At 62.3% G+C, this 183499-nt stretch carries 146 protein-coding genes and 5 pseudogenes; 56 read left to right on the forward strand and 95 right to left on the reverse strand.

Annotated features, from left to right (window positions below):
- The 9 genes from TU80_RS14675 to pvdP all read right to left on the reverse strand — a co-directional run.
- A partial coding sequence (locus TU80_RS14675; RefSeq protein WP_248843151.1) for a contractile injection system protein, VgrG/Pvc8 family occupies nucleotides 1–509 on the reverse strand: 509 nt, incomplete at its 3' end.
- A 2-nt stretch (nucleotides 510–511) separates the two neighbouring features.
- The gene (gene tssH / locus TU80_RS14680; RefSeq protein WP_057004769.1) at nucleotides 512–3166 is read right to left on the reverse strand and encodes a type VI secretion system ATPase TssH; all 2655 of its coding nucleotides are present in this window, start codon (nucleotides 3164–3166) and stop codon (nucleotides 512–514) included.
- 155 nt (nucleotides 3167–3321) lie between these two features.
- Nucleotides 3322–3813 (reverse strand): Hcp family type VI secretion system effector, encoded by a 492-nt coding sequence (locus tag TU80_RS14685; protein WP_046383733.1) that lies wholly within the window; start codon nucleotides 3811–3813, stop codon nucleotides 3322–3324.
- A gap of 24 nt (nucleotides 3814–3837) precedes the next feature.
- Complete coding sequence (locus TU80_RS14690) at nucleotides 3838–5556, reverse strand: OmpA family protein (protein WP_090234837.1); 1719 nt, start codon at nucleotides 5554–5556, stop codon at nucleotides 3838–3840.
- A gap of 6 nt (nucleotides 5557–5562) precedes the next feature.
- On the reverse strand, nucleotides 5563–6246 hold the full coding sequence (tssL, locus tag TU80_RS14695) for a type VI secretion system protein TssL, short form (RefSeq protein WP_057004771.1): 684 nt from the start codon (nucleotides 6244–6246) through the stop codon (nucleotides 5563–5565).
- Complete coding sequence (gene tssK / locus TU80_RS14700; protein WP_057004772.1) at nucleotides 6243–7598, reverse strand: type VI secretion system baseplate subunit TssK; 1356 nt, start codon at nucleotides 7596–7598, stop codon at nucleotides 6243–6245. The genes tssL and tssK overlap by 4 nt, the downstream gene beginning before the upstream one ends.
- A 23-nt stretch (nucleotides 7599–7621) precedes the next feature.
- Entirely contained in the window at nucleotides 7622–9160 is a 1539-nt protein-coding gene (gene tssC / locus TU80_RS14705; RefSeq protein WP_046487050.1) for a type VI secretion system contractile sheath large subunit, read from the reverse strand.
- 33 nt (nucleotides 9161–9193) lie between these two features.
- Nucleotides 9194–9697, reverse strand: a complete 504-nt coding sequence (gene tssB / locus TU80_RS14710) for a type VI secretion system contractile sheath small subunit (RefSeq protein ID WP_046383738.1) — start codon at nucleotides 9695–9697, stop codon at nucleotides 9194–9196.
- Between the two features lie 474 nt (nucleotides 9698–10171).
- The gene (gene pvdP, locus TU80_RS14715) at nucleotides 10172–11800 is read right to left on the reverse strand and encodes a pyoverdine maturation tyrosinase PvdP (RefSeq protein WP_057004773.1); all 1629 of its coding nucleotides are present in this window, start codon (nucleotides 11798–11800) and stop codon (nucleotides 10172–10174) included.
- A gap of 142 nt (nucleotides 11801–11942) precedes the next feature.
- Between pvdP and pvdM the strand changes: the two genes are divergently transcribed.
- Both pvdM and pvdO read left to right on the forward strand, forming a co-directional pair.
- Nucleotides 11943–13307: a pyoverdine-tailoring dipeptidase-like protein PvdM gene (gene pvdM, locus TU80_RS14720; protein WP_057004774.1), complete on the forward strand. Its 1365-nt coding sequence runs from the start codon at nucleotides 11943–11945 to the stop codon at nucleotides 13305–13307.
- Nucleotides 13308–13383: 76 nt separating this feature from the next.
- Entirely contained in the window at nucleotides 13384–14250 is an 867-nt protein-coding gene (gene pvdO / locus TU80_RS14725; RefSeq protein WP_057004775.1) for a dihydropyoverdine dehydrogenase, read from the forward strand.
- A 298-nt stretch (nucleotides 14251–14548) separates the two neighbouring features.
- Here pvdO and TU80_RS14730 read toward each other — a convergent pair whose 3' ends face one another.
- Nucleotides 14549–15376, reverse strand: a complete 828-nt coding sequence (locus TU80_RS14730; RefSeq protein WP_057004776.1) for a formyl transferase — start codon at nucleotides 15374–15376, stop codon at nucleotides 14549–14551.
- Nucleotides 15377–15575: 199 nt separating this feature from the next.
- Here TU80_RS14730 and TU80_RS14735 point away from each other — a divergent pair, with 199 nt between their 5' ends.
- Both TU80_RS14735 and TU80_RS14740 read left to right on the forward strand, forming a co-directional pair.
- Nucleotides 15576–17228, forward strand: coding sequence for a cyclic peptide export ABC transporter (locus tag TU80_RS14735; RefSeq protein ID WP_057004777.1), 1653 nt, complete (start codon nucleotides 15576–15578; stop codon nucleotides 17226–17228).
- Nucleotides 17229–17382: 154 nt separating this feature from the next.
- Nucleotides 17383–19770, forward strand: a complete 2388-nt coding sequence (locus TU80_RS14740; protein WP_057004778.1) for a TonB-dependent siderophore receptor — start codon at nucleotides 17383–17385, stop codon at nucleotides 19768–19770.
- 165 nt (nucleotides 19771–19935) lie between these two features.
- Here the strand turns inward: TU80_RS14740 and TU80_RS14745 are convergent, their stop codons facing one another.
- Together TU80_RS14745 and TU80_RS14750 are read right to left on the reverse strand one after the other, a co-directional pair.
- On the reverse strand, nucleotides 19936–30423 hold the full coding sequence (locus tag TU80_RS14745; protein WP_057004779.1) for a non-ribosomal peptide synthetase: 10488 nt from the start codon (nucleotides 30421–30423) through the stop codon (nucleotides 19936–19938).
- 3 nt (nucleotides 30424–30426) lie between these two features.
- Complete coding sequence (locus TU80_RS14750; RefSeq protein ID WP_057004780.1) at nucleotides 30427–44460, reverse strand: non-ribosomal peptide synthase/polyketide synthase; 14034 nt, start codon at nucleotides 44458–44460, stop codon at nucleotides 30427–30429.
- Nucleotides 44461–44669: 209 nt separating this feature from the next.
- On the opposite strand from TU80_RS14750, the gene TU80_RS14755 reads away from it, so the two are divergent.
- Nucleotides 44670–44921 carry a type II toxin-antitoxin system HicA family toxin gene (locus TU80_RS14755; protein WP_027607491.1) on the forward strand — a complete coding sequence of 84 codons (252 nt, stop codon included), beginning with the start codon at nucleotides 44670–44672 and terminating at the stop codon, nucleotides 44919–44921.
- The gene (locus tag TU80_RS14760) at nucleotides 44918–45283 is read left to right on the forward strand and encodes a type II toxin-antitoxin system HicB family antitoxin (protein ID WP_046488352.1); all 366 of its coding nucleotides are present in this window, start codon (nucleotides 44918–44920) and stop codon (nucleotides 45281–45283) included. The genes TU80_RS14755 and TU80_RS14760 overlap by 4 nt, the downstream gene beginning before the upstream one ends.
- Here TU80_RS14760 and TU80_RS14765 read toward each other — a convergent pair whose 3' ends face one another.
- The 6 genes from TU80_RS14765 to fmdA all read right to left on the reverse strand — a co-directional run bounded on the left by TU80_RS14765 (nucleotide 45284) and on the right by fmdA (nucleotide 51185).
- Nucleotides 45284–46456: an MFS transporter gene (locus TU80_RS14765; RefSeq protein WP_057004781.1), complete on the reverse strand. Its 1173-nt coding sequence runs from the start codon at nucleotides 46454–46456 to the stop codon at nucleotides 45284–45286.
- Between the two features lie 40 nt (nucleotides 46457–46496).
- A complete protein-coding gene (locus TU80_RS14770) occupies nucleotides 46497–47852 on the reverse strand; it encodes an MATE family efflux transporter (protein ID WP_057004782.1) in 1356 nt (451 codons plus the stop codon).
- 25 nt (nucleotides 47853–47877) lie between these two features.
- Complete coding sequence (locus tag TU80_RS14775; protein ID WP_057004783.1) at nucleotides 47878–48450, reverse strand: DUF2239 family protein; 573 nt, start codon at nucleotides 48448–48450, stop codon at nucleotides 47878–47880.
- A gap of 96 nt (nucleotides 48451–48546) precedes the next feature.
- Entirely contained in the window at nucleotides 48547–49590 is a 1044-nt protein-coding gene (locus tag TU80_RS14780) for an aliphatic amidase (protein WP_057004784.1), read from the reverse strand.
- A gap of 15 nt (nucleotides 49591–49605) precedes the next feature.
- Complete coding sequence (locus TU80_RS14785) at nucleotides 49606–49953, reverse strand: FmdB family zinc ribbon protein (protein WP_046383751.1); 348 nt, start codon at nucleotides 49951–49953, stop codon at nucleotides 49606–49608.
- A 2-nt stretch (nucleotides 49954–49955) separates the two neighbouring features.
- Complete coding sequence (gene fmdA / locus TU80_RS14790) at nucleotides 49956–51185, reverse strand: formamidase (protein ID WP_057004785.1); 1230 nt, start codon at nucleotides 51183–51185, stop codon at nucleotides 49956–49958.
- 400 nt (nucleotides 51186–51585) lie between these two features.
- Between fmdA and TU80_RS32685 the strand changes: the two genes are divergently transcribed.
- Nucleotides 51586–51813, forward strand: coding sequence for a hypothetical protein (locus TU80_RS32685; RefSeq protein WP_108526445.1), 228 nt, complete (start codon nucleotides 51586–51588; stop codon nucleotides 51811–51813).
- Between the two features lie 680 nt (nucleotides 51814–52493).
- On the opposite strand, the gene urtE is transcribed toward TU80_RS32685, so the two are convergent.
- The 5 genes from urtE to urtA all read right to left on the reverse strand — a co-directional run bounded on the left by urtE (nucleotide 52494) and on the right by urtA (nucleotide 57415).
- A complete protein-coding gene (urtE, locus tag TU80_RS14795) occupies nucleotides 52494–53183 on the reverse strand; it encodes an urea ABC transporter ATP-binding subunit UrtE (RefSeq protein WP_046383753.1) in 690 nt (229 codons plus the stop codon).
- Nucleotides 53184–53193: 10 nt separating this feature from the next.
- Nucleotides 53194–53952, reverse strand: a complete 759-nt coding sequence (gene urtD, locus TU80_RS14800) for an urea ABC transporter ATP-binding protein UrtD (protein ID WP_046383754.1) — start codon at nucleotides 53950–53952, stop codon at nucleotides 53194–53196.
- On the reverse strand, nucleotides 53949–55109 hold the full coding sequence (gene urtC, locus TU80_RS14805) for an urea ABC transporter permease subunit UrtC (RefSeq protein WP_057004786.1): 1161 nt from the start codon (nucleotides 55107–55109) through the stop codon (nucleotides 53949–53951). The genes urtD and urtC overlap by 4 nt, the downstream gene beginning before the upstream one ends.
- A gap of 10 nt (nucleotides 55110–55119) precedes the next feature.
- A complete protein-coding gene (gene urtB / locus TU80_RS14810; protein ID WP_010564283.1) occupies nucleotides 55120–56037 on the reverse strand; it encodes an urea ABC transporter permease subunit UrtB in 918 nt (305 codons plus the stop codon).
- 169 nt (nucleotides 56038–56206) lie between these two features.
- Entirely contained in the window at nucleotides 56207–57415 is a 1209-nt protein-coding gene (gene urtA / locus TU80_RS14815) for an urea ABC transporter substrate-binding protein (RefSeq protein WP_024074866.1), read from the reverse strand.
- 312 nt (nucleotides 57416–57727) lie between these two features.
- On the opposite strand from urtA, the gene TU80_RS14820 reads away from it, so the two are divergent.
- Nucleotides 57728–61105 carry an ATP-binding protein gene (locus TU80_RS14820; protein WP_057004787.1) on the forward strand — a complete coding sequence of 1126 codons (3378 nt, stop codon included), beginning with the start codon at nucleotides 57728–57730 and terminating at the stop codon, nucleotides 61103–61105.
- Complete coding sequence (locus tag TU80_RS14825; RefSeq protein ID WP_046383757.1) at nucleotides 61086–61784, forward strand: response regulator; 699 nt, start codon at nucleotides 61086–61088, stop codon at nucleotides 61782–61784. The genes TU80_RS14820 and TU80_RS14825 overlap by 20 nt, the downstream gene beginning before the upstream one ends.
- Here TU80_RS14825 and TU80_RS14830 read toward each other — a convergent pair.
- A complete protein-coding gene (locus TU80_RS14830) occupies nucleotides 61781–62893 on the reverse strand; it encodes an HD domain-containing phosphohydrolase (protein ID WP_046383758.1) in 1113 nt (370 codons plus the stop codon). The genes TU80_RS14825 and TU80_RS14830 overlap by 4 nt on opposite strands.
- A complete protein-coding gene (locus tag TU80_RS14835; RefSeq protein WP_318533472.1) occupies nucleotides 62883–65744 on the reverse strand; it encodes a PAS domain-containing sensor histidine kinase in 2862 nt (953 codons plus the stop codon). The genes TU80_RS14830 and TU80_RS14835 overlap by 11 nt, the downstream gene beginning before the upstream one ends.
- Nucleotides 65745–66140: 396 nt before the next feature.
- Here TU80_RS14835 and TU80_RS14840 point away from each other — a divergent pair, with 396 nt between their 5' ends.
- Nucleotides 66141–67019 (forward strand): GGDEF domain-containing protein, encoded by an 879-nt coding sequence (locus TU80_RS14840; protein WP_057004789.1) that lies wholly within the window; start codon nucleotides 66141–66143, stop codon nucleotides 67017–67019.
- Between the two features lie 406 nt (nucleotides 67020–67425).
- Here TU80_RS14840 and TU80_RS14845 read toward each other — a convergent pair whose 3' ends face one another.
- Entirely contained in the window at nucleotides 67426–68256 is an 831-nt protein-coding gene (locus TU80_RS14845) for an IclR family transcriptional regulator (protein WP_046383761.1), read from the reverse strand.
- 242 nt (nucleotides 68257–68498) lie between these two features.
- Between TU80_RS14845 and TU80_RS14850 the strand changes: the two genes are divergently transcribed.
- From TU80_RS14850 to TU80_RS14880, 7 genes are read left to right on the forward strand one after another with little or no spacing between them, the layout of a single operon-like run.
- Nucleotides 68499–69527 (forward strand): ABC transporter ATP-binding protein, encoded by a 1029-nt coding sequence (locus tag TU80_RS14850; RefSeq protein ID WP_057004790.1) that lies wholly within the window; start codon nucleotides 68499–68501, stop codon nucleotides 69525–69527.
- Nucleotides 69524–70369: an ABC transporter permease gene (locus TU80_RS14855; protein WP_046383763.1), complete on the forward strand. Its 846-nt coding sequence runs from the start codon at nucleotides 69524–69526 to the stop codon at nucleotides 70367–70369. Before TU80_RS14850 ends, TU80_RS14855 begins: the two co-directional genes overlap by 4 nt.
- A gap of 4 nt (nucleotides 70370–70373) precedes the next feature.
- Nucleotides 70374–71168 (forward strand): ABC transporter permease, encoded by a 795-nt coding sequence (locus TU80_RS14860; RefSeq protein ID WP_057004791.1) that lies wholly within the window; start codon nucleotides 70374–70376, stop codon nucleotides 71166–71168.
- Nucleotides 71168–71458 (forward strand): (2Fe-2S)-binding protein, encoded by a 291-nt coding sequence (locus TU80_RS14865; RefSeq protein ID WP_046383765.1) that lies wholly within the window; start codon nucleotides 71168–71170, stop codon nucleotides 71456–71458. The genes TU80_RS14860 and TU80_RS14865 overlap by 1 nt, the downstream gene beginning before the upstream one ends.
- Nucleotides 71455–72798 carry an FAD/NAD(P)-dependent oxidoreductase gene (locus TU80_RS14870; RefSeq protein ID WP_057004792.1) on the forward strand — a complete coding sequence of 448 codons (1344 nt, stop codon included), beginning with the start codon at nucleotides 71455–71457 and terminating at the stop codon, nucleotides 72796–72798. The genes TU80_RS14865 and TU80_RS14870 overlap by 4 nt, the downstream gene beginning before the upstream one ends.
- Nucleotides 72795–73892 carry an NAD(P)/FAD-dependent oxidoreductase gene (locus TU80_RS14875; RefSeq protein ID WP_057004793.1) on the forward strand — a complete coding sequence of 366 codons (1098 nt, stop codon included), beginning with the start codon at nucleotides 72795–72797 and terminating at the stop codon, nucleotides 73890–73892. The genes TU80_RS14870 and TU80_RS14875 overlap by 4 nt, the downstream gene beginning before the upstream one ends.
- Nucleotides 73893–73906: 14 nt before the next feature.
- Nucleotides 73907–74938, forward strand: a complete 1032-nt coding sequence (locus tag TU80_RS14880; protein WP_057004794.1) for an ABC transporter substrate-binding protein — start codon at nucleotides 73907–73909, stop codon at nucleotides 74936–74938.
- A 23-nt stretch (nucleotides 74939–74961) separates the two neighbouring features.
- Here the strand turns inward: TU80_RS14880 and nadE are convergent, their stop codons facing one another.
- Genes nadE through TU80_RS14895 form a run of 3 tightly spaced genes read right to left on the reverse strand, consistent with a single transcriptional unit; the run spans nucleotide 74962 to nucleotide 77655 of the window.
- Nucleotides 74962–75777, reverse strand: coding sequence for an NAD(+) synthase (nadE, locus tag TU80_RS14885; RefSeq protein WP_057004795.1), 816 nt, complete (start codon nucleotides 75775–75777; stop codon nucleotides 74962–74964).
- A 1-nt stretch (nucleotide 75778) separates the two neighbouring features.
- Nucleotides 75779–76996, reverse strand: coding sequence for a nicotinate phosphoribosyltransferase (gene pncB, locus TU80_RS14890; protein WP_057004796.1), 1218 nt, complete (start codon nucleotides 76994–76996; stop codon nucleotides 75779–75781).
- 11 nt (nucleotides 76997–77007) lie between these two features.
- The gene (locus TU80_RS14895; RefSeq protein ID WP_046488398.1) at nucleotides 77008–77655 is read right to left on the reverse strand and encodes a nicotinamidase; all 648 of its coding nucleotides are present in this window, start codon (nucleotides 77653–77655) and stop codon (nucleotides 77008–77010) included.
- Between the two features lie 145 nt (nucleotides 77656–77800).
- Here TU80_RS14895 and TU80_RS14900 point away from each other — a divergent pair, with 145 nt between their 5' ends.
- Nucleotides 77801–78493, forward strand: a complete 693-nt coding sequence (locus TU80_RS14900; protein WP_057004797.1) for an NUDIX hydrolase — start codon at nucleotides 77801–77803, stop codon at nucleotides 78491–78493.
- Nucleotides 78494–78588: 95 nt separating this feature from the next.
- Here the strand turns inward: TU80_RS14900 and hemN are convergent, their stop codons facing one another.
- From hemN to TU80_RS14930, 6 genes are all read right to left on the reverse strand, one after another.
- Complete coding sequence (hemN, locus tag TU80_RS14905) at nucleotides 78589–79974, reverse strand: oxygen-independent coproporphyrinogen III oxidase (protein ID WP_057004798.1); 1386 nt, start codon at nucleotides 79972–79974, stop codon at nucleotides 78589–78591.
- Nucleotides 79971–81281, reverse strand: coding sequence for an oxygen-independent coproporphyrinogen III oxidase (locus TU80_RS14910; RefSeq protein ID WP_046488404.1), 1311 nt, complete (start codon nucleotides 81279–81281; stop codon nucleotides 79971–79973). The genes hemN and TU80_RS14910 overlap by 4 nt, the downstream gene beginning before the upstream one ends.
- A 90-nt stretch (nucleotides 81282–81371) precedes the next feature.
- Complete coding sequence (locus TU80_RS14915; RefSeq protein WP_046383785.1) at nucleotides 81372–81815, reverse strand: CopD family copper resistance protein; 444 nt, start codon at nucleotides 81813–81815, stop codon at nucleotides 81372–81374.
- A 95-nt stretch (nucleotides 81816–81910) separates the two neighbouring features.
- Entirely contained in the window at nucleotides 81911–83227 is a 1317-nt protein-coding gene (locus TU80_RS14920) for an OprD family porin (protein ID WP_057004799.1), read from the reverse strand.
- 223 nt (nucleotides 83228–83450) lie between these two features.
- Nucleotides 83451–83996 (reverse strand): putative natural product biosynthesis protein, encoded by a 546-nt coding sequence (locus TU80_RS14925; RefSeq protein ID WP_057004800.1) that lies wholly within the window; start codon nucleotides 83994–83996, stop codon nucleotides 83451–83453.
- A 62-nt stretch (nucleotides 83997–84058) separates the two neighbouring features.
- Complete coding sequence (locus TU80_RS14930) at nucleotides 84059–84442, reverse strand: DUF2946 domain-containing protein (RefSeq protein WP_057004801.1); 384 nt, start codon at nucleotides 84440–84442, stop codon at nucleotides 84059–84061.
- 181 nt (nucleotides 84443–84623) lie between these two features.
- Between TU80_RS14930 and TU80_RS14935 the strand changes: the two genes are divergently transcribed.
- Nucleotides 84624–85229: an SCO family protein gene (locus TU80_RS14935; RefSeq protein WP_046383789.1), complete on the forward strand. Its 606-nt coding sequence runs from the start codon at nucleotides 84624–84626 to the stop codon at nucleotides 85227–85229.
- The gene (locus tag TU80_RS14940; RefSeq protein WP_046383790.1) at nucleotides 85229–85696 is read left to right on the forward strand and encodes a copper chaperone PCu(A)C; all 468 of its coding nucleotides are present in this window, start codon (nucleotides 85229–85231) and stop codon (nucleotides 85694–85696) included. Before TU80_RS14935 ends, TU80_RS14940 begins: the two co-directional genes overlap by 1 nt.
- A 15-nt stretch (nucleotides 85697–85711) precedes the next feature.
- Here the strand turns inward: TU80_RS14940 and TU80_RS14945 are convergent, their stop codons facing one another.
- Together TU80_RS14945 and TU80_RS33430 are read right to left on the reverse strand one after the other, a co-directional pair.
- The gene (locus tag TU80_RS14945; RefSeq protein ID WP_046383791.1) at nucleotides 85712–86041 is read right to left on the reverse strand and encodes a DHCW motif cupin fold protein; all 330 of its coding nucleotides are present in this window, start codon (nucleotides 86039–86041) and stop codon (nucleotides 85712–85714) included.
- 18 nt (nucleotides 86042–86059) lie between these two features.
- Nucleotides 86060–86299: pseudogene (locus TU80_RS33430) on the reverse strand (GNAT family N-acetyltransferase); the annotation flags it as partial.
- A gap of 88 nt (nucleotides 86300–86387) precedes the next feature.
- Between TU80_RS33430 and TU80_RS14950 the strand changes: the two are divergent.
- From TU80_RS14950 to TU80_RS14970, 5 genes are all read left to right on the forward strand, one after another.
- Nucleotides 86388–87719, forward strand: coding sequence for a flavin-containing monooxygenase (locus TU80_RS14950; protein ID WP_411828463.1), 1332 nt, complete (start codon nucleotides 86388–86390; stop codon nucleotides 87717–87719).
- Nucleotides 87720–87741: 22 nt separating this feature from the next.
- Entirely contained in the window at nucleotides 87742–88152 is a 411-nt protein-coding gene (locus tag TU80_RS14955; RefSeq protein ID WP_046383793.1) for a RidA family protein, read from the forward strand.
- Between the two features lie 10 nt (nucleotides 88153–88162).
- A complete protein-coding gene (locus tag TU80_RS14960; protein WP_057004803.1) occupies nucleotides 88163–88840 on the forward strand; it encodes a DUF1028 domain-containing protein in 678 nt (225 codons plus the stop codon).
- Nucleotides 88837–89979: an acetylornithine deacetylase gene (argE, locus tag TU80_RS14965; RefSeq protein WP_057004804.1), complete on the forward strand. Its 1143-nt coding sequence runs from the start codon at nucleotides 88837–88839 to the stop codon at nucleotides 89977–89979. The genes TU80_RS14960 and argE overlap by 4 nt, the downstream gene beginning before the upstream one ends.
- 133 nt (nucleotides 89980–90112) lie before the next feature.
- Nucleotides 90113–90505, forward strand: a complete 393-nt coding sequence (locus TU80_RS14970) for a hypothetical protein (protein WP_126589010.1) — start codon at nucleotides 90113–90115, stop codon at nucleotides 90503–90505.
- Nucleotides 90506–90588: 83 nt separating this feature from the next.
- Here the strand turns inward: TU80_RS14970 and TU80_RS14975 are convergent, their stop codons facing one another.
- Nucleotides 90589–91500: a LysR substrate-binding domain-containing protein gene (locus TU80_RS14975; protein WP_046383797.1), complete on the reverse strand. Its 912-nt coding sequence runs from the start codon at nucleotides 91498–91500 to the stop codon at nucleotides 90589–90591.
- Nucleotides 91501–91716: 216 nt separating this feature from the next.
- On the opposite strand from TU80_RS14975, the gene TU80_RS14980 reads away from it, so the two are divergent.
- From TU80_RS14980 to TU80_RS15020, 9 genes are all read left to right on the forward strand, one after another.
- Complete coding sequence (locus TU80_RS14980; RefSeq protein WP_046383798.1) at nucleotides 91717–93132, forward strand: purine-cytosine permease family protein; 1416 nt, start codon at nucleotides 91717–91719, stop codon at nucleotides 93130–93132.
- Between the two features lie 288 nt (nucleotides 93133–93420).
- Nucleotides 93421–93714: a hypothetical protein gene (locus tag TU80_RS14985; RefSeq protein ID WP_046383799.1), complete on the forward strand. Its 294-nt coding sequence runs from the start codon at nucleotides 93421–93423 to the stop codon at nucleotides 93712–93714.
- Between the two features lie 303 nt (nucleotides 93715–94017).
- Nucleotides 94018–94509, forward strand: a complete 492-nt coding sequence (locus TU80_RS14990) for a GNAT family N-acetyltransferase (protein WP_046383800.1) — start codon at nucleotides 94018–94020, stop codon at nucleotides 94507–94509.
- Nucleotides 94510–94579: 70 nt separating this feature from the next.
- Nucleotides 94580–94819, forward strand: a complete 240-nt coding sequence (locus TU80_RS14995) for a hypothetical protein (RefSeq protein ID WP_046383801.1) — start codon at nucleotides 94580–94582, stop codon at nucleotides 94817–94819.
- 74 nt (nucleotides 94820–94893) lie between these two features.
- Nucleotides 94894–95319 (forward strand): GNAT family N-acetyltransferase, encoded by a 426-nt coding sequence (locus TU80_RS15000; RefSeq protein ID WP_046383802.1) that lies wholly within the window; start codon nucleotides 94894–94896, stop codon nucleotides 95317–95319.
- A 209-nt stretch (nucleotides 95320–95528) separates the two neighbouring features.
- Entirely contained in the window at nucleotides 95529–96050 is a 522-nt protein-coding gene (locus TU80_RS15005; protein ID WP_046383803.1) for a sigma-70 family RNA polymerase sigma factor, read from the forward strand.
- Nucleotides 96047–96997 (forward strand): FecR domain-containing protein, encoded by a 951-nt coding sequence (locus TU80_RS15010; protein WP_046383804.1) that lies wholly within the window; start codon nucleotides 96047–96049, stop codon nucleotides 96995–96997. The genes TU80_RS15005 and TU80_RS15010 overlap by 4 nt, the downstream gene beginning before the upstream one ends.
- A gap of 97 nt (nucleotides 96998–97094) precedes the next feature.
- Nucleotides 97095–99557, forward strand: a complete 2463-nt coding sequence (locus tag TU80_RS15015; protein WP_057004805.1) for a TonB-dependent siderophore receptor — start codon at nucleotides 97095–97097, stop codon at nucleotides 99555–99557.
- Between the two features lie 65 nt (nucleotides 99558–99622).
- Nucleotides 99623–100516 carry an AraC family transcriptional regulator gene (locus TU80_RS15020; RefSeq protein WP_046488436.1) on the forward strand — a complete coding sequence of 298 codons (894 nt, stop codon included), beginning with the start codon at nucleotides 99623–99625 and terminating at the stop codon, nucleotides 100514–100516.
- Here the strand turns inward: TU80_RS15020 and TU80_RS15025 are convergent.
- Together TU80_RS15025 and TU80_RS15030 are read right to left on the reverse strand one after the other, a co-directional pair.
- Complete coding sequence (locus TU80_RS15025; protein ID WP_046383807.1) at nucleotides 100458–101045, reverse strand: LysE family translocator; 588 nt, start codon at nucleotides 101043–101045, stop codon at nucleotides 100458–100460. The genes TU80_RS15020 and TU80_RS15025 overlap by 59 nt on opposite strands.
- A 78-nt stretch (nucleotides 101046–101123) precedes the next feature.
- On the reverse strand, nucleotides 101124–101825 hold the full coding sequence (locus tag TU80_RS15030; protein WP_046383808.1) for a FadR/GntR family transcriptional regulator: 702 nt from the start codon (nucleotides 101823–101825) through the stop codon (nucleotides 101124–101126).
- A gap of 317 nt (nucleotides 101826–102142) precedes the next feature.
- Between TU80_RS15030 and TU80_RS15040 the strand changes: the two genes are divergently transcribed.
- A complete protein-coding gene (locus TU80_RS15040) occupies nucleotides 102143–103492 on the forward strand; it encodes an MFS transporter (protein WP_046383809.1) in 1350 nt (449 codons plus the stop codon).
- A gap of 12 nt (nucleotides 103493–103504) precedes the next feature.
- The gene (gene gudD / locus TU80_RS15045) at nucleotides 103505–104854 is read left to right on the forward strand and encodes a glucarate dehydratase (RefSeq protein WP_057004807.1); all 1350 of its coding nucleotides are present in this window, start codon (nucleotides 103505–103507) and stop codon (nucleotides 104852–104854) included.
- A gap of 28 nt (nucleotides 104855–104882) precedes the next feature.
- Here the strand turns inward: gudD and TU80_RS15050 are convergent, their stop codons facing one another.
- Nucleotides 104883–105767, reverse strand: coding sequence for an NAD(P)/FAD-dependent oxidoreductase (locus TU80_RS15050; protein ID WP_057004808.1), 885 nt, complete (start codon nucleotides 105765–105767; stop codon nucleotides 104883–104885).
- 143 nt (nucleotides 105768–105910) lie between these two features.
- On the opposite strand from TU80_RS15050, the gene TU80_RS15055 reads away from it, so the two are divergent.
- A complete protein-coding gene (locus tag TU80_RS15055) occupies nucleotides 105911–106348 on the forward strand; it encodes an Rrf2 family transcriptional regulator (RefSeq protein ID WP_046383812.1) in 438 nt (145 codons plus the stop codon).
- Between the two features lie 5 nt (nucleotides 106349–106353).
- On the opposite strand, the gene TU80_RS15060 is transcribed toward TU80_RS15055, so the two are convergent.
- A complete protein-coding gene (locus TU80_RS15060; RefSeq protein WP_057004809.1) occupies nucleotides 106354–107799 on the reverse strand; it encodes a mechanosensitive ion channel family protein in 1446 nt (481 codons plus the stop codon).
- A gap of 224 nt (nucleotides 107800–108023) precedes the next feature.
- Here TU80_RS15060 and TU80_RS15065 point away from each other — a divergent pair, with 224 nt between their 5' ends.
- Nucleotides 108024–109250, forward strand: a complete 1227-nt coding sequence (locus tag TU80_RS15065) for an MFS transporter (protein ID WP_057004810.1) — start codon at nucleotides 108024–108026, stop codon at nucleotides 109248–109250.
- A gap of 200 nt (nucleotides 109251–109450) precedes the next feature.
- Here TU80_RS15065 and TU80_RS15070 read toward each other — a convergent pair whose 3' ends face one another.
- The 3 genes from TU80_RS15070 to TU80_RS15080 form a co-directional block, all read right to left on the reverse strand.
- On the reverse strand, nucleotides 109451–110317 hold the full coding sequence (locus TU80_RS15070) for a pirin family protein (RefSeq protein WP_057004811.1): 867 nt from the start codon (nucleotides 110315–110317) through the stop codon (nucleotides 109451–109453).
- 137 nt (nucleotides 110318–110454) lie between these two features.
- Nucleotides 110455–111513: a diguanylate cyclase gene (locus TU80_RS15075; protein ID WP_057004812.1), complete on the reverse strand. Its 1059-nt coding sequence runs from the start codon at nucleotides 111511–111513 to the stop codon at nucleotides 110455–110457.
- Between the two features lie 82 nt (nucleotides 111514–111595).
- Nucleotides 111596–112228 carry a LysE family translocator gene (locus tag TU80_RS15080; protein WP_057004813.1) on the reverse strand — a complete coding sequence of 211 codons (633 nt, stop codon included), beginning with the start codon at nucleotides 112226–112228 and terminating at the stop codon, nucleotides 111596–111598.
- A 142-nt stretch (nucleotides 112229–112370) separates the two neighbouring features.
- Between TU80_RS15080 and TU80_RS15085 the strand changes: the two genes are divergently transcribed.
- Nucleotides 112371–113798: an aminotransferase-like domain-containing protein gene (locus TU80_RS15085; protein WP_046383818.1), complete on the forward strand. Its 1428-nt coding sequence runs from the start codon at nucleotides 112371–112373 to the stop codon at nucleotides 113796–113798.
- A gap of 4 nt (nucleotides 113799–113802) precedes the next feature.
- Here TU80_RS15085 and TU80_RS15090 read toward each other — a convergent pair whose 3' ends face one another.
- From TU80_RS15090 to TU80_RS15105, 4 genes are read right to left on the reverse strand one after another with little or no spacing between them, the layout of a single operon-like run.
- Complete coding sequence (locus tag TU80_RS15090; RefSeq protein WP_057004814.1) at nucleotides 113803–114468, reverse strand: methionine ABC transporter permease; 666 nt, start codon at nucleotides 114466–114468, stop codon at nucleotides 113803–113805.
- Entirely contained in the window at nucleotides 114465–115211 is a 747-nt protein-coding gene (locus TU80_RS15095; RefSeq protein WP_079443584.1) for a methionine ABC transporter ATP-binding protein, read from the reverse strand. Before TU80_RS15095 ends, TU80_RS15090 begins: the two co-directional genes overlap by 4 nt.
- The gene (locus TU80_RS15100) at nucleotides 115208–116002 is read right to left on the reverse strand and encodes a MetQ/NlpA family ABC transporter substrate-binding protein (protein ID WP_057004850.1); all 795 of its coding nucleotides are present in this window, start codon (nucleotides 116000–116002) and stop codon (nucleotides 115208–115210) included. The genes TU80_RS15095 and TU80_RS15100 overlap by 4 nt, the downstream gene beginning before the upstream one ends.
- Before the next feature lie 13 nt (nucleotides 116003–116015).
- Nucleotides 116016–117047 (reverse strand): isopenicillin N synthase family dioxygenase, encoded by a 1032-nt coding sequence (locus TU80_RS15105; protein ID WP_046383820.1) that lies wholly within the window; start codon nucleotides 117045–117047, stop codon nucleotides 116016–116018.
- A 506-nt stretch (nucleotides 117048–117553) separates the two neighbouring features.
- Here TU80_RS15105 and TU80_RS15110 point away from each other — a divergent pair.
- From TU80_RS15110 to TU80_RS15125, 4 genes are all read left to right on the forward strand, one after another.
- Nucleotides 117554–118270 (forward strand): winged helix-turn-helix domain-containing protein, encoded by a 717-nt coding sequence (locus tag TU80_RS15110; protein WP_057004815.1) that lies wholly within the window; start codon nucleotides 117554–117556, stop codon nucleotides 118268–118270.
- A gap of 4 nt (nucleotides 118271–118274) precedes the next feature.
- Nucleotides 118275–119030 (forward strand): YuxH family protein, encoded by a 756-nt coding sequence (locus TU80_RS15115; protein WP_057004816.1) that lies wholly within the window; start codon nucleotides 118275–118277, stop codon nucleotides 119028–119030.
- A gap of 30 nt (nucleotides 119031–119060) precedes the next feature.
- A complete protein-coding gene (locus tag TU80_RS15120; protein ID WP_057004817.1) occupies nucleotides 119061–119732 on the forward strand; it encodes a winged helix-turn-helix domain-containing protein in 672 nt (223 codons plus the stop codon).
- A 256-nt stretch (nucleotides 119733–119988) separates the two neighbouring features.
- Complete coding sequence (locus TU80_RS15125) at nucleotides 119989–121380, forward strand: undecaprenyl-phosphate glucose phosphotransferase (RefSeq protein WP_057004818.1); 1392 nt, start codon at nucleotides 119989–119991, stop codon at nucleotides 121378–121380.
- Between the two features lie 38 nt (nucleotides 121381–121418).
- On the opposite strand, the gene TU80_RS15130 is transcribed toward TU80_RS15125, so the two are convergent.
- From TU80_RS15130 to TU80_RS15225, 20 genes are all read right to left on the reverse strand, one after another.
- Nucleotides 121419–123494, reverse strand: coding sequence for a YjbH domain-containing protein (locus tag TU80_RS15130; RefSeq protein ID WP_057004819.1), 2076 nt, complete (start codon nucleotides 123492–123494; stop codon nucleotides 121419–121421).
- Nucleotides 123491–124258, reverse strand: a complete 768-nt coding sequence (locus TU80_RS15135; protein WP_057004820.1) for a capsule biosynthesis GfcC family protein — start codon at nucleotides 124256–124258, stop codon at nucleotides 123491–123493. Before TU80_RS15135 ends, TU80_RS15130 begins: the two co-directional genes overlap by 4 nt.
- The gene (locus tag TU80_RS15140; RefSeq protein WP_046383827.1) at nucleotides 124255–124914 is read right to left on the reverse strand and encodes a YjbF family lipoprotein; all 660 of its coding nucleotides are present in this window, start codon (nucleotides 124912–124914) and stop codon (nucleotides 124255–124257) included. The genes TU80_RS15135 and TU80_RS15140 overlap by 4 nt, the downstream gene beginning before the upstream one ends.
- Nucleotides 124915–124927: 13 nt before the next feature.
- On the reverse strand, nucleotides 124928–126040 hold the full coding sequence (locus TU80_RS15145; RefSeq protein ID WP_079443579.1) for a polysaccharide biosynthesis/export family protein: 1113 nt from the start codon (nucleotides 126038–126040) through the stop codon (nucleotides 124928–124930).
- A gap of 88 nt (nucleotides 126041–126128) precedes the next feature.
- Nucleotides 126129–126368 (reverse strand): hypothetical protein, encoded by a 240-nt coding sequence (locus TU80_RS15150; protein ID WP_046383829.1) that lies wholly within the window; start codon nucleotides 126366–126368, stop codon nucleotides 126129–126131.
- A gap of 240 nt (nucleotides 126369–126608) precedes the next feature.
- Nucleotides 126609–128018: a mannose-1-phosphate guanylyltransferase/mannose-6-phosphate isomerase gene (locus TU80_RS15155; RefSeq protein ID WP_046383830.1), complete on the reverse strand. Its 1410-nt coding sequence runs from the start codon at nucleotides 128016–128018 to the stop codon at nucleotides 126609–126611.
- Between the two features lie 22 nt (nucleotides 128019–128040).
- Nucleotides 128041–128499, reverse strand: coding sequence for a GDP-mannose mannosyl hydrolase (locus TU80_RS15160; RefSeq protein ID WP_046383831.1), 459 nt, complete (start codon nucleotides 128497–128499; stop codon nucleotides 128041–128043).
- A gap of 5 nt (nucleotides 128500–128504) precedes the next feature.
- Nucleotides 128505–129713: a glycosyltransferase WbuB gene (locus tag TU80_RS15165; RefSeq protein ID WP_057004821.1), complete on the reverse strand. Its 1209-nt coding sequence runs from the start codon at nucleotides 129711–129713 to the stop codon at nucleotides 128505–128507.
- Nucleotides 129713–130690 carry a GDP-L-fucose synthase gene (gene fcl, locus TU80_RS15170; protein ID WP_046383833.1) on the reverse strand — a complete coding sequence of 326 codons (978 nt, stop codon included), beginning with the start codon at nucleotides 130688–130690 and terminating at the stop codon, nucleotides 129713–129715. The genes TU80_RS15165 and fcl overlap by 1 nt, the downstream gene beginning before the upstream one ends.
- Nucleotides 130691–130692: 2 nt before the next feature.
- Nucleotides 130693–131814: a GDP-mannose 4,6-dehydratase gene (gene gmd / locus TU80_RS15175; RefSeq protein ID WP_046383834.1), complete on the reverse strand. Its 1122-nt coding sequence runs from the start codon at nucleotides 131812–131814 to the stop codon at nucleotides 130693–130695.
- Between the two features lie 69 nt (nucleotides 131815–131883).
- On the reverse strand, nucleotides 131884–132819 hold the full coding sequence (locus TU80_RS15180; protein ID WP_046488486.1) for a glycosyltransferase family 2 protein: 936 nt from the start codon (nucleotides 132817–132819) through the stop codon (nucleotides 131884–131886).
- Between the two features lie 42 nt (nucleotides 132820–132861).
- A complete protein-coding gene (locus TU80_RS15185; RefSeq protein WP_046383836.1) occupies nucleotides 132862–133449 on the reverse strand; it encodes an LbetaH domain-containing protein in 588 nt (195 codons plus the stop codon).
- Nucleotides 133446–134591, reverse strand: a complete 1146-nt coding sequence (locus tag TU80_RS15190; protein ID WP_046385314.1) for a glycosyltransferase — start codon at nucleotides 134589–134591, stop codon at nucleotides 133446–133448. Before TU80_RS15190 ends, TU80_RS15185 begins: the two co-directional genes overlap by 4 nt.
- 28 nt (nucleotides 134592–134619) lie before the next feature.
- Nucleotides 134620–135942: an O-antigen ligase family protein gene (locus TU80_RS15195; protein WP_057004822.1), complete on the reverse strand. Its 1323-nt coding sequence runs from the start codon at nucleotides 135940–135942 to the stop codon at nucleotides 134620–134622.
- Nucleotides 135920–137152, reverse strand: a complete 1233-nt coding sequence (locus TU80_RS15200; protein WP_057004823.1) for a glycosyltransferase family 4 protein — start codon at nucleotides 137150–137152, stop codon at nucleotides 135920–135922. Before TU80_RS15200 ends, TU80_RS15195 begins: the two co-directional genes overlap by 23 nt.
- A gap of 1 nt (nucleotide 137153) precedes the next feature.
- Complete coding sequence (locus TU80_RS33720; protein ID WP_269783961.1) at nucleotides 137154–137747, reverse strand: acyltransferase; 594 nt, start codon at nucleotides 137745–137747, stop codon at nucleotides 137154–137156.
- Entirely contained in the window at nucleotides 137737–139038 is a 1302-nt protein-coding gene (locus TU80_RS15210; RefSeq protein WP_057004824.1) for a lipopolysaccharide biosynthesis protein, read from the reverse strand. Before TU80_RS15210 ends, TU80_RS33720 begins: the two co-directional genes overlap by 11 nt.
- An 8-nt stretch (nucleotides 139039–139046) precedes the next feature.
- A complete protein-coding gene (locus TU80_RS15215; protein ID WP_046383840.1) occupies nucleotides 139047–140384 on the reverse strand; it encodes a UDP-glucose dehydrogenase family protein in 1338 nt (445 codons plus the stop codon).
- Between the two features lie 73 nt (nucleotides 140385–140457).
- The gene (locus TU80_RS15220; RefSeq protein ID WP_057004825.1) at nucleotides 140458–142680 is read right to left on the reverse strand and encodes a polysaccharide biosynthesis tyrosine autokinase; all 2223 of its coding nucleotides are present in this window, start codon (nucleotides 142678–142680) and stop codon (nucleotides 140458–140460) included.
- A 220-nt stretch (nucleotides 142681–142900) separates the two neighbouring features.
- Entirely contained in the window at nucleotides 142901–143341 is a 441-nt protein-coding gene (locus TU80_RS15225) for a low molecular weight protein-tyrosine-phosphatase (RefSeq protein WP_169850583.1), read from the reverse strand.
- Between the two features lie 243 nt (nucleotides 143342–143584).
- Here TU80_RS15225 and TU80_RS15230 point away from each other — a divergent pair, with 243 nt between their 5' ends.
- Nucleotides 143585–143938: a phosphomannomutase gene (locus TU80_RS15230; RefSeq protein WP_232591609.1), complete on the forward strand. Its 354-nt coding sequence runs from the start codon at nucleotides 143585–143587 to the stop codon at nucleotides 143936–143938.
- On the opposite strand, the gene TU80_RS15235 is transcribed toward TU80_RS15230, so the two are convergent.
- Entirely contained in the window at nucleotides 143925–144545 is a 621-nt protein-coding gene (locus tag TU80_RS15235) for a hypothetical protein (protein ID WP_046383843.1), read from the reverse strand. The two genes, TU80_RS15230 and TU80_RS15235, sit on opposite strands and share 14 nt — an antisense overlap.
- Before the next feature lie 122 nt (nucleotides 144546–144667).
- Nucleotides 144668–145573, reverse strand: coding sequence for a LysR family transcriptional regulator (locus TU80_RS15240; RefSeq protein ID WP_046383844.1), 906 nt, complete (start codon nucleotides 145571–145573; stop codon nucleotides 144668–144670).
- A gap of 213 nt (nucleotides 145574–145786) precedes the next feature.
- Between TU80_RS15240 and TU80_RS15245 the strand changes: the two genes are divergently transcribed.
- Together TU80_RS15245 and TU80_RS15250 are read left to right on the forward strand one after the other, a co-directional pair.
- A complete protein-coding gene (locus TU80_RS15245) occupies nucleotides 145787–146398 on the forward strand; it encodes a cysteine dioxygenase family protein (RefSeq protein WP_046383845.1) in 612 nt (203 codons plus the stop codon).
- On the forward strand, nucleotides 146395–147978 hold the full coding sequence (locus tag TU80_RS15250; RefSeq protein WP_057004826.1) for a rhodanese-related sulfurtransferase: 1584 nt from the start codon (nucleotides 146395–146397) through the stop codon (nucleotides 147976–147978). The genes TU80_RS15245 and TU80_RS15250 overlap by 4 nt, the downstream gene beginning before the upstream one ends.
- Nucleotides 147979–148006: 28 nt before the next feature.
- On the opposite strand, the pseudogene TU80_RS31610 reads toward TU80_RS15250, so the two are convergent.
- From TU80_RS31610 to TU80_RS15290, 8 genes and pseudogenes are all read right to left on the reverse strand, one after another.
- Nucleotides 148007–148483 (reverse strand): annotated as a pseudogene (locus TU80_RS31610) (RHS repeat-associated core domain-containing protein); the annotation flags it as partial.
- 83 nt (nucleotides 148484–148566) lie between these two features.
- Nucleotides 148567–149040 (reverse strand): SMI1/KNR4 family protein, encoded by a 474-nt coding sequence (locus TU80_RS15265; RefSeq protein ID WP_057004829.1) that lies wholly within the window; start codon nucleotides 149038–149040, stop codon nucleotides 148567–148569.
- A 12-nt stretch (nucleotides 149041–149052) separates the two neighbouring features.
- Nucleotides 149053–150027 (reverse strand): annotated as a pseudogene (locus TU80_RS15270) (RHS repeat-associated core domain-containing protein); the annotation flags it as partial.
- Between the two features lie 182 nt (nucleotides 150028–150209).
- A complete protein-coding gene (gene comJ / locus TU80_RS15275) occupies nucleotides 150210–150689 on the reverse strand; it encodes a competence protein ComJ (protein ID WP_057004831.1) in 480 nt (159 codons plus the stop codon).
- Nucleotides 150689–150922 carry a NucA/NucB deoxyribonuclease domain-containing protein gene (locus TU80_RS33960; protein WP_420902703.1) on the reverse strand — a complete coding sequence of 78 codons (234 nt, stop codon included), beginning with the start codon at nucleotides 150920–150922 and terminating at the stop codon, nucleotides 150689–150691. Before TU80_RS33960 ends, comJ begins: the two co-directional genes overlap by 1 nt.
- A gap of 117 nt (nucleotides 150923–151039) precedes the next feature.
- Nucleotides 151040–151450 (reverse strand): annotated as a pseudogene (locus TU80_RS33965) (RHS repeat-associated core domain-containing protein); the annotation flags it as partial.
- A gap of 47 nt (nucleotides 151451–151497) precedes the next feature.
- A complete protein-coding gene (locus TU80_RS15285) occupies nucleotides 151498–151905 on the reverse strand; it encodes an Imm44 family immunity protein (RefSeq protein ID WP_057004833.1) in 408 nt (135 codons plus the stop codon).
- A gap of 15 nt (nucleotides 151906–151920) precedes the next feature.
- On the reverse strand, nucleotides 151921–156219 hold the full coding sequence (locus TU80_RS15290) for an RHS repeat-associated core domain-containing protein (RefSeq protein ID WP_057004834.1): 4299 nt from the start codon (nucleotides 156217–156219) through the stop codon (nucleotides 151921–151923).
- Between the two features lie 286 nt (nucleotides 156220–156505).
- Between TU80_RS15290 and TU80_RS15295 the strand changes: the two genes are divergently transcribed.
- The 4 genes and pseudogenes from TU80_RS15295 to TU80_RS15310 all read left to right on the forward strand — a co-directional run.
- On the forward strand, nucleotides 156506–157480 hold the full coding sequence (locus TU80_RS15295) for an ABC transporter substrate-binding protein (protein ID WP_046488508.1): 975 nt from the start codon (nucleotides 156506–156508) through the stop codon (nucleotides 157478–157480).
- Nucleotides 157481–157492: 12 nt separating this feature from the next.
- On the forward strand, nucleotides 157493–158842 hold the full coding sequence (locus TU80_RS15300) for an LLM class flavin-dependent oxidoreductase (RefSeq protein ID WP_057004835.1): 1350 nt from the start codon (nucleotides 157493–157495) through the stop codon (nucleotides 158840–158842).
- A gap of 61 nt (nucleotides 158843–158903) precedes the next feature.
- Nucleotides 158904–160082 (forward strand): acyl-CoA dehydrogenase family protein, encoded by a 1179-nt coding sequence (locus tag TU80_RS15305; RefSeq protein WP_057004836.1) that lies wholly within the window; start codon nucleotides 158904–158906, stop codon nucleotides 160080–160082.
- A 59-nt stretch (nucleotides 160083–160141) separates the two neighbouring features.
- Nucleotides 160142–160314, forward strand: a pseudogene (locus TU80_RS15310) (dihydrofolate reductase); the annotation flags it as partial.
- Here the strand turns inward: TU80_RS15310 and TU80_RS15315 are convergent.
- The 5 genes from TU80_RS15315 to TU80_RS15335 form a co-directional block, all read right to left on the reverse strand.
- Nucleotides 160301–161188 carry a LysR family transcriptional regulator gene (locus TU80_RS15315; protein ID WP_046488517.1) on the reverse strand — a complete coding sequence of 296 codons (888 nt, stop codon included), beginning with the start codon at nucleotides 161186–161188 and terminating at the stop codon, nucleotides 160301–160303. The pseudogene TU80_RS15310 and the gene TU80_RS15315 sit on opposite strands and share 14 nt — an antisense overlap.
- Before the next feature lie 198 nt (nucleotides 161189–161386).
- Nucleotides 161387–162004: an isochorismate family cysteine hydrolase YcaC gene (gene ycaC / locus TU80_RS15320; RefSeq protein WP_057004838.1), complete on the reverse strand. Its 618-nt coding sequence runs from the start codon at nucleotides 162002–162004 to the stop codon at nucleotides 161387–161389.
- Nucleotides 162005–162031: 27 nt separating this feature from the next.
- Nucleotides 162032–163870, reverse strand: coding sequence for an amidohydrolase (locus TU80_RS15325; RefSeq protein ID WP_057004839.1), 1839 nt, complete (start codon nucleotides 163868–163870; stop codon nucleotides 162032–162034).
- Complete coding sequence (locus tag TU80_RS15330) at nucleotides 163867–164457, reverse strand: antibiotic biosynthesis monooxygenase (protein WP_057004840.1); 591 nt, start codon at nucleotides 164455–164457, stop codon at nucleotides 163867–163869. Before TU80_RS15330 ends, TU80_RS15325 begins: the two co-directional genes overlap by 4 nt.
- Before the next feature lie 107 nt (nucleotides 164458–164564).
- Nucleotides 164565–165476 (reverse strand): LysR substrate-binding domain-containing protein, encoded by a 912-nt coding sequence (locus TU80_RS15335; protein WP_046383863.1) that lies wholly within the window; start codon nucleotides 165474–165476, stop codon nucleotides 164565–164567.
- A 206-nt stretch (nucleotides 165477–165682) separates the two neighbouring features.
- On the opposite strand from TU80_RS15335, the gene TU80_RS15340 reads away from it, so the two are divergent.
- Together TU80_RS15340 and TU80_RS15345 are read left to right on the forward strand one after the other, a co-directional pair.
- On the forward strand, nucleotides 165683–166078 hold the full coding sequence (locus tag TU80_RS15340; RefSeq protein WP_046383864.1) for a helix-turn-helix domain-containing protein: 396 nt from the start codon (nucleotides 165683–165685) through the stop codon (nucleotides 166076–166078).
- Nucleotides 166079–166136: 58 nt separating this feature from the next.
- On the forward strand, nucleotides 166137–168896 hold the full coding sequence (locus TU80_RS15345; RefSeq protein ID WP_057004841.1) for an ATP-binding protein: 2760 nt from the start codon (nucleotides 166137–166139) through the stop codon (nucleotides 168894–168896).
- On the opposite strand, the gene TU80_RS15350 is transcribed toward TU80_RS15345, so the two are convergent.
- On the reverse strand, nucleotides 168843–170294 hold the full coding sequence (locus tag TU80_RS15350) for an ATP-binding protein (protein ID WP_057004842.1): 1452 nt from the start codon (nucleotides 170292–170294) through the stop codon (nucleotides 168843–168845). The two genes, TU80_RS15345 and TU80_RS15350, sit on opposite strands and share 54 nt — an antisense overlap.
- A 150-nt stretch (nucleotides 170295–170444) precedes the next feature.
- Nucleotides 170445–171395: a GlxA family transcriptional regulator gene (locus TU80_RS15355; protein ID WP_046383867.1), complete on the reverse strand. Its 951-nt coding sequence runs from the start codon at nucleotides 171393–171395 to the stop codon at nucleotides 170445–170447.
- Between the two features lie 180 nt (nucleotides 171396–171575).
- On the opposite strand from TU80_RS15355, the gene TU80_RS15360 reads away from it, so the two are divergent.
- Nucleotides 171576–172298 (forward strand): pirin family protein, encoded by a 723-nt coding sequence (locus TU80_RS15360; RefSeq protein ID WP_046383868.1) that lies wholly within the window; start codon nucleotides 171576–171578, stop codon nucleotides 172296–172298.
- Nucleotides 172299–172442: 144 nt separating this feature from the next.
- On the forward strand, nucleotides 172443–172868 hold the full coding sequence (locus TU80_RS31615; RefSeq protein ID WP_079443559.1) for a hypothetical protein: 426 nt from the start codon (nucleotides 172443–172445) through the stop codon (nucleotides 172866–172868).
- A 60-nt stretch (nucleotides 172869–172928) separates the two neighbouring features.
- Here the strand turns inward: TU80_RS31615 and TU80_RS15370 are convergent, their stop codons facing one another.
- On the reverse strand, nucleotides 172929–173888 hold the full coding sequence (locus tag TU80_RS15370; protein WP_057004844.1) for a GlxA family transcriptional regulator: 960 nt from the start codon (nucleotides 173886–173888) through the stop codon (nucleotides 172929–172931).
- A 107-nt stretch (nucleotides 173889–173995) separates the two neighbouring features.
- Between TU80_RS15370 and TU80_RS15375 the strand changes: the two genes are divergently transcribed.
- Nucleotides 173996–174538, forward strand: coding sequence for an acyl-CoA thioesterase (locus TU80_RS15375; protein ID WP_082643848.1), 543 nt, complete (start codon nucleotides 173996–173998; stop codon nucleotides 174536–174538).
- Nucleotides 174539–174971: 433 nt separating this feature from the next.
- Here the strand turns inward: TU80_RS15375 and TU80_RS15385 are convergent, their stop codons facing one another.
- The 7 genes from TU80_RS15385 to TU80_RS15415 form a co-directional block, all read right to left on the reverse strand.
- Complete coding sequence (locus tag TU80_RS15385) at nucleotides 174972–175760, reverse strand: ABC transporter ATP-binding protein (RefSeq protein ID WP_057004847.1); 789 nt, start codon at nucleotides 175758–175760, stop codon at nucleotides 174972–174974.
- Entirely contained in the window at nucleotides 175754–176743 is a 990-nt protein-coding gene (locus tag TU80_RS15390) for an ABC transporter permease (RefSeq protein ID WP_082643849.1), read from the reverse strand. The genes TU80_RS15385 and TU80_RS15390 overlap by 7 nt, the downstream gene beginning before the upstream one ends.
- The gene (locus TU80_RS15395; RefSeq protein ID WP_057004848.1) at nucleotides 176730–177797 is read right to left on the reverse strand and encodes an ABC transporter substrate-binding protein; all 1068 of its coding nucleotides are present in this window, start codon (nucleotides 177795–177797) and stop codon (nucleotides 176730–176732) included. The genes TU80_RS15390 and TU80_RS15395 overlap by 14 nt, the downstream gene beginning before the upstream one ends.
- A gap of 376 nt (nucleotides 177798–178173) precedes the next feature.
- Entirely contained in the window at nucleotides 178174–178878 is a 705-nt protein-coding gene (gene aqpZ, locus TU80_RS15400; RefSeq protein ID WP_046383876.1) for an aquaporin Z, read from the reverse strand.
- 121 nt (nucleotides 178879–178999) lie between these two features.
- On the reverse strand, nucleotides 179000–180184 hold the full coding sequence (locus tag TU80_RS15405) for a sugar transporter (RefSeq protein WP_057004849.1): 1185 nt from the start codon (nucleotides 180182–180184) through the stop codon (nucleotides 179000–179002).
- Between the two features lie 124 nt (nucleotides 180185–180308).
- On the reverse strand, nucleotides 180309–180671 hold the full coding sequence (locus tag TU80_RS15410) for a hypothetical protein (RefSeq protein WP_046383878.1): 363 nt from the start codon (nucleotides 180669–180671) through the stop codon (nucleotides 180309–180311).
- Nucleotides 180672–180766: 95 nt separating this feature from the next.
- Nucleotides 180767–181765, reverse strand: coding sequence for a bile acid:sodium symporter family protein (locus tag TU80_RS15415; RefSeq protein ID WP_046383879.1), 999 nt, complete (start codon nucleotides 181763–181765; stop codon nucleotides 180767–180769).
- Between the two features lie 85 nt (nucleotides 181766–181850).
- On the opposite strand from TU80_RS15415, the gene TU80_RS15420 reads away from it, so the two are divergent.
- Entirely contained in the window at nucleotides 181851–182639 is a 789-nt protein-coding gene (locus TU80_RS15420) for an AraC family transcriptional regulator (protein WP_046383880.1), read from the forward strand.
- A gap of 15 nt (nucleotides 182640–182654) precedes the next feature.
- Here the strand turns inward: TU80_RS15420 and araH are convergent.
- Nucleotides 182655–183499, reverse strand: an 845-nt coding sequence (araH, locus tag TU80_RS15425) for an L-arabinose ABC transporter permease AraH (RefSeq protein ID WP_057004854.1), incomplete at its 5' end; no start/stop codon positions are given.

The raw sequence follows: 183499 nt of genomic DNA on the forward strand, positions 1-183499 counted from the left end.
TATTGCATGACCTGCTCGCGCCTGGGGTAGTCGCGTTTCAGGCTGAACAGAAAGTCCTGGCCTTCAAAGTCGTGGCGGCTGCGCAGGATGCTTTCGACGATCTGCGGCACGGATTGATGCTGGTAGATGCGAAATTGTCTGCCTTGGCCGAGCAGGGCCAGGCGCGACTGCAGAGTGATTTCATAACGGGCCTGGTCGTTCGAGCCGGATTGACGCTTGAAGCCGGTGACCACACCGTGCAAGGTGCGCAGCGGTTTGACCGCGGGCGCGCTGAAGCCTGAGGGCGGTGGTTTTTGCGGGGCGGCGTGCAGGCTGAAACGGGCGTCCTGGCCAAGCAGGGTTTCGGCGGCGAGGTCACGTTCGGTGCTGGTGAATTCCACGCGATAGGTGAAGGGCTGGCTCAGGTGTTCGTGGCCTTCAAAGGCCAACACGTCGAGACGGGCTTCGATGTTGTGCACACTCAGGGTGTGCCGGCTGTGGTCGAAGAAAGCCTGCAATCCGCTCAGCACGTTCACACCTCCAGGGCGACGGCCTGCGCCGTGTCTTGAACATCGCTGAAATGCAGACTGATCCCTTCATCCTCGCTATAGCCCAAGCTCACGCCGTGGGTGCGCAGTTGCGCCGCTCGACGCGCCAACAGGTGTTGACTGAGGACCGGCAGGAGCTGCTCGTTAAGCAAGCTGTCGATGTTGCGTGCGCCCGAATCCGGTAGCAGGCAGGCAGCAACCAAGGCGTCGTTCAGGGTGTCGTCAATCCGGCAATCCAGGCCGTAATGACGCTGCAGGCGCTTGGCGACCTGGGCCAGCTTGATCGCAACAATGCATTTGAGTGCGTCGGCTCGCAGCGGGCGATAGATCAGGGTTTGAAAGCGCGCCAGCAACGCTGGCTGAAAGTGTTCGCGCAGGATCGGACGCAGTCGTTCATGCAGCACGCTGTCCGGTATCTCCGGGTGTTCCTGCACGCTGGTGTGCAGTAGATCGCTGCCGAGGTTGGAGGTCATCAGAATGACCGTGTTACGGAAGTCGATCTCGCGCCCTTCGCCATCGCGCATAAACCCACGATCGAAGACTTGGTAGAACAGGTTAAGCACATCGCGATGCGCCTTTTCCACCTCGTCGAGCAACACAACGCTGTAGGGCCGCTGGCGCACGGCTTCGGTCAATACACCGCCCCGGCCGTAGCCGACGTAGCCGGGTGGCGAGCCTTTGAGTTGACTGACTGTGTGGGCTTCCTGGTACTCGGAAAAGTTGAGGGTGATCAGTGATTTTTCGCCGCCGAACAGGCTGTCGGCCAAGGCCAGCGCCGTTTCGGTCTTGCCTACGCCGCTGGTGCCGACCAGCAGGAACACGCCCAACGGCGCCTTCTCATCGGTGAGCCCGGTTTTGGCCGCACGCAGGCGCTGAGCCAAGGCACTCAAGGCCGGAGCCTGGCCGATCACGCGCGCTTGCAATTGCTGTTCGAGCAGCAGCAGATTGGCCTGCTCGTCCTTGAGTAAGCTGCCCAGCGGCACGCCGGTCCAGTCGGCGATGACTTGCGCCACGCTACGTGCGTCGACGTCCAAAGACAGCAGTGGCTGGCTGCCTTGAATGTCACTCAACTGCCGTTGCAACTGTGCACAGGTATCCCGCTGCGGTGGCTGCGCCTGGCGCGCAGCAATCAGTTGTTGGGCCAGATCGAGTTCTTGGCGGTATTGCTGTTCCAGATCGGCGTGCTGACGTTGCAGATCGGCGTGTTGCGCGGCAATCGTCGCCAGACGCTCATCCACGCTGTGGCCGCCAAGCCGCTGATCCTGCTCCAGCGCTTGGCCCTCCAGTTCCAGGGCCACTTGCAGGGCACTCAGACGGCGCAACGCCTGCGGTTCGCATTCCAGGCTCATGCACACACGGGCGCTGGCAGTGTCCAGCAGGTCGACGGCTTTGTCCGGCAACTGGCGCCCCGTCAGGTAGCGCCTCGACAGGCTGACCGCCGCCTGCACTGCCGCATCCTGGATGTGCACACCGTGATGGCTGGCGTAGCGCGCCTTGAGCCCGCGTAACATCAGGCAAGCGTTCGCGTCGTCCGGTTCCTCGACCTTGACCATTTGAAAGCGTCTTTCCAAAGCGGCATCACGCTCGAAATACTGCTTGTATTCACTCCAGGTGGTCGCGGCGATGGTGCGCAACTCGCCACGGGCCAGAGCGGGCTTGAGCAGGTTGGCCGCATCGGCGCCGCCGGCCTGGTTGCCGGCCCCGACCAGGGTATGGGCCTCATCGATAAACAACAGCACCGGTTGTTCGCACTGCTGTACGGCGTCGATCACGTTTTTCAGGCGTTGTTCGAACTCGCCCTTGACGCCAGCGCCGGCTTGCAACAATCCCAGGTCAAGGGTACGCACACTGACTGTTTTGAGACTGTCCGGCACCTTGCCTTGGGCAATGCTCAACGCCAGGCCTTCGACCAGCGCCGTTTTGCCGACACCAGGCTCGCCCACCAGGATCGGATTGTTTTTGCGCCGACGGCTGAGGATGTCAATGACCTGACGGATTTCATCATCGCGGCCGAACACCGGGTCGATCTTCCCTTGCGCGGCCTTGGCGGTCAGGTCCTGGGTGAACCTGTCCAGCAGCGCCGCTAACGCATCGTCTTTCGACACGCTGGGCGGGAGTATGGCGAGTTCACTTGAAGGCACCGCGATCACTGACGTCTGCACCGCGCGGCGCTCTTCGGAGGTTTGGTCCAGCAGCACCTGCAGCCGCTGCAACTGCGCCTCACTGAGACTGAGCAAAGGCCATACGGCTTCGCACGCCAGCAGGTTGGGCGTCTCCATCAACGCGCTCAGCAGATGTACGGAACGCAGGCTGTCGTTGTGCTCGTCCAATGAGGCACGCAACCAGGCATTTTTGATCAGTTGCTGCAATGGCGCCGACAGCTGCGGCTTGCTCTGCACGCTACGCGGCAGACGATCGATGTGCTCCAGCAAGCCATACCACAACGTCTCCATATTCCACTCATAGCGACGTGCGATCACGGTCAGGTCGCCTTCACCTTGCCCCAGCAACTTGAGTAGCCAGTGTTCGACGGTGATCTGCGCGTGGGCACGGCTTTGGCACAGCGTGGCCGCTGCACTCAACGCCTGGGCGCAGTAAGGGTTGAGACGACGAAGCAAGCGCGTGGAATTCTGGGCCATACGGCTACATCCTTGTTCGGTGATGGTGGTACGCGATCGTTAACGCCAGTCGCGGGCCGGAAACTCGATGTGTTTGGCTGAACGCCCGCGAACGGACGCTCAACCCAGCACACCGGGAGCCAGCAGGCAAAGACCCACCTGCTGCTCCGGGCGTATCAAGCGCTTTGGCGTTCATTCCACGAATCGGAGTGGATGATGTTGCCGTCCTTGTAGGTCCAGGTGACCTTCTCGTAACGCAACTCCACCTGCTCGAGGTGGTTGTGCTTCTCTTTGCTGGGGTCTTTGACGTCGTGCATTTTCGGCGCGACTTTCACGACCTTGACCTCTTCGAGTTTGGTGATGAAGTACTCGACCTCCTGCCCCGCATCATCGATGCGGTACCACTTGAACTCGGCACTCTTGAGGGTTTGCCCGGTGGTGACCGCCTTGTAGAGATAGGGGCTGGAGGCATCGATTTCCTTGGAAAACAGAAACGGGGTATGAACCCGCGTACCGGTCAATTTCCCGGTGTTGTTGTCGGTGGGGATGTACAGACTGTGATCCTGGGCAACCACCTCGATGCTGCCCTCGCGTTGTTGCACGTTCACCGAACCCTTGATAGTTGCGCCGCCGTCGTCTTGCAGCCAGAGGTAAACGGGAATTGCCATGTGAAGCTCCTTTTTCTCGTAGATTTAAATGTCGCGGAATGCGACCGGGGGTTGCCTGTCCGGGCTTGCAACGGGAAGCGCGCAGGCCCGCGCCTCAGGTACCAGACGGATATCAACGCGGCGGTTGGCTGCACGCCCCGCCTCGGTGTCGTTACCGGCAATCGGCTGGCTGGCGCCGAAACCCTGCACGGCAAAGCAGCTGTCGGGAATGCCGCCCATGCGTTGCATCCAGTCATGCACGGCAGCGGCGCGGGCGCGGGACAGTCGAAGGTTGTTCTCGGGGTCGCCAGTGGCATCGGTATGCCCCGAGATCACGATCAGCCAGCCGGGCTGGGCCTTGATATCGACCAGCGCATTGATCAGGATCTTGGCTGAATCCGCCTTAAGCTGGGCACTGCCGCTGGCGAACAGCGACAGGCTGTCCAACCGCACCGGGCTGGCAGCCCGCGCAGGCGATGCGGCCGGTGGCGGCTCAACGTGAGCAGCCAGTACCGCCAGCAGCGCAGCGCGCAGGCGTTCGCCGCGATACAGGCCCAGGCCGAATGCCGGGGGCGCACCGTGCCGGTAGTACGCGTCCAGACGCTGGGCGTCCTGGCGCAGCACGCCCACGGCACTTTCACGCCAAAGAAACTCGCGCTGATTACGCTGGGTCGGTTGCGGGATCGCCGAATAACGTCGCAGGTCATCACTGACTTGGCGCAGCAACAGGGCGTTCTGCCACGCCGAACTGGCAAGTGCGACAACACCGGCGACAGCGAACAACCACAGCGCAACAACGCTCGCGCGTTGCACCGGGGAACGCAGCGGGCCGAGCGGCAGCAGGTTGAGCAAAGGGTCCGGGAACGGCAACACAGCATCGGCCACAACCGCCCTGTGATCCGCCAGCGCCACTTTGCTGCGTAACCATTGCTGCCACAGGTTCCCCTTCACGGCATGCGCCAATGCCGGCACCCACGTAACTGCGCAGATCGCCGCCAGGCCAGAGGCGCTACGCATGACAAGGTGCGGCAGTACCGCTTCGTGAAGCCAGGCCACAGCGCTGTTCAGTTGAATGCTGGCGTGCATCCGAGCGGCCTGCCTGGGCGAGTCAGCGGGTTGCTGTTGCCAGTCATCCAGGCTGACGCAAGCACCCGCATCACACACACGGACCTCGGCCTGCCCGCTGCCCCAACAGAACCAGGGTGCCTCGTCCTGCAGGGTTTGCAGGTAGCTCACCAGCAACAGCGGCAGCGCAACCCCGCGTTTGCGGGCCAAGGCCAGTTGATGACTGAAGGCGCGCATCTGACCGGCGAGTACCGCCCCATCACTGTGCGCGCCGGGGCTGACGCTGAACATCACGCCCAGTTGCCCGGCCCAGCCCGGCCGCAAGGCCAGAAGGTGATCGGTGATAGCCGGCAGTTGCTCCAGGCTCGGTACGCGCACGTAGCACCCTCGCTCGGTCACCCGCAGGGCCAACTGCCCGACGGCAACCCCGCCGAACAGCCCATCCAGGCCATCACCGCAGACCAGCACCACCGGCTGACGAAACCCCGCAGCGGGCAGCACCATGCCCTCGGCCAACCTCACCGACCCACGCTGCCGCTCGGCGCGCAGGCGCAGCGATACCCAGGCCCACGTCACACAGCACACCGCGATCAGCACGCCGAGCACACGCGCCCACATCGCCAGCGGAATGATGAGCAGCAACGCGAGGACGAGGACACCGGCCCACAGGTAAAGGATGCGATGCAGATTGAAGGTCATCCGCACTTACCCCTGATCAGGCAAGAGCGAGGCAATTGCATCGCTCAGCAGATGATCCAATCCCCACCACGTCGCAACCAGCAACAGGGCCACTGTCAGCAGATGAATCAAGGGCGAGCGCAGCCAGCCAAAACCCGCGCTGAGTTCGCCACCGACCACCTGCGTCGGCATGTGTTGGCTGACCTTGAACGGCGCCACCTGTGCGTTGAGAGCAGCCAATAGTTGCTCGCGTCCGGGGTCGCTCAAATCACGATAGCGCCCGCGAAAACCCAACATCAATACGCGCTGAAATACCGTCAACACATGCCGGTCCGGCGCGGGTTCGCTCAACACGTCACGCATGGCCTCGTACAGAAACTCACCGGCCTGATGACGATTGAAGAACTTGGCCTGCAACGGTTCGCTGGCCCAGGCGGCGCGGGCATCTGCGTCGGCGCAGGTCAGCACCGTTTCGTCGAGTAGCGCGCATTGAGCATGACTGATGTGGTCGATGTTGCGCTGACTCAGGCCCGCCCGTTCAAGGTGCTGCCGAGCTTGCTCAACCTGTTCGATACAAAGCTGGCCCAACTCCCGGCCAGGTTGCACCGAGGCGCCCTGGCGCAACTCGACCACCAATAGGTAGGTGTCCTGTAACAGCGCGTCGATATCCACCGCTGCTGCGGCTTGCTCGTTGGAAGGCGTCGGTTTCATGAGCGCAGCACCGCAAACAGTTCCAGCTTGACGTCGACCAAGCTGCTGGGAACGTAGAAAGCACAGACCCCTTCGTCCAACACCGCCTGCCCCTTGGAATGCCCGAGATCCAGTGCGAAGTACTGATTTTCCAGGCGCAATGGAATCGCCGCCGGCACATGGCTGAGGGACTGCAACGGCACCCCGTCGAGCGCCGCGTTGATCAGATAATCGACCTCATCCGGCGTACCGATCTTGCACAGGCGCGGGAACTGGTCCTGCACCTGCGCCGCCGGTAGCCGACTGCGCACCGACAGATAGAAATCGGCCCCCTCACGCTCGCGCAAACGCGGGTCATTCAGCGTGACTTGCCAACGATTGGCCCCCTGCACCTCCAGGCTCAAAGCAATGACCCGCGACGGCAGACTGGCCTCCAACAACAGCGACAGGGTGTGCATCAGCGGCGGGAATACCGCCTCCAACGAGGTGTGCCGATAAGCGGGGATTTTGTCTACGTCGTGTTCCAGCGAAAACGTGAGCAGGCCACCGGCGAGCTTGATCAGTTGCTGGTAGACCTGCTCGGGGTGGCGCGCGGGAAACTCCCGAAGATCGGCCAATACCGGCTGGTAGGTATTCAACGCATTGAGCAGCCAGAACAGCGACACGTCGGCGACGGCAAAGTCGGCCATGCGCTGATTGCTTTCCCGCCGCATGCCCATGAGCCGTTGCCGCTTGGCGGACAATTGCGTCAACAGGTTGTCCAGCTGGTTCAGCAACCCCGGGTGCGCGGCGAAGCTCAGCAACGGCGGCACATAGCCCGGGTCGAGGCTCCAGGCGCCCTGCCCGTCGCGCACCAGGCGCGCGAGCGGACACGTCATGTAGTCCGCATTATCGTCGCGCTGCAGACGCAGGCTCAGAGCATGCTCCAGCACGCCTATCGACTGCACCTCATCGGCATACATATCCTGTACGTCGCGCCAAGACTGGCGATAGCGTGTGGGCCGATCGGCCCTGCCACCGTCGAACAGGCAGTTGTCTCCATTCGCCTGTTCCAGGGGCAAGGCCAAGTGCAATAACGCGTCCTGATCTTCGTCGGCCAGCAACTGCGCCAGCTCCAAGGCCGGAGGCAGGCGGTCGACCTGCTCGGTGTCGATCCAGGTGCCATCGGGCATGCGGACCCGCAACTGAGTCGCCTTGAGCTTACCCAGCCGTAATGCATCCAGGTCGAACCCTACCGCCTGGACACCCCAGGGGTGCGCCAGGGCCAGGTGCGCGAGTTGTTCGTTGGTCCAAGCCTCCCAGCGCGCCTGTTGCTGGAATTGTTGCGGCGACAGCAACGCCCCGGCGGCCCACAGAGGGCGATCGATATTCATGGCATCGTTTCCCTACGACTGAATCAGGCTTTGGCCTTGGGCATCTGCGAAACCAGTGACAAGTTCACGTCCATACCCTCGACCTGGAAGTGCGGCACGGCATACAACTTGACGCGGAAGAAACCGGGGTTGTCCTCGATGTCTTCCACCGTGACCTTCGCCTCCCGCAGCGGGTGTGAGGCCTGCAAGTCATCGCCCGGATCAGTCATCTCGGTGACCAGCCCGCCGATCCACTTGTTCAACTCCAGCTCCAGCAAACGCCGGTCCTTGGTGGTGCCAATGTTTTCGCGCTGGATCAGCTTCAGATAGTGAGCAATGCGTGACAGCAGAAAAATGTAAGGCAGGCGTGCGTTGATTCGACTGTTCGCGGTGGCGTCGGCTGTGTCGTACAGCGCCGGCTTTTGCGCGGAGTTGGCCGAGAAGAAACACGCATAGTCGCGGTTCTTGTAGTACGAGAGCGGAATGAAACCGAGGTTGGCGAACTCGAACTCACGGGTTTCCGGAATCATCACTTCGGAAGGAATCTTGACCTGATTGCCGGTGCCCAAGTCATACAAATGGATAGGCAGTTCAGTGACCGCACCACCCGACTGCGGCCCACGTATCTGCACGCACCAACCGTTGCTGATGAAGCTTTTGACCATGTTCGCGGCAAAGGCAAACGATGCGTTGGTCCACAGGTACTTGTGGTGATCCGGCCCTTTGACATTCTCGACGTAATTGAAGCTGCGCACAGGAACGGTGTCGGGCCCGTAGGGCAAGCGCCCCAGGACGCGCGGCATGGTCAGGCCGATGTAACGCGCGTCGTCACTGTCACGGAATGACTTCCACTTGATGTATTCGGCACGATCAAAATAGTTGCCGATGTCCTTGATCGCGGCCACCTCCTCCATGGTTTCCTTGCCGAAGAACGCTGGGCCTACAGCCCCCACAAACGGCATGTGGGCGGCGGCGGCGACTTTGGAAATATTGCGCAGCAGCGCGATGTCCTGAGGCCTGCGATCGAATTCGTAGTTTGAAATAGCCGCCGCAATCGGCTCGCCCCCCGGGGTGTCGTACTCCTGCGTGTAGGTATGCAGGTACAAGCCGCTCTGGGCAATTTCAGGCGCGTCCTCGAAGTCTTGCACCAGGTGGTCCTTGCTGACATCCAATAGTTCTATGCGAACGTTCTGACGGAAATCCGTCTGATCAATCAGCGATTTCACACCGCGCCAGGTTGACTCGACGCGCTGGAAGTCCGGATGGTGCATGACCGCATCGAGTTGACGGCCAATCTGCCGGTCCAACGAAGCAATATGCTCATCCAACAGGACTTTATCCAAACGCTCGATTTTTTGCGGCGATTGCTTAAGCAACTTTAAAAACACACTGACCGCTGCCGTCACCCGCTCATCGGCGGACACCTCGGACAGCGCATCCGAGTTCTGGAAGATATCAATACCGGCCAATTCAGCAACAGGACTTAAATTGATCTTGTTAAACAGCGCAGCATAAACACCCGCAGACTCTTCAGACAACACTGTGGCGCCGCGCGCTTGCACGTTGGAATGCTCTAAGGACATGATTTAACTTCCCTTTTAAATTACCGCTATGAATTAACGTTCTTCTTCAGGCGCCAAGGCAGCCAACTCAGCGCGCAGTTCGTCACTGAGCGCGTCATCCTTGAGGATGCGCTCCAACTCATGGCGGAAGGTCACGTTGTCCAGCAGATTCGATTTGAGATCACGCAACAGGTTGCGCATCGCCAATAACGCACGCAGTTGTGGAATCTGCCGTGCGACCTGCTCAGGCTCGAAGTCCTTCATGCACCGGAAACTCAGTTCGACAGCGGTGTCGGACGCATCGTCGTCCAAGGTGTTGTCGACAGCCAGCTTCAGACCCGGCGAGAACTCGCCCAGGACGCTGTCAAAGTTGTTCTTATTGATATCAACCTTGCCGCGCTCGGAGAGCGGACGCTGTTCTTTACCGTTACTGTAGTCACCCAGCACCATCAGTTTCAAAGGTAACTCAACCTTTTTCTGCGCACCACCGGTATGCAGGTCGAGCTTGATATTAACCCTGGCCTTGGGCACTTCATTTTGAAAGCTGCTTAGCGTCATCGTTTCATTCCGTGAGTTATCCAACAGCATTGATCTGCGGTCAGATGGAAATTAAAACCGGAATCCAATCAACTTAAATTCCCTTTCCGGAAACCAAAGCGCTACATGGCACATGGCGTCCGCTTGCTCACTAGAATGAAGTATCACTGCCGGAACTTACCAGCCCCCGGATCACGGACGGGAACTTTCCATTGCGCATCAGGGATATTTCCCACAAAGCACAAAGATTATCTTTCTTGCAAAGATTATTGAAGATTTAAACCACAGACAGGGATCCAGCTGTCGGATATTTCTTAACTGCGCCGGCGCCCAATAAAAGATCAGTAGAAATATACAAACCCATATAAATTTCTTTCAATATCCTCCATTGTTTATAGTACTAAAACCTATAAAAAACACCCACGTGCCGACCAGAAGATAAACCATCTCCGTCTCAGCTTTACATCATAAACATTGAACTCCAGCAAAAAACGCCTACACCTCGCGCGCCTTGACCTTCAAATGCCGCGCATACCATGGCCGCTTCGGCACCCGTTTGAACAAACCCTGCAGCGCTTCGTCTTGCGCAGCAAACGTAATTCGCAGGGCGAGCTTCATGATCTCTGGGTCCATCTCCATCGAACGCCCCCTCTGCAAGCCTGGCGTGGTGCTGCAGCCATGGGTATCCGGGCCCAGCCACGGGTCGCCGACTTCAACCCACCGCCCCGGCGCGAACCAAGCCACGCCGTTGACCTCCAGGCGGCTGACCTGGTCGGGATGGAAGCGCTCATGGGCGCGGAACCAGTCTTCGATGCGGTCGTCGATCCAGCCATGGAAGTGCCAGAACACCGGGTTGACGTGGGAGGAAAACGGATCGCCAAGAAAGTCGTTTTCGGGTGCATACCAACGCGCGGCAAAGTCTGCCGGGTCGCGGGCGAAGGGCACGGGGGCGCCGTTGGAGGGGTCGCGGGGCACCGAGGCCCAGCGCATGTGCAGCCAGTCATGCAGGCCCAGTTCCATTTCGGAGCCGAGCTGGCCCAGGGTCAATTTGGCCAGGTATCGCGGGTCGCGGTATTGGGATTCCCAGACCTGGAAGTTGCTGTGGTAGGTCTCGGCGGCTTTGATATCGCTGACCCATTGGGTGTAGTCGCCGTCGTCCGGCGCCAGCCAAGTGGGTGGCAGGGCAAAGCCGTCATGGTTGTCGAAGTAGCGCAGGAAGCCCAGGCGATCACGTTCCAGGGCCGGTTGCGGTTCGGGGAAGGCGGACCACGACGGCAAGTCTTGCATCGAACGTGCGGTGCCGAGCATATGCCGATGCATGAAGAAGAAGTCGATGCCCGAGCCGTTGCGATCCTTGAGCTTGCCCCGCGCGTCGCGCTCCTTGCCCCGTGGGCCGGGCTGCCAGCCGATGCCACGCAAGGCGTCGCGTTTTTCCTCGGAGAGCTTGTGCCATTGGTCGCGCGTGGCGTGCCACAGTTGGTGGAACAGGCGGTGCTCGGGGGAAATCAGCCAGGCCAGCAGCGAAGGGTTGAGACCGATGCGTTGGCGGGCTTCGGGAAACGGCTGTTTGTGGGCAACAAAGCGATTCTCCGGCGCGGTCAGCGCCAGGGGCCGGTCGAGGTCGAGGATCTGCCCGCTGAGGGTGCCGCTGCCGGCGTTGCCGAAGACGCCCCAGACTTCATCGACGGTCATGCTGAATTCATAGGCCGGCGCGCCGTCGGCGGCATCACGGTCGATCAGCCGCCAATAGAGCTCGGTGCCCTCGCCCATGAGCAAGTCACCCAACACGCGATAACGGGGTTCGACATCGCCGCGCAGGTGCTCGGCCGTGTCGAGATAACCACGCAGGCCTCGCCCACGCGGCGCGACATCGAGCAGCAACGCCAGGCCCTGCGCGGGCAAACCCTTGAGGCCGGCATCGCGGCCTTCAAGGCGCAGGTTCCACACCCCGCGCAATGTGTTCGCCAGGTGCTGGCCGGCGGTATCGGCAAGATCCACCGTGGCTTCGCCGGGGGTGATGGGGAATTCTTCACGCGTCCACTCGCGATGGGCATATAAGGCCGCCGGCAAGGCGGCACCAGTCAGCGCCAGGCCTGCGATGAACCCACGTCGAGAGATCGTCATTGTCTACCTTAGGAAACAGCGTTATCAGAGCTAGAACGTTTACTCGCGCGGGAAATTTACCGCGCCGTCGCCGAGGCCTAAATTTCCGCGCTCATCGCTCGTTCTTCCCAGATAGCAAAGGCCTCAACTGACTGAGACGGCAATGACAAAACCACGTTCGAAAAAGGCGCTGTTTATCGGCCTGCCACTGGCATTGGTCATCGGCGCCGGGGCCGGTTTCCTGGCCTGGGATCACTGGTTCCGAGGCAATGCCGGCTACCCGCTGGCGGTGATCAAGCAGGCCAATGACCTGCAGGAGCGCCTGTTGTCGTTCGACAGCCATATCACCGTGCCGCTGGATTTCGGCACCGCCGGCAATGAGGCCGACCACGACGGCGGCGGCCAGTTCGACCTGGCCAAGGCGCGTCGCGGGCGATTGTCCGGGGCGGCGCTGACGGTTTTCGGCTGGCCGGAAATCTGGAACGGCGCCAATGCTCCCCACAGGCCCAGCGACGGCTTTGTCGAGGAAGCCCGCCACGAGCAGGAAGTGCGCTACAAAATCATCTCCGGCATGGTGCGCGACTTCCCCAACGAAGTGGGCATCGCCTACACCCCGGATGACTTCCGGCGCCTGCATGGCGAAGGCAAATTCGCGATCTTTATCAGCATGCTCAACGCCTACCCGCTGGGCAGCGACCTGAACCAGCTGGACCTGTGGACAGCACGCGGCATGCGTATGTTCGGCTTCAGCTATATCGGCAATAACGCCTGGTCCGACTCGTCGCGGCCACTGCCATTTTTCAATGACTCCACCGACGCTCTCGACGGCCTCTCGGACATCGGCCAGCAAGCGGTACACCGCCTCAATGACCTGGGGGTGATCATCGATGTGTCGCAAATGTCGACCAAGGCCCTGGAACAGGTTGCGCAGTTGAGCCGCACGCCACTGGTGGCCTCCCACTCGGCGCCACGCGCGGCGGTGGATATCCCGCGCAACCTCAGCGACAAGGAACTGCAACTGATCAAGCGCAGCGGCGGCGTGGTACAGATCGTGGCCTTCTCCGCCTACCTGCGCCCGCTGAGCCAGCCGACCCAGGACAAGCTCAACAGCCTGCGCGCCCGCTTCGACCTGCCACCCCTGCCCAACCTGGCCGTGGCCCTGATGCCGGGCGACGCAATCATCGCCGCCTGGCCCGAGCACACGTTCGGCGAGTACGCCAGCGCGCTGTACGCCATCCTCGATGACGAACCCAAGGCCACCCTCAAGGACCTGGGCGATGCCATCGACTACACCGTGCGCAAGATCGGCATCGACCATGTCGGCCTGGCGTCGGACTTCAACGACGGCGGCGGTATCGACGGCTGGAACAACGTCGGCGAAATCCGCAACGTCACCGCCGAGCTGATCCAGCGCGGCTACTCCGAAGCCGATATCGCCAAGCTGTGGGGCGGCAACTTTCTGCGGGTGTGGGACCAGGTACAAAAAGCCGCCAAGCCCTTGGCCAACCGCTCATCACCCTCGACGTAAGCCCGTGAGCACAACATGACCGTGCTGAGCCAGCGGTGGCGACGCACGCCCTTTGCCCTTTGAACGAGAGGCCCACATGACGCCATCCGCCCCCCTGACCGCTTTGGCCCTCACCGCCCTGTGCGCAGCGCTGCTGCCCAACCTGGCCGAGGCCGCCACGCCGCAACCCGGCAAAGTATTCAAGGACTGCAAGGACTGCCCGGAAATGGTGGTGCTGCCCGCCGGCACTTTCACCATGGGCACGCCCGACGATGAGGTCGGCCGCGAGCCGGACGAAGGCCCGACGCATGCCGTGACCTTCGCCAAGCCGTTCGCCATGAGCCGCTTCCAGATCACCGCTGGCGAGTGGGACAGCTATATCCGCCAGACCGGGGTCAAGATCGCCGACGGCGACACCCGCCCCGGCCGCGAATGCATCGCCAGCAAGCCGCGCTACCCCCAGAGCCCGCGTCAGCCGGCAGTGTGCATGGACATGGACGACATCAAACACTACGTGGCCTGGCTGTCGAAAAAGACCGGGCAGCCGTACCACATGGTCAGCGAAGCCCAGCGCGAATACGCCGCGCGCGCCGGCTCCAGCGAGCCCTTCCCGTTTCCGTTCGACGAGGGCAAGGGTTACAGCATTGCCGAACATGCCAACACTTACGGTCCGGCGGATGGCTACAGTTTTTCCTCGCCGGCCGGCAGCTACCCGCCGAACGCATTCGGCATGTACGACATGCACGGCAACGTCTACGAGCGCGTGGCCGACTGCGAACACCCCAACTACATCGGCGCACCGACCGACGGCAGCGCCTGGGTGGAACCGAACTGCGAGAGCTACCAGATCCGTGGCAATGACTGGGGCGAAGCGCCAGTGTTCTCGCGCTCGGGCAATCGCAACAACATCTACCCGCAGACACGCGGGGACTGGATCGGCTTTCGGGTAGTGCGCGACCTGTAACAACAAATCCCCTCACTGCACCCACTGCACCCGCAGCACCCACCGCACCTACTGCACCTACTGCACCTACTGCACCTACTGCACCCGCTGCACCCGCTGCACCCACTGCACCTACTGCACCCGCTGCACCCGCAGCACCCACCGCACCTACTGCACCCACTGCACCCGCTGCACCCACTGCACCCACTGTAGGAGCGAGCTTGCTCGCGAAGCCCCCGAGTACGCCGCGTTTATCCAGGATAAACGCGTTATCGTTGGCGATTTTCGCGGGCAAGCCCGCTCCTAGAGGGGGCGTGCGTCAGCCCTGCCGAGCCAACCGTTCCAAACCTTCATGCAACGCCGGAAACAGGCTGTTATTGAAGTTGTTCCAGCGCAATTCGAGGATAGTGTCGTCCGGGGAAATCTCGGTCTTGAGCACGTCGTGGAACACTTCTCCAGAGTCGATGCCGTTGTCCACGTAGTGGAACGAGGCACCGGTCAGGTACAGCGGCTCGCACGGCTGCGTCTCCTTGGTCGTCCAATCCTCCACCGCCTGGCCACGGGCACCGTACAAGGCGTTCCAGGTGGCGTAGGCGCCCCGGCGCTCGTAGGGCGATTCGATACGGGTAATGCCCGGGTGAATGTTCATGATCCGCCGCGCAAATGGCGCACCCGGGCGCACCAGCTCATCGAGGATCACCAGCAGGCCGTCCAGCACCACGATATCGGCCTTCAGCTCCACCAGCGTGTCGCGCAGGCGGCGTTCGAAGTCCTGCTTGCCGGCGATGTGTTGCGCGCTGCCACGCGGCAGGCGGCGGTAGGTGGACGGCACGCTCAGCAGCAAATCGTTGACCAGACGCCCCTGCACCCGCAGGTCCGCCGGGTACAGCCACTGGCGGCCCGGCGCATAGGCAAAGCCATAGTCGGCGACCAATTGCCGGTCACGCGGGTTTTGCTCGTCGTCGTCATACACCACGCCCACCAGGTTATAGGCCTCGCCCAGCGACGTATCGTTGAGCGAGCCCACCAGAAACTCCAGCACCGACTTCATGTAGCGCTCGTGGTCCTTATAGGCCACTGGCTGCCCGGCCTTGTCGGCGGCGGCATTTCTCAGGGACCACACATACACCAGGTTCTTTTTCGTCATTGGTTCGCTCTCACTGGATAGATCCGGCACGCGACCCTACGCGTGCGCCTACCCAACAAGAACGAACCAGGCAGCGGGCAATTTATCCGCCACCGCCACCGCCGGGCACGCCGCGCTAAATACTCGCGCCGACGCTTCGTTTGTCATGGGTAAGGGTCTGTGTGCCCAGCCCCCTCCATTCACTTTCCGGGAAGTACCTATGACCGACCCCAAGCGCGGCCCCTTCAGCGGTTTGCTCGCATTGCTCAGGCCCTTTCGCGCCATCGTGAGCGTCTCCGTCGCCCTGGGCATGGCCGGTGGCCTGGCCATCACGCTGCTGCTGGCGACTATCAATAATGCGCTGCACTCCTCCGCGGGGATGACCCAGGGGGTGATTCTGACGTTTGCTGCGCTGTGTGTGCTGGCGCTGGTCAGTTCGATCATTTCCGATATCGGCACCAATTACGTCGGCCAACGGATTATTGCCGCCCTGCGCAAGGACCTCGGCGAAAAGGTGCTGTCGGCGCCGATCGGGCAGATCGAGGGTTATCGCTCCCACCGGCTGATCCCGGTACTGACCCACGACGTCGACACCATCAGCGATTTCTCCTTCGCGTTCACACCGCTGGCCATTGCGGCCACAGTGACCCTGGGTTGCCTGGGCTACCTGGCCTACCTGTCGGTACCGATGTTCCTGATGATGGTGGTCGCCATCGTGATCGGCAGTGCCGTGCAGTTCATCGCCGGCGGCAAAGGCATCCAGGGCTTCGACCTGGCGCGCAGCCACGAGGATGAGCTGCAGCGTTACTACAACGCCATTGCCTCCGGCGCCAAGGAACTGCGCATGCACCGGCCCCGGCGCTTTCGCATGAACACCCAGCGCATTCAGGAAACCGCCGACCGCATCGCCGACATCCAGGTGCGTTCCGTGAACATCTACATCCTTGCCAAGACCTTTGGCTCGATGTTGTTCTTCGTGGTGATCGGCCTGGCCCTGGCGATGCAGGCCTATAACCCCAACCCCGACCCTAGCGTGATCACCGGTTTCGTCCTGGTGCTGCTGTACATGAAAGGCCCGCTGGAACACCTGCTCGGCTACCTGCCGGTGGTGGGCAAGGCGAAGATTGCATTTGGTCGTATCAGTGAGCTGTCACAGCGCTTCTCCTCGCCGGAACCGCACCTGCTGATGGATGACAGCGAAGCCCCGCAACCGGTGGTCAACAGCCTGGAATTACGCGGTGTGCGCTACAGCCCGCCGGCAGTGGCAGGCAGCGAACCGTTCCACCTGGGGCCGATCGACCTGAACATCGCCCAGGGCGATATCGTGTTCATCGTCGGCGAAAACGGCAGCGGCAAGACCACCCTGATCAAGCTGCTGCTGGGGCTATACCCGCCGCAGGCCGGGGAAATCCTGCTCAACGGCAACGCTGTGAGCGACCCCGAGCGCGACGACTATCGCCAGCTGTTCACCACGGTGTTCGCCGATTACTACCTGTTCGACGACCTGGTCCAGGGCAGCGCCGCCCAGTCACTCGACAGCGCGACAAAATACCTGGAACGCCTGGAGATCGCCCACAAGGTCAGCGTCAAGGACGGCGTGTTCAGCACCACCGATCTGTCCACCGGCCAACGCAAGCGCCTGGCGCTGGTCAACGCCTGGCTGGAAGAACGCCCGGTGCTGGTGTTCGACGAGTGGGCCGCCGACCAGGACCCGGCCTTCCGCCGGATCTTCTATACCGAGCTGCTGCCGGACCTCAAGCGCCTGGGCAAGACCATCATCGTGATCAGTCACGACGACCGCTATTTCGATATCGCCGACCAATTGGTGCGCCTGCGCGCCGGCCAGGTCGTGCACGAACTGACGCCGGCGTGAATTTTCTTTTCCGGTTTCCCGGGATAGGAACGTCTCACTAGTGGTAATGATAACCAGACTCAATAAACACCTATAATTGCCCACTTAAAACATAGAAGAGAAAACACCCATGCCAGCACGACTCGGTCTCAGCCCACTGAGCAAAGCGCTATCCATGCGTCGGGCCCTGAACGTCAACCTCCTGCCGAACGCCCTGGCCCTGGCCATATCACTGCCGGTGGCCGGCTATGTGCAGGCACAAGAGATCGAGTTGGACATTCCCGCGCAGCCGCTGGGGAGCGCGCTGCAGGCCTTCGGTCATCAGGCCAACATGCAGGTGCTCTACAGCCCGACCGACGTGCAAGGCAAGAACAGCACCGCCGTCAAAGGCAAACTGGACCCGCAACAGGCGATCAATACCCTGCTGTCAGGAACGTCGACCACCCACAGCCTCAATGGCAATTCGCTGACCGTCACCGCCGCCGGTACCTCCGCCGGGCTGGAACTGAGCCCGACCCAGGTGACCGCCAACCAACTGGGCAACGTGACCGAAAACACCGGTTCCTATACCCCAGGCTACATCGCCACCTCGACCCGCCTGGTGCTGACGCCCAAGGAGACGCCGCAGTCGGTGACCGTCATCACCCGCCAGCACATGGACGACTTCGGCCTGAACAACGTTGACGACGTGATGCGCCACACGCCGGGCATCACCGTCTCGGCCTTCGATACCGAGCGCAGCAACTACTACGCCCGTGGTTTCTCCATCAACAACTTCCAGTACGACGGCATTCCGTCCACTGCGCGCAACGTGGCCTATTCGGCGGGTAACACCCTGAGCGACATGGCGATCTATGACCGGGTCGAAGTACTCAAGGGCGCCACCGGCCTGCTCACTGGCGCAGGCTCCCTGGGTGCGACCATCAACCTTGTGCGCAAAAAGCCCACCGCAGAGTTCCAGGGCCACGCCAGCGTGGGTGCCGGCTCCTGGGACAACTACCGCAGCGAACTGGATGTGAGCGGCCCGCTGACCGAAACCGGGAATGTCCGGGGTCGGGCGGTGGCGGCTTACCAGGACAAGCATTCCTTCATGGACCGCTATGAGCGCCAAAGCCCGGTCTACTACGGCATCATGGAATTCGACCTGTCCCCGGACACCATGCTGACCGTGGGTGGCGACTACCAGGACAGCCTGCCAAAAGGCTCGTCCTGGTCCGGCAGCTTCCCGCTGATCGACGCCCAGGGTAATCGCAACAACGTGAAGCGCTCGTTCAACAACGCCGCCGACTGGAGCAGTTGGGAGCAGTACACCCGCACCCTATTCGCCATAGTCGAGCACGACCTCGGCGATGGCTGGGTCACCAAGCTGCAACTGGACCACAAGATCAACGGCTACCACGCGAAGATGGGCTCGATCCAGGGCAGCACTCCCAACCTGGACGGCACTTCGCAGCTGACATCGGGCAAGTACACCGGCGAAACCGTCAGCGACTCCGCCGACCTATATGTGAGCGGCCCGTTCAGCCTGGGCGGCCGCGAGCATGAGCTGGTCCTCGGCGGCTCCATCAGTTCTTCCGAGTGGAACGGCAATGGCTACTGGAACCTCGCCCCCAACCTGGTGAACTTCTACAACTGGCACGGCAACGCGACCGAACCGGATTGGGGCACACCGCAGTCGAAGATCGACGACACCGTGCGCCAGACCGGCGCGTACATGACCACCCGCCTGAACCTCGCCGACGACCTCAAGCTGCTGCTCGGCGGCCGCGTGGTCGACTACACCGTCACCGGCAACAACCCGACCTACAAGGAAACCGGACGGTTCGTGCCGTATGCCGGTGTGGTCTACGACCTGAACGACACGTACTCGGTCTACGCCAGCTACACCGATATCTTCATGCCGCAGGAAAGCTACAACCGCGACCGCAACAACAAACTGGTCGAGCCGGATGAAGGCCAGAACTGGGAACTGGGCGTCAAGGCAGACTTCCTGGACGGTCGTGTAAACGCCAGCGCCGCCTACTTCGAGATCCACGAAACCAACCGTTCCGTGTCCGACGACGAATACAACAACCGCACGCCGACACCGTCGAACTACGCGTTCAAGGGCACCAAGGCCGTGACCAAGGGTTACGAAGTCGAAATGTCGGGCGAACTGGCACCGGGCTGGCAGCTCCAGGGTGGCTATACCCACAAGGTTGTGCGCGACGACAACGACATCAAGATCTCGACCTTCGAGCCGGAAGATCAGGTCAGCGTCTACACCTCGTACAAGTTCAAGGGCAACCTCGACAAGCTGACCGTCGGCGGCGGCGCTCGCTGGCAGAGTGTTGGCTGGCAGGACATCTACAACAGCCCGAAAGGCGGCTACGAGGAGTTTTCCCAGGAATCCTACTGGCTGGTGGACCTGATGACCCGCTACCAGTTCACCAAGAACGTGTCAGCAACGTTGAACGTCAACAACATCTTCGATAAGACCTACTACACCAACATCGGCTTCTATAACTCTGCCGCCTACGGCGAGCCACGCAACTTCATGCTCAGCACCCGCTGGGACTTCTAAGGCCTGCTCGTAGCCGCCCTGGCGGCTACTGAGGGCTCCAACCCTAACGCCCCGTGCATTCATTTGCCCGGGGCGTTTTTGCAGAGGCCGGTCGTTGAACCCCACCCCACGAAAAAGCCCCCGGTCACCATCAGTGGCCGGGGGCTTGTTCGTTCAGGCCCGGTGTTACGCCATCGCGTCGGCGAAGCTGCGCACGAACGCGGCGTTGTCGATCAACCGATCGTGACTGGTCTCGATCAGCACCGAACGTTCAATCCGGGACTGGCCGGCGACCTCCAGCATGCTCGCCTCAATCAACCGATGATGCACACCCGTGCGGCTCAAGGTCGCCCACCAGCAACTGATCGGCGCCTTGATCGCCTTGAAATCGGCATCATGCAGGCGCTGGCCCAGCATGCGGTCGACCTCCCACGAGATTTGCGCCTCATGGCCACTGAGCAACTCTTCCTTGAGTTCATGGAAGCGCTCACCCAGCACATCCCCGGCCCACTGGTTGAACCCGGCCCATTGCTCATCGTCGCCATCAACCGTGGCCTGCTGGCCCGACCACTTGGCATGGATCTGCGCCGTGAACTCAGGGAACATCGCGCCCAACAATTCCACGCGCCGGTCATTGGCGGATATTTCGCGCTCATCGACCATCACCGCCGTGTCCCAGAAGGGCTTGACCCACTGGGGTGGCGATGCGTCGATCCAGCCCACGCACTCCACTTCCCGCCCAGCCTGCTCCAGGCCATGGGCAACTTCCATCGCCAGGTTGCCGCCCAGGGACCAGCCCGCCAGACGGAAGGCCCCCTCCGGCTGCGCCGTCAACAATTGCGCGGTGTAGTCCTCGACCATCTCGTGCCAGGCCGGCACTTCACTGCCCTCCTCGGCCAACGCCCGGCAGATCACGCCCATTACCGGCCGCTGCTCGCGCAACGCCAGGGCAATGGCCTTGTAGCAATGCACCGAACCATAGCTGGGGTGAAACAGGTACAACGGTGTGCCACGGGTCTGGCTGTTCAACCTGACGATCAACGAGTTGCCGGCCTGACCATTAACACAGGCGACCTGCCCCGCAACCGTCGGGTTGAGCATCAGCTGACTCACCGAAAGCTCGACGCCGGTAGCCTTGCGGATACGCTCCTTGAGCATCAACACCAGCAACGAGTGCCCGCCCAGCTCGAAGAAGTTGTCCTCCACCCCCACCTGTTCAAGGCCCAGGACCTCGCGCCAGGCGAGCACAACGGTGTGCTCCAGCGGGTTGCTCGGCGCAACGAAGTGCCGCTGATGCACGCTGGCGTCCGGTGCCGGCAGGGCCTTGCGGTCTAACTTGCCGTTGGGGCTCAAGGGCATGCGGTCCAGCACGACCCATTGCGCAGGCACCATGTAGTCGGGCAAATGCGCCAGCAAGTGATGACTCAGGGCATCACGCCAGGCGGCGGCCGGGTCGTGCAACACCAGGTAGCCCACCAGATGCTTGCCATCCTGCACTTGCACCGACGCTTCACGCACCTGCGGATGCTCCAGCAGGCGCGCTTCGATTTCGCCCAGCTCGATCCGCAAACCACGCAACTTGACCTGATGATCCAGGCGTCCCAGGTATTCAATCACGCCATCCATGCGCTGACGGACCCGGTCCCCGGTACGATACAACCGCGCGCCAGGCTGGAACGGGCACGGCACAAAACGCTCGGCGGTCAGGCCGGGACGGCGATGGTAACTGCGCGCCAGCCCGACCCCGCCCAGGTACAACTCACCGGCAACACCCGCGGCAACCGGCTGCAACTGCGCATCCAGCACATGGGTGCGCAGGTTGGCGATCGGCTGGCCGATCGGCACGCTGTCGCGGTTTTCATCGACACACGTCCAATGGGTCACATCGATGGCCGCCTCGGTCGGGCCGTAGAGGTTGAACAGCCCGGCCTTGGGCAGTTTGGCGAACACCTGTTGCTGGGCGTCCACCGGCAGGGCTTCGCCGCTGCAAATGATGCGTTGCAGGCCCTGGCAACTGCCGGCCTGCGAGTCCTGGAGGAATGCCTGCAACATTGAGGGCACGAAGTGCAAAGTGGTGACCTGGTGTCGATTGATCAACGTCACCAGGCGCGACGGCTCTCGATGATCACCCGGAGCCGCCATGACCAACCGTGCGCCGCTCATCAACGGCCAGAAGAACTCCCAGACCGACACGTCAAAACTGAACGGCGTCTTTTGCAGCACCGTATCACTGGCATCCAGTGCATACGCTTGCTGCATCCACAGCAATCGGTTGGTCAATGCACAGTGGCGGTTACCGGCGCCCTTCGGCTGCCCGGTGGAACCGGAGGTGTAGATGACATAAGCGAGGTTTTCGGCCTCGACGGCGACCTCGGGATTGAAGGTGGCAAACCCTGCCAGCCAGCTGTCACCCTGCTCTACCACCAGGCACTGTACGCAGTCACCGATGGGCAACGACGCTACCAGATGCGCCTGCGTCAACAACAGTTGCACCCCACTGTCCCGCAGCATGTAGGCCAGGCGCTCGCGCGGGTATTCCGGGTCCAGCGGCACATAGGCGCCGCCAGCCTTGAGCACGGCCAGAAGCGCCACCACCATCTCCACCGAGCGCTCCATCGCCACGCCCACCAGCAGGTCTGGCCCGACACCGGCCTGTATCAGGCGGTGCGCCAGGCGGTTGGCACGAGCATTCAGCTGGGCGTAAGTGAGCACTTCGCAATCAAACAGCAATGCCTGGGCAGCCGGCGTGCGTTCGGCTTGCGCTTCGATCAACTGCTGCACGCTCTGCTGCAACGGGTAATCCTGCGCCGTGTCGTTCCACTGCTCGACCATCACCTGCTGCTCCAGACGCTCCAGCATCGGCAACTGGGTAACCCGCTGATTCGGATCGCCGAGCATGCCCTGCAACAGGTTCTGCCAATGGCGGGCCATGCGCTTGGGTGTCGCGGCGTCGAACAGATCGGTGGCGTAGGTCAGGGTCGCCCACAGCCCTTCGGCGGTCTCCTGGGTGTCCAGGCTCAAGTCGAACTGCGCGGTCTGCGTGCCCCACTCCAACCCTTCAACCCTCAGGTCGGCAAGCTGCTGGCCGCTGTTGGCCAGGCGCGCTTCGCTCTGGTGATTGAACATCACCTGGAACAACGGGTTATGGCTCAGGCTGCGCTCGGGTTGCAGCGCCTCGACCAATTGCTCGAAGGGCAGGTCCTGATGGCTCTGGGCATCCAGGGCCCGCCGCTTGGCCTGCTGCAACAATTGGGTGACGGTCAGTTGAGCATCGATATCGGCCTTGAGCACCTGGGTATTGACGAAGAACCCCACCAGCCGCTCGGTTTCGACCCGGCTGCGGTTGGCGATCGGCACACCGACGCGAATATCCTGCTGGCCGCTGTAACGGTGCAACAGGGTCTGCAACGACGCCAGCAGCACCATGAACAACGTGACCCCCTCACGCTGCGCCAGGGCCTTGAGCCCCTTCACCAGCGCCGGGTCCAGGACGACATCCAGGCTCGCTCCGCGATAGCTCTGCACCGAAGGTCGCGGCCGCTCGGCGGGCAGTTCCAGCACCGGCTGTTCACCGCCCAGCAGCGTTTGCCAGTAAGCCAATTGACGCTCGCGCTCGCCGCCCGCCATCCAGTCGCGCTGCCACTGCGCATAGTCGGCGTATTGAATCGGCAGCGCCGGCAATTGCAGGTCCTGGCCTTGGCTGTAGGCCGCGTACAGTTGCACCAGCTCGTCGACCATCACCTGCATCGACCAGCCATCGGAGACGATGTGATGCTGCACCAGCACCAGCACGTGTTCGTCGTCAGCCAGGCGCAGCAGGGTCACCCGCAGCAGCGGGCCTTGTTGCAGGTCAAACGGTCGCGCGATCTCGGCTTGCACCAGGCGCTGCACATCCGCTTCTTCGGCATCGGCATGCAGGATCTCCACGGCACCCGCATCCCGGATCATTTGCAGGGCGCGGCCTGCGTCCTGGTACACCTGGGTGCGCAGGCTTTCATGGCGCGCCACCAGCGTTTCGAAACTGCGTTGCAGCGCGGCCTGGTCCAGCCAGCCACGCAGGCGCAGGGTGCTGGGGATGTGGTACGCGGCGCTCTGGGGGTCCAGTTGCCAGAGGAACCACTGGCGCTCCTGGGCATAAGACAATGCCAACGGCTGCTGGCGGCTGACGGGCAGAATCGCTGGCGCACTGTCCGTCTCGGCTGCCGAACGCTGCAGCGTCTCGACAAAACCCTGCAACCGCGGGTGTTCAAACAGGGTTCTGAGGGGAACTTCCCGGCCCAGCAACTGGCGCAGACGGGAGATGACCTGCATCGCCAGCAACGAGTGCCCCCCAGATTCAAAGAAGTGGTCGGCCAGGCCAACCCGTTCCAGGCCCAGGATTTCACCCCAGATCGCCGCCACGTCCTGCTCCAGCTCGCTCTGTGGCGCCACATACACCTGCTGCATCTGGCTCACATCAGGACGCGGCAGGCCCTTGCGATCGAGCTTGCCATTGGGGGTGAGCGGCATGCGCTCCAGGAACATCAGGTGCGAGGGCACCATGTAGTCCGGCAGGCGGGTTTTCAGGGCGCGGCGCAGGTTTTCACGGCAGGTGGACTGGGCCAACGCATCGTCCATCAGCACCGGATCCAGTGGCACCACATAGGCCACCAACTGCTTACCGTTCGGGCCTTCCTGGGCCACCACCACGGTTTCGCCAACGCTGTCCTGCTCGCGCAGACGCGCTTCGATCTCGCCCAGTTCGATACGGAAACCGCGGATCTTCACCTGGTGGTCGACGCGGCCGAGGTAATCCACCACGCCATCCGGGCGGCCACGGGTCAGGTCGCCGCTGCGGTACACGCGGCTGCCGGGTTTGCCGAACGGGTCGGGGACGAAGCGTTCGGCGGTGAGTGCCGGACGCTCCAGATAACCACGTGCCACGCCCTCGCCGCCCAGGTACAGCTCGCCAGCGACGCCGATAGGTTGCAGGTTGAGTTGGGCGTCGAGGATGTAGCCGCTGCGGTTGCCCAACAGCGTGCCGATCGGTGCATACACGGCGCCGCACGGATCGCCGCGACGTGCCTTCCACAGCAACGGCGTAACCACGGTTTCGGTCGGGCCGTAGCCGTTGAACAGATAAGTGGGTTTCAGCGCACGCCAGGCCAGGTCGTAGCTCGCTTGCGCCACCGCGTCACCGCCAAAGCAATACACGCGCACCTTCGGCGGATTACCGTCGCGTTCGGCATGCTCGGCCAGTTGTTGCAGGTACACCGGTGGGAACACGGCCATGGTCACGTGGTGACGGTGCATTTGCGCGTAGGTGTATTCCGGCAGCCACAGGCTGTCATCGCGGATCAGCACGCTGGCGCCGTTGATCAGTGGGTGCATCCAGCCTTCGTGGGAGCCGTCGAAAGCGAAGGACATGAAGTGCAATTCGCAATCGGCCGGGCCGGTTTCGTAGCGTTCGCCGGTGGCGATGATATGCGCCACCAGCGGGCCATGGGCCACCGCCACGCCCTTGGGCATGCCGGTGGAGCCGGAGGTGTAGATCACGTAGGCGAGGTTGTCGCCGTCGAGATCAACCGACGGCGCAGTGTCGCTGAAGCCGCTCCAGGTTTCGGTGCGGTCGATGGCGAGCGTATCCAGGCCTTCGGCAATCGGCAGTTGCTGCTGCACGGCAGTATGGGTCAACAGCAGCTTGGCGCGGCTGTCCTGCATCATGTACAGCAGGCGATCACGCGGGTATTCGACGTCCAGCGGCACGTAAACGCCGCCAGCTTTCAGCACCGCAAGGAACGCCACCATGATCTCGGCACTGCGCGGCATGGCAATCGCCACGCGCACTTCCGGGCCGACGCCACGGGCGATCAACGCGTGGGCCAACTGGTTGGCCTGGCGGTCCAGCTCGCCGTAGGTCAGGGTTTGCGTGTCGAACTTGATCGCGATCGCCTGCGGGTTTTCCCGCGCACGCTCGGCCACCAATTCATGTACCAGGCGCTGGGCCGGGAAGCCGGCGTCGGATTGATTCCACAACTGCAGGATGTGCCGCTGTTCATCCCCGTCCAGCAGGTTCAACTGGCCGAGGGTCTGCTGCGGATCGGCGACCATCGCCTGCAACAGGTTCTGCCAATGCCGCGCCATACGTTGCACGGTCGACGCTTCGAACAGGTCCTGGGCATACCCCAATGTGGCCCAGATACCTTCGGTGGACTCTTGAATATCCAGGTCCAGATCGAAATGCGCGGTCCGGCTTTCCCACTCCAGCCCTTCTACCCGCAGCGTCGGCAATTGGTGCTGGACCTGGGCCTGGCCGACGTCGGTCTGGTGGTTGAACATCACTTGGAACAACGGGTTGTGGCTCAGGCTGCGCTCGGGTTGCAACGCCTCTACCAATTGTTCGAACGGCAAGTCCTGGTGGGCCTGCGCCTCCAGCGCCCGTTGCCGGGTCTGCTGCACCACTTGCGCGACGCTCATCTGCCCGTGAATGTCGGCCTTGAGCACCTGGGTGTTGACGAAGAAGCCGATCAGGCGTTCGGTTTCACTGCGGTTGCGGTTGGCGATCGGCACGCCGACGCGGATGTCTTCCTGGCCGCTGTAGCGGTGCAGCAAGGTCTGGAACGAAGCCAGCAACAGCATGAACAGGGTCACGCCCTGTTGCTGGGCCAGGGCCTTGAGGTCGTGGGCGAGCGCGGGCGCCAGTTCGATCGGCAGGCGTGCGCCACGGTGGCTTTGCACCGCCGGGCGCGGGTGGTCGAACGGCAGCTCCAGCACGCTCTGCTCACCGCCGAGCCGGTCGCGCCAGTAGCTCAGTTGGCGATCCTTCTCGCCCGCCTCCATCCAACGGCGCTGCCACACGGCGTAATCGGCGTACTGGAGCGGCAGCGCCGGCAATACCAGGGTCTGACCCTGGCTGTAAGCCGCGTAGTGCTGCACCAGTTCCTCGACCATCAGTTGCATCGACCAGCCATCGGAGACGATGTGATGCTGCACCAGCACCAGCACATGCTCATCGGCGGCCAGGCGCAGCAGGCAGACACGCAGCAACGGCCCTTGTTGCAGGTTGAAGGGCTGGGCGATCTCGGCTTCTACCCGGGCCTTCAGCGCAGCTTCATCGACATCGGCGCACGCGATGTGCAACGACACCTGCGGTTCAATCACTTGAACCGTGCGCTCGCGCTCCTGGCGCAGGGAGGTGCGCAGGCTTTCATGACGGGCCAGCAAGGCGTCGAAACTGCGCTGCAACGCCGCGCGGTCAAGCTGGCCTTTCAGGCGCAGCGCGCTGGGGATGTGGTACGCCGCACTGTGCGGCTCCAACTGCCAGAGAAACCACTGGCGCTCCTGGGCATACGACAGCGGCAACGGCTGGTCGCGCCCGGCCGGCAGCAGGGCCGGGGCTTTCGGGGCGGCGGGATCGGCGGTCGTCAAGGCAGCGACAAAGCCTGCCAGGCGCGGCTGCTCGAACAGCGTCTTGAGCGGGACTTCCAGGTCCAGGGCCTGGCGAATGCGCGAGACCACTTGCATGGCCAGCAGGGAATGCCCGCCCAGTTCAAAGAAATGATGGGCCAGGCCGACACGCTCGACGCCAAGGATATCGGCCCAGATCGCCGCGATCTGTTGCTGCAGCGGCGTGACCGGTGCCAACCATGCCTGCTGTGCCGAGCCGCCGATGGGTGTCGGCAGGGCCTGGCGGTCGAGCTTGCCGTTGGGGTTCAAGGGCATGCGCTCGAGGAAGATCAGGTGCGCCGGCACCATGTAATCGGGCAGTTGCTCGCGCAAGGTGGCCTTGAGCTGTTCGGCGGCGCTCACCTGCTGCGGCTCGGACAATGGCTGCGTCGCCACCAGATAGGCCACCAACTGATTGTCGGCGGCCAGCACGAAAGCCTCACGGACGTCATCCTGGGCCAGCAGCAGCGCCTCGATTTCACCCAGCTCGATACGGAACCCACGGATCTTCACCTGGTGATCGACGCGGCCGACGTATTCGATCACCCCGTCGGCGCGATAACGCGCCACGTCGCCGGTGCGATAAAGACGCTCGCCCAGGCGGCCGAACGGGTCGGCGACAAAGCGCTCGGCGGTCAGGCCCGGGCGTTGCAGGTAAGCACGCGCCAAGCCGCTGGCACTGGCGATGTAGAGTTCGCCCACGGCGCCGACCGGCAACAGGTTGAGGTCGCCGTCCAGCACATACAACGCCCGCCCCGGCAACGCGCGGCCAATCGGGCTGGCGCTGCCGCTGATCACCCCATCGTCGGCGCTGCAATCGAGCACGCTGGACACCACCGTGGCCTCGGTCGGCCCGTAGGTGTTGAGCAGCCGCACGTGCCCCAGCCCGGCCCGGCGCCACATCGCCGGGCCGTCCAGGGGCATGGCTTCGCCGCCGATATGCACCTGGCGCAAGGCCCCGTAAGACCGTGGGCCCGCCGCCAGGCAATCGTGCAGGAACAGTTTCCAGTAAGCCGTCGGCAAGTCGGCCAGGGTGATGCCATGATCGATGATCTGCCGGTACAGGTCGGCGCCGTCCCACAACTGCGGGCCGCGCAACACCACGGTGGCGCCCAGGGTCAGCGCCGGGTACAGCTGCTCGACGAAGCCGTCGAAGTTCAAGGTGGCGAACTGCAGCACCCGATCCTGTGGGACCAGGCGCGAATAGTCGGCCGCGATGTCGGCGAACTCACTCAGCGCCGCGTGGCTGATGGCAACGCCCTTGGGTTTGCCGGTGGAGCCCGAGGTGTAGATCACGTAGGCCAGGCTCTGCGGCTCGACGTCGAGCGCCGGAGCGTGTTCGGCATACGGCGCCAACGTCGCGTGGGCCAGGTCGATATCCAGGCAGGTCAACGACCCGGCCAGCGGCAGGCGCTCACGCAGGTGAGACTGAGTCAACACCAGGCGCACGCCACTGTCCTCGAGCATATGCACCAGGCGCTCGCGCGGATACTCAGGGTCAAGCGGCACGTAGGCACCGCCCGCCTTGAGCACCGCCAACAGGCTGACCACCATGGCAAAGGAACGCTCGACGGCGATACCGACCAGGCCGTCCGGGCCGATCCCCTGGTCGATCAGGTAGTGCGCCAGACGATTGGCCTGGCGGTTCAGTTCGCCATAGCTGAGCGTCTGGTCATCCAGGGCCAGCGCCTGGCGTTCAGGATGCTGGCGGGCCTGGGCCTCGAACCGGTGGTGTACGGCTTGTGCGACGGCGACGCTGGCCGGCGCGTTCCAATCCTGGAGCATCGTCTGCTGCTGCGCACGGTCGAGCATCGGCAGCGCGCTAAGACGGCTGCGCGGCGCACTCACCAGCGCCTGGAGCAGGTTTTGCCAATGTTGCGCAAAGCGCTCGATGGTCGCCGCCTCGAACAGGTCGGTGGCGTAGGTCAGCGCGGCCCACAGGCCTCCAGCGGATTCATGGGTGTCCAGGCTCAGGTCGAAATGGGTGGTCTGGTTGTCCCAGTCCAGTTCCGTCACGCGCAGGCCGGGCAGGTGCTGGCCGTCACCGCTGGCCTGGGTGTCGGTCTGGTGGTTGAACATCACCTGGAACAACGGGTTGTGGCTCAGGCTGCGTTCAGGCTGCAACGCCACCACCAACTGTTCGAACGGCAGGTCCTGGTGCGCCTGGGCTTCCAGGGAACGACGCTTGGTCTGCTGCAACAGTTCGGCAAACGTCATCTGCCCATCGAGGTCGGCCTTGAGCACCTGGGTGTTGACGAAAAAGCCAATCAGCCGCTCGGTTTCGACGCGGTTGCGGTTGGCATTCGGTACGCCGATGCGAATATCCGCTTGGCCGCTGTAGCGAAACAGCAGGGTCTGGAACGACGCCAGCAGGAGCATGAACGGCGTCACGCCTTCTTGCTGCGCGAGGCGCTTGAGGCCCGCCACCAGGTCCGCCGGCAGCTGCACCTGCAGGCTCGCGCCGCGATGGCTTTGCTGCGCGGGGCGCGGGTGATCGAGGGGCAATTCCAGCACGGGTTGCTCACCGCCCAGCAGGTCCTGCCAGTACGCCAACTGGCGGGCCCTCTCCCCGGCCTCCATCCAGTTGCGTTGCCACAGCGCGTAGTCGGCGTACTGGATCGGCAGGCCCGGCAGGCTAAGGTCCTGGCCCTGACTGTAGGCGGCATACAACTGCACCAGTTCCTGGACCATCACTTGCATCGACCAGCCATCGGAAACGATGTGGTGCTGCACCATCACCAGCACATGCTCATCTTCCGCCAGTTGCAACAGGGTCACGCGCAACAGCGGCCCTTGTTGCAGATCGAACGGGCGGGCGACCTCGGCTTCGACCCGCGCCATCAGTTGCGCCTCGTGAACAACCTCCTGCCGGATCTCGACACGCGCCTCGGGCTCGATGGTTTGCAACAGTTGCTCACCGTCCTGGATCAGCCGGGTGCGCAGGCTTTCGTGGCGCGCCAGCAGGCTGTCGAAGCTGCGCTGCAACGCCGCCAGGTCCAGGCGCCCCTGCAAGCGCAATGCGCCGGGGATGTGGTAGGTGGCGCTGTCCGGGTCCAACTGCCACAGGAACCACTGGCGCTCCTGGGCATAGGACAGCGGCAGGCGTTGGCCATCCTCGCGGATCGAAGCAATCGGCAGTTGGGCGAAGCTCATGCCACGGCTTTGCAGGCGCTGATAAAACTGCTGGCGCTGTTCCAGCGGCAGGCGAAGAAAGCGCGAAACCAGATCGATATTAGGGTTGGAACGCATGGGTCAAATCGCCTCTAGTTCGCTCAAAAAGTCACGAAGGTCGTCAAAATCTTGCGCGCTGCCGGCGCGGAAGGCGGCAGCGGCCTGCACGTAGGCGCGCAGGGTTTCGGTCTGGAACACTTCCACCAGCGGCACTTCCAGGCCCAGTTCGGCCTGGACCCGCGAGGTGATCTGGATCGCCAGCAACGAGTGGCCGCCGACCTCGAAGAAGTTGTCGTTCAGGCCCACGTGCGGCAGGCGCAGCACCTCGGCCCAGATCGCGGCGATCTGCTGTTCCAGCTCGGTTTCGGGGGCGACGTAGGCCTGTTGCATCAGGCTCGCGTCCGGCTCGGGCAGGCCCTTGCGGTCGAGTTTGCCGTTGGGGGTCAGCGGCATTTGCGCCAGGAACATGAAGTGCGCGGGCACCATGTAATCCGGCAGGCGGGTTTTCAGGGCGCGGCGCAGGGTGTCGCGCCACTCGGTGTGGTTGGCCAGGCTGGCATCTGCCGGCACCACGTAGGCCACCAGTTGCTTGCCGGTCGGGCCTTCCTGAGCCACCACCACGGTTTCGCCAACGCTGTCCTGCTCGCGCAGCCGCGCTTCGATCTCGCCCAGCTCGATACGGAAACCGCGGATTTTCACCTGGTGGTCGACACGGCCGAGGTAATCCACCACGCCATCCGGGCGGCCACGGGTCAGGTCGCCGCTGCGGTACACGCGGCTGCCGGGTTTGCCGAACGGGTCGGGGACGAAGCGTTCGGCGGTGAGTGCCGGACGTTCCAGATAACCGCGCGCCACGCCCTCGCCGCCCAGGTACAGCTCGCCAGCGACGCCGATGGGTTGCAGGTTGAGTTGGGCGTCGAGGATGTAGCCGCTGCGGTTGCCCAACAGCGTGCCGATCGGTGCGTACACGGCGCCGCAGGGATCGCCCTTGCGTGCTTTCCACAACAACGGCGTGACCACGGTTTCGGTCGGGCCGTAGCCGTTGAACAGGTAGGTCGGCTTTAGCGCACGCCAGGCCAGGTCGTAGCTGGCCTGGGCCACGGCATCCCCACCGAAGCAGTAAACACGCACCTTCGGCGGATTACCGTCGCGCTCGGCATGCTCGGCCAACTGTTGCAGGTACACCGGCGGGAACACGGCCATGGTCACGTTGTGACGGTGCATTTGCGCGTAGGTGTATTCCGGCAGCCACAGGCTGTCATCGCGAATCAGCACGCTCGCGCCGTTGATCAGCGGGTGCATCCAGCCTTCGTGGGAGCCGTCGAAAGCGAAGGACATGAAGTGCAATTCGCAATCGGCCGGGCCGGTTTCGTAGCGTTCGCCGGTGGCGATGATATGCGCCACCAGCGGACCGTGGGCCACCGCCACGCCCTTGGGCATGCCGGTGGAGCCGGAGGTGTAGATCACGTAGGCGAGGTTGTCGCCGTCCAGATCAACCGACGGCGCAGTGTCGCTGAAGCCGCTCCAGGTTTCGGTGCGGTCGATGGCGAGCGTATCCAGGCCTTCGGCAATCGGCAGTTGCTGCTGCACGGCGGTATGGGTCAACAGCAGCTTGGCGCGGCTGTCCTGCATCATGTACAGCAGGCGATCACGCGGGTATTCGACGTCCAGCGGCACATACACGCCGCCAGCTTTCAGCACCGCGAGGAACGCCACCATGATCTCCGCACTGCGCGGCATGGCAATCGCCACGCGCACTTCCGGGCCGACGCCACGGGCGATCAACGCGTGGGCCAACTGGTTGGCCTGGCGGTCCAGCTCGCCGTAGGTCAGGGTTTGCGTGTCGAACTTGATCGCGATCGCCTGCGGGTTTTCCCGCGCACGCTCGGCGACCAACTCGTGTACCAGGCGCTGGGCCGGGAAGCCGGCGTCGGATTGATTCCACAACTGCAGGATGTGCCGCTGTTCATCCCCGTCCAACAGGTTCAACTGGCCGAGGGTCTGCTGCGGATCGGCGACCATCGCCTGCAACAGGTTCTGCCAGTGGCCGGCCATGCGTGCGATGGTCGCCGGGGCGAACAGGTCGGTGGCGTAGCTCAGGGACGCACGCAATAGCGTCTGGCTTTCCTCGACGTCCAGCGCCAGGTCGAACTGGGCGACGCCTTCATCCCAACTCAGGACCTCGACGTCAAGCTCGGTGAGGCGCTGCCAATGGCTGTCGACCGACGTCACGCGGTGGTTGAACAACACCTGGAACAGCGGGCTCAGGCTCAGGCTGCGCTCGGGCTGCAAGGCCTCCACCAACTGCTCGAACGGCAGGTCCTGATGGGCCTGGGCCTCAAGGGAGCGTTGACGCGTCTGGTGCAGCAAGTGCTCGACGCTCATCTGCCCGTGGATATCGGCCTTGAGCACCTGGGTGTTGACGAAGAAGCCGATCAACCCTTCGGTTTCCAGGCGATTGCGGTTGGCAATCGGCACGCCGACGCGCACGTCCTCCTGACCGCTGTAGCGGTGCAGCAAGGCCTGGTACGACGCCAGCAACACCATCGGCAACGTCACCCCGGTGCGCTGCGCCAGGCTGCGCAAACCGGCGAGCAACGGCGCCGCCAGCTCAATACCCAGGCGCGCGCCACGGTGGCTTTGCAGCGCTGGGCGCGGGTAGTCGACCGGCAATTCCAGCACCGGTTGCACACCGCCCAGTTGCTCACGCCAGTAAGCCAGTTGACGCGCGGTCTCACCGGCCTCCATCCATTGACGCTGCCACAGGGCGTAGTCGGCGTACTGGATCGGCAAGGCCGGCAGGTGCGGCGTGGTTCCCTGGCTGAACGCGGCGTAGAGCCGCACCAGTTCTTCGACCATCAGTTGCATCGACCAGCCATCCGAGACGATATGGTGCTGCACCAGCACCAGCACGTGGTCATCCTCAGCCAGGCGCAGCAACGTGACCCGCAGCAACGGCCCGCGCAGCAGGTCGAACGGACGCGCGACCTCGGCAGCGACCTGCGCCTTGAGCCCGGCTTCGTCGCTGTCGGCCTGGTCGACGTCGATCAGGCCCGATTCTTCAATCACTTGCCGTGTGCCGCTGGCGTCCTGATGCAGATGGGTGCGCAGGCTTTCGTGGCGCGCCAGCAAGGTGTCGAAACTGCGTTGCAGCGCGGCCAGGTCCAGCGCGCCTTTCAGGCGCAGGGCGCTGGGGATGTGGTACGCGGCGCTGTGCGGGTCGAGTTGCCAGAGGAACCATTGGCGTTCCTGGGCATAGGACAGTGGCAACGGTTGGGTGCGGTCGGCCTTGAGCATCGCCGGCGCAACTACGCCCTCCTCGCCCAGCGCCGCGACGAAGTCACCCAGCGCCGGGTGTTCGAACAGGGTCTTGAGCGCCACTTCCAGCGCCAGCGCCTGGCGGACCCGCGACACCACGCGGGTGGCCAGCAGCGAATGCCCGCCCAGTTCGAAGAAGTGGTCGTCGAGGCCGACCTGGGGCACGCCCAGCACCTCGGCCCAGATCGCCGCCACCTGCTGTTGGCGCAGTGTGACGGGGGCAACATGGCCTTTGAGCAACAGGCTGGCGTCCACGCAGGGCAGAGCCTTGCGGTCGAGCTTGCCGTTGGGGGTCAAGGGCAGGCTGTCGAGGCACATCAGGTACGCCGGCACCATGTAGTCCGGCAAACGCTCGCGCAAGGCAGCTTGGTAGACCTGCGGCGTCTGTGGGGCGGAGGTCACCAGATAGGCGATCAAGCGGTCGTTGTCGGCCAGCACCACGGCTTCGCGCACGCCGGGGTGTTCGCGCAGGCAGGCTTCGATTTCGCCCAGTTCGATACGGAAACCGCGCACCTTGACCTGCTGGTCGACCCGGCCGATGTACTCCACCACGCCGTGGTCGCGGTAGCGCGCCAGGTCACCGGTACGGTACAGGCGTTCGCCCGGCGCGCCATAAGGGTTGGGCACGAAGCGTTCGGCGGTGAGCGCCGGCCGTGCGTGGTAACCGCGCGCCAGGCCGACACCGCCGATCAGCAGCTCACCGGCCGCGCCCAACGGGCATGGGCTGAGCCCGGCGTTGAGGATGAACAACGCGGTATTGGCAATCGGCCGCCCGACAAAAGGCTGCGGCGCCAACAGGCGATGGGCGGCCGACCAGATGGTGGTTTCCGTGGGGCCATACAGGTTCCACACCGGGCCTTGCAGATCGAGCAGACGCTGGGCCAGGTCGGCCGGCAGCGCTTCGCCGCCGCACAGTGCCTTGATGCCATGCAGCCGCTCGGCACGCGGGCTGTCCAGCAGCATGCGCCAGGTTGACGGCGTGGCTTGCAGCACATTGGCGCACTGGTGGTGCGCCAGGTCGATAATCGCCTCCGGGTCGAGGGCCAGGGCCTGGCCGCTCAGCAGCACCGTGGCGCCAACCGTCAGCGGCACGTACAGCTCCAGGGCGAAGATGTCGAACGAGAACGTGGTCAGCGACAGCACCCGCGCCTCCCGGCCGATGTCCAGGCTGGCGGCCATGCCGCAGGTGAAACTGCACAGCCCGCGGTGGCGCACCATCACGCCCTTGGGCTGGCCGGTGGAGCCGGAGGTGTAGATCACGTAGGCCAGGTGTTCCGGACTGACGTCCACTTGCGGGTTGTGTTCGCCAGCGTCGCTGTCATCGACCAGCAGCACGTGCAGACCTTGCGGTTGCGCCAGTCGGCCGATCAGCGCTGGCTGGGTCAGCAGCACCCGGGCGCGGCTGTCTTCGAGCATGAACGCCAGGCGCTCCGCCGGGAACTGCGGGTCGAGCGGCACATAGGCGCCACCGGCCTTGAGGGTCGCCAGCAGGCCGACCGCCATGTCCAGGGAACGCTCCACATGCACCGCCACCAGCACGTCCGGGCCGACACCCGCCGCGATCAGGCGATGGGCCAGGCGATTGGCGCGGCGGTTGAGTTCGGCATAACTCAAGGCGTCGTCGTTGAATTGCACAGCGATGGCGTCGGGCTGGGCCAGGGCCTGCGCTTCGAACAGCTGATGCACACAGCGCTCGCGGGGGTAATCAAAGGCCGTGTGGTTCCACGCTTCGAGCATCTGCCGCCACTGCGATGCGCTGAGCAGCGCCAGCTCATCCAGGGGTTGGGAGGCATCGCGCACCACGGCGCGCAGCAGGTTCTGCCAATGCTCGGCGAGGCGCTCGATGGTCGCCGGTTCGAACAGGTCGGTGGCGTAGGTCAACGCAGCCCAGAGGCCATCGGCCGACTCCTCGGTTTCCAGGTTGAGGTCGAACTGGGTGCTGTGGCCGGTCCAATCCACCGCTTGCAGGTCCAGGCCAGGCAACTGTAGCGGGCCGGCGCGCAGGTTGTCCTGGTGATTGAACATCACTTGGAACAACGGGTTATGGCTGAGGCTGCGCTCCGGTTGCAGCGCTTCCACCAGTTGTTCGAAGGGCAAGTCCTGATGGGCCTGGGCCTCCACCGCACGTTGCTTGACCTGGGCCAGCAGGCGGTCGAAGCCCATCTGCCCATGCAGCTCGGCCTGCAGCACCTGGGTGTTGACGAAGAAGCCGATCAGCCGCTCGGTTTCCAGGCGATTGCGGTTGGCGATCGGCACCCCGACACGGATCGCGGACTGGCCGCTGTAGCGAAACAGCAAGGCCTGGAACGCGGCGAGCAGCAGCATGAACAGGGTCACGTCCTGACGCTGGGCGAGGGCCTTGAGTTCGGCGACCAGCGCGGCGTCCAGATGCAGTTGTCGGCGCGCGCCGCGATGGCTTTGCAGCGCCGGACGCGGGTGGTCCAGGGGCAGCTCCAGCAGCGGATGTTCGCTGCCCAGGCGGGCGCACCAATAATCGAGTTGGCGCTGTTTCTCCCCGGCGGCCATCCACTCGCGTTGCCACAGGGCATAGTCGGCATAGTGCAGCGGCAACGCCGGCAACGGCGCCTGGCCCTGATACAGGGCCAGCAGTTCGTCGACCATCACCTGCATCGACCCACCATCGGAGATGATGTGGTGCTGGGTGATTACCAGCACATGGTGCTCCGCTTCGACGTGCAGCAACGTGACGCGCATCAGCGGGCCGTTGACCAGGTCGAACGGGCGCTGGATCTCCTGCGCCACCGTCGCTTCGATCGCGGCTGCAGCGATGTGCTGATGCGCCAGTGCAATCGCCAGGTGGGGGTGGATCACCTGCCAGGTCTGCTCGCCCTCCTCCACGAAGGTGGTGCGCAGCGGTTCATGACGCTGCACCAGGGCGCGGAAAGCGTGTTCCAGCGCAGCGATATCCAACGGGCCGCGCAGGTGCAGTGCGGCGGGGACGTGATAGGCGGCGCTGGTCGGGTCCAGTTGCCAGAGGAACCATTGGCGCTCCTGGGCGAACGACAACGCCAACGGCCGGTCACGCCCGGCCGCCTGCAGCGTCGGTGCCGTGTCGCCCTGCACGCCGGCGCACGCGGTCGCGAAGGCCTCCAGCGTCGGCTGCTCGAACAGCGCGCGCAACGGCACTTCCAGCTTGAGGTCATGGCGCACGCGGGAGATCACCTGGGTGGCCAGCAACGAATGGCCGCCGCGCTCGAAGAAATGGTCATCGAGCCCCACGCGCTCGACCTGCAACACCGCTTGCCAGATCGCTGCCAACCGGATCGCCAGCGGGCTGTGCGGGGCGCGGTGGGCCTGTCGGGGCTGGTTCAGGTCCGGTGCCGGCAGTGCGCGGCGGTCCAGCTTGCCGTTGTTGTTCAACGGCAAGGCATCGAGCACCACCCACTGCGCCGGCACCATGTAGTCGGGCAACACACGGTGCAAGGTCGCCGCCAGCGCCTGGGTGTCCAGGCGCTGGCCCTGGGTCGGCACCACGTAGGCCACCAATTGCGCACCCACAGCGCCCGGCTGCGCGATGACTGCCGCCTCACGCACCTGCGGCAAGCCTTGCAGGCTGGCCTCGATTTCGCCGATTTCGATACGGAAACCGCGAATCTTCACCTGATGATCGATGCGCCCGACGTACTCCAACGCACCGGCCTGGTTGTAACGGGCCAGGTCGCCACTGCGGTAGAGCCGCGCCCCCGGCACGGCGGAAAACGGGTCCGGCAGGAAGCGCTCGGCCGTCAGCGCCGGGCGGTCGAAATAACGCTGGGCCAGGCCGTACTCGGCACCGATGCACAGCTCGCCGACGCCCTCGGTGGCCAGCAGCTCGAACGCACTGTCGAGCACATACAGCGAACGGCCTTCGATGGCCTGGCCGATGGGCACGCCGAACGCGTCACTGGCATCCAGCAACTGGCAGTCATGCACGCTGGACACCACCGTGGCCTCGGTCGGCCCATAGGTGTTGACCAGCCGCACGTGGCCCAGGCCGGCGGCGTGCCAGGCGCGCAGGCCTTCCACCGACATGGCTTCGCCGCCCACATGCACCTGGCGCAGATTGCCCAGGGCGCGGTGTTCGACCGCACATTCCTTGGCCAGCAGGTACCAGTACGCCGCCGGCAAGTCAGCGAGGGTCACGCCCTGCTCGACGATTTCCCGCGCCAGTTGCCCGGCGTCCCACAGTTCATCGCCACGCATGATCAACGCAGCGCCCATACACAGCGGCGGGTAGCACTGCTCGACAAAGCCGTCGAAGCTGAACGTGGCGAACTGCAGTACACGGTCCGCTGCACACAGCCGGCTGTAGACCGCGGCGCTGTCGCAGAACTGGCCGAGGGCGGCGTGATCGATGGCCACGCCCTTGGGTTGGCCGGTGGAGCCGGAGGTGTAGATCACGTAGGCCAGGTCGGCGGCGCCCACGTGGCTGGGCGGATTGGCGCGCGGGTAAGCGGCCAACTCAGCGCCGGATGCGCTGAAGTCCACACGGGTCAGACCTTGCGGCAGCGGCAAGTCGGCGAGCAGCCCGGTTTCGCTGAGCAGCAGGTCCACACGACTGTCCGCCAGCATGTAGGCCAGGCGTTCGTTGGGGTATTTCGGGTCCAGCGGCACATAGGCGGCGCCGCTTTTAAGTACCGCCAGCAGACTGACGATCAACTGCGGGCCACGTCGGCAGGCCAGGCCCACGCGCTGCCCAGGCCCCACGCCCAGCGCCAGCAGGCGATGGGCCAGGCGGTTGGCGTGGTCGTTGAGCTGGGCATAGCTCAAGCGCGCTTCGCCGGCCTGCACCGCCAGCGCATCCGGGGTGGCGGCGGCCTGGGCGGCAATGCGTTGATGCACGTGCAGCTCACGTAGGGCCGCGCCGGGTGCCCGGCCCAGGGCGAGCATGTCGCGCTGCGTGGTGGGGTCGAGCAGGCGCAAGTTGCCGAGCGGCGCCTGCGCATCGACGAGCAGTTGCACCAGCAGGTGCTGCAGGTTGGCGCTCAATCGCGCGACCTGATCGGCACTGAAACGCGCGCGGTCGTAGCTCCATTCCAGGCGCAGGTTCGCCCCCAGCTCAATCCCCAGGGTCAGCGGGTAGTGGGTGCGTTCATGGTTGTGCAGGCGGCCAAAGGTCAGGCCTGCGGGCGCGCCCTGTTTCAGGGCTTCGGCCACCGGGAAGTTTTCGAACACCAGCAAGGTGTCGAACAACGCGCCCTGCTGGCCCGCCCAGCCCTGGATGTCGTAGAGCGGCACATGTTCGTGATCGCGCAGGCTCAGGTTCAGCGCTTGCAGCTCGCTGAGCCAGCACGCGGCCGATTGGGCCGGCGCGGCCAGGCTGACGAGCGGCAAGGTGTTGATAAACAGGCCCAGTTGCTGCTCGATCCCCGGCAGCGGCGCCGAACGCCCGGCGACGGTGGCACCGAACGCCACGCAATCCTGGCCGGTGTAGCGCTGCAGCAACAGGCTCCACGCCCCTTGCAGCAAGGTGTTGAGGGTGATTTTCTGGCGGCGGGCAAACTCGCCGAGCGCTTGGGTGAAGTCGCTGTCGAGCACCACCTGATGGTCGGCCATCCCTGTGGCGTGGGCCGGCACACGCAGCGCCTGCGCCAGCAAGGTGGGCGCTTGCAACGGCGCCAGCGTGGCTTTCCAGAAGGCTTCGCCCGACCCTTGTTGTTGCAGCCAACCCAGATAATCGCGGAACTGTCCCAGCGGTGCCGGCACGGTATGGCCGGCATAGTGGGCGATGACTTCGCCCAGCAATTGGGCGTTGCTCCAGCCATCCATCAGGATGTGGTGGCTGGTGAAAATCAGCTGCCAGGTCGCGCCGGCACCGCGTACCAGCAACAGGCGAAACAGCGGCGCCGCGTCGAGCGCGAAGCCCTTGTCGCGCTCGGCTGCGGCGAGGGCCTCGACGTCGGCGTCGGGGTCTTCGATGACTTGCAACGGCAAGTCGACCTGCCGCTGGATCAACTGATGGGCACTGTCCAGGCCCAGCCAGTGGAAGCTGCTGCGCAGGATGTCATGCCGCTCCAGCGCGGCCTGCCAGGCGCGACCGAACGCCAAAAGATCGAGGCCGCCGATGTCCAGGCGCAACTGGTTGATATAGGCCTGGGCCTCGGGCTCGTACAGGCTGTGGAACAGCATGCCCTGCTGCATCGGCGACAGCGGGTAGAGATCGGCAATGGCCGGTCCCGCGACGGGCAGCCCATCCAACTGGCGCTGGGTCAGACGCGCCAACGGGAAGTCCGACGGGGTGACCTGCCCTGCCGGCGTGGCACAACAATGCACGATCAGGGCCTTGAGTTCCGCCGTATAGTCATCCGCCAGGCGCTGGATTGTCGACACCTCGAACATCTCACGGCTGAAGCCCCACTGCAGGGTCAATTCCCCACCGTACACCTGGCCTTCCAGCGTCAACCAGTTGGCCAGCGGCGCTTCGGGGTCCTGGGCCTGACCGCTGCCCCCGGTGGCCGGCACGAACAGCGCCGATTGGTTGAACTGGCGATCGAATTGGCCCAGGTAGTTGAAGGTGATGCGCGGCGCGGCAAGGCTTGATAGGGCTTCGCGGGCGTCCGGTGTGCCGAGGTAACGCAACAGGCCGTAGCCGATGCCTTTATCGGGCACGCCCCGCAGTTGCTCCTTGACCGACTTGATCGCATCCGCCAACCCGCCCTCGGCCTGCAGGCGCAGCGGGAACAGGCTGGTGAACCAACCGACGGTACGGCTCAGGTCGACATTGTCGAACAGGTCTTCACGGCCATGGCCTTCCAGCTGGATCAGCGCAGCCGTCTGGCCGCTCCACCGGCAGATCACCCGCACCAATGCGCTCAGCAGCAGGTCGTTGACCTGGGTGCGATAGGCGGCCGGGGCGTCTTGCAGCAGTTGACGGGTGTGTTCGGCGTCAAGGCGGATTTCCAGCTTGGCGCCCAGGCGATTTTGCAGGCCGCCTTGCGGGTTGTCGCAAGGCAAATCGGCGTCGGCCGTCTGCGCCTGCCAGTACGCCAGTTGCGCGTTGAGGGTCTGTGCATGGGCCTGCAACTGCCGGGCCCACACTTGGTAGGCGCAGGTCTTGGCCGGCAGCGGCGCAGCGCCGTAGGCCTGTTGCAGGTCTTCGAGCAGGATGCGCCAGGACACGCCGTCCACCACCAGGTGATGGACCACCAGCAACAGGCGCTGGGTGCCGTCGGCCATGCTCACCAGAACGGCGCGCAGCAGCGGGCCTTGTTCAAGATCGAGGCTGCGCTGGGCCGCCTCGCAGAGTGCGGCCAGTTCTGTGTCGTCGCTGGCGTGGGATTGCCACAATCCGGGCGCGGCGATCGGCGCGGCATGGGTTTGCTGCCAGCCTTCGGCCTGCTCGACAAAACGCAGGCGCAAAGCGTCGTGATGATTGATCACCTGGGTCAAGGCCGCGTCGAGACGCGCAGGCTCCAGGGCTTCACGCGGGATCAACAGCAACGACTGGTTCCAATGTTCGCGCACCGGGATGGCCTGGGCGAAGAAGCTCTGCTGCACCGGAGTCAGCATCACCTCACCGCTGACCGGGCCCTGGTCGACGCTCGCGGCCTGCTCGAAGGTCGCCACCAACGCCAGGCTGCGCACGCTCTGGTACTGGAACAGGTCGCGCGGGCTGAGGCGAATGCCTGCCTGGCGCGCGCGGCTGACCACTTGGATGGAGATGATCGAATCGCCGCCCAGCTCGAAAAAATTGTCGTCCAGGCCGACCTGCGGGATGCCGAGCACATCGCCCCAGATTGCGGCCAGCGCCTGCTGCACGGGGCTTTGCGGGGCGCTATAGGCCTGCTGCGCGGCGGCGTCCGGCACTGGCAGCGCTTTGCGATCCAGCTTGCCATTGGCGGTCACCGGCAATTGATCCAGGTGCAGCATATGGGTCGGCACCATGTACTCCGGCAGGCTGCCGAGCAGCCACGCCTTGAGGTCGGTGGGCGCTTCGCCTTCCAACACCAGGTAGGCCACCAAGTGCTTGCCGCCCTGCACCAGCACCACCGCCTCACGCACGCCGGGATGCTGCAGCAGGCGCGTCTCGATTTCGCCCAGTTCGATGCGCAGACCGCGCAGTTTGACCTGATGATCGAGACGGCCGAGGTACTCGATCACGCCGTCGGCCCGCTGGCGCACGCGGTCGCCAGTGCGGTACACACGTGCGCCGTCAGCGAACGGGCTGGGCACGAAACGCTCGGCGGTCAGGGCCGCACGCCGGTGGTAACTGCGCGCCAGGCCGCTGCCGCCCAGGTAGAGCTCGCCGGAGACGCCGGCCGGCACCGGGTTGAGCTGGGCGTCGAGCACGTAGGTGTGGAGGTTGGCGATCGGGCGGCCGATGGGCACGCTGTCGGCGCCTTCATCGACACAGCTCCAGTGGGTCACGTCGATGGCCGCTTCGGTCGGGCCATAGAGGTTGAACAGAGCGGCCCGTGGCAGTTTGGCGAACACTTGGCTCTGCGCATCCAACGGCAAGGCCTCGCCGCTGCAGACGATGCGCTTGAGGCCAGTGCAGGCCTGCACGCCCGGCTCATGGATAAACGCCTGGAGCATCGACGGCACGAAATGCACGGTGGTGATTGCGTGTCGGCCGATGGTCGCAATCAGGCGCGCCGGCTCGCGGTGTTCGCCAGGGGCCGCGACCACCAGGCGCGCACCAGTCATCAACGGCCAGAAGAACTCCCACACCGACACGTCGAAGCTGAACGGGGTTTTCTGCAGCACCGCATCGCTGGCCTCCAGCGTGTAGGCCTGTTGCATCCAGCACAGGCGGTTGACCAGCGCGCGATGGCTGTTGCCGGCGCCCTTGGGTTGGCCGGTGGAGCCGGAGGTGTAGATCACATACGCGAGGTTCAGCCCGTGAATCGCCACGGCGGGCGCTTCGCAGCTGTAGCCATCGAGCCACAGCGCGGGCGCGTCCAGGGCAATCACCTGGACAGCCGCGACCGGCAGCGACGGCAGCAGGCTTTGCTGGCTGAGCAGCAGCTGGATGCCGCTGTCTTCGATCATGTAGGCCAGGCGTTCCGGGGGATATTCGGGGTCGAGCGGGACATAGGCAGCGCCGGCTTTGAGAATCCCCAGCAGGCCGACCACCATTTCGATCGAGCGCTCGATGCAAAGACCCACCAAGGCATCGGGGCCAACCCCCTGCTCGCGCAAGGCATGGGCCAGCTGGTTGGCGCGGGCGTCGAGCTGGGCGTAGGTCAGCGTGGTCGCACCGAACACCAGCGCCGGCGCCTCCGGCGTGGCGCGCACCTGGTCTTCGATCAACTGATGAATGCCGCGCTCGCTCGGATAGGCCTGCGCGGTCTGGTTCCAGGCGCTCACCAGGACCTGCTGCTCATCGGCGGCGAGCATCGGCAACTCACCGACGCGCTGCTCGCCATCGGCGACCATGGCCTGCAACAGACTGATCCAGTGCCGTGCCATGCGTGCGATGGATGGCGCGTCGAACAGGTCGTTGGCGTAGGTCAGCGCGGCATGCAGGGTGCCGGACTGTTCGTAGGTGTCGAGGGTCAGGTCGAACTGGGTGGTGCGGCCCTGCCACTCCACCGCGGCCAGTTCCAGGCCGGAGGCCGTGCGGATCGAGGCGATGTCGGCCACCACCGGCTGGTGGTTGTACATCACCTGGAACAACGGCGTATGGCTCAGGCTGCGCTCGACGTTCAGCGCTTCCACCAGGCGTTCGAAGGGCAAGTCCTGATGGGCCTGGGCGCCCAGGGCATGCTCCTTGATGGCATGCAGCAGCTCGCTGACGCGGGTTTGCCCGGTCAGTTCGGTGCGCAGCACTTGGGTGTTGACGAAGAAACCGATCAGCCCTTCGACTTCGGTCCGGTTGCGGTTGGCGATCGGCACGCCGACGCGGATGTCGCCCTGGCCGGTGTAGCGATGCAGCAGCACATTGAACGCTCCGAGCAGCAGCATGAACAGCGTGACGTTGTGTGTTTGCGCGCAGCTGCGCAGTTGCGCGGCCAGATCCGGATCGATCGCGAAGGTGTGGCGCGTGCCCCTGTAGCTGGGCATGGCCGGGCGTGGGCGGTCGCTGGGCAATTCCAGAACCGGATGCTCATCACCCAGCCGCGCTTGCCAGTATTCCAGCTGACGCGCCTGCTCCCCTGCTTCCAGCCAGCGGCGTTGCCACAGGGCATAGTCGCTGTACTGGATCGGCAGCGCCGGCAGTTGCGGCGCCTCGTTGCGCTCATGCGCGTCGTAGAAACGGATGAACTCGTCGATCAAGACGTTCATCGACCAGCCATCGGAGACGATGTGGTGCAGGGTCAGCAGCAGCACGTGTTCCTGCTCGTCGAGTTTCAACAGCTGCACGCGCAGCAGCGGACCGTGCTCCAGATCGAACGGCAGCAGCGACTGGCGGGTGGCCGCGGCGTTGACGGCCTGCTCGCGCTCGGCGGGGGCCAGGTCGCTGAGGTCGTGCTGCTCGATCGCCAGCGCCGGCTGTGCCGCCACCTGCGCCAGGCGCTCGTCGGCCTGGCGCTGGAACACCGTGCGCAGGGTTTCATGACGCTCGACCAGGCTGGCGAACGCCTGCTGCATCGCGCCAAGGTTCAGCGCGCCCTTGAGCCGCACGGCGCCCGGCAGGTTGTAGGCGCCGCTGGCCGGGTCCAACTGCCAGAGAAACCACATGCGTTGCTGTGCGTAGGACAGCGCATCGCGGTCCTCCACATCCACCCCGGCAGGAATCGGAAACCGCGAAAAATCCACCCCTTCCTTCTGCAACGCCTGGAGGAACAGCTGGCGTTTTTCCAGGGGCAACCCGATAAACCGGCGAGCAAGTTTCAAGGAGTCTTCAGCATTCATTTCTTGGAGTCCGGAGCAATAGGCGGGAAGCACAAAGGCACGTCGTCCCTATAAAACGAACCGGAGAGGGAAAAATTAGCGGGGGGATGGCGGCGCGGAGCGAGGTGTCATCAAGGGTTACATCAATCCCAGGAACGACAGAGGAACCCGAGCTAGCATTGACGGACACCACTTTTTGCAACTACATTTAGTTACACGCAGGGAACGCCGTGTCCAAAAATGAAAAGCTGCTCGCCAAACTGCTCAACGAGCAAATGGCATTTACCTGGCCCGAGCTCGTCACGCTGCTGCGTCGTCTTGGCTACACACAGATTGAAGGGGCGGGAAGCCGCGTCAAGTTCGACATCGGCGACCCCAGTGCAATGATCACCTTGCACAAGCCTCACCCCGGCAATGAACTGAAACACTACATTCGGCGCCAGATCATCGAACAATTGAAATCAGGAGAACTGATTCAGTGAACAACCAATTGAAACACCAAGGCTACATCGGCTCCATCGAAGCCAGCCTCGAAGACAACTGCCTGTTCGGCAAGATCCTGTTTATCAAGGCGCTGGTGAGCTACGAAGGGAAAACCGTCGCCGAACTGGATGCGGCATTTCGTGAGGCGGTGGACGACTATCTCGCCACCTGCCTGGCCCTTGGGCAAACACCGGAAAAACCATGCAAGGGTTCATTCAACGTGCGGGTCGGGCATGACCTTCATCTGGCCGCAGCCCTGGAAGCTACACGCAAGAAGGTGACCCTGAACGACCTGACACGCCAAGCGCTGAGTGAGTTCCTGCTACATCACTGCGCCAAACCCACCCCCGCGATCGGCTGACTATCCCAGCCGCCGATACCCCAACACCGCCGAACCCAACACCACCGCCCCCGCCGCCAGCGCCACCCAGAACCCGCTGGCCGCGCCGAAGTGGTCGATCATCCAGCCGGAGCTGGCGGCGCCGATGGCCACGCCGATGCTCAGGCCGGTGATCAGCCAGGTCATGCCTTCGGTCAAGCGGCTCGGTGGCACGATCCGCTCCACCAGGGCCATGGACACGATCAGGGTCGGGGCGAAGAACAGCCCGGAGATGAAGATCGCCACGGCCAGGCCGGGGATGTTGGTGACCAGCAGCAATGGCAAGGTGGTCAGCGCCGTGGCGACACCACAGCACAGGAACTGCCGGGGCAACGGCGCCTTGAGTTTCAACGTACCGAACGCCAACCCCGCCAGGCACGAACCGATGGCATACACCGACAACACAATGCTCGCCGCCGCCGGTTGGCCCTGGTGCTGGGCGAAAGCGACGCTGACCACATCCACTACCCCGACAATCACGCCCATGGCCAGCAGCAGGATCATCAGGATCAACACCGAGGGCGAAGCGATCAGCCAGCGCCCGTGATGATCATGGCGCTCATGCACGGGCGGCTCGGTCTGGCGTTGCATCACGAACACCGTGACACCGACCGCCAACAGCAACGCCGCCAGCAAAGGCCCGGCCTCGGGAAACAGCACCACGCACAACCCCACCGAGATCGGCGGGCCGACGATAAAGCACACCTCATCGAGCACCGACTCCAGGGCAAACGCGGTCTGGAGCTTGGGCTGGCCGCGGTACAGCTCGGTCCAGCGCGCCCGGACCATGGCTGACATGTTGGGCATGCAACCGGCCAGCGCGGCGAACACGAACAACGCCCAGTTCGGCGCCTGCAAACGCGTACACAACAACAGCAACAACAACGCACCGCCGCCGATCAGCGCGGCGATCGGCAGTACCCTGCCCTGGCTGTAGCGGTCAACCAGCCGCGATACCTGCGGCGCGCAAAATGCCGTAGCCAAGGCAAACACCGCCGCCACCGAGCCGGCCAGGCCGTAGCCGCCATGCACCTGCGAGAGCATGGTGATCAAGCCGATGCCGGTCATGGAGATGGGCATGCGCGCGAGCATACCGGCCAGTACGAACGCCCGGGCGCCGGGCGCCTGGAACAACTCGGCGTAGGGGTTTGCCATGATTGAAACGCCTTCTTTCCTTGATTTGCGCAACCTTTTATCACACCAGCCGTGTGATCTGTTTATGCCGCCACACCAACCGGTAATACGCGGTCTGCAAGCCGAGCATCGCCAGGTACGTCACCGGAAACGCCATCCACACCCCTTCCAGGCCGTACCGCGCATTGAGCAGGTAGGCCACCGGCAACTCCACGCCGAGCACACAGAAGATCGAAATCGCCACCGGGATCAGCACCACGCCGCTGGCGCGCATGATCCCGCCTATCACGGCCTGGAAGCCGAACACCAGGATGCTCCACAGCATGATATGCAGCAGGTGTTCGGCCTTGATCCGCGCGGCGTCGTCGGTGATGAACAGGCCGAGCAACCAGGGCGACAACAGGTAGCCGAGCAGGATCAGGCCACCAGTCAGGCAGGTATTGATCAGCAACCCGGTGCGCAGGATCGGCCCGATCCGTTCCAGGCGCCCGGCACCGATGGCCTGGGCGCCGAGGATCGACGCGGTGATGGCAATCGACAGTGCCGGAAACTGCACGTAGTTGACGATCTGCGTCACCGCGCCATAGGCCGCCGTTGCCTGGGAACCGTGGTGGTTGACCAAGGCCAGGATGACCAATTCGGATAATGACAGCACCACCATCTGTAGCCCGGTGGGCAGCCCGATGCGCAGGACTTTGCCGAGAATCACCCGGTCCAGCCGCAAGGCCGCGAGCAATGCGCGGTCCGGCGCCATCACGTGGTTTTTATGCCGCAGGCGCAGCACCAGAAACAGCATCGCCGCGGCGTTGCCCACCAGGCCGGCATACACCGCACTCTGGATGCCCATGGGCGGTAGGCCGATCCAGCCGCGGATCAGCGCCGGCGTCAGCAGCAGACCGACGAATGTCGAGACCATCAGCGCCAGCAGCGGCGAAATCGTGTCGCTGACGCCGCGCAGCAGCTGGGTATAGAGGATAAACACCAACAACAGCGGCATGATCAGCATCATCACCTGGGCATAACCTACCGCGTCATCCAGCACATCCAGCGGCGTGCCCAACGCCAGTAACGCCGGACGCGCAAACAGGCTGCCAAGCACCGCCGCCACCAAACCCACCAGCGCGCCAAGGGTCAGGGTGGCGCCGGTGATCGCCTTGACCATCGAGGTTTCCCGGGCTCCCCAGGCCTGGCCGATCAACACCGAGGCCCCCGCCCCCAGGCCGATCACCAGGGCGATAAAGAAAAACACGATGGGGAACATCCCCGATACCGCCGCCAACGCCTGGGTACCGAGCATTTGCCCGACATAGATGCCATTGAGCGTGCCGGAAAAGCTCTGCAGAAAGTTCGACAGCACCATCGGTGCGAGGAAGATCAGGTAGATCTGCCACAGCGGGCGTTGTTGGGTCACTTCCATGGTAGTTCGAGTCCCTGGATGATGATCAGGCAGTGAAAGCGTTGCGCGACAGCCAGGCCAGGTACGTCTGCACGTCCACCGGCCAGAGCGCGATCTTGTTGGAAAAGTCTGCGGCGTTGTGGGCAAACAGTGCCCGCGAAGCCTCTTCGAAACCCGGCAGGTCACCGCCGATGGCGCTCATGAAGCGATAGCTGGCCTCTTTGGCCTGGCGCATTTGATCACGACTGGCATGGGCATTGCGCGCTTCATCCACCAAGCGCCGCAACGCGGCCGACGCACCGCCACGCTGCTGGCTCAACCACTCCCAATGGCGCGGTAGCAAAGTCACTTCGCGGGCGACCACGCCCAGCTTGGGGCGCCCGACCGCAGGGGACGTCGGCGGCTCATCTGGTGCCTCTGCGGGCGCGGGCAGCTCGGGTGCATAACCCGGGGGCCAAGGGTAATCGACCTGGGTGCCGGTGGCATCGTCGAATACCAGGAAGCTGCCGGCCGGCAGATCAAGGTCTGCCAACGCCTGGGCAACGTGGGCATAGGGACCGTCCGCCACACGTCGGTGGTGAACGAAAGCGGTGCAACGAGGGGGATGTTGAGAATCCATGATTTATACCCGGGTAATATTTGTTTTACCCGGGTTATATTAGAGGGGAATTTTCAGACTGCAAGTCTTATTGCGCAGAACTACCCAGCGTATGCGTTACCTCGCGGTTTTTCCGTGGCCGTCATGGGGCAATTGCCCGACCGGGCAGGCGGCGACGCCCACGGTGCCGCGGGTGATTTTCTCCACGTTCTCCTGGGCTTTTTGCGCATCGAGCACCCAGGTGCGGTAGAACTCGAACGGGCAATCGGCCACGCCTTTGTCGCCATCGCCCGAAGCATGCATACCGGTGTAGCCGCGGTGCAGCAGCTTGAACAGGTGGTTCTGCGACTGATCATTGGCGCGCGCATCGCGGATCTGCGACACCGATAGCTGGGCGTACTGGATGCCCATCTCCTCTTCGCCGCATTCGCCTAGCGTGCGCCCGTCAAAACCGATGATCGCCGAGTGACCAAAGTACGAATACACGCCATCGAACCCGGCGGCGTTGGCCACCGCCACGTAGCAGTTATTGGCCCAGGCCATGCTCTTGGACATCAGCACCTGCTGCTCCTTGGCCGGGTACATATAGCCCTGGCAGCGCACGATCAACTCGGCGCCCTTCATCGCGCAATCGCGCCAGATCTCCGGATAGTTGCCGTCATCGCAGATGATCAGGCTGATCTGCATGCCTTTGGGCCCATCGCAGACGTAGGTGCGGTCGCCCGGGTACCAGCCTTCGATGGGGCACCAGGGAATGCACTTGCGATAACGCTGCACGATCTCGCCGAGGTTATTGATCAGCACCAGGGTGTTATAGGGCGCCTTGTGCGGATGCTCTTCATGGCGCTCGCCGGTCAGCGAAAACACGCCCCAGGTGTTGGCCTGGCCACACGCGGCGGAAAAGATCGCGGTCTCTTCGCCGGGGATGCTTGCGGCGGTGGCCATCATCTCGTCGTGGTCGTACATGATGCCCATGGTGCTGTATTCCGGGAACACCACCAGGTCCATGCCCGGCAGGCCCTGCTTCATGCCGAGGATCATCTCGGCAATCTTCTTCGCATTCTCGATGACCTCGGCCTTGCTGTGCAGGCGCGGCATCTTGTAGTTCACCACCGCGACACCGACGGTGTCCGGGCTGCTGGAAATATCGCCATGACGCATTGCAATGCTCCTGGTCTAGTGACTGATCATCCACGGCCGTGGACCGGTCTTGGTCTTGAGGCCCAGCGGGTTGGCCTTGCTCGGCAGCACCTTTTTGCTGGTGCCGCAGCAACTGCAACCGGCCGGATGGCGACGGTTTTCCTGGTACTCGCCGACCGTTTGCGGTGCGTTGGCGCTGCGCTCGTTGCCGGCGATGGCCTTGCGCTGGTTGGTCGACAGCAACTGCAAGGCCGGGGCCGACACCTGCAACGGCCCTCCCGGCCCGGCGCAGTACGGGCACTGGCTGGGTTCGTTGCGCTGGGCGATCGGCCGCAACATCGTGAACGTGCCGCACGCCTCGCAGGCGTATTCGTAGGTCGGCATGGCTACAGGTCCGGTGCGATGGGCAGGTCGACGCTGCCGTCGAGGAACTTGGTGGGGCCGTTGGCGTTGGGGTTGATGTCGAACTCGAAGATTTCCGTAGGCAGCCACAAGGTCGCGCACGCATTCGGAATATCCACCACACCGCTGATATGCCCTTGTACCGGTGCCGAGCCGAGCAGCGCATAGCCCTGGGCCGGTGAGTAGCCGAACTTGGTCAGGTAGTTGATCGCATTCAGGCACGCCTGGCGGTAGGCGATGTTGACGTCCAGGTAGTGCTGCTGGCCCTGCTCGTCGACCGAGATGCCTTCGAAGATCAGGTAATTCTTGTAGTTCGGCGTGATCGGGCTCGGCTTGAACACCGGGTTCTTGATCCCGTACTTGGCCATGCCGCCCTTGATCAGCTCGACCTTCATATGCACCCAGCCGGCCATTTCGATGGCGCCGCAAAAGGTGATTTCGCCGTCGCCCTGGCTGAAGTGCAAGTCGCCCACCGACAGCCCGGCGCCCTTGACATAGACCGGGAAGAAGATCTTCGAGCCGCGGGACAAATCCTTGATATCGCAGTTACCGCCATGCTCACGCGGCGGCACGGTGCGCGCGCCGGTGGCGGCGGCATCGTCGCGGGCCTGGCCCTTGAGCTTGCCCATGTGCGCGGTGGCGGCCAGCGGCGCGTTGGCCAGTGGCGGGACACGGGTCGGGTTGGTGTCGATCAGTTCCTGTTCGCGACGGTTCCAGTCGGCGAGCATCACCGGGTCCGGCAGGCAGCCGATCAGGCCGGGGTGGATCAGGCCGGCGAAGTTCACCCCTGGAATGTGCCGTGAGCTGGTGAACATGCCCTTGAAATCCCAGATCGCCTTTTGCGCACTGGGGAAGTGATCGGTGAGAAAGCCACCGCCGTTCTGCCGCGAGAAAAAGCCGTTGAAGCCCCACTGCGAATCGGCCTTGGCGCCGATGTCGAGCAGGTCCACCACCAGCAAATCGCCCGGCTCGGCGCCGTGTACACCCACCGGGCCGGACAGGTAATGCACGGTGGACAGGTTCACATCGCGCACGTCGCTGGCGTCGTCGTTGTTCTTGATCGCGCCGGCGGTCCAGTCGTAGGTTTCGAGGATGAAGTCATCGCCCGGCTTGACCCAGCAGGCCATCGGGATATCCGGGTGCCAACGGTTGTGGATCTGCTCGTTTTCGGTGACGGGTTGGTTGAGGTCGACTTTGATCAGCGTTTCGGTCATGGACTGGCTCCTGGACGGATGGCTAGTGGCGTTGAAACCAGTCTCGTGGAGCGAGGTAAAACGGGAAATACGTTGGATGACGTATGGCTCTGCCAGAGAGTGAAACCCAAACAAAAATGTAGGAGCTGGCTTGCCCGCGAAGGTCGTTAACAATGACGCGCATCGCCAGCATGAACGCGGCGCCTGGGCGTTTTTCGCCGGCAAGCCGGCTCCTACAGGTGGGTTCGCAGCTGTGCGTTTCTGTAGGAGCTGGCTTGCCAGCGAAGGTCGTTAACGATGACGCACGTCGCCAGGATGAACGCGGCGCCTGGACATTTTTCGCCGGCAAGCCGGCTCCTACAGGTGGGTTCGCAGGTGCGCTTTTCTGTAGGAGCTGGCTTGCCAGCGAAGGTCGCTAACGATGACGCGCATCGCCAGGATGAACCCGGCGCCTGGGCGTTTTTCGCCGGCAGGTTCGCAGGTGCGCTTTTCTGTAGAAGCTGGCTTGCCAGCGAAGGTCGTTAACGATGACGCGCATCGCCAGGATGAACCCGGCGCCTGGACGTTTTTCGCCGGCAAGCCGGCTCCTACAGGTGGGTTCGCAGGTGCGCTTTTCTGTAGGAGCTGGCTTGCCAGCGAAGGTCGCTAACGATGACGCGCATCGCCAGGATGAACGCAGCGCCTGGGCGTTTTTCGCCGGCAAGCCGGCTCCTACAGGTGGGTTCGCAGGTACGCTTTTCTGTAGGAGCTGGCTTGCCAGCGAAGGTCGTTAACGATGACGCACGTCGCCAGGATGAACGCAGCGCCTGGGCGTTTTTCGCCGGCAGGTTCGCAGGTGCGCTTTTCTGTAGGAGCTGGCTTGCCAGCGAAGGTCGTTAACGATGACGCGCATCGCCAGGATGAACCCGGCGCCTGGGCGTTTTTCGCCGGCAAGCCGGCTCCTACAGGTGGGTTCGCAGGTGCGCTTTTCTGTAGGAGCTGGCTTGCCAGCGAAGGTCGCTAACGATGACGCGCATCGCCAGGATGAACGCAGCGCCTGGGCGTTTTTCGCCGGCAAGCCGGCTCCTACAGGTGGGTTCGCAGCCCTGCGTTTCTGTAGGAGCTGGCTTGCCAGCGAAGGTCGTTAACGATGACGCACGTCGCCAGGATGAACGCAGCGCCTGGGCGTTTTTCGCCGGCAAGCCGGCTCCTACAGGTGGGTTCGCAGGTGCGCTTTTCTGTAGGAGCTGGCTTGCCAGCGAAGGTCGTTAACGATGACGCGCATCGCCAGGATGAACCCGGCGCCTGGGCGTTTTTCGCCGGCAAGCCGGCTCCTACAATCGGTCGCGGCTAGACGGACAAGTAGCGGCTGATGGTTGCCTCGTCCACCCGGTCCCGGGTTTCTTCGATCACGAAGCGGCCCTTTTCGATCACCAAAAAGCGGTCGGCGATTTCCAGGGTGAACGACAGCACCTGCTCCGAGACCACGATGGTCAGGTCCCTTAAGTTGCGAATCTCCTTCAGCGTGCGTGCGATGTCCTTGATGATCGACGGCTGGATGCCCTCCGTCGGTTCATCCAGCAGCAGCACCTTGGGGTTGGTCGCCAGCGCCCGCGCAATCGCCAACTGTTGCTGTTGCCCGCCGGACAGGTTGCCGCCCTTGCGCGACTGCATGTCGTAGAGCACCGGGAACAGCGCGTACAAATCCTCCGGCACCTTGCCCCGTGCCGAGGCCGGCAGGCCGGTCTGGATGTTTTCCAGCACCGTCATGCTCGGAAAAATCATGCGGCCCTGGGGGACGTAGGCAATCCCGCGCTCAACCCGCTCATGGGTTTCCAGCGCCGACACATCGTGCCCGTCCACACTGACCTGGCCTTTCCACTGCGGCAGGATGCCCATCAAGCTCTTGAACAACGTGGTCTTGCCCATGCCGTTGCGGCCCATCACCGCGACGATCTCGCGCTTGGCCACGTTCAGGTCCAGGTCGTGGAGGATCTGGCTCTGCCCGTAGCCGCAGGACAACTGGTCGATCTTGAACATGCCGGACTCCTCAGTGGCCCAAATACACTTCGATGACTTTCGGATTACTTTGCACCGACTCCATGCTGCCCTCGGCGAGTACCTTGCCCTGGTGCAGCACCGTGACCTTGTGGGCGATGCTTTTGACAAACTCCATGTCGTGCTCGATCACCAGCACCGAGCGGCCCTGGCTGATGCGTTTGAGCAGCTCGGCGGTTTGCGCGCGTTCGTTGACGCTCATGCCGGCCACCGGTTCGTCTAGCATCAGCAGCTCGGGGTCCTGCATCAACAGCATGCCGATCTCCAGCCACTGCTTTTGCCCGTGGGACAGCAAGTCCGCCTGTTGTTGCAGCAAATCGCCAAGGAAAATCTCCCGCGCTACCTCTTCCACCCGTGCGATCACCTGGGCATTGCGCTTGAAAAACAGCGCACCCCAGACCTTGCGGCCCGCCGGGTAGGACATCTCGAGGTTCTCGAACACCGTGAGGTTTTCGTAGATCGACGGGTTCTGGAACTTGCGCCCGACCCCAGCGCGCACGATGTTGTACTCGCGCATCGTGGTCAGTTCCTGCCCGTCGAACTGGATGCTGCCGCTGGTGGCGCGGGTCTTGCCGCAGATCAGGTCGAGCACCGTGGTCTTGCCGGCACCGTTGGGGCCGATGACCACGCGCACTTCGTTGCGGTCGATATACAGGTTGAGGTTGTCGACCGCCTTGAAGCCGTCGAATGACACGGTAAGACCTTCGATGGCCAGCACCGGTTTGTTCATTTCAAAGCCGACGGCGGTCATGGCTGGGTCTCCAGGATTTTGCTTTCAGTCTTGGGCTTGACCACCGGCGCCACGGCTTGCACCGGTGGTTGACGGCGCAGCAGCCGGGCCAATGCCTGCCGACCATGGCTGTCCCACAAGCCGGCCAGGCCATTGGGGAAGTACATGACCACGGCGATGAACAGCCCGCCCATCAGGTACAGCCACAGCTCGGGAAAGGACTCGGAAAAGTAGGTCTTGCCATAGTTCACCAGCAGCGCGCCATACACCGCGCCGAGCAGCGACATGCGCCCGCCCACGGCGGCAAAGATCACCATCTCGATCGACGGCACGATGCCCACGAACGACGGCGACATAAAGCCCACCTGCAACGCGAACATGGCCCCGCCAATCGCCGAGAACGCCGCGGCCACGCAGAACACAAAGATCTTGAAGCTGGCCACGTCATACCCGGAAAAGCGCACGCGTTCTTCCTTGTCGCGCATCGCCATCAACAACCGGCCAAGCTTGGACGCGAGGATGAAGCGGCCGATGAAGATGCAGCCGAACAGCAACCCGGCATTGATGAAGTACAGGAGCAGCTTCGCGCTGTCGGTGCGCAGGTCCCAGCCGAGCAGGGTCTTGAGGTCGGTGATGCCATTGACGCCGCCGGTCAGCCCTTGCTGGCCGACGATCAATACCGTAAGGATCAGCGCAATCGCCTGCGTGACGATGGAGAAATACACATCGCCCACGCGCCGCTTGAACAAGGCCATGCCGATAATGAATGCGAGCAGCACCGGCACCGCAATCACCGCCACCAGGGTAAAGCTGAAACTGTGAAACGGTTGCCACAACCAGGGCAGTTCGGTGATCTGGTTCCAATCCATGAAGTCCGGGATGCCCGGCGTGGACTGGATCTTGGTACTTTCCGGGTCGGACGCTTCCAGCTTGAGGAACATCGCCATGCAGTAGCCGCCGACGCCGAAGAACACGCCCTGCCCCAGGCTGAGAATGCCGCCATAGCCCCAGCACAGCACCAGCCCCACCGCGACAAACGCGTAGGTCAGGTACTTGCCGACCATGTTCAGCCGGAACGCATCCAGGGTCAGGGGGAACACCACGAGAATCAGCAGCGCCAGCAGCGCGATGCCGATCAGGTTTTGCTGGCCGCCCAGCAGCTTGTCTAAAGCCTTCATCTGCTCGCCTCTACTTGCGCACTTTGATGGAGAACAACCCTTGCGGGCGCAGCATCAGGATCAGAATCACCGAGGACAAGGTCAGCACCTTGGCCATCGAGCCACTGAGGAAAAACTCCGACAGCGATTGCGTCTGGGCGATCACGAACGCCGAGGCAATGGTGCCGAACAGGCTTTGCGCACCGCCGAACACCACCACCAGAAAGGTGTCGACGATGTACTGCGAACCCGCCGTCGGCCCGGTGGAACCGATGGTGGTGAACGCCGCACCGGCCACCCCGGCCACGCCGCAACCGAGGGCGAAGGTCATGCGGTCGACCTTGCGCGTATTGATCCCGACCGCGCGGCTCATCAGGCGATTCTGCACCGTCGCACGCACCTGCAGGCCCCAACGCGAGCGGTACAGCATCAGGAAGATCGCCGCCGTCAGCAGCACGGTCAGGGCCATCATGAACAGGCCGTTACGCGGGATTTCAATCGCGTCGGTGAAGTTCACCGAGCCCATCAGCCAGGCCGGCGGCTCGGCGCTGACCTCCCGAGCGCCGAACACCGAGCGGAAGGTTTGCTGCATCACCAGGGACAGGCCCCAGGTTGCCAGCAAGGTATCCAGCGGCCGCTTGTACAAGCGGCTGATCATCGCCCATTCCACCAACCAGCCCACCGCGCCGGCAACGAGGAACGACAGGGCAATGGCGAAGAAGAAGTAATAGGGTTGAAAACTCGGCGCAAAGTGCGCGGTGAGGCTGGAACACACGTAGGTGGTGTAGGCGCCGATGGTCAGGAATTCTCCGTGGGCCATGTTGATCACGCCCATCTGGCCGAAAATGATCGCCAGCCCCAACGCCATCAGCAACAGCACGCAGAACACGGACAAGCCGTTGAACCCCTGCATCGCCGCGATGGCTCCAAATTCCGATAGCCATTCCATGATGATGGTCTCCTGAGAGCGGGAGGTGATAGTTGGAATGCGATGTGCTTTTGCTCTATGTGGGAGGGGGCTTGCCCCCGATAGCGGTGGTTCAGTTATAGAAATGTCGACTGACACTCCGCCATCGGGGGCAAGCCCCCTCCCACATTTGAATCGGTGTGCTTGAAGCTTATTGGTAACCCTTTGGAAACGGATTCGGTTCGATCAGATCCGACTCGTAGATCACCTTGAACTGGCCGTTGGGCTGCACTTCACCGATGCGCGACTTGCTCCACAGGTGGTGGTTCTCGTGAATCTTCACGTAGCCTTCGGGCGCGGTTTTCAGTTCGATACCCGGGGAGGCGGCGACGACTTTATCCACGTCGAAACTGCCGGCCTTCTCCACCGCCGCTTTCCACAGCCACGGGCCGAGGTAAGCCGCCTGGGTCACATCGCCGATCACCGCATCCTTGCCGTACTTGGCCTTGAAGGCTTCGACGAAGGCTTTGTTGTTCGGGTTGTCCAGGCTCTGGAAGTACTTCATCGAGGCATAGAAGCCGGCCATGTTTTCGCCGCCGATGCCGAGCAGTTCGTCTTCGGTCACCGACAGGGTCAACAGGGTTTGCTTGGACGCATTCACGCCCGCCGCGTTGAGCTGTTTGTAGAACGCCACGTTGGAACCGCCCACCACGGCGGCGAAGACCACGTCAGGCTTTTTCAGCTTGACCTTGTTGATCAGCGAACCGAACTGGGTGTTGCCCAGCGGGTAGTAGTCTTCGCCGACCACGGTGCCGTGCAGTACGTTTTCAATGTGCTTGCGCGCGATCTTCATCGACGTGCGCGGCCAGATGTAATCGGAGCCGACCAGGTAGAAGGTCTTGGCGCCTTTGGTCTTGGCGATCCAATCCAGGCTGGCGAGGATCTGTTGGGTGGCTTCCTGCCCGGTGTAGATCACGTTTTTCGACTGTTCCAGGCCTTCGTAGAAGGTCGGGTAGTAGAGCAGGCCGTTTTCTTTCTCGAAGATCGGCAGCACGGCTTTACGCGAGGCCGAGGTCCAGCAGCCGAACACGGCGGCGACTTTGTCGTTGACCAACAGCTTCTTGGCCTTTTCGGCGAAGGTCGGCCAGTCGGAGGCGCCGTCCTCCTGGATCACTTTGATCTGGCGTCCCAGAATCCCGCCCGAGGCGTTGATTTGCTCGATGGCCAGGCGTTCGGCCTGGATCGAGCCGGTCTCGGAGATAGCCATGGTGCCGGTGGCCGAGTGCAACTGGCCGACGGTGACTTCGGTCGGCGTCACGGCCAGGCCTTCGTTGTCGGCCAGCACGCCCTGGCTGAACAGCGCGGCCGCCAGCAACGACAGGGCCAACAACGGTTTGGAGCGGATCAATCGTGGTTCCATGGGGCGACTCCTCTGCAATGAGGGCTCCAGCATGGCGGCAGCGGGCCAGCGCGGGTATACGCAGCCTGACGTAACGCAGTACGTCATTTGACGTATGCCGTTGCGCACCAATGCAGGGCAGGATCGCGTCCGCCCAGCCACCGCTGACCCATGTGGGAGGGAGCTTGCTCCCGATGGCGGTGGGTCAGTCAACTGATTGGCTACTGACCCACCGCCATCGGGAGCAAGCTCCCTCCCACATTTGGCTCCCAGCGCAGTCGAGGGCATGGAACTTGCTCACTCCCTTCGTCCACTCTGCGGAGCCTCACCATCGTGCAATCCCCTCCCGGCACCCAGCGCATCGTCAAGATCCGCCGCGACTACAACTCCTGGGTCGCCGACGAGACCATGGAAGACTACGCCCTGCGCTACACCCCCAAATCCTTTCGCAAGTGGTCGGAGCTGCGCATCGCCAACACCGCCCTGGGCGCGGTGTCGTTCCTGGCGCTGGAGGCGATCGGCGGCGTCTTGGTGCTGAGTTACGGCTTCACCAACACCTTCTGGGCGATCCTGGCCATCAGCCTGGTGATCTTCCTCACCGGCCTGCCCATCAGCTATTACGCCGCCCGCTATGGCGTGGACATGGACTTGCTGACCCGTGGCGCCGGCTTCGGCTATATCGGTTCAACCATCACCTCGCTGATCTACGCCAGCTTCACCTTCCTGTTCTTCGCCCTGGAAGCGGCGATCATGGCGCTGGCACTGGAGTTGTATTTCCATATCCCGCTGGCCTTCGCCTATGTGATCTGCTCGCTGCTGGTGATTCCGCTGGTGGCCTACGGCGTCACGCTGATCAGTCGCCTGCAACTGTGGACCCAACCGCTGTGGCTGTTTTTGCTGGTGTTGCCCTATGGTTTCGTGTGGTGGAAAAACCCCGACGCGTTCAGCGACTGGACCAGCTTTGTCGGGCGCAGCGGCGACGGCGGCGGTTTCAACCTGCTGGCGTTCTGCGCCGCCTGTACCGTGGCGCTGTCGCTGGTGACGCAGATCGGCGAGCAAGTGGACTACCTGCGCTTTCTCCCGGAAAAGACCGCCGCCAACCGCAAGCGCTGGTGGGCCGCCCTGCTCTGCTCCGGCCCCGGGTGGATTATCCCCGGCGCGTTGAAGATGTTTGGCGGCGCGTTCCTGGCGTTCCTTGCCCTGCAACATGAAATCCCCATGGAACGCGCCGCCGAGCCGACCCAGATGTACCTGGTCGCCTTCCGTTATGTGTTCAGCTCGCCGGAATGGGCCCTCGGCGCCATGGTGCTGTTCGTGTTCATCTCGCAGATGAAGATCAACCTGACCAACGCCTACGCCGGCTCCCTGGCCTGGTCGAACTTCTTCGCCCGCGTCACCCACAGTCACCCCGGGCGCGTGGTGTGGCTGGTGTTCAACGTGGCCATTGCGTTGATGCTGATGGAGCTGGGCGTGTTCGACGTGATCGATCAGGTGCTGGGGCTGTACGCGAATATTGCGATTGCCTGGATCGGGACATTGGTCGCCGACCTGGTGATCAACAAGCCCCTGGGACTGTCGCCCAAACACATCGAGTTCAAGCGCGCGCACCTCTACGACATCAATCCGGTGGGTGTCGGCTCGATGCTGATTGCCTCGCTGCTGTCGATCCTCGCCCACTTCGGCCTGTTTGGCGCCCTGGCCCAGGCCGCGCCGCCCTTCGTCGCCCTCGGCACGGCGCTGGTGATGGCGCCGCTGTTGGCCTGGATGACCCAGGGCAAGTACTACATCGCACGCACCAGCGACGCCCAATTGATTCACCCGGTGGCACCCGCCACCCATGCGGTCTGCGGGCTGTGCAGCAACCCGTTCGAGACGGCGGACATGGCGTTCTGCCCGGCCTACAGCACGCCCATCTGTTCGTTGTGTTGCTCGTTGGATGCGCGCTGCGGCGACCGTTGCAAACCCCATGCGCGGCTGGTCAGCCAGTTCGAAGGCGTGCTGCGCCGGTTGCTGCCCAACAGCCTGATGCCGCGCCTGCATACACGGCTGGCCCATTACCTGGGGCTGTTATCGGTGCTGGTGCTGCTGCTCGCCGGCGCCCTGGCCTTGATCTACGTGCAGGCGGCCCAGGGTTTGCCGCATTCGCAAACCCTGTACCAGGCGTTCTTCAAAGCGTTCCTGACCCTGTCGGTGCTGGCCGCCGTGCTCGCCTGGTGGGTGGTGCTGACCCGCGAAAGCCGCCGCGTCGCCCAGCAGGAATCCGACCGCCAGACCCTGCTGCTGATGCAGGAAATCGACGCCCACAGCCTCACCGACCAGGCCCTGCAACAGGCCAAGGAAGCCTCGGAAGCCGCCAACGCCGCCAAGAGCCGCTACGTCACCGGGCTGTCCCACGAGCTGCGCACACCGCTGAACAGCATCCTCGGTTTCACCCAGATCCTGCAGCGCGACAGCGCCATGCCCGAGCAGCACCAGGACGCACTGGCGACCATCCTGCGCAGCGGCTCGCACTTGCTGTCATTGATCGACGGCCTGCTCGACGTGGCCAAGATCGAGGCCGGCAAGTTACGCCTGGAACTCACCGAAATCCCCTTCCCCGAACTGATCCACGACCTGGAGCAGATGTTCACCCCCCAAGCCCAGGACAAGGGCCTGCGCTTTCGCCTGGACTGCGTCGGCAAGATCCCCGCCGTGGTGCGCGGTGATGAAAAACGCGTGCGCCAGATCCTGATCAACCTGCTCGGCAATGCGGTGAACTTCACCGACAGCGGCGAAGTGTGCCTGCGGGTCAGCTACATGCGCGAGACCGCCAACTTTGAAATCATCGACACCGGCATCGGCATCGACCCCGGGCAGATCGAGCGGATCTTCCAACCGTTCGAGCGCGGCGACCTGATGCGCCAGGACAAAGGCGTAGGCCTGGGGCTGACCATCACGCGCATGCTCACTGCGCTGATGGGCGGCGAACTACGCGTTACCAGCGAGCTGGACAAGGGCACCTGTTTCCAGGTGCGCCTGTTCCTGTCCCAGGTGCGCGCGCCGCAGGCGGTGGTGCATGTGGAACACGACATCATCGGCTACCACGGCGCACGCCGACGCATTCTGGTGGTGGACGACCATGTGGACCACCGCAAGGTACTCAGCGGCATGCTCACGCCTCTGGGCTTTGAGGTGATCCAGGCGAGCAACGGCCAGGATGCGATTCGCCAGGTCGCGCTGCTTGCGCCGGACCTGATCCTGATGGACCTGTCGATGCCGACCCTGGACGGCCTGGAAACCAGCCGGCTGATCCGCCGCAATGCACTGTCCACCGCGCCGATCATCGTGATCTCGGCCAACGCCTTTACCGACGACCGCGAACGCAGCATCGCCGCCGCCTGCAACGACTACCTGGCCAAGCCGGTGCGTACCCCGGAGCTGCTCGGACGCCTGCAACAACACCTCGGCCTGCAATGGCTGCGGCGCACCAAAACCTTCGTCGCGCCACCACCGCCCAGCGTGCTGCCGAGCGCCGACGACCTCGCCGTGCTCGCCGAACTCAGCGCGATCGGCTACGTGCGGGGCCTGCACGAAAAACTCGACACGATCCTCGAACACCGCCCGGACGCCGCACCGTTCATCAGCAAAGTGCGCGGGTTGCTCAAGGGTTTCCGCCTGGATGAACTCAACCGAACCCTCAAGGAGGCCGAAGATGAATGTACTCACCCGTAGCACTGAACCCGGCGTGGTACTGATCGTCGACGACACCCCGGACAACCTGGCCATGCTCTCCGACGCCCTCGACGACGCCGGCTACATGGTGCTGGTGGCGCTCGACGGGCTCAGCGCGCTGAACCGCGTGCAACGCCGGCGCCCGGACCTGATCCTGCTGGACGCGATGATGCCGGGCCTGGACGGTTTCGAGACCTGCCGCCGGCTCAAGGCGTTACCTGCCAGCGCGGACATCCCGGTGGTGTTCATGACCGGGCTGACCGACAGCAAGCATGTGGTGCAAGGCTTTGAAGTGGGCGGCAGCGACTACGTGACCAAGCCGATCCAGACCGACGAGGTGCTGGCGCGGGTGGCGGCGCATTTACGCACCTCGCGCATCCTGCTGTCGGCGCGGGCGGCGACGCAACCGAGTGTGTTGACCCTGGAGGATGAGCCGGCGCACAAGCTGTTGTCGGCACGCTTTCAACTGACCGAGCGCGAGGTCGAGGTGCTGCGCTGGGTGGCGTGCGGCAAGACCAATCGGGACATCGGCGATATCTTGGGGCTGAGCCCGCGGACGGTGAACAAGCACCTGGAACATGTGTATGTGAAGTTGGGGGTGGAGACGCGCACGGCGGCGACGTCGGTGGCCTTGGCCGCGATGAGCCCGAGCCGGGCGCCCATGTTGGCGACGCTTTAATGTGGGGGCTGGCCAGTGCCCGCATCGGCTTGTCGTTGCTTGTGTATGCCAGCCAGTTCGGCGTCATCCTCGATGAGTTGTTCAACCGGGCCGAAACAGCGGCGCATCACCGTCACCAGCTCCGGATCAAAATGCACGCCCGATTGCTCAAGAATATAGGCCTGCGCCCGTTCAGGGCTCCAGGCCCGCTTATAGGGACGTTCCATACGCAGCGCGTCATAGACATCACACAACGCGACAATCCTTGCCGACAGCGGAATGTCCTTTCCGGCAAGCCCTTGCGGATAGCCGCTGCCGTCCCATTTTTCATGGTGACCATAGGCAATGTCCGCGGCCATATCGGTCAGGTCCGTGGCGTGTGCATCTTGCAGGATTGCATGGCCGATGCGCGGATGCTCCATCATCTGCTGGCGTTCCGGCACGGTTAATGGGCCTTCCTTGTGCAAGATCCGATCAGGAATGCCGATTTTCCCCAAGTCATGCATCGGCGCCGCCAATCGAATCAGCTCGCACCACCTCTGCGGCATACCGATTGCTTCGGCCATCAAGGCCGCGGTTTCGCCAATGCGCAATACATGGGCGCCCGTTTCATCATCGCGATAGCAGGCCGCGCGACTCAATGCGCGGATCATGGCGCAATAACTTTCCTGCAACTGAGCGGTGCGTTCAAACACCCTTTGCTCCAACTCACTGTTCAGGTCTTGCAGTTGGCGGGTGGCATGGGACAAGCGCAGAGCGTTGCGTATGCGCAATAGCAGCTCAGGCAAATCCAACGGTTTGGTCAGATAATCGTTGGCCCCCAGTTCAAGGCCGAGACGGCGGCTTTGCGGCTCGCTCAATGCCGTCAAGATAATCACGGGAGACCTTGAGCGATTGCGATCGCTGAGTTGGCGCAGAATCTCAAACCCATCGGGCGCGGGCATATCCAGATCCAATAGCAGCAGATCCCACGGTTGCTCTTTGAGCCAAACCAGCCCGCTGGCCGAGTCGGCGAAACTCAAGACGTTGCGCAAACCGAAGGCTTTCAGGCTGGACTCCAGCAAGCGCAGGTTCGCAGCCACGTCATCGATAATCACAATTCGGGTATCGGCGGGGATATCACTGAACATTCGGTTTCTCCACTTGCATCATCGCGCGTATGAGTTCGCGTAGCTCATTGGGTTCCAGCGGTTGTTTAAGCACTGCTTGAAACTCACACCCCAACGTCGCGAGCAGGTGTGGTGATGTACACAGCAGAATAAGAAGGATTTGATCGCCACCTGGCAAACGTCGTAACCGCGACAGCGCATCGGTCAAGTCATTTCCCAGTAAGTCACAGTCAATCAGCATGACGTCCGGCGCCGTGTCGCGCCGTACCTGCTCCAGACACTGCGCAAGCGTTCCGTGGCGCAGGTCCACCATGCCCGTCAACGTGTCTTCAAGACAGCGCAGCGTCTCGTCGTCCTGCCCCACGAAACACAGCGAGAGCAAGCGCTTGTGGACCTTGGGTGCCGCGATGCCTTGGGGCAGATCGACCCAAAAGCGACTGCCGACACCCGTTTCGCTGATGAGCCCCATGCTGCCGTTCATCAACGTGGCGAGTTCTCGGCACAACGCAAGGCCGATACCGGTGCCTTGGATCGCGGTGTTTTCCTGGCCCAAACGCTGGAACGGCTCGAACAGCGCGCCTTGCAGGGCTGCGGAAATACCTGCGCCACCATCTTCGACAAACACCCGCACGCGCCCCTTGCCATGGAGTTCAGCCCCCATGAACAAGCGAGCGTGAGGGCGGTTGTACTTGATGGCGTTGGACAGCAGGTTCAGCAGGATCTGGCGTAGGCGCCTGGCATCGGCCAGCACACTCAGCGCGGGGCTCGTCGACTGCAACTCAAGGTCAAGACCCGCAGCCTTGGCCTGGGAACGGACCATTTCGGCACATTCGCGCATCAGTCCGTCGACCTCCAGGACACGCATCTGCAAGCGCGGCGCCTCCGCCTGCAGGCTCGACCAGTCGAGCAAATCGTCGACCAGGTGAGCCAGGTGCTGGCTGGCGCCCAGGATCTCATCAAGGGATTTGGCCTCCTCCTGCCCATCGGCCACTTGCAGGCGCAATAACTGGGCGAATCCATGAATCGAATTCAGCGGTGTGCGTAATTCGTGGCTCATGCTGGAGATAAAACGCGACTTCGCCTTGCTCGCCCCTTGCGCTTCAAGGGTACGGCGACGCAGATCCTCTTCAACCTGTTTAAGCGTGTCGATATCGACAAACGTACCTGCGGATAAACGCATGCGCGCATCGAGAGACTCGATCAGGCGTCCACGACACAAAAACCAGATCGGCGAGCCATCGGGCCGCAATAAACGTAACTCCAGGTCGATCACCGATGCGGCGCCGGTGCGCAACGCGTTGAGCGCCCGATCAAGCGCCTGCACATCTTCGGGGTCGACGTGATCGTAAAAACAGAAGCGCTCCAGTTGGCACGCCGGCACCCCGAAACGCGTGCAGAACGCTTCGCTCAACGACAGGCGATCAGTATCCAGGCGGTATTCCCAGAGCCCGGCGGTGATGCTTTCAACGACAAGATTGAGGCGGTTCTGCGCCGCGTTGCGCCGTGCTTCACTGGATGACAGTTGGGCGCCCATTGACAGCACGTTGCCCGCCATTTCATCCAGCTCACGAATGCTCGAACGCGCGCGCTGCGGGAGCCACTGGCCGTGACCAATTTGCTGCAGCATGTCTCTGATATCGCGGATCGGCCGCCGCAGGCTATGGCTCAATTTGCGCGCACGAATCCACATGTAACTGAAGAATGCGAGGTAAAACATCACCAGGCCGGCAATCATCAAATAGCCGATGTTGCGGTAATGGAGCGCCAAGCTGTTCGTGGCCGCCATGACGTCTTCTTCATCGGCGACCGCCAGCAATCGCCAGCCCGCCGGCTTCACTTCGGCCCATGCGACCAGATGGGTGCGCCCGTTGAGCACGACTTCGGCGCTGCCACGACTATTGCGCGCGACAGCGGCCGCCAACTCCCGAGGGTCCACCGCGTCGATCAGATTTGAACCCGCAAGGTTGACCGCGCCTTCATTCGTGGCCTTCGACCCCGAACCACTCCAGTTGCCTTTTTCAAAGTCATGTTCGGCTTCGGGCGGTAACACCATGATCTTCATGTCCGCGCCGACGAGCATCAAGTACCCGCCCCACGGCACCTTAAGCGTGGAAATTTCTTTCAGCAGATCGCCCACGGTGATATCCAGCCCGACCACGCCTTCGAGAAAGTTGCGCTCATAAACAGGCGCAATCGCGGACATCATCAAGCCATGACCCGCCGGGTCGAGGTAGACGTCAGTCCAGCGAACCCCTCGCTGCGGGTTATGTTCGGCATCGGCCAGATAATAAAAGTTATAACCGGGTATCTGCATATCATGCGGATATTGTTCATCGGCACGAATCCACGGATAAATCCGGTTGTAACTGTCCCACGTATTGAAATAGACACTGGCGACCATCGGTTCATGATCTTTGATCGCACGCATCAATGGGTCGAGGCTGGACAACCTCTGCACTTTACCCAGGTTCTGTTGCGCGACAGGTGTGACCGACGAGTAGAACGACGCCGCTCCGCCCAGGTCTTTTCCGCTGTAAAGAGCCCCATCAGCAGAAGTGCTTAATGTTTCACTCAAGGGTGTTGAAGCGGCACGCAGTGAGTTAGCCGTCATATCCGCAAATAGCTGAGTGACATCGGCGATGTGGGTTAATTGATCTTGAATGATTCGGGTGTTCTGGTCGGCAGTTGCGCCAAGGCTTTCAATTGCACTGCGTTCCAAATAATCGAGTTGCGATACACGGATCGCCTGATTGGTCAGCAGGTAACAAGCAATCAGAATCGTCTCCACCAGGACCAACGGGATTAATGCACTCTGCATGAACGCCCGCCAGATCCACTGACGCAAGCCTATTTGAGAAGAGCTTTCATTCACTACCAGCACTCCTGCAAATGGCATCAGCCTGTTATTTGAATAGTGGCAATACGATGTCAAAAAAACGATAGCTCATCCGGTGAAGCGTTTCCATACTTTTTATGAGGGCAATCATTGAAAATGACTGGAGCGCTGTACTGCGCGCCGCAAGCGAAATGGAAGAATCAAGCGCGGCGGTCAATCGTCTGCTGACTGGGCTTGGCTCGCATCAAGGCGGATAAATCCAGGGCAAACAGCTTCCGCGTTTAGGCAGACACCATCGCACCAAGCAAGAGTGGCATGAGGTCGTATTCGCCTGGCATACGTGCTCCCATACTTGCCGGTAAGATTACTCGCCGCAGGCCTTATCGATCAGGCTATGATCGCGCTCTATGAATCGGATATGCCCCATGACTTATGGCCGTTGACCTACAAGCGCTCTACCCCAAACTGATCCATCTGATGTTGGATACAGTGTTTGTGGTTGATAGAGACGACCACATTGTTTTTGTGAGTGATGCCTGTGAGGCCCTGCTGGGTTACCGTCCTGACGAGCTGAACGGCACCCCTATCACCCGCTATATGCATCCTGAAGACCTGGCTAGCACACGGGACTCGATTGCCCGCGTCATGAATGGTCAATTCCACTTCGATTTCCGCAACCGTTACATCCGTAAGGATGGAGGCGTCGTGTACATCCTGTGGGCGGCATTCTGGTCGGAAGAGGTTGGTGCAAGGATTGGAGTCGCACGCAACGTGACGGCTTTGACTCAGGCCGAGGAGGAGTTACGTTTCCTCGCGCATCATGATCCGCTGACAAAACTAACCAACCGCTCGATTTTCAGTGATCGACTGAAATCTGCCCTGCACGTCGCGCACCGTCACAATAGTCAGTTGGCTTTGCTGTTTCTGGATATCAATGACTTCAAGAGTATCAATGACGTCCATGGCCACGCCGCGGGGGATCGTATTCTTTGCATGATTGCCCGACGTCTAGAAAGCTGCATACGTGAGACGGATACCGTGGCCCGGATGGGCGGCGATGAATTTACGGTGCTGTTGACCGATATCCAGTCGAGAGACGCCATTTCCAAAAAGTTAGAACAGATTCACGACGTCATGGCTGCGCCACTACCGCCTGAATTCGGCGCACTCAAGATGCCGTCGTGCAGTATCGGCGTTGCCTATTATCCCGAGGACGGCAAGGATGCCGACACATTGCTCACCTACTCGGATAATGAAATGTACCGGATGAAAAGGCATCGTTTTTTAGACAATAAAGAGCCCGGTACATAAGTCAAATTCAAGAAGTGCGTCCGCCCGGCCAAGTCATCCAGCGGACGGCGCAAAACCAAGACACGGTATTCACTTACGTGGTCACCCGCCCATCAGATGAGAAATCGTTGAGGGCAGTTGAGTGGCTGGATCAATCCGAGGCAGGTGCGGGTTCTTGCTTCGGTTGGCTCTTGCTGAGAACGAACCACACCGCTAAACAAATAAGCCCGCCGCCGTAAAAAAGTTGTTGCAGTAGTTAAGGGGAAAAGGCCAACTATACGGAAGCCATGGTGGACGCCTCTAAGTCTGGAGTCTCACCGTAAAGGAGTTCGAAATGTACCCGCACTCCGATTCTTGCTGCCGAAAACGGATGTGCGTCAAGGGGCTTGGACGCTACGCTCTGGAGCTGGCGCGCAATCTGGATGACCTACCCACCAAAGGTCTGTGAGGGCCGGCGCAGCGTCGGATCAAACGGATTGATCCTGGGCCCGATCGCCGCCGCTTCGCGCTTGAGCAACTCCACCACCATCGGCAGGCGACTCGGCCCCAATCGGTCGCTGATGGTCGCCACGCTCAATGCTGCCACCGCATGGCCGTCCCGGTTCAGGATCGGCACCGCCAATCCCGCCATGCCTTCCAGCACACCGGTATTGCGCGCCGCATAACCCAGATTGCGCACGTTCTCCACTTCCGAACGCAACAGCACCTCGTCATACAGGTGAAAATCCTTGAGCCTTGGCAAGTTGTAGCGGATCACCGTCTCGCGCTCTTCCTCCGGCAAAAAGGCCAGGATCGCCAGGCTGCCCTGCCCCACGCCCAATGCCACGCGCCCGCCGATATCACCCGTGAAAGTACGAATCGGGTACGGGCCTTCGCTGCGGTCCAGGCAGATCGCATCAAAGCCGCTGCGCGCCAGCAAAAACAATGAATCCCCCAGGGACGCACTGAGGCGCAGCATGCTCGGCCTTACCAGGTCGCGCAGGTTGCCGGTCTTGCCCGCGTTCGCCGCCAGAGCGAAGAACTCCAGGCTCAGGCGATAGCGTTTGCTGCGCGCGTCCTGCTCGACCATACCTTCATCCATCAGGCTGCGCAGCAGGCGGTGGGTGGTGGGTTGGGACAGGCCGACCTGTTGTGCGAGCTGGGTCACGCGTTCGCCGCCGTCGGGCACGCCGCCCAAGGTACGCAGCAATGCGAACAAGCGAGACACGCCGCCCGCACCCACTTCCTTGGTATTTTCATTCCGCTCAGTAGAATTCATAGCGTGTTATCTCATCAATAATTCTTTTCAGTGAATAAAACTGAAAAAAACACTCCATTCAGTGAAATTCCATCTTTCGCCCATCCTAGTCTTCGTCCTAATCTGCGTCCACAGGGGCGAAATGAACAACAACCGGCAGCCGACTCAAGATCGAGCGCCAACGCACCCGCAACACCCTTTTCGCATCTGCCCAAAACAAAAAAGCGCGTTTCGACGCGACTCAAAAAAGGTGGAACGCAGACATGGCATTTCTCCAACTCAACGCCTTGAGCAAACGCTACGGCGCCGTCGACGCGGTGGTCGCCACTGACCTTGCGGTGGAAAAAGGCGAGTTCGTTTCCCTGCTCGGCCCCTCGGGCTGCGGCAAGACCACCACCCTGCAAATGATCGCCGGCTTCGTCGACGTGAGCGCTGGGCAGATCCTGCTCGACGGTCGCGACATCACCCACGCCAAGCCCGCCAGCCGTGGCCTGGGCGTGGTGTTCCAAAGCTATGCGCTGTTCCCGCACATGACCGTGCGCGACAACATCGCCTTCGGCCTGAAGATGCGCAAAGTGCCGGCCGCCGAGATCGCCGCCAAGGTCAAGACCGTGCTGGAGCTGGTGCGCCTGGCCCCCCACGCCGACCGTTACCCCCGGGAGTTGTCCGGCGGCCAGCGCCAACGCGTGGCCCTGGCGCGCGCGCTGGTGATTGAGCCGCCGGTATTGTTGCTGGATGAGCCGCTGTCCAACCTCGACGCGAACCTGCGCGAAGAGATGCAGTTTGAAATCCGCCGCATCCAGCACGCGGTGGGCATCACCACCCTGATGGTCACTCATGACCAGGCCGAGGCGCTGTCCATCAGCGACCGTGTGGTGGTGATGCAGGCCGGGCGCGTGACGCAGATCGACGTGCCCTACAAGCTGTATGAACACCCGCGGACGCGCTTTATCTCGGACTTCGTCGGCAAGGCTAACCTGCTGGCCGGCGATTACGACGCACGCGGCATCCCGCAAGTGCGCCACGCCGCGGGTGACGGCGAACTGGTCTTGAGCCTGCGCCCGGAAAAAATCCAGCTGGTGGGCGCAAGCGAAGGTCGCCTGCAAGGCCAGGTGCTCGACCGCTACTTCTTCGGCAGCCAGTGGCTGTACCGAATCCATACCGCGCTGGGCGAAATCACCGTGGTGCGCAGCAACGACGGCAGCGCGCCGCTGGGTTGCGGCGCGGCAGTCGGCCTGGACTGGCAAGCCGAGTTGCTGCGGGTGCTGACGGCGGATGAGGTGCACCCATGAGTCGCGGCTATCTACTCTCGCTGCCGGCGTTGCTGCTGTTCGCCGGGCTGCTGATTCTGCCGCTGGGCCTGACCCTGGTGCTGTCGTTCAACGTGTTCGACTACCAAGTGGGGGTGAAGGCCGATGAGTGGACCTTGGCTCATTACCTGGCGTTGTTCAGCGACGCGTACTTCTACGAAATCTTCTGGCGCACCTTCTGGATCAGCGCGCTAGTGACGCTGCTCTGCGTGGTGATTGGCGTGCCCGAAGCCTACATCCTCAGCCGCATGGGTACGCCGTGGCGCTCGATCTTCCTGATCCTGATCCTCACGCCGTTGTTGATTTCGGTGGTGGTGCGAGCGTTCGGCTGGAGCCTGCTGCTCGGCGCCGACGGGCTGGTCAACCAGGTGATCCAGGCACTGGGCGGGCGCCCGGTGAAGCTGTTGTACACGCCGTTCGCGGTGATCATTGCGCTGGTACACGTGATGCTGCCGTTCATGATCATTCCAGTGTGGACCTCCCTGCAAAAGCTCGACCCCTCGGCCGAACAGGCGGCTTTGTCGCTGGGCGCGAGCCAGGCCACGGTGATGCGCAAGATCGTGCTGCCCCAGGTAATGCCGGGCGTGCTGTCCGGCACCCTGATCGTGTTCGGCCTGGCCGCCAGCTCCTTTGCGATCCCCGGCCTGCTTGGTGGGCGGCGCCTGAAAATGGTCGCCACCGTGGTGTACGACCAGTACCTCTCGGAACTCAACTGGCCCATGGGCGCGACCATCGCGGTGGTCCTGCTGTTGGTCAATCTGCTGATCATGCTGAGCTGGAACCGCATGGTCGAAGGCCGCTACAAAAAGTCCCTGGGGGTTTAAGCGCATGTCCAGAAACGGTCCTTTGGCCCTTGGTTTCCACGGCCTGGTGGTGATGTTCATGATGGCGCCGCTGGTGGTGGTGTGCCTGGTGGCCTTCACCCCGGAAAATACCTTGAGCCTGCCCACGTCGGGCTTCTCCCTGCGCTGGTTTCGCGCGGTGTTCGAGCGTGCTGACTTTATCCAGGCGTTCTACAACAGCCTGATCCTGGCATTTACCGCTGCAACCCTGGCGACGCTGATTGCAGTGCCGGCGGCGCTTGCAATCAGCCGGTATCAGTTCCCGGGACGTAACTTCTTCAGTGCGTTGTTCCTGTCGCCGATCATCATCCCGCACCTGGTGTTGGGGGTGGCGATGCTGCGGTTGTTCGCCTTGATGGGCGTCAACGGCAGCTTCACCTGGCTGATGCTGGCGCACGTGGTGATCATCACGCCCTATGTGCTGCGCCTGGTATTGGCAGCAGCGATCGGGATCGATCGCAGTGCCGAGCAGGCGGCCGAATCGCTCGGTGCCGGACGCTTCACGCTGTTTCGCCTGGTGACGTTGCCGATGATCCTGCCCGGCGTGGCCGGCGGCTGGTTGCTGGCTTTCATCAACAGTTTCGACGAAGTGACCTTATCGATCTTCGTCAGCTCGCCGGCCACGCAAACCTTGCCGGTGCGTATGTACGTGTACGCCACCGAATCCATCGACCCGATGATGGCGGCAGTGTCGGCGCTGGTGATTGCCCTCACGGCGGCGGCCATGATTGTGCTCGACCGGGTCTACGGCCTGGATCGCGTGCTGGTGGGAAAACACTGATGGCCTTGTTCAAACGATTGACCGAAACCGCACGCCCTGCCCTGGCGTTTACCCTCGACGGGCAACCGGCCACAGGCTTGCTCGGCGACACCCTGCTGACGGCGGTACTGACCTGCGCCGAGCACCTGCGCGGCAGCGATTTCAGTGCCGAACGCCGCGCCGGGTTTTGCTTGATGGGCGCCTGCCAGGACTGCTGGGTGCGCCTGGCGGACGGACAACGCGTGCGCGCCTGTTCGACCCTGCTGGAAGAAGGCCAGGCGATCAGCCGCGACCCGGGGCGCCAGTTATGAAGCCGGTGGTGATCGTGGGCGCAGGCCCGGCAGGAATCAGTGCCGCGCGCACCCTGTTCGACCACGGCGTAACGCCTTGCCTGGTGGACGAAAGCCTGCGCGGCGGCGGGCAAATCTATCGCCGCCAACCCCTAGGCTTCCAACGCACCGCCAGGCAAATATACGGATTTGAGGCGGGTAAGGCCGAGGCCGTGCATCGCACCCTGGATGAACTGGCGCCGCTGATCGACTACCGGCCCGAAACCCTGGTGTGGAATGCCGAGGATCGGCGCCTGGACCTGTTGAACAACGGTCACGCAGCCAGCGTCGAGTATTCGCGGATCATCGTCGCCACCGGCGCCACCGACCGTATCCTGCCGGTGCCGGGCTGGACCTTGCCCGGTGTCTACAGCCTGGGTGCGGCGCAAATCGCCTTGAAGTACCAAGGTTGCGCCATCGGCGAACGCGTGGCGTTTTGTGGCAGCGGGCCGTTGCTGTATCTGGTGGCGTATCAATACGCCAAGGCCGGCGCCGATGTGGTCGCCGTGCTCGACAGCGCGCCGTTCAGCGCCCAATGCCGCGCCTTGCCGGCGCTGCTCGGACAACCGGCGACCTTGGCCAAGGGCTTGTATTACCGCGCCTGGCTCACGGCCCATGGCGTTCCCGTGCATCAGGGCGTGACGCTGCAGCAGATCGACGGCGAACAACGGGTCAGCGGCATACGTTGGCGCAAGCACACCCTGGCCTGCGACGCTGTGGCCTTCGCCCATGCGCTGCGCAGCGAAACGCAGTTGGCAGACCTGCTCGGTTGTGAATTTGCCTGGAATGCCTTGAACCGTGCGTGGTTGCCGCAACGGGACTGTGCCGGGCGCAGCAGCGTCGACGGAGTGTACCTGGCGGGCGACGGTGCCGGGATCATGGGTGCCGATGCCGCGCAGATGGCCGGTGAGCGGGCGGCGTTGGCGGTGCTGGAAGATGCAGGCGTCGCGATCGATCATCAGCGCCCGGCCCTGCTTGAGCGGCAATTGGCGCGCATCCAGCGCTTTCGCCAGGGCCTGGAGACTGCGTTTCCCTTCCCGGCAGACTGGGCCGCGCAGGCGCCGGACGACTTGATGCTGTGTCGCTGTGAAGAAGTCCGGGTTGGCGATATCCGCACCGTGGTGGATGAAGGTCATTGGGAAATCAATCGGGTCAAGGCCCATTGCCGGGTGGGCATGGGTCGCTGCCAGGGGCGCATGTGCGGGCTGGCGGCGGCTGAAATCGTCGCCGAGCGCAGTGGTCGCGGGATAGAAGACGTCGGGCGTTTGCGTGGCCAGGCCCCGATCAAGCCGCTGCCGTTTGGCGTGGAGGTGCAGCCATGATCGACGTCATCGTCCTCGGCGGCGGGATTGTCGGTGCGTCGGCGGCCTTGATGCTGGCGCACAAAGGTCAGCGTGTGGCGTTGGTGGACCGGGACTTCTGCGGCTCGCACTCCAGTGGCGTGAACTATGGCGGCGTGCGGCGCCAGGGACGCCCGTTGCATCAGCTGCCGTTGTCGCAGCGCGCCCATCAGTTGTGGGCCGACCTGCCCGGCTTGATCGGTATCGACGGCGAATACGTGCGCTCCGGGCATTTGAAACTGGCGCGCAGTCATGGGGATTTTGCCGCGTTGCAGGCGTATGCCGAACACACGCGGGGCTTTGGCCTGGGCTTGCAGTTGCTCGATTACGCCGAGCTGCGCGCACGTTTTCCGTGGGTCGGGGATATCGCAGTGGGTGCGTCGTTATGCCCCGAAGATGGCCATGCCAACCCGCGCCTGGTATCCCCCGCCTTCGCCCGTGCCGCGCAACGCCTTGGCGCGTGTGTCTACGAGCAGGCCGAGGTGATCCGCATCGAACATGACAGCCGCCAGTTCCAGGTGGATTGCGCCAACGGCCTGCACCTGCAGGCGCCATGGCTGCTCAATTGCGCCGGCGCCTGGGCAGGGACCGTCGCCGCGCAATTCGGCGAGCCGGTCCCCATGACTTCTGCGCACCCGGCCATGCTGGTCACCGAGCCGCTGCCCGTGGTGATGAACGTCAGCACCGGCGTCGAAGGCGGCGGGATTTATGCGCGCCAGGTGGCCCGGGGCAATTGCATCCTCGGCGGCGGGCGCGGTTTTGCGCTTGGCCCCCGGCAGGCGCGGCCCGGGCAAGCGGCGGTGCTGGAGATTCTGCGCCATGCCGGCGAGCTGTACCCGTTTCTCAAGGGTGCCCAGGCGATTCGCACCTGGAGCGGCACCGAAGGTTACCTACCCGATCATGAACCGGTGATCGGCCCCAGCAGCACCCAGCCTGGCCTGCTCCACGGTTTCGGCTTTGCCGGCGCCGGGTTCCAGCTGGGCCCGGCGGTCGGTGAAGCCCTGGCAGAGATCGTCTGCACAGGGGCCAGCCGGCAACCCATCGAAGCGTTTTCCATCCGTCGTTTCCAAGCCTGAGAGGAAAAACATCCATGAATACTCGTATTGCGCTGTCCTGCTTGTCCCTCGCTCTGCTCGCCTCCACCGCTCATGCCGCCCCGACGCTGTACCTGGGCATGAACGGCGGCACCATGGAACGAGTGTATGCCGACAAGGTGCTGCCCGCGTTCGAAAAGGCCAATAACGTCAAGGTGGTGATCGTGCCCGGCACGTCGTCGGACATCCTCGCCAAGGTCCAGGCCAACAAAGACAACCCGCAGATGCATGTGATGTTCCTCGACGACGGCATCATGTACCGCGCCATCTCCATGGGCCTGTGCGACAAACTGGCGCCGAGCCCGACCCTGGAGCAGATCCCGGCCAAGGCGAAAATCAAGGACCAAGCCGTGGCCGTGACCCTCGGCGTCACCGGCCTGGGCTACAACGCCAGGCTGTTCAAAGAGAAAGGCTGGGCTGCGCCGACCTCGTGGATGGACCTGGCCGACCCGCGCTTCAAGGACAAAGTGGTGTTCCAGTCCCTGGCCTCATCGACCTTCGGCCTGCACGGTTTCCTGATGTTCAACCGCCTCCAGGGTGGCTCAGAGACCAACGTGGAACCGGGCTTCAAGGCCTGGCCCAAAGCCGTCGGCCCCAACGTGCTGGAGTACATCGCCAGCTCCGCGAAAATCTCCGAGATGGTGCAAACCGACGAAGCGGCAATCTTCCCCCTCACCCCGACCCAGGTCGCCACCCAGAAACTGCTCGGCGTGCCGATGGAATACGCGCAACCCAAGGAAGGCGCCGTGGTGCTGAACGTGGCCGAATGCGTGATCGCACGCAACGACCAACCGGAACTGGCGCAGAAACTCGCGGCCTTCCTGCTGACCGCCGAAGCCCAGGCGCCGGCGCTGGAGGAAGGTGATCAGATCCCGTCAAACCCGACCACGCCCACCAGCGACAAGACCCGCGCCCGAGTGGAGGCGATGCAGGGTTATTTGCAGACAGCGATTTCGATTGATTGGGACCAGGTGAACCAGGCGCGGCCGGAGTGGAATGCGCGGTGGAGTCGGTCGATTGAGCGGTAGCGTTTCATTCGCCTGCTCGGCGCCTACCGAGGTGCGATGGGTAGCGCGCGTTTGTGGGCGGTCTTCAGATAGGCTTGCTCCACAATCGTTCGCACCCGTTCGCCCACCGGCTCACCCATCAGGTAGGCGTCGATCTCTTCATAAGTGCAGCCATATGCCTGCTCATCCAGCTTGCCCGGTGCCAGCTCTTCGAGGTCGGCGGTAGGTTGTTTGTGCACAAGATTCGCCGGGGCACCGAGGGCATCAGCCAGCAGGCGCACCTGGGTCTTGGTCAGGCCCGACAACGGCGCCAGGTCGCACGCGCCGTCACCGAACTTGGTGAAAAACCCCATCAATGCTTCGGCGCCGTGGTCGGTGCCGACCACCAGGCCGTTGTGCAGGTTGGCCATCGCGTACTGCGCGATCATGCGGGTGCGGGCCTTGACGTTGCCTTTGATGAAGTCGACCTGGGCGGCGCTGGCTTCGGTGGCGGTGAGGCAGGCCATCAGGCCGTCGACGCTGGCGGCGATGTTGAGGGTGTCGATGTGGTCGGGGGTGATGAAGGCCAGGGAGGCCTGGGCGTCGCTTTCGTCGGCCTGGGTTTTGTAGGGCAAGCGCAGGGCGATAAAGCCTGCGGCGTAGTCTTCGCTGCGCAGTTGCTCTACCGCCAGTTGGCAGAGGCGCCCGGCCATCAGCGAATCGACGCCGCCGCTGATGCCCAGCACCAGAGCCTTGCAACCGGAATGGCGCAGGGTGGTTTTGATGAAGTCGATACGCCGTTGGATCTCCCGGGGCGCGCCCCCCTTGACCAACGAGCGGTTGATATTCAGTTCCAGGGCAATACGGTCCTGGGTTTGCATGTCACACCTCCACGCTGCCGACGTTGAATACTTGCGTTGCGTACCGCAAAAACGAAGCGTCTTCGCAGACATTCTTGATCGGGTCATCCGAGAATTTCACCACCGGCTCACCGTGTACCCGCACCAGCTTCATCACGATGCTCAGCGGCTCGACGCCTTCCACATCGCAGGCCAGGCTGGTGCCCATGCCGAAGCCGAACTTGGCCTTGCCGCGCACGTGGCGCAGGATCGGCAGGCATTTCTCGAAGTTCAGGCCGTCAGAGAACATCAGGTCCTTGGTCATCGGGTCGATACCCAGTTGCTTGTAGCGGGCCAGGACTTTATCGGCCCAGACGATAGGGTCGCCGGAGTCCTGGCGCAGGCCGTCGTAGAGCTTGGCGAAGTACAGGTCGAAGTCCTTCAGGAAGAAGTCAGTGCTGATGCAGTCGGTCAGGGCGATACCCAGGCGGCCGCGGTATTCACGTACCCAGTTTTCCAGGGCGGCGTTCTGGCTTTCGCGCAGGCGGCCCAGTTGCTGGTGCACCATCAACCATTGGTGGGCCATGGTGCCGATCAGCGGCAGGTCGAACGCGTAGGCCAGGTGCGCGTTGCTGGTGCCGACGAACTGGCCGGGGAAGTCGCGGCGCATGATGTCCACCACTTCGCGCTGGGCCTTGAACGACAGGCGCCGGCGCGTGGAAAAGTCGGAGACGCGCAGGTCGGCAAGTTCGTCGCGGCTGAGGTTTTTCTCCAGCCAGTCGAATTTCTGGTAGAGCTTGCGGGTGACGTCCTCCAGGCTCACATCGGGGTATTTGTCACGGTTGCGCAGCTCGCTGACCAGCGCCAATACCGGCTGTTCGAACATGATGCAGTGCAACATCGGGCCGACGACGCGGATGTTCAGTTGGCCGTCGACTTCGCTGACGTGGATATAGCGCAGGTTGAAGCGGAACAGGCCGAGGAAGCGCTCGTAATCCGGCGTGAGGTATTCGCGAAAGCGTGGGTTGAACAGAAAGCGCAGCTCGCCTTCGCGCATCTGCAGGCCGGCGAGTTTTTCCAGTTCATCGCGCAGTTGCGGGATCAAGTGGCCCAGTTTTTCCTTGGAACGGACGATGAAGTTGTACTCGACGTCGACATTCGGATGCTGGTGCAACACAGCCTGCATCATGGTGAAGGTGTAGTAGTCGGTGTCGAGCAAACCCTGGATCACCGGGGTTTCGTAGTCGTAGGCACTTTCCATGGCGTATCTCCTTAACGCGTGGCCATCGCGGCCAGTTCTTCGCGGGTGCGGCTGATGCCGGCACCGGCCTTGAGCAATTCGTTGACGGCCTGTACGCCGCCCTCCTGCGTAATACCGCGGCACGCCGGCAGGTGCAGCACCACTTCCAGGCCGGCCTTGAGCAGTTGCAACGCGGTGGTCTTGACGCAGTAGTCGAGGGCCAGGCCGCCGACAATCACGCGGCTTACGCCCTGGGCCTTGAGGTACTCGATCACGCCCGTGGACAGCTTGTCGTGCAGGTCGTGGTAGCAGGCGCCGTAAGGGTGCAGGTCGGGTTCGACACCTTTCCAGATGAAGTAATCGTAGTCATACGGGGTGGGCAGTTCGTCGAGCAGGGTGAAGCCCTCGGTGCCCGGCACGCAGTGGCTGACCCAGGTGACATCGGCGTGAGCCAGGCCGGTGGGTTGCAGCATCTCGCTGTGTTGCTTGACCACCCACGGCGCATGCGGAGTGTGGGCGTCCTTGCTGCCGACACGGTAGCCCGCGAGGCTGGCCATGTAGTTGAGTTCGGCACCGATGAGGTCCCCTTCGGCCACTGGCAATTCGTTGGGGCACAGCGGCGTAAAGCTCTTCTGGGCGTCGACGTCGAATGAAGCGATGGCATGTTTCGAGAGGGTCATGGCGGGTCTCCTGTGGCCTGAAAACAAAAGTACACGTCATGTACTTTCATTGCAAGAAAGATTTGTTTATCTAGGCTTTAGTCAGTACATGACATATTTGTTCGATCCGTTAGACTGTGCCCCCCGCTGTTTAGAAGGACTGCACATGCCACTTAGCGCCTACCTCCACACCGTCGACCTGTGCGTGTTGTTCTACTGCCGCGCGGCAGGAGAACTGAAGCTGCTGCTGAACAAGCGCGAGGCCGAACCCTTCGCCGGGCATTGGGCCCTGCCGGGTGTGGTGGTGAATGGCGACGTGCAGGACCTGAGCCTCACGGATGCCGTGGAGCGCCTGCGCGCAAGTGACAAAGTCGGCCTCGACCTGGTGTGGAGCGAGCAAGTGGGTACGGTGGGCGACGCGTTCCGCGACCCGCGTTGCTGGTCGTCGTCCACTTTCTACCTGGCGATCATCGCGGATGAGGTGACGCTGGGCGAGCATCAAGGCTGGTTTTCGCTGGATGCGGTAGCCGACGGCCGCATCAAGTTGCCGTTCGATCACAACACCATCGTGGCCGCCGTGCAGGAGCGGTTACTGTCCAAGTCGCTGTACAGCAGCTTGCCGCTGATGTTCCTGGGCCAGGAATTCAGCGCCCCGGAAGCGACGGCGATCTTCTCACTGGTGCTCGCGCGGCCGGTGTTGAAGACCAGCATTCGCCAGCGTTTGCTGAAGCTGACTGAGCAGGGGTATTTGCGGGAAACGGGGCGCAAGAAACAAGGCGAAGGCGGCAGGCCCCAGGCGACGATGGAGAACTTGAAGCCTGGGAAGATTTATTTCTTCGATCGCAGTTTTGCCGACTAGCCCAGTATTCAAAAACAACCACGATCAAATGTGGGACCGCGCTGCGGGCGGACATGGCGATCAACAGCTCCCACAGCGGATACAGGCCTCTTCGCTTAAACCGTGCGGGAAAACTGGCCTTTGTGCGCGCCGCCCAGGTAGGCGTCAAAGGCCATCGCCACGCTGCGCACCATCAGTTGGCCCTTGGGCAACAGTTGCAGCGCATCGGCCTGGATCAGCAATAACCCGTCCGCCACCTGCTCGTCCAATTGCAGCAGTGCCTCGGCGAAATAGTCGTTGAAGCGCACGCCATGGGTGGCCTCGATCTGTGGGAAGTCGACTCGACCATCACACATCAGGCCATTGATCACCTCGCGGCGCAGTACGTCATCCGGGTTGAGCCGATAGCCGCGCTGCACCGGCAGCATCCCCGCGTCGAGTCGGGCGTAGTACTGGGACAGTTCCTTGACGCTCTGGCTGTAGCTGTCACCGACTTTGCCGATGGCCGACACGCCGAGGCCGATCAGGTCGCAGTCGGCATGGGTCGAATAGCCCTGGAAGTTGCGCTGCAAGGTACCGTTGGCACGGGCCAGCGCCAGCTCGTCGTCGGGCAAGGCGAAGTGGTCCATGCCGATGTAGACGTAACCGGCCTCGGTCAGGCGGCGGATGGTCAGTTCCAGCAGTTCCAGCTTGCGCGCCGGCGGCGGCATGTCTTCGGGACGGATCATGCGCTGGGCACGGATCTGGCTCGGCAGGTGCGCGTAGCTGTAAGCCGCCACCCGATCAGGGCGCAGGGCGATCAGCTTGCTCAAGGTCACGTCGAAGCTGTCCACGGTTTGCAGCGGCAGGCCATAGATCAAGTCGACACTCACCGACTTGAAGCGCGCCTCACGCGCCGCGGCCACCAGTTGCAGGATCTGCGCTTCGCTTTGCACGCGATTGACCGCCGCCTGCACGTCGGGGTCGAAGTCCTGCACGCCGAAGCTCAGGCGATTGAAGCCCAGGCCGCGCAACGTGTTGATCCGCTCAACGCTGATGGTGCGCGGGTCGACCTCGATGGAGAACTCATGGGCGTCGCTGTCATCCAGGGTGAAGTGTTCGACCAGGCAGGCCATCAGCTCGGCCAATTGCGCGTCGTCCAGATAGGTCGGCGTACCGCCGCCCAGGTGCAACTGGGTCAGGCGCCGGGAACGCTCGAACAGCGCCGCCTGCATCTGGATCTCACGCTTGAGATACGCCAGGTACTCCACGGCCCGATGGGTCTTGCGGGTGATGATCTTGTGGCAACCGCAGTAATAGCAAAGGCTCTGGCAAAACGGGATGTGGATGTACACCGACAACGCCTTGGGCGCGGCCACCTCATGGCTGGCGCGGACCGCCTGGTGATAGTCATCCAGAGCAAAGGCGCTGTTGAACTGCGGCGCGGTCGGGTACGAGGTATAGCGTGGCCCCGGTCGGTCGTATTTGTGGACCAGGGCACGGTCGAATTCAAAAGCACTCATGTGTCGATCACCTCGTCGTTGGCGCTGACCGGGGTGGCGAGCACGGCACGTTCAAACAATGCGCAAATACCGTCCACCTGCGGCAGGCCGGCGGGCAGCAACCAGATGAACGTCGGGGACAGCTCGATCAGACCGTCGCGGTGCAGCGCTTCCAGCAACGGCCAGAGGTAGGCGAAATAGCGTGCGAACACCAGGCCGTAGCGCCGTTCCACCGCCTGCACATCCAGCTCCAGGTCACAGGCCAGGCGCTCGGCCACGTGCAGGCGCACCGGGTCAGAGGTTTCGCGGAACCAGCCCCGGCATGTGGCGAGCTGACCATTGCCCAATTGCTCACGGTACTCGCGGGCATCGGCCGTGTTCTGCGCGCACAACGTGTCGATCTGACTGATGGCGCCCACGCCGAAACCGATGTGGTCGCAGTAACCGTGCAGGGTGAAGCCTTCGCAGTTACGGCTCAGGCGCCCGCGTTCCTGGGCTTGCTTGAGGTCGTCGTCGGCCCGGGCGAACTGCCCCAGGCCGATGTAGTGATAGCCCGCCGCGGCCAGGAGCTGGAAGCAAATACGGCGCATCGCGCTCTTATCCGCCTCGCTGCTGAACGCCTGGGGTTGTTGGGATTGATAGCGCACAGGCGCATGGGCGTAATCGAATACCTGCAAGCGATCCGGCTCCAGGGCGATCAGGCTGGCCAGTTTCAGCTCGATACTGGCCGGGGTCTGCCAGGCATGGCCGTAGCCGAGGTCGATGTTCACCGAGCGAAACCCGAAGGTGCGGGCCGCATCCACCAGCGATTCGATCGGCGCCGGGTCCTGATACCGCGCCTGGCACAGCGGCCCCTCGCGGTTGGCGTCCGGCACGCCGATGCTTGCATGGTTGAAACCTTGTTCGCGCAGCAGGCCCATGGTGGCCCAGTCCGTGTGCCCGGGGTCGAGGTCGACGCAGTAGTCACCCCGGTCGTGGTCGAGAAAATTGAAGCGCTCGTGCAACTGCGCCATCAACTGCTGCACCTGGGCGAACGCCGGTGTGGTGCCGCGCAGGTGAAAGTGATCGACCGGCTGGCGACCGCCGAGTTGGCAGCCGATCAGTTGGATTTCCTGGGTGAGGCTGTGCAAATACTCAGCGCCAACGTCGCCCGCCGGCCAGTGCAGGTTCAATGCCAGGGGCCGCTGGCACTGGCGGCTGTTGCGCAAGGCGCGCAACAGGTCAAGGGAGCCGACACCGGCATGGAAGCGACGGGTGTCCGTTTGGCAAGCCAAGTCCAACACGCCTTGATCGTGACGAAAGCGAGCGGGATGAAGAAGGGTACGCATGACGGACTCCGGTTCGGGCGGCGGTGGTGCATTGTCCGGTGCGCTTGGGTCACACGCCTTGATGTGCATCAAGGTCGCAGCCCCGCCCGTCTACCAGTTCAGGTAAAACATGCCCTTGGCCAGCAGCACAATGGCGACCATGTGCGCGAACAGGCTCAGATGCACCCAGCGGACATAACGCGCACTCACCGAGCCCCAGCGCATGCGCGCCATGGTCAGCAGAAAATGCAGGAGCACGCTGGCCGCCAGGATCAGCTTGAGGGTCAGCAAGGTGCCGAAAGCCGACGCCGACGGCGCAGCCAGCACCGGCAGGTAGCGCAGCCAGACCATGCCCAGGCCCGCGCCGAACAGCACCAGCAACACCCACGGCATCAATACCCGGGCACGCTGGCCGACGCCCTGCTCCACCAACACCATCACCCGCGCCGGCAATTGCCGGTGCAGGTGCCCCAGGATCAGCACCTCGAAAAACACCGTGCCGATGAAGATCAGCGCGGCGAACAGGTGGGCCACTAAAAACACGGGGTAAAGCATGGTGGCCTCTCAAGGGGACCGGCCGTTGGGACTTCAGTGTGCGGCCTGGCGCAACGCGAGGCCTTGATACCGATCAAGCGTTGCGAGAGTGCGGCTTACAGCAGTGGGATGCTGTAGCTGACGATCAGTCGCGTCTCGTCCTTGTCGGCCGTGTCGTTACCGCGCCACACCGCTCCGCGCCAGGTCAGGCCCAGGCCCTTGAACGTGCCCGAGGGGATCACGTAATCGACACGCAGGTCGCGCTCCCACTCGCTGTTGTCGCGACCTGCCGTCTGGATGTGGCTGCCGCGGATGTAGGTCACGCTCGAGCGCAGGCCCGGAAGGCCAAGGCTGCTGAAGTCGTAGGCGTAGCTGCCTACCGTGGCCTGTTCCCCGGCATTGACGAACTTCAGCGACTGGGAGTTGGTGATCAGGTACAGCGAACGGCCCTGCCCCTGGTTGATATGCGGAAAGTCACTTTCACCGGTGGTCTTCTGATAACCGAGGCTCAGCGAATGCCCGTACAGGCCGTAGGTGAACAGCGCACTCCACAGACGGTTGTCGACCTTGCCGGCGTTGACGCCCGCGCCGTAATACCCCGAGCTGACATAGCCTTCGCCACGCCCGGCGGCGCTGGCGTTCTTGCCGTCGGCAGTGCTGTAGAAATAGCGCAGGTCAGTCTTGAACTGCCCCACCGGCAACTGCCAGTTGTGGATCAGGCCCAAGAAGTGCTGCTGGTAAAAATTCTCCAGGTTGGCGTAGTAGTACTGCAGTTGCAGTTGCTTGCTGACGGCGTAATCCACCCCACCGTAGTAGAACTGGTTGCTGGACTTGCCCTTGACCGGATCATTCGCACCGGCAATGGACATGCCCTGGCCGTTACTGGAGTTACGGTCCAGTACCTGCTCGATTTTACCGGCGATCAGGTTGAAGCCCTGCAGGTCCTTGGAGTCCACTTGATAGCCACGGAACGTCTGCGGCAACAGCCGGCCGTCTTCAGTCGTCAGCACGGGCAGCTTGGGCATCAGCGTGCCGGCTTTGAGCTGGGTCTGGGAGATACGCATCTTGCCGGTGGCGCCGGTCTTGCTGAAGTCGTTGGCGGCCTTGCCATCGGACAACGGGAAAACACTGCCGGGGGTGTTGTCTTCACCAGCCTTGCCCGCGCGCCCCGAGGCGTCCAGGCGTAGGCCATACATGGCTTGCAGGTCCAGACCAAAACCGACCAGTCCCTCGGTGAAACCGGACTGGTAGTTGAACATGAACGCCTGGCCCCACTCCTTATCCGTAGGGGCTTTGGCGTTACGGGTGTCCTGGTTGTAGTAGAAATTGCGCAGGTCGAGGGTGGCTTTGCTGTCGTCGATAAAACCCGACGCAGCCACCTGCTGCGCGGCGCCCAGGGAGACGGCGAGCGCCATGCAAGTCTTGTGGTTCATGAAGGCTCCTGAAAGTAATTGAGGCGACCCGTCACAGCCCAACCCTGTTCTTTGTCAGTCGGGTGGTGCTGCATCTAACGGGTGCGCGCACGGTATAGCGTTGGGCGGCCGGGAAATAGTCGCTAAAACCGTCATTCAGTTTTTCACTTTTTGTAACAATCGCCGGAGCCCACCAGCCTCGCCGGGGCGTGCAAGCCTCCACGGGGTGCCGGCGGCGGGCACTTCACGGCACCGGCAACCAAGCGCTGAAACCGCCACGCCGGGTCAACGGGCACCAGGCGAAGTCCCAGGCGGGAGGCGGCAACGGCGGCTGTTCGTCGAGCGCAAACGCGCTGCCCTTCCAATCGAAGACTTCCGAACCCTGCCAGGCCAGGACCACACCCTGGGCCTGGCTGTCATCGGTGTCGACCCACCGCGCCGCCGCCGCGGCCATGAACGCGTCGATCGGTTCATCGTCGATCTGCGCGCGGTACGGCGAGCCCAGCAGCCAGCGACCGATGTTCAGGTGCCAGGTCCAGTCCTGCGCCAGCTGGTTGTGGTAGGCCCAGGTCATGAAGCTGCGAAACAGGTTCAAGCCCTCGGGCGGGTCGAGCTTGAGCAGCGCCGGGCAGATGTCGAACAAGGTGTGCCAATAGGGCAACAGGCGTGCATCCAGATGCACGAAGCTACGCGAATTGCTCGGGTATTCCGGTCGCGCCGGCTCCGTGTGCAGGCGGCGCGCCGCCTTGCTGACCAGGCGGCTGGCGCCGGCAGGCAATAGAGGCTTCATAAAACGCACTCACAGTCGTGACGATAAAACGCCTCCTGATCACAGGAAGCCCAAGGCACACGTCAGAATGCGGGGGATGCGCGGGGGTTGGCCGAGGGCCAGGAATAACGCGGCGGCGCCTTGTTGCGCCGTTCATGGGCCGGTCGTGGGGTCTGGCCGAGGCCCAGCAGCCAGGCCAGGCCGATCAGGAACACGATGGCCACGCTCGCGGCAGCGCACAGCGGGCAGGCAAAGTAGTTCGAGATATCGCTGGAAGCCGGGCTACCCAACCCTTTGTCGGAAAGTGGCGCCTGGTTGCTGTCCACCGAACAGAACGCGCCACCGACACCATTGAGCTGCTGGCCGAGCATCTGGCCATGGCCCAAACCGCACACGAACAGGTTCAGCAGGACACAGAAGTACAGGGTCCAGGCGATCAGCGAACGGTCCGAGCGGCGCAGTTTCATGGCGGCGACTCTACCATCGAAGCCCCGCAGGGATGAAGCGCGGCGCGCCCCTGTGGCAGAACGTCGCAGATTACGCGCATCGGCCAGGGTTGGTAGACTTGGCGCCCTCCGCGTTTACTCCTTTTCAACGCCTGGCGTATAGATCCAGAGCAAGGCAGGCGCTTCACAGGATGCACAGTTGATGAGTACGTTATTCACCCGCCGCAAGGTCCTGACCGGCATGGGCCTGTTGGGTCTGGGCCTGCTGGCCGGTTGTGACAACAGCCCCAAGTTGAATTTCAAGTACGGCAAGGACTTGAGCGACAAGATCATGGGCCGCACCTTCAAGCTCAAGAATACCCAGGGTGAAACCGTCACCTTGAGTTCGTACCGTGGCCTGATGCCGGTGGTGTTTTTCGGCTTCACCCAGTGCCCGGCCGTGTGCCCGACCACCCTCGCCCGCGCCGCCCAGGCCAAGAAACTGATGGGCCGCGACGGCGAGATCATGCAGGTGATCTTTATCACCCTCGACCCCGAGCGCGACACGCCAGAGATCCTCGACCGCTACGTCAAGGCCTTCGACCCCAGCTTCGAAGCGCTGTACGGCACCCCGGAAGAGATCGCCGTGGCCGCCAAGGAATTCGGGATCTTTTATGAAAAGGTCCCCGCCGGCGACACCTACACCCTGTCCCACACCGCCACCAGTTTCGTGTTCGACACCCGCGGCAACCTGCGCCTGGGCCTGTCGGCATCCCTTAACGCTAAAGAGTGTGCAGAAGACCTGCTCACCGTCATGGAGGTCTGCTAATGACTGCCGTTCAACACCTCAAGCGCACCCTGATCGGTCTGTCCCTGCTGGGCCTCGCCGCGCACGCCAGCGCCCAGGTCCAGGTCAGCGACGCGTGGGTGCGCGCCACGGTGCCGGGCCAGCCATCCAGTGGCGCGTTCATGACCGTGACGGCCGACAGCGACAGCAAACTGCTGCGCGTCGCCTCGCCGGTGGCCAAGGACGTGCAGATCCATGAAATGAGCATGAAGGACGATGTGATGCGAATGGGCCCGGTGGACTCGATCACCCTGCCCGCAGGCACCCCGGTCAAGCTCGACCCGGACGGTTATCACGTGATGCTGATGGGCCTGACCGGGCAGATCAAGGAAGGCGACCAGGTGCCGCTGACCTTGACCGTGGAAAACGCCAAGGGCGAGCGGCAGACCGTCGAGGTCAAGGCCGCTGCCCGTGGGTTGGATGGCATGGCCCCTGGCAAGATGCATTGATGGGCTGGCGCCGGTTCAATCCACGATGAACAGCTTGGCGCCAACCCGCGTCGAGGAGCGATGCCCTTCCATGTTGTTTCCCACCTGATAACTCATCCCGGCCGTCAGCGTGAATTGGCGGCCATCTTCCAGTTCCGTGTGCAGCTCGCCTTCGAGGCACAGCAGCACATGCCCACGCCAGCACCAGTGATCGGCCAGGTAGCCGGGGGTGTATTCGACCATGCGTACACGGGTGGTGCCAAAGTGGCCAGTGCGCCACCAGGCACTGCCGGTGATGCCTGGATGAAGCTCGGGTTCGAGGGTGGACCAGTCGGTGATGCCAAACGGGACAGCAGTGAGTTCCATGGTGGGCTCGGTCGTCAGTTAACGTGAACCGACCCTAACCACTTGGAGTGCTGCGCGACAGACACAGATCGCCGGCTTTTTTGGGATACACGCCCACTGCAACCCCGACGGCGAGTGGTGAATCGCCTCATCGTGCCCCACCTACCCGCACCGCCGGTAACGGGTGGCCGCATTCAACCTCGCATCCAGCACCAACTCCTCGATCCTGAGCGTCCTCGCCAGCGCTTCGAGGTGATCCAGCATCGCCTTGCCATCGCCTGCCGAGGCCCTTTGCATCCGATATTTATGCTCACTTCCCAGCTTAATAATATTTTATTAAAAACCGCCCGCCCCCTACCTTGAAGTCATGCCCAAGCTGAATCCAACTGCATTACGCAAGGACAGACACATGACGCAAGCAATCACCCAAACAGACACCCTGGTGGTAGGCGCCGGCCAGGCCGGCGTGGCCATGAGCGAGCATTTGAGCAAGCACGGCGTGCCGCACCTGGTGCTGGAACGCAGCCGGATCGCCGAGCGCTGGCGCAGCAGCCGCTGGGATTCGTTGGTGGCCAACGGGCCGGCCTGGCACGACCGCTTTCCCGGCCTCGCCTTCGAAGGGCTCGCCCCGGATGCCTTCGCGCCGAAAGAGCGCGTGGCGGATTACTTCGAAGCCTATGCACGCCAGTTCAATGCGCCGATCCGCACCGGCGTGGAAGTCACCTCGGTGCTGCGCAATGTCGGCCGCCCCGGTTTTACCGTACACACCAGCGACGGCGTGATCGAAGCCAACCGCGTGGTGGCGGCGACCGGGCCGTTCCAGACGCCGGTGATCCCGGCGATCGCGCCGACAGACACAGCACTGCATCAGATCCATTCCGCCGACTATCGCAACCCCGGCCAACTGCCCCAAGGCGCGGTGCTGGTGGTGGGCGCCGGCTCGTCGGGGGTGCAGATCGCCGATGAACTGCAGCGCAGCGGCCGTCAGGTGTACCTGTCGGTCGGCGCCCACGACCGCCCGCCGCGCGCCTATCGCCAGCGTGATTTCTGCTGGTGGCTCGGTGTACTGGGCGAATGGGACCAGGCCGCGATCAAGCCCGGCCGCGAACACGTGACCATTGCCGTGAGCGGCGCCCACGGCGGCAAGACCATCGACTTCCGCGAGTTGGCCCTGCGCGGCATGACCCTGGTCGGGCCCACCGAGTCTTTCCATGGCGGCGTGGCCACCTTCCAACCCACCCTGCTGGAGAACCTCGCACGCGGCGACGAAAACTACCTGGCCCTGCTGGACGCGGCGGATGCGTATATCGAACGCAACGGCCTCGACCTGCCCGTGGAGCCCGAAGCCCGGCGCATCTTCGCCGATGCCGAGTGCGTGAAACAGCCGATCCTGCAACTGGACCTGGCCCGCGCCGGCATCACCTCGATCATCTGGGCCACCGGCTTTGCCGTGGATTACGGCTGGCTGAAGGTCGATGCGTTCGACGCCGCCGGCAAACCGCAGCACCAGCGCGGCGTGTCCAGCGAGGCCGGCATCTACTTCCTCGGTTTGCCCTGGCAGTCGCGCCGTGGCTCGTCGTTTATCTGGGGCGTGTGGCATGACGCCAAATACCTCGCCGACCATATCGCCACCCAGCGTCAGTACCTCGAATATCGCGTCGCGGCCCCGCTCGTGCGCCCGTCTCCTGTCAGCGCCTGATCATTTTTCCCGGAGTTTTTTGATGCCTACCCACACGCGCATCCGCATGTTCAACACTAAACAAACCTACCCCAACCAGAGCCTGGACAATGACCTGTGCCAGGCCGTGCGCGCCGGCAACACCGTGTATGTGCGCGGCCAGGTCGGCAGCGATTTCGACGGCAACCTGGTGGGCCTCGGCGACCCGCGTGCCCAGGCCGAGCAGGCCATGCGCAACGTCAAGCAACTGCTGGAAGAAGCCGGCAGCGACCTCAGCCATATCGTCAAGACCACCACCTACCTGATCGACCCGCGCTACCGCGAGCCGGTGTACCAGGAAGTCGGCAAATGGCTCAAGGGCGTGTTCCCGATTTCCACCGGGCTGGTGGTATCGGCCCTGGGCCAGCCGCAGTGGCTGATGGAAATCGATGTGATCGCCGTGATTCCCGAGTAAGGAGCCGTACATGACCTTTTCAATCGTCGGCCGTTGCGCCGACACCGGCCAACTGGGCATCGCCATCAGCTCTTCGAGCATCGCCGTCGGCGCACGCTGCCCCTGGCTGCGGCCGGGTGTCGGTGCAGTCGCGACCCAGAACATCACGCTGCCGGCCCTCGGCCCGGACGTGCTCGACCTGCTGCAACAAGGCCTGGCCCCCGCCGCCGCAATCGACCAGGCGCTGACCCGCAACGGCTACAGCCAATACCGCCAACTGACCGCGATCGATCACCTGGGCCGCAGCGTGCATTTCAGCGGCAGCCAAACCCTCGGCAAGCACCACGCGGTGTCGGGCGAACAGTGCGTCGCGGCCGGCAATATGCTCGCCGACCGCGCAGTGATCGAGGCGATGGTCCAGGCCTTCGAGCAAGGCGAAGGCCAACTGGCCGAGCGACTCTTGGCCGCGATGCATGCCGCCATCGCCGCCGGTGGCGAAGCCGGCCCGGTGCATTCGGCCGCGTTGCAGGTGGTGGGCGAGCTGACCTGGCCGATCATCGACCTGCGGGTGGATTGGGCCGACGCCAACCCGATCGGCCAACTGCACACGCTGTGGGATGCCTATCGCCCACAAGTGCAGGCCTACGTCGACCGCGCCCTGGCCCCCGACCACGCGCCCGGCTATGGCGTCGCCGGGGACGAGCGATGAGCCGCAGCCGCGCGTTGCTGCAGACGCTGGTGGGGTTCGATACCACCAGCCGCGAGTCCAACCTGCAGTTGATCGCCTTTGTGCGCGATTACCTGGCGAGTCACGGCGTGCCCAGCGAACTGATCTACAACGAGGCCCGCACCAAGGCCAACCTGTTTGCCAGCATCGGCCCGGTGGAGGTGCCCGGGATTGTGCTGTCCGGGCATACCGATGTCGTGCCGGTGGATGGGCAGCCGTGGAGCGTGCCGCCGTTTGAACTGACCGAACGCGACGGCCGGCTGTTCGGCCGGGGCACTGCGGACATGAAGGGCTACATCGCCTGTGTGCTGGCCCTGGTGCCAGCGCTGGTCGCGGCGACGCTGCGCCGGCCGGTGCATATCGCCCTCTCCTACGACGAAGAAGTCGGTTGCCTGGGCGTGCGCTCGTTGCTCAGCGTGCTGGCACAACGGCCGGTGAAGCCGATGCTGTGCATCATCGGTGAACCGACCGAACTCAAACCGGTGCTCGGTCATAAAGGCAAGCTGGCGATGCGCTGCGATGTGCATGGCGCGGCCTGTCATTCGGCGTATGCGCCCCATGGCGTGAATGCGATCGAGCATGCCGCCGAATTGATCGGCGAACTGGGACGCATCGGCCAACGGCTGCGCGATAAGCAGGATGCGCGCTTTGATCCGCCGTTCAGTACGGTGCAAACCGGGGTGATTGGCGGGGGCAAGGCGCTGAACATCGTGCCCGCCGACTGCCGGTTTGATTTTGAGGTCCGCGCGCTGCCGGGCCAGGCCCCGCAAGCGGTGGCGGATGAATTGCGCGCCTACGCCGAGCAGCAGGTATTGCCGCGCATGCAGGCGGTGAGCGCGCAGAGTGCGATTCGCTTTACCGAGCTGTCGGCGTATCCGGGGCTGATGACCGATCAGCAGAGCGAGGCGACCGAGTTGATCGCGGCATTTTGCGGCTCGCGGGCGTTCGGCACGGTAGCGTTCGGCACCGAGGGCGGGTTGTTCGACGCGGTGGGCATTCCCACGGTGGTGTGCGGGCCCGGCAGCATGGACCAGGGGCATAAGCCGGACGAGTTTGTGAGTGTGGCGCAGTTGGCACAGTGCGATCAGATGTTGCACAGCATGCTGAACGCGCTGCGTTGACGGCCCTCGGCTGTGCCGGCGACATACCCTGCATCAATCGCTACCCGCAGCTGATGGAACCGTACTTGAAGGCGGCCCACATAGGAAAACGGCTAATAGCCGTTTTCACTTCAACAGCCTTTGAGTATTGACCATGATAGGAATTCCACCGCACTCGCCGTTGAACAACCCGCTCAACGCTGCGCCGCCTGAAGAGTTGCGTCAGCGCCCCGAAGCGGGTGTACCTGACAGGGAAAGCATACGCATGGCCGTAAGAGAAGAGGATGCATACCGCACGCTAGATGCCTTTTTTGACGTGGCAGAAGCTAACGGCATCAAGGATCTGAACCCGAGCCACGGCAGGCCCTACCTCGATAACAACTTGAACCCGCCGGGCAACGTGGTGCCGCTGTCCGTCCACTTCCGCCCGGACCGTCCGGATGACACTTACAGCCCGGGGCACTTGAAGGCGGTCAACAACTTCGGCACACAACTCGACGCACGGTTGAAGCAACTGAACATCCGGAATGTCGGGCCCGAGGAGTAATCCCAGCGCCGATCAGAGTTGACGCCTGCGTGACCCAGGACAGCCGGGCCGATGCGTTGTTGGCCCAGGCTTGAGCGCGCCGATCAGGCGAGCAAACGCGCCAGCTCCTCGCGGCAGTAATCGACGAACAACTGCACCGGCTTGGTCAACGGTGCGCGGCGCAACCACACGGCCGACAAGCCCGAGCCGGTGACGGTTTCCGCCAGCGGCAGACACACGACTTTCTGGCCATCATAGGTGTACTCGGTAAACGGCCTGGTCACCAGGATCGAAAAGCCAAACCCGCGCCCCACCATGCCCCGCACCATCTCGATCGACGGCGAGCTGAACACGATGTTCGGCGTCAAGCCGCGCTCTTCAAAGATGCTCACGAAGTACGTGCGGCTCGGCAGTACATCCAGCAGGATCATCGGCTCCAGCACCAGGTCCGCGAGCGACACCTTGGCCTGCTGCGCAAAGCGGTGATCGGCCGGCAACAGCGCATACGGCTGCTGCGGCGGCATCAACGGCGTGGTCTCGATGGTCGCGCCCAGGTCATGCTCGAACAGCATCGCCACGTCGATACTGCCGGCCGTCAGCGCCTGCACCAACTCCTGCTGCTCTCCATCGCGCATGCGGATTTCCACCCCCGGCCAGCGCGCCTTGAAACCGGCGATCAAACGCGGCAGGTACAGCGGCGCGACGGTTTCAAAGCAGCCGATATCGATCTGCCCCGCCACCACGTCATTGTCGGCCAGCGCATTCTGCTCGAACTCGTGGGCCACCCGCAGCAGCTCCAGCGCCTTGCGATAAAAGCGCGCGCCGCTGGGGGTGAGCGACACGCCCTGGGCGTGATGGCGGATAAACAGCTGCACGCCAAAGCTGTCTTCCAGTTGCTTGATCGCGGTGGACACCGACGGTTGCGCGATATACAGCTTGCGCGACGCCTCGGCGACGCTGCCGCACTCGGCCGTGGTGACGAAATATCTGAGCTGGCGCAGGTTATAGGCAGCCATCGGGCCCTCCGCAAATGTGGGACTTCGCCCCAGTACACAAGCGGGCAACATACCGGAGCGCGTGGCCACGCGAGATACTTTTTTTAAGGTCTATAGCAACAAACTTACTAATTTACCTCCCCGCCCCCATTGCAGATGATCGCTCCAACAACAAAGCGCCGCTGAGCGGCGCACAGCGAAGTACGTCAACGTACTCACCTTGCCTTGGAGCTCGTCATGGTTACCACTGCAACATCCAGCGCCCCGCTTATCGAAAAACACACGATTGGATACGTGCCCCCGGAAGATCGCCACGGAAAGGTAAGAGACCTGTTCACCCTGTGGTTCGGCGGCAACATCGCGCCGTTGCCGATCGTCACGGGTGCGCTGGGCGTGCAACTGTTCCATCTCAATCTGATCTGGGGCATCGTCGCCATCCTCGTCGGCCACCTGGTCGGCGGCGTGTTGATGGCATTGCACTCGGCCCAGGGCCCGCAGATGGGCATCCCGCAAATGATCCAGAGCCGCGCACAATTCGGCTCCCTCGGCGCGTTGCTGGTGGTGGTGATCGCCGGGGTGATGTACATCGGTTTCTTCGCCTCCAACATCGTGCTGGCCGGTAAATCCCTGCACGGTGTGGTCGACAGCGTGCCGGTGCCGGTGGGCATCGTGATCGGCGCCATCGGTTCCGGGATCATCGGCATCATCGGCTACCGTTTCATCCACGTACTCAACCGCATCGGCACCTGGGTACTGGGCGCGGGGATCGTGCTGGGTTTCGGCTACATCTTCAGCCATATACAGACCAGCGACTTTCTGACCCGCGGCAGCTTCAACCTCTCCGGCTGGCTGGCCACCGTGTCCCTGGCGGCGCTGTGGCAGATCGCGTTCGCGCCCTACGTCTCCGACTATTCGCGCTACCTGCCGGCCGACGTACCCGTCGCGTCGACCTTCTGGACCACCTACCTGGGCTCGGCGCTGGGTTCGAGCCTGTCGTTCATCTTCGGCGCCGTCGCGGTGCTCGCCACCCCGGTGGGCATGGACACCATGGACGCGGTCAAACTCGCCACCGGCGCCATCGGCCCGTTGATGCTGGTGCTGTTCTTGCTCAGCGTGATCAGCCACAACGCCCTCAACCTGTACGGTGCGGTGCTGTCGATCATCACCCTGGTGCAGACCTTCGCCTACCGCTGGATCCCCACCGCGAAAAGCCGCGCCGTGATCTCGATCATCGTACTCGCGGCCTGTTCGGTGGCCGCGGTATTTGCCTCGAAAGACTTTATCGGCCACTTCGTCGACATGGTCCTGGTGCTGCTGGTGGTACTGGTGCCGTGGACGGCGATCAACCTGATCGACTTCTACGCGATCCATAAAGGCAAGTACGACATTGCATCGATCTTCCGCGTGGACGGCGGGCTCTACGGGCGCTACAACCCCCAGGCGCTGCTGGCCTATGCGGTGGGGATCGCGGTGCAGATTCCGTTCATGAACACACCGCTGTACGTGGGGCCGATTTCGCAGCACATCAACGGCGCGGATTTGTCGTGGGTGGTGGGGTTGGTGGTGACGTCGCCGTTGTATTTCTGGTTGGCGAGTCGGGACAGTGCGTATAAGCGGCGGATGGCGGAGGGGACGCTGGTGGGTGGAGTTTGAAACAGCCTGTCGGTTGCGCCTCGATTAACCGCACCTTATAGTTCGCCCCGTCGCTGGCATTGGTCGGCGACAGGGTTTCGCAGCCCTACACAATAGAATCAACCTGCACAGTCATCAGACCCTCAGGCGGTGTCCGTCTGCGCCTCGTTTATGGCGGCTGTGCGTGGGAGACCTTCGGGTCTGCCGGGGGTGATTCTTCCTGGTCTGCGAACCCGCGCACAGTTGCCACCCAATCTGTTTCGCAGCAGCAAGGTGGTGATTCTTTTTACCCAAATAGAATCGAACCTCATGACCAATCAAAATCCGCCCCGCCGCTTCACCCCCATGTCCCAAACCGCAACCGACTACCCGGTCCTGCTGATCGACAGCGACGCCCCGCTCAGCGAGTTGCACGCCTGCGCCAGCGAGCGCCTCAATGCCGCGCTCGCCTACCTGCACCTGATGGCCTGTTCCAAAGTGTCCGACTATGCCGAGCACGACATCAATACCGTCGCCAACACCGCCCGGATCATGGTCCAGGATGTGGCGGATGTGTTTACGGTGATGGAGCGGCGTGGGTTTGATTCGCCTGCGGTGAGTTGACGTGATGTAAGTGCTGAGGAAACCCGCTTTGGCGGGTTTTCTGGTTTCTGGTGAACTGGAAGTTGGCGCGTGAAGTGGACTTGATGGCGTTTGTCCCGCCGCCATCGCAGCCTCGCTGGGGCTCGACAGCTCCCACCGTCGACCGAGCCCGGCCTCCAGAAGTGGGTCGGTCATCAAGCCCCGTCACTTGGCCCCGCTAAACCTCGCTGGCCGAACATCCTCGTCGACCCAGAGGCCACAATGGCGGCGCTATAGACACCCGGCTATCATGTGGCCTTTCGCTTACCCCCCCGAGGAAACCGCATGCCCGCCCTCTCCTTTCGCAACGCCCTCCCCAGCGACGCCGCCCATTGCTTCGACATTGAAACCAGCGCCTACGAAGGCGACGAAGCCGCGACCCTGGAAAAGATCGCCACGCGCATTGCCCAATACCCGCAAGGCTTTTTGATCCTGGAGGCAGATGGCGAGGTGGTGGGCTTCATCAACAGCGGCTGCGCCCACAAGGTGGTGATGTCGGATGAGGCGTTCAAGGAGTTGGTCGGCCATGCGGCCGAGGCGCCGAATGTGGTGATCATGTCGGTGGTGGTCGCCCCGGCGCACCAGGGCAAGGGCTATTCCACCGCGTTGATGCGCGAGTTTGTGCAGCGCATGCGCGCGTTGGGCAAGCAGACGATTCACTTGATGTGCAAGGACCGCCATGTGGCGCTGTACACACGCCTGGGCTACCGCTACGTGCAGCCGTCGGCGTCGGACCATGGAGGGATGGCGTGGCATGAGATGGTGATGGCCTTTTAATAGCCACCCTGGGAACTTATCCCTGTTGCAGCGCCCAACAAGGCACCACGAATTGACTCGGACTGCTTTGATGTCCAGGGCACGTATCAGCCGCTTGTTGACCTCCTCTTTGATCGCAGCCCCGTTGATGGCCATGGTGCCGGTTGCATTCGGTGCCACTGCGCAGGACATCGAGCACCTCCGAAACTTATCCGTCGACCAGTTCCGCCGGGAGGCCAAGCAACGCGCCGAGGAGCAGGCGCGCCAGGAAGCCAGGGAAAAGCAGTTGCAGGAAGAGGAGGTACGCGCTTTATTGGTCGAAAAACCCTGATCACGCCCACACTCAATCGTATAAAGAACTGTCTAGACGCTTGTCGGACAACGGGCCACAAGGAATCCAGCGCGATGCAGCCTCCTCTCATTGAAATCAGCGACCAGCCCAACCCCGACGCCGAACGCATCCTCGGCAACGGCCTGGCGGCGTTCAACGAACAAGCCACCGGCTACCATGACCGGCGCCCGCTGAGCGTGCTGGTCAAAGACCCGCACACCCAGCAGGTGCTCGGCGGCATCACCGGCCGGAGCGCATTCGGCATGGCCTTCCTCGACCTCTTCCACTTGCCCGAGACCCTGCGCGGTTCCGGCATCGGTAGCCGATTGCTGCGCGCCTTCGAAGACGAAGCCCGACGCCGCGGTTGTCGCAATGCCGTGCTCTACACCATCAGCTTCCAGGCACCGGGGTTCTATGAGAAGAACGGCTGGGTGCGGTTTGGCGAAATCGCCTGTGAACCCGAGGGCAACAGCCGGGTGTTTCTGTCGAAACAGCTGTGAGATTCAGGCGTTCACTCGTTGGAGATCAACGTGCCGGTACCGACGAGTGAATAGATGATGGCCTGGATATCCAGGTTCTTGATGCCCGAGCTGATTTCTTCAATCCATCGATACAGCCTCCCAAAAGCAAACCAATATCATTTGCGCACAACCCGACGCTTTGGTTTAATCGCGACCAATTCTTATTTACGCCAAAGCCTTTGCGCTGGATGGACAGTGTGTCGACCTCCTTCACCCACCTCTATGGCACCCACCACAGCTGGCTGCTCGGCCTGCTGCGGCGGCGCCTGAACGACCGCTGGGATGCCGCCGACCTGGCCCACGACACGTTTATCCGCATCCTCGGCCGCCCGTTGGCCGAAACCGATCACGTCGGCCAACGCTCCTACCTGGCCACCATCGCCCGTGGCCTGTGCATCGACCACTGGCGCCGCCGCCAACTGGAACGCGCCTGGCTGCAAACCCTGGCCGAGCGCCCGGAAGCGCAGCAGCCGTCGCCGGAGCAACGGGCGATCATCGTCGAAACCCTCTACGAAGTGGACACGATGCTCGCGCGCCTGCCGAAGAAGGTCAGCGAGGCCTTTTTACTCGCGCACTTGCACGGTCTGCCCTACAAGCAGATCGCCGTACAGCTTGGCGTGTGCGAGCGCATGGTCAAGAAGTACATGGCCCAGGCCCTGCTGCACTGCGCGATTCTGGAAGCCGAACTCGACGGGATGCTGGTGCAATGAGCCGCCCCGGCCAGCTCAGCCACGCCAGCCTGGAGCAGGCTGCGCACTGGTACGTGCGCCTGCAGGCCCCAGGCGGTGCGCTCGAACAGTTGCGCTGGCAAACCTGGGTCGCGCAAAGCCCCGAGCACCTGGCGGCCTGGCAGTACGTGCAGCGCGTCAGCCAGCGTTTTGCGCCGTTGCTGGAGCAACCCCATGGCGCCAGCCGGGCCTTGCGCAGCTCGCGGCGCCAGACGCTCAAGACCCTGCTGGTGCTGGGTGTCGGCTCGACACTGGCCTGGGGCACCTGGCGCCACAGCCCCCTGCCCCGCCTGGCAAGCGGCTGGAGTGCCGACTATGCGACCGCCAACGGCGAGACCCGCGACGCGCTGCTGACCGATGGCAGCCACGTGTGGCTGAACACACAGAGCGCGCTGGATGTGCGCTTCGATGCCGCGCAACGCTTGCTGCGCCTGCGTTTTGGCGAAGTGTTGATCGACACCGCCAAGGACCCCAACCGTCCGTTCCTGGTGGACACCGAACAAGGCCGGCTGCAGGCGCTGGGCACGCGCTTCAGCGTGGTGCAAGGCGATGAACATACCCAGCTCACGGTATTCGAGGGCCGGGTGCGGGTCAGTACGCTCAACCCGCACCCACGGATTGTCGACACCGGCCAACAGCTGACGTTTACCCGCAACCACTTCAACACCGCCAGCGTCGCCTCCCCGGCCCGTGAAGCCTGGAGCCGTGGCGTGCTGCTGGCGGACAACCTGCCGCTCGGCGAGTTGATCGCCGAACTCAACCGCTATAGCCCCGGCCACCTGGGCTGCGACCCGGCCGTGGCGCAGTTGCCGGTGATGGGTTCGTTCCCGCTCAAGGACAGCGACCAGGCCCTGCACCTGCTGCAAGCCGCGCTGCCGATTCGGGTCGAGCGGCCGATGCCGTGGTGGGTCAGCGTGGGGCCGCAGTAAAAAACTTCACCCGCCAGTTCCCTTTTTCGACACTCGTTCGGTTAACCCTGCAGACGCTTTCAACTCGCCGATCGACTTGATCCAAAGGGACACCTCCATGCCGCAACCTGCTCGCTTCGCGCTGCGCCCACTGGCGCTGGCCACCTCCCTGCTTTGCCTCGGCGCACCGACGCTGTACGCCGCCGAGCCGACCTCGACCCAGGAAGCCGCGCGCAGTTATCGCATCGCGGGCGGCGCCCTGGTCGCCGTGCTGAACAGCTTCGCCGAACAGTCCGGAATGTTCATCGCCGGCCATAACAGCCTCGCTGCCGGTAAAACCAGCCCCGGCCTGAACGGCAGCTACACCCCGACCAGCGGTTTGCAGCACCTGTTGCAGGGCAGCGGTTTGCAGGCGCTGCCCCAAGGCAACAACGGTTACGTGCTGGAGCTGATCCCCGCCCACAGCGGCGCGCTGGAGCTGGGCGCCACGACGATTTCCGGCCAGGGCCTGGGCGCTATCACCGAAGACACCCATGCCTACACTACCGGTGTCATGGCCTCGGCCACCGGCCTGCCGCTGTCGATGCGCGACACCCCGCAGTCGGTCACGGTGATCACCCGCCAGCAGATGGACGACCAGGGCTCCAACAGCATCGCCGACACCCTGCGCCGCGCCCCCGGCGTGAGCGTGCAGAACTACGACAGCGAACGCTGGGAGTTCTCCAGCCGTGGCCTGCCGATCACCAATTTCCAGTACGACGGCGTCAACGCCACCTATGACGGCGTGTACGACTACGGCACCACCAGCACCGACATGGCAGTGTACGACCACCTGGAAATCATCAAGGGCTCGGCCGGCCTGCTCAGCGGTTCCGGCGACCCGTCGGCCACGGTCAACCTGATCCGCAAAAAGCCCACGCGGGAATTCAAGGCCTCGGTCACCCAGACGTTCGGCTCCTGGGACAACTACCGCACCGAAGGCGATATTTCCGGCCCCTTGACCGAGTCGGGCAATCTGCGCGGACGCTTTGTCGGCGTGTATCAGGACCGCCAGTCGTATCTCGATCACTACCAGCACACCAAGGACATCGGCTACGGCATCCTTGAAGCGGACCTTACGCCCGACACCCTGCTGACCTTCGGTATCGACCAGCAAGACACCCGCTCCCGTGGCGCCAGCTGGACCGGTTTCCCGATGTTCTTCAGCGACGGCTCGCGCACGCACTTCTCGCGCTCGTTCAACCCGGCGGCCGACTGGAGCCGCCGCGACTTCCAGAACCAGACGCTGTTCGCCTCGGTGCAACAGCAGTTGGCGAACGACTGGTCGCTCAAGGTCAGCCTCGACCGCAAGCGCAGTCAGCACGACACCCTGCTCGCCTCCGCCAGCGGCGGCAACCCGGACCCGGTCAGCGGCGACGGCATGTACATGTTCATGGGCAAATACAAGGGCGACCAGTTACAGAACACCCTGGACGTCAATCTCAGCGGGCCGTTCAACCTGTTTGGCCGCGAGCACGAGCTGATCATGGGCTTTATGGCTACCCGCTCGAAGCAGGACGTGCCGGTCTACGGTTCGATTTACCCCGCCGTGGGCGGCAGCATTTTCGACTGGCATGGCGAGTACGCCAAACCGGATATCCCGCGCAGCGGCCAGAACGATATCGTGCAACGCCAGACCGGCGCCTACCTGGCCACGCGCTTGAAACCCACGGACGATTTGTCAGTGATCCTCGGCACGCGCGTCAGCACGTTCAGCGGCACCGACACCACCGATTTCTATGACCCGACCAAGGCCGACAACCGCACCACCTACCGCCAGAGCGGCGTGGTCACGCCGTATGCCGGGATCGTCTACGACCTCAACGACACCTGGTCGGTGTACACCAGCTACACCCAGATCTACCGACCGCAAAGCAGCAAGGACGCCGACCGCAAACTGCTCGACCCGATCGAAGGCGCCACCTATGAAGCCGGGCTCAAGGCAGCGTTCTACGACGGCCGCCTGAATGCCAGTTTTGCCGCGTTCCGCATCGAGCAGGACAATGTCGCCGAGTACGTGTCGGGCTTTGAGACCGATTCGGTGTACCGCCCGATTGCCGGCGCCACCACCAAGGGCTTCGAGGCGCAACTGTCGGGTGAAGTGCTGGACGGCTGGAACATCTCGGCCGGCTACACCTACCAGCACACCCGCGATGCCAACAACGGTTATGTGTACAGCTCGGTGCTGCAAACCACCACGCCGCAGCAGGTGGTGCGCCTGTTCAGTAGCTATCGCCTGCCCGGCGCGCTGGAGCATGTCACCGTGGGCGGCGGCGTGAATTGGCAGAGCGAGTTCTTCGGCAACGTGTTCCAACCCGACCCGAACGACACGGTCAACTTCGGCCAGAACGCACGCATCACCCAGGACAGTTACTACCTGGTCGACCTGATGGCCCGCTACCGCTTCAACGAGCACCTGAGCACCACGCTGAACGTGAAGAACCTGTTCGATAAAAAGTACTACACGGGCCTGGGCAACTTCGGCACCGGCTTCTACGGCGAACCGCGCAGCCTGCAACTGGCGACTAAATGGGACTTCTAGGCTGACGGCCCCGGCAGTCTGTGCAATGATCCTCCCTCGATCTCCCAAGGGATGGAGCCGCCGCCATGTCGCTGAACACCGCCACTCACCCCGCGCAAGCGCCGCGCTTCTGGCGCGACGAGCGCTTGCCGTTCATCGAAGCGCGGACCATCGCCGATGGGCGCAAGGTCACCTACACCCGCCACGCCCACGAGCATTTCTCCATCGGCGCGATCACCACCGGGCGCAGCTATTACCACTACGGCGCGGACACCTTCCAGATCAGCGCCGGCACGGTGGTGCTGATGAACCCCGGCGATGTGCATGCGTGCAACCCGATCCACGACCAACCCTGGTCGTATCACATGCTCTACCTCGACACGCCCTGGCTGACGGACCTGCAATACCAGTTGGGCTTCAGCACCGACCAGGGTTATCGACCGTTCAATACGCCCTATACCCGCGACCCGGTGCTGTACAACGGCCTGATCGAGCTGTACCGGACGCTGTTGGATGAGCACGCCGAACTCCTGCAAAAACAGAGCATGCTGGTGAGTTATTTCAGTGAGGTGCAGCAGCGCCTGAACCCTTCGAACACGCCGGTGCGGGAGGTCAATCACAAACTGGAACGCGCCGCCGAATACATCCGCGAACACTGCACCCAGGCCTTGAAACTCGAAGACATCTGCCTGGCGGCCGAGCTGTCGCCGTCTTATCTGATCCGCGCCTTCAAGCAGTATTACGGCTTGACGCCCCATGCGTTTCTGGTGAACCGGCGCATCCAGTTCGCCCGCACCCAATTGCGCAACGGCGAACTGATCGCCGACGTCGCCCTGGCCGCCGGCTTTGCCGACCAGGCGCACTTCCAGCGCACCTTCAAGCTGCACTTCGCCGCCACGCCGGGGCAGTACCGCGACTTGCTCAAGCCATCAGCAAATAACCCACACTGGCCACCAGCAACGCGGCCATCGAACGGTTGAACACCCGCACGCCCTGCGCGTTGCCGAGGTAACGGCGCAAAAACGTGCCGGCGTAGGCCCAGCAGGCTACCGACAGGTAGCAGATCACCAGGTAGAGCGCCGCAAACAGCCACACTTGCCGGGCGTCGCCATCCGCGACAAACAACCCCATCCCCGCCACGCAGGCCAGCCAGGCTTTGGGGTTCAGCCATTGCATGATCGCGCCGTAGAGCATCGACGGCGCCGTTGCGGTGCCTTCGGCGTCCAGCCGGCCATCGTCCACCGCAAGTTTCCAGGCCATGTACAGCAGGAAGGCGACCCCGCCCCACTGGATCAACTGGGTCAGAATGGGCCAGCGCAGCAGCACTTCATGCAGCCCCAGGCCGATCAGCACCAGCAACAGCGTGAAGCCGGTGGCGGCACCGAACACATGTTTCTGGCTGGCGACAAAACCGAAGCGCGCGCCCGAACTGAGGGCGACCACATTCACCGGGCCCGGTGTGATGGAGGTGGCCAACGCGAAGGCGGCCATGGAAAGGATCAAGCTCATTGCGGTTCCCTGTTGTGGTGATGAACAGGGGCCACGGTAAACACCCCGGCGAGCCGGGTATTGAAGAAAATGCCCCTGCTACTCGCCGGTCATGCGTTCCAGGCTGTTGCTCAGGTGCAACAACATGGCGGCGCGGGCGGCGTCGGGGTCCTGGCGACGGATGGCGTTGAGGATCGCCTCGTGTTCCAGGTTGGCCAACTGGCCGAGTTTCATCAGGTCGGTATCGCCGCGCTCTTCGGCGTTGATGCGCGTGCGCGGGATCACCGAGTTGCCCAGGTGCTGGATCACATCGGTGAAGTAGGTGTTGCCGGTGGCCTGGGCAATCAACTGATGGAAGCGCACGTCGGGTTCGACGCTGCTGTCGTTGTTGGCCAGCGAGGCCTGGTAGTCGTCGAGGGCCTCGCGCATGTGCTGCAACTGCACCTCGCTGCGGCGCAGCGCGGCCAGGGCGGCGGCCTGGGTTTCCAGGCCCAGGCGCAACTCGAGGATGCCGCGCACGCTGACGGCAGTGTCGTGGTTCAGGTGCAGGCCCTGGCGCTGGTCCCGCGCCAGCACAAAGGTGCCCACCCCGTGCCGGGTTTCCACCAGCCCTGCCGCCTGCAACTTCGACAGCGCCTCACGCACCACCGTGCGACTGACACCGTACTCGCCGACGATGGCCGACTCGGAGGGCAGCTTCTCGCCCGGCGCCAGTTGGCCGAGGAGAATGCGCTGGGTCAGCGTGGTCACGATGTCATGGGCCAGGCCCTGGGAGCGCTTGCGGGGGGTGTGGTTGTGCATCGGTCATTCCATCGGTTGGGCCCGGTCAATACTAACATCCCCTTGCACCACCTGCTTGTATGACAACAAACAAATTCCGCCACAACTGCGCCGCGTTTTCACGGGAGCCGATTTGCCTGCGATTGTATCGGCGCGATTGATTTTATGCGCTATGGCGCCTGTAAACAGGTACGCCAGCCCTGTCGCGTGCTCGTACAGCCAAAATTTACGTTGCGACGCGGAAAAAATCAGTTGTATGATGTCTATCAAGTTGCCAGGCACCCCCGGCAGCCCTGAACCCATCCCCGCACAACAATAATCCGTGGGAGTTCTACCCCGTGACCTCTTCCAACCCTGCGACAGCTGCGCCTGCCCTCGACCCCGTCCTGGCCCGCGCGATCAAGAAGGTGAAGCAGCATGTGCTGCCACTGTTCGTGATCATGTTCATCGTCAACTACATCGACCGCGTCAACATCGGCTTTGTCCGCACCCACATGGAACACGATCTGGGCATCGGCGCGGCCGCTTACGGTTTCGGCGCCGGCTTGTTCTTCATCGGCTATGCGTTGTTCGAAGTGCCCTCCAACCTGCTGCTGCAAAAAGTCGGCGCGCGTATCTGGCTGACCCGCATCATGTTCACCTGGGGCATCACCGCGACGCTGATGGCCTTTATCCAGAACGAAACCCACTTCTATATCCTGCGTTTTCTGCTGGGCGTGGCCGAGGCCGGGTTCTTTCCGGGGGTGATCTACTACTTCACCCGCTGGCTGCCCGGGGTGGAGCGCGGCAAGGCGATTGCGATCTTCCTCAGCGGCTCGGCCCTGGCCTCGCTGATCTCCGGCCCGCTGTCCGGCGTGCTGCTGCAAATCAGCGGGCTGGGCCTGCACGGCTGGCAATGGATGTACATCATCGAAGGCATGGCCTCGGTGCTGTTGTGCTTTTTCGTGTGGTTCTGGCTCGACTCCAAACCCCATGACGCCAAGTGGCTCAGCCGCGCCGAACAGGACGCGCTGGTGGGCGAGATCGAACGCGAACAACGCGAGCGTGACGCCGCCACCACCGTCAAGCCGAGCCTGGGCACACTGCTCAAGGACCGCCAGATCATGCTGTTCTGCGCCCTGTATTTCTGCATCCAGCTGACCATCTACGCCGCCACGTTCTGGCTGCCGAGCATCATCAAGAAGATGGGCGACCTGAGTGACATCCAGGTGGGTTTCTACAATTCCATTCCCTGGCTGATTTCGATCATCGCCATGTATTCGTTCGCGGCCCTGGCCGGCAAGTACAAGCACCAACAGGCGTGGGTGGCCACGGCGCTGTTGATTGCCGCGGCGGGAATGTTTTTCTCCACCACCGGCGGGCCGATCTTTGCCTTTGTCGCCATCTGTTTTGCGGCGATCGGGTTCAAGTCGGCATCGTCGCTGTTCTGGCCGATCCCCCAGGGCTACCTCGATGCGCGCATCGCCGCGGCGGTGATCGCGCTGATCAACTCCATCGGCAACCTCGGCGGGTTTGTCGCGCCCACCACCTTCGGCTTTCTGGAGCAGACCACCGGGTCGATCCAGGGTGGTTTGTATGGGCTGGCCGGCACCTCGATCCTCGCGGCGATCCTGGTGTTCTTCGCCAAGACCCGGCCCGGCGCCCAGAGCCCGAGCGTGCTGCACCCCGCCCCCGTCTTGAGCAAATAAGGAAGCGTTTTGATGAATACAGAACACCAGCACCACGCCAGCCATGCCCCCATCGTCACCCACCTGCAAGTGATCCCGGTGGCCGGCCACGACAGCATGCTGCTCAACCTCAGCGGTGCCCACGGGCCGTTTTTCACGCGCAATATCGTGATTCTCAAAGACAGCGCCGGGCACATCGGCGTGGGCGAAGTACCGGGCGGCGAACGCATCCGCGAAACCCTGGAAGACGCGCGCAGCCTGGTGATCGGCAAGCCGATCGGCGCGTACCAGAGCATTCTCAATGCCATGCGCCGCACCTTTGCCGCCCGCGACAGCGGTGGCCGCGGCCTGCAGACGTTCGACCTGCGCATCACCATCCACGCCGTCACCGCGATGGAAGCGGCGCTACTCGATCTGCTCGGCCAGTTCCTTGAAGTGCCGGTGGCCGCCCTGCTCGGCGAAGGCCAGCAGCGCGACGCGGTGAAGATGCTCGGCTACCTGTTCTACATCGGCGACCGTCAGCAGACCGACCTGGCCTACCGCAGCGAAGCCGATGGCGACAATTGGTGCCGCCTGCGCCATGAACCGGCCCTGACCCCGGACGCCATCGTGCGCCTGGCCGAAGCCGCCCAGGCCAAGTACGGCTTCAACGACTTCAAGCTCAAGGGCGGCGTGTTGCGCGGCGCCGAAGAAATCGAAGCGGTCACGGCCCTCGCCGAGCGCTTCCCCGACGCACGCATCACCCTGGACCCGAACGGCGCCTGGTCACTCAAGGAAGCCATCGCCCTGTGCCGCGACCAGCATCACGTATTGGCCTACGCCGAAGACCCGTGCGGCGCGGAAAACGGCTATTCGGGCCGCGAAGTCATGGCTGAATTCCGCCGCGCCACCGGCCTGCCCACCGCCACCAATATGATCGCCACCGACTGGCGCGAAATGGGCCACGCGATCCAGTTGCAATCGGTGGACATCCCCCTCGCCGACCCGCACTTCTGGACGATGCAAGGCTCGGTGCGCGTGGCGCAGATGTGCCATGAATGGGGCCTGACCTGGGGCTCGCATTCCAACAATCACTTCGATATTTCCCTGGCGATGTTCACCCAGGTGGCCGCCGCCGCACCGGGCGACATCACCGCGATCGACACTCACTGGATCTGGCAGGACGGCCAGCGCCTGACCAAGGCGCCGTTGCAGATTGTCGACGGTCACATCCAGGTGCCGACCAAGCCGGGGCTGGGTGTCGAGATCGACATGGACGCGGTGGCCCAGGCCCACGAACGCTACAAAGACATGGGCCTGGGTGCGCGCAATGACAGCGTGGCCATGCAGTTCCTGATCCCCGGTTGGAGTTTCGATAACAAGCGCCCGTGCCTGGTGCGCTGAGCGCCGATCCCGGCCAGCCCGGCCAGCCTCAACCGTGGATCAACGAAACGTGCGCGCCCACCCCGGCGCGCACGCCCTCGGCCACCGCCAGCGCCACGGAACCGGCGGCAAGGGACGCATCGCCACCGGCAAACACGCCGGCCACGGAGGTCTGGCGGGTTTCGTTGGTGTGCAGGTACGGGCCGGTGGGGCCGTCGGCCAGCACACAGCCCAACTGCTCGGCCAAGGGGCTGAGGCGAGTGCGGGACATCGTGAATACGCCGTCCAGCTGAATCACGCGGCCATCAGCCAGTTCCAGAGCCACGCGCTCACCGCTGATCCGGGTCACCGCCGTGCGCTCCACACGAACCCCGCGCCGATCCAACTGCGCCTGTTGCTCGGCATCCGGGGTGAACACGCCGTTGGTGAACAAGGTGGTGGTGCCCCAGTCCGGCAACATCAGCGCATGGTGCATCGCCAGCGGCGAGGTGGCCAACACACCGATGCGGCCTTGATCCAGCTCATAGCCGTGGCAGTAAGGGCAATGAAACACGTGCTTGCCCCAGCGTTCCGCCAAGCCTTCGAGGGCGGGCAATTCATCCACCACCCCGGTGGCGAGGATCAGGCGTCGCCCCTCGAATCCGCCGTTGTATTGCGTGTGCACCCTGAAGCCGCCCGGTGCCGTAGCCGCCTGTAATACGCTGTCCTGCACCCAGGTGACGCTCGGATACTCCATCAATTGGCTGCGACCTTCGGCGGCAATGACGTCCGGCGCCTGGCCGTCCTGGCCGAGAAAGCCATGGGCGGTGGCGGCAAACCGATTGCGCCGCTGCCCCGCGTCGATCACCAGAACCTTGCGTCGCGCCCGCGCCAATTGCAGGCCGGCGGACAAGCCGGCATAGCTGCCGCCCACGATAATGACGTCATGCATCATGAAAGTGCCCCTTGTCAGGTGCGCGCGGTTATCCGCGCGCTTTCACGACACACCATAAGTTACGTAAAAATAGCACGTCAAGTGTCTCGCAACTTTTTGGGTTACGAAGGATACTTTCGACCGAATCGACTTGAGGTTTTTTGATGAGAAACGACACCCGCCTCTCGCGCATGCTGCACGTGCTGATCCATATGGACCGCCATGAAGCGCGCGCCACCTCGGAGACCATCGCGCAGATGCTCGGCACCAACCCGGTGGTGGTGCGGCGCACACTGGGGCTGCTCAAGGAAAAAGGCTATGTCCGCTCGGAAAAAGGTCATCAGGGCGGCTGGACCCTGGGCAAACCCTTGAGTGAAATCACCTTGCTGGATATCCACAATGCCTTGGGCACGCCGTCGATATTCGCCATCGGCTTGTCCACCGACCACCCGCAATGCCTGGTGGAACAGGCAGTGAACGCGGCACTGAGCGACGCGTTCGACCAGGCCCAGGCACTGTTACTGGCGCGGCTGGGGGATGTGACGCTGGCGCAGTTGGCCGAGGATTTCGACGAGCGTTGCCGCCTCGCCCCGGCGCCCTGATCGCACTACAGCCGGCGCTTGCGCAACCACTGCAGGAACCCCTTCTTCACCGGCACCACCGGTGCTTCCTGGGTCAGGGTCTGCGCCGCATGTATGCGGAAATCCAGCAGCGCTTTCATCGCTTCGCCGATGTCATGCCGCGCATCCAGGCACGGCTTGAGGTATTCCTTCTCGATGCGATAGAGGGTGCAGAAGGTCTTGGCGCGAAAGTCCGCCAGCGTGGCCTCGTCGGACAAGATCCCAGCCTCGCCGATCACCTCCCCCGGCCCCATGCGCCCGGCTTCGAACATGTGCCCAGCCTTGTCCAGCATCACCGAGACCACGCCGGATTCGACGATAAACAAATGATCGCTGACCTCCCCCGCCGGCAGGATCACCGCGCCGGCACGGTAGCTGTGCAGGGTCATGTTCTGGCTGAAGGTGTCTTTCTCTTCCTGGCGCAAGGTGGAGAAAATCGACGAGCGCTCCAGCAACGCCCGCGCCCCCGACAGCGCCGGCGGCGTGCTGCTTTCGGTGGCAGACAGCAAACCGACGCCCGCCGCCTGCAAGTGCCGGAAAGCCAGGTCGTACAGCTGGTTGCGCACTTCGCGCTTGAGCGGCATCGACGGCACAAAGCCGCTGATTTCATACTCCACGCCGTCGCTGGCCGAGGTTTTGAACGCCACGCTCGGCGCCGGTTTGGCCAGCAGCGGCCGGCACCCTTGCATCGCCCGCTCCAGCGCCTCGATCACCGTCTGCGGGCGGGCGTGGGGGCTGACTTGCAGGCTGACCGACAGGCCGAACATATCCGCCGGGCGCGAAAAGTTGACGATCTTGGCCTTGGCCGCCAACGAATTGGGGATCACCGCCATGCTGCCCTGGGAGGTCTGCAACCGCGTAGCGCGCCAATCGATATCGGTGACGCGCCCCTCGGTGCCGTCGATGGAAATCCAGTCATCGAGCTGGTACGGCTTGGTGGTGTTGAGCACGATCCCGGAAAACACATCGCTGAGGGTGCTTTGCAGCGCCAGGCCGACGATGATCGCCACCGCACCGGAGGTGGCGAGCACGCCCTTGACCGGCAGGTCGAGCACGTAGGCCATGGCGGCGATGATCGCAATCAGGAAAATCACCGCGCCCAGCAGGTCCTGCAACAGCCGACCGGTGTGGCCCACGCGCTGCATCATCACCGCGCCGAGCAACACCGTCAGGGTCCGCGCCGCGAACAGCCACCAACCGATCTGCAACGCGGTGGCGGCCAGGTGCAGCGCGGTGTTGTCGGCATACGGCGCGACGAGCATCGGGTTCATGCCGTCGTTGAACAACACGGCGCTGAACACCGCAAAAATCACCAACCGCGCCGCCAGCTTCCAATTGGCCAGCTCAGCGGAAATCAAGCGCCACACACCGATGTCGATAAAGATCAGCGCCAGGGCGCACAACATGGGGTGATCAGCGATAAATGAGGGCATCCAGGCGACTCCAGGGTGAATGCCGAGAAGATCGCATGAAATGGGGATGTGGGGGTATAGCGCGGAGCAAAATGCGGGTGGGAAATTGCACCGTATCTGAGCACCTGATTGCATCAGCACCGACCAGGCGTTTGCAGCGCGCCGGATTATCTAGACACCTTGTAAACTCATACTGATGTTTCTTCAGACCGCTATGCCTCGTCGCTTACACAAAGGAGTTCCCTATGCGTAAGGATTACCTCGCCTTTTTTATCTCGCTCTTTCTATCGAGGCTGGCGGATCAGATCCTGTTGTTTATTGTGCCGCTGGTGGTGTTCCAGACCACCAATAGCGCTTCATGGGCAGGGCTAGCGTTTTTCGTCGAATCGCTGCCGCGATTTCTCGCGTTCCCGCTGTGCGGCGCGCTGTGCGACAAGTACCCGCCTATTAAGATCCTGCATATCAGTCAGGTCTACCGGGCATTGCTCTGTGTGCCGGGGGTGGTGCTCTACGGAATCTTTGGTGGCATCGGTTGGGTAGTGGTGCTGTCGGCACTGTGCGGGGTGCTGACCACGCAAGGCATCATGGCTCGCGAAGTGCTGATGCCGCATATCTTCCAGCACTACAGCTACACCAAGACGTTGTCCTACTCCCAGATCGCCGACCAGGCGGGACTGGTCCTCGGGCCTCTGGTGGCGGCACTGATGCTTGAGGTTTGGGCTTGGCACTGGGTGGTGCTTTGGATCGCCGGATTGTTCCTGCTGGCAGACATGAGCATGCTGGCGTGGCAACGTCTTAGCCGTATGACGCTAGAGGTGTTCGAGCAGCATCAAGACATCTGGCTGCAGCCCTTGAGGATCGCTTTTGGGCATATCCGTAGCCTGGCGGAATTGAAAAAAATCATCATTCTGGCGGTAGGCGTCAACCTGATCGTTGGTGTCACCTTGGCAACTTCGGCGGCCATGGTGATCGGCCAGTACAGCGCCGGCAAGGATAGCTATGCAGGGCTTCAGGCGGCGGGTGCGGTGACAACAATCGTGATCTTGTTCCTTCTCGCTCGGGTGGTGCTGCCTCTGCGAGTCCTCGGGGGTGTCGGATATTCGATGATCGCAACGGGGGCATTCATCAGCGCCCTGAGTCCGAGTCTGCTCGGCTATGTGCTGGGTTTCCTGTTGATCGCAGGCTTCGACAAAATGTTCAACGTCTACATACGCACTATCCGGCAGCGGGTGATACCGCCTCAGGACTTCGGTAAGACGGTAGGTGTGATCACGCTGCTGAACAACATGTCCCAGCCTCTGGCAGGTTTACTGGTGGCTTTGTTAGCTGCGCCCTTGGGCACCCAGACCGTAATCCTGATTCTGGCCGTGTTAACGACTATTCTTGGGACATTTGCCCTGTGGTGGTTCGCAAAGGCTCGCGGCCCATCCCCGAGCTTGATTCTCGAAGCTGACCAAGAAGCCGGAAAATAGAAAGTTGCGTCGGCAGGCTTGTAAGCATTTTCCAAGGAAGCACACGGATCATGTCCGCAAAGAAGAGTCTGCCGGTTCGAACTCATGATCGCCGCCGAACGTTTACAGCATAACGACCACTCTCGGCCTCACGGGTCAAGTCCATGCAATTACGCATGTGGGGGCTTGCCCGCTCCCACATTAGGCTTGGCGTCAACCTTTCAGTGCTGCATCTGCCCGAAATGACCGGAGTGGAAATCAGCAAACGCCTGATGGATTTCCTGCTCAGTATTCATCACGAACGGACCATGGCCGATGATCGGCTCGTCGATCGGCTCGCCACTGAGCAACAGCACCCTGGCGTCGTCGCTGGGCTCCAGAGACAGTTGCGTGCCGTCGCGCTCAAACAGTGCCAATTGCCCCTGGCGCGCGATTTCTTCGCCATTGACCAGCACCGTGCCGCGCAGGATCACCAGCGCGGTGTTGCGTCCGACGTGCAGGTCCAGGGTCAGCGCCTTGCCGGCGTTGAGGCGCAGGTCCCACACGTCGATCGGCGTGAAGGTGCGCGCCGGGCCTTTGGTGCCTGCGAACTCACCGGCAATCAGGCGCAGCTGGCCAGCCTCATTGGCCAGCGGCAGCAGCGGAATATCGCCGTCGACAATCGTCTGGTAACCGGCGTCGGCCATTTTGTCCTTGGCCGGCAGGTTGACCCACAGTTGCACCATCTCCAGCACCCCGCCGCTACGGGCGAAGGCTTCGGAGTGGAACTCTTCGTGGAGGATGCCCTTGGCGGCGGTCATCCATTGCACGTCGCCGGGGCCGATCGTGCCGCCAGCCCCGGTGGAGTCGCGGTGCTCGACTTCGCCGTCGTAGACGATGGTCACGGTTTCAAAGCCGCGATGCGGGTGCTGGCCGACGCCGCGACGTTGTGTGGTCGGGGTGAAATCGGCCGGGCCCGCGTGGTCCAACAACAGGAAGGGGCTGATGTGCTTGCCCAGGGTGTCGTAGGAAAACAGCGTGCGTACCGGAAACCCGTCGCCGACCCAGTGGGCGCGGGGGCTGGTGTAGATGCCGATGAGTTTTTTCATGGTGTACCTCCAAAGTGCCTACACCATAAGTCCCAAGGGCCTTGGGGACTAGCCGGCAACCGCGGCGTTGTTCGTTCTATGCATAGGACAATCAGCACGTCCTCAGTTTGTTTTTGCTGGCTGGGGACGCCGTCCCACTAGACCGACCTCAACCAAGGCCCCTGCACCGCGCTGACCCGATTGCGCCCGCTGCTCTTGGCGTCGTATAACGCCTGGTCGGCATCGTTGAGCCAACTGGTCGAATCGCTATGCCCGACCCGATAAGGCGCCAGGCCGATGCTCAAGCTGACACGCAGGGTCGGGTCCTGGGCATAGGCCAGCGCATTGAAGCGATCGCGCAGGGTATCCATCACTTGCGTGGCGCGGTTGAGCGGCACGTCCGGCAGGATCACGCAGAACTCGTCACCGCCGTAGCGTCCGGCCAGGTCGGTGGCGCGCAGGTTCTGGCGCAGCACTTTGCTGAGCTGGCGCAGGACGAGATCGCCGGTGACATGGCCGTAGGTGTCGTTGATCACTTTGAAATGATCGATGTCGATCAGGGCAATCACCGCGCCCTGCTGCCCGCCGTGGCAGCGCTGGAACTCGATGTCCAGATGGTCCTTCCACGCGCCATGGTTGAGCAAGCCGGACAAGCTGTCGGTGCGACTCAGGGCCAGCAGCTCACGCTTGTGCCCGGCCAGGGACACCGCCTGGCGATAGCAAATCCAGCCCAGGGCCAGCGGATACAGCATCAGGATCGGTAAACAGGCATACAACTGCGCCTGGCTGGTCATGCCGATGAAGGCCGGGGTGAAGATCAGCAGCGACACGCCGACGCCCAACGCCTGCGCCACCCAGCCCGCCAGCATGAAGCGGGGACCACCGATGGCCACATTGTTCATGGTCATCATCGACAACGTGGTGACGCTGGGCAGTGGGTTGAAGTGCATGGCACCGACCCAGAAGCCACCGCAAAACGAATCGAACAGCAGGTTGTGGCGCTCGCAACGCAATGTGTTGGCGGTGCGGCGTGCCCATTGATAAGCCAGGTGCGGCCAGACAAAGCCGTTGATCAGCATCAACGCCCACACCCAAAGCGGTGGGTTCAACGCAGACATGCCAAAGGCCACGCAGGCAAAGCCAAGTGTCAGCCCCAACGTGCGGGTTTTGTACAAGCGGGTAGCGAGCGGAACTCCATTTCCTCCGGCGGCTGGCATGGTGAGGTGCGATCCTGGGTAGGTGCCTGGAGTCTATCAGGGCAACAGCATATCGCCACTACCCCTTGTAAGCTCAGCGCCGTCAGTGGGAAAAGCCCCGCGCCAGCATCGCGGCGACGCCCAGCAACAACAATGCCGTGATCCGTTGCAACCAGACCCGCCGCCGGGGGTTTTCCAGTACCGGCTTGATGCGCTGGCCAAAATAGCCATACAGGCAGCCACTGGCGAACTGCAGCACCAGAAAGGTCAGCCCGAGGATAGCGATGTCCGCCATCGAGTTGTGCTCCCCGGCCCCGGCGAATTGTGGGAACACGGCGCTGAACATAATGATCGCCTTGGGGTTGGAAAACCCGGTCAGCAAGCCCTTGCCGAACAGACTGCGTGCGCCTTCCACGGCAACGACCCCGTCGATGGACACGCCGCTGCCGGTCCACTGTTTGTAGGCCAGGTAGAGAATGTAGGCGACGCCGACCATCTGGATACCCTGGGTGATGGCGAGGTTGCCTTTGATCAACTCCGAGAAACCCACGGCAAAGATCAGGATAGAGACCAGGTACGACACACTGGCGCCGAGCTGCGCCGGGATCGAGCCGCGCAGGCCGTCCTTCAAGCCCAGGCTCAGCAGCAGCAAGGTCATGGGGCCGGGGCTGAACGTCACAGTGGCGCAAAACAGCAGAAAGTAGAGAAACGAAGAGAGCGTCAACGCGCTTGTCATAGCCTTGGACCTTGGGAAGACAGCCGGAAAGTGGCCGGATAGCCGGCAGTCTAGGGCCGCGGCATTGCGCAGGGCAGGTAAAGTAAGGCCTAATCCGGCCCTACTTCACCGGTAAAACCACCAGCAAAGACAAGGAAGCCGTATGTTTGTATCCGCCATCGCCTTTCGGGCTGGCGCACCCAAGGTGCAACAGATCGTCGAGGCGTTCAGCCAGGCCATCGAGAACGGCGAATGGGCGCCCGGCAGCAAGTTGCCGTCGGTGCGTGAACTGACCCAGACCCTGGGCGTGAGCAAGTTCACCCTCAACGAAGCGCTGGACCGCCTGCGCGGGCGCAACCTGTTGACCTCGAGCCAGGGCCTTGGCCACTTTGTGACAACAGACATCATCCGCGCCGCCTCGACGAGCTGGGTCGACCTGTTGCCCCAGGACTTGCTCAGCGTGTTACGCCGGCCGTTGGTCACCGTCAATGGAGATCTGCGCCCCGGTGGCGGGCATTTGCCGGAGGAGTGGCTGAACAGCGAGGCGCTTCGCCAAGCCATGCGTAGCGTGGTGCGCGCGCCGTCGCTGCGCCTTGCCGGGATGGGCACGCCGGCCGGGTTCCTGCCGTTGCGCCAGGCACTGCAACACAAACTGCATGCCGAAGGGTTGTCGGTACCGGTGGAGCAAATCATCACCACGCCCAACACCCTGCAAGGCCTGGACATGCTCATGCGCTTGCTCGCCCGCCCCGGCGACACGGTGCTGCTCGACGCGCCCTGCTACTTCAACTTCCACGCCAACCTGGCCCTGCACGGGGTCAAGGTGGTGACGATCGAGCGGCGCCCGGATGGCTTCGATTTCGACGCCCTCGAACAGTTGCTGGCCGAACATCGCCCCAGCCTGTACCTCACCACCAGTGTGTTGCATAACCCCACCGGGCACTCTTTCAGCCCCAGCCAGGCGTTTCGTCTGCTGCAACTGACCCGCCAGTACCACTGCCATATCGTCGAGGATGACCTCTACGGCGACCTGCATCCCAACCCGCCGCCGCGCCTGGCCACCATCGCCGGCCTGGACCAGGTCACCTACCTGTCGGGCTTCTCGAAAATCCTCAGCGCCAACACCCGCGTCAGCTACGTGGTGGCCGCGCCGCAACTGGCGGCCAACCTGACCCATATGAAGTTGATGAGCGGCGGCGTGACCTCGGAGCTGTTCGAGCAGATCGTCTACCGCATGCTCAGCGAAGGCAGTTACGCCCGACACCGCAAGCGCATGGTGCAGCGCTTGCTGGAAGCCGGTGCGCGTGTCGAACAATGGCTCAAGCGCTGCGGCTGTCAATTGCCGATGGCGTATGAAGGCGGCATGTTCATCTGGGCCCGCCTGCCGCCGGGGGTGAACGGCGAACAGTTGGCCCAGGAGGCGTTGAAGCAGAACATGGTGCTGGCGCCGGGGGCATTGTTCGGCTACGACCCGGCGCTGCCTGATTCGATGCGCTTCAATGTGGCCCACAGTGACGGGCCCGGGGTGCAACAAGCCTTCGAAACGCTGTTGCTCAAGGCTGTGCGCGAGCCGCGATCACTATCGACATAAAGGCTCATCGGCGATGCGCCAACGACCTGACGCAGCGATCCCCCAGGCTTTGCACGCCCTGCACGAGCACCACCAACACCACCACCGTCACCACCATGATCTGGTTGTTGAAACGCTGGTAGCCGTAGCGAATCGCCAAGTCGCCCAACCCACCGCCGCCGATCACCCCGGCCATGGAGGAAAAGCCGATCAGCATCACCAGGGTCAACGTGACCCCGGCCACCAGCGCCGGCAAGGCTTCGGGCAGCAGCACCTTGAAAATCACATGGCGGATATCGCCGCCCATGGCCACGATCGCCTCGATGCGGCCCTTGTCCACGTCATCCAGGGCGGTCTCGACGATGCGTGCGAAAAACGGAAAAGCACCGATGGTGATCGGCACCACCGCCGCCGTGCTGCCCAGGGTGGTGCCGACAATCAGGCGGGTCAGCGGAATCAGCGCGATCAGCATCACCACAAACGGCAGCGAACGCCCGAGGTTGATCACCGCACCCAACGCACGGTTGAGCCTTGGCAGCGGGAACAGCCCACCCGCGCGGCTGATAAACAGCAGCACGCCCAACGGCAGGCCGATCAACAAGGTGAACAGCCCCGCCAGCAGCACCATGTACAGGGTTTCGCCGGTGGCGTTGAGCAGCAGTTGGAGAACTTCATCCCAGTCGGTTTTCATCCCGCCCTCACCACCTGCAGGTTGGGCGCCAGCGCACGGCCCAGGCGCGAGGACGGGTCGGCCTGCAGTTGCAGCAGCGTGCCGCTTTCCACCACGCGCCCCGCCGCCAGGGAAACCGCGCTGTCGCAGATCGCCTTGACCACGTCCAGCTCATGGGTGATCAACACGATGGTCACCCCCAGTTGCCGGTTGATATCGCGCAACAGCGCCAGGATCGAAGCGGTGGTTTCCGGGTCCAGGGCGCTGGTGGCTTCATCCGACAATAAATACGCCGGGCGCGCGGCCAGTGCGCGAGCGATGCCGACACGCTGCTTCTGCCCACCGGAGAGTTGCGACGGAAACGCCGCCGCCTTGTCGCTCAAGCCAACCAACGCCAGCAACTGTGCCACCCGCGCGACGCGCTCGGCCTTGGGCACCCCGGCAATCTCCAACGGCACCGCGACGTTATCCGCCACGTTGCGCGAGTGCAGCAGGTTGAACCCCTGGAAGATCATGCCGATGCGCTGGCGTTGCTGGCGCAGCGCCTTGCCGGTTAACCGGGTCAGGTCCTGGCCATCCATGAGGATGCGCCCGGACGTCGGCCGCTCCAACAGATTAAGGCAGCGCAGCAACGTGCTTTTACCGGCGCCGCTGCGGCCGACGATGCCAAAGATCGAACCATCGGCGATCTGCAACGACACGTTGTCCAGCGCCGCCGGCTGGCCGTCGGCGTAGGTTTTGCTGACACCCTCGACGACGATCATTCGAGCGCCACCGGGATCACCGAACCGGCATATTTCTCGCTGATGAACTTGGCCACCGCCGGCGAGCGCAGGTCTTTGGCCAGTTGCTGGATGCGCGGGTCCTGCGCCAGTTTGGGCGTGGTCACCAGAATATTTGCGTAAGGGTTGCCCTGAGCCTTCTCCAGCCCCAGCGCATCCTTGGCCGGTTGCAGCCCGGCTTCCAGGGCGAAGTTGCCATTGATCACTGCCAGGTCGACATCCTCCAGCGCCCGGGGAATCTGCGGCGATTCGATTTCCAGGATCTTCAGGTGCTTGGGGTTCTCGGCGATATCCTTGGGGGTGGCCTGGTCCTTGGACGCATCGTTGAAGCCCGGCTTGAGGGTGATCAGGCCATTGGCTTGCAACAGGTACAGGGCGCGGCTGAGGTTGGTGACGTTATTCGGCACGGCGACGGTGCCTTTGTCCGGCACCTGGTCGAAGCGGGTGTGGCGGTGCGAATAGATCCCCAACGGTTCGATATGCACGGTGGCGGCTACCGCGAACGTCTGGCCGAGCGCCTGTTCCTGGGCCTTGAGATACGGCAGGTGCTGGAAGTAATTGGCGTCGACATCGCCATGGGCCAGCAACTCATTGGAGTTCACGCCGCTGGGAATCTCGATGATGTTCAGCTTCAGGTCCGGGTCGAGCTTCTGCACGTATTCGAGGATTTGCGCATGGGGAATCGGGTCGGCAGCGACGCGCAAGGCATCGGCGGCCGCCACATTGAAAGCGCTCAGCAAGGCCGCCAGGGTTAGTGTGAAGGTCTTCAACAGAGTGATCTCCTGATCAGGCGGACAGTGCATGGGGCAGTGTGGCGTCGGCGTAGAAACGCTGGGCCACATCCGGGTGGGAACGCAGGCGGCCCTTGAGGTAGTTCCAGCCGACGTCGCGCAGCAACGGGTTGCGCGGGTCGCTGGTGGGGCCGTGGGCATCGCGCAGCAGTTCGGGCGCCAGCGGGTACACCGGCACCACCGCATCCAGCTGCGCGCCGAGGAAAAATGCCAGGGACACGCGCTCGCGGCCCACCGGCGGCGACACCACGCGGTGGACCGTAGCGCGCAGATAGCCGTTACTGGCCAGCTCGAGCAATTCGCCGATATTCACCACCAGCGTGTCGGGCCGCGGCGCGGCGTCGATCCAGCGCCCCTCCTCCACTTCCACCTGCAAACCGGCCTGCTGGTCTTGCAGCAGGAAACTCAGGAAGCCGGAGTCCTTGTGCGCGCCAACGCCCTGGCGACTCTGCCCGGCGTGGCGACCGGGGTAGCGGATCAGCTTGATATGTTCGTTGGGCTTGTCGCCGTACAGCGCGTCGAACGCATTTTCGGGCAGGGACAAGGCCTGGGCGAACGCGCGCAGCAGGCGCAACGACATCCGGGTCATCGCGTGCTGCCAGGCCAACACCCGAGGTTTGAGCTCGGGCAGCGCCGCCGGCCATTGATTGGGGCCTTGCAGGCGCGCCCAGGCCGCGGGGTGTTGCGCGACGGCCAAGGGTTCTCGCTCGGCACCGACGTCGAACTGCTCACGCAGGTCCGGCTGGCCCCGGGTGATTTCCGAGGCCGCGCGGTTATAGCCGCGAAAGTGCGGAGAGTTGATCATCCCGACGGCCAGCTTGTCTGCCTCGGGCAAGGCGAAAAAAGCCCGCGCCTGCTGCTGCACCTCGGCCAGCAATGCCGGGGCGATACCGTGACCGGTGAGGTAGAAGAAGCCGACATGCCGCGCCGCAAAACGCAGCTCATCGAGAAACGCGCTGCGCTGCGCCGGGCTGCCATCGAGCAGCGACAGGTCCAGCAGCGGCAAGGCGGTGATTGATTGCAGCATCGGCGGCTCACTCCATGAACGTCTTGGGGGAGCAACCAAGCTAAACGATCTTAAAAATCGGTAATAAATACCTTTTTAGAATTAGCTTAAGCCGTCGTCGGATCCGGGCGGACCGCGCAGGTAAAGCGCAGAATCGACAGCACCGGGCAGGCGTCGGTGGCGCCGAGCTGCAGTGATCCGATGCTGGCTTCGCTGGCAAATTCCTGGCGGTTTAAGGCAATTAGTCGCCCCGTCACCCGGCCTCATTTATAGAAAAATTAAATCGCCATTGGCCTAAAAACCAATTGACCTAAGATACTTATCGCACACTAACAATCTGCACTAGCATATGTGTACACCCATGCAAACGCCCCACCCGCAACACCTCCCTCCCACCCCGCCGCAGCCTTTAGAATAAAGCTACGAATGTTAAAATTTGTCACGTTTTGGCGGAATCAATTCGATTAGTATCTAACGCTAGCGGCGATTGAACTGTCGGCCTTGCATGCCAGAAAAGGGAGTAGGTGATGCATTTTTCCAACGTCCTCGCTATTGCACGGACTGCGTCTAAAACTGAGGATTTCAGAGCACTTATAGTTCGTACTGTACCGAATGATTTAAAAGTCGATACACGCAGCTACGGTCAACTAGTCGGTCATCATGAAGATCACGCCGATTATCGCGCCATCGTCATAGAAATCGACACGCCTTCTGCCAGCAATCAAACCCTGGACATCATAAAAAAAACCAGGCATAAAAACCCGACTGGCCTGATAGTTGTCTTCATCACGTTCGCCTCTACTCAAAGTAAAACCAAATATTATTTGGCCGGCGCGGACTACTGCCTAAAAGTCACCGAAACCTCCCCTGAAGAAAAGTTGAGTTTAGTCGAGGCGTTTCTCAATGAAACGTATCGCTTGGACTGCTGCAAACTTATTCTCGATCAGGACCGGATGTGCATTTACGGCAACGGTCAGAAACTTGAGATTTCCTTCATCGAAATGAAAGTTCTCGAGGCACTGATCTATAACCGACTGCTCAGTCACGATGAAATCGCCAATGTTATGGGGCTCAACACCAAATTCTACGACTCCCGAGCCCTGGAAAAATCCATCAGCCGCCTGCGCAGCAAAATCAAGGCGCGCTATGGCGAAAATATCATTCAGAACATCCGTGGCTACGGTTACAAGTTGAGCCGTGGAATTATTTCCGCCCAGTATTTGCACCCAACCCAGGAGAGATAGCGTCGTGAATAACGAGAAAATATCGCCTGTCACAATAGCCCAACCCAAGCTCTTCAGACAAGCGATAGTTGAGCGCAGTTGCGCACTTTGGGGCAATGAGATTCGCGTAACCAGCGCACATAATCTGCTCAATCTCCCAGAGCATTCGCAGCCTTTGTATCGCGCTCAACTTAAATGCGCCTACCGTGACGCCCTGTCGCGCATCGACCCACGCATGACTGCCGATTTCAGCCATTTACCACTTGCTTCTGCACAGCCGGTGACTCATAAATTTCTGCGCATCGAGCAATCAACGCTTATGTCCGAAGACACGCTCAAGGAACTTATCCAGGTCGCGCATGTCTTGGAAAGCTATAAGCAGCAACTCGTTATCACTATAGAAAACCCCTTGGACGCACTTCCCGGCCCCGCAGAACGCCGCGCGATGGTGCGCCAACTGTATAACCTCAAAGACCGCAGCAGTATCAAGCTTGCCTACAATAACTACACTCTGGATACAAAGCAGGCCGACCTATTGATCGAACTGAAACTCTATGACTATATAAAAATGCCATTTCCGGATGTGCTCCTGAGACTCAGCCTGAATATACGCTCGGATCTGTTCGACCGGCTCTACGACCGCATGTTAGAGCTGATAAGCACCAGCCGAGCCTCATTCATTGCAGACAAAGTTGAATTCTCTGACAGTGCAACACTCGCTAAGCGTTTGCCTTTCAATTACTTTCAGGGCGGTTATTACTCGCCGGCCGAAAATGTATAAACCTCAACCCATAGGACCATGGTAACCACTATGAGCTCACTCAAAAAACACCTATCCACCACTACGCCCACCTTTATTCCGCTGCCCGACTTTGCGTCGCATGCGGAGTTACTCTATGGCGATATCGCTTGCCCGCTGCGAACCAAGACAGCAGAAACCCAGGCAACCAGCACGCCATTGTTTGGCAACCAGTATTTCAATTCGCACTACACTAACAATTCAACGATCGAAAAACCCGACAGCGCCAATAACGCATCAACGCCGGTCATTTACAAAACATTGCAACCCTACAATAAACTGGAACTAAACGTTCAACTCCACAGCACCGACAGGCCTCAAAAAGCGCTGGCGACCCAGACCGAAAAACCTCCGCTACAGGCACCCGACTACTGGACCTTTACACAACATGATCGAATGTTGGTCAAGGGTGGTTTACGCATTTCCTTGACCACGATCGAGTCAGCACTTATCAAAAAAATGTTACATCATGAAGAACGCGTGGTGAGTAAAGAAGAACTTATTCGCAATATTGGTCGTGAACCTGAGTTGTATCGCGGCCTGGAAATGTGCCTCAGCCGACTTCAGGAAAAATTCAAGCGCGTCAACGATGGCGAGCGTTTGTTCCGTTCGGTGAGAAATCGGGGCTATTGCTTGACCCAGAGGATAAAAAACCCCCTGGAACTCGCCCAGCAGTTTCGCTGAAAAAAAATATAATAATTCTAGAGTCGTTAATCTTGGCGTTGATCACGCTCCACTCTCTGCCTTTTTATAACAATCCGTCTCACCCAACAGCCACTTAACTATCGCTATGTGCCTGTTATAACTCGTCAGCTACTGCCCCCTGCCGTTGATTAATATCAATCTGTGCGCGCCTACGCGTGCCTGTCTATTTGGCTGTTTCAATGCCACGCCTCGCTTAAGCCTGCCACCATGAGTGGTCACCACTGGGAGCAGTAGTATGCTGAATAACCGGAGAATGCATCGTAACCTAACACCCAAAGGTCTGACCTTTTGGGGGCAGTGGACGCTGGCGTCAAGTTTGGTCGTCACACTGTTATTTGCATTGGTTATTTTAAAGACTGGCCAGCTGGAATATCCCTACCGGGTATTGGCTGCCTTTAGCATATTGGCCTCGATCCCGGCCTATATGTTATGTGACGTCTACAGCAAGAAAGATGATTACGCGGTGGGACTGGGCCGACTCTTCATGGGTTGGTTACTTACCCTGCTGATACTGGTTGCGGTGGGTATTGCCTGCAATGCTAACGCGTTGTTCCCCCTCGAAATCCTGCTACTGTGGGCGGCGATTAGTTATGCCGTGCTGGCGCTCTGTTACATCCCGATCCACAGTCTTTCCCGCTATTACCACGGGCAACTTCACGAGCGACATAAATCGCTGATCGTGGGTACCGGTAAACTTGCTGCCGACCTGGCGAAAACACTTTCCCGGCAAAAACGCTCACCGCTGGTCGGCCTCGTCGGCGCCACGGCGACCGCAGCCCCGGGCGTGCAATCGCAGATACTCGGCGAGCTGCCGGACCTCCCGCAGTTGATCCGGCAGCACGGCATCCGCAGGCTGTACATCACCCATTCGCTGCAGGAAGCCACCCATATCGAGGCGCTGTACATCAACCTGCTGGAGATCAGCGTCGACGTCATCTGGGTCCCCGACCTCAACAACATGCTGCTGCTCAATCACTGCGTGGCCGAGGTGGACGGCCTGCCGGCGATTTTCCTCAATGAAAGCCCGCTGACCAGCCGTCCGACCGCCGCACTGAGCAAGTCGCTGCTGGACAAAAGCGTGGCCTTGCTCGCGCTCATCCTGCTGAGCCCGCTGCTGTTGCTGTTCGCCGTGCTGATCAAACTGACCTCCCCCGGCCCGGTGATCTTCAAGCAGGACCGTCACGGCTGGAACGGTCAGGTGATCAAGGTCTGGAAGTTCCGCTCGATGCGCGTGCATGACGACCACGAAGTACGCCAGGCCAGCCGCCACGATTCACGCATCACCCCCGTGGGGCGTTTCATGCGCCGCACGTCCATCGATGAACTGCCGCAGTTGTTCAACGTGCTGCAAGGGCACATGGCCCTGGTCGGTCCAAGGCCCCATGCGGTTGCGCACAACGACTACTACTCAGGGAAGATTCACGCGTACATGGCGCGCCACCGTATCAAGCCCGGTATCACGGGGCTGGCGCAGATCAATGGGTGCCGGGGCGAGACCGAGACCCTGGAGAAGATGCAAAAGCGCGTCGACATCGACCTGCGCTACATCAACACCTGGTCACTGTGGCTGGACATCAAGATCCTGCTGAAAACGCCGTTCACACTGCTGTCCAAAGACATTTACTGAGGCAAACAAAGGGGGACTTCACGTCCCCCTTTCCTTGTCTATTCAGTGATCTTCTCGAAGTTCCGATAGAACAGATCACTGTCACGGCCATCGGTCATCGTATGCAGCGAATACGCGCGATTGAGGCGCGCGCCGCCATCGCGGGTCAGCGGCGCCCACACCAGATTGGCGCGGCGCATCGTCGACAGGCTCATCAGCTCATCAAAGGGAATTGACAGGTAAAGGCCTTTGTCGAAGCTGCCTTCGCCAAAGGCTTCTTTTGACGCGGTGGTGCGGGTGACCCAGGCGCCAATCCGCACGCCATTGTTGAACTCGCGCGACAAGTCCAGGGTGGCGCCCCAGTCCCGGGCCAGGTAGCGACCGACACTCAGCGCACCCTGTGTGTTGAACGGCAAGTCGGTGTAGCCGGTGATATGCCCCGTGACCGTGCGGTAGTCGCGCAGGCTGAAGTCCTGTTCGAACCCGCGCTGGCGCACGTAGTTCAGGTCGGCGCCCAAGGCCCAGCGCTGGCCCATCGGCCGGTACAGCACCTCACTGCCGACACCGGCGTACATCGATTCCAGCAACCCGCCGTAGACCATGCCATACAGGTCCTGATCCAGTCGCACCGCGTGGTTGAGCTGGAACGTCGGCACGGTCACGTCAGAGCTGGTCATGTACTTGCGCAGATCGGTACGCACGCGCGGCAAGCCGCTGGGCGCGTCGTAGGTGAAGCCATCGTAGTTGTTCAGCAGGTTGACGCTGAGCAGGCCGCTCCACCAGGTGTTGCGGGTGAAGCGGTATTCGGCGTCGAGGTCGGCGGAAATCTGATACAGCAGGCCATCCGGCCCGCCGACGTTCTGCTTGTAACCCAGCCCGACGCCGTAGCTCAGGGGCTTGGGCGCTTGGGTGTAAAGCAGCGTTTGCGCCTGGGCGCTGGGCGGGTTGACTTCGGTCTGGCGATGCAGGGTCTGCAGGGGCTCGCGTTGGTTGACCACCTCGCGGAACGTCTCGCGGGGCACGCTGGTTTCTTCGATCGGCATGGCGTACCGCTCGCTCACCAGGGTGAACCAGCTGATCTGGTCATTGACGCTGTCGTCCAGGATACGGCTGGCGCGCCCCACGGCCTTGGCGCTGTAGAGATAGCGCTGCTGCTCGCCATACACCAATAACTCAGGGCCGCGCTGGGCAATCCGCTGCACGTTATAGCCGGCATTGTCCTGCAAACGCTTGGACACCGCGGCCCAATCCACTTGATCCATCGCGACGCTCGGCGCCTGGGCGGGCAGCTTGGGGGCCGGCGGGTCGTAGGTTTTGACCGGCGCCTTGCGGCTGACGAAATTGGTGTGCAGGGTGATACCGAACATCGCCGTGTTGCCGCGCTCCCACGCGGCACTCAGGTCGACGGAGTCGGCCACCTTGTAAACCAGCCCGAGGTTGACCGGCGAGTCCTGGCGCAGATGGTTGTTTCGAGGCTCGTTTTGGTAGTCGTTGCCCTCGTATTCCAGCTTGAGGCTCAACGGCGCCCAGGGTGTCTGGTAGGCGACGCCGCCAAACAGCGCGGGCCGGCCGCGGAAGTAACCGTTGGAGAAATTGCCGGAACCTTCGGCGGTGGGCCGCTCGTTGAAGCGATCACTCAGCGCGCCCAGCGGGTTGCCGAAATCGCCCCGGCTGCCCAGGTAACCCCAGGCGATGCCCGCACTGAAATCGAATTCGCCATAACGCTTGTTGGCCACCAGGTACTCGCTGGAAAACAGTCCGGTGCCGCCCAGGTCGAGCATCCCCAGCGCGACCTGGGGCAACCAGTGGCTTTCCTCGTAGAGACGCACTTTGGCGTCGACGGCCTTGTCCTTGTAGCTCTGGCTGCCACTGAACGATTCGGGGCCATAGGGGCGGTTGGTGATGGCGGTGTAGCGAAAGGTGCCTTCGAGCCAGTCCAGCGGTTGCGCGGAAAAACTGTAGCGACTGTAAGGTTCGGTGCGGTTGGCATTGACGCTGAGTTCGCCGGCCGGGGCCATGCGTGCGGTCGGGGTTTGCAACAGCCCGACCCCGCCAAAATCACTCTGGGTGTAACGCGGATCGCCGTGCGCGACGCCACAGGGCACCAGCAGCACGGCTGCAATACATAATTTCAAGGCGTGACCTCAGCCAGGGGTTGGGTGGCAAGAAACTCGGCCAGTTGTTGGTTCAGCTCAGGGGTGGGCGGTTCCAGGTCGTCGCTGCGCAGCGGCACCAGCAGCGTGCTGCCCGGTGCCGGCGCGGCCGCCGTCTCGCGGTTCCAGGGGGCAATGCCCAGGCGCGTGACCAGGCCGTCGGGCTGGATCAGCCACAGGTAGTCGACGTCGGCCCCCGTCACCGCCGGGCATTCGTCGAGGTAATCGCGTGCCGCCCGCATCGGTTGGAACACCAGGGTGCAAGGCTGCGCGACCGCGCCCAGGACGCGCACACCTGCCGGCCTGGGCGGGTAGATCAGTCGATCGCCGTCGCTGACCCGCAGATTGGGCGCAAAACCGACCTCCACCGCCACCGGGTCCAGCATCGCGCGTTGCCGGCCGGTCACCGGCAAGGCCTGCACCTGTCGATAAACGCGCGCCGCCAAGTCGGCCCGGCTGTCGTACCCGGCGGCCAAGGCAGCCTGGCGCAACGTATCCAGGTCAAACAGCACACCGGCTTTGAGCCGGGCCTGGGGCTCGATCAATGGCTGGTGCAGCCAAGCCGCCGCCAGCCAATAGCCCTGGGCATCCGGTTGTGACGCAATGATCGCGTCGAGCAAGCGCGCCTCGGGCGGCAGGGCGATCGGCCCGGGGTGCAGGACTTGGCCGCTCACCGTCAGGGCGGCGTGGCATGCACTGGCACAACTCCACAACAGCGCCAGCGCCCATCGTTTGCGGGCGGTCATCGGGCCTCCTTGCGGGCGGGTTGCAGTTGGGTGATTTTCAACGTGAGGCGCGGGCTGAGGTGCTGTTCGCTTTGCACAATGAAGCCGTCAGTGGGGTCGACCCAATAACGGTTGCGCGCACGAAACCCCAGCGCCTCGGCTTCGATGTCCTCATCGACGCGCAACAAGGTGTAAGGCTTGTCGAGGATCTCGAGCGTCTCCATGCCCTCGCGGGTCAGACGGCTGGTGACGGTGATGCCGACGCGATAGCCATCCACCAGGTCGATCTGCCGGCTGCTGCGGTAGCCGTCCGGCACGCGGTGCAGCCCCTGCTGGAACGGCGACTGCCCTTGCCAGCGCGTGCCATCCAGATCAGTGCCGAGGCCAACGGTACGCACCACCAGGCCATCGCGCATCAATAGCACCTGTTTGCCGGAGGCGACCCAGAACTGCAGGTCGTCGCGCTGGCGAATCAACGCCATCACGCCTTCGCTGGACACCGTGGTCACTTTGATCTGGGGAAACGGCACGGCGTCCACCTGGGCCTGGCTCAGCACCAATGGCGCAGGCCCGACGACGGCCGCCTTGAAGGTATCGAGCGAGGCCTGCATCAGTGGATTGCAGCCGCACAACAGCCACGCAAGGCACACGTAAATACCGGTTTTCACACTGTTCACGCAGGTTCCACCCTTATCGGCTGTTGGCTTCGCTCAGGTTGTTTTGGGTGGAAGCACCGGTGCCGATGATCGAGGCGGAAGGTATCAACTGACTGATGACCCGGTTCCAGCGGGTGATATTGGCGGGGCCGACGAACACCACGTCCTGGGGCTGCACATCGAAGCGCGTGGCCAGGGCCATGGCTGCCGGGGAGCCGGCTTGCAGATGGAAGACCTTGGCCGGTTGCGTGTCCAGGTTCTGTGCGCCGCGGATCACGTAGATCGCATCGGCGTTCGAGGTGTTCTGGTTGATGCCGCCCACCGAGCCCAACACATCCGTGAGGTTCATGCTGCGTGTCTTGAAACTCAATGCGCGGGGCTGCATGACCTCGCCCATCACATAGATGCGCTTGCGGTCGTTGTAGGGCAGGTACAACTGGTCACCGTCCTTGAGGTAGATATCGTTCAAGCGCGACGGGTTGAGATTGAACGTGTCCAGGTCGAGTGTGTAGCGCTTGCCGCCGCGGGTCAGCGTGAGGTTCGAGAGGTCGGCATTGATCGGATCGACGCCGGAAGCACCGATGGCCTCCATGACGCTCATCGGGGTGGTGGTGATCGGTACAGGCCCAGCCTTGAGCACTGCCCCGGTGATCACCACTCGCTGGCTGGCAAAACGCAGCACACTGATATCCACCTGGGGGCTGTCGATGTACTGACGGAGCTTATCGGTGATTTCACTGCGCAGCGCCGCGAGGGTGCGGCCCTTGGCAACCACTTCGCCCACGTAGGGGTAGAACAGGTTGCCGTCGGGGTTGACCAGGCGCCCGTTGGCATCGATTTGCTGCTGCGGACCGGAAGGCGCAGTCAATTCCGGATGGTCCCAGACCGTGATGTACAACGCATCATTTGGGCCGATCAAATAGGGCCCGGGTTTATAATCGAGCAGTTCTTTGGGAAGCGCATAAGAGACTTGAGTCGCCGCGTCCATGGCCAGCAACTTTGGAGTAATCGGGATCAACTCCACGCGACTGCTTTCAGCACCGCCCTCCTTGGTCATTGCCTCGGTGTCCATATATTGACCGGGCGCAAACATGCAGCCTTGTAACAATGCGGAGGCCACGACCGCCACAGAAAAAATACGCATCATAGTGCTAAGACACTCGCGATAAACGACAAGAAAAAAAGACTACTTGGGAGGGGTTTCCAAGCAGTCTTATAAAGCGGAAGGCGTTCTGTTAGTTGCCGGTACCGGTGGTACCCGTGGTGCCAGTGGTGCCTGTGGTGGTGCCTCCATTGGCGCTGCCACCGCTGCTGGACGCGGCGGCGACGCCCGCGACCAGGGCCGCGCCGACCAGCAGGGTTTCCCCCACCGTCACAGAGCCGACCACCGCGGTACTCAGGCCAAGCGGCAACTCGGCAGCCATGGCAGAAGTACTCAAGAGACTGAGCACAATAATAGCCAGTTGTTTTCTCATATCAGACTCCTTATCGATAGTGAGCATTTAGCAAACGAGCGGGTGCCGCTGAAATACACCTTGATAGTGCCACTCAAGTAAACAACGCACCAGCCCGGACATTACCCGGAAAGTTGAACGTATTCGTTCGAAAATAACATTTCTCGAAGCCAGCCCCCGTGTATCAACACGTTGAGGCCGCGAAACTAACAAGGCTGGCGGTTTAACATCGGAGCAAATGTTATTAATTGTCGGAAAACCTCAGGCCCGGCCGTACTTGTCTTCGAAACGCACAATATCGTCCTCGCCCAGATAAGAACCCGACTGCACTTCGATCAATTCCAGCGCAATCACGCCAGGGTTCTCCAAGGCATGCACCTGGCCAATGGGGATGTAGGTCGATTGGTTCTCCGAGACCAGGTACGTCTGTTCGCCATTGGTGACCTTGGCCGTACCGCTGACCACGATCCAGTGCTCCGCACGGTGATGATGCATCTGCACCGACAGCTTGGCGCCGGGCTTCACGGTGATGCGTTTGACCTGGTAGCGGTGGCCGCTGTCGATGGCGTCATACATGCCCCAGGGCCGGTAGACCTCACGATGGTTGAGGTGCTCATGACGCCCGTCGCGCTTGAGTTGGTCGACAATGCCCTTGACCTGCTGCACCTGGTCCTTGTGCGCCACCAGCACCGCGTCCTTGGTTTCGACGATGATCAGGTCCTGCACGCCCACCGTGGCGACCAGGCGGCTGTCGGCGTTCACGTAGGTATCGCGGGTATCCAGTTGCAGCACATCGCCCTGCAGCACGTTGCCGCCGTCAGTTTTCTCGCTGGCTTCCCATAACGCCGACCAGGAACCGATATCACTCCAACCGGCCTGCAACGGCACCATGATTGCGTCGCTGGTTTTTTCCATCACCGCATAATCGATGGAGTCGTCCGGGCAGGCGGCGAATAGCGCCTCATCGACCCGGGTGAACAACTGATCCTGGCTACCCGCGGCCAACGCCGCGCGGCAGGCCGTGAGAATCGCCGGCTGCAAGCGTGCCAAGGCGTCCAGGTAACGGCTGGCACGGAACATGAACATGCCGCTGTTCCAGTAATGATCGCCCCGCGCCACGTAGTCGGCAGCGGTGGCGGCATCCGGCTTCTCGACGAAACGCTTCACCGCATACCCGCCCTCGCCCACCGCCTCGCCCTGCTCGATATAGCCGTACCCGGTGTGCGCGCTGGTCGGCGTGATGCCGAACGTCACCAGCTTGCCGGCCTCGGCCAGCGGCAGCGCCACCGCGAGGCTGGCATGAAACGCAGGAACATCTTCAATCAGATGATCCGCCGCCAGCACCAGCAGAATCGGGTCGCGGGACTCGTCGAGCGCCTTGCAGGCCGCCAGCGCAATCGCCGGCGCGGTATTGCGCCCCATGGGTTCGAGCAGGATGCTCGCCTGCTCCATGCCCAATTGACGCAATTGTTCGGCCACCAGAAAACGGTGCTGCTCATTGCAGATCACTTGCGGCAAGGCGACATCCGCGCCCTCCAGACGGCCGATGGTCTGCTGCAACATCGACAGGCTTTTATGGGTCAGGCGCAAGAACTGTTTGGGGTTCAGTTGCCGCGAGAGCGGCCACAGGCGCGAACCCGAACCGCCCGCCAAGATCACCGGTAATAACATGAACGCGTCCTTCGATAGAGGGTCAGAAATAGGCACGGGTGTTCTCGTGTACACGTGGGCTGTAGCGCAGCTCATCCAGCGGCCACCAGCGGTAATGCCGGTGCTGCTCGGTGGGCGGTTCCAGGACCTGATTCTCGGCAAGGGTCAGGCAATAACCCAGCACCACGTAGTGGGTGTCCGGGCCGTTCCCGGCGTTGGCGAAGACGCTGTCATCGTAGAAGTGCTCGAACACACCCAGCAGCTGCGCATCGGCGCGTTCGAAGGTGTGGCCGAGTTCTTCGTGGGTCAGGCGGCGGAAGGCGTCGTCCAGGGTTTCGTTTTTCTGGATGCGCCCGCCGGGGACGAACCAGAAGCCATAGGCCGGCCGGTTGATCCGCAAGCCCAGCAGCGTATCGCCGTTGGGTTTCCTCACGATCAAGTCGATGGCCACCAACGGCGTCGACGTCACGACCGTATTGAAGGTCGGTAAATCAAGCCACATAAGCGTCAGACCTGTGCCATAAAGCGTTGGAGGACACGCTCTTTATCGAGAAAATCCGCGGCGTAGTTCAACGCCACCCTGTTGCGCACAGGCAATGCCAGCACCCGCTCGATCCCTGCATTCAGGGCGCTGACCGATTCGGGTTCGACCCGCACGGCAATGCCCGGATGCTCGTCGCACAGCCGGCCAAGGGTGGTGTCGGGGTCAGCGGTGATGATCGCATTGCCGCCGACGGCCAGAATATTGGTCAACTTGGAGGGCAATACCGAATCCGCCGCGCCGCGTTTCTGGATCACCAGGTGGACGTCCGCCGAGGCCAACAGCGCAGGCAAGTCTTCATAGGCCTGCAACGGGGCGAAGACCACGTTGTGCAGGCCCTCGCTGCGCGCGCGCTGCAGCAGGCGGGCCTGGCCGGCGCCCTGGCCGACGATCAGAAACACCAGCTCCGGGCGATGGACGTGAGCCTGGGCGGCATCGAGGATCAGTTCGAGCCCCTGCTTCTCGCCGATGTTGCCCGAGTACAACAGCACCCGCTTTCCCGCCGGCACGCCGAGCCGTTCCAGCAGCCCGCTGTTGCGCGGTACATCGAGGAAACGCTCGGTCTCCGACCAGTTGGGAAAGAACAGCAGGCGCTGCGCCTCGACGCCTTTGCCGGCCGCCTTCTCCAGCATGCCGCTGGATATCGTCGAGACCCGGTCAAAGCGCCGCAGCAAGCCGCGCTCCACGCCCCACGCGAGTCGCCGCAGTAACGGGCTGCCGCCCAGGCCCAGGCCGAACATCGCATCGACTTCATAATCCTGGATATGCAGCACGGACTTGGCGCCACACAGCCTGGCCAACAACAAGGCCTGGGGCGCGCAGAACAAGGTCGGCACCACCAGGATGACCAGGTCCGGCTTCCAGCGCAGTTGCCCCAGTACCGCCAGGCACGAGCTGGCGGAAAAGCTGATCAGGTGCAGCAAGCGCTTCAGCGCCGTGGGCTTGCGCGGCACGTACAACGGGCAGCGCACCACCGTCACGCCGTCGACCTGTTCGGTGCGAAAACGCCACGCCGAGTAGCCCTCGCCGACCTGCCATTGCGGGTAATACGGCGGCGCCGTGACTACCCGCACCGCGTGGCCCTTGCTGGCGAGCCAGCGCGCCTGTTCACCGCTGTACTTGCCGATGCCGGTCAGCTCGGGGCTGTAGTTGATGCCATACAAAAGGATCTTCATTAATGGCCCCGAGGCTGTTCGAGGGCCGCGAGATACGCGTTGTAGGCATCGCGCAGCCCCTCCTCCAACGGCACGTAGGCTTCCCAGCCGAGGGCGTTGATACGGCTGACATCGAGCAACTTGCGCGGCGCACCGTCGGGTTTGCTGGTATCGAACCGCAAACGGCCCTTGAAGCCCGTGACCCGGGCCAGCGCCTCGGCCAGTTCGCGGATGGTGCAATCCACACCGGTGCCGACGTTGACGTGGGAACGCATGGGCTCGGTGTGTTCGCCATAGCCCTCCTGGCTGAGTTCCATCACATGCACGCTGGCGGCCGCCATGTCATCCACATGCAGGAACTCGCGCCGTGGCGCGCCGCTGCCCCAGATCAGCACTTCTTCGTCACCGCGCTGTACCGCCTCATGAAAACGGCGCAGCAAGCCGGCGATCACATGGCTGTTGTCCGGGTGGTAGTTGTCGCCCGGGCCGTACAGGTTGGTCGGCATCACACTGCGGTAATCGCGCCCGTGCTGGCGGTTGTAGCTTTCGCACAACTTGATGCCGGCGATCTTGGCCACGGCGTAGGGTTCGTTGGTCGGTTCCAGCGAGCCGGCAAGCAGCGCCTGCTCGGTCATCGGCTGGGCGGCGAGCACCGGGTAGATGCACGACGATCCGAGGAACAACAACTTGAACACCCCATGAGTGTGGGCGGCGTGGATCACATTGGCCTGGATCATCAGGTTCTGGTAGATGAAATCGGCGGGGTACGTGGCGTTGGCGTGAATCCCACCGACCCTGGCCGCCGCCAGGTACACCTGGTCGACCCGTTGTTCGGCGAAATACGCGTGCACGGCCGCGGGGTCCAACAGGTCCAGTCGATCGCGGCCGGCGGTGAGGATCTGGGTATAGCCCAAGGCCCAGAGGCGGCGCACGATGGCCGAGCCGACCATACCGCGATGGCCGGCGACAAAGATCCGTGCGTTCAGATCACGTGCCATGCTCAGTTCTCCACGGCAATCGGCGCATCGTGGCCGTGCAGGCGCAGCAACGCGTGGCGCCGCGCGATTTGCAGGTCTTCGCGGACCATCTCCGCACACATCTGCTGGGCGCTGATTTCCGGCACCCAGCCCAGCTTCTGCTTGGCCTTGGACGGGTCGCCCAACAGCGTCTCGACTTCCGCCGGGCGGAAGTAACGCGGGTCCACCCGCACAATCACGTCACCCACCAGCATGCCGGGCGCCAGGTCGCCGTCGATGTGCTCGACCACCCCGACTTCCTCCACGCCCTCGCCGACAAAGCGCAAGCGCAGCCCCAGTTCCGCCGCCGACCAGCGAATGAAATCGCGCACCGAATACTGCACCCCGGTGGCAATCACGAAGTCTTCGGGGCTGTCCTGCTGCAGCATCATCCACTGCATGCGAACGTAGTCCTTGGCATGGCCCCAGTCGCGCAAGGCGTCCATATTGCCCATGTACAGGCATTGCTCCAGGCCCAGGGCGATGTTGGTCAAGGCGCGGGTGATCTTGCGGGTGACGAAGGTTTCGCCACGACGGGGCGACTCGTGGTTGAACAGGATGCCGTTGCAGGCATACAGCCCGTAGGCTTCGCGGAAATTCACGGTGATCCAGTAGGCATACAGCTTGGCCACGGCATAGGGCGAGCGCGGATAGAACGGCGTGGTTTCCTTTTGCGGGGTTTCCTGCACCAGCCCGTACAACTCGGACGTGGAGGCCTGGTAGAAGCGGGTCTTCTTTTCCAGGCCAAGCAGACGGATGGCCTCGAGGATGCGCAAGGTGCCGAGGGCGTCTACGTCGGCGGTGTATTCCGGCGAATCGAAGCTGACGGCCACGTGGGATTGGGCGCCGAGGTTATAGATCTCGTCCGGCTGGATCTGCTGGATGATGCGCGTCAGGTTGGACGAATCCGCCAGGTCGCCATAATGCAGGATCAGGTTTTTATGCAGGGCTTGGGGGTCTTGGTAAATGTGATCGATGCGCTGGGTATTGAACGACGAAGAGCGGCGTTTCAAGCCATGCACGACGTAGCCTTTTTCCAGCAACAGTTCCGCCAGGTAAGAACCATCCTGCCCGGTAATCCCGGTAATAAGCGCGACTTTTTTCATGTCTATCTCCCAAATAATAGGCGAGCGAAGGCCGACACCCGAACTTGGGTGTTTGTTAAAAACGGTCAGTTATTTCGGTATGGGCAGCGTCAAGTTATGTCCGGTCAACTTTGAAAGTTCGCGGACGATTGAGTCCTTATCGTCTAAGTGAGCGATCGCGGTTTCCAGTTCAAGCACCTTGGCGCCCACCAGAAAGCGGTACCAGTAACCTTGCAGCAAGTGATAAACCAGGCCGCTGCGGCCATCGAGAAAACCCAGTTGAACGATGTAGCGCCAGAGGAAGTACGCCGTCGAACTCAAGGTAAACGGCACGCGGTTATACACCCGGTTTTTAACCAGGCGCTTGAGCTTGGCCTGGAACGAACTGTGGCCCTCATTCAATTCATGGCGCACCGCAAACAACCCCAGGCGCGAGTTGATGATCTCAATCGCTTCACGGGTCGCGTACTGGTTGTGCTTGTGGGTGAAGAACGTCAAGTCGTGCAGGTTGTGATCGGCAAACCCGCCCTCCAGGGTGATGGTGCGACCCTCGGCCACCGAGATGTGCTCGTCCATCCAGCGATCTTCGATGCGCCCCTGCCCCGTGCGCCACAGCCGCAGCATCTTCAACGGGTAGCGGCCGCCATGGCGCACCCAGCGGCCCATGAAAATATGCTTGCGCTTGAAGTTGATGCCGGTGATGCCCTGGTCCAGCGTCGGCAGCCGCGTGTTGATCTGCGCCGCCAGGTCGGCCTCAATGATTTCATCGGCATCCAGGCGCATCGTCCAGTTACCGGTGATCGGCAAATTATCCAGCGCCCACTGGAACTGCTTGGCCTGGTTGACGAACGCGTGCTGCACCACCAGGGCGCCGTGGCGCCGGGCGATCTCGCAGGTGTCGTCGCTGGAGAACGAGTCGACCACCAGCACTTCGTCGCTGAAGGCGCGCACCGACTCGATCGCGCGGGCGATATGCAGGCTTTCGTTGTAGGTGAGGATGATCACACTGACGGTTTCGCGTTTCATGTCAGCCACCGTGCAGGTGAGGCAGGTTATGCGGTGCGGTCATCAGGCTTGACTCCCTTGTCGTGGTGCAGGCTCTTGCAGATGCTGGGTACGCTGGCCGATAAGCCGGGTCGGATGCCCGGCATGCACGGTCCACGCTTGCGCGATGTTTTTGATGACGAGCGCGCGGGCGCCCACGACGACGCCATCGGCAATACACACGCCCAGCGTGATAAAGGCATCGGCACACACCCATACGTGCTCTCCGAGCACGATCGGTTTGGCGTAGAGTTGAAAGTTGCGACTGTTGTAGTCATGCGACCCGCCGCACAAATGCGCGCCCTGGGAAATCACGCTGTAACGCCCGATAGAAATCAGCGCCATGTTGTAAATATTGGTGTCATCGGCAATGCCGACATGGTCACCCAGCTCGAGATTCCACGGCGCCCACACTTTGGCCCGCGGATAAACATGCACACCCTTGCCCAGGCGCGCGCCGAACAGCCTCAACAGAAACGCCCTCCACCCATGAAAGGGACGCGGGCTGGTACGGAATAGCAGCACATAGACCGTGTTCCACAGCTGCCGCCGCAACCGATGGGACAATGAAAATGAAGCGGCGCGATACGGATCATTGCCTTGGAGAATCATGCAAGGCACTCCCGCACGATCTCCAGCAAACGCTGCGCGCCGCGTTGGATATGAAAGCGCTCGGTAAAACAGCGGCGGGCGCGCCCGGACATGTCCGCATACTGCTGCGGGTCGAGCCGCAACCAACGGCGCAGGTTATGCACGGCGCCCAGCACCGTGTCGTCGCTCACAAAGCCAACCGCGTCGGCTTCGATTTCGCGCCAGATGTTGACCTTGTTGCTGATCAGCACCGGTTTGCCGCAGGCCAGCGCCTCCGCCACGACCACGCCGAAATTCTCCTGATGGGACGGCAGGCAAAACACCTCGGCGGCGTAAAAGGCGCCCCATTTCGCGGCGCCCTGCAACATGCCCGGCCACGTCACGCGGTCGGCGATCCCCAGTTCCACGGCCTGCGCCTGCAGCGCCTGCACCCAGCCGCCTTGATCGGGCCCGGCCATGACCAGGTGCAAGCGTTCGTCTTCGCCAGCCACTTGGGCAAAGGCTTGCAGCAGGTGGTCGCAGCCCTTTTTTTCGTGGATGCGGCTCAGGAACAACAGCACCCGTTTGCCCTTCAACACCGGATGCTCATCAACAAAGCGCTGCGCCAGCGCTGCACCGCCCGCCGGCGGGCTGGAGGTGCCATAGGCGGTGACCGTCTCTTTGGCGCGGTACAGCCAAAATGACTCGCGCGCACGGATTTTCTCTTCTTCACTGGTAAACACCACGCGCTGGGCATCCCTCAATACGCGGTATTCACCCCATGGCCAGTACAGCCATTTCTTCAAATGCTTGAGCGGATATGCGTGCTTGAACCAGGGGTCGAGCATGCCATGGGTATAAACGATGTAAGGCCGCCCCAACTTGTGCAGGACCTGGCGCGCAATAAACCCGTGGTACTGCCACAAACCGTTGACGATAAAAAAATCGTAGTCACTGGCGTGTTGTTCCAGCCATTGGCGGATCCTGGCGTTTACGCCATACCCAAACAGGCTCGGCCCCATGAAGTGAACGGTTCCCGGGTAGTCGACGGCGAAGTCCGCATCCAGCGTCAAGACATCCACGAGATGCCCGTTCTGCTGGAGAATCTTGTCGATTTCGCGGGCAGCGTTGATGGGGCCGCCCTTTTCCGGTTTAACCGAAGAGATGATTCTTAATAACTTCAAGTGCTGTCCGCTCATCCGTTGAATTGATTCAAGTCTTCTTGCAAGCGGCAAGAATCAGGCAGGCGTAGAACACGCCAAAGGCCAGGAACGTGCCCTGCATGGTCATGACCCCATTGAATAAAATCGGCGCCAGGAAACCGCACAGCAGCAGTGGAACGCCGGTGCCCTGCCTGATCAGCGCTTTATAGGCTTTGAGCAGTAACCAGATCAGCAAGAAGATCCTGAACAGGATAAAGAGCGCCCCGATGGGAAGGCCCAGTTCCAGGATGATCCGCGACCATTCATCTTCGGCCAGCAAAAACCCCGCGCCTTGCTCGCGCCCCGCGCGCAATATCGCCGAGGCGGCATTCGTACCCGAGCCGATGCCGTGTCCCCAGAGCGGTGCATCGTCGATCACGCGAGTGAACGCATACAGACTGGAGAATGCCCGGGTCACCGGCGAACCTTCACTGGCGACGGCACTCCGGTTGCGTTCGACGAGAATCTGGTAACTGTCGGACGACATGAAAATCAGCAGGCTGACAAACAGTGCCGCCACCAGGAAAAACAGCGACAACAGGTTTCTTTGCGATTTCTTGATCAAGGCGACCATCAAGGCCGCCAACAGCACGATGGCGGCATACGCATAGATGGCCCGCGATCCGGTCAAGAAACACATCACCGCCACCGAGATGGCCGACACCGGGAACAACAGGTATCGCCCGGCGAACACTGCGCGGAACAAGGCCCGGTCGAAAATCGCCGCCACCAGGAAAGCAAAGCAGGCAGACACGTAAACAACGTGCCCGGCGGTGAACGTGAACGTCCCATACGGCCGGACAACCCCGTCGGCGATCATGAAAATGAAGTCATCGTCCCCAATGCCTTTATTGACGAAGGCTTGCGGCCCGGACGAATACTGCATGACCACCAGCACGCTGATGGGAATCGCCGCAAACAGCGTGATCCGGGCAAAACGGTAGACATCGGCCAACTGCAGGGTTTTTCCGGCAACGAATATCAGGGGGAAATACAGCAAGTAGTTCCTGACGCCATAGCCGTAGATGATCAGCCCTTCAGGGCTGCTCAACAAAAATGCGGAGACCAGAACAAAGAACACCACCAACAACATGACGAAGTACGCCGACAGCAGGTTCTTGGAAAAAAAGCCGAACCTGAACGCGTACCAATAGATATAGAGAACGATCGGATCCTTGATGAAATAGATGGCCGAGCTCAGGCCCGGCAGCAGCCACTTGCGCAAAACCCCTTCAAACAAAATGAACAGATAGATCAGGACAAACGCACTGACCACGCGCTTTCTGTAACGCTCCTTCAGGCTGGACAGCTCAGGGTTGGCCAAGGATTGCATCCAGCACCTCCTTGGCGTAGGTGTCCCAGGTCGTCCTACCTGCCGAGAACACCGCGTTGTGCTTCAGCGCACTGAGTTTTTCACTGTCATCGGCCAGCTCGACCAGACGGGCAGCAATGGCCTCGGCGGAACGGATCGGCACCACATACCCGTTGAAACCGTCGATGATCAAATCCGCCGCGCCACAATTCTGCGAAACGATGACCGCCGTCCCCGTGGACAGTGCCTCGCCCACCACCAGGCCGAACGCTTCGGCGAGTGAAGGCAAGACCAGCACGTCGGCCGCCAGCAATTGGCGGATGACCTGATCGTGGGGCGCCGAACTGAGCCAGCGATACTTCTTCAGCTCGCTATTGAGCGCCTGGTTACGCCCATTGGCATAGTCGGCACCGATGACGGTGACATCCAGGGCAACGCTGCCCGACGCGATCTTCAGCGCCTCGAAAAAATACGAGATGCCCTTCTGCTGGGTCAGCGCACCGACAAAAATCACTTTGAGCGGCCCCCCGGCCCGGACATTCACCTCTTTGTGGACCATCGGTGCGGGTGCGCCATAGGGGGTCACCGCAACTTTTTGGTGGGCGATGCCGGATTCACCCAGGGTGCGTTTGGCAAACGTGCTGGCCACGATGATCCGATCCGCCAACGCCAGTTCGGCGGTCTGCTTGCGAATGGTGGTTTCGCTGAGGTTGGGAATGCTCGCCCGCCACGCGGGGTTCGCTTCACGCTCATGGTCCAGCATCCCGCACGCGTAGGAAATGGAGCCGAAGGCCGCCTCATAATTGAGCGTGATCCCGCCAACCGCCTTGGCGGCGGTGAACAGGGCCTTGCACTTGCCGTCATAACCGTACACTTGGCTGGGTTTGCGCGCGGTGTTGTACAAGAACTGCGCGCTGGCCCGATCAATGTGTTCGTACACATTTTCCGGGCAGAACATCCCAATGTTGCGCTGCGTAAGGCTGTACCACTTCAACTTGTCACAGAGCACGCGAGGCACATCGTAGCGCGGGTAGCTGTGCAGCAACGCACCGTCGACCATGTCGAACGTGCGCCGCAGGCACTCTTTGCCGACGACCGGAAGACGGCAAAGCCAAGAGTCTTTATGCAACGCCAGCGAGCTATGGAACGAATGCAGCAAGCGCCGTTGATTCAACGCACCCAACAGCGCGCGAACGTTTTGATTACCCACCGGATGAGCGACCAGGATCATCTTATTTACCCATCCAGGCTTCAACCACGGCACTCGACCTGACCGGGCTGTAGGTGAACGCGCACTCGGCGCGACGTTTGATCGCGACCGCCGGGTTACCCGCGACGATCGTGAAAGGCGCTACATCGCGGGCAACGACACTGCCCGCACCGACCACGGCGCCTTCACCGATGGTCACCCCCGGCAAGATGATCGCGCCCGTGGCAATCCATGCGTAATCGCCAATCACCACCGGCGCGACCTTCAACTGCCAAGCGGGATCGTCCACGCCGTGCGTGCCCGTCAGGATTCGTACACCGTCATTGATCGCAACATGCCCGCCAACCTTCACGGGGGCGTGCAATTGGATAAACGTGCGCTTGCCGATAAAACTGCCCGCGCCGATGCTGAAACGGCCAACGGCGCCTTCAAACTCCGCATCGTTGATCATCACCAGCGCACCGATAGTCGCGCCCTGTCGGCGCAGCCGGCACTGGCGGTGGTTGGCCTGGAGCAATCGGCTGAGCAGCAGCGCGCGCTTGGCCAGGTATTTCAACCCGACGAGCTTGAACGGGCTCACCTTCAGCCGGTGCTGGAACAGGTAATTAATTAACACGGGCCATCCTCTGTTCAAGACGATAAAACCCGCGTTTGGCAAAGCAGAACAACACCCCTTCCGTGGCCACCAGCACATAACAGACACCCAGCAGTCCGAAGTCTTGAGCCAGGCAAAAAACCGCGAGCACACTGACCATCGACACCAACATGAACACCACTGCAAACGCCGAGTAGGAAGCGGTTGCCATCATGGCCACCCAGTACACCTGCCACGCCACATGCGTCAGTGCGCCGACAATCAGTACCAGCATGACGGTTGCCGAGTAATCCGCCTTTCTGCCCGACCAGACATCGAATATCGACCCGCCGAATACCACGATCAGCGCACCCATCACACAGGCAATGGGCAGTGAAAACCTCAGCGCATAACGAATCATTTTCCTGACCAACTGGTTGTCACCGACGGAGAATGCATAAGAGATTTCCGGCCAGATCGACTGATTCACCACCGTGGAAAACTGCACCAACACCCTTGAGATCGTTCGGTAAAGACCGAATATCGCGGCATGGGCCGGTGACAGCAGTATCGACAACAAAATCGTCAGCCCTTGAACATTCAGCGCCAGCCCGATCGGAAAGGCCAAAGACGCCAGCGAGGGTCTGATCAAGGTGATGAACGCCCGCTTCCCGACCACCGAAGGATCGAAGCGCAAGCTGATGCCCAGCCGATCGGCCAGCAGATTCTTGACCACAATTCCGCTCGAACGGACGATCAACAGCGCCAGGCTGGTGGCAACCAGGCTATGGGTGAGATACGCGCACAGTAAGGCGGCCGACCATTCCAGCATCCTGATCACATTCATGATGAAGGACGACAAAGGCAGCGCCTTGGATGCGCGGTAACGTATCGAAACCATGTTGGTCAGCAGGCACAGCAACGAATACCCAGTCAACGCCGAGAGGATCAATACCCCATCGCCGCTCCGGATGGACTTGAGATTGAGCAGGCTGAACAGGTCGAAAAACGCCAGAGAGCCAACAGCCAGCAATAACACGCTAACCCCCACCAACAGTAAAAACGCAAAGCTGGTGCTGTAGACCGCACTGGCAACCTTCAACCGGCCTCGCTCATGCCATATCACCACCTTGCTCGAGGCGGCGGTGGTAACCCCCAGGTCGGACAACGCCAGGTAGGTGGGGATCGCAGACAGCACGACCCATTCACTGTAGGCGCCAAACCCCCAACTGGCGATCAGGACCGGGACACTCACCAGTTGGATCAGCAGATTGACCACCTGACCAAACGAGTTGGCGCCAATGCCGTTGACGACTCTTTTAAGCACACTCATGGGAGGACCTATACCGTATTGAGAGGTCGCCCAATGGAAATGTACTCAATGCCTTTCTTCAGCACGCTGCCGGGGTCGAACAGGTTGCGTCCGTCAAAAATCAACGGCTGTTTGAGTTGCCGTTTGATCACGTTGAAATCCGGCGCCTTGAATGCCTGCCACTCGGTGACGATCATCAATGCATCCGCACCTTTGAGGGCTGCCTCCTGGGTGCCGCACAAGCGCAAGTCGTCGCGGTCGCCATAAATGCGCTGGGTTTCTTCCATGGCTTCCGGGTCATAGGCCTGCACCTTGGCGCCCGCGCGCCACAAGGCCTCCATCAGCACCCGGCTGGGTGCTTCGCGCATGTCATCGGTGTTGGGTTTGAAACTCAGCCCCCAGAGCGCAAAGGTCTTACCCGCCAGCTCGCCGTTGAAGCGACTGGAAAGCTTGTTGAACAGCGTCTGTTTCTGTTCGGCATTACGCCGTTCCACGGCCTTGAGCAGCGTGGCATCGAAGTCGATGCCGTCGGCGGTCTGGATCAACGCCTGGACATCTTTGGGGAAGCACGAGCCGCCGTAACCGACGCCCGCGTAAAGAAACTGATAGCCGATGCGCGGGTCGGAGCCGATCCCCTGGCGAACCATCTCGATATCGGCGCCCAAGCGCTCGGCCAGGTTGGCCATCTCGTTCATGAAACTGATCTTGGTGGCGAGCAGGCAGTTGGCTGCGTACTTCGTCAGCTCGGCGCTGCGTACATCCATCACGATGATTCGGTCGTGATTGCGATTGAACGGCGCGTACAGCTCGCGCATGACCGCTTCGGCCTGTGGACTGGCCGTGCCGATGACAATGCGGTCCGGCCGTGTGCAATCGGCAACCGCACAGCCTTCCTTGAGAAACTCCGGGTTGGACACCACCTCGAAGCTCAAATCGCTGCGGTCGCGCTGAGCCAGCATGGCCGCAATACGCGCGCTGACCTTATCGGCCGTGCCCACCGGGACGGTGGATTTGTCGATGATCGTCAGCGCCGCGTCCATATGCAGACCGATGGTTTCAGCCACCGCCAGCACGTACTTGAGGTCCGCGGAACCGTCTTCGTCGGGAGGCGTACCCACGGCGATAAACTGCACTTCGCCATGCTTGACCGCGGCCACGCCATCGGCGGTGAAGTTCAGGCGACCGGCAGCACGGTTATCCCTGACCAGAGCCTCCAGGCCAGGTTCATAGATCGGAATATGCCCCTGATTGAGACGTTCGACCTTCGAAACGTCGATGTCGATGCAAAGCACGTCGTGACCGACGTCAGCAAGTACCGCGGCCTGGACCAGGCCGACATAACCGATGCCAAAAACTGTAACTTTCATAGCGTTTCTCTTTGAACCTGCGGCCAGTGGTAAAAAGGCTGCTCGTTGGACGTCGATTGCCGGTAGCGCAAGATCAAACGCTGTCTGACTTGTAGTCGTAGTTGTAATAGCTGTAGGCGCCATAGCCGTATTTGGCGGATGAGCGTTTTTCGATGCCATTGAAAATCGCGCCTTTGAGCTCGATGCCACTTTGCTGATAGCGACGCATCGTCAACTCCACTTCACGCACAGAGTTCACTTCGAAGCGAGCCACGATCAGGTTGGTGCCCGACTGACGCCCCACGATGGTTGCGTCCGTCACCGCGAGAAACGGCGGGGTATCCAGAATCACCAGGTCATACAGCGCGCTGACCTGTTCGAGGAACGCGCTGAAATTGGCGTGCATCAATAGTTCAGAGGGGTTCGGCGGTACTTGCCCTCGCCCGAGGAAGTGGAGGTTGTCCACGGCCGTGTGGTGGATGGCTGCGGTGAGTTCGCAGTTTTTGGCCAGCACGTCAGACAAGCCGTTTTCAACCGATACGCCGAAGACCTTGTGCAAATAGCCTTTGCGCATGTCCACGTCGACCAACAACACCCGCTGCCCTGAATGGGCAACCACCGCCGCCAGGTTCGCCGATACAAAGGTCTTGCCGACCTGCGGGCTGGGCCCGGAGATCATCAGGCGATTGTTAGCGGCTTCCAGCATGGCGAAATGCAAACTGGTACGCAGGCTGCGCAACCCCTCGATCGCAAGGTCCGACGGATGAGTCATGGCCAACAGTCGTGCGCCAGCGACCCGGTCTTTACGAAAGGTTTTTTGATCCAGTTCTTTTTGGATCGTGCTGAACGGGATCGCGGCGTAGACCGGCAAGCCGAGCTTTTCCAGGTCATTCGGGTTGGTAACACCGCGGTTGAGCGCTTTGCGGAACATCACCAATGCGATCGCGACGAAGGCACCGAGCAGTGTGGCAATCACGATGATCAGCGCTTTCTGCGGCCTGACCGGGCTTCGCAAATCGACATCGGCGGTATCGATGAGCCGCACATTGCCCACGGTGCCGGCGCGCATCACGTCCAACTCTTGATACTTGTTCAGCAGCAGCGTGTAGATCTCGGTGCTGACCTTCAAATCGCGGGTCAGGCTCAGCAGCTCCTGCTGGGTGGTGGGCAGGCTCTCGACCTTCTTGGCCAACTCATTCTGGCGCTCGGTCAGCTCTGCCAATTGAGTCAGTAACGCCCGGTACACGGGATGCTGAGGGGTGAACTTGCGCTCTATTTCCGCCTGCTGCATCTTGAGTTCGGAGATGCTGGCATCCAACGCGACGATCTGATCCAGGATGGCTTTCGCTTCCAGGCTGATATCGATGGTCTTGTTGCGGATCTGAAATTGATTCAACGCCGCTTCCGCCTGCTCGACATCCTTGCGCACCTGCGGCAACTGGCCCTTGAGAAACGCCAGGCTTTGCGCGGCTTCTGCCGAGGTACGGTCAATGTTTTGCCGCACATAGATGCGTGCGACCTCATTGAGCACTTGAATCGCGTCGGCAGGTCGCGGGCTTTCCAGGGCCAGCCCGATAATCCCCGATTCCTTGCCGCGTTCAGCCACATCCAGCAATTTCTGATAGCGCAAAATGGTGCTCAGGCGCGGTGAACGGACCACGCTGAAAGTGGTACCGGGGTTGGCCCGAAGCTGTTCGACACGCAGCTTGATGCCATTGCTGTCGTAGGCGCGCCCCACTTGGCCCTCAAGCAAAACAGCCTCGTCCTGGTCCGACAGCGTGAAGCTGCCGCCATTGCCGGCGGTCAACGTCAGCTCCTGGCCCAGCAGTTTGGCGGGAAGGCGCAGCTCGGAAAACTTCAGCTCCTCACCACCCCAGGCGAAGCTGCTCAACCCCAACCACGGTGCAGCCACTGCCTCCTGTTCGGTGGGTTTGAAACGACGGGCAATAAAGTCCCCCAGCAATGGGAAATGCTTGGGTTTGACGTCAAGGTCCAGGTTCAGGTTATCGACGGCGGTCCCGATGGTGATCCGCGAGCGGATGAGTTCGATTTCGGTCACCGTCGGCGATTCTTTACCGAGCAGGCTGCCAACATCCGAGAAGCCCAGCATGTCGCCCTTCTTCGGTTCGACCTGAACTAACGCGGTCGCTTGATAGATCGGCGGCGTCAATACCGAATAGGCCGCGCCTAGGGCCATAAAGGCAATACTGATTCCACCGATCAGCCATTTATGATCCAGTAGAGTACCCACCAGCGCCATAAAGTCTAAATCAGTGTCATCCGAATGGTGTGAAGTTACCGCAGTTACTGATTGCATAAGTCAGTTCTTTTTCTTACAGATAGTCTAGGAATGGCACAGGGTGCAAGACGCCCGGCTCCATGCACGTACAACGGCTATACTCGACACACAAACGCTCACTAGAGCCTGACAACACAATCTTCTCAACACTTGACGCTCAACTCACGAGTCACTTTCCCAATATTCCAATAGAGGGTTCAAGCGATCATGTCCGACCTTAAATAACATTCAAACAACCTCAACCCGCCAACAACTGCGCCCACGCATCCGTCGCTTCCTCAATCAAGCCATACGCTTGTAGAAATGCCGGTTTGCCTTGGCGGTAAGGGTCTTTGATTTCTCTATTGCACTGCCACTTGCCCAGCAGGAATACTTTACCCCGAGCCACCGGCGCGAGTTTGAGCACCTCCTCGATCTGCCACTGTTCCATCACAAGAATCAGGTCCGCTTCACTCACCGCCCCGCTCGTCAATTGCCGTGCCTGGTGGGGCTGAAAAGCATGCCCGTGTTCTTCCAGTACCCGCGAAGCCGTGGCTTCCAGCGGGTGTTGATGCAGCGCCGCCAACCCCGCCGAACTCACCTGTATATCGCTGGAAGCAAGTGCGGCACGCAGTAAATTTTCCGCCATGGGGCTGCGACAAATATTGCCGACACACACAATCAAAATCTTATTAAACACCGCCATCTCCCACGCGCCGCAAAGTACTCATGAGCCAAAGCAAAGAATAAATAACATCAACGCCAGCCAATAGCACCCTGAAACAAGCCAGGCAATTATGTTCACAGGCAATAAGTTTCGACCATCTCTTCAGCCGGACAATAAATAACATAATCGCCTATTGACCGACTAAAAATAACATTCCCTTACTTTTGCGCCTCTTCATAATAAAGTGCCCACCGAGTACAGCAACGAGGCACGGCCATGAAAAGTTCAAAGTTACTGGTAGAGCGTATTGGCCTGTTCCCGTCTTCGGGAAACATTCATGTCAATGTCGACAACTCGACAACGGTGGTTGAGCGAATGCACATGTTATATGCCAGCAACTCTTTAGACTTCGACGAATCCGGTTCCGGGCTGTCCATGGTCTTCGCCGACTGGCGCTTCAAGTTGCAAGTCAGTAATGCCCTGTCCGTCTGCCTGTGCGTAGAGAGCCGTGGCGACCGCCATTTCATGCAAACCAAGACCGACGAGCTACTGGCGAACATCTTCAGCACCGAGGGACGCCCATCAACCGGTATGCCCGTTCAAGACACGCCTCCACTCATTGCGCCTTGATCGGCCCGGAGCCGACGCGCCACGCGGGCTCCTGATGGGCGCGTGACGCCCCGGAGACGCTGACGGCGACATGGTTAAGCAGGTTCTCGGCGTTGTACTTGGGCACCAGCGCACTCAATAACACGACCACTGCCCCAGCGCCGATCAGCGATGGCGACACATTGACCTGCGCGACATCTATTCGCCACAAGAACGTCAGCGCGGCCACCGCGCCCAATAACCCGCCCGCCAGCGCCTCGTTCAGAGGGTGAATGTACGGCGCGACACAATAAGCACTGAACCAACCGGTGGCGATCAATCCGGCGAGCGCCGCGGGCCAGCGCAAGGCCGGGTTGAACTGGCGCGCCACCAAACTCATTGCCACGGTGACCACCAGGCATGTGTTCATGGCGTGGCCACTGAGCACGGCAATATCAAGGTGTTGAAACGAAACGCCCCAGCCCTTGAACAGCAACTTGCTGAACGCCACGATTGAATAAGTGCAAGCGACGGTGATGAGCCATCCCTTGAGCGCCCGCGGCGACGAATAGCGCAGCCACACAGCGATGACCAGCGCGGCCGGAATCATGACGGTAATACCGCCATAGTGTGCGAGTTCTTCGCGCATGAGTGACCCACCTGACCCAGCAATTTTCCGCGCCCATCAGACCTCAGGCCCAGGGAAAACACAACGTTATCTACGGTCAGGTTAAAGCCCTTGCCGCCCGCGCCCCTACACGCCCACAGGGGTCAAGCGGCGTTGCGGATCTTGTGCAAGGCGTCCGCCACCCACTTGCCGAACGCATCCACCGGCCCTTGCAGGTTACCGAGGAAGTGCGGGTAGATCAGCCACAGGTTCATCACCGGCTTGAAGTCCTTGAGCGGCATCACTGCCAGTTGCTCGCGGTGGGCGCTACGCTCCAGCAACGGGCGCGGTACCAGGCCCAGGCCCAGGCCGTCCGCCACCAGGCCCAGTTGCAGCTCGGTGCCGAAGGTTTCCAGGTTCACCCGCAACGCCAGGCCCTGATCGGACAAGGTGCGTTGCAAGCCGGCACGGAAGCCGCAGCCGTCCGGGTTGAGGATCCAGCCGTTCTGGTACACATCGGCCAGCTTGCACGGTTTCTTCGGCAACTGTGCCTTGGCGCAGACCACCACCAACTCCATCTTGCCGATGGATTCACCCACCACGTTGTCCGGGAAAATCTTGCCGGCCGGGAACAACGCCGCCGCCGCATCCAGCTCGCCGCGTTCGATCTTGCCGACCAATTGGCTGCCCCAGCCGGTGGCGACCTGGGCGCGCAGGTCAGGGTATTCGGTGCGCAGGTGCTTGAGCGCATCGAGCAGCACCACGTCGCCGATGGTTTGCGGCACACCGAGGCGCAACAGCCCGGTGGGCGGCGCATCGGTGGCCACCAGTTCGCGCAGGGCATCCATCTCACGCAGGATCAGCCGGCACTGCTCATAGACGCGCGTGCCGATCAGCGTAGGCTTGAGGGGCTTGGTGTTGCGGTCGAACAGCTCCACGCCCAACGCCTGCTCGAAGTTCTGCACACGGCGGGTGATGGCCGGCTGGGTCAGTTGCAACGACTCGGCGGCATGGCTGATGGACTGGCACCGAATCACTTCGACAAAAGCATCGATATCGTCAATTTTCATTTGGGCCGCACATAGAAAACAGTCATTAAGATGTGTGCGAAGCATAGTTGCAGGCACGTTTTCTGGATAGCCCGGGCTGTGTTCGATAACGTCTAACACTATGCAGAGCGGTTCTAAATCACCTTCAGCTATAAGCTAATCATTAAAAAATAGCATATTAACTACAAACATTATGCTTAGATAAACCGATCAACAGTAGCCGATGGAAGTGTCATGACCCAGGCCAAGCACCCCGAAAGACTCAGGGCCTTCATAGGCGCCCTGGCGGAATTGATCGACGCTAATCCACGCGAAGGCGACCTGTTGCACCGTGGCGGCAAGCTGCTCGCGCAACTGGTCAGCCATGACGACTGGCTCCCCGACGAATACGCCCAACCCGACCCCGAGCGCTACCAGCAATTTTTGCTGCATGCCGATTCGCGCCAGCGCTTCAGCATCGTCAGTTTCGTATGGGGGCCGGGGCAAAGCACGCCGATTCATGACCATCGGGTCTGGGGCCTGATCGGCATGCTGCGCGGTTCGGAATTCTCCCAAGGCTTCGCGCGGGCCACCGACGGGCGCCTGGTCGCCGCGGGCCAGCCGATCCAACTGGTGCCGGGCCAGGTCGAGGCCGTGTCGCCCAAGGTCGGCGATATCCATCAGGTCAGCAATGCTCACCCCGATCAGGTGTCGATCAGCATTCATGTGTACGGCGCCAATATCGGTGCCGTGCGCCGCGCGGTGTACCAGCCTGACGGCAGCGAAAAACTGTTTATCTCCGGTTATTCCAACGCCTTTCTCCCGAACATCTGGGACTTGTCCAAAGAAAAGAGCCCTGCCCTATGAGCACCGTATCGCACCGCAGCTTTGCCCAGATTCGCCAGGCCCTGTTGGACCGCGAAGAAGTCGCCTTGTTGGACGTGCGCGAAGAAGCGCCGTTTGCCGAATCCCACCCACTGTTCGCCGCGAACATCCCGCTGTCCAAGCTGGAACTGGAGGTGTACTCGCGCATCCCGCGGCGCGATACCCAGGTGACGGTCTACGACAACGGCGAAGGGCTCGCCAGCCGCGCCGCCGAGCGCCTGGTTGCGCTGGGCTACACCGCGGTCAGCCTGTTGGAGGGCGGCCTGGACGGTTGGCGCAACGCCGGTGGCGAGCTGTTTATCGACGTCAACGTGCCGAGCAAGGCCTTCGGCGAGTTGGTGGAGAGTGAGCGCCACACGCCGTCCCTGGCTGCCGAAGAGGTGCAGGCCCTGCTCGACAGCCAGGCCGATGTGGTGGTGCTCGACGCCCGCCGCTTCGACGAATACCAGACCATGAGCATCCCCACCGGCATCAGCGTGCCCGGCGCCGAGCTGGTGTTGCGCGCCCGTGAGCTGGCGCCGGACCCGGCCACCCGCGTCATCGTCAACTGCGCCGGGCGCACCCGCAGCATTATCGGCACCCAGTCGCTGATCAATGCCGGCGTGGCCAACCCCGTGTCGGCCCTGCGCAATGGCACCATCGGCTGGACGCTGGCCGGGCAGACACTCGCCCACGGCCAGTCGCGCCGCTTTGCGCCGACCGGCGAAGCCCATCGCCAGCTCGCCGCCCAGGATGCGCGCCGAGTGGCCGACCGGGCCCGCGTCGGCCGCGCAAGCCTGGCCGACCTGCAACGCTGGCAACAGGACACGACGCGCACCACTTACCTGTTCGATGTACGCACCCCGGAAGAATTCGACACCGGCCACCTGCCCGGCGCCCGTTCCACCCCGGGCGGCCAACTGGTCCAGGAAACCGACCATGTCGCCAGCGTGCGCGGTGCGCGATTGGTGCTGGCCGATGACGACGGTGTGCGGGCGAATATGTCTGCGTCCTGGCTGGCCCAACTGGGCTGGGAAGTGCATGTGCTGGATGACCTGCAACCGGCACACTTCAGTGAAACCGGCGCCTGGATCGCCCCGGTGCCCGCCGCGCCCCAGGCCGAACTGATCAGCCCGCAGACCCTGGCCGAGTGGCAGGCCCATGGCGACACCGTGGTGCTGGACTTCACCGCCAGCGCCAACTACGTCAAGCGCCACATCCCCGGCGCCTGGTGGGCCCTGCGCGCGCAACTGCCGCAAGCCCTGGCCAAGGTGCCGAACGCCGAGCGCTACGTCCTGACCTGCGGCAGCAGCCAACTGGCACACCTGGCCGTGGCCGAAGTCGAAGCCCTCACCGGCAAACACGTGTTCCTGCTGCAAGACGGCACCGCCGGCTGGATCGCCGCCCAACTGCCGCTGGAAGCAGGTGAAACCCGCCTGGCCTCGCCGCGCATCGACCGCTACCGCCGGCCGTATGAAGGCACCGACAATCCCAAGGAAGCCATGCAGGCCTATCTGGATTGGGAGTTTGGACTGGTGGAGCAATTGGCTCGGGATGGGACACATGGGTTTTATGTGATCTGAGTCTGCCATCAGCGCGGGCTGCGTGTGCATAGGTCATTTTCACCAGCGTTTCGCGCCCGTTCTTCTGGCTGCGTACTTCGATCAAGCGGTGTTCAGCGTCGTAGGCAAAATGTTGCAAACCCCGTGCGGCGCTGCGTTTTTCGATCAGTCGGCCAAAGCCGTCATAGCGGTAACGCTTGTCCTGATAGGTCAGCAGTTTGTTATGCCGTACCCATCCGCCCCTTACTTGCGGACCGTCGAGTAGGTTGGCGGCGGCGTCGTAGGCAAAGGTTTCGCGCTGGCCTTGTACGTTGTCCTCGCTGGCGATGATTCGAGCGGTCGCGTCGTAATGCAGTAACTGGTGCTGGCTCCCTTCCCGGCGGCCGATCAGGTTGTCGGCCGGGTCGTATTCGAAGTTCTTTTGGTGGGGCGGCGGCAGTTGCCAGGGCTGGCCGGTGGGGCTGCGTTTGCGCTGGCGCAGGCGGCGGCGGCCGTAGTAGAGGCGATTGAGCCAGCGGCCGTCGGGCGGGGGCCCTCAGAGGCAGAACACGAGCGCCTGCTATGATCCCGCTAGGTGGAACGGTTTTTTGAGAGAACCTGTAGTTGTACTTATTCCTCGTCGACATCTTCCTCATCAATCAGCCCCTGAACGAATTTGAGGAAATTTGAGCAAATGGGTTTTTCGGATTCAGCATGGTTTTCTTCAGAGCTGAGGTCGCTATCAAACGTATCAGTTGTGAAATAACTGACTGTCCCGGTATCGAGATTCAGGCAAAAAAAGTTGCCGCCCCAATCGTTCGCGAAAGGTAGGAGGTGTGCAGGAATAACCTTTTTTTCCAGCATTAACTGATAAGTGGATAGCACCGTGGATTCGCCATCCGAAATCGGCTTGAAAACGGACACTTCTACGGGCTCTTCAAAGTCTTCATCTTGCCAATAAGTTCGTTCAGGGGTGCCGCCGTTGTATTTGAGGTAGTGATTTCGGAAGGGCGGCGGCAGCGTCTTGCCGATAGCAGACTCCAAGTGGTCCAAGTCTGCTGCGGTGATAGCTGAGCTACTACCTGAGAATTTGTTTTCGATCATCGTTATCTCCAATCATGAGCAGCGCCCAGGTTTGAGTTTGTTTTTGGGGATTTTGTTCGCCAGCCAACCCTTTTTGGAGGCCGCAAGGACTGCTTCGCCTTTGTCGTAGTTAACCTTGAAGTGTTTTTCGAACTGCGTGACCGATCCGCCATGCGGGAACGAGGCTTCATGGGCAGAGGTTTTGACCAACTGCATGGTCGTTGTACCCGTTTTGGGGTTGAAGTCATCAACATGGTGCCAGGTGTAGCCCGTTGCAGCGCTTTTGGGAATGCCTGCCTCTTTGAAGGCTTGGGTGAAATCTCGCGTTCTGCGGCCTTGCATCTTGATGGTAACGATATTTCGTTGTGAGCCTGTGGTTGGGAAGAGGTCACTGCCGCCAGTAAAGTCCACCCCTGCATACGCCCAGCCCCATGGATCGGCCCATCCAATTGGGTTTGGCGCGTATTGGTAAAGATTGAGGCCTCCTTCCAACCCAATCGGATCCGGCGTCGTAAACCGCCCCACATCCGGGTCATAAAACCTGAACGTGTTGTAGTGCAGCCCCGTCTCCCGATCCAGATACTGCCCCTGAAATCGCAGGTTTTGCTCTTCAATGTAATAAGGTTCACGCACCTCCTCCAGCGTGTTACCCCACACCCGATAAGTCGCGCGCCAGACGTTGTGCCCGTCGCCTTCGGTCAATTGTTCCGGCAAGCCGTTGAGGTCGTTGTGGTAGTAGCGGATTTTTTGCAGCGGGCCAATGCCGTCGACTCGCGCTAAGGGTTCGTAGCCTTCGTCTTCGTAGACGTACAGGCTTGTTTGACTGTGTTTATGTTCCTGCAACAACCGCAGGCCATCCCACATGAACCGCGTCTCGCCCGGCGGATAGCCGTCGCGGCCATGCTCGGTTTTTTTAACGCGTCGGCCCAGCGGGTTATAGGTCATCCTGACCACGCTGCCGTTTTCATTGCGGACTTCAATCAGTCGGCTTTCGGCGTTGTAGCCATAGCCCACGAGTACTTCACGGCGTTGATCGGTATAAAAACGCTCGATGCGAGTGACGCCTTACCTCGCACTGAACACCGCGCTGCCTAATGTAATAGAGCCTATGTCGATGGGTCGACCCTGTTCGTCGGTGTAGACAATAGTCTCGCCGCTTTCGGGATGAGGCTGGGTCTCAACACAAACCTTTAACGAAGTCCTTCCACTAGTATCTGGTCTTTCTCCCCACCCCAAGGGTCATCCAGTAGATACTTGGCTGGAACTTTTCCCTCGGATGGAATCAGCGTGATCTTGTAAAAAATCTCGTCGCCTTCGCAGACCTCGAAATACAACGCATAGTCACGTTTTTCTAGATCAAGCTCGACTTTGAATTTCTCAGCGGCGGATGAAATTTCCACATGATTGGGATCTGTCACATGAAACGGTACGACAATGCACCGCTGGGCGGTTTCATCAAGATCGAAATCGCTTGCCAGTTTTAGATGTATGTTCGCACCGAATGCGTCTTCGGGAATAGGGTCAAACACAACATAGTCGTTATGAACAACGGCACCTTGCTCCAGATTAACCTTACCCCATTGGCTTGAAGCCTCGTCAAAGGGGCGTGAGCGAAATTGAACTTGGCTGTGGGATATTAGTAGATCCACAGATTGATCTTTATTTGTCATCAGTAAACCTCGAGTTTAACTCTGGTCCCATTGGGTAGGTCGGATAGGGCATTGCCAATGCTCGAGCCAGCACCCCGATTATCGCTAGGACCGATGTACTTGACGCTGGCGCCACTACCACCTTCTTTGAACATTGCCATCGGCCATTCATCTCGATCCTTGTCTGTCTTGGTTTTTATATCTTTCAAGCTGAGTTTGCGGTTGAGCTTAGCGGCGTCGCGTTGAATGGTCACAATGTAGGGGTGGCCTTTCTTAATTGCACCATCAATATGACCGAATGTCTGCGGGTACTCCGAACGCTTCAATCTCAGCTTGTAGTCGTACTGTTTTGACCGGGTTTTGCTCAGCGTACAGCCGGCAAGGCCTAGAGGGTCCAGCCAGGTGAATGGGTTCAAAACGAACGCGTACAAATTGAATCCACCCGCCAACCCAATCGGATCAGGCGTCGTAAACCGCCCCACATCTGGATCATAAAACCTGAACGTATTGAAATGCAGCCCCGTCTCCCGATCCAGATACTGTCCCTGAAATCGCAGGTTCTGCTCTTCGATAAAGTAAGGCTCACGTACCTCTTCTACCGCATTCCCCCACACCTGATACCGCGCCCGCCACACCGTTTTCCCGTCGGCTTCGGTCAACTGTTCCGGCAACCCATTCAAGTCGTTGTGGTAGTAGCGCACGCTCTGGTGTTCGCCCATGCCATCAACCTGGGCCAGCGGTGTATAGCCATCGTCCTCATAAAGATACAGGCTGGTTTGAGCGCAATGGGGTTCAAATGCTCGGGTGATCCCCGTTCAATCGTTAAATTTCAAGCGGTCCATTCTTTTTCGGAACACCATTGCTGCACATCCGCGATCAGCTGTGCTGAAACCGGTTGCAGATCGGGGAGTTTTTTTTCGTACTTTTTAATGCTCTCAACAAAAAACTTAATGAACGCAGCACCTATTAATCTGCGCTGGGCGGCCTTATCTTTTTTCAATGAAATGAAGTCTTCCTCATCCATAGCGATATCCAGCCCGAACATCTTGTCTTTGGCGTAGTAACGACAAAATGTTTGTCTTTTCAGATCCTTCGGCAAGCATCGCAGGCAGACCACCAGTTCCCAGTCGAGTGAGGGGTACTTTTTTTCAAGAATCTTACTCAAGCTATTTAGCTCGTCACTGATTTCAAAGACTTTTGTCCAGCTCGGTGAGTCAGATGTTGTATCTATTCGCATAAAGCAATCCTCAAGTCAGTGTCTGCATTTGTTACCCGGAGGCAGCTTACCTCGGCGTTTGAAATATTTTCCGATCTTTAACCTTTCCCATATCTGCAGGTTGCCCTTCGCTGGGGCAGCCATAATGCGTTTGTACGCAAGGTTTTTATCTTTAAGCCACTTATATGTATATCGCCTGTTCGGGTTGATGGTTTCCCCGACCTTCCACACTTCGCCTTTTTTCAAATAGACTTGGCCTACTGGCTTTTTAAAACCCCACTCCATTTCATCATAAAAGCCGTTCTTCTTCGCAATCAGATAATATAGTTCGGGAGCTAGCCCCCATGGATCAATCCAGGATATTGGATTCGGGGCGTACTGGTAAAAATTGACGCCTCCATCCAATCCAATCGGATCAGGCGTCGTAAACCGCCCCACATCCGGATCATAAAACCTGAACGTATTGAAATGCAGCCCCGTCTCCCGATCCAGATACTGTCCCTGAAATCGCAGGTTCTGCTCTTCAATGTAATAAGGCTCACGCACCTCCTCCAGCGTATTGCCCCACACCCGATAAGTCGCGCGCCAGACGTTGTGCCCGTCGCCTTCGGTCAATTGTTCCGGCAAGCCGTTAAGGTCGTTGTGGTAGTAGCGGATTTTTTGCAGCGGGCCGATGCCGTCGACTCGCGCTAAGGGTTCGTAGCCTTCGTCTGCGTAGACGTAAAGGCTGGTCTGGCTGTGTTTATGCTCCTGCAACAAACGCAGGCCATCCCAGGTGAATCGGGTTTCTCCCAGCGCATAACCCCGGCTGTCGTGTTCGGTTTTGGTGATGCGTCGACCGAGCGGGTCGTAGGTCATGTTCACCAGCGTTTCGCGCCCGTTCTTCTGGCTGCGTACTTCGATCAAGCGGTGTTCAGCGTCGTAGGCAAAGCGCTGCAAACCCCGTGCGGCGCTGCGTTTTTCGATCAGTCGGCCAAAGCCGTCGTAGCGGTAACGCTTGTCCTGGTAGGTCAGCAGTTTGTTATGCACCACCAGCCCGGCGCCGGTTTGCGGGCCGTCGAGCAGGTTGGCGGCCGCGTCGTAGGCGAAGGTTTCGCGCTGGCCGCGCAGGTTGTCCTGGCTGGCGATGATGCGGCCGGTGGCGTCGTAGTGCAGCAGTTGGCGATGTTGCGCGGCGGGTTGCTGGTCGAGTTTGCCGATCAGGTTGTCGGCGGGGTCGTACTCGAAGTGTTTTTGTGTGGCCGCCGGCATCAACGAGGGCTGGCTGGCGTGGCGGCGCTGGCGTGCGCGCAGGCGGCCGCTGCGGTCGTATTCGCTGCGGGTGCTGAGTTGGCCTTGGGTGCGCAGCACTTCGCGGTGCAGGCGGTCGCGTTCGAAGTCGCTGATGACCTGGCCGTCGAGGTTGAGCTGGTGCAGGTGGCCGCTGCCATAGTAGAGGCGATTGAGCCAGCGGCCGTCGGGCAGTTGGGTTTGGATCAGGTTGCCGAGTTCGTCGTAGTGATGGTGCAGATTGCCCGCTGAACTTTGTTCGGCAAGCAACTGGCCAAGGGCGTCGTAAGCGAAACCAAGAGCCTGGGTATTGCCCTGCAAGTCGCTGAAGGTGACGGCGGTTAGCTGGTCCACCGCATCGTAGCTGTAGTCGGTGCGGCCATCGTCGGTGGTCTTGGCAATCAACCGGCCAACCACATCGCGCTCCAGCCTATGAACGATGGGGGGCGCTGGCATCTCGGGAACCACCGCCAAGCCATTGCCATAAGGCGCCGCAACGGCGGTCACTGCCGTGATGTTATCCAGCCGGTCGTAGGTGTAGCGCTTGGCGCTGCCGTCGAGGTCTTGTTGTTGGGTCAGCCGATCCCCGGCATCCCACGCGAACCGATAGCTTTCGCCGTTCTCGTTGACCAGCGCTTGCAGCCGCCCATAGCTGTCATAGCCGAATTGCACCTGCCGGCCATGGGCGTCGGTGCGCTGGCGTACCTGACCGCGACGGTTGTGCTGGTAGAGCGTGGTGTGCCCGGCCGGGTCGGTGTAGCCCACCAACTGACCGCTGACATCGCGCTGATAGCGCTCAATGCGTCCGTCCGGCAGTTGGCTGCTGAGCAAACGCCCGTTGGCGTCATAGCTGAATTGAGTGCGTTCGCCGAGGGCGTCGGTGATGACCTGCAAATAGCCGCGCTCGTCGTAGCGAAAGCGCGTGGGGTAGCCCGAGCAATCGACATGCTCGACCAGTTGCCCGAACGGGTTCCAGCGCAGCTTTTTACTTTTGCCGGTGGCGTCGATGATTTCCACTGCTTGGCCAAAGCGGTCGTATCGATAGCGCGTTATCTGACCAAGTGGATCGATTTCGCTGACGCAGTTGCCGCGCGGGTCGTACCGGTATTGCCAAACCTGTCCGGCGGCATCGGTTTCCACCAATGGCAGCGACCAATGCTCCAGCCACACGGTGGATTCGATACGCCCCAGCGGATCTTGCGTCTCGCACAGGTTGCCGGACTCGTCGTAACCGAACGTCCACTGACCGCCCTGAGGGTCGGTGGCGCCGAGCAACTGGCGCTCGTCATTCCAGTCGAATTGCCAGGTTTGGCCGAGGTTGTCGGTGTACTCGGTGATCTGGTACTGGGCATTCCACCGACGGGTGCTGACCCGTTGCAAACCATCGGTAATCTGCGTGATCCCAGCGTGTAGGTCATAGTCGAACTGGTAGTCGTCGCCCTCGTCGGTCCAGTGTCGGACCACGCGCCATTCGGCGTCTTCCACACAGGCCCACTGGTAATAGCAACGCAGTCCGGTGGGCCGTTGGTGCTCGACCATGCGCTGGCCGCTGTCGTAGGCAAAGCGGCGCTGCACATGCCCGGCAGCATCGCGAACTTCGGTCAGGTCGCCAGCGGCATCGTAGTGGTAGCTGACTAACACTTCGCGGCTGTGATCGGGGAACAGGCGGTCAATCTGCCCGACCCGGCCGGGCCATTGCAGGCTGTAGCCCAGTTCGAGTCGTACATCATTGAAGGAATCGCGTAACTGGCTCAGGCGACCTTGGGCGTCGTAGTCGAGGAGGATGCGGTTGTCATTGCGGTCCCCCAACTGGCTCAGCCGCAGGTGCAACGGGTTGCCTGGCGTTGGTTCGAACAGCCGATAAATACCGTCGACGCTTTCAATCAGCACCTGCCCGTTGACATGGCGCCGCACGCTCAGGCCTTCGCCCGCGCTGAACACCGCGCCGCCCAAGGGGATCACGCCCATATCGATCTGCCGGGCCTGCTCGTCGGTGTAGATCAGGCGCTCGCCGCCCTCAGCAAGCCCTCCTATCTCGAGGAAAACCTCGTAGATCACACTCCAACCGGAGCCGAACAGGCCATCGCGGCGTTCGTCCCGACTGCTGTAGTAGCGCTGCCACTCGATCGGCAACAGGCCAGGCAGGGTGAAGTCCAAGTCGTCCTCACCGTCGAGAATTTTCGCCCCCGTGGCGCTGTGTACCGGGTTGGGCGAACCGGCGACCGCCGAGGTAATGGCATTGCTTACCTGGCCGCTGCCCCACGACACCAGCCCGCTCACCACCATGCACGGCAGCTTGCTGAAAAACTTCGCGCCACCGCCGCGCAACGTCAGCAGCGCCGTCACCGCCAGCCCGACACCGGGCGTCTTGCCGCTGCGAATCTCGCGGACGACGATCGGGGCGCCGCCGATGATCACATTCGGCGAAACCTGCGCCGTCCCAACCTTGGCCTCGCACGTGCTGCGATCCCCACTGCGCACGGCGGGCTGGCCGTTGATAAATACGCGACTGGAACCCTCGGCCATGTACTGCTCTGGCATCGGCGGGTGTTTATCGCAGTCGACTTTATCGCCAGGACAAGGCACGGCGCCCAAGGCCGGCGTAGCGACTGTCGGGCGCCATAGCTGAGAGAAAAAGCCTTCAGCGATATCCAGATAAGTAGGCTCACCCTCTGGCGCTGCGATTACATCCGAGATCTTGCCAGCCGCCCGCGCCGCGGGTTTGCCGTTGATGAATACGTTGGGCGAGCCGCTGCTGATAAAGGCGTCGATGACGGGAGGAAACAGGGCATTGGCGAAAGACTCACATAATCGTGAGAGGCCTTTATCCGCGCCGGTTTTGCTCATGCCGACGCCGACCACCGCACCCACCACGGCGCCGAGTACAACGCAGCCGAGGCCGCCAGTCGCCACGGTGACACCCGTCGCCGCAACCACCGCCGCTGTCGCCAATGCGGTCACGGCCACATTGGCGGCAATCTCCAGAACTCCGCCTAAAACGTCGGCCAGCATGGAACTGTGCAGAAGCGCATCGCCCTCGCGGGCGGCCCAAGGCGTGTCAGTCATGCGCAACGATCCGTGTTTGAAAAAGACCCGGATCAAATCACGCGGTGGTTGCCTTGCTCAGGTGAGACTTTCCGATGCGCTCGTAGGAATACTCCGAATCAGCAGCCAAACTAAATGCATCAAAGGAATAATCATAAACCAGATAATCAGTTATTTTAATAATTACCATATAACCAAAAAGAACTTCACAGCAGGTTTTTATGGGAATAACGTTAACCCCTCACCGACCCCTTCTCCAGGCGGAGGTAGCCGAACCCTTTCTTGATCTGCCTGGAGCCTGTATCCCATGGTCTTTGCCTCCCCGTTCAAACGCCTGCTCCTGGGCACCGCACTGGCCTTCGGCCTGAGCACCGGCGCCCATGCCGCCGACCTGCAACCGCTGCGGGTGGCCAATCAGAAATCGACGATCAAGGCGCTGCTGGAAGTCTCCGGCGAAGCCAAGAATGTGCCCTATGAAATCCAGTGGGCGGAATTTCCGTCCGCCTCGCCGCTGGGTGAAGCCTTGAATGCTGGCGCCGTGGATATCGGTGCGCTGGGCGATGCACCGTATGTGTTCGCCCTCGGTGCCGGTGCAGCGCTCAAGGTGGTCAGCATCATCCACGCCGACGGGCGTAGCACCACCGCCCTGCTGGTGCCGAAGGACTCACCCATCAAGACCGTGGCGGACCTCAAAGGCAAGCGCATCGTGACAGGCCGTGGCTCCATCGGGCATTACCTGGCGATCAAGGCCCTGGCCAGCGCCGGCCTGACCACCCAGGACGTGCAGTTCATTTTCCTGCTGCCCAGCGAATCGCGCCTGGTGCTGGACAATGGCAGCGCCGATGCCTGGTCGACCTGGGACCCCTACACCACCGTGGTCACCTCACAAAGCCAGGCGCGGATTGTGGCCAGCGGCAACACGCTGTTGAGCAATCACCTGTACCTCGCGGCAACCAGCCAGGCCATCAGCGAAAAACGCGCGCAGCTCGACGACTTTGTCGCACGCGTCGACCGCGCCTACGCCTGGGCCAATACGCACCCCAACGAATACGCCGCCGCCCAGAGCAAAATCACCGGGCTGCCGCTGGCCGTGCATGTGGCCGTGGCCAAAGAAACCCACCTGACCCCGGTACTGATTGACGACGCCGTGATCAGCGGCCTGCAAGCGACCGCCGACACCTACCAACAAGAAGGCCTGCTGCCCCGGCACATCGACGTGTCGCAGGGTTTCGACAAGAGCTTTAACGCCAAGCGTGCCCCCCAAAACCAAGCATCGCGTTAACAGGAGCAGAACATGAGCAAGCCACGTCAATTGAAACTCGGCGCCATGGTCCACGGTGTCGGCCACGGCTGGGGCGAATGGCGCCACCCACAGGCGCAACCGAATGCCAGTACGAATTTTGCGTTCTACAAACAGCAGACTGAACTGGCCGAAACCGCCAAGTTCGACTTCGTGTTCATCGCCGACAGCCTGCACATCCATACCAAATCCAGCCCGCATTACCTCAACCGGTTCGAACCGCTGACCATCCTCTCGGCCCTGGCCGCGTTGACCACGCATATCGGCCTGGTCGCCACCGTCACCGTCAGCTACACCGAGCCCTACCAGGTCGCACGTCAGTTCGCCTCGCTGGACCACATCAGCGGCGGCCGCGCCGGCTGGAACGTAGTCACCTCGTGGCTGAGCGGCACCGCCGATAACTTCGGCAAGGCCGAGCACCCGCCGCATGCGGTGCGCTATCGCATCGCCAGGGAACACCTGAATGTGGTCAAGGGGTTGTGGGACTCCTGGGAAGACGACGCCTTTGCCTACAACAAGCAAAGCGGTGAGTTCTTCACCCCGCACAAACTGCACACGCTGAATCACCAGGGCGAGTTTTTCTCGGTGAAAGGCCCGCTCAACATCGCCCGTTCACGCCAGGGCCAGCCGGCGATTTTCCAGGCCGGCACCTCAGAGGACGGGCGCAACTTCGCCGCCGAGCATGCTGATGCGATCTTTGTACATGTCGACAGCATCGAAGACGGCCTGGCCTACACCCAAGACCTCAAACGCCGCGCCACAGGCTTCGGCCGCGACGCCGACAGCCTGTCGATCCTGCCGGGTATCCGCCCGATTGTCGGCCGCGACGCCGCCGAAGTGGAACGCCGCTATCAGCAGGCAGTGGACCTGGTGACCGTGGAAGATGCGATTGTCGCCCTCGGTCGCCCGTTCAACGACCATGACTTCAGCCAGTACTCGCTGGACGAACCGTTCCCCGAGTTGGGCGAGCTGGGTTCCAACAGCCAGAAAGGCGGCTCCGACCACATCAAGCAACTGGCCCGGGACAAAGGCCTGACCCTGCGCGAAGTGGCCTTGCATTTCTCGCGGCCCAAGCGTGATTTTGTCGGCACCCCGGAGCACGTCGCCGATACGATCCAGACCTGGTTCGAGACCGGCGCCAGCGATGGTTTCATCGTCAATTCGGTGCTGCCCGATGGCTTGCAATACTTCACCGAACGGGTGGTGCCACTGCTGCAACAGCGCGGCCTGTTCCGCAGCGAATACAGCGGCCAGACCCTGCGCGACAACCTCGGCCTGGACGTACCGGCCAACCGCTACAGCGTCGCCGCCGAGGTCGAAGCACAGCAGGAGGCATTGGCATGAGCGAACCCCTCCACATCGGGGAGCCAGCCCGCTGCCCGATTTCTGACCGAGTCCATGCATCATGACGTCATCCTCGCCACCGTCCTTGCGCGCCGTGGAAGTCGCCAACTTCGACGCCCTGCTCGACCGTCTCAGCGCCGAACTGGCCGGCAGCGCTCAGCTTTTCGACGAGAGCGGCGCCTTCCCCCACGCCAACTTCAAACGGCTGCATGAACACGGCCTGCTCGCCCTCACCGTGCCCAAGGCCCTCGGTGGCGGCGGCGCCAGCCTGGCCCAGGCACGCAAAGCCATCAGCGCGATTGCCAAGGGCGAACCCTCTACCGCGCTGATCCTGGTGATGCAGTACCTGCAACACACGCGCCTGCAAGACAGCAAAACCTGGCCCGCGCACCTGCGTGTAAAAGTCGCCGAAGACGCGGTACGCCACGGTGCGTTGATCAACGCGCTGCGCGTCGAGCCGGACCTCGGCACCCCCGCCCGCGGCGGCCTGCCGGCGACCACCGCGGTGCGCAGCCCTGAAGGCTGGCGCATCAGCGGGCGCAAGCTCTACTCCACCGGCAGCCACGGCCTGAGCTGGTTCAGCGTGTGGGCGCGCAGTGACGATGCCGACCCGCTGGTAGGCGCCTGGCTGGTCCCCAAAAACAGCCCCGGCATAAGCATCATCGACAGCTGGGACCACCTGGGCATGCGCGCTACCTGTAGCCATGACGTGGTGTTCGACAACGTGCTGGTGCCGCTCGACCACGCCGTCAGCGTCAGCCCCTGGAGCGCACCGCAGCCGGAACTGGATGCCGAGGGGTTGCTGTGGATGTCAGTGCTGCTGTCGTCGGTGTATGACGCCGTGGCCCAGGCCGCGCGCGATTGGCTGGTGAACTGGCTGCAAACGCGCCAGCCGTCCAACCTCGGCGCCGCGCTGGCGACATTGCCGCGTTTCCAGGAAACCGTCGGGCATATCGACACCCTGCTGTTTGCCAACCGCAGCCTGCTCGACGCCGCCGCCGAAGGGCATACCCCGGCCGGCAATGCGGCGCAGTTAAAGTACCTGGTGACCGGCAACGCGATCCGCGCCGTGGAGCTGGCGATCGAAGCCTCGGGCAACCCCGGTCTGTCCCGCCACAGCCCGCTGCAGCGCCACTACCGCGACGTGTTGTGCAGCCGCGTCCATACCCCGCAGAACGATGCCGTGCTGCAAGGCGTCGGCAAGGCGGCCTTCGCCCAATGGCAGAAGGAACGCACATGAGCCCGCTGATTATTGCCAGCCAGCGGGATGAAGACTTCAACGCCGTGATCCGTGAGCGGCTGGCCTCTCTCCACGCGACGGCGCTGGAACCGTTGCCGGACGGGCACCCGCTGTACACCTATCCGCGGGTACGGCGGTCACCGCATACGCGGCGATTTCCACCACTGGCCAAGATGCGATTGCCGCTACGTTCCTGGCCAACCTGATCCGTCAGCTGTTCAACAGCCGTTAGCCAGGCGCTCGCGCAGGAACTCCACCAGCGCCTGCACCGGCCTCGAACTCTGCCGGTGCTGCGGGTACACCGCCGACAGCGTCAGGGCCTCGGGGGCGAAGTCTTGCAACAGCGTCACCAGGCGCCCGTCCGCCAAGGCATCGGCGACGATAAAGGTCGGCAGGTAGGTGACGCCCAGCCCGGCGATGGCGGCGTCGCGCAGCAACTCGCCATTATTGACGCGCATGCGCCCGCTGACGTTCAGCGACTGCGGCTTGCCTTTGCTCTGGAACCGCCATTGCACCTGGCGGCCGTGGCCGTAGGGCAGGCAATCGTGGTCGGTCAGGTCGTCGGGTTTCTGCGGTGTGCCACGCAACGCAAGGTACTCGGGGCTGGCGCAGTACACACGCTGCACGCTGGCGATACGCCGGGCGATCAGGGTGGAGTCTTCGAGGATGCCGATGCGCAACACCAGATCGTAGCCTTCGCCGATCAAGTCCACCGGGCGGTCGCTCAGATCGACTTCCACCGACACCTGCGGATAGCGCTGCAAAAACAGCGGCAACAGGCAACCCAGATGGGCCATGGCAAACGACAACGGCGCACTCAGGCGAATGGTGCCGCGCGGTTCGCTGTTCTGCCCGGCAATGCCCTGCTCCACCTGCTCGACTTCGCTGAGCAGGCGCAAGGCCGATTCGTAGTAACTCTGCCCCAGGGGTGTGACATCCAGGCGGCGGGTCGAGCGGTTGAGCAGGCGCACGCCGAGGCGGTCTTCGAGTTGGATCAGGCGGCGGCTGACGAATTGCTTGGACAGCCCCAATTGCTCGGCGGCGGCGGTGAAACTGCCGGATTCCATGACCTGGCAAAACAGGCGCATGTCTTCGAAGGGATTCATTGTCGCGTCTCGGTGGACATTTTTCTGATTTATAGCCTGTCAGGTGCTGCACCACAAACCTAATGTGCCAACACAATCAAAAGTGGGAGAGGGCTTGCCCCCGATAGCAATATGTCAGCCACTACATGCATGACTGATCCACCGCTATCGGGGGCAAGCCCCCTCCCACAGGGGATTACCGAGATTCCCGAGGTCGGGTTACTTGGTGGTGAACGCCGAGTAGCTGTTCATCAGGTTGCGGTAGTTGGGAATGCGCGGCGACAGCAGGTTGGCCAGGCCTTCCATGTCGTTGCGCCAGTCAACCTGCAGCTCGCAGGCCACGGAGAACCAGTTCACCAGTTGCGCGCCGGCCGCGGTCATACGGGCCCAGGCAGCCTGTTGCACGGTTTCGTTGAAGGTACCGGAAGCGTCGGTGACCACGAACACCTCAAAGCCTTCGGAGAGAGCGCACAGGGTCGGGAACGCTACGCACACATCCGTCACCACACCGGCAATGATGATCTGCTTGCGGCCGGTCGCCTTCACCGCCTTGACGAAGTCTTCGTTGTCCCAGGCGTTGATCTGGCCAGGGCGCGGGATGTACGGCGCGTCCGGGAACAGTGCTTTGAGCTCGGGCACCAGCGGGCCGTTGGGGCCGCTTTCAAAGCTGGTGGTGAGGATGGTCGGCAGGTTGAAGAACTTCGCCACGTCGGCCAGGGCCAGCACGTTGTTCTTGAATTCGTTGGGGGAGAAATCCTGCACCAGGGAGATCAGGCCGGTCTGGTGATCCACCAACAGCACCACGGCGTCATCTTTGTTCAAGCGCTTGTAAGTCATGGGTTAACTCCTTTGTGGGTTTAGGTATCAGAACGCAAAGCACGAGCAGCCAAACGCACCCCAGAAGCCCTGGAAGTCGCTGACCGGCACGTTGGAAAGACGCGCTTTCTCATGGCCATGAGCATGCACGCCACACGGGCCACTGCAGTGGTGAGCCTGCGCCTGCAGCGGCGAAGCGGGACGCCAGTGCCCCGGCACCTTGACCACCGGCGACCAGTCCGGCAGCACCGGCACGCGCGGCGGTGCGAAATCTTCGAAGTCGCCGGCGCCATACACCACCTTGCCGCCGACCACGGTCAGCACCGACTCGATCCACTTGATGGCCTCTTCATCGACGCTGAAAAAATCCGCCGACAGCGCGGCGACGTCCGCCAACTGGCCGACCTTGATCTGGCCCTTCTTGCCCTGCTCGGACGAGAACCAGGCGCTGCCATGGGTGAACAGCTCCAGCGCGGTCAGGCGCGGCAGGCCTTCGGCGTGCAGCTCCAGGCCGCCCACGGTGCGGCCGCTGACCATCCAGTACAGCGAGGTCCACGGGTTGTAGCTCGACACCCGCGTGGCGTCGGTGCCCGCGCCGACCGGTACACCTTCGGCGAGCATGCGTTTGATCGGCGGCGTGGCTTCGGCGGCCTTGGCGCCGTAGCGCTCGACAAAGTACTCACCCTGGAACGCCATGCGGTCCTGGATCGCAATCCCGCCGCCGAGGGCGCGCACACGCTCGATGTTGTGCGGGGTGATGGTTTCGGCGTGGTCGAAGAACCACGGCAGGCCATTGAACGGGATGTCGCGGTTGACCTTCTCGAACACATCGAGCATGCGCGAGATCGACTCGTTATAGGTGGCGTGCAGGCGGAACGGCCAGCGCTGCTCGACCAGGTGGCGCACCACCGGCTCCAGTTCCTGCTCCATGCTCAGCGGCAGGTCCGGGCGCGGTTCGAGGAAGTCTTCGAAGTCGGCGGCGGAGAACACCAGCATCTCGCCGGCGCCGTTGTGGCGCAGGTAGTCGTCGCCCTGGTGCAGGGTGACGCTGCCGGTCCAGTGCTTGAAGTCGCTGAGTTCTTCCTTGGGCTTCTGCGTGAACAGGTTGTAGGCGATACGTACCGTCAGCTGTTCATCCTTGGCCAGTTGCTCGATCACCGCGTAATCGTCGGGGTAGTTCTGGAAGCCGCCGCCGGCGTCGATCGCACTGGTCAGGCCGAGGCGATTGAGTTCGCGCATGAACTGGCGGGTCGAGTTGACCTGGTATTCCAACGGCAGTTTCGGGCCCTTGGCCAGGGTCGCATACAGGATCATCGCGTTGGGCCGCGCCACCAGCATGCCGGTGGGGTTGCCGTTGCTGTCACGCACGATCTCGCCGCCCGGCGGGTTCGGGGTGTCCTTGGTGTAGCCGGCCACGCGCAGGGCGGCGCGGTTGAGCAAGGCGCGGTCATACAGGTGCAGCACGAACACCGGCGTGTCCGGCGCCGCTTGGTTGAGCTCGTCCAGGGTCGGCATGCGCTTTTCGGCGAACTGGAATTCGTTCCAGCCGCCGACCACGCGCACCCATTGCGGCGTCGGGGTGCGATCGGCCTGGTCCTTGAGCATGCGCAAGGCATCGGCCAGGGACGGCACGCCTTCCCAGCGCAGTTCGAGGTTGTAGTTCAAGCCGCCACGGATCAGGTGCAGGTGCGAGTCGTTGAGGCCGGGGATCACCGTGCGGCCCTTGAGGTCGATGACCTGGGTGCCGCTGCCGCGCAGGGCCATGGCCTCGCCATCGGTGCCCACGGCCACGAAGCGCCCCAGGCGAATGGCGACGGCGGTGGCGCGTGGGTTTTCACGGTCCACGGTGTGGAACTGGCCATTGAACAAAATCAGATCGGCGTTCATAGGGTTTCCTTTACAGAGGCTTCAAGCCAGGGAGCGAACAGGCGGGTAGCCGCCGGCATCAGCAGGTACACCACCAGCAACACGATGGTCAGGGTGATCAGGAAGGTGGCGACCACGTAGTTGGACAGGAACGGGTGCAGGCCCAATATCGGGCCCCACACGATCGGTACCAGCAGGGTCAGCGGCAGGATCACGCACAGGGTGACCACGGCCTGTTTCCAGCGCGGCGGTTTGGCGACGCTGTCGGTTTGGGGGGTGAACCAGAACTCGTTGACCGCACCGATTTCGGTGTGGTCGCCGTCGGCCAGCATCGGCGCGGCTTCTTCGATCAGGGTTTTGCGCTCGGGGGAGTCGAGCCAGCGTTGCAGGTCGTCGGTGGAGCGGTAGCGCAACACGCAGGTGAACAGCGACAGGCCGTCGTGTTTACCGCGCACGACGTCGACGCCGAGGTGGCCCGGGCGTTCGCCGGCGATGCGTACTATGCGGCGTAGCCACGCTTCGTAGTTGGCCTCGCTGCCGGATTTGATCCGGTGTTTGACGATCAGGGTGACGACTTCGTCGGAACCGGTTTCAGGTGTTGGGTCCATGGTGTGTTCTTCCCCCTGGAGAGCTGAGCGATGAGACGAGTTTGGCGGCGACGGGCGATTCGGAATTGGATGTTTGTGCTGTTTGGCGCGGTGACTTGCCGGGCCGCCTACGCGGGGAAGCTGGACATGTGCGCGCTGATCCGGCTCCTCAACCAGCGCTCCGCCGGGTCGTTGTCATGCACCCCGCTCCACACCATCGACAGCTCTGCGGCGTCGATCGCAAACGGTGGGTCCTGCGCGCGCAACGTGGTGCCTTCGGTCAAGGCGCACGCTGCGTAGTCCGGCACGGTCGCGATGATCTGCGTGCCCGCCAGTAACGCCCGCAAGCCACTGAATTGCGGCACCGCCAGCACCACCCGGCGCGCCCGACCGATGCGCGCCAGGTCGAGGTCGATATTGCCGCTCAAGTCCCCCGAGAACGACACCATGGCATGCGGCCGTTCACAGTATTCGTCCAGGCTCAGCGGTGCGGTGCCGCCATCGCCGCGCAGCACCTTGCACGGAATGTCGCGCAGTTTCTTGCGCTTGGCATTGGCCGGCAGATCCGTGGTGTAGCTGACTCCCACGGTGATCTCGCCACTGGCCAGCAGCGACGACATCAACAGGTAATTGGCGCGGCGCACCACCACCACGATCCCCGGTGCCTCGTCGCGCAGTTGGCTGAGCAACGGCGGGAACAGGCCGAATTCGGCGTCATCGGACAGGCCGATGCGGAACACCGCACAGCTGGTGGAAGGGTCGAAATCCTTGGCGCGGCTGACCGCGCTCGAGATGGTGTCCATGGCCGGTTGCAGCTCCTTGAGTATCGCCATTGCGCGTGGTGTGGGCTCCATGCCGCGCCCATTGCGCAGCAGCAACGGGTCGTCGAACAAATCGCGTAAACGGCCCAAGGCCGCGCTCACCGCTGGTTGGCCCATAAACAGTTTTTCGGCGACCCGGGTCAGGTTCTTCTCGAACATCAGCGCTTCGAAAATCACCAGCAGGTTCATGTCGACGCGGCGCAGGTCGTTGCGGTTCATGGTGGTTCCCAAACAGTTGACAGAGCACCAGCTAAGCACGCGGCGCGGCGAGCGCGATTGCACACCTGTGCTGTCTTTTCCACGCCAACAACTGGCGAAATTAACAACGATTAACTCGTCAGTCGGACGGCACGGCACCAAGAATGAGGCCGTCTACACTGCATCCATTCACCGGGAACGCTCCCATCGACTGCGGATATTTCGTCATGGCCCGACTTGAGCACGGTGCTCCAAGCTTCTGCGCGACCGGCGGCCTCTGCCCCCGGCGCGAGCGTATCGCCAAGCAACTGATCCTCGCCAACCTCGGCGAAAGCCTGGCGATTGCCGACCTGGCCCAGGCCTGCGCACTGTCGCGCAGCCACTTCTCCCGCGCCTTCAAATGCACCACCGGGCTGTCGCCGCAGGAATGGATTCGCCAACAGCGCATCCAGCGCGCCAAGGAGTTGATCACCGGTACGTCCTTGAGCCTGACGCAAATCAGCCTGGAATGTGGTTTCTGCGACCAGGCGCACTTCTGCCATATGTTCACGCGCAGCGAAGGCGTCAACCCGATGACCTGGCGTAATCACCAATTGCGTCGCAAGCAGGCGATTGCCGCCTAGTGGTCAGCGCAAGCGTGGAATATGCTGGGCGAACCCTTTTTTCAGAGCTCGCGCTGGCATGAACGACCTCAGCGAACAGGCCGTACACTTCGGCCCGTATCGGATACACCCGCGCCAACGCCTGGTGCTGGAGGCTGGCCGGCCGTTGCGCCTGGGACGGCGGGCAGTGGACATCCTGCTGATCCTGCTGGAACAGGCCGGCAATGTGGTGAGCAAGCAGGAACTGATCGCGCGGGTCTGGCCCAAAAGCGTGGTCGAAGACGGCAACCTGCGCGTGCATATGGCGGCGTTGCGCAAGGCCCTGGGCGATGGCCAGGCCGGGCAGCGCTATATCGTCACCGTGGCCCAGCGCGGTTACAGTTTTGTTGCGCCACTGAGCATCGAACCGATGACCCTTCCAACCGACGGCAGTGCGCAAAGCCAGGCCCACAACCTGCCGCTGCGCAGCACGCGGATGATCGGCCGCCAGGCGCTGATCGATGCGCTGGTGCAGCAATTGCCGCAACAACGCTTTATCACCCTGACCGGCGCGGGAGGCATCGGTAAGACCACGGTCGCGCTGCGTGTCGCTGAGCTGCTGATCGGGCATTACCGCGACGGCATTCGCCTGCTCGACCTCGCCCCCCTCAGCGCGCCGTCGATGATCCTGCCCAACCTCGCCGCCCTGCTCGACCTCACCCCCGACGAACACGCGCCGCTGTTGACCCTCGCGCGCAGTCTCCACACGCGCCAGTTGCTGTTGGTGATCGACAACTGCGAACACCTGCTCGATGACATCGCCCTGATCAGCGAGACCCTGCTGCGCCACGCGCCCAACGTTCACATCCTCGCCACCAGCCGCGAAGCACTGCGCGCCGAGGGTGAATACGTGCAGCGCCTGGAGCCGCTGGCCTGCCCGCCCGCCACCGGCAACCGTGCCCAGGCGCTGGGCTATCCGGCCCTGCAACTGTTGATCGAGCGCGCCATGTCCCATCAGGACAGCTTCGCCCTCAGCGAAGCCGAACTGCCATTGGCGATTGATATCTGCCAGCGCCTCGACGGTATCCCGCTGGCCATTGAACTGGTGGCGGCGCAGATCGAACGTTTCGGCCTGCAAGGCCTGCTGGTGCAGATGGAAGACAACTTTCGCCTGCTGACCCGTGGCCGCCGCAGTGCCCTGCCCCGTCAACAGACGCTGCGCGCCACGCTGGACTGGAGTTTCGACCTGCTCGCGCCCTGCGAACAGATCTGCCTGCGCCGCCTGGCCGTGTTTCGCGGCGGCTTCAGCCTGGCCAGCGCGGCGGCGGTGATCGCTGGGGAACAGATCGCACCGGCCGAGGTGCTGGGTTCGATCACCCAACTGGTGGCCAAGTCCTTGCTCAATGTCGAGCCCGGCGATGACGAGATGGTCTACCGCCTGCTGGACATCACCCGCACCTACGCCCTGGAAAAGCTCAGCGTGGCCGCTGAACTCGACACCACCCGCGAGCGCCACGCCGCACGCTGCCTGGCCTTGATGGAACAGGCCCGGGACGATTGGGAACTGACCGCGACGCAGCCCTGGATCGACCGCTACGCGCCCCTGCGCGAAGACATCCGCGCCGCACTGGATTGGGGCCTGGGCGACCAGGGCACGCACCTGTTGGGTATTCGCCTGACGGTCAGCGCGATGCCGTTGTGGCAGGAGCTGTCATTGCTGGGGGAACACGGGCTGTACGTGGGCAAGGCGCTCGCACGGCTGGCGCAATCGCCCGCGCCGAACCCGCACTTGCACATGGCGTTGCAACTGGCGCTGGGCAGTTTTTCGTATCACACCCAGGGCGGTACGCCGCAGACCATTGACGCCTTTGCCTACGCGCGGCGCCTGGCCGAAGCGAACAACGACTTGAGCGGCCAGTTGCGTGCGGTGTCGGGCCATATGGCGGTCAACCTGTGTTGCGGCAATTATCGCCAGGCACTTGCGCAAAGCCTGCACTTCGATCAACTCGGCCCCCAGGCCGACCCCTTGCTCGACCTCAGCGCCCAGCGCCTGCGGGTACTGGCCCAGCACTTTGCCGGTCACCAGGCATTGGCCCTGCAAAATGCCGAACAGGTGATCCAGCGCATGGCCCACAGCGGCCATCTGAACCGGTTCACCCATGGCTTCGGCGTGCAGTACGACCAGGGCGTGGCCTCGCTGACGATCCTCGCTCGCATCCTGTGGCTGCGGGGGTTCCCGGAGCGTGCCTGGCGCACCGCGAACCAGGCCCTGGAACTGGCGCTGCAGATCAACCACGGCACCTCGATCTGCTACACCCTGGCCCTGGCCGGGGTGGTCATCGCCCGCTACAACGGCGACGCGGCCGCGGCCCATTCGCTGCAGGAACTGTTGTTGCAACAAGCGCAAAAGCACTCGGTGCAGCTGTTTCATACCTGGGCCCGACACTACGCGGGCGCAGCGCCGACGCAAGCCATGCCCGGGCTCGGCCTGATCGCGGATACCCTGGTGACCTTCAATGCGGGCGCGCTGGACGCGGCGATGTTCGAACGCGCCAAAAGCGGCGCGGCCGGCTGGTGTACAGCAGAGATCCTGCGGGTGCGCGCCGAGCACAGTGACGACATCCCGGCAGAAGCGCTGTTGCTCGAGGCACTCGGCCTGGCGCACCAGCAAGGCGCCCTGGCCTGGGAGTTACGCAGTGCGACCGCGCTGGCGCGGCTGTGGCAGCGCCAAGACCGCCGGCAAGCGGCTCGCGAGTTGCTGGACTCGGTCTACGGGCGATTCAGCGAAGGGTTCGCCACCCAGGACCTAATCGGCGTGCGCCGCCTGCTCGACGAGTTGCAGGACAAACGGCCGGCCTGAAAACGCCCCCAGATAATGCCCATACCCTTGCTGCAGGCGCGCCACTTGCAGCGGGTCGCGCAGTTGCGCCAGGGCGTAGCTGCGCACGCTGTTGAGCAAGCGGTAACGCTCGGGACCGAGGCCGGGCTCCACGCTCAGCAGCGAGATGTCGACCAGTCGCCGCAGCAGGTATGGCAGGTCGGCGTGAGCCAGCTCAGTGCCGGCGATCAACTGCCCCAGGACGGGCAAGCTCACCGCCATCTTGAACAGGCCCAGTTGCAGGAACAGCCAACGCTCCGGCAGGCTCAGGCGCTCGTATGACCAGTCCAGGGCCGCCGCCAGGGATCGGTGGCGTTCCAGCGCCGTGCGCCGACCGCGCGCCAGCACTTGCAGGCCGCTGCGCAATTGCACCTGCAAGCCCTGCACGCCGAGAGCATCGACCTGGGCCGCCGCCAGTTCGAGGGCCAACGGAATACCGTCGAGCCGGCGGCAGATATCGCGCAGCGCCGGCAAGTCCTGGGGCCGCAGGGCAAACCCTTGCTGACTGGCGCGCACGCGCGCGACGAACACCTGCACCGCCGAGTAGGCCATCGCCTGCTCGACGCTGCCCCAGGCGGACGGCATCGGCAGCGCCAGGCGAGGCACGCGCTGCACCCACTCGCCGGGCACCCGCAAGGCTTCGCGGCTGCTCAACAACAGCGTCACCCCAGGCGCGCTGGCCTGCAGCGCGCGCACCAGATGACGGCAGGCGCCGAGCAACACGTCGGCGCCATCGAGCACCAGCAATAACTGGCGCGAGGCCAATTGACGGAAGAGCGCCGCGGCACTGTCAGCCGCGTCGAGCCCGAGGGTCTCGGCCAACTGGCGCAGCATTGCCGTGGGCGTATCGACACCGGCCAGATCCAGCCACCACACGCCGTCGCGATAACGCGGCAACACACGCTCGGCCAACGCCAGGGCCAGGCTGCTCTTGCCGACGCCAGCACCTCCGGTGAGGGTCATCAGGCGTTGCCCCGACAGGCGTCGGACCAGCGTCCCCACCAGTTCGTCGCGACCGATCAGCGGGCTGAGCCGGGTCGCCAGGTTGTGCCGCGGTGCCGCGTTCCCAGCGGCCTCCTGCAGCGGCGCAACCAGGCAATAGCCGCGTTGGGGTTCATTGAGAATGTAGCGACGACCGTCCAATGCACGGCGCAGGGCGGCGATATGCACCCGCAGGTTGTTCTCTTCCACCACGCTGCACGGCCAGACGCGGGCGATCAGGGTGTCTTTGCTGACAAATTGCCCGGGCGTTTCGAGCAGCACCGCCAGGATGTCCAGCGCGCGCCCGCCCAACGGCACGGGCATGCCCGCCTTGCTGACCAGGCGCTGCTGGCGATGAAAGGTGTAAGGGCCAAAGCGCATCGCATGGTCGTTGTTCATCTGCGTAAAAGCGCTGAAACACCCGAGCTTGGGCTTCCGCGCATCCTTCTTCCATGGGCCTGCCGTTATCTTGCCAGCTCGTTGTAACAGGACAATGCTGGCACGGGGAGCGATACGGACAATCGGGTGCGCGAGACGGACATCCTGTCGTTAACTGAACTGCTGCCGGTATTGGGTGGGGTTGAGGCCGAGTTTTTCACTGAACAGAAAGCGCATATGCCGCACGCTGCCAAAGCCTGCGTGAAAGGCCACGGTTTTGAGCGGCAGGTCGGTGGTTTCCAGCAGGTGCCGGGCGCGGTCGATGCGCGCGCCCTGCAGGAAGGCCATCGGCGTCATCTGCACCTCTTTGGCGAACAACCGCGCAAAGTGCCGCGCACTCATGCCGGCGAGTGCCGCCATGGATTCGATGGTGAACGGCTGGTCCAGATGCGCCAGCACATGGCTCTGCACCCGCGTGATCGCGGTTTCCTGGGGCGCCACGGCGGCGGTCATCGGGCTGAACTGGGCCTGCCCGCCCTGGCGCTTCATCACCACCAGCAGCACTTTGGCCACGTCCACCGCGACCTGCTTGCCGTGGTCCTGGGCGACAACCGACAGCGCCAGGTCGATGCCCGCCGTCACCCCGCCGGACGTGATCAGGCGGCCGTCCTGCAGGTAGATGCGGTCGGTTTCGACAACGGCCTGGGGGAAGGCCTTGATCAGCCGCTCGGTGTAATGCCAGTGGGTGGTCACGCGGTGGCCGTCGAGCAACCCGGCATACCCCAGCACAAAGGCACCGGTGCAGATCGAGCCGAAGCGCCGCGCGCGTGGAGCAGCGGCCTGGAGCCAGGGCAACAGGTCGGGGTGGCATTCGTTATAGGCACCGGGACCACCGGGCACCAGCAGCAGGTCATAGGCCTCGTGCGCCTGGGCCAGCAGCAGGTCGGGCTGCACGACCACACCATTGGACGCACGCAGCGGGCCGGGCTCGGTGCCGACGATCAGGATCCGATAGTGCTGCGCCGCTGGCAGGTAGCGGTTGGCAATCGAAAACACTTCAAGCGGCCCAGCCATGTCGAGCAGGAGGAAGTCCGGAAACAGCGCCATGGCCACGGTGTTCATAGAGGGAGACGTCCATCAGGAAGGAAGGCAGCGGGTATTATGCCACGTCCGCAACTGTCAACCTCAATGCGACAGTTATTCAGATATCAGCTTCTTAATGAATATCCCAGTAACCAGTAACCTTCTTCTCAACGCAAGCGCCCTGCATTTCGCAGCCCGCTCTGACTTGAGGACACCACCATGCTGACCCTTCGCAAAGCCTCCGACCGCGGCGCCGCCAATCACGGTTGGTTGAAGTCGTTCCATACCTTCTCGTTCGCCAACTACTGGAACCCCGCCGAACAGGGTTTTTCCGACCTGCTGGTGATCAACGATGACCGCGTCGCCGCAGGCCGTGGCTTCGGCCAGCACCCGCACCGCGACATGGAGATTTTCTCCTATGTGCTCGAAGGCGCCCTGGAACACAAGGACACCCTGGGCACCGGCTCGGTGATCCGCCCCGGCGATGTGCAACTGATGAGCGCCGGCAGCGGCGTGGCCCACAGCGAGTTCAACCATAGCCAGAGCCGTGGCGTGCATTTCCTGCAGATCTGGATCGTGCCGAATGTCTCCGGCGCCGAGCCACGCTATCAGCAGGAGCACTTCAGCGCAGCGCAGAAACGTGGACGCTTGCAGTTGATCATCTCGCCGGATGGCGCCGAAGGCTCCCTTCACGTGCGCCAGGATGCACGGGTCTATGCCGGGCTATTCAACGCTGACGAAAGCGCAAGCCTGGACCTGGCGCCGGACCGCCACGTGTACATCCATGTGGCCCGCGGCAGCGTCGAGATCAACGGCCAACGCCTGCAGGAAGGCGACGGAGCCCGCGTGCGCGATGAGCGCCAGATCCGCCTGAGCCACGGTGACGATGCCGAGGTGCTGGTATTTGACCTGCGCCCTCTGGAACTGCCGCAGATGCCATGACGGCTGCACGATAGCCCGCCGACGCGGGCTATCGCTGGCGTCGATAGTCACCATCAGCCCAATGAAGTTCTCTTAAAAATACCAACGCGTAACATCAAACCCACACCAGGCAACACCCTAATCAAACACTCGGAGCACACTCTCATGAAACGCCAACTCTTGCTTAGCCTCGCTTTCTCGGTACTTGCTGCAAACGCTTTTGCCCACCCAGTCGTCGCTGAAGGCGGCGCTGATCGCCTCAACGAAAACCGCGTCGCCGAAGGCGGTGCCGAGCGTCTGCAAGGCAACCGTGTCGCCGAAGGCGGTGCTGAACGCCTGCTGGAACGTCGCGTCGCTGAAGGCGGTGCGGATCGCTTGCAAGAACGTGGTCTGGCTGAAGGCGGTGCGGATCGTCTGCAGGAACGTGGCCTGGCTGAAGGCGGTGCAGATCGTCTGCAGGAACGTGGCCTGGCTGAAGGCGGTGCAGATCGTCTGCAAGAACGTGGCCTGGCTGAAGGCGGTGCTGATCGCCTGCAGGAACGTGGCCTGGCCGAAGGCGGTGCAGATCGCCTGCAGGGCAACAACGCTTGACCCCGCGCTGTGTGCGCGGCACCCCAAACCGGCCTGATCAGCCGGTTTTTTTTCGCCTGCTTATCGGGTACTGGCCTGAAATCGCTTGCGATACGCTGCCGGCAGCATCCCCACCCGCTGCTGGAACAGGCGCCGGAACGAGTTGCTGTCTTCGTAGCCCACCGCATAGGTGATGCTTTCGAGGGTCATGCGCGTCGACTCCAGCATCTGCTTGGCGCGCTCCAGGCGCAGGGTCTGCACATAAGCGATCGGTGTATAGCCGGTGGCATCCTTGAAACGTCGCTTGAAATTGCGCACCCCAAAACCAAAGTGCCGGGCCACCTCGTCAATCACCAGCGCCTCGGCGCAGTGCTGCTCCAGCCAATGCTGCACGCGCAGTATCTGCGCGTCGCCGTGGCTCTTGGGCAACGACCACATCGCGTACACCGACTGCACCGTCCGCACCGTGTCGATCAGCAGGTATTTGCCACAGGTGTGAGCCAGTTCCGGCGAGCCGAAGCGGCGGATCAGGTGAAGCATCAAGTCCATCGCCGCACTGGCGCCACCACAGGTGATCACGCGGTTTTCTTCGCAGAGCATCTGCGCGTCATCGAGGCTTACGTCTGCGTAGCGTCGCCGGAAAAGCTCGGCAAACGCCCAGTGGGTGGTGGCGCGCAAGCCTTGCAGTACACCGGTTTCCGCCAACAGAAAGGCGGCGGTACACATCGACGCCAGCACGGCGCCGCGCCCATGCTGTTCGCGCAGCCAGGGGCCGAAGGCGGCAAACGTCGGCAAAGCCTCTTTCAAGGTGAAGAGAAAGCCGGGGATCAACACCAGGTCGGTCTGTGCGATCTGCGCGGTCGAACAGGCCACTTGCAGACGCTGCCCGCCCCAGGCATTCACGGCCTGGCCGTCGAGGGACGCGACCACGATCTCGAAGGGCGGATGGTCGGCAAACAGGTTGGCGGCGCTGAGCATTTCCAGGGCCAGGGTGGCGCTGGCGGCGGAGCAGTGATCGGCCAGGAGCAAGGTAATGTGCATTCACGGACCTTTTTGCGCTTTTCGCATTAAATAAGTCATTTGCGCACCTACCTTAGCCGATTTGGCGCCCTTACAGTGCTGCCACTGTTCAACTCTGTGGCGTCTCTATGAATCTCTGGTTTCGATTGCTCTACATGCTCTGCTGTCGCCCCTGGCGCAAGCCTGCCCATGGCCTGGCCACCACCGTGGTACGCATGCGGGTGTGGCCGCTGGACCTGGATCTCAACCGGCATGTCACCAATGGCCGCTACTTCACCCTGGCGGACGTTGCCCGGATGGATTTTGTCTTGCGCACCGGCGCTTTTCGCGTGGCCCTGCGCAACAAGGCGCTGCCGATCGTGGGCGATACCTGGGGCAAGTTCCGCCGCGAACTCAAGGTGTTCGAAGTGTTCGAGGTACACACCCGCATACTCGGCTGGGACCACAAGTGGAGCCTGATGGAGCACCGTTTCGTCAGCAAGGGTCGGGTGGTCGGCGTGGTGGTGATGCGCGGGCTGTTCCGCTCAGCCAAGGGCACCCTGCCCCCGGCGGATTTCCTGCGGGAGCTGGGGCTGGCCGAAACATCGCCGCCCCTGCCGCAGTGGCTGAGCGACTGGGCGCAGAGTTGCGAGGCGATGAGCGTGCAATTGCGAGGTGAGGAACAGGATTGAGGATCATCCGCTCATCATCGTCTTGAGGCATGCGCTCCTTGGCCAACATGTCCTTGGCGATTTTACGAGTCGTCGCGGCGCCTTCCAACTGCGCGCTGGATATAGGAGTCCACCAGATACCGAGTGTTATCGCGGTATTGGGGAGAAGACGCCACTGCCCCGCCCAAGCTGGACGTCAACGACTCGACGCCGTGAACAACCGCCTCACAAAAGTCAGTGATGCACAAAAAAAAAGCACTGCCGCACTCGCTGCGAAGCTCCAGGGTCTTACTCGCGCAAGCCAGGGACATCTTGATAGCTGCCCATGCGGCCTCTTTCTTGAGACCCGGCGCTGGATATCGACGAAACTCGTCCCAATGCAGATACCGGCCCTTGTCATCGACAGCTTTATAGATTGAGTCGCCAGGCGCTGCTCAGACTGATCAAGTCATACCTACCAGTTCTCCCCCAACCCCAGCAAGCCAAGTATCTGCCGGCGCAGGTCCACCAGATAAGGATCGTCGCGGTGCCGGGGGTATGGCCGCTCGATGGTCAATTGCGCCTGCAGGGTCGCCGGGCGGTCGCTGAACACGATCACGCGGTTGGCCAGGAGCAAGGCTTCTTCCACATCGTGGGTCACCAGCAACGCCGTGTAGCCCTGGCGTTGCCACAGGTCGATCAGTTCCTTTTGCATGGTGATGCGGGTCAGGGAATCGAGTTTGCCCAAGGGCTCGTCGAGGATCAGCAGGCGCGGCTGGTTCACCAACGCACGGGCCAGCGCAACCCGCTGCGCCATGCCGCCGGACAGTTGCCGAGGGAAGGCGCGGGCGAATTGGCTGAGGCCGACTTTTTCCAAGGCCTCATCGACTTTGGCGGCATGGGTCTTGAGCAGGCCCTGGGCTTCGAGGCCGAGGGCGACGTTGTCCCACACGCGGCGCCACGGATACAAGGTCGGGTCCTGGAACACCACCACGCGGCTCGGGTCCGGGCCGCTGATCGACTCACCATCGGCGAGCAAGCGCCCGGAATCCACCGGTTCCAGCCCAGCGACCAGACGCAGCAAGGTGGACTTGCCGCACCCCGAAGGCCCGAGCAAGGCAATGAACTCCCCCGCTGCCACGTCCAGCGAAACCCGCTGCAGCACCGGCAGATGCTCACCGTCCAAGGCAAACCCGTGGCTCAGGTTTTCGATGCGCAGCGCCAATCCCGCCGCGGCTTCTACTGCGGTTGCCAGGGCTACCATTTCATCGCTCCTTTCTGCCAGGCCAGCAAGTGGTCGCGCAGCCGGAACAAGCCGCTGATCAACCCCGAGCAGGCCAGCGCCATGATTAACAACGCTGCATACATATTCGCGTAGGCCGCCCACCCCTGGGCCCATTGCAGGTACCAGCCGATGCCGGATTTCACGCCCATCATTTCCGCCACCACCAGGGTCGAAAACGAGGCGCCGAGGCCCATGAACAGGCCGACGAACACATGGGGCAAGGCGGCGGGAATCGCCACCTTGAAAATCAGGAAAGGCTGTTTTGCACCAAGGGTGCGCGCCACGTCGTAATAGGCTTTATCGACACTGGCCACGCCGGACCAGGTCAGCACCGTGACCGGAAACCAAGTGGCCAGGGCGATCAGGAAGACGCTGGCGCTCCAACTGCTGGGGAACAGGAAAAAGCACAACGGCAACAGCGCCGTCGACGGCACCGGGCCGAGGATGCGCAGCACCGGATGCAGCCAATAGCCGATACGCGTCGACCAACCGATGGCCACGCCGGCGATAAACCCGGTCGCCGCGCCCAACGCCACGCCCGCACCGAGCAGCAACGCCGAATGCAGCAGGCTGTCGGCCAGGCGCACGTAGTCTTCGACATACACCGCGAGCAGGGCCTGGGGCGGCGCGAAGAACGGTACCGGCAGCAGCGCGAGTTTCGCCGTGAGCAGCTCCCAAATGCCCAACAGCAGCGGTAAAGCGATCAGCCATGACGCGGCTCCGCGCAGGCGCAGGCCGAGCCTGGCGAACCGGCGCCCGGCCACACTCGACACCCCGAACACCGCCGCCACGCCCACGCAGAGATGGGTCAAACCTTGGGTCATCGGCCAGTCGCGCGTCGCATTGGGCCAGTAGCTGATCAGCAGCGCCACGGCCAACCAGGCGCCGACCACCGCCAGGACCGGCCACCCGATCTTGAACGCCACGGGTGGGTTGAGGGTGGTCGCGTCAACTGAAGACATCGGCGGTGATCTCCTTGGCGAACGCCAGCGGGTCGGTGCCCTGGCTGATCACTTCCACGGTTTTCAAGTCGGTGACGTAGGTGGTGATTTCCGCGGTCAGCGCGGTGCCGACCGCATGGTGGCCGTGGGTGTGGTCGTGGAGGATCGCCTGGACTTCTTCGGTGGAGGTGTTCAACGCATAGGCCTGGAAACCCTTGGCGACGACCTCGGGGTGTTGCACGGAATAGTCATGGGCTTCGAGGATCGCCTGGGTCAGCGCCGCGACCACCCGCTTGTCTTCGCGCACCAGCTTGCCGGTGACACCGACCACGCAGCAGCTGAGGTTGGCGTAGGCCTCCACCAGGTTGGTGGACAGTTCCCGCGCCACGCCGGATTTGATCAGGCGATACATGAACGGGTCGCTGCCGCTGACCGCCTGCACCTCGCTGCGCTCCAGGGCGGTGCCGAGCAGGTCGGCCGGGTACAGGCGCCATTCGACGTCGCGCACCGGGTCGATGCCGTGCTTCTTGAGCAGGATCGAGAAGAAATTGCGGTCCGGGCTGGCCATGTCCGTCACGCCGATCGTCTTGCCCTTGAGGGCTTCGAGTGTGCTTACGCCGCCGTTCGCCGCACTGAGCAAACGCAGGCAGCCGCCATGGGTGCCGGCGGTCAGCTTGACGTCGAAGCCCTGCTCCAGGGCCTTGAGCCAACGCAGCGCCATGCCCACACCGGCATCGGCCTTGCCGGTGGCGATGGCTTCCAGCAGCACCTCGGTGGAATTGCCGAAATTGACCAGTTCCACATCCAGGTTGTGCTGTTTGAAGAAACCTTGACCGTGGGCGATCACCACCGGGGCCAGGCACACGGCATTCAGGTTGACCGCCAGTTTCAACGCGCGAGGCGCATCCAGGCGGATGAACTCACCGGTGCCGGCGGGCTCCTGGGGCGTGTGGTGCGCGGCGTGCTCGTCGGCGGCGAAGCCCAGGCGGGGCAGCGACAGCAGCAAGGGGCTGGCCAGGGTAATACCGGCCATGCCCAGGAGGCGGCGGCGGGTTAAAGGATCGAAAGCGGCCATGCAAAAACTCCCATGATTGTGTTCGCTAGGTAGATTGCGCGCCTTGCGTCATGCAGGGCACTCGCGACAAAACTACAATTTGATTATATTAATCAGCGACAATTATGAAAGAACCATATAATTCTATGGTTATGCCCGATGCCTCGAAACGCACAAAAAGCCCCCTAAGCTCAGATCGGAACAGTATTTATCGGGGTGTATGCGCAGTGGGTACAGACCGGGAAATGGGAGAAACCGCACCTGTAACCGGGGACGATCGATCAGTTGGCTGAGCAGCAGAAGATCGCAGATGCGTTCTTCAAGCCGGTGGATGCACAGGACGTGCAGACCTGGACGTGATGCAGGGGGAATGCGCTTGATTCCCCCCTTTTTCGATTCAAGCCGGGCTGCGCGCCTCCCACCCGCGCGCCGCCAACGCCCCCAACACCCCGCCGGCAATCGGCGCCAGCCAGAACGCCCAGAGTTGCGCGAGGTACTCGACCCCGGCGAACAACGCCGGCCCGGTGCTGCGCGCCGGGTTGACCGAGGTGTTGGTCACGGGGATCAGGATCAGGTGAATCAAAGTCAGCGCCAGGCCGATGGCAATCGGCGCAAAGCCGGCAACCGCGCCCGGTGCGGTCACGCGCATGATGATCAGGACAAAGAAGAACGTAGCGATCAGTTCGGCCAGCAACGCCGCCTTCATGTCGAACTGGCCCGGGCTCAGCGGGCCATAGCCGTTGGCGGCAAAACCACCCGGCTCAAAACCCGACTGCCCGTTGGCAATCACGTACAGGGCGGCAGAGGCGACAATCGCTCCTGCGACCTGGGCGGCGATGTAAGGCAGCACATCGGCACCGGGAACGCGGCGCCCGGCCCATAGGCCGATGGTCACCGCCGGGTTGAAATGCCCGCCTGAGACACCGCCCACCGCGTAGGCCATGGTCAGCACGGTGAGCCCGAACGCCAGGGACACCCCCAGAAACCCGATCCCCAGCGTCGGGAATGCCGCCGCCAGGATGGCACTGCCACACCCGCCGAACGTCAACCAGAAGGTACCTGCAAACTCTGCGGTCAAACGCTTTTGCACAATCGACTCCATTGCTTTTCAAACACCACGGCCCTGATCGAAGGGCATGGTGATCGCCGTCACCACAGGATGTGAGAGGTCCTGGGAGACGGTAGCAACAGGCATCAAAGTGCCCTGTAAGACTTGTCTGATTTCAGTCGCGCGCGACACCCTGACCGAACCGTCGGATCGCCAGGCAATAACCGATCAACGCCAGCGCGGCCAGCAACCCGCCCGCCGCGCCGATCCAGGCGAAGCCGAAGTGGCTGCCGACCCAACTGCCCAGCAACGCGCCGCCGCCGATGCCAATGTTGTAGATGCCGGAGAACATCGCCATGGCCACGTCGGTGGCGTCCGGGGCGAGCACCAGGACCTTGGACTGCATGGCCAGGCCGAAGCCCATGATCGCCATGCCCCAGAACACGCTCAGGCCGACGAGGTAGGATTCGGCCCCGCTCAACGGCAGCAGCAGCGCCAGGCACGCGCCCAGCAGGAACACCGCACCGACCACGAACAGATGCGGGTTGAAACGGTGTACCAGGCTGAACAACAGCGAGCCGATGATGCCCGCGCCGCCGAACACCAGCAGGAACAGGGTCACGACGTTACCGCTCAGGCCGGCGACACGTTCGACAAACGGTTCGATATAGCTGTAGGCGGTGAATTGCGCGGTGACCACCATGGCGGTGAGCACGTACAGCGCCACCAGCGCCGGGCGCTTGAACAGCAGCGGCAGGCTGCGCAGGGAGCCTGAGTTCTGGCTCGGCAACAGCGGCAAGGTGCGCGCCAGCCAGAACACCAGGCCGGCGGCGAAGGCCGCAATCACCAGGAACGTGGTGCGCCAGCCCATCGCTTCGCCCAGCAGGCGGCCCAGGGGGATGCCCAACACCATCGCCAGCGACGTGCCGGTGGCCAATAGGCCGAGGGCTTGCACCTGTTTGCCGGCCGGCGCCAGGCGTACCGCGAGGGACGCGGTAATCGACCAGAACAGCGCATGGGACAAGGCGATGCCGATCCGACTGACCATCAGCAGGCCGAAGCTGGTGGCGACGCTGGAGAGGATATGACTGACGATGAACAGGCCGAACAACACGATCAGCAGCTTGCGCCGTTCGATGTTGCGCGTCAGCAGCATCACCGGCAGCGAGGTCAGCGACACGATCCAGGCATAGATGGTGAGCATCAGGCCGACGCTGGCAATGGGCATGTCGAAGCTGGCGCCGATGGCGCTGAGCAGGCCGACGGGCACAAATTCGGTGGTATTGAACACAAAGGCGGCCAGCGCGAGGGCGATGACCGGTTGCCAGTTGGCACGGGGCGTTGCGGTTGAAAGGCTCATTGAAGGGCGCGGCACTCTGACGATGATCAAACGGCCACCCAGGACAAGCGCCGCCGCCGAGCATTCTATAGGTTTCTCGGGCGGCTGTTGACGCTCATCCGGGGCAAATCGCCTGCGCGATCGATCAGGGCGAGGTCAGGGTGATCAAGTAGCTACCCGTCTGAATGGGCTTATCGAAGGCGTCCACCAGGACATACTGCTGGTCGTAATAACGTCCGTTGGGGGTGTCGGCCATCAACCGCACATAGGCGTTGGGCGCGCCCACCGCCTTGACGCTGCGGACCGGCTGCACCGCGAGCTGGTTGCCGCGACTGGCCTGCGGGCAGCCTTTCAAGTCCATTATCGAGCCGCTCGCCGCCGCCGTGGTGCAGCCCGGCTCGACGATACTGCCGTAGAATCGGACGACGCCACCCTGCGGCGCCGCCATGCACGTCCCCGTCCATACAGCGAGGAAGCCTGTAACCAGTGACAAACGTATAACGTTCATGTCGACGCTCCTTCTTGGGTTGACAAGAAGTGAGTCGTCCGTTTTGACGCAGGCTTTAGGCCTTTCGTCGCTTTAAGAAATGTCTGATAGACCGATCACGGGTCCACCTGCCCCATCAATTGCGGAATGCTTTCCGGGCGCTGCGCATAACGTTGCGCCAACGCCGCACACACCATCAGCTGGATCTGGTGAAACAGCATCAACGGCAGGATCAACACACCCATGGTCGCCCCGGCGAACAGCACCTGGGCCATCGGCACTCCGGTCGCCAGGCTTTTCTTCGAACCGCAGAACAGGATGGTGATGCGGTCCTCCTGATTAAAGCCAAAAGCCTTGCCCAGCAGCGTGGACGCCAGCAATACCAGGGCGAGCAACACGCAGCAGGCCACCACCAGGCCGCCCAGCTCCCACAGCGGAATCTGCTGCCAGATGCCTTGGATGACCGCTTCGCTGAACGCGCCGTAGACCACCAACAGGATCGAGCCTTGGTCGACGAACTTCAGCCAGGCCTTGTTGCGGCCGACCCACTCGCCGATCCAGCGGCGGGCGATCTGCCCGGCGATGAACGGCAACAGCAATTGCACGCTGATTTTCAGGATGGCGTCGACGGTCGAACCGCTCTCGCCGTGGACATTCAGCAACAGCGTCACCAGCAACGGCGTGAGGAAGATCCCGAACAGGCTCGACGCCGCCGCGCTGCAGATCGCCGCCGGGATATTGCCGCGCGCCAGGGACGTAAAGGCAATCGCCGACTGCACCGTGGCCGGCAACGCGCACAGATAGAGCATGCCCATGTACAGGTCTTTGCCGATCAGCGGCGACAACAGCGGTTTGAGCGCCAGGCCCAACAAGGGGAACAGCACAAAAGTCAGGCTGAACACCAGCAGGTGCAGGCGCCAGTGCCCGGCCCCGGCGACGATGGCCTGGCGCGACAGCTTGGCGCCGTGCAGGAAAAACAACAGCGCGATGGCCAGGTTGGTCACCCAGCCGAAAGCCACGGCGGTCTGGCCGCTGGCGGGCAGCAAGGACGCAAGGAGCACGGTGGCAATCAGGGTCAGGGTGAAATTGTCGGGCAGAAAACGCGGGCGAGTCATAAGCAGGATCTTCCGGGGTTGCCAAGAACGTCATCGCGACTCTAACGTAACGCTTTATTACCGACTAACGCCAATGAGCCAGTAAATGCCGCCTAAAGGACATGACAAGACCGTCCGCCGCAGCGTGCCCGGGCTTTCCAGCCTGCCACGCCCGGTGTACGGACGCACCGAATCCTTGCCCAACCGCGCCTTGACCCGTCGGCACAGCCATCCGTGGGTGCAGTTGTCCTACGCGATTTCCGGGGTGCTGGAGATCCAGACCAGCGTCGGCCGCTTCGTCGCGCCGCCACAGCGCGCGGTGTGGATTCCGGCGGGCATGCCGCATCGGGTCTACAGCTCGCCGCACACGGAGATGCGCAGCCTGTACCTGGATTGCAGCGTCACCGCCTGGGCGGACGAACGTTGCCAGGTGTTGGAGGTGAGCAGTTTGTTGCGCGAGTTGATCCGCCGCTTCAGCGAACTGCCGGTGGAATATGCCGAAGAGGGCCCGGACGGCAGGCTGGCCCAGGTGGTGCTGGACCAACTGGCGGCGGCGCCCCAGGTGGATTTGATGCTGCCGTTGCCCCTCGACCCGCGCTTGCGGCAGATCTATCGCAGTTTGGAGCTGCACCCGGAGCAACCCACCACGCTGGGGGATTGGAGCCGCAAGCTGGCGGTCAGCGAGAAGACCCTCAGCCGCCTGTTTTTGCGTGACACCGGGCTGACCTTCCGCGCCTGGCGCCAGCGCTTGCGCCTGCTCGGCGCCCTGCCCGCCCTGGAGCAAGGCGAGCGGGTGACGGATGTGGCGTTGGCGTGCGGGTATGAATCCACGTCGGCGTTTATCAACGCGTTTCGCCAGCAATTCGACGCCACTCCCGGCGAGTTCTTCCGCTAATGCAAAGGAAGGAGCTCAGCGTTGTTTCATGCGATCGATCACCACCGCCAGCAGCAGGATCGAACCGCGGATCACGTACTGGTAGAAGGTGTCGATGTTCTTCAGGTTCATCGCGTTCTCGATGATCGCCAGGATCAGCACCCCGGCGATCACATGGCGGATCATGCCGATGCCGCCGCTGAGCGACACCCCGCCCAGCACACAGGCGGAAATCACCGTCAGCTCGAAGCCCTGGCCGATCATCGGCTGGCCCGAGGTCATGCGTGACGCGAGGATCACCCCGGCCAACGCGCCGATCAGGCCATGCACGGCAAAGATCAGGATCTTCGTGCGGTCCACGTTGACCCCGGCCAACAGCGCGGCTTCCGGGTTGCCGCCGATGGCCATGGTGTTGCGCCCGTAAGTGGTGTAGTTGAGCAGCCAGCCGAAGAACAGGAAGCAGACGATGGTGATCAGGATCGGCACCGGCACGCCCAATAATTGGCCGTTGCCGAACACGAAGAACTGATCCTGGGACACCCCCACCGCCTTGCCGTCGGCAAAGATATAGGCCAGGCCGCGCACGATCTGCATGGTCGCCAAGGTGGTGATCAGTGCATTGACCCGCAGCTTGGCGATGACGATGCCGTTGATCAGCCCGACAATCAGGCCCATCAGCAGCGCCGCGCCGATGCCCAGCATGACGCTGTCGGTGTCGCGCATCACAATCGCGGCCACCACCCCGGCGCAGGCGATCACCGAGCCCACCGACAAGTCGAAGTGCCCCGACGCCAGGCAGAACAGCATGGTGCAGGCGGCGATGCCCACGGTGGAAATCGCCAGGCCCAGCCCGCGCATGTTCAGCGGCGAGAGGAAGTTGT

Source organism: Pseudomonas veronii (assembly GCF_001439695.1).
Lineage (GTDB): Bacteria > Pseudomonadota > Gammaproteobacteria > Pseudomonadales > Pseudomonadaceae > Aquipseudomonas > Aquipseudomonas veronii.

Excerpts from the sequence above, each read along its gene's own strand:
- tssH (WP_057004769.1), bottom strand. The coding sequence starts at position 3,166 with ATGGCCCAGAATTCCACGCGCTTGCTTCGTCGTCTCAACCCTTACTGC.
- TU80_RS14685 (WP_046383733.1), bottom strand. The coding sequence starts at position 3,813 with ATGGCAATTCCCGTTTACCTCTGGCTGCAAGACGACGGCGGCGCAACT.
- TU80_RS14690 (WP_090234837.1), bottom strand. The coding sequence starts at position 5,556 with ATGACCTTCAATCTGCATCGCATCCTTTACCTGTGGGCCGGTGTCCTC.
- tssL (WP_057004771.1), bottom strand. The coding sequence starts at position 6,246 with ATGAAACCGACGCCTTCCAACGAGCAAGCCGCAGCAGCGGTGGATATC.
- tssK (WP_057004772.1), bottom strand. The coding sequence starts at position 7,598 with ATGAATATCGATCGCCCTCTGTGGGCCGCCGGGGCGTTGCTGTCGCCG.
- tssC (WP_046487050.1), bottom strand. The coding sequence starts at position 9,160 with ATGTCCTTAGAGCATTCCAACGTGCAAGCGCGCGGCGCCACAGTGTTG.
- tssB (WP_046383738.1), bottom strand. The coding sequence starts at position 9,697 with ATGACGCTAAGCAGCTTTCAAAATGAAGTGCCCAAGGCCAGGGTTAAT.
- pvdP (WP_057004773.1), bottom strand. The coding sequence starts at position 11,800 with ATGACGATCTCTCGACGTGGGTTCATCGCAGGCCTGGCGCTGACTGGT.
- pvdM (WP_057004774.1), top strand. The coding sequence starts at position 11,943 with ATGACAAAACCACGTTCGAAAAAGGCGCTGTTTATCGGCCTGCCACTG.
- pvdO (WP_057004775.1), top strand. The coding sequence starts at position 13,384 with ATGACGCCATCCGCCCCCCTGACCGCTTTGGCCCTCACCGCCCTGTGC.
- TU80_RS14730 (WP_057004776.1), bottom strand. The coding sequence starts at position 15,376 with ATGACGAAAAAGAACCTGGTGTATGTGTGGTCCCTGAGAAATGCCGCC.
- TU80_RS14735 (WP_057004777.1), top strand. The coding sequence starts at position 15,576 with ATGACCGACCCCAAGCGCGGCCCCTTCAGCGGTTTGCTCGCATTGCTC.
- TU80_RS14740 (WP_057004778.1), top strand. The coding sequence starts at position 17,383 with ATGCGTCGGGCCCTGAACGTCAACCTCCTGCCGAACGCCCTGGCCCTG.
- TU80_RS14745 (WP_057004779.1), bottom strand. The coding sequence starts at position 30,423 with ATGCGTTCCAACCCTAATATCGATCTGGTTTCGCGCTTTCTTCGCCTG.
- TU80_RS14750 (WP_057004780.1), bottom strand. The coding sequence starts at position 44,460 with ATGAATGCTGAAGACTCCTTGAAACTTGCTCGCCGGTTTATCGGGTTG.
- TU80_RS14765 (WP_057004781.1), bottom strand. The coding sequence starts at position 46,456 with ATGGCAAACCCCTACGCCGAGTTGTTCCAGGCGCCCGGCGCCCGGGCG.
- TU80_RS14770 (WP_057004782.1), bottom strand. The coding sequence starts at position 47,852 with ATGGAAGTGACCCAACAACGCCCGCTGTGGCAGATCTACCTGATCTTC.
- TU80_RS14775 (WP_057004783.1), bottom strand. The coding sequence starts at position 48,450 with ATGGATTCTCAACATCCCCCTCGTTGCACCGCTTTCGTTCACCACCGA.
- TU80_RS14780 (WP_057004784.1), bottom strand. The coding sequence starts at position 49,590 with ATGCGTCATGGCGATATTTCCAGCAGCCCGGACACCGTCGGTGTCGCG.
- TU80_RS14785 (WP_046383751.1), bottom strand. The coding sequence starts at position 49,953 with ATGCCGACCTACGAATACGCCTGCGAGGCGTGCGGCACGTTCACGATG.
- fmdA (WP_057004785.1), bottom strand. The coding sequence starts at position 51,185 with ATGACCGAAACGCTGATCAAAGTCGACCTCAACCAACCCGTCACCGAA.
- TU80_RS32685 (WP_108526445.1), top strand. The coding sequence starts at position 51,586 with ATGACGCGCATCGCCAGGATGAACCCGGCGCCTGGGCGTTTTTCGCCG.
- urtE (WP_046383753.1), bottom strand. The coding sequence starts at position 53,183 with ATGTTCAAGATCGACCAGTTGTCCTGCGGCTACGGGCAGAGCCAGATC.
- urtD (WP_046383754.1), bottom strand. The coding sequence starts at position 53,952 with ATGACCGCCGTCGGCTTTGAAATGAACAAACCGGTGCTGGCCATCGAA.
- urtC (WP_057004786.1), bottom strand. The coding sequence starts at position 55,109 with ATGAAGGCTTTAGACAAGCTGCTGGGCGGCCAGCAAAACCTGATCGGC.
- urtB (WP_010564283.1), bottom strand. The coding sequence starts at position 56,037 with ATGGAATGGCTATCGGAATTTGGAGCCATCGCGGCGATGCAGGGGTTC.
- urtA (WP_024074866.1), bottom strand. The coding sequence starts at position 57,415 with ATGGAACCACGATTGATCCGCTCCAAACCGTTGTTGGCCCTGTCGTTG.
- TU80_RS14825 (WP_046383757.1), top strand. The coding sequence starts at position 61,086 with ATGAATGTACTCACCCGTAGCACTGAACCCGGCGTGGTACTGATCGTC.
- TU80_RS14830 (WP_046383758.1), bottom strand. The coding sequence starts at position 62,893 with ATGTTCAGTGATATCCCCGCCGATACCCGAATTGTGATTATCGATGAC.
- TU80_RS14840 (WP_057004789.1), top strand. The coding sequence starts at position 66,141 with ATGGCCGTTGACCTACAAGCGCTCTACCCCAAACTGATCCATCTGATG.
- TU80_RS14845 (WP_046383761.1), bottom strand. The coding sequence starts at position 68,256 with ATGAATTCTACTGAGCGGAATGAAAATACCAAGGAAGTGGGTGCGGGC.
- TU80_RS14850 (WP_057004790.1), top strand. The coding sequence starts at position 68,499 with ATGGCATTTCTCCAACTCAACGCCTTGAGCAAACGCTACGGCGCCGTC.
- TU80_RS14855 (WP_046383763.1), top strand. The coding sequence starts at position 69,524 with ATGAGTCGCGGCTATCTACTCTCGCTGCCGGCGTTGCTGCTGTTCGCC.
- TU80_RS14860 (WP_057004791.1), top strand. The coding sequence starts at position 70,374 with ATGTCCAGAAACGGTCCTTTGGCCCTTGGTTTCCACGGCCTGGTGGTG.
- TU80_RS14865 (WP_046383765.1), top strand. The coding sequence starts at position 71,168 with ATGGCCTTGTTCAAACGATTGACCGAAACCGCACGCCCTGCCCTGGCG.
- TU80_RS14870 (WP_057004792.1), top strand. The coding sequence starts at position 71,455 with ATGAAGCCGGTGGTGATCGTGGGCGCAGGCCCGGCAGGAATCAGTGCC.
- TU80_RS14875 (WP_057004793.1), top strand. The coding sequence starts at position 72,795 with ATGATCGACGTCATCGTCCTCGGCGGCGGGATTGTCGGTGCGTCGGCG.
- TU80_RS14880 (WP_057004794.1), top strand. The coding sequence starts at position 73,907 with ATGAATACTCGTATTGCGCTGTCCTGCTTGTCCCTCGCTCTGCTCGCC.
- nadE (WP_057004795.1), bottom strand. The coding sequence starts at position 75,777 with ATGCAAACCCAGGACCGTATTGCCCTGGAACTGAATATCAACCGCTCG.
- pncB (WP_057004796.1), bottom strand. The coding sequence starts at position 76,996 with ATGGAAAGTGCCTACGACTACGAAACCCCGGTGATCCAGGGTTTGCTC.
- TU80_RS14895 (WP_046488398.1), bottom strand. The coding sequence starts at position 77,655 with ATGACCCTCTCGAAACATGCCATCGCTTCATTCGACGTCGACGCCCAG.
- TU80_RS14900 (WP_057004797.1), top strand. The coding sequence starts at position 77,801 with ATGCCACTTAGCGCCTACCTCCACACCGTCGACCTGTGCGTGTTGTTC.
- hemN (WP_057004798.1), bottom strand. The coding sequence starts at position 79,974 with ATGAGTGCTTTTGAATTCGACCGTGCCCTGGTCCACAAATACGACCGA.
- TU80_RS14910 (WP_046488404.1), bottom strand. The coding sequence starts at position 81,281 with ATGCGTACCCTTCTTCATCCCGCTCGCTTTCGTCACGATCAAGGCGTG.
- TU80_RS14915 (WP_046383785.1), bottom strand. The coding sequence starts at position 81,815 with ATGCTTTACCCCGTGTTTTTAGTGGCCCACCTGTTCGCCGCGCTGATC.
- TU80_RS14920 (WP_057004799.1), bottom strand. The coding sequence starts at position 83,227 with ATGAACCACAAGACTTGCATGGCGCTCGCCGTCTCCCTGGGCGCCGCG.
- TU80_RS14925 (WP_057004800.1), bottom strand. The coding sequence starts at position 83,996 with ATGAAGCCTCTATTGCCTGCCGGCGCCAGCCGCCTGGTCAGCAAGGCG.
- TU80_RS14930 (WP_057004801.1), bottom strand. The coding sequence starts at position 84,442 with ATGAAACTGCGCCGCTCGGACCGTTCGCTGATCGCCTGGACCCTGTAC.
- TU80_RS14935 (WP_046383789.1), top strand. The coding sequence starts at position 84,624 with ATGAGTACGTTATTCACCCGCCGCAAGGTCCTGACCGGCATGGGCCTG.
- TU80_RS14940 (WP_046383790.1), top strand. The coding sequence starts at position 85,229 with ATGACTGCCGTTCAACACCTCAAGCGCACCCTGATCGGTCTGTCCCTG.
- TU80_RS14945 (WP_046383791.1), bottom strand. The coding sequence starts at position 86,041 with ATGGAACTCACTGCTGTCCCGTTTGGCATCACCGACTGGTCCACCCTC.
- TU80_RS14950 (WP_411828463.1), top strand. The coding sequence starts at position 86,388 with ATGCCCAAGCTGAATCCAACTGCATTACGCAAGGACAGACACATGACG.
- TU80_RS14955 (WP_046383793.1), top strand. The coding sequence starts at position 87,742 with ATGCCTACCCACACGCGCATCCGCATGTTCAACACTAAACAAACCTAC.
- TU80_RS14960 (WP_057004803.1), top strand. The coding sequence starts at position 88,163 with ATGACCTTTTCAATCGTCGGCCGTTGCGCCGACACCGGCCAACTGGGC.
- argE (WP_057004804.1), top strand. The coding sequence starts at position 88,837 with ATGAGCCGCAGCCGCGCGTTGCTGCAGACGCTGGTGGGGTTCGATACC.
- TU80_RS14970 (WP_126589010.1), top strand. The coding sequence starts at position 90,113 with ATGATAGGAATTCCACCGCACTCGCCGTTGAACAACCCGCTCAACGCT.
- TU80_RS14975 (WP_046383797.1), bottom strand. The coding sequence starts at position 91,500 with ATGGCTGCCTATAACCTGCGCCAGCTCAGATATTTCGTCACCACGGCC.
- TU80_RS14980 (WP_046383798.1), top strand. The coding sequence starts at position 91,717 with ATGGTTACCACTGCAACATCCAGCGCCCCGCTTATCGAAAAACACACG.
- TU80_RS14985 (WP_046383799.1), top strand. The coding sequence starts at position 93,421 with ATGACCAATCAAAATCCGCCCCGCCGCTTCACCCCCATGTCCCAAACC.
- TU80_RS14990 (WP_046383800.1), top strand. The coding sequence starts at position 94,018 with ATGCCCGCCCTCTCCTTTCGCAACGCCCTCCCCAGCGACGCCGCCCAT.
- TU80_RS14995 (WP_046383801.1), top strand. The coding sequence starts at position 94,580 with ATGTCCAGGGCACGTATCAGCCGCTTGTTGACCTCCTCTTTGATCGCA.
- TU80_RS15000 (WP_046383802.1), top strand. The coding sequence starts at position 94,894 with ATGCAGCCTCCTCTCATTGAAATCAGCGACCAGCCCAACCCCGACGCC.
- TU80_RS15005 (WP_046383803.1), top strand. The coding sequence starts at position 95,529 with ATGGACAGTGTGTCGACCTCCTTCACCCACCTCTATGGCACCCACCAC.
- TU80_RS15010 (WP_046383804.1), top strand. The coding sequence starts at position 96,047 with ATGAGCCGCCCCGGCCAGCTCAGCCACGCCAGCCTGGAGCAGGCTGCG.
- TU80_RS15015 (WP_057004805.1), top strand. The coding sequence starts at position 97,095 with ATGCCGCAACCTGCTCGCTTCGCGCTGCGCCCACTGGCGCTGGCCACC.
- TU80_RS15020 (WP_046488436.1), top strand. The coding sequence starts at position 99,623 with ATGTCGCTGAACACCGCCACTCACCCCGCGCAAGCGCCGCGCTTCTGG.
- TU80_RS15025 (WP_046383807.1), bottom strand. The coding sequence starts at position 101,045 with ATGAGCTTGATCCTTTCCATGGCCGCCTTCGCGTTGGCCACCTCCATC.
- TU80_RS15030 (WP_046383808.1), bottom strand. The coding sequence starts at position 101,825 with ATGCACAACCACACCCCCCGCAAGCGCTCCCAGGGCCTGGCCCATGAC.
- gudD (WP_057004807.1), top strand. The coding sequence starts at position 103,505 with ATGAATACAGAACACCAGCACCACGCCAGCCATGCCCCCATCGTCACC.
- TU80_RS15050 (WP_057004808.1), bottom strand. The coding sequence starts at position 105,767 with ATGATGCATGACGTCATTATCGTGGGCGGCAGCTATGCCGGCTTGTCC.
- TU80_RS15055 (WP_046383812.1), top strand. The coding sequence starts at position 105,911 with ATGAGAAACGACACCCGCCTCTCGCGCATGCTGCACGTGCTGATCCAT.
- TU80_RS15060 (WP_057004809.1), bottom strand. The coding sequence starts at position 107,799 with ATGCCCTCATTTATCGCTGATCACCCCATGTTGTGCGCCCTGGCGCTG.
- TU80_RS15065 (WP_057004810.1), top strand. The coding sequence starts at position 108,024 with ATGCGTAAGGATTACCTCGCCTTTTTTATCTCGCTCTTTCTATCGAGG.
- TU80_RS15070 (WP_057004811.1), bottom strand. The coding sequence starts at position 110,317 with ATGAAAAAACTCATCGGCATCTACACCAGCCCCCGCGCCCACTGGGTC.
- TU80_RS15075 (WP_057004812.1), bottom strand. The coding sequence starts at position 111,513 with ATGCCAGCCGCCGGAGGAAATGGAGTTCCGCTCGCTACCCGCTTGTAC.
- TU80_RS15080 (WP_057004813.1), bottom strand. The coding sequence starts at position 112,228 with ATGACAAGCGCGTTGACGCTCTCTTCGTTTCTCTACTTTCTGCTGTTT.
- TU80_RS15085 (WP_046383818.1), top strand. The coding sequence starts at position 112,371 with ATGTTTGTATCCGCCATCGCCTTTCGGGCTGGCGCACCCAAGGTGCAA.
- TU80_RS15090 (WP_057004814.1), bottom strand. The coding sequence starts at position 114,468 with ATGAAAACCGACTGGGATGAAGTTCTCCAACTGCTGCTCAACGCCACC.
- TU80_RS15095 (WP_079443584.1), bottom strand. The coding sequence starts at position 115,211 with ATGATCGTCGTCGAGGGTGTCAGCAAAACCTACGCCGACGGCCAGCCG.
- TU80_RS15105 (WP_046383820.1), bottom strand. The coding sequence starts at position 117,047 with ATGCTGCAATCAATCACCGCCTTGCCGCTGCTGGACCTGTCGCTGCTC.
- TU80_RS15110 (WP_057004815.1), top strand. The coding sequence starts at position 117,554 with ATGCATTTTTCCAACGTCCTCGCTATTGCACGGACTGCGTCTAAAACT.
- TU80_RS15120 (WP_057004817.1), top strand. The coding sequence starts at position 119,061 with ATGAGCTCACTCAAAAAACACCTATCCACCACTACGCCCACCTTTATT.
- TU80_RS15125 (WP_057004818.1), top strand. The coding sequence starts at position 119,989 with ATGCTGAATAACCGGAGAATGCATCGTAACCTAACACCCAAAGGTCTG.
- TU80_RS15135 (WP_057004820.1), bottom strand. The coding sequence starts at position 124,258 with ATGACCGCCCGCAAACGATGGGCGCTGGCGCTGTTGTGGAGTTGTGCC.
- TU80_RS15145 (WP_079443579.1), bottom strand. The coding sequence starts at position 126,040 with ATGATGCGTATTTTTTCTGTGGCGGTCGTGGCCTCCGCATTGTTACAA.
- TU80_RS15150 (WP_046383829.1), bottom strand. The coding sequence starts at position 126,368 with ATGAGAAAACAACTGGCTATTATTGTGCTCAGTCTCTTGAGTACTTCT.
- TU80_RS15155 (WP_046383830.1), bottom strand. The coding sequence starts at position 128,018 with ATGTTATTACCGGTGATCTTGGCGGGCGGTTCGGGTTCGCGCCTGTGG.
- TU80_RS15160 (WP_046383831.1), bottom strand. The coding sequence starts at position 128,499 with ATGTGGCTTGATTTACCGACCTTCAATACGGTCGTGACGTCGACGCCG.
- TU80_RS15165 (WP_057004821.1), bottom strand. The coding sequence starts at position 129,713 with ATGAAGATCCTTTTGTATGGCATCAACTACAGCCCCGAGCTGACCGGC.
- fcl (WP_046383833.1), bottom strand. The coding sequence starts at position 130,690 with ATGGCACGTGATCTGAACGCACGGATCTTTGTCGCCGGCCATCGCGGT.
- gmd (WP_046383834.1), bottom strand. The coding sequence starts at position 131,814 with ATGAAAAAAGTCGCGCTTATTACCGGGATTACCGGGCAGGATGGTTCT.
- TU80_RS15180 (WP_046488486.1), bottom strand. The coding sequence starts at position 132,819 with ATGAAACGCGAAACCGTCAGTGTGATCATCCTCACCTACAACGAAAGC.
- TU80_RS15185 (WP_046383836.1), bottom strand. The coding sequence starts at position 133,449 with ATGATTCTCCAAGGCAATGATCCGTATCGCGCCGCTTCATTTTCATTG.
- TU80_RS15195 (WP_057004822.1), bottom strand. The coding sequence starts at position 135,942 with ATGCAATCCTTGGCCAACCCTGAGCTGTCCAGCCTGAAGGAGCGTTAC.
- TU80_RS15200 (WP_057004823.1), bottom strand. The coding sequence starts at position 137,152 with ATGATCCTGGTCGCTCATCCGGTGGGTAATCAAAACGTTCGCGCGCTG.
- TU80_RS15210 (WP_057004824.1), bottom strand. The coding sequence starts at position 139,038 with ATGAGTGTGCTTAAAAGAGTCGTCAACGGCATTGGCGCCAACTCGTTT.
- TU80_RS15215 (WP_046383840.1), bottom strand. The coding sequence starts at position 140,384 with ATGAAAGTTACAGTTTTTGGCATCGGTTATGTCGGCCTGGTCCAGGCC.
- TU80_RS15220 (WP_057004825.1), bottom strand. The coding sequence starts at position 142,680 with ATGCAATCAGTAACTGCGGTAACTTCACACCATTCGGATGACACTGAT.
- TU80_RS15230 (WP_232591609.1), top strand. The coding sequence starts at position 143,585 with ATGAAAAGTTCAAAGTTACTGGTAGAGCGTATTGGCCTGTTCCCGTCT.
- TU80_RS15235 (WP_046383843.1), bottom strand. The coding sequence starts at position 144,545 with ATGCGCGAAGAACTCGCACACTATGGCGGTATTACCGTCATGATTCCG.
- TU80_RS15240 (WP_046383844.1), bottom strand. The coding sequence starts at position 145,573 with ATGAAAATTGACGATATCGATGCTTTTGTCGAAGTGATTCGGTGCCAG.
- TU80_RS15245 (WP_046383845.1), top strand. The coding sequence starts at position 145,787 with ATGACCCAGGCCAAGCACCCCGAAAGACTCAGGGCCTTCATAGGCGCC.
- TU80_RS15250 (WP_057004826.1), top strand. The coding sequence starts at position 146,395 with ATGAGCACCGTATCGCACCGCAGCTTTGCCCAGATTCGCCAGGCCCTG.
- TU80_RS15265 (WP_057004829.1), bottom strand. The coding sequence starts at position 149,040 with ATGATCGAAAACAAATTCTCAGGTAGTAGCTCAGCTATCACCGCAGCA.
- comJ (WP_057004831.1), bottom strand. The coding sequence starts at position 150,689 with ATGACAAATAAAGATCAATCTGTGGATCTACTAATATCCCACAGCCAA.
- TU80_RS15285 (WP_057004833.1), bottom strand. The coding sequence starts at position 151,905 with ATGCGAATAGATACAACATCTGACTCACCGAGCTGGACAAAAGTCTTT.
- TU80_RS15290 (WP_057004834.1), bottom strand. The coding sequence starts at position 156,219 with ATGACTGACACGCCTTGGGCCGCCCGCGAGGGCGATGCGCTTCTGCAC.
- TU80_RS15295 (WP_046488508.1), top strand. The coding sequence starts at position 156,506 with ATGGTCTTTGCCTCCCCGTTCAAACGCCTGCTCCTGGGCACCGCACTG.
- TU80_RS15300 (WP_057004835.1), top strand. The coding sequence starts at position 157,493 with ATGAGCAAGCCACGTCAATTGAAACTCGGCGCCATGGTCCACGGTGTC.
- TU80_RS15305 (WP_057004836.1), top strand. The coding sequence starts at position 158,904 with ATGACGTCATCCTCGCCACCGTCCTTGCGCGCCGTGGAAGTCGCCAAC.
- TU80_RS15315 (WP_046488517.1), bottom strand. The coding sequence starts at position 161,188 with ATGAATCCCTTCGAAGACATGCGCCTGTTTTGCCAGGTCATGGAATCC.
- ycaC (WP_057004838.1), bottom strand. The coding sequence starts at position 162,004 with ATGACTTACAAGCGCTTGAACAAAGATGACGCCGTGGTGCTGTTGGTG.
- TU80_RS15325 (WP_057004839.1), bottom strand. The coding sequence starts at position 163,870 with ATGAACGCCGATCTGATTTTGTTCAATGGCCAGTTCCACACCGTGGAC.
- TU80_RS15330 (WP_057004840.1), bottom strand. The coding sequence starts at position 164,457 with ATGGACCCAACACCTGAAACCGGTTCCGACGAAGTCGTCACCCTGATC.
- TU80_RS15335 (WP_046383863.1), bottom strand. The coding sequence starts at position 165,476 with ATGAACCGCAACGACCTGCGCCGCGTCGACATGAACCTGCTGGTGATT.
- TU80_RS15340 (WP_046383864.1), top strand. The coding sequence starts at position 165,683 with ATGGCCCGACTTGAGCACGGTGCTCCAAGCTTCTGCGCGACCGGCGGC.
- TU80_RS15345 (WP_057004841.1), top strand. The coding sequence starts at position 166,137 with ATGAACGACCTCAGCGAACAGGCCGTACACTTCGGCCCGTATCGGATA.
- TU80_RS15350 (WP_057004842.1), bottom strand. The coding sequence starts at position 170,294 with ATGAACAACGACCATGCGATGCGCTTTGGCCCTTACACCTTTCATCGC.
- TU80_RS15355 (WP_046383867.1), bottom strand. The coding sequence starts at position 171,395 with ATGAACACCGTGGCCATGGCGCTGTTTCCGGACTTCCTCCTGCTCGAC.
- TU80_RS15360 (WP_046383868.1), top strand. The coding sequence starts at position 171,576 with ATGCTGACCCTTCGCAAAGCCTCCGACCGCGGCGCCGCCAATCACGGT.
- TU80_RS31615 (WP_079443559.1), top strand. The coding sequence starts at position 172,443 with ATGAAACGCCAACTCTTGCTTAGCCTCGCTTTCTCGGTACTTGCTGCA.
- TU80_RS15370 (WP_057004844.1), bottom strand. The coding sequence starts at position 173,888 with ATGCACATTACCTTGCTCCTGGCCGATCACTGCTCCGCCGCCAGCGCC.
- TU80_RS15375 (WP_082643848.1), top strand. The coding sequence starts at position 173,996 with ATGAATCTCTGGTTTCGATTGCTCTACATGCTCTGCTGTCGCCCCTGG.
- TU80_RS15385 (WP_057004847.1), bottom strand. The coding sequence starts at position 175,760 with ATGGTAGCCCTGGCAACCGCAGTAGAAGCCGCGGCGGGATTGGCGCTG.
- TU80_RS15390 (WP_082643849.1), bottom strand. The coding sequence starts at position 176,743 with ATGTCTTCAGTTGACGCGACCACCCTCAACCCACCCGTGGCGTTCAAG.
- TU80_RS15395 (WP_057004848.1), bottom strand. The coding sequence starts at position 177,797 with ATGGCCGCTTTCGATCCTTTAACCCGCCGCCGCCTCCTGGGCATGGCC.
- aqpZ (WP_046383876.1), bottom strand. The coding sequence starts at position 178,878 with ATGGAGTCGATTGTGCAAAAGCGTTTGACCGCAGAGTTTGCAGGTACC.
- TU80_RS15405 (WP_057004849.1), bottom strand. The coding sequence starts at position 180,184 with ATGAGCCTTTCAACCGCAACGCCCCGTGCCAACTGGCAACCGGTCATC.
- TU80_RS15410 (WP_046383878.1), bottom strand. The coding sequence starts at position 180,671 with ATGAACGTTATACGTTTGTCACTGGTTACAGGCTTCCTCGCTGTATGG.
- TU80_RS15415 (WP_046383879.1), bottom strand. The coding sequence starts at position 181,765 with ATGACTCGCCCGCGTTTTCTGCCCGACAATTTCACCCTGACCCTGATT.
- TU80_RS15420 (WP_046383880.1), top strand. The coding sequence starts at position 181,851 with ATGCCGCCTAAAGGACATGACAAGACCGTCCGCCGCAGCGTGCCCGGG.